Source organism: Mycobacterium sp. C31M, assembly GCF_053345865.1.
On sequence record NZ_JBKFAX010000010.1, the window covers coordinates 1 to 221,902 of the forward strand.

239 protein-coding genes, 4 tRNA genes, 1 pseudogene and 1 riboswitch (1 of these 245 cut by a window edge) are annotated in these 221,902 nt (G+C 67.6%); of the genes and pseudogenes, 117 read left to right on the forward strand and 127 right to left on the reverse strand.

The features are described from left to right. Positions 1 to 2,382 (forward strand): translation initiation factor IF-2 (gene infB, locus ACLBYA_RS16065; protein WP_447710421.1); only part of this gene is annotated, 2,382 nt, incomplete at its 5' end. Then, complete coding sequence (gene rbfA, locus ACLBYA_RS16070) at positions 2,382 to 2,858, forward strand: 30S ribosome-binding factor RbfA (RefSeq protein WP_447710422.1); 477 nt, start codon at positions 2,382 to 2,384, stop codon at positions 2,856 to 2,858. The genes infB and rbfA, both read left to right, overlap by 1 nt. Positions 2,859 to 2,890: 32 nt before the next feature. Here the strand turns inward: rbfA and ACLBYA_RS16075 are convergent, their stop codons facing one another. Continuing rightward, positions 2,891 to 3,091 carry a hypothetical protein gene (locus ACLBYA_RS16075; RefSeq protein ID WP_447710423.1) on the reverse strand — a complete coding sequence of 67 codons (201 nt, stop codon included), beginning with the start codon at positions 3,089 to 3,091 and terminating at the stop codon, positions 2,891 to 2,893. Between ACLBYA_RS16075 and ACLBYA_RS16080 the strand changes: the two genes are divergently transcribed. From ACLBYA_RS16080 to ACLBYA_RS16090, 3 genes are all read left to right on the forward strand, one after another. Next, a complete protein-coding gene (locus ACLBYA_RS16080) occupies positions 3,086 to 3,427 on the forward strand; it encodes a hypothetical protein (RefSeq protein WP_447710424.1) in 342 nt (113 codons plus the stop codon). The two genes, ACLBYA_RS16075 and ACLBYA_RS16080, sit on opposite strands and share 6 nt — an antisense overlap. A 125-nt stretch (positions 3,428 to 3,552) precedes the next feature. Then, the gene (locus ACLBYA_RS16085; RefSeq protein ID WP_447710425.1) at positions 3,553 to 4,551 is read left to right on the forward strand and encodes a DHH family phosphoesterase; all 999 of its coding nucleotides are present in this window, start codon (positions 3,553 to 3,555) and stop codon (positions 4,549 to 4,551) included. Further along, positions 4,544 to 5,857, forward strand: coding sequence for an MATE family efflux transporter (locus ACLBYA_RS16090; RefSeq protein ID WP_447710426.1), 1,314 nt, complete (start codon positions 4,544 to 4,546; stop codon positions 5,855 to 5,857). Before ACLBYA_RS16085 ends, ACLBYA_RS16090 begins: the two co-directional genes overlap by 8 nt. A gap of 3 nt (positions 5,858 to 5,860) precedes the next feature. Here ACLBYA_RS16090 and ACLBYA_RS16095 read toward each other — a convergent pair whose 3' ends face one another. From ACLBYA_RS16095 to ACLBYA_RS16115, 5 genes are all read right to left on the reverse strand, one after another. Beyond that, a complete protein-coding gene (locus tag ACLBYA_RS16095; RefSeq protein ID WP_447710427.1) occupies positions 5,861 to 6,808 on the reverse strand; it encodes an alpha/beta hydrolase in 948 nt (315 codons plus the stop codon). Positions 6,809 to 6,953: 145 nt separating this feature from the next. Then, the gene (locus ACLBYA_RS16100; RefSeq protein WP_447710428.1) at positions 6,954 to 7,763 is read right to left on the reverse strand and encodes an ABC transporter ATP-binding protein; all 810 of its coding nucleotides are present in this window, start codon (positions 7,761 to 7,763) and stop codon (positions 6,954 to 6,956) included. A 20-nt stretch (positions 7,764 to 7,783) separates the two neighbouring features. Beyond that, positions 7,784 to 8,830 carry an ABC transporter substrate-binding protein gene (locus ACLBYA_RS16105; protein ID WP_447710429.1) on the reverse strand — a complete coding sequence of 349 codons (1,047 nt, stop codon included), beginning with the start codon at positions 8,828 to 8,830 and terminating at the stop codon, positions 7,784 to 7,786. A gap of 45 nt (positions 8,831 to 8,875) precedes the next feature. Beyond that, the gene (locus tag ACLBYA_RS16110) at positions 8,876 to 9,754 is read right to left on the reverse strand and encodes an ABC transporter permease (protein WP_447710430.1); all 879 of its coding nucleotides are present in this window, start codon (positions 9,752 to 9,754) and stop codon (positions 8,876 to 8,878) included. A gap of 133 nt (positions 9,755 to 9,887) precedes the next feature. Beyond that, complete coding sequence (locus ACLBYA_RS16115; protein ID WP_447710431.1) at positions 9,888 to 10,919, reverse strand: LacI family DNA-binding transcriptional regulator; 1,032 nt, start codon at positions 10,917 to 10,919, stop codon at positions 9,888 to 9,890. 172 nt (positions 10,920 to 11,091) lie between these two features. On the opposite strand from ACLBYA_RS16115, the gene ACLBYA_RS16120 reads away from it, so the two are divergent. Genes ACLBYA_RS16120 through ACLBYA_RS16135 form a run of 4 tightly spaced genes read left to right on the forward strand, consistent with a single transcriptional unit; the run spans position 11,092 to position 15,351 of the window. After that, on the forward strand, positions 11,092 to 12,252 hold the full coding sequence (locus ACLBYA_RS16120; protein WP_447710432.1) for a Gfo/Idh/MocA family protein: 1,161 nt from the start codon (positions 11,092 to 11,094) through the stop codon (positions 12,250 to 12,252). Next, positions 12,249 to 13,445 (forward strand): dihydrodipicolinate synthase family protein, encoded by a 1,197-nt coding sequence (locus ACLBYA_RS16125; RefSeq protein WP_447710433.1) that lies wholly within the window; start codon positions 12,249 to 12,251, stop codon positions 13,443 to 13,445. Before ACLBYA_RS16120 ends, ACLBYA_RS16125 begins: the two co-directional genes overlap by 4 nt. Then, complete coding sequence (locus ACLBYA_RS16130) at positions 13,442 to 14,266, forward strand: sugar phosphate isomerase/epimerase family protein (protein ID WP_447710434.1); 825 nt, start codon at positions 13,442 to 13,444, stop codon at positions 14,264 to 14,266. Before ACLBYA_RS16125 ends, ACLBYA_RS16130 begins: the two co-directional genes overlap by 4 nt. Further along, on the forward strand, positions 14,263 to 15,351 hold the full coding sequence (locus tag ACLBYA_RS16135; protein WP_447710435.1) for a glycerate kinase: 1,089 nt from the start codon (positions 14,263 to 14,265) through the stop codon (positions 15,349 to 15,351). The genes ACLBYA_RS16130 and ACLBYA_RS16135 overlap by 4 nt, the downstream gene beginning before the upstream one ends. 4 nt (positions 15,352 to 15,355) lie before the next feature. On the opposite strand, the gene deoC is transcribed toward ACLBYA_RS16135, so the two are convergent. From deoC to ACLBYA_RS16175, 8 genes are all read right to left on the reverse strand, one after another. Beyond that, positions 15,356 to 16,036, reverse strand: a complete 681-nt coding sequence (gene deoC, locus ACLBYA_RS16140) for a deoxyribose-phosphate aldolase (RefSeq protein ID WP_447710436.1) — start codon at positions 16,034 to 16,036, stop codon at positions 15,356 to 15,358. A gap of 41 nt (positions 16,037 to 16,077) precedes the next feature. Further along, positions 16,078 to 17,076 carry an ABC transporter permease gene (locus ACLBYA_RS16145; protein ID WP_447710437.1) on the reverse strand — a complete coding sequence of 333 codons (999 nt, stop codon included), beginning with the start codon at positions 17,074 to 17,076 and terminating at the stop codon, positions 16,078 to 16,080. Continuing rightward, positions 17,069 to 18,622 carry a sugar ABC transporter ATP-binding protein gene (locus ACLBYA_RS16150; RefSeq protein ID WP_447710438.1) on the reverse strand — a complete coding sequence of 518 codons (1,554 nt, stop codon included), beginning with the start codon at positions 18,620 to 18,622 and terminating at the stop codon, positions 17,069 to 17,071. The genes ACLBYA_RS16145 and ACLBYA_RS16150 overlap by 8 nt, the downstream gene beginning before the upstream one ends. After that, positions 18,619 to 19,590, reverse strand: a complete 972-nt coding sequence (locus ACLBYA_RS16155) for a sugar-binding transcriptional regulator (protein WP_447710439.1) — start codon at positions 19,588 to 19,590, stop codon at positions 18,619 to 18,621. The genes ACLBYA_RS16150 and ACLBYA_RS16155 overlap by 4 nt, the downstream gene beginning before the upstream one ends. Continuing rightward, positions 19,590 to 21,131 carry an FGGY-family carbohydrate kinase gene (locus ACLBYA_RS16160; protein WP_447710440.1) on the reverse strand — a complete coding sequence of 514 codons (1,542 nt, stop codon included), beginning with the start codon at positions 21,129 to 21,131 and terminating at the stop codon, positions 19,590 to 19,592. Before ACLBYA_RS16160 ends, ACLBYA_RS16155 begins: the two co-directional genes overlap by 1 nt. 2 nt (positions 21,132 to 21,133) lie before the next feature. Next, complete coding sequence (locus tag ACLBYA_RS16165; protein ID WP_447710441.1) at positions 21,134 to 22,222, reverse strand: galactitol-1-phosphate 5-dehydrogenase; 1,089 nt, start codon at positions 22,220 to 22,222, stop codon at positions 21,134 to 21,136. Positions 22,223 to 22,266: 44 nt separating this feature from the next. Continuing rightward, a complete protein-coding gene (locus tag ACLBYA_RS16170; protein ID WP_447710442.1) occupies positions 22,267 to 23,265 on the reverse strand; it encodes a substrate-binding domain-containing protein in 999 nt (332 codons plus the stop codon). A gap of 135 nt (positions 23,266 to 23,400) precedes the next feature. Continuing rightward, on the reverse strand, positions 23,401 to 24,156 hold the full coding sequence (locus ACLBYA_RS16175; RefSeq protein WP_447710443.1) for an enoyl-CoA hydratase: 756 nt from the start codon (positions 24,154 to 24,156) through the stop codon (positions 23,401 to 23,403). Positions 24,157 to 24,200: 44 nt separating this feature from the next. On the opposite strand from ACLBYA_RS16175, the gene ACLBYA_RS16180 reads away from it, so the two are divergent. Both ACLBYA_RS16180 and ACLBYA_RS16185 read left to right on the forward strand, forming a co-directional pair. Further along, the gene (locus tag ACLBYA_RS16180; protein WP_447710444.1) at positions 24,201 to 24,464 is read left to right on the forward strand and encodes a DUF2277 domain-containing protein; all 264 of its coding nucleotides are present in this window, start codon (positions 24,201 to 24,203) and stop codon (positions 24,462 to 24,464) included. Beyond that, positions 24,461 to 25,009, forward strand: coding sequence for a DUF1802 family protein (locus ACLBYA_RS16185; RefSeq protein WP_447710445.1), 549 nt, complete (start codon positions 24,461 to 24,463; stop codon positions 25,007 to 25,009). The genes ACLBYA_RS16180 and ACLBYA_RS16185 overlap by 4 nt, the downstream gene beginning before the upstream one ends. Here the strand turns inward: ACLBYA_RS16185 and ACLBYA_RS16190 are convergent. Together ACLBYA_RS16190 and ACLBYA_RS16195 are read right to left on the reverse strand one after the other, a co-directional pair. Continuing rightward, the gene (locus ACLBYA_RS16190; RefSeq protein ID WP_447710446.1) at positions 24,998 to 26,644 is read right to left on the reverse strand and encodes a CocE/NonD family hydrolase; all 1,647 of its coding nucleotides are present in this window, start codon (positions 26,642 to 26,644) and stop codon (positions 24,998 to 25,000) included. The genes ACLBYA_RS16185 and ACLBYA_RS16190 overlap by 12 nt on opposite strands. Before the next feature lie 22 nt (positions 26,645 to 26,666). Beyond that, positions 26,667 to 27,239 carry a DUF3558 domain-containing protein gene (locus ACLBYA_RS16195; protein WP_447710447.1) on the reverse strand — a complete coding sequence of 191 codons (573 nt, stop codon included), beginning with the start codon at positions 27,237 to 27,239 and terminating at the stop codon, positions 26,667 to 26,669. A 131-nt stretch (positions 27,240 to 27,370) separates the two neighbouring features. Here ACLBYA_RS16195 and ACLBYA_RS16200 point away from each other — a divergent pair, with 131 nt between their 5' ends. From ACLBYA_RS16200 to ACLBYA_RS16215, 4 genes are all read left to right on the forward strand, one after another. Then, positions 27,371 to 28,348 (forward strand): metallophosphoesterase family protein, encoded by a 978-nt coding sequence (locus tag ACLBYA_RS16200; protein ID WP_447710448.1) that lies wholly within the window; start codon positions 27,371 to 27,373, stop codon positions 28,346 to 28,348. Beyond that, positions 28,349 to 29,008: a 4'-phosphopantetheinyl transferase PptT gene (gene pptT, locus ACLBYA_RS16205; RefSeq protein WP_447710449.1), complete on the forward strand. Its 660-nt coding sequence runs from the start codon at positions 28,349 to 28,351 to the stop codon at positions 29,006 to 29,008. Next, positions 29,005 to 29,892 (forward strand): tRNA pseudouridine(55) synthase TruB, encoded by an 888-nt coding sequence (gene truB, locus ACLBYA_RS16210; RefSeq protein WP_447710450.1) that lies wholly within the window; start codon positions 29,005 to 29,007, stop codon positions 29,890 to 29,892. Before pptT ends, truB begins: the two co-directional genes overlap by 4 nt. Before the next feature lie 146 nt (positions 29,893 to 30,038). Further along, positions 30,039 to 30,659, forward strand: coding sequence for a type II toxin-antitoxin system Rv0910 family toxin (locus ACLBYA_RS16215; protein ID WP_447710451.1), 621 nt, complete (start codon positions 30,039 to 30,041; stop codon positions 30,657 to 30,659). Here the strand turns inward: ACLBYA_RS16215 and mntR are convergent. Next, positions 30,656 to 31,393: a manganese-binding transcriptional regulator MntR gene (mntR, locus tag ACLBYA_RS16220; RefSeq protein WP_447710452.1), complete on the reverse strand. Its 738-nt coding sequence runs from the start codon at positions 31,391 to 31,393 to the stop codon at positions 30,656 to 30,658. The two genes, ACLBYA_RS16215 and mntR, sit on opposite strands and share 4 nt — an antisense overlap. A 44-nt stretch (positions 31,394 to 31,437) precedes the next feature. Between mntR and ACLBYA_RS16225 the strand changes: the two genes are divergently transcribed. The 7 genes from ACLBYA_RS16225 (at position 31,438) to ACLBYA_RS16255 (ending at position 38,958) form a co-directional block, all read left to right on the forward strand. Beyond that, positions 31,438 to 32,439 (forward strand): bifunctional riboflavin kinase/FAD synthetase, encoded by a 1,002-nt coding sequence (locus ACLBYA_RS16225; protein ID WP_447710453.1) that lies wholly within the window; start codon positions 31,438 to 31,440, stop codon positions 32,437 to 32,439. Between the two features lie 97 nt (positions 32,440 to 32,536). Continuing rightward, positions 32,537 to 32,806, forward strand: coding sequence for a 30S ribosomal protein S15 (rpsO, locus tag ACLBYA_RS16230; RefSeq protein WP_030135021.1), 270 nt, complete (start codon positions 32,537 to 32,539; stop codon positions 32,804 to 32,806). 8 nt (positions 32,807 to 32,814) lie between these two features. After that, entirely contained in the window at positions 32,815 to 33,324 is a 510-nt protein-coding gene (gene lppU / locus ACLBYA_RS16235; RefSeq protein WP_447710454.1) for an LppU family putative lipoprotein, read from the forward strand. Between the two features lie 226 nt (positions 33,325 to 33,550). Beyond that, positions 33,551 to 35,794, forward strand: coding sequence for a polyribonucleotide nucleotidyltransferase (locus tag ACLBYA_RS16240; protein ID WP_447710455.1), 2,244 nt, complete (start codon positions 33,551 to 33,553; stop codon positions 35,792 to 35,794). Positions 35,795 to 35,898: 104 nt separating this feature from the next. Continuing rightward, positions 35,899 to 37,185, forward strand: coding sequence for a M16 family metallopeptidase (locus ACLBYA_RS16245; RefSeq protein WP_447710456.1), 1,287 nt, complete (start codon positions 35,899 to 35,901; stop codon positions 37,183 to 37,185). A gap of 14 nt (positions 37,186 to 37,199) precedes the next feature. After that, positions 37,200 to 38,102, forward strand: coding sequence for a class A beta-lactamase (bla, locus tag ACLBYA_RS16250; protein ID WP_447710661.1), 903 nt, complete (start codon positions 37,200 to 37,202; stop codon positions 38,100 to 38,102). Positions 38,103 to 38,163: 61 nt separating this feature from the next. Continuing rightward, the gene (locus tag ACLBYA_RS16255; RefSeq protein WP_447710457.1) at positions 38,164 to 38,958 is read left to right on the forward strand and encodes a VOC family protein; all 795 of its coding nucleotides are present in this window, start codon (positions 38,164 to 38,166) and stop codon (positions 38,956 to 38,958) included. Positions 38,959 to 38,980: 22 nt separating this feature from the next. Here the strand turns inward: ACLBYA_RS16255 and ald are convergent, their stop codons facing one another. Next, positions 38,981 to 40,096, reverse strand: coding sequence for an alanine dehydrogenase (ald, locus tag ACLBYA_RS16260; protein ID WP_447710458.1), 1,116 nt, complete (start codon positions 40,094 to 40,096; stop codon positions 38,981 to 38,983). 100 nt (positions 40,097 to 40,196) lie between these two features. Between ald and ACLBYA_RS16265 the strand changes: the two genes are divergently transcribed. Together ACLBYA_RS16265 and ACLBYA_RS16270 are read left to right on the forward strand one after the other, a co-directional pair. Further along, positions 40,197 to 40,712 carry an Lrp/AsnC family transcriptional regulator gene (locus ACLBYA_RS16265; protein ID WP_447710459.1) on the forward strand — a complete coding sequence of 172 codons (516 nt, stop codon included), beginning with the start codon at positions 40,197 to 40,199 and terminating at the stop codon, positions 40,710 to 40,712. After that, complete coding sequence (locus ACLBYA_RS16270; protein ID WP_447710460.1) at positions 40,709 to 41,515, forward strand: hypothetical protein; 807 nt, start codon at positions 40,709 to 40,711, stop codon at positions 41,513 to 41,515. Before ACLBYA_RS16265 ends, ACLBYA_RS16270 begins: the two co-directional genes overlap by 4 nt. On the opposite strand, the gene ACLBYA_RS16275 is transcribed toward ACLBYA_RS16270, so the two are convergent. Continuing rightward, on the reverse strand, positions 41,493 to 42,056 hold the full coding sequence (locus ACLBYA_RS16275) for a TetR family transcriptional regulator (protein WP_447710461.1): 564 nt from the start codon (positions 42,054 to 42,056) through the stop codon (positions 41,493 to 41,495). The two genes, ACLBYA_RS16270 and ACLBYA_RS16275, sit on opposite strands and share 23 nt — an antisense overlap. Before the next feature lie 85 nt (positions 42,057 to 42,141). Here ACLBYA_RS16275 and ACLBYA_RS16280 point away from each other — a divergent pair, with 85 nt between their 5' ends. Continuing rightward, entirely contained in the window at positions 42,142 to 43,044 is a 903-nt protein-coding gene (locus ACLBYA_RS16280; protein WP_447710462.1) for an SDR family oxidoreductase, read from the forward strand. On the opposite strand, the gene ACLBYA_RS16285 is transcribed toward ACLBYA_RS16280, so the two are convergent. Continuing rightward, positions 43,026 to 43,937, reverse strand: coding sequence for an NAD-dependent epimerase/dehydratase family protein (locus ACLBYA_RS16285; RefSeq protein WP_447710463.1), 912 nt, complete (start codon positions 43,935 to 43,937; stop codon positions 43,026 to 43,028). The two genes, ACLBYA_RS16280 and ACLBYA_RS16285, sit on opposite strands and share 19 nt — an antisense overlap. 10 nt (positions 43,938 to 43,947) lie before the next feature. Continuing rightward, a complete protein-coding gene (locus tag ACLBYA_RS16290) occupies positions 43,948 to 44,706 on the reverse strand; it encodes an META domain-containing protein (RefSeq protein ID WP_447710464.1) in 759 nt (252 codons plus the stop codon). A gap of 42 nt (positions 44,707 to 44,748) precedes the next feature. Here ACLBYA_RS16290 and dapB point away from each other — a divergent pair, with 42 nt between their 5' ends. The 5 genes from dapB to ACLBYA_RS16315 are packed head-to-tail and all read left to right on the forward strand — an operon-like array spanning position 44,749 to position 47,908. After that, positions 44,749 to 45,486, forward strand: coding sequence for a 4-hydroxy-tetrahydrodipicolinate reductase (gene dapB / locus ACLBYA_RS16295; protein ID WP_447710465.1), 738 nt, complete (start codon positions 44,749 to 44,751; stop codon positions 45,484 to 45,486). Then, positions 45,483 to 45,953: a hypothetical protein gene (locus ACLBYA_RS16300; RefSeq protein WP_447710466.1), complete on the forward strand. Its 471-nt coding sequence runs from the start codon at positions 45,483 to 45,485 to the stop codon at positions 45,951 to 45,953. Before dapB ends, ACLBYA_RS16300 begins: the two co-directional genes overlap by 4 nt. Before the next feature lie 44 nt (positions 45,954 to 45,997). Then, on the forward strand, positions 45,998 to 46,399 hold the full coding sequence (locus ACLBYA_RS16305; protein ID WP_447710662.1) for a flavodoxin family protein: 402 nt from the start codon (positions 45,998 to 46,000) through the stop codon (positions 46,397 to 46,399). A gap of 13 nt (positions 46,400 to 46,412) precedes the next feature. Further along, positions 46,413 to 47,399, forward strand: coding sequence for a hypothetical protein (locus tag ACLBYA_RS16310; RefSeq protein WP_447710467.1), 987 nt, complete (start codon positions 46,413 to 46,415; stop codon positions 47,397 to 47,399). Between the two features lie 50 nt (positions 47,400 to 47,449). Then, positions 47,450 to 47,908: a hypothetical protein gene (locus ACLBYA_RS16315; protein ID WP_447710468.1), complete on the forward strand. Its 459-nt coding sequence runs from the start codon at positions 47,450 to 47,452 to the stop codon at positions 47,906 to 47,908. 1 nt (position 47,909) lies between these two features. Here ACLBYA_RS16315 and ACLBYA_RS16320 read toward each other — a convergent pair whose 3' ends face one another. Further along, the gene (locus tag ACLBYA_RS16320) at positions 47,910 to 48,647 is read right to left on the reverse strand and encodes a dienelactone hydrolase family protein (protein WP_447710469.1); all 738 of its coding nucleotides are present in this window, start codon (positions 48,645 to 48,647) and stop codon (positions 47,910 to 47,912) included. 82 nt (positions 48,648 to 48,729) lie between these two features. Here ACLBYA_RS16320 and ACLBYA_RS16325 point away from each other — a divergent pair, with 82 nt between their 5' ends. The 5 genes from ACLBYA_RS16325 to ACLBYA_RS16345 all read left to right on the forward strand — a co-directional run bounded on the left by ACLBYA_RS16325 (position 48,730) and on the right by ACLBYA_RS16345 (position 53,291). Then, a complete protein-coding gene (locus ACLBYA_RS16325) occupies positions 48,730 to 49,521 on the forward strand; it encodes a thymidylate synthase (protein WP_447710663.1) in 792 nt (263 codons plus the stop codon). Then, entirely contained in the window at positions 49,518 to 49,982 is a 465-nt protein-coding gene (locus ACLBYA_RS16330) for a dihydrofolate reductase (RefSeq protein WP_447710470.1), read from the forward strand. The genes ACLBYA_RS16325 and ACLBYA_RS16330 overlap by 4 nt, the downstream gene beginning before the upstream one ends. A gap of 35 nt (positions 49,983 to 50,017) precedes the next feature. After that, entirely contained in the window at positions 50,018 to 51,223 is a 1,206-nt protein-coding gene (locus ACLBYA_RS16335; RefSeq protein ID WP_447710471.1) for a winged helix-turn-helix domain-containing protein, read from the forward strand. A gap of 152 nt (positions 51,224 to 51,375) precedes the next feature. After that, positions 51,376 to 52,467: a diguanylate cyclase gene (locus ACLBYA_RS16340; protein WP_447710472.1), complete on the forward strand. Its 1,092-nt coding sequence runs from the start codon at positions 51,376 to 51,378 to the stop codon at positions 52,465 to 52,467. A 143-nt stretch (positions 52,468 to 52,610) separates the two neighbouring features. Further along, on the forward strand, positions 52,611 to 53,291 hold the full coding sequence (locus ACLBYA_RS16345; protein WP_447710473.1) for an SDR family oxidoreductase: 681 nt from the start codon (positions 52,611 to 52,613) through the stop codon (positions 53,289 to 53,291). Here the strand turns inward: ACLBYA_RS16345 and ACLBYA_RS16350 are convergent. The 3 genes and pseudogenes from ACLBYA_RS16350 to ACLBYA_RS16360 all read right to left on the reverse strand — a co-directional run bounded on the left by ACLBYA_RS16350 (position 53,288) and on the right by ACLBYA_RS16360 (position 55,084). Beyond that, positions 53,288 to 53,578, reverse strand: a complete 291-nt coding sequence (locus ACLBYA_RS16350; RefSeq protein WP_447710474.1) for a hypothetical protein — start codon at positions 53,576 to 53,578, stop codon at positions 53,288 to 53,290. The genes ACLBYA_RS16345 and ACLBYA_RS16350 overlap by 4 nt on opposite strands. 97 nt (positions 53,579 to 53,675) lie before the next feature. Next, a pseudogene (locus ACLBYA_RS16355) lies at positions 53,676 to 54,482 on the reverse strand (MFS transporter); the annotation flags it as partial. Positions 54,483 to 54,517: 35 nt separating this feature from the next. Continuing rightward, a complete protein-coding gene (locus ACLBYA_RS16360) occupies positions 54,518 to 55,084 on the reverse strand; it encodes a nucleoside deaminase (protein WP_447710475.1) in 567 nt (188 codons plus the stop codon). Between the two features lie 142 nt (positions 55,085 to 55,226). Here ACLBYA_RS16360 and dapA point away from each other — a divergent pair, with 142 nt between their 5' ends. Together dapA and ACLBYA_RS16370 are read left to right on the forward strand one after the other, a co-directional pair. After that, positions 55,227 to 56,075: a 4-hydroxy-tetrahydrodipicolinate synthase gene (dapA, locus tag ACLBYA_RS16365; protein ID WP_447710664.1), complete on the forward strand. Its 849-nt coding sequence runs from the start codon at positions 55,227 to 55,229 to the stop codon at positions 56,073 to 56,075. Next, positions 56,072 to 57,748 carry a ribonuclease J gene (locus ACLBYA_RS16370; RefSeq protein WP_447710476.1) on the forward strand — a complete coding sequence of 559 codons (1,677 nt, stop codon included), beginning with the start codon at positions 56,072 to 56,074 and terminating at the stop codon, positions 57,746 to 57,748. The genes dapA and ACLBYA_RS16370 overlap by 4 nt, the downstream gene beginning before the upstream one ends. On the opposite strand, the gene ACLBYA_RS16375 is transcribed toward ACLBYA_RS16370, so the two are convergent. Genes ACLBYA_RS16375 through ACLBYA_RS16390 form a run of 4 tightly spaced genes read right to left on the reverse strand, consistent with a single transcriptional unit; the run spans position 57,745 to position 61,995 of the window. Next, entirely contained in the window at positions 57,745 to 58,620 is an 876-nt protein-coding gene (locus ACLBYA_RS16375) for an SAM-dependent methyltransferase (protein ID WP_447710477.1), read from the reverse strand. The two genes, ACLBYA_RS16370 and ACLBYA_RS16375, sit on opposite strands and share 4 nt — an antisense overlap. Next, the gene (locus tag ACLBYA_RS16380; RefSeq protein ID WP_447710478.1) at positions 58,620 to 59,438 is read right to left on the reverse strand and encodes a mycofactocin-coupled SDR family oxidoreductase; all 819 of its coding nucleotides are present in this window, start codon (positions 59,436 to 59,438) and stop codon (positions 58,620 to 58,622) included. The genes ACLBYA_RS16375 and ACLBYA_RS16380 overlap by 1 nt, the downstream gene beginning before the upstream one ends. A gap of 7 nt (positions 59,439 to 59,445) precedes the next feature. Next, entirely contained in the window at positions 59,446 to 59,760 is a 315-nt protein-coding gene (locus ACLBYA_RS16385) for a putative quinol monooxygenase (RefSeq protein WP_447710479.1), read from the reverse strand. Between the two features lie 39 nt (positions 59,761 to 59,799). Then, entirely contained in the window at positions 59,800 to 61,995 is a 2,196-nt protein-coding gene (locus ACLBYA_RS16390; RefSeq protein ID WP_447710480.1) for a SulP family inorganic anion transporter, read from the reverse strand. Positions 61,996 to 62,402: 407 nt separating this feature from the next. On the opposite strand from ACLBYA_RS16390, the gene ACLBYA_RS16395 reads away from it, so the two are divergent. After that, positions 62,403 to 64,766, forward strand: coding sequence for a DNA translocase FtsK (locus ACLBYA_RS16395; RefSeq protein WP_447710665.1), 2,364 nt, complete (start codon positions 62,403 to 62,405; stop codon positions 64,764 to 64,766). On the opposite strand, the gene ACLBYA_RS16400 is transcribed toward ACLBYA_RS16395, so the two are convergent. Then, the gene (locus ACLBYA_RS16400) at positions 64,763 to 65,272 is read right to left on the reverse strand and encodes an amino-acid N-acetyltransferase (RefSeq protein WP_447710481.1); all 510 of its coding nucleotides are present in this window, start codon (positions 65,270 to 65,272) and stop codon (positions 64,763 to 64,765) included. The genes ACLBYA_RS16395 and ACLBYA_RS16400 overlap by 4 nt on opposite strands. A 42-nt stretch (positions 65,273 to 65,314) precedes the next feature. Here ACLBYA_RS16400 and pgsA point away from each other — a divergent pair, with 42 nt between their 5' ends. The 4 genes from pgsA (at position 65,315) to pspM (ending at position 68,017) form a co-directional block, all read left to right on the forward strand. Further along, positions 65,315 to 65,908: a CDP-diacylglycerol--glycerol-3-phosphate 3-phosphatidyltransferase gene (pgsA, locus tag ACLBYA_RS16405; protein ID WP_447710482.1), complete on the forward strand. Its 594-nt coding sequence runs from the start codon at positions 65,315 to 65,317 to the stop codon at positions 65,906 to 65,908. Positions 65,909 to 65,952: 44 nt separating this feature from the next. Then, positions 65,953 to 66,270, forward strand: coding sequence for a transcriptional regulator ClgR (gene clgR, locus ACLBYA_RS16410; RefSeq protein ID WP_447710483.1), 318 nt, complete (start codon positions 65,953 to 65,955; stop codon positions 66,268 to 66,270). 86 nt (positions 66,271 to 66,356) lie between these two features. After that, complete coding sequence (pspA, locus tag ACLBYA_RS16415; RefSeq protein WP_447710484.1) at positions 66,357 to 67,172, forward strand: phage shock protein PspA; 816 nt, start codon at positions 66,357 to 66,359, stop codon at positions 67,170 to 67,172. A gap of 14 nt (positions 67,173 to 67,186) precedes the next feature. After that, entirely contained in the window at positions 67,187 to 68,017 is an 831-nt protein-coding gene (gene pspM / locus ACLBYA_RS16420) for a phage shock envelope stress response protein PspM (protein ID WP_447710485.1), read from the forward strand. On the opposite strand, the gene ACLBYA_RS16425 is transcribed toward pspM, so the two are convergent. Both ACLBYA_RS16425 and ACLBYA_RS16430 read right to left on the reverse strand, forming a co-directional pair. Further along, the gene (locus tag ACLBYA_RS16425) at positions 68,014 to 68,424 is read right to left on the reverse strand and encodes a DUF5313 domain-containing protein (protein WP_447710486.1); all 411 of its coding nucleotides are present in this window, start codon (positions 68,422 to 68,424) and stop codon (positions 68,014 to 68,016) included. The genes pspM and ACLBYA_RS16425 overlap by 4 nt on opposite strands. Further along, on the reverse strand, positions 68,424 to 68,864 hold the full coding sequence (locus ACLBYA_RS16430; protein ID WP_447710487.1) for a limonene-1,2-epoxide hydrolase family protein: 441 nt from the start codon (positions 68,862 to 68,864) through the stop codon (positions 68,424 to 68,426). The genes ACLBYA_RS16425 and ACLBYA_RS16430 overlap by 1 nt, the downstream gene beginning before the upstream one ends. 30 nt (positions 68,865 to 68,894) lie before the next feature. Between ACLBYA_RS16430 and ACLBYA_RS16435 the strand changes: the two genes are divergently transcribed. Continuing rightward, the gene (locus tag ACLBYA_RS16435) at positions 68,895 to 70,058 is read left to right on the forward strand and encodes a glycosyltransferase (RefSeq protein ID WP_447710488.1); all 1,164 of its coding nucleotides are present in this window, start codon (positions 68,895 to 68,897) and stop codon (positions 70,056 to 70,058) included. Positions 70,059 to 70,062: 4 nt separating this feature from the next. After that, the gene (locus ACLBYA_RS16440; protein ID WP_447710489.1) at positions 70,063 to 70,257 is read left to right on the forward strand and encodes a DUF3046 domain-containing protein; all 195 of its coding nucleotides are present in this window, start codon (positions 70,063 to 70,065) and stop codon (positions 70,255 to 70,257) included. A gap of 1 nt (position 70,258) precedes the next feature. Here the strand turns inward: ACLBYA_RS16440 and ACLBYA_RS16445 are convergent, their stop codons facing one another. The 16 genes from ACLBYA_RS16445 to ACLBYA_RS16520 all read right to left on the reverse strand — a co-directional run bounded on the left by ACLBYA_RS16445 (position 70,259) and on the right by ACLBYA_RS16520 (position 84,308). Next, positions 70,259 to 70,999, reverse strand: a complete 741-nt coding sequence (locus ACLBYA_RS16445) for a DUF6390 family protein (protein WP_447710490.1) — start codon at positions 70,997 to 70,999, stop codon at positions 70,259 to 70,261. A 1-nt stretch (position 71,000) separates the two neighbouring features. After that, positions 71,001 to 72,062, reverse strand: a complete 1,062-nt coding sequence (gene hypE / locus ACLBYA_RS16450; protein WP_447710491.1) for a hydrogenase expression/formation protein HypE — start codon at positions 72,060 to 72,062, stop codon at positions 71,001 to 71,003. After that, the gene (hypD, locus tag ACLBYA_RS16455) at positions 72,055 to 73,155 is read right to left on the reverse strand and encodes a hydrogenase formation protein HypD (protein ID WP_447710492.1); all 1,101 of its coding nucleotides are present in this window, start codon (positions 73,153 to 73,155) and stop codon (positions 72,055 to 72,057) included. The genes hypE and hypD overlap by 8 nt, the downstream gene beginning before the upstream one ends. After that, the gene (locus ACLBYA_RS16460; RefSeq protein WP_447710493.1) at positions 73,152 to 73,466 is read right to left on the reverse strand and encodes a HypC/HybG/HupF family hydrogenase formation chaperone; all 315 of its coding nucleotides are present in this window, start codon (positions 73,464 to 73,466) and stop codon (positions 73,152 to 73,154) included. Before ACLBYA_RS16460 ends, hypD begins: the two co-directional genes overlap by 4 nt. A gap of 12 nt (positions 73,467 to 73,478) precedes the next feature. Next, positions 73,479 to 75,761 carry a carbamoyltransferase HypF gene (hypF, locus tag ACLBYA_RS16465; RefSeq protein WP_447710494.1) on the reverse strand — a complete coding sequence of 761 codons (2,283 nt, stop codon included), beginning with the start codon at positions 75,759 to 75,761 and terminating at the stop codon, positions 73,479 to 73,481. Beyond that, positions 75,758 to 75,994, reverse strand: coding sequence for a HypC/HybG/HupF family hydrogenase formation chaperone (locus tag ACLBYA_RS16470; RefSeq protein WP_447710495.1), 237 nt, complete (start codon positions 75,992 to 75,994; stop codon positions 75,758 to 75,760). The genes hypF and ACLBYA_RS16470 overlap by 4 nt, the downstream gene beginning before the upstream one ends. 3 nt (positions 75,995 to 75,997) lie before the next feature. Beyond that, positions 75,998 to 76,522 carry a hydrogenase maturation protease gene (locus ACLBYA_RS16475; protein ID WP_447710496.1) on the reverse strand — a complete coding sequence of 175 codons (525 nt, stop codon included), beginning with the start codon at positions 76,520 to 76,522 and terminating at the stop codon, positions 75,998 to 76,000. Beyond that, on the reverse strand, positions 76,488 to 76,607 hold the full coding sequence (locus tag ACLBYA_RS16480) for a DUF6893 family small protein (RefSeq protein ID WP_447710497.1): 120 nt from the start codon (positions 76,605 to 76,607) through the stop codon (positions 76,488 to 76,490). Before ACLBYA_RS16480 ends, ACLBYA_RS16475 begins: the two co-directional genes overlap by 35 nt. Next, positions 76,598 to 77,941 carry a hypothetical protein gene (locus ACLBYA_RS16485; protein WP_447710498.1) on the reverse strand — a complete coding sequence of 448 codons (1,344 nt, stop codon included), beginning with the start codon at positions 77,939 to 77,941 and terminating at the stop codon, positions 76,598 to 76,600. The genes ACLBYA_RS16480 and ACLBYA_RS16485 overlap by 10 nt, the downstream gene beginning before the upstream one ends. After that, positions 77,938 to 78,582, reverse strand: coding sequence for a DUF6084 family protein (locus tag ACLBYA_RS16490; protein WP_447710499.1), 645 nt, complete (start codon positions 78,580 to 78,582; stop codon positions 77,938 to 77,940). Before ACLBYA_RS16490 ends, ACLBYA_RS16485 begins: the two co-directional genes overlap by 4 nt. Beyond that, on the reverse strand, positions 78,579 to 79,211 hold the full coding sequence (locus ACLBYA_RS16495; protein WP_447710500.1) for a DUF5947 family protein: 633 nt from the start codon (positions 79,209 to 79,211) through the stop codon (positions 78,579 to 78,581). The genes ACLBYA_RS16490 and ACLBYA_RS16495 overlap by 4 nt, the downstream gene beginning before the upstream one ends. After that, a complete protein-coding gene (locus tag ACLBYA_RS16500; protein WP_447710501.1) occupies positions 79,208 to 80,149 on the reverse strand; it encodes a NifU family protein in 942 nt (313 codons plus the stop codon). The genes ACLBYA_RS16495 and ACLBYA_RS16500 overlap by 4 nt, the downstream gene beginning before the upstream one ends. A 3-nt stretch (positions 80,150 to 80,152) precedes the next feature. Beyond that, positions 80,153 to 81,967 (reverse strand): nickel-dependent hydrogenase large subunit, encoded by a 1,815-nt coding sequence (locus ACLBYA_RS16505; protein ID WP_447710502.1) that lies wholly within the window; start codon positions 81,965 to 81,967, stop codon positions 80,153 to 80,155. 36 nt (positions 81,968 to 82,003) lie between these two features. Continuing rightward, complete coding sequence (locus tag ACLBYA_RS16510) at positions 82,004 to 83,059, reverse strand: NADH-quinone oxidoreductase subunit B family protein (RefSeq protein ID WP_447710503.1); 1,056 nt, start codon at positions 83,057 to 83,059, stop codon at positions 82,004 to 82,006. A gap of 150 nt (positions 83,060 to 83,209) precedes the next feature. Next, positions 83,210 to 83,977, reverse strand: coding sequence for a hydrogenase nickel incorporation protein HypB (hypB, locus tag ACLBYA_RS16515; protein ID WP_447710504.1), 768 nt, complete (start codon positions 83,975 to 83,977; stop codon positions 83,210 to 83,212). A 1-nt stretch (position 83,978) separates the two neighbouring features. Then, positions 83,979 to 84,308, reverse strand: a complete 330-nt coding sequence (locus tag ACLBYA_RS16520) for a hydrogenase maturation nickel metallochaperone HypA/HybF (protein ID WP_447710505.1) — start codon at positions 84,306 to 84,308, stop codon at positions 83,979 to 83,981. 202 nt (positions 84,309 to 84,510) lie between these two features. On the opposite strand from ACLBYA_RS16520, the gene recA reads away from it, so the two are divergent. Further along, positions 84,511 to 85,554, forward strand: coding sequence for a recombinase RecA (gene recA, locus ACLBYA_RS16525; protein ID WP_447710506.1), 1,044 nt, complete (start codon positions 84,511 to 84,513; stop codon positions 85,552 to 85,554). Continuing rightward, positions 85,523 to 86,059 carry a recombination regulator RecX gene (recX, locus tag ACLBYA_RS16530; protein WP_447710507.1) on the forward strand — a complete coding sequence of 179 codons (537 nt, stop codon included), beginning with the start codon at positions 85,523 to 85,525 and terminating at the stop codon, positions 86,057 to 86,059. Before recA ends, recX begins: the two co-directional genes overlap by 32 nt. Before the next feature lie 2 nt (positions 86,060 to 86,061). Here recX and ACLBYA_RS16535 read toward each other — a convergent pair whose 3' ends face one another. Then, on the reverse strand, positions 86,062 to 86,814 hold the full coding sequence (locus ACLBYA_RS16535) for a 3-oxoacyl-ACP reductase family protein (protein ID WP_447710508.1): 753 nt from the start codon (positions 86,812 to 86,814) through the stop codon (positions 86,062 to 86,064). A 117-nt stretch (positions 86,815 to 86,931) separates the two neighbouring features. Here ACLBYA_RS16535 and ACLBYA_RS16540 point away from each other — a divergent pair, with 117 nt between their 5' ends. Next, the gene (locus ACLBYA_RS16540; RefSeq protein WP_447710509.1) at positions 86,932 to 87,492 is read left to right on the forward strand and encodes a TetR/AcrR family transcriptional regulator; all 561 of its coding nucleotides are present in this window, start codon (positions 86,932 to 86,934) and stop codon (positions 87,490 to 87,492) included. Here the strand turns inward: ACLBYA_RS16540 and ACLBYA_RS16545 are convergent. Further along, the gene (locus ACLBYA_RS16545; RefSeq protein ID WP_447710510.1) at positions 87,486 to 87,926 is read right to left on the reverse strand and encodes a MarR family winged helix-turn-helix transcriptional regulator; all 441 of its coding nucleotides are present in this window, start codon (positions 87,924 to 87,926) and stop codon (positions 87,486 to 87,488) included. The genes ACLBYA_RS16540 and ACLBYA_RS16545 overlap by 7 nt on opposite strands. Positions 87,927 to 87,994: 68 nt before the next feature. On the opposite strand from ACLBYA_RS16545, the gene ACLBYA_RS16550 reads away from it, so the two are divergent. Further along, entirely contained in the window at positions 87,995 to 89,230 is a 1,236-nt protein-coding gene (locus ACLBYA_RS16550; RefSeq protein ID WP_447710511.1) for a multidrug effflux MFS transporter, read from the forward strand. Here the strand turns inward: ACLBYA_RS16550 and ACLBYA_RS16555 are convergent. From ACLBYA_RS16555 to ACLBYA_RS16570, 4 genes are read right to left on the reverse strand one after another with little or no spacing between them, the layout of a single operon-like run. Continuing rightward, a complete protein-coding gene (locus tag ACLBYA_RS16555; RefSeq protein ID WP_447710512.1) occupies positions 89,212 to 90,084 on the reverse strand; it encodes an amino acid ABC transporter permease in 873 nt (290 codons plus the stop codon). The genes ACLBYA_RS16550 and ACLBYA_RS16555 overlap by 19 nt on opposite strands. Before the next feature lie 28 nt (positions 90,085 to 90,112). After that, positions 90,113 to 90,793: an amino acid ABC transporter permease gene (locus tag ACLBYA_RS16560; protein WP_447710513.1), complete on the reverse strand. Its 681-nt coding sequence runs from the start codon at positions 90,791 to 90,793 to the stop codon at positions 90,113 to 90,115. 14 nt (positions 90,794 to 90,807) lie between these two features. Next, complete coding sequence (locus ACLBYA_RS16565) at positions 90,808 to 91,620, reverse strand: glutamate ABC transporter substrate-binding protein (protein WP_447710514.1); 813 nt, start codon at positions 91,618 to 91,620, stop codon at positions 90,808 to 90,810. 16 nt (positions 91,621 to 91,636) lie between these two features. Continuing rightward, on the reverse strand, positions 91,637 to 92,365 hold the full coding sequence (locus ACLBYA_RS16570; RefSeq protein ID WP_447710666.1) for an amino acid ABC transporter ATP-binding protein: 729 nt from the start codon (positions 92,363 to 92,365) through the stop codon (positions 91,637 to 91,639). A gap of 101 nt (positions 92,366 to 92,466) precedes the next feature. Between ACLBYA_RS16570 and miaB the strand changes: the two genes are divergently transcribed. Continuing rightward, positions 92,467 to 94,005, forward strand: coding sequence for a tRNA (N6-isopentenyl adenosine(37)-C2)-methylthiotransferase MiaB (gene miaB, locus ACLBYA_RS16575; protein WP_447710667.1), 1,539 nt, complete (start codon positions 92,467 to 92,469; stop codon positions 94,003 to 94,005). Next, a complete protein-coding gene (locus ACLBYA_RS16580) occupies positions 93,993 to 94,580 on the forward strand; it encodes an Rv2732c family membrane protein (RefSeq protein ID WP_447710515.1) in 588 nt (195 codons plus the stop codon). The genes miaB and ACLBYA_RS16580 overlap by 13 nt, the downstream gene beginning before the upstream one ends. On the opposite strand, the gene ACLBYA_RS16585 is transcribed toward ACLBYA_RS16580, so the two are convergent. After that, a complete protein-coding gene (locus ACLBYA_RS16585) occupies positions 94,577 to 95,938 on the reverse strand; it encodes a DUF349 domain-containing protein (protein WP_447710516.1) in 1,362 nt (453 codons plus the stop codon). The two genes, ACLBYA_RS16580 and ACLBYA_RS16585, sit on opposite strands and share 4 nt — an antisense overlap. Positions 95,939 to 96,129: 191 nt before the next feature. Between ACLBYA_RS16585 and ACLBYA_RS16590 the strand changes: the two genes are divergently transcribed. The 5 genes from ACLBYA_RS16590 to hflX are packed head-to-tail and all read left to right on the forward strand — an operon-like array spanning position 96,130 to position 100,916. Then, positions 96,130 to 97,011, forward strand: a complete 882-nt coding sequence (locus ACLBYA_RS16590) for a DMT family transporter (RefSeq protein ID WP_447710517.1) — start codon at positions 96,130 to 96,132, stop codon at positions 97,009 to 97,011. A gap of 10 nt (positions 97,012 to 97,021) precedes the next feature. Next, positions 97,022 to 97,687, forward strand: coding sequence for a hypothetical protein (locus ACLBYA_RS16595; protein WP_447710518.1), 666 nt, complete (start codon positions 97,022 to 97,024; stop codon positions 97,685 to 97,687). Next, complete coding sequence (miaA, locus tag ACLBYA_RS16600) at positions 97,684 to 98,586, forward strand: tRNA (adenosine(37)-N6)-dimethylallyltransferase MiaA (RefSeq protein WP_447710668.1); 903 nt, start codon at positions 97,684 to 97,686, stop codon at positions 98,584 to 98,586. Before ACLBYA_RS16595 ends, miaA begins: the two co-directional genes overlap by 4 nt. A gap of 8 nt (positions 98,587 to 98,594) precedes the next feature. Next, complete coding sequence (dapF, locus tag ACLBYA_RS16605) at positions 98,595 to 99,464, forward strand: diaminopimelate epimerase (RefSeq protein WP_447710669.1); 870 nt, start codon at positions 98,595 to 98,597, stop codon at positions 99,462 to 99,464. Between the two features lie 33 nt (positions 99,465 to 99,497). Then, complete coding sequence (gene hflX / locus ACLBYA_RS16610) at positions 99,498 to 100,916, forward strand: GTPase HflX (protein WP_447710519.1); 1,419 nt, start codon at positions 99,498 to 99,500, stop codon at positions 100,914 to 100,916. A gap of 68 nt (positions 100,917 to 100,984) precedes the next feature. Here the strand turns inward: hflX and ACLBYA_RS16615 are convergent, their stop codons facing one another. Continuing rightward, positions 100,985 to 102,454 (reverse strand): PE-PPE domain-containing protein, encoded by a 1,470-nt coding sequence (locus ACLBYA_RS16615; RefSeq protein WP_447710520.1) that lies wholly within the window; start codon positions 102,452 to 102,454, stop codon positions 100,985 to 100,987. Positions 102,455 to 102,582: 128 nt separating this feature from the next. On the opposite strand from ACLBYA_RS16615, the gene ACLBYA_RS16620 reads away from it, so the two are divergent. The 4 genes from ACLBYA_RS16620 to ACLBYA_RS16635 are packed head-to-tail and all read left to right on the forward strand — an operon-like array spanning position 102,583 to position 107,042. Beyond that, positions 102,583 to 103,788, forward strand: a complete 1,206-nt coding sequence (locus ACLBYA_RS16620) for a thiolase family protein (RefSeq protein WP_447710521.1) — start codon at positions 102,583 to 102,585, stop codon at positions 103,786 to 103,788. Beyond that, the gene (locus ACLBYA_RS16625; RefSeq protein ID WP_447710522.1) at positions 103,789 to 104,217 is read left to right on the forward strand and encodes a Zn-ribbon domain-containing OB-fold protein; all 429 of its coding nucleotides are present in this window, start codon (positions 103,789 to 103,791) and stop codon (positions 104,215 to 104,217) included. Positions 104,218 to 104,226: 9 nt separating this feature from the next. Next, on the forward strand, positions 104,227 to 106,443 hold the full coding sequence (locus ACLBYA_RS16630; protein ID WP_447710523.1) for an acyl-CoA dehydrogenase: 2,217 nt from the start codon (positions 104,227 to 104,229) through the stop codon (positions 106,441 to 106,443). Continuing rightward, positions 106,440 to 107,042, forward strand: a complete 603-nt coding sequence (locus ACLBYA_RS16635; protein WP_447710524.1) for a TetR/AcrR family transcriptional regulator — start codon at positions 106,440 to 106,442, stop codon at positions 107,040 to 107,042. The genes ACLBYA_RS16630 and ACLBYA_RS16635 overlap by 4 nt, the downstream gene beginning before the upstream one ends. Here the strand turns inward: ACLBYA_RS16635 and ACLBYA_RS16640 are convergent. After that, the gene (locus ACLBYA_RS16640; RefSeq protein ID WP_447710525.1) at positions 107,039 to 109,315 is read right to left on the reverse strand and encodes a molybdopterin-dependent oxidoreductase; all 2,277 of its coding nucleotides are present in this window, start codon (positions 109,313 to 109,315) and stop codon (positions 107,039 to 107,041) included. The two genes, ACLBYA_RS16635 and ACLBYA_RS16640, sit on opposite strands and share 4 nt — an antisense overlap. A gap of 96 nt (positions 109,316 to 109,411) precedes the next feature. Here ACLBYA_RS16640 and ACLBYA_RS16645 point away from each other — a divergent pair, with 96 nt between their 5' ends. After that, positions 109,412 to 110,569, forward strand: coding sequence for an acyl-CoA dehydrogenase family protein (locus ACLBYA_RS16645; RefSeq protein ID WP_447710526.1), 1,158 nt, complete (start codon positions 109,412 to 109,414; stop codon positions 110,567 to 110,569). A 148-nt stretch (positions 110,570 to 110,717) separates the two neighbouring features. After that, on the forward strand, positions 110,718 to 112,805 hold the full coding sequence (locus ACLBYA_RS16650) for an LGFP repeat-containing protein (protein ID WP_447710527.1): 2,088 nt from the start codon (positions 110,718 to 110,720) through the stop codon (positions 112,803 to 112,805). Here the strand turns inward: ACLBYA_RS16650 and lexA are convergent, their stop codons facing one another. Continuing rightward, complete coding sequence (lexA, locus tag ACLBYA_RS16655; RefSeq protein ID WP_447710528.1) at positions 112,806 to 113,480, reverse strand: transcriptional repressor LexA; 675 nt, start codon at positions 113,478 to 113,480, stop codon at positions 112,806 to 112,808. Positions 113,481 to 113,541: 61 nt separating this feature from the next. Next, complete coding sequence (locus ACLBYA_RS16660; protein ID WP_447710529.1) at positions 113,542 to 113,970, reverse strand: oxygenase MpaB family protein; 429 nt, start codon at positions 113,968 to 113,970, stop codon at positions 113,542 to 113,544. On the opposite strand from ACLBYA_RS16660, the gene ACLBYA_RS16665 reads away from it, so the two are divergent. Beyond that, positions 113,969 to 114,475, forward strand: coding sequence for a TetR/AcrR family transcriptional regulator (locus ACLBYA_RS16665; RefSeq protein ID WP_447710530.1), 507 nt, complete (start codon positions 113,969 to 113,971; stop codon positions 114,473 to 114,475). The genes ACLBYA_RS16660 and ACLBYA_RS16665 overlap by 2 nt on opposite strands. On the opposite strand, the gene ACLBYA_RS16670 is transcribed toward ACLBYA_RS16665, so the two are convergent. After that, positions 114,476 to 114,838 (reverse strand): hypothetical protein, encoded by a 363-nt coding sequence (locus tag ACLBYA_RS16670; RefSeq protein ID WP_447710531.1) that lies wholly within the window; start codon positions 114,836 to 114,838, stop codon positions 114,476 to 114,478. A gap of 150 nt (positions 114,839 to 114,988) precedes the next feature. Between ACLBYA_RS16670 and ACLBYA_RS16675 the strand changes: the two genes are divergently transcribed. Both ACLBYA_RS16675 and nrdR read left to right on the forward strand, forming a co-directional pair. Next, entirely contained in the window at positions 114,989 to 115,495 is a 507-nt protein-coding gene (locus ACLBYA_RS16675) for a LysM peptidoglycan-binding domain-containing protein (RefSeq protein ID WP_447710532.1), read from the forward strand. Positions 115,496 to 115,595: 100 nt separating this feature from the next. Further along, positions 115,596 to 116,060 (forward strand): transcriptional regulator NrdR, encoded by a 465-nt coding sequence (gene nrdR, locus ACLBYA_RS16680; protein ID WP_447710533.1) that lies wholly within the window; start codon positions 115,596 to 115,598, stop codon positions 116,058 to 116,060. 4 nt (positions 116,061 to 116,064) lie between these two features. On the opposite strand, the gene ACLBYA_RS16685 is transcribed toward nrdR, so the two are convergent. The 4 genes from ACLBYA_RS16685 to sthA form a co-directional block, all read right to left on the reverse strand. Then, entirely contained in the window at positions 116,065 to 116,754 is a 690-nt protein-coding gene (locus tag ACLBYA_RS16685) for a PhzF family phenazine biosynthesis protein (RefSeq protein ID WP_447710534.1), read from the reverse strand. A 13-nt stretch (positions 116,755 to 116,767) separates the two neighbouring features. Further along, entirely contained in the window at positions 116,768 to 117,790 is a 1,023-nt protein-coding gene (locus ACLBYA_RS16690) for an alpha/beta fold hydrolase (RefSeq protein WP_447710535.1), read from the reverse strand. A gap of 36 nt (positions 117,791 to 117,826) precedes the next feature. Continuing rightward, positions 117,827 to 118,828: a proteasome assembly chaperone family protein gene (locus ACLBYA_RS16695; RefSeq protein ID WP_447710536.1), complete on the reverse strand. Its 1,002-nt coding sequence runs from the start codon at positions 118,826 to 118,828 to the stop codon at positions 117,827 to 117,829. A gap of 117 nt (positions 118,829 to 118,945) precedes the next feature. Then, entirely contained in the window at positions 118,946 to 120,361 is a 1,416-nt protein-coding gene (gene sthA, locus ACLBYA_RS16700; protein WP_447710537.1) for a Si-specific NAD(P)(+) transhydrogenase, read from the reverse strand. 229 nt (positions 120,362 to 120,590) lie between these two features. Between sthA and ACLBYA_RS16705 the strand changes: the two genes are divergently transcribed. From ACLBYA_RS16705 to ACLBYA_RS16715, 3 genes are all read left to right on the forward strand, one after another. After that, a complete protein-coding gene (locus ACLBYA_RS16705; RefSeq protein ID WP_447710538.1) occupies positions 120,591 to 121,976 on the forward strand; it encodes a hemolysin family protein in 1,386 nt (461 codons plus the stop codon). After that, entirely contained in the window at positions 121,969 to 122,982 is a 1,014-nt protein-coding gene (locus tag ACLBYA_RS16710) for a hemolysin family protein (RefSeq protein ID WP_447710539.1), read from the forward strand. The genes ACLBYA_RS16705 and ACLBYA_RS16710 overlap by 8 nt, the downstream gene beginning before the upstream one ends. Positions 122,983 to 123,073: 91 nt before the next feature. Further along, positions 123,074 to 124,093: a DUF4192 domain-containing protein gene (locus ACLBYA_RS16715; protein WP_447710540.1), complete on the forward strand. Its 1,020-nt coding sequence runs from the start codon at positions 123,074 to 123,076 to the stop codon at positions 124,091 to 124,093. Here ACLBYA_RS16715 and ACLBYA_RS16720 read toward each other — a convergent pair. The 3 genes from ACLBYA_RS16720 to ACLBYA_RS16730 form a co-directional block, all read right to left on the reverse strand. Continuing rightward, a complete protein-coding gene (locus ACLBYA_RS16720) occupies positions 124,090 to 124,794 on the reverse strand; it encodes a metal-dependent transcriptional regulator (RefSeq protein ID WP_447710541.1) in 705 nt (234 codons plus the stop codon). The two genes, ACLBYA_RS16715 and ACLBYA_RS16720, sit on opposite strands and share 4 nt — an antisense overlap. Before the next feature lie 139 nt (positions 124,795 to 124,933). Further along, the gene (locus tag ACLBYA_RS16725; protein WP_447710542.1) at positions 124,934 to 125,893 is read right to left on the reverse strand and encodes a sigma-70 family RNA polymerase sigma factor; all 960 of its coding nucleotides are present in this window, start codon (positions 125,891 to 125,893) and stop codon (positions 124,934 to 124,936) included. A 147-nt stretch (positions 125,894 to 126,040) separates the two neighbouring features. After that, on the reverse strand, positions 126,041 to 126,466 hold the full coding sequence (locus ACLBYA_RS16730) for a DUF3099 domain-containing protein (RefSeq protein ID WP_447710543.1): 426 nt from the start codon (positions 126,464 to 126,466) through the stop codon (positions 126,041 to 126,043). 27 nt (positions 126,467 to 126,493) lie between these two features. Between ACLBYA_RS16730 and ACLBYA_RS16735 the strand changes: the two genes are divergently transcribed. Next, entirely contained in the window at positions 126,494 to 126,730 is a 237-nt protein-coding gene (locus ACLBYA_RS16735) for a DUF3039 domain-containing protein (RefSeq protein WP_019512981.1), read from the forward strand. Here ACLBYA_RS16735 and ACLBYA_RS16740 read toward each other — a convergent pair. Together ACLBYA_RS16740 and ACLBYA_RS16745 are read right to left on the reverse strand one after the other, a co-directional pair. After that, on the reverse strand, positions 126,720 to 127,682 hold the full coding sequence (locus tag ACLBYA_RS16740; RefSeq protein ID WP_447710544.1) for a YihY/virulence factor BrkB family protein: 963 nt from the start codon (positions 127,680 to 127,682) through the stop codon (positions 126,720 to 126,722). The two genes, ACLBYA_RS16735 and ACLBYA_RS16740, sit on opposite strands and share 11 nt — an antisense overlap. Before the next feature lie 61 nt (positions 127,683 to 127,743). Further along, positions 127,744 to 127,935 carry a DUF7455 domain-containing protein gene (locus tag ACLBYA_RS16745; RefSeq protein ID WP_447710545.1) on the reverse strand — a complete coding sequence of 64 codons (192 nt, stop codon included), beginning with the start codon at positions 127,933 to 127,935 and terminating at the stop codon, positions 127,744 to 127,746. Between the two features lie 135 nt (positions 127,936 to 128,070). Here ACLBYA_RS16745 and ACLBYA_RS16750 point away from each other — a divergent pair, with 135 nt between their 5' ends. The 4 genes from ACLBYA_RS16750 to ACLBYA_RS16765 all read left to right on the forward strand — a co-directional run bounded on the left by ACLBYA_RS16750 (position 128,071) and on the right by ACLBYA_RS16765 (position 130,682). Beyond that, positions 128,071 to 128,427: a DUF952 domain-containing protein gene (locus ACLBYA_RS16750; protein ID WP_447710546.1), complete on the forward strand. Its 357-nt coding sequence runs from the start codon at positions 128,071 to 128,073 to the stop codon at positions 128,425 to 128,427. Positions 128,428 to 128,482: 55 nt separating this feature from the next. Further along, positions 128,483 to 129,289, forward strand: coding sequence for an SDR family NAD(P)-dependent oxidoreductase (locus tag ACLBYA_RS16755; protein WP_447710547.1), 807 nt, complete (start codon positions 128,483 to 128,485; stop codon positions 129,287 to 129,289). Positions 129,290 to 129,329: 40 nt separating this feature from the next. After that, positions 129,330 to 130,124: a hypothetical protein gene (locus ACLBYA_RS16760; RefSeq protein ID WP_447710548.1), complete on the forward strand. Its 795-nt coding sequence runs from the start codon at positions 129,330 to 129,332 to the stop codon at positions 130,122 to 130,124. Positions 130,125 to 130,289: 165 nt separating this feature from the next. Next, positions 130,290 to 130,682 carry a nuclear transport factor 2 family protein gene (locus ACLBYA_RS16765; protein ID WP_447710549.1) on the forward strand — a complete coding sequence of 131 codons (393 nt, stop codon included), beginning with the start codon at positions 130,290 to 130,292 and terminating at the stop codon, positions 130,680 to 130,682. Here ACLBYA_RS16765 and ACLBYA_RS16770 read toward each other — a convergent pair. Both ACLBYA_RS16770 and ppgK read right to left on the reverse strand, forming a co-directional pair. Further along, the gene (locus ACLBYA_RS16770) at positions 130,679 to 132,106 is read right to left on the reverse strand and encodes an RNA polymerase sigma factor (RefSeq protein ID WP_447710550.1); all 1,428 of its coding nucleotides are present in this window, start codon (positions 132,104 to 132,106) and stop codon (positions 130,679 to 130,681) included. The genes ACLBYA_RS16765 and ACLBYA_RS16770 overlap by 4 nt on opposite strands. A 207-nt stretch (positions 132,107 to 132,313) precedes the next feature. Next, positions 132,314 to 133,123, reverse strand: coding sequence for a polyphosphate--glucose phosphotransferase (ppgK, locus tag ACLBYA_RS16775; protein ID WP_447710551.1), 810 nt, complete (start codon positions 133,121 to 133,123; stop codon positions 132,314 to 132,316). A 30-nt stretch (positions 133,124 to 133,153) separates the two neighbouring features. On the opposite strand from ppgK, the gene ACLBYA_RS16780 reads away from it, so the two are divergent. Further along, positions 133,154 to 133,951, forward strand: a complete 798-nt coding sequence (locus ACLBYA_RS16780) for an inositol monophosphatase family protein (RefSeq protein WP_447710552.1) — start codon at positions 133,154 to 133,156, stop codon at positions 133,949 to 133,951. A gap of 1 nt (position 133,952) precedes the next feature. Here the strand turns inward: ACLBYA_RS16780 and cei are convergent, their stop codons facing one another. Continuing rightward, the gene (gene cei / locus ACLBYA_RS16785) at positions 133,953 to 134,612 is read right to left on the reverse strand and encodes an envelope integrity protein Cei (protein ID WP_447710553.1); all 660 of its coding nucleotides are present in this window, start codon (positions 134,610 to 134,612) and stop codon (positions 133,953 to 133,955) included. 170 nt (positions 134,613 to 134,782) lie between these two features. Here cei and ACLBYA_RS16790 point away from each other — a divergent pair, with 170 nt between their 5' ends. Next, positions 134,783 to 135,085 carry a DUF4193 domain-containing protein gene (locus ACLBYA_RS16790; protein WP_447710554.1) on the forward strand — a complete coding sequence of 101 codons (303 nt, stop codon included), beginning with the start codon at positions 134,783 to 134,785 and terminating at the stop codon, positions 135,083 to 135,085. A 31-nt stretch (positions 135,086 to 135,116) separates the two neighbouring features. Here the strand turns inward: ACLBYA_RS16790 and ACLBYA_RS16795 are convergent, their stop codons facing one another. Beyond that, positions 135,117 to 135,605: a DUF3093 domain-containing protein gene (locus tag ACLBYA_RS16795; protein WP_447710555.1), complete on the reverse strand. Its 489-nt coding sequence runs from the start codon at positions 135,603 to 135,605 to the stop codon at positions 135,117 to 135,119. Between the two features lie 25 nt (positions 135,606 to 135,630). On the opposite strand from ACLBYA_RS16795, the gene dut reads away from it, so the two are divergent. Both dut and ACLBYA_RS16805 read left to right on the forward strand, forming a co-directional pair. Further along, complete coding sequence (gene dut, locus ACLBYA_RS16800; RefSeq protein ID WP_447710556.1) at positions 135,631 to 136,095, forward strand: dUTP diphosphatase; 465 nt, start codon at positions 135,631 to 135,633, stop codon at positions 136,093 to 136,095. Continuing rightward, on the forward strand, positions 136,095 to 136,790 hold the full coding sequence (locus tag ACLBYA_RS16805; RefSeq protein WP_447710557.1) for a DUF3710 domain-containing protein: 696 nt from the start codon (positions 136,095 to 136,097) through the stop codon (positions 136,788 to 136,790). The genes dut and ACLBYA_RS16805 overlap by 1 nt, the downstream gene beginning before the upstream one ends. Here the strand turns inward: ACLBYA_RS16805 and ACLBYA_RS16810 are convergent. After that, positions 136,787 to 137,488, reverse strand: a complete 702-nt coding sequence (locus ACLBYA_RS16810) for a serine aminopeptidase domain-containing protein (protein ID WP_447710558.1) — start codon at positions 137,486 to 137,488, stop codon at positions 136,787 to 136,789. The genes ACLBYA_RS16805 and ACLBYA_RS16810 overlap by 4 nt on opposite strands. A 110-nt stretch (positions 137,489 to 137,598) precedes the next feature. On the opposite strand from ACLBYA_RS16810, the gene ACLBYA_RS16815 reads away from it, so the two are divergent. After that, positions 137,599 to 137,970 carry an OB-fold nucleic acid binding domain-containing protein gene (locus ACLBYA_RS16815; protein ID WP_447710559.1) on the forward strand — a complete coding sequence of 124 codons (372 nt, stop codon included), beginning with the start codon at positions 137,599 to 137,601 and terminating at the stop codon, positions 137,968 to 137,970. Then, entirely contained in the window at positions 137,967 to 138,614 is a 648-nt protein-coding gene (locus ACLBYA_RS16820; RefSeq protein WP_447710560.1) for a DUF3159 domain-containing protein, read from the forward strand. The genes ACLBYA_RS16815 and ACLBYA_RS16820 overlap by 4 nt, the downstream gene beginning before the upstream one ends. An 8-nt stretch (positions 138,615 to 138,622) precedes the next feature. Here the strand turns inward: ACLBYA_RS16820 and ACLBYA_RS16825 are convergent, their stop codons facing one another. Both ACLBYA_RS16825 and ACLBYA_RS16830 read right to left on the reverse strand, forming a co-directional pair. Further along, a complete protein-coding gene (locus tag ACLBYA_RS16825) occupies positions 138,623 to 139,288 on the reverse strand; it encodes a potassium channel family protein (protein ID WP_447710561.1) in 666 nt (221 codons plus the stop codon). Further along, entirely contained in the window at positions 139,285 to 139,953 is a 669-nt protein-coding gene (locus ACLBYA_RS16830) for a potassium channel family protein (RefSeq protein WP_447710562.1), read from the reverse strand. The genes ACLBYA_RS16825 and ACLBYA_RS16830 overlap by 4 nt, the downstream gene beginning before the upstream one ends. Positions 139,954 to 140,064: 111 nt before the next feature. Here ACLBYA_RS16830 and ACLBYA_RS16835 point away from each other — a divergent pair, with 111 nt between their 5' ends. Further along, a complete protein-coding gene (locus ACLBYA_RS16835; protein ID WP_447710563.1) occupies positions 140,065 to 142,059 on the forward strand; it encodes an APC family permease in 1,995 nt (664 codons plus the stop codon). Next, positions 142,056 to 143,228: a class I SAM-dependent RNA methyltransferase gene (locus ACLBYA_RS16840; RefSeq protein ID WP_447710564.1), complete on the forward strand. Its 1,173-nt coding sequence runs from the start codon at positions 142,056 to 142,058 to the stop codon at positions 143,226 to 143,228. The genes ACLBYA_RS16835 and ACLBYA_RS16840 overlap by 4 nt, the downstream gene beginning before the upstream one ends. Position 143,229: 1 nt before the next feature. On the opposite strand, the gene ACLBYA_RS16845 is transcribed toward ACLBYA_RS16840, so the two are convergent. After that, entirely contained in the window at positions 143,230 to 144,498 is a 1,269-nt protein-coding gene (locus ACLBYA_RS16845; protein ID WP_447710565.1) for an HNH endonuclease, read from the reverse strand. 59 nt (positions 144,499 to 144,557) lie between these two features. Between ACLBYA_RS16845 and ACLBYA_RS16850 the strand changes: the two genes are divergently transcribed. From ACLBYA_RS16850 to dxs, 6 genes are all read left to right on the forward strand, one after another. After that, positions 144,558 to 144,941, forward strand: coding sequence for a hypothetical protein (locus ACLBYA_RS16850; protein WP_447710566.1), 384 nt, complete (start codon positions 144,558 to 144,560; stop codon positions 144,939 to 144,941). Positions 144,942 to 145,151: 210 nt separating this feature from the next. Continuing rightward, positions 145,152 to 145,397, forward strand: a complete 246-nt coding sequence (locus ACLBYA_RS16855) for a DUF732 domain-containing protein (RefSeq protein WP_447710567.1) — start codon at positions 145,152 to 145,154, stop codon at positions 145,395 to 145,397. 43 nt (positions 145,398 to 145,440) lie between these two features. Beyond that, on the forward strand, positions 145,441 to 145,719 hold the full coding sequence (locus ACLBYA_RS16860) for a helix-turn-helix transcriptional regulator (protein ID WP_447710568.1): 279 nt from the start codon (positions 145,441 to 145,443) through the stop codon (positions 145,717 to 145,719). Then, entirely contained in the window at positions 145,712 to 146,257 is a 546-nt protein-coding gene (locus ACLBYA_RS16865) for a hypothetical protein (protein ID WP_447710569.1), read from the forward strand. Before ACLBYA_RS16860 ends, ACLBYA_RS16865 begins: the two co-directional genes overlap by 8 nt. A gap of 75 nt (positions 146,258 to 146,332) precedes the next feature. Further along, positions 146,333 to 147,652 (forward strand): Na+/H+ antiporter NhaA, encoded by a 1,320-nt coding sequence (gene nhaA / locus ACLBYA_RS16870; protein ID WP_447710570.1) that lies wholly within the window; start codon positions 146,333 to 146,335, stop codon positions 147,650 to 147,652. A 27-nt stretch (positions 147,653 to 147,679) separates the two neighbouring features. Beyond that, positions 147,680 to 149,596: a 1-deoxy-D-xylulose-5-phosphate synthase gene (dxs, locus tag ACLBYA_RS16875; RefSeq protein WP_447710571.1), complete on the forward strand. Its 1,917-nt coding sequence runs from the start codon at positions 147,680 to 147,682 to the stop codon at positions 149,594 to 149,596. A gap of 10 nt (positions 149,597 to 149,606) precedes the next feature. On the opposite strand, the gene ACLBYA_RS16880 is transcribed toward dxs, so the two are convergent. The 3 genes from ACLBYA_RS16880 to ACLBYA_RS16890 are packed head-to-tail and all read right to left on the reverse strand — an operon-like array spanning position 149,607 to position 151,904. After that, a complete protein-coding gene (locus ACLBYA_RS16880; protein WP_447710572.1) occupies positions 149,607 to 150,101 on the reverse strand; it encodes a phosphate-starvation-inducible PsiE family protein in 495 nt (164 codons plus the stop codon). A 2-nt stretch (positions 150,102 to 150,103) separates the two neighbouring features. Beyond that, a complete protein-coding gene (locus ACLBYA_RS16885; RefSeq protein WP_447710573.1) occupies positions 150,104 to 151,366 on the reverse strand; it encodes an HRDC domain-containing protein in 1,263 nt (420 codons plus the stop codon). Between the two features lies 1 nt (position 151,367). After that, positions 151,368 to 151,904, reverse strand: a complete 537-nt coding sequence (locus tag ACLBYA_RS16890) for a DUF3000 domain-containing protein (RefSeq protein WP_447710670.1) — start codon at positions 151,902 to 151,904, stop codon at positions 151,368 to 151,370. 124 nt (positions 151,905 to 152,028) lie between these two features. Here ACLBYA_RS16890 and hemE point away from each other — a divergent pair, with 124 nt between their 5' ends. The 4 genes from hemE (at position 152,029) to ACLBYA_RS16910 (ending at position 157,481) form a co-directional block, all read left to right on the forward strand. Continuing rightward, positions 152,029 to 153,078 (forward strand): uroporphyrinogen decarboxylase, encoded by a 1,050-nt coding sequence (gene hemE / locus ACLBYA_RS16895; protein WP_447710574.1) that lies wholly within the window; start codon positions 152,029 to 152,031, stop codon positions 153,076 to 153,078. Beyond that, on the forward strand, positions 153,075 to 154,418 hold the full coding sequence (locus ACLBYA_RS16900) for a protoporphyrinogen oxidase (protein WP_447710575.1): 1,344 nt from the start codon (positions 153,075 to 153,077) through the stop codon (positions 154,416 to 154,418). Before hemE ends, ACLBYA_RS16900 begins: the two co-directional genes overlap by 4 nt. 31 nt (positions 154,419 to 154,449) lie before the next feature. Then, positions 154,450 to 155,142, forward strand: coding sequence for a hydrogen peroxide-dependent heme synthase (gene hemQ / locus ACLBYA_RS16905; protein ID WP_447710576.1), 693 nt, complete (start codon positions 154,450 to 154,452; stop codon positions 155,140 to 155,142). Between the two features lie 131 nt (positions 155,143 to 155,273). Further along, positions 155,274 to 157,481 (forward strand): putative bifunctional diguanylate cyclase/phosphodiesterase, encoded by a 2,208-nt coding sequence (locus ACLBYA_RS16910; RefSeq protein ID WP_447710577.1) that lies wholly within the window; start codon positions 155,274 to 155,276, stop codon positions 157,479 to 157,481. On the opposite strand, the gene msrB is transcribed toward ACLBYA_RS16910, so the two are convergent. Genes msrB through ACLBYA_RS16930 form a run of 4 tightly spaced genes read right to left on the reverse strand, consistent with a single transcriptional unit; the run spans position 157,438 to position 161,525 of the window. Continuing rightward, positions 157,438 to 157,860, reverse strand: a complete 423-nt coding sequence (gene msrB, locus ACLBYA_RS16915; RefSeq protein WP_447710578.1) for a peptide-methionine (R)-S-oxide reductase MsrB — start codon at positions 157,858 to 157,860, stop codon at positions 157,438 to 157,440. The genes ACLBYA_RS16910 and msrB overlap by 44 nt on opposite strands. After that, a complete protein-coding gene (gene aftC, locus ACLBYA_RS16920) occupies positions 157,857 to 159,131 on the reverse strand; it encodes an arabinofuranan 3-O-arabinosyltransferase (RefSeq protein ID WP_447710579.1) in 1,275 nt (424 codons plus the stop codon). The genes msrB and aftC overlap by 4 nt, the downstream gene beginning before the upstream one ends. Before the next feature lie 35 nt (positions 159,132 to 159,166). Continuing rightward, positions 159,167 to 160,726, reverse strand: coding sequence for an alpha/beta hydrolase (locus tag ACLBYA_RS16925; RefSeq protein ID WP_447710580.1), 1,560 nt, complete (start codon positions 160,724 to 160,726; stop codon positions 159,167 to 159,169). Between the two features lie 31 nt (positions 160,727 to 160,757). Then, a complete protein-coding gene (locus tag ACLBYA_RS16930) occupies positions 160,758 to 161,525 on the reverse strand; it encodes a pyrimidine reductase family protein (RefSeq protein WP_447710581.1) in 768 nt (255 codons plus the stop codon). A gap of 35 nt (positions 161,526 to 161,560) precedes the next feature. Between ACLBYA_RS16930 and zapE the strand changes: the two genes are divergently transcribed. After that, positions 161,561 to 162,598: a cell division protein ZapE gene (zapE, locus tag ACLBYA_RS16935; protein WP_447710582.1), complete on the forward strand. Its 1,038-nt coding sequence runs from the start codon at positions 161,561 to 161,563 to the stop codon at positions 162,596 to 162,598. 2 nt (positions 162,599 to 162,600) lie between these two features. Then, positions 162,601 to 163,344, forward strand: a complete 744-nt coding sequence (locus ACLBYA_RS16940) for an alpha/beta fold hydrolase (RefSeq protein ID WP_447710583.1) — start codon at positions 162,601 to 162,603, stop codon at positions 163,342 to 163,344. Here ACLBYA_RS16940 and ACLBYA_RS16945 read toward each other — a convergent pair. The 6 genes from ACLBYA_RS16945 to ACLBYA_RS16970 are packed head-to-tail and all read right to left on the reverse strand — an operon-like array spanning position 163,331 to position 166,750. Continuing rightward, positions 163,331 to 163,855, reverse strand: a complete 525-nt coding sequence (locus tag ACLBYA_RS16945; RefSeq protein WP_447710584.1) for an N-acetyltransferase family protein — start codon at positions 163,853 to 163,855, stop codon at positions 163,331 to 163,333. The genes ACLBYA_RS16940 and ACLBYA_RS16945 overlap by 14 nt on opposite strands. Further along, the gene (locus ACLBYA_RS16950; RefSeq protein ID WP_447710585.1) at positions 163,852 to 164,376 is read right to left on the reverse strand and encodes a hypothetical protein; all 525 of its coding nucleotides are present in this window, start codon (positions 164,374 to 164,376) and stop codon (positions 163,852 to 163,854) included. Before ACLBYA_RS16950 ends, ACLBYA_RS16945 begins: the two co-directional genes overlap by 4 nt. Positions 164,377 to 164,434: 58 nt before the next feature. Beyond that, entirely contained in the window at positions 164,435 to 164,860 is a 426-nt protein-coding gene (locus ACLBYA_RS16955; protein ID WP_447710586.1) for a PPOX class F420-dependent oxidoreductase, read from the reverse strand. A gap of 8 nt (positions 164,861 to 164,868) precedes the next feature. Beyond that, entirely contained in the window at positions 164,869 to 165,579 is a 711-nt protein-coding gene (locus ACLBYA_RS16960; RefSeq protein WP_447710587.1) for a Clp protease N-terminal domain-containing protein, read from the reverse strand. Positions 165,580 to 165,610: 31 nt separating this feature from the next. After that, complete coding sequence (locus ACLBYA_RS16965; RefSeq protein ID WP_447710588.1) at positions 165,611 to 166,096, reverse strand: SRPBCC family protein; 486 nt, start codon at positions 166,094 to 166,096, stop codon at positions 165,611 to 165,613. Positions 166,097 to 166,105: 9 nt separating this feature from the next. Further along, entirely contained in the window at positions 166,106 to 166,750 is a 645-nt protein-coding gene (locus ACLBYA_RS16970) for a class I SAM-dependent DNA methyltransferase (RefSeq protein ID WP_447710589.1), read from the reverse strand. Between the two features lie 25 nt (positions 166,751 to 166,775). On the opposite strand from ACLBYA_RS16970, the gene ACLBYA_RS16975 reads away from it, so the two are divergent. The 5 genes from ACLBYA_RS16975 (at position 166,776) to ACLBYA_RS16995 (ending at position 169,949) form a co-directional block, all read left to right on the forward strand. Further along, on the forward strand, positions 166,776 to 166,961 hold the full coding sequence (locus tag ACLBYA_RS16975) for a hypothetical protein (protein ID WP_447710590.1): 186 nt from the start codon (positions 166,776 to 166,778) through the stop codon (positions 166,959 to 166,961). Positions 166,962 to 167,028: 67 nt separating this feature from the next. Further along, positions 167,029 to 167,325: a hypothetical protein gene (locus ACLBYA_RS16980; protein ID WP_447710591.1), complete on the forward strand. Its 297-nt coding sequence runs from the start codon at positions 167,029 to 167,031 to the stop codon at positions 167,323 to 167,325. 228 nt (positions 167,326 to 167,553) lie between these two features. Continuing rightward, entirely contained in the window at positions 167,554 to 168,606 is a 1,053-nt protein-coding gene (locus ACLBYA_RS16985; RefSeq protein WP_447710592.1) for a 3-deoxy-7-phosphoheptulonate synthase, read from the forward strand. A 4-nt stretch (positions 168,607 to 168,610) separates the two neighbouring features. After that, entirely contained in the window at positions 168,611 to 168,943 is a 333-nt protein-coding gene (locus ACLBYA_RS16990) for a gamma-glutamylcyclotransferase family protein (protein WP_447710593.1), read from the forward strand. Between the two features lie 82 nt (positions 168,944 to 169,025). Continuing rightward, entirely contained in the window at positions 169,026 to 169,949 is a 924-nt protein-coding gene (locus ACLBYA_RS16995; RefSeq protein ID WP_447710594.1) for an AEC family transporter, read from the forward strand. Here ACLBYA_RS16995 and ACLBYA_RS17000 read toward each other — a convergent pair. Next, a complete protein-coding gene (locus ACLBYA_RS17000) occupies positions 169,931 to 170,485 on the reverse strand; it encodes a DUF1697 domain-containing protein (protein ID WP_447710595.1) in 555 nt (184 codons plus the stop codon). The genes ACLBYA_RS16995 and ACLBYA_RS17000 overlap by 19 nt on opposite strands. After that, positions 170,485 to 171,315 carry a class I SAM-dependent methyltransferase gene (locus ACLBYA_RS17005; protein ID WP_447710596.1) on the reverse strand — a complete coding sequence of 277 codons (831 nt, stop codon included), beginning with the start codon at positions 171,313 to 171,315 and terminating at the stop codon, positions 170,485 to 170,487. The genes ACLBYA_RS17000 and ACLBYA_RS17005 overlap by 1 nt, the downstream gene beginning before the upstream one ends. 27 nt (positions 171,316 to 171,342) lie before the next feature. Here ACLBYA_RS17005 and ACLBYA_RS17010 point away from each other — a divergent pair, with 27 nt between their 5' ends. Genes ACLBYA_RS17010 through ACLBYA_RS17020 form a run of 3 tightly spaced genes read left to right on the forward strand, consistent with a single transcriptional unit; the run spans position 171,343 to position 173,032 of the window. Then, positions 171,343 to 171,774 (forward strand): type II toxin-antitoxin system Rv0910 family toxin, encoded by a 432-nt coding sequence (locus ACLBYA_RS17010; protein ID WP_447710597.1) that lies wholly within the window; start codon positions 171,343 to 171,345, stop codon positions 171,772 to 171,774. Positions 171,775 to 171,793: 19 nt separating this feature from the next. After that, positions 171,794 to 172,690, forward strand: a complete 897-nt coding sequence (locus tag ACLBYA_RS17015) for an alpha/beta hydrolase family esterase (RefSeq protein WP_447710598.1) — start codon at positions 171,794 to 171,796, stop codon at positions 172,688 to 172,690. 36 nt (positions 172,691 to 172,726) lie between these two features. After that, positions 172,727 to 173,032 carry a hypothetical protein gene (locus ACLBYA_RS17020; protein ID WP_447710599.1) on the forward strand — a complete coding sequence of 102 codons (306 nt, stop codon included), beginning with the start codon at positions 172,727 to 172,729 and terminating at the stop codon, positions 173,030 to 173,032. Here ACLBYA_RS17020 and ACLBYA_RS17025 read toward each other — a convergent pair whose 3' ends face one another. Next, entirely contained in the window at positions 173,033 to 173,227 is a 195-nt protein-coding gene (locus ACLBYA_RS17025) for a three-helix bundle dimerization domain-containing protein (RefSeq protein ID WP_447710600.1), read from the reverse strand. It abuts the gene before it with no gap. A gap of 150 nt (positions 173,228 to 173,377) precedes the next feature. Between ACLBYA_RS17025 and ACLBYA_RS17030 the strand changes: the two genes are divergently transcribed. Next, positions 173,378 to 175,102: an ABC transporter ATP-binding protein gene (locus ACLBYA_RS17030; protein ID WP_447710601.1), complete on the forward strand. Its 1,725-nt coding sequence runs from the start codon at positions 173,378 to 173,380 to the stop codon at positions 175,100 to 175,102. A gap of 476 nt (positions 175,103 to 175,578) precedes the next feature. On the opposite strand, the gene ACLBYA_RS17035 is transcribed toward ACLBYA_RS17030, so the two are convergent. The 5 genes from ACLBYA_RS17035 to ACLBYA_RS17055 all read right to left on the reverse strand — a co-directional run bounded on the left by ACLBYA_RS17035 (position 175,579) and on the right by ACLBYA_RS17055 (position 180,363). Next, a complete protein-coding gene (locus ACLBYA_RS17035) occupies positions 175,579 to 176,034 on the reverse strand; it encodes a hypothetical protein (protein WP_447710602.1) in 456 nt (151 codons plus the stop codon). Positions 176,035 to 176,066: 32 nt separating this feature from the next. Beyond that, on the reverse strand, positions 176,067 to 176,249 hold the full coding sequence (locus tag ACLBYA_RS17040; RefSeq protein WP_447710603.1) for a lasso RiPP family leader peptide-containing protein: 183 nt from the start codon (positions 176,247 to 176,249) through the stop codon (positions 176,067 to 176,069). A 116-nt stretch (positions 176,250 to 176,365) separates the two neighbouring features. Continuing rightward, positions 176,366 to 178,108, reverse strand: a complete 1,743-nt coding sequence (locus ACLBYA_RS17045; RefSeq protein WP_447710604.1) for an asparagine synthase-related protein — start codon at positions 178,106 to 178,108, stop codon at positions 176,366 to 176,368. Further along, entirely contained in the window at positions 178,108 to 178,788 is a 681-nt protein-coding gene (locus ACLBYA_RS17050; protein WP_447710605.1) for a lasso peptide biosynthesis B2 protein, read from the reverse strand. The genes ACLBYA_RS17045 and ACLBYA_RS17050 overlap by 1 nt, the downstream gene beginning before the upstream one ends. A 45-nt stretch (positions 178,789 to 178,833) precedes the next feature. Continuing rightward, entirely contained in the window at positions 178,834 to 180,363 is a 1,530-nt protein-coding gene (locus ACLBYA_RS17055) for an alkaline phosphatase D family protein (protein ID WP_447710606.1), read from the reverse strand. A gap of 94 nt (positions 180,364 to 180,457) precedes the next feature. Between ACLBYA_RS17055 and ACLBYA_RS17060 the strand changes: the two genes are divergently transcribed. Together ACLBYA_RS17060 and ACLBYA_RS17065 are read left to right on the forward strand one after the other, a co-directional pair. Then, positions 180,458 to 181,270 carry a hypothetical protein gene (locus tag ACLBYA_RS17060; RefSeq protein WP_447710607.1) on the forward strand — a complete coding sequence of 271 codons (813 nt, stop codon included), beginning with the start codon at positions 180,458 to 180,460 and terminating at the stop codon, positions 181,268 to 181,270. 54 nt (positions 181,271 to 181,324) lie between these two features. Then, a complete protein-coding gene (locus tag ACLBYA_RS17065; protein ID WP_447710608.1) occupies positions 181,325 to 181,513 on the forward strand; it encodes a hypothetical protein in 189 nt (62 codons plus the stop codon). Positions 181,514 to 181,836: 323 nt separating this feature from the next. On the opposite strand, the gene ACLBYA_RS17070 is transcribed toward ACLBYA_RS17065, so the two are convergent. Then, on the reverse strand, positions 181,837 to 183,045 hold the full coding sequence (locus tag ACLBYA_RS17070; RefSeq protein ID WP_447710609.1) for a type I restriction endonuclease: 1,209 nt from the start codon (positions 183,043 to 183,045) through the stop codon (positions 181,837 to 181,839). 331 nt (positions 183,046 to 183,376) lie between these two features. Here ACLBYA_RS17070 and ACLBYA_RS17075 point away from each other — a divergent pair. Beyond that, a protein-coding gene (locus ACLBYA_RS17075) for an IS3 family transposase (protein ID WP_447710610.1) occupies positions 183,377 to 184,638 on the forward strand; the annotation gives its coding sequence in 2 pieces (ribosomal slippage) (positions 183,377 to 183,701 and positions 183,701 to 184,638; 1,263 coding nt in all). 187 nt (positions 184,639 to 184,825) lie between these two features. On the opposite strand, the gene ACLBYA_RS17080 is transcribed toward ACLBYA_RS17075, so the two are convergent. The 6 genes from ACLBYA_RS17080 to ACLBYA_RS17105 all read right to left on the reverse strand — a co-directional run bounded on the left by ACLBYA_RS17080 (position 184,826) and on the right by ACLBYA_RS17105 (position 187,725). Further along, on the reverse strand, positions 184,826 to 185,629 hold the full coding sequence (locus ACLBYA_RS17080) for a hypothetical protein (RefSeq protein ID WP_447710611.1): 804 nt from the start codon (positions 185,627 to 185,629) through the stop codon (positions 184,826 to 184,828). Between the two features lie 268 nt (positions 185,630 to 185,897). Further along, positions 185,898 to 185,972, reverse strand: a tRNA-Val gene (locus tag ACLBYA_RS17085). Positions 185,973 to 185,984: 12 nt separating this feature from the next. Next, a tRNA-Cys gene (locus tag ACLBYA_RS17090) sits at positions 185,985 to 186,058 on the reverse strand. Positions 186,059 to 186,085: 27 nt separating this feature from the next. Then, positions 186,086 to 186,158 (reverse strand) — tRNA-Gly (locus ACLBYA_RS17095). Positions 186,159 to 186,253: 95 nt separating this feature from the next. Then, entirely contained in the window at positions 186,254 to 186,670 is a 417-nt protein-coding gene (locus tag ACLBYA_RS17100; protein WP_447710612.1) for a DUF6636 domain-containing protein, read from the reverse strand. A gap of 41 nt (positions 186,671 to 186,711) precedes the next feature. Next, a complete protein-coding gene (locus tag ACLBYA_RS17105; protein ID WP_447710613.1) occupies positions 186,712 to 187,725 on the reverse strand; it encodes an alcohol dehydrogenase catalytic domain-containing protein in 1,014 nt (337 codons plus the stop codon). A 143-nt stretch (positions 187,726 to 187,868) separates the two neighbouring features. Here ACLBYA_RS17105 and ACLBYA_RS17110 point away from each other — a divergent pair. The 4 genes from ACLBYA_RS17110 to ACLBYA_RS17125 all read left to right on the forward strand — a co-directional run bounded on the left by ACLBYA_RS17110 (position 187,869) and on the right by ACLBYA_RS17125 (position 190,015). After that, positions 187,869 to 187,940 (forward strand) — tRNA-Val (locus tag ACLBYA_RS17110). 45 nt (positions 187,941 to 187,985) lie between these two features. After that, on the forward strand, positions 187,986 to 188,798 hold the full coding sequence (locus ACLBYA_RS17115) for a VOC family protein (RefSeq protein WP_447710614.1): 813 nt from the start codon (positions 187,986 to 187,988) through the stop codon (positions 188,796 to 188,798). 28 nt (positions 188,799 to 188,826) lie between these two features. Beyond that, positions 188,827 to 189,540 (forward strand): Type 1 glutamine amidotransferase-like domain-containing protein, encoded by a 714-nt coding sequence (locus tag ACLBYA_RS17120; RefSeq protein WP_447710615.1) that lies wholly within the window; start codon positions 188,827 to 188,829, stop codon positions 189,538 to 189,540. Between the two features lie 271 nt (positions 189,541 to 189,811). Beyond that, positions 189,812 to 190,015, forward strand: a complete 204-nt coding sequence (locus tag ACLBYA_RS17125; protein ID WP_447710671.1) for a hypothetical protein — start codon at positions 189,812 to 189,814, stop codon at positions 190,013 to 190,015. Here ACLBYA_RS17125 and ACLBYA_RS17130 read toward each other — a convergent pair. From ACLBYA_RS17130 to ACLBYA_RS17150, 5 genes are all read right to left on the reverse strand, one after another. Then, positions 189,983 to 190,765, reverse strand: a complete 783-nt coding sequence (locus ACLBYA_RS17130) for an ABC transporter ATP-binding protein (protein WP_447710616.1) — start codon at positions 190,763 to 190,765, stop codon at positions 189,983 to 189,985. The genes ACLBYA_RS17125 and ACLBYA_RS17130 overlap by 33 nt on opposite strands. Next, on the reverse strand, positions 190,762 to 191,787 hold the full coding sequence (locus ACLBYA_RS17135; RefSeq protein ID WP_447710617.1) for a FecCD family ABC transporter permease: 1,026 nt from the start codon (positions 191,785 to 191,787) through the stop codon (positions 190,762 to 190,764). The genes ACLBYA_RS17130 and ACLBYA_RS17135 overlap by 4 nt, the downstream gene beginning before the upstream one ends. Beyond that, the gene (locus ACLBYA_RS17140) at positions 191,784 to 192,788 is read right to left on the reverse strand and encodes a FecCD family ABC transporter permease (protein ID WP_447710618.1); all 1,005 of its coding nucleotides are present in this window, start codon (positions 192,786 to 192,788) and stop codon (positions 191,784 to 191,786) included. Before ACLBYA_RS17140 ends, ACLBYA_RS17135 begins: the two co-directional genes overlap by 4 nt. Positions 192,789 to 192,801: 13 nt before the next feature. Next, positions 192,802 to 193,845 carry an ABC transporter substrate-binding protein gene (locus ACLBYA_RS17145; RefSeq protein WP_447710619.1) on the reverse strand — a complete coding sequence of 348 codons (1,044 nt, stop codon included), beginning with the start codon at positions 193,843 to 193,845 and terminating at the stop codon, positions 192,802 to 192,804. Positions 193,846 to 193,877: 32 nt separating this feature from the next. Further along, positions 193,878 to 194,071, reverse strand: a riboswitch (cobalamin riboswitch). Between the two features lie 4 nt (positions 194,072 to 194,075). After that, entirely contained in the window at positions 194,076 to 194,444 is a 369-nt protein-coding gene (locus ACLBYA_RS17150) for an STAS/SEC14 domain-containing protein (protein ID WP_447710620.1), read from the reverse strand. Positions 194,445 to 194,453: 9 nt separating this feature from the next. Here ACLBYA_RS17150 and ACLBYA_RS17155 point away from each other — a divergent pair, with 9 nt between their 5' ends. After that, positions 194,454 to 195,422: an LLM class flavin-dependent oxidoreductase gene (locus tag ACLBYA_RS17155; protein ID WP_447710672.1), complete on the forward strand. Its 969-nt coding sequence runs from the start codon at positions 194,454 to 194,456 to the stop codon at positions 195,420 to 195,422. A 13-nt stretch (positions 195,423 to 195,435) separates the two neighbouring features. Beyond that, entirely contained in the window at positions 195,436 to 196,107 is a 672-nt protein-coding gene (locus ACLBYA_RS17160; protein ID WP_447710621.1) for a GAP family protein, read from the forward strand. Between the two features lie 3 nt (positions 196,108 to 196,110). Here the strand turns inward: ACLBYA_RS17160 and fdxA are convergent, their stop codons facing one another. Both fdxA and ACLBYA_RS17170 read right to left on the reverse strand, forming a co-directional pair. Continuing rightward, a complete protein-coding gene (gene fdxA / locus ACLBYA_RS17165) occupies positions 196,111 to 196,464 on the reverse strand; it encodes a ferredoxin (protein ID WP_447710622.1) in 354 nt (117 codons plus the stop codon). A gap of 71 nt (positions 196,465 to 196,535) precedes the next feature. Next, a complete protein-coding gene (locus tag ACLBYA_RS17170) occupies positions 196,536 to 197,780 on the reverse strand; it encodes a sulfotransferase family protein (RefSeq protein WP_447710623.1) in 1,245 nt (414 codons plus the stop codon). A 28-nt stretch (positions 197,781 to 197,808) separates the two neighbouring features. Here ACLBYA_RS17170 and ACLBYA_RS17175 point away from each other — a divergent pair, with 28 nt between their 5' ends. Both ACLBYA_RS17175 and ACLBYA_RS17180 read left to right on the forward strand, forming a co-directional pair. Beyond that, on the forward strand, positions 197,809 to 198,384 hold the full coding sequence (locus ACLBYA_RS17175; RefSeq protein WP_447710624.1) for a TetR/AcrR family transcriptional regulator: 576 nt from the start codon (positions 197,809 to 197,811) through the stop codon (positions 198,382 to 198,384). Then, positions 198,381 to 199,484, forward strand: a complete 1,104-nt coding sequence (locus tag ACLBYA_RS17180) for a DUF1214 domain-containing protein (RefSeq protein WP_447710625.1) — start codon at positions 198,381 to 198,383, stop codon at positions 199,482 to 199,484. The genes ACLBYA_RS17175 and ACLBYA_RS17180 overlap by 4 nt, the downstream gene beginning before the upstream one ends. Here the strand turns inward: ACLBYA_RS17180 and ACLBYA_RS17185 are convergent. The 10 genes from ACLBYA_RS17185 to ACLBYA_RS17230 form a co-directional block, all read right to left on the reverse strand. After that, positions 199,418 to 200,812 (reverse strand): NtaA/DmoA family FMN-dependent monooxygenase, encoded by a 1,395-nt coding sequence (locus tag ACLBYA_RS17185; protein WP_447710626.1) that lies wholly within the window; start codon positions 200,810 to 200,812, stop codon positions 199,418 to 199,420. The two genes, ACLBYA_RS17180 and ACLBYA_RS17185, sit on opposite strands and share 67 nt — an antisense overlap. Beyond that, positions 200,809 to 201,921 (reverse strand): LLM class flavin-dependent oxidoreductase, encoded by a 1,113-nt coding sequence (locus tag ACLBYA_RS17190; RefSeq protein WP_447710627.1) that lies wholly within the window; start codon positions 201,919 to 201,921, stop codon positions 200,809 to 200,811. The genes ACLBYA_RS17185 and ACLBYA_RS17190 overlap by 4 nt, the downstream gene beginning before the upstream one ends. 146 nt (positions 201,922 to 202,067) lie before the next feature. Next, positions 202,068 to 203,372 carry an NtaA/DmoA family FMN-dependent monooxygenase gene (locus ACLBYA_RS17195; RefSeq protein ID WP_447710628.1) on the reverse strand — a complete coding sequence of 435 codons (1,305 nt, stop codon included), beginning with the start codon at positions 203,370 to 203,372 and terminating at the stop codon, positions 202,068 to 202,070. 19 nt (positions 203,373 to 203,391) lie between these two features. Beyond that, entirely contained in the window at positions 203,392 to 204,210 is an 819-nt protein-coding gene (locus ACLBYA_RS17200; protein WP_447710629.1) for an ABC transporter ATP-binding protein, read from the reverse strand. Between the two features lie 10 nt (positions 204,211 to 204,220). Beyond that, on the reverse strand, positions 204,221 to 205,033 hold the full coding sequence (locus ACLBYA_RS17205) for an ATP-binding cassette domain-containing protein (RefSeq protein WP_447710630.1): 813 nt from the start codon (positions 205,031 to 205,033) through the stop codon (positions 204,221 to 204,223). Beyond that, complete coding sequence (locus ACLBYA_RS17210; RefSeq protein ID WP_447710631.1) at positions 205,026 to 205,922, reverse strand: ABC transporter permease; 897 nt, start codon at positions 205,920 to 205,922, stop codon at positions 205,026 to 205,028. The genes ACLBYA_RS17205 and ACLBYA_RS17210 overlap by 8 nt, the downstream gene beginning before the upstream one ends. 1 nt (position 205,923) lies before the next feature. After that, a complete protein-coding gene (locus tag ACLBYA_RS17215) occupies positions 205,924 to 206,880 on the reverse strand; it encodes an ABC transporter permease (RefSeq protein ID WP_447710632.1) in 957 nt (318 codons plus the stop codon). Beyond that, positions 206,877 to 208,397 carry an ABC transporter substrate-binding protein gene (locus ACLBYA_RS17220; protein ID WP_447710633.1) on the reverse strand — a complete coding sequence of 507 codons (1,521 nt, stop codon included), beginning with the start codon at positions 208,395 to 208,397 and terminating at the stop codon, positions 206,877 to 206,879. The genes ACLBYA_RS17215 and ACLBYA_RS17220 overlap by 4 nt, the downstream gene beginning before the upstream one ends. An 82-nt stretch (positions 208,398 to 208,479) precedes the next feature. Beyond that, positions 208,480 to 209,574 carry an NADH:flavin oxidoreductase gene (locus ACLBYA_RS17225; protein ID WP_447710634.1) on the reverse strand — a complete coding sequence of 365 codons (1,095 nt, stop codon included), beginning with the start codon at positions 209,572 to 209,574 and terminating at the stop codon, positions 208,480 to 208,482. Positions 209,575 to 209,598: 24 nt separating this feature from the next. Then, entirely contained in the window at positions 209,599 to 210,810 is a 1,212-nt protein-coding gene (locus tag ACLBYA_RS17230; RefSeq protein WP_447710635.1) for an acyl-CoA dehydrogenase family protein, read from the reverse strand. 107 nt (positions 210,811 to 210,917) lie between these two features. On the opposite strand from ACLBYA_RS17230, the gene ACLBYA_RS17235 reads away from it, so the two are divergent. Together ACLBYA_RS17235 and ACLBYA_RS17240 are read left to right on the forward strand one after the other, a co-directional pair. Beyond that, positions 210,918 to 212,246 (forward strand): NtaA/DmoA family FMN-dependent monooxygenase, encoded by a 1,329-nt coding sequence (locus ACLBYA_RS17235; protein WP_447710636.1) that lies wholly within the window; start codon positions 210,918 to 210,920, stop codon positions 212,244 to 212,246. Between the two features lie 8 nt (positions 212,247 to 212,254). Further along, positions 212,255 to 213,589 (forward strand): NtaA/DmoA family FMN-dependent monooxygenase, encoded by a 1,335-nt coding sequence (locus ACLBYA_RS17240; protein WP_447710637.1) that lies wholly within the window; start codon positions 212,255 to 212,257, stop codon positions 213,587 to 213,589. Here the strand turns inward: ACLBYA_RS17240 and ACLBYA_RS17245 are convergent. Further along, positions 213,576 to 214,052 carry a DUF7700 domain-containing protein gene (locus ACLBYA_RS17245; RefSeq protein WP_447710638.1) on the reverse strand — a complete coding sequence of 159 codons (477 nt, stop codon included), beginning with the start codon at positions 214,050 to 214,052 and terminating at the stop codon, positions 213,576 to 213,578. The genes ACLBYA_RS17240 and ACLBYA_RS17245 overlap by 14 nt on opposite strands. 99 nt (positions 214,053 to 214,151) lie before the next feature. On the opposite strand from ACLBYA_RS17245, the gene ACLBYA_RS17250 reads away from it, so the two are divergent. Then, a complete protein-coding gene (locus ACLBYA_RS17250) occupies positions 214,152 to 215,696 on the forward strand; it encodes a rhodanese-like domain-containing protein (protein ID WP_447710639.1) in 1,545 nt (514 codons plus the stop codon). A 10-nt stretch (positions 215,697 to 215,706) separates the two neighbouring features. Continuing rightward, positions 215,707 to 216,987, forward strand: coding sequence for an HNH endonuclease (locus ACLBYA_RS17255; RefSeq protein ID WP_447710640.1), 1,281 nt, complete (start codon positions 215,707 to 215,709; stop codon positions 216,985 to 216,987). A 10-nt stretch (positions 216,988 to 216,997) separates the two neighbouring features. On the opposite strand, the gene ACLBYA_RS17260 is transcribed toward ACLBYA_RS17255, so the two are convergent. Continuing rightward, positions 216,998 to 217,381, reverse strand: coding sequence for a MerR family transcriptional regulator (locus tag ACLBYA_RS17260; protein WP_447710673.1), 384 nt, complete (start codon positions 217,379 to 217,381; stop codon positions 216,998 to 217,000). Between the two features lie 54 nt (positions 217,382 to 217,435). Here ACLBYA_RS17260 and ACLBYA_RS17265 point away from each other — a divergent pair, with 54 nt between their 5' ends. Continuing rightward, positions 217,436 to 218,305 carry a polysaccharide deacetylase family protein gene (locus tag ACLBYA_RS17265; RefSeq protein WP_447710641.1) on the forward strand — a complete coding sequence of 290 codons (870 nt, stop codon included), beginning with the start codon at positions 217,436 to 217,438 and terminating at the stop codon, positions 218,303 to 218,305. On the opposite strand, the gene ACLBYA_RS17270 is transcribed toward ACLBYA_RS17265, so the two are convergent. The 3 genes in view from ACLBYA_RS17270 to ACLBYA_RS17280 are tightly spaced (at most 16 nt apart) and all read right to left on the reverse strand, a layout consistent with a single transcriptional unit that may run on beyond the window. Then, positions 218,281 to 219,621, reverse strand: coding sequence for an NtaA/DmoA family FMN-dependent monooxygenase (locus tag ACLBYA_RS17270; protein ID WP_447710642.1), 1,341 nt, complete (start codon positions 219,619 to 219,621; stop codon positions 218,281 to 218,283). The two genes, ACLBYA_RS17265 and ACLBYA_RS17270, sit on opposite strands and share 25 nt — an antisense overlap. Beyond that, entirely contained in the window at positions 219,618 to 221,246 is a 1,629-nt protein-coding gene (locus tag ACLBYA_RS17275) for an ABC transporter ATP-binding protein (protein WP_447710643.1), read from the reverse strand. Before ACLBYA_RS17275 ends, ACLBYA_RS17270 begins: the two co-directional genes overlap by 4 nt. A gap of 16 nt (positions 221,247 to 221,262) precedes the next feature. Continuing rightward, positions 221,263 to 221,902, reverse strand: partial view of an ABC transporter permease gene (locus ACLBYA_RS17280; protein WP_447710674.1) — the 3' portion only. Its footprint extends 140 nt past the window's final position; 640 of the gene's 780 nt are visible here — the last part of the coding sequence; its start codon lies off the right edge, out of view; the stop codon is at positions 221,263 to 221,265.

The following is a 221,902-nucleotide window of genomic DNA, read 5'->3' on the forward strand; positions in this document are numbered from 1 at the left end:
CCGTCGGACGCCCCGGCGGCCGGCCGACCCGGCCCGCGTCCCGGTCCCAAGCCCGCCCCGCGTGCGCCGCGGGTCGGCAACAACCCGTTCTCCTCGCAGCAGCCGGCCGAGCGCCCGGCGCCGCGTCCGGCCGCAGGTCCCGGCGGTCCGCGTCCGGGCCCCGGTCCCGGCGGTCCCCGTCCGGGTGCCCCGCGTCCCGGTGCCGCCTCACCCGGCAACATGCCGCCCCGTCCGCCCGGCGCACGTCCGGGCGCGACCGGCCGTCCCGGCGGTCCGCGTCCCGGACCCGGTGGCCGTCCGGCCCCCGGTGGTCGTCCCGGTGGTGGCGGTGGCGGTAACTACCGCGGCGGTGGCGCCGGTGGTGGTGCCGGAGCAGGTGCCGGTGGCGGTGGCGGTGCCGCCGGTGGTTTCCGTGGCCGTCCCGGCGGTGGCGGTGGCGGCGGCCGTCCCGGCCAGCGCGGCGGTGCCGCGGGTGCCTTCGGTCGTCCCGGTGGTGCGCCTCGTCGCGGTCGCAAGAGCAAGCGCGCGAAAAGGGCCGAATACGAGAACATGCAGGCCCCGGTTGTCGGTGGCGTGCGGTTGCCGCACGGCAACGGCGAGACCATCCGGCTGGCCCGCGGCGCGTCGCTGAGCGATTTCGCCGACAAGATCAACGCCAACCCGGCCGCTCTGGTGCAGGCGCTGTTCAACCTCGGTGAGATGGTGACCGCCACCCAGTCCGTGGGTGACGAGACCCTGGAGCTGCTCGGCGGCGAGATGAACTATGTCGTGCAGGTCGTGTCCCCGGAGGACGAGGACCGCGAGCTGCTCGAATCGTTCGACCTCACCTATGGCGAGGACGAGGGCGACGAGTCCGATCTGGAGAGCCGCCCGCCGGTGGTCACCGTCATGGGTCACGTCGACCACGGCAAGACCCGACTGCTGGATACCATCCGTAAGGCCAACGTCCGTGAGGGCGAGGCCGGTGGCATCACCCAGCACATCGGCGCCTACCAGGTCGCCGTCGAGCACGAGGGCAACGAACGCCTGATCACCTTCATCGACACCCCCGGTCACGAGGCATTCACCGCCATGCGTGCCCGTGGTGCGAAGGCCACCGATATTGCGATCCTGGTGGTCGCTGCCGATGACGGTGTGATGCCGCAGACGGTGGAGGCCATCAACCACGCGCAGGCCGCCGATGTGCCGATCGTGGTGGCGGTCAACAAGATCGACAAGGAGGGTGCGGATCCGCAGAAGATCCGGGCCCAGCTCACCGAGTACAACCTGGTGGCCGAGGACTACGGCGGCGACACCATGTTCATCGACATCTCGGCCAAGAACGGTGTCAACATCCAGGCGCTGGAGGAGGCGGTCCTGCTGACCGCCGACGCGGCCCTGGACCTGCGCGCCAACCCCGATATGGAAGCCCAGGGTGTGGCCATCGAGGCGCACCTGGACCGTGGCCGCGGCCCGGTGGCGACCGTGCTGATCCAGCGCGGCACGCTGCGGGTGGGCGACTCGATCGTCGCCGGCGATGCCTACGGACGTGTGCGCCGCATGGTCGACGAGCACGGTGAGGATGTCGAGGAGGCGCTGCCGTCGCGTCCGGTGCAGGTCATCGGTTTCACCTCGGTGCCCGGTGCCGGCGACAACCTGCTGGTCGTCGACGAGGACCGCATCGCCCGCCAGATCGCCGACCGGCGCAGCGCGCGCAAGCGCAACGCGCTGGCCGCCCGTTCGCGCAAGCGGATCAGCCTGGAGGATTTGGATTCGGCGCTGAAGGAAACCAGCCAGCTGAACCTGATCCTCAAGGGCGACAACGCCGGTACCGTCGAGGCGCTGGAAGAGGCCTTGATGAACATCGAGATCGACGACGAGGTGCAGTTGCGCGTCATCGACCGCGGTGTCGGTGGTGTCACCGAGACCAACGTCAACCTGGCGTCGGCCTCGGATGCCATCATCATCGGCTTCAACGTGCGCGCCGAGGGTAAGGCCACCGAGCTGGCCAACCGCGACGGGGTGGAGATCCGCTACTACTCGATCATCTACCAGGCGATCGACGAGATCGAGGCCGCGCTCAAGGGCATGCTCAAGCCGGTATACGAGGAGAAGGAGCTCGGCCGCGCCGAGATCCGCGCCATCTTCCGCAGCTCCAAGGTCGGCAACATCGCCGGTTGCCTCGTGCAGTCGGGCATCATGCGGCGTAATGCCAAGGCCCGTCTGCTGCGTGACAACGTGGTGGTCTCCGAGAACCTCACCATCTCCTCGCTCAAGCGGGAGAAGGATGACGCCACCGAGGTGCGCGAGGGTTACGAATGCGGTCTGACGCTGACGTACTCCGACATCAAGGAAGGCGATGTGATCGAGACCTACGAGCTGGTCGAAAAGGCCCGCACGTAATGGCTGATCCAGCACGGGCACGCCGGCTGGCCAAGCGGATCTCGACGATCGTCGCCTCGGCGATCGAGTACGAGATCAAGGATCCGCGGCTGGCCGGCGTGACGATCACCGACGCGAAGGTGACCGCCGACCTGCACGACGCCACGCTGTACTACACGGTGTTGGGGTCGTCGCTGGAAGACGAGCCGGATTATGCCGGCGCGGCGGCGGCATTGGAGAGTGCCAAGGGGGTGCTGCGCTCCAAGGTGGGCGCCGGCACCGGGGTGCGCTTCACGCCGACGCTGGCGTTCGAGCGTGACACCGTCCCCGATGCCGCGAATCGTATGGAGGAACTGCTGTCCAAGGTGCGGGCGGCCGACGCCGATCTGGCACGAGCCAGGGAGGGTGCGGTACCGGCGGGTGACGCCGATCCCTACCGCGCGCCGCGCACCGAGGACGACCTCGACGACGAGGATGACGGTGACAACCGCTCCTGATCGCTGTACTACCTAGGAATCGCCTCCCGGTCTCAACCGGGAGGCGATTTTTTGCTGTCGTCGGTGCGCTGGCGGTAGCGCTGGGCATCGGCGCGGGGAATCGCCGCATGGATGCCGGTCGCATTTGCCGACGAGGCCGGCTCGGGCGTCGCGAGTTCGTCGTTCGGTGCGGAGTCGTCCGGATCGGAGTCGGCGGGACCGGAGTCGTCGGGATCGGAGTCGTCGGGTTGCACATCATCCCCGGGCGGGTCGGACGGCTCACCGCGGGACGATGCGCCATCCGACGACAAGGCGTCAACGGCAGCTCCGGACAGGTGACCGCGGTCAACGGCACCATCGTCGACAGCAGCGCGGTCGGCGATCAGAACAGCGATACCGCGGCCGGTGGCAGCGCTACCGTCACGGCGACCGGTGCCGGAAGTTCGGTCACCGACGCATCGGCCATCGGGGGTGTCGCCGGCAGCGGCGACTCCACCGGCGGCACCGGCAGCCCGGGTGCCGCTGGAGGTGCAGGTCAGGAAGACAGCACACCGGGTAGCGTCGGCGCGAACGGCACACCGGCGCCGTAATTCGATCGACAGACATCGGCACCCTCCCGTCCCGGGAGGGTGCCGATGCCGGTTCGGGCCGTCGACCCGTATCGTGGTCTTTTTGGTTGGGGGAAGCGGGGACCGAACTGACTCCGAGGACAACGATGACGGCGATCGATCCGATGACTGATACCGCCTCAGTGGGCACCCGCGTCGATGCGGGTGGGGCCGCTGATGTGCTGGTTCGTGCCGTCAGCATCGTTGTCGTCGCGCACGTGTACCCGGACGCGGACACCATCGGTGCAGGTCTGGCGCTGGCTCAGGTCGCCGCGGCCGCGGGTAAGCAGGTCCAGGTCAGTTTCGCCGCGCCCGACGCACTGCCCGAGTCGTTGGCCACCCTGCCCGGTGGGCACCTGCTGGTCGCCCCCGACGCGGTACGCCGCGACCCGGACCTGGTGGTCACCGTCGACATCCCGTCGGTGAACCGGCTAGGCAGCCTCAGTGAGCTGACCGTCGACGCGCGTGAGGTGTTGGTGATCGACCACCACGCGTCCAACACCCTGTTCGGCACCGCCAATTTTGTGGATCCGAAGGCGGATTCGACGACGATGCTGATCGCCGAACTACTCGACGCCTGGGACAAACCGATCGACGAGGCCGTCGCGCACTGCCTGTACGCCGGGCTGACCACCGACACCGGGTCGTTCCGGTGGGCCAGCGCCCGCGCCCACCGCCTGGCGTCCCGGCTGCTCGATATCGGTGTGGACAACGCCGGTATCAGCCGCGCCCTGATGGACACCCATCCCTTCGCCTGGCTACCGATGCTGTCGCGGGTGCTCGGGTCGGCCCGGCTGATCGACGCGGCGGCCGACGGCCGCGGCCTGGTGTACGCGGTTGTGCCCCACGACGAGTGGGCCAAGGCCCGGCCCGAGGAAGTGGAGAGCATCGTCGACATCGTGCGCACCACGGCCCAGGCCGAGGTCGCGGCGGTGTTCAAGGAGATCGAGCCGGCGCACTGGTCGGTCTCCATGCGCTCCAAGACCTTGGATGTGTCCGCGGTGGCCGGGACGTTCGGCGGCGGCGGGCACCGCAAGGCCGCCGGTTATTCGGCGACCGGCTCGGCCGACGACGTCGTCACGGCACTGCAGGCCGCTCTTGGCTGACGCGCCGGTCACCGCCCGGCGGATCGCCGGGTTGGCGCTGCCCGCACTGGGAGTGCTTGCCGCCGAACCGCTCTACCTGCTGTTCGATCTTGCGATCGTCGGCCGCCTCGGTGCGCTGAGCCTGGCCGGGTTGGCGATCGGCGGGCTGGTGCTGTCGCTGGTCGCCTCGCAGGGCACCTTCCTGTCCTACGGGACGACGGCCCGCTCGGCCCGCTTCTTCGGTGCGGGTGACCGGGCCGCGGCGGTCCGGGAGGGTGTGCAGGCCACCTGGCTGGCGTTGGGACTGGGGCTGCTGATCGTCGCGGTGGTGCAGATATTCGCGGTGCCGCTGGTCGCCGTCCTCGCCGACGGCGGTGAGCTGGCCGAGACGACGTTGCCGTGGCTGCGCATCGCGATCTGCGCCGCACCCGCCCTGCTGATCTCGTTGGCGGGCAACGGCTGGATGCGTGGTGTGCAGGACACTGCGCGGCCGCTGCGCTATGTGGTGTTCGGGTTCGCGGTGTCGGCGGTGCTGTGTCCGCTGCTGGTGTACGGCTGGCTCGGGTTGCCGCGACTGGGGCTGGAGGGGTCGGCGATCGCCAACCTGGTCGGGCAGTGGCTGGCCGCGCTGCTGTTCTGCCGCGCCCTGCTGGTCGAGAAGGTGTCGCGCAGGCCTGATCCCCGAGTGTTGGGCGCCCAGTTGGTGATGGGTCGGGATCTGCTGGTGCGCTCACTGGCATTCCAGGCCTGTTTCGTGTCCGCGGCGGCGGTGGCCGCCCGGTTCGGTGCGGCCGCGGTGGCCGCCCACCAGGTGGTGCTACAGCTCTGGAGCTTCCTTGCCCTGGTGCTGGATTCGCTGGCCATCGCGGCCCAGTCGCTGGTCGGTGCGGCATTGGGCGCCGGTCAGTTGACCCATGCGAAATCGGTGGCGTGGCGGGTCACCGTGTTCTCCGCGGCGGCCGCCGCGGTGTTGGCCTTGCTGTTCGCGGCCGGCGCGGGCGTGCTGCCGCGGCTGTTCACCTCCGATACTGCGGTGCTCGACGAGATCGGCGTGCCCTGGTGGTTCCTGGTCGGTCAGCTCACTGTCGCGGGGATCGTCTTCGCCCTCGACGGTGTGCTGCTCGGTGCCGGGGATGCGAAGTTCATGCGCAACGCGACGGTGCTCAGCGCCCTGGTCGGCTTCCTGCCACTGATCTGGCTGTCGCTGGCATTCGGCTGGGGACTGGTCGGCATCTGGTCGGGGCTGTCCACCTTCATGGTGCTGCGCCTGGTGTTCGTCGGTTGGCGGACGTTCTCCGGGCGTTGGCTGGTGGCCGGGACCGGCTGACGCTCATACTCCCAGGGTGCGCTGGATATCGCCCTTCATGGCGACCAGTTGGCCACCCCAGTAGCCCCAGCCGTGAATGCCGTTGGCCGGGAAGTCGAACGTGCCGTTGGTGCCGCCGGCGCTCTGGTACTTCTGTGCGAAGTTGCGGTTGCTGTCCAGCGTGATGGTCTCCAGCACCTGGCCGGCGATATCGCCGCCGCCACCCAGATCACCGGGGCGCCCGGTACCGCAGTACACCCAGATGCGGGTGCCGTTGGCCACCAGTTTGCCGACGTTGACGGTCGGGTCGTTGCGCCGCCAGGCCGGTCCGCCGCCCAGTCCCCACATGGCCACCGAGTTGAAGCCACCGGCGTCGCCCATCGCGAAGGTGACCAGCAGCGGCCATAGTCCCTGGGAAAGGTTGAGGTAGCCCGACAGCGAGGCCGCGTAGCTGAACTGGCCGGGGTGATACGCGGCCAACGTCAGTGCCGCGCTGCCCGACATGGACAGCCCCACAACAGCATTGCCGTTGGGCGAGATGCCCTTGGTGGCGGCCAGGTAGCCGGGCAGCTCGGCGGTCAGGAAGGTCTCCCACTGATAGTTGTAGGTCGTACCGTTACCGACCGCCGGACCCTGCCAGTTGGTGTAGAAACTCGACATCCCGCCGACCGGCATCACAACGGACACCCCCGAGTCCAGGAAGGTCTCGAACGCCGCGGTCTCGATGTCCCAGCCGCTGTTGTCGTCGCGGGCGCGCATCCCGTCGAGCAGATACACCGCGCGTGGCCCGCCACCCTGGAATCGCACCGGGATGTCGCGGCCCATCGCGGCCGAGGGCACCATCAGCGTCTCGACCGGCAGGCCCGGGCGTGAATAGGCCGCGGCCGTACTCGGTTGGACCACGCCGAGGAGTACCAGCATGGCGGTCAGGCCGATCAGCAGTCGTCGGACATGGTTGAACTGATGCTTCATGGAGGCGTTCCCGTCCACTTGGGCGAGCCCCCCGAGGCGCGCAGCGTGCTTTGGTGAATGTGTCGCTGCGTGGCGGGTTTTCGTTACGGCGGACGCACGAACGCCCGATGCGCCGGGCGCATCGGGCGTTCGTCTGTGCGGTGTGTCAGTCAGCGGCGCTGGAGCTTCCCAGCAGGTCGCGGACCCGGTTGGCCACCTTGATGAACTCGGGGCGCTCCATGGTCTCGGCGTACTGACGCTCGGCGGGCAGGTCGACATCGAGGGTCTCGATGATGCGACCCGGTCGTGGGCTCATCACCACCACCCGGTTGGCCAGGTACACCGCTTCGGCCACCGAGTGGGTGACCAGCACCACAGTGGTCCCGGTTTCGCGCCAGATGCGGTGCAGCTCGACGTTCATCTTCTCCCGCGTCAGCGCGTCCAGGGCGCCGAACGGTTCGTCCATCAGCAGCACACCGGGCTGGTGCAGCAAGGCCCGGCACAGCGAAACACGTTGCTGCATACCGCCGGAGAGCTCGTGCGGCAGGGCATTTTCGAATCCGCTCAGCCCGGTCATCTCGATCAGGTAGTCGCAGCGGGACTGGGCCTGCTTGCGGGGCATACCCCGCATCTCGGCCTGCAGCAGGATGTTGCGGCGCACCGAGCGCCATTCCAGCAGCGCGGCGCGCTGGAAGACATAGCCGATCTCGCGCTGCGGCCCCTTGACGAGGTTGCCCCGCAGCCGCACATCGCCGGAGGTGGCGTTGGTCAGGCCGGCCACCACCTTGAGCAGTGTGGACTTGCCGCAGCCGGACGGGCCTGCGATGGAGACGAATTCGCCCTGTTCGACCCGCAGGTCGACGTTGTCGACTGCGGTCACGGTGGAGCGTTTCGAGGAGAACGTCACGGTCAGGTTCTCGATGTTGATGGCGTCGGAGGTCACGGTGGTCCTCGGTGCGGAAAGTGTCGATGTCATGGCTGTTTCCCGTTACCCCGTCACTGTCCGGCCGCGGGCACGAACGACGAGGCCCAGTATTCGCCGGGATCCTTCGCCGACTGCAGCAGGCCGGCCTCGCTCAGCGTGGCGATCGTGGAGGTCCAGTCCTCCTCGGCGTTGGTGCCCGGTGCCTTTCCGGTGGTGGCCGGGGTGTTCAGCAGCGGGATGGTCGCCTGCCACTGCTCCAGTAGCACGTGCTCGGGCGGGGTCTGCGGGTCCACGCCGACCATCGCCTTGGCCGCGGCCTCGGGGTTCTGCTTGGCCGACTCATAGGATTCGCTGACCGCGTCGAGCATCGACTGCACCAGTTCCGGGTTGTCGCCGATGGTCGAGTTGTGGGTGATCAGACCGTTGCTGAAGAAGTTCAGCCCGGCGTCGGAGTAGCGGAAGTAGCGCATCTCGCGGCCGCTCTTGTTGGCGATGGTCGGGCCCTGGTCGTGGGCGAAACCGATCAGGCCGTCGACGCGGCCGGCCATCAGCGCAGCCATCTTGCCCGCCGAATCCAGGTTCTGCTCTTTCACATCTCCCGGGGCCAGGCCGACATCGGCCAGGAACAGCGGGAAGGTGGTGGTCGGGGCGTCACCGGCGGAGACCGCGATGGTGCGCCCGGCCAGGTCGGCGGGCTCCTCGATGCCCGAGTCGGCGAACACCTGCACCGCCGACGGGGTGGTCTGCAGGAACACGCCGACGCTCTTGATGTCGACGCCCTTGTCGATATTGCTCAGCACCGCAGCGGTATCGGACCAACCGAAGTCGACCTGCTGGCCGCCGACCGCCTGCGCGGTCCTGGTCGATCCCTGACCGGGATCGATGGTCAGGTCGATACCGTGCTCGGCGAAGATGCCCTCCTGCACGCCGTAGTACAGCGGAGCGTGCTCTCCGTAGGGGTACCAGTTCAGCATCAGCGTCACCGGGGTGGTGCCGTCGGCGCCCTCGGCGGCGGGGGTGTTGGGGGCCGGGTTGCTGCCGCCGCTGCAGGCGGCCAGGGTCAGTGCCGCGGTGGCCGCGGCGATCGCGCCGGTGGCGCGACGGGTGAGAGAAAACATCTGTGTCTCCTGGTGGGGGTGAGTGGTCGGGGTTTGGGTGGCCGGTCAGACGGCTGCGGTCGAGGCGCCATTGGTGGCGCGGCGCGAGGCGTGCCACGGGATGAGCAGCTTCTCGGCGATCTCGATGATCGCGAACAGCACGATGCCCAGCAGCGACATGATGATCAACGCCGAGAAAAGCATTGCGGTGTCTACATTTCCGTTGGCCTGCAGGATCACGTAGCCCAGGCCCTCATTGGCGCCCACGAACTCGCCGACGACCGCGCCGGTGACCGCGAGGGTGGCCGCCACCTTGAGGCCCGACATCAACTGGGGCAACGAGGCCGGCAGCCGGACCTTCATGAAGGTCTTGAAGCGGTTGGCGCCCATGGTCGAGGTGAGTTCGAGGATCTCGGGGTCGACCGATCGCATACCGGCCAGCCCGGAGATGACGATCGGGAAGAACGCCATCAGCACGGCGACCAGGATCTTGGGGGAGGGGCCGAACCCCAGCCACACGATGAACAGCGGGGCGATCGCGATCTTCGGAATCACCTGCGCGAACAGGATCAGCGGGTAGACCGTCTTCTCCAGGCTCGCCGAGTAGACCATCATGACCGCCATCGCCACGCCGAGGACGGTGGCGATGAGGAAGCCGATCACCGTCTCCCACGCGGTCACCCAGGTGTTCTGGGCCAGGTAGGCGGCGTTCTGTGCGGTGGTGTTCCAGGTGTCCGCCGGTGACGGCAGGATGTAGGGCGCGACGAGTTCGGCCTCGGTGACGGCCCACCAGCCGGCCAGCAGCGCCAGCACGAGCGCCACCGGGCGCCAGGTGTTGATCAGTGTGCGTCGCGGTGAGAAGGACGGGCGCGCCCGTTTTTGGGTGGGCGCCGAAGCCGTGCCAGGGTCCGGTGACTGGACGCGGGCCGATGCGGTTACCGCCATGGAATGTCCTCTAGGTCGCAGTGGAACGGGATGACTCCCGCTGGGAATGCGCTTTCCGAAGCAGTTCCGACAGTAACGTGACCTGGCGCACACTGTCAACCGACACGTGGCGCGGGTCGCGTGTGGCTGAGAATCAGCTCAGTTTCGTACTGTCGCGCAGCACGATCCGGCCCGGGATGCGCTCGCGCAACTGGTCGCAGTCATCCTGGGTGCGCAGCGCCAAATCGACTGCGCGAACGCCGATTTCCTCCAACGGGAGCACGACGGTGGTGAGGCTGGGGGTGTGGTCGCGCAGAGTCGGGATGTCGTCGAAGCCGGCGACGCAGATATCGCGCGGAACGCTCAGGCCCAGTTCGCGCCACGCGGCGATGGCCCCGATGGCCATCACGTCGGTCACCGCGAACACGCAAACCGGCGGCGACGAATGCCCGGGTTCGGTGCCCAGTGCCGCGGCCAGTCGCCGGGCGGCTGAGTGACCGCCGTCGCGGGTGAAGTCACCGGACACCTCGACCAGTGGGGTCATCCCGTGTCTGCCGAGCGCCTCGACGAACCCGTTGCGCCGGTCCACCGACGTCCGGATATTGCCCGGCCCGCCGATCACGGCGAACTGCCGGTGCCCGGCGGCGACCAGGGCGTCTGCCAATTCTGCTGAGGCGTAATGGTTCTCCGGTTCGACGGCGCCGCCGAAGGCCAGCGGCTGACCGATCACCACCACCCGACCGCCGTTGGCGCGGTACCGGCCGAACTCGGCTTCCAGGTCGCGGTCGAGGTCACCGCTCTGTCGTGAACCGGCCAGCACGATCGCGTCGGCGCGGTGGGCGATGAACGTACTGACCGATTCACGCTCGATATCGAAGTCGCGGTCGGTGCCTGCCAGCAGGACCTGCTTGCGGGCGGCCCGCGCGGCGGCCTGGACACCGCGTGCAATCGAGGAGAAGTACGGGTCGGCGATATCGTGCACGATCAGCCCGAGCAGGCCGGTGGACGCTCGCGCCAGCGCCTGGGCCTGGGCATTCGGTACGTAGCCCAATTCCCGGGCGGCGGTACGCACGCGGTCGGCGACTCCTTCGCCGGGTACCCGGTTCGAGCCGTTGAGCACACGTGATGCTGTTGCCTGGGATACCCCGGCGCGCTGCGCCACGTCCTGCAGAGTCACCGCCGCCATGCCTGTTTCCGCCTTCACCGCCGGGGCTCCGGGGTTGACCGGAACGTGTCGACAGCTTACCTTGGAAAGCGCATTCCGAAGTGCTGACGCCGCCATTGTCTCGATATCGAGATCCTGCGGCGTCGGGTCCTGTTGACCGCATCCCACGTCTGACCTGACAAGGAATCTGCACATGACTTCGACCTCCGACCGGCGCACCCTGCGCATCGCCATGAACGGCGTCACCGGCCGCATGGGCTACCGCCAGCACCTGTTGCGTTCCATCCTGCCGCTGCGCGACGCCGGCCTGCTGCTCGACGACGGCAGCCGGGTGGCTGTCGAGCCGATCCTGGTGGGCCGCAACGCCGACAAGCTCGCCGAGCTGGCGGCCGAGCACGGTATCGAATCGTGGACCACCGATGTCGCGTCGGTGATCGCCGATCCGACCGTCGACGTCTACTTCGATGCCCAGGTCACCTCGCGGCGGATGGAGGCGCTCTCCACCGCCATCAAGGCGGGCAAGCACGTCTACACCGAGAAGCCCACCGCCGAAACCCTCACCGAGGCAATCGAACTGGCCCGGATGGCGGAGAACGCCGGCGTGGTCGCCGGTGTGGTACACGACAAGCTGTACCTGCCCGGACTGGTGAAGCTGCGCCGGCTCATCGACGAGGGCTTCTTCGGTCGTATCCTGTCGATGCGCGGCGAGTTCGGCTACTGGGTCTTCGAGGGTGACGGTCAGCCCGCGCAGCGCCCGAGCTGGAACTACCGCACCGAGGACGGCGGCGGCATCACCGTCGACATGTTCTGCCACTGGAACTACGTGATGGAGGGGCTGCTCGGCACCGTCGAGGCCGTCACCGCCCGCACCGTCACCCATATCCCGACCCGCTGGGACGAGCAGGGTAAGGCTTATGCGGCCACCGCCGATGATGCCGCCTACGGCATCTTCGAGATCGAAGGTGGTGTCATCGCACAGATCAACTCGTCCTGGGCGGTGCGTGTGCACCGCGACGAACTGGTCGAGTTCCAGATCGACGGCACCCACGGCTCGGCGGTGGCCGGTCTGCGCCAATGTGTCGCCCAGCAGCGCGCCCACACCCCGAAACCGGTGTGGAATCCCGATCTTCCGGTCACCGAGAAATTCCGCGACCAGTGGCTGGAGGTGCCCGCCAACGCCGATCTGGACAACGGGTTCAAGCTGCAGTGGGAGGAATACCTGCGTGACGTGCTGGCCGGGCGGCCGCACCGCTTCGGCCTGCTGTCGGCTGCCCGCGGTGTGCAGCTGGCCGAGCTCGGTCTGCAGAGCTCGGCGCAGGGCCGCCGCCTGAGCGTGCCGGAGATCGTGCTGTGACCGCGACGACGCAGACCAGCGGTGTCAAGCTGCGGCTCCCGATCGAAGGTGTGTTGGTCGACCACGAGCTCGGTGAGCCGGGCGCGTGGCGGCGCCCGAGTACACCCATCACCTCGCGCATCGCTTATGCAGCAGCCCATGTGGTGCCCGCCGTTACCGCAGATACCACCCCGGGCACTCCCGCGCAGCTGGACTGGGATGTCACCATGGCCTACCGCCACGAGCTGTGGTCCTATGGCCTCGGTGTCGCCGAGGCGATGGACACCGCCCAGCGCGGGATGGGCTTGGACTGGGCGGCCACCCAGGAACTGATCGCCCGCAGCGGCGCCCAAGCCGCCGCGGCCGGCGGGCGGTTGGCCTGCGGCGCGGGCACCGATCAGCTCGATCTGGCCGCAGTGCCCGGCGGTGCAGCGGGATTGGCCGTCGTCACCGACGCCTACCGCCGGCAGATCGACGTGGTGCGCGAGGCCGGTGCCGAGGTCATCCTGATGGCGTCGCGGGCGCTGGCCCAGGTCGCCGAGTCACCGGCGGATTATCTGTCGGTCTACGGCACGCTGCTGGCCGAGGTGGACCGTCCGGTGATCCTGCACTGGCTCGGCGAGATGTTCGACCCGGCGCTGCGCGGCTACTGGGGTAGCAGCGATATCGATGCCGCCACGGCGACATTCCGAGACCTGCTGGGCACCCACGCGGACAAGATCGACGGTGTGAAGGTGTCGCTGTTGGATGCCGCCCACGAGGTGACGCTGCGCCGGGCCCTGCCGGCCGGCGTGCGGCTGTACACCGGTGACGATTTCAACTACCCCGAGTTGATCATCGGTGACGGCCTCGGCCATTCCGATGCGCTGCTGGGTATCTTCGCCGCCATCTACCCGGCTGCCTCGACCGCGCTGCAGGAACTCGACGCGGGCAATGTCACGGTGGCACAGGACATCCTGGAATCCACCCGGGCGCTGGGCAGGCACATCTTCGCCGCACCCACCTACTACTACAAGACCGGCATCGCCTTCCTGTCCTGGCTCAACGGCCGCCAGCCGGGCTTCGGGATGGTCAACGGCCTGGCTGCGGGCCGCTCGATCGGGCACCTGTGCGAGTTGTTCGTGCTCGCCGACCGGGCCGGGCTGCTCACCGATCCCGGACTGGCCGCCGGCCGGATGCGTACCTACCTGGCCGTGAACGGAGTCCTCGGATGAGCTTCGCGCGACTGTCGCTGAACACGATGACCACCAAGTCCTGGACGCTGCGCCAGGCCGTCGAGGCGACGGCGGCGGCGGGGCTGCCGGCCATCGGGCTGTGGCGTGACCGGGTCGCCGAGGCGGGGCTCGACGATGCGGCGAAACTGGTGCGCGACAACGGTCTACGGGTATCGAGCCTGTGCCGTGGTGGGTTCCTCACCGGTCTCGACGACGGTGACGCTGCGATGGAGGACAACCGGCGCGCCATCGACGAGGCCGCGACGCTGGGCGCTCGCGAGCTTGTCATGGTGGCCGGCGGTATGCCGGACCGCGATCTGCCAGGTGCGCGCGCCCGGCTCGCCGACCGGATCGCCGAGCTTGTCCCGTACGCCGCCGAGCGCGACGTCCGACTGGCGCTGGAACCGCTGCACCCGATGTTCTGCGCCGACCGCGCGGTCATCTCCTCGCTCGGTCAGGCGTTGGCGCTGGCCGCCCCACACCCGGCCGAGACCGTCGGCGTCGTCGTCGACACCTTTCACATCTGGTGGGATCCCGATCTCGCCGACCTCGTCGCCCAAGCCGGTGCCCAGGGCCGGATCAGCTCGTATCAGATCTGCGACTGGCTGGTGCCGATGGCGGCCGACCCGTTGGTGTCACGCGGCATGATGGGCGACGGTGTCATCGATTTCGGTGCCATCACCGCCCTGGTGAGCGCTGCCGGCTACACCGGTGACATCGAGGTCGAGATCTTCAACGAGGCGGTTTGGGCCACCGACGGGCACACCGTGCTGGAGACGATGAAGAGCCGATACCGCGACCTGGTGTTGCCCGCGCTGTGAGAGTCCTGATCGCGCCGGATTCGTTCAAGGGCAATGCCGGCGCGGCCGAGGTGGCCGAGGCGCTGGCCGCGGGCTGGAACTCGGTGCGCACCGGTGACACCGTGGTGTCGCTGCCGCAGGCCGATGGCGGCGAGGGAACCCTGGCCGCCGTCGTGGCCACTGGTTCGTGGCGTTGGCGCCAGACCACGGTGGACGGACCGGACGGCCGTGCGGTGCAGGCCCGTTGGCTGCTCGACGCCGATGGGCGTGCACTGGTCGAACTGGCCGAATCCTCCGGGATCGCGCTGATGCCACGGCTGGACCCCTGGCACGCCGGGACCCGCGGTCTGGGACAGGTGATCGATGCCGCGCTGCGTGCCGGGGCCCGGTCCATCCAGATCGGTCTGGGCTCCTCGGCGAGCACCGACGGCGGGGCGGGGGTGCTGATGGCGCTGGGTCTCAAGGCATTCGACACCCACGGTGCCCCGATCGCCGAGGGTGCCCACGGCCTGCGAGATGTGCACCGGGTCGCCGTCGACGGGCTGGCGGTGCCACCGCCCGGCGGTGTCGAGATCCTGGTCGATACTGCGGCCCCACTCACCGGACCGCAGGGTGCGGCGGCGGTGTTCGGACCGCAGAAGGGTGCCGCGGCCGACGATATCGCGAGCCTCGACGACGGCTTGTCCCGATGGGCCCGGTGTTTGGCGGCCGCCGGCCTGCACGCCGATTCGGACTGCGCGGGTGCAGGCGCGGCCGGCGGGGTGGGTTTCGGCCTGCTGGCCTGGGGTGCCCGCGCGGTGTCGGGCTCGCAGCGCATCGCCGCGATCACCGGGCTGCAGGACCAGTTGGCCGCAGCCGATGTGATCCTGACCGGTGAGGGCCGCTTCGACGGCACCTCCTGGACCGGCAAGCTGGTCGGCCATGTGCTGGCCGCGGCCGGGCAGGTCGGGGTGCCCGCCGTGGTTGTTGCCGGGCAGGTCGCCGACAGCGCCGGTGTGCCGGCGATATCGCTGACCGACCTGGCCGGCTCCGCGGACGCGGCGATGGCGGATCCGCGGCGCTGGTTGCACGCCGCCGGATCCGCCGCCGCCAGTCGGTTCCCTTAGCCGGTCAGTAACCCGAGGCCGCAGAATCGCTGTCGGCCAACAGTGCCCGCGAACCGGACACCCCGAGCCGGGTGGCGCCCGCGGCGATCATCGCGCGGGCGTCATCGAGGGTGCGTACCCCGCCGGAGGCCTTCACCCGCAGGCCCGCCTCGGCTACGGTGCGGTACATCAACTCGACGGCGTGCACGCTGGCCCCGCCGGTGGGATGAAAACCGGTGGAGGTCTTGACAAAATCGGCTCCGGCGCCGACGGCGGCACGGCAGACCCCGACGATCTCGTCATCGGTCAGCGCCGCCGATTCGATGATCACCTTCAGCACCGCCGGTGCGGGTGCGGCGGCGCGGACCACGGCGATGTCGGTCTGTACGGCGGCGAAGTCGCCCGCCTTGGCTGCGCCGACGTCGATCACCATGTCGATTTCGTCGGCGCCGTTGCGGATCGCCTCGGCGGCCTCGGCGGCCTTGACCCCGGAGCTGTGCTTACCGCTCGGGAAGCCGCACACCACAGCCACTTTGAGGGTGTCGGGGACGGTGATCGGCAGCATCGAGGGGGAGACGCAGACGGAGTAGGTGCCCAGCTCGGCGGCCTCGGCGATCAGCGCTTCCACATCGGCGGCGGTGGCCTCCGGCTTGAGCAGCGTGTGATCGATCATGGCGGCGACGTCGGTGATGGTGGGGGTACTCATGGGATCCTTCTGGATTGACGTACAGGGTTGACGTGACGGAATCAGGCGGCGCTCTTGGACTGGCGGTCCAGAAGATAGTTCATGATCAGCGCCGCGATCAGGATCAGGCCGGTGACCAGCATCTGGAAGAACGAGCTGAGCCCCAGCAGGTTGAACAGGTTGCGCAGCACCGACAGCAGCAGCACGGCGATGAACGTGCCCAGCACACCGCCCTTACCGCCGAACAGGCTGGTGCCGCCGAGGACCACCGCGGCGATAGCGTCGAGTTCCAGGCCGGTGTTGGCGGTCGGCTGCCCGATGGTCAGCCGCGCGGTCAGCAGCACACCGGTCAGCGCGGCCAATCCGCCGCAGATGACGTATGCGGTGGTGGTGATGCGCTGCACGGGCAACCCGGACAACCGGGCGGCCTGGGCGTTGCTGCCGACGGCGTAGATGTGCTCACCGAAGGTGGTGCGGCGCAACACCAGACCGACGATGATCGTGGTGGCCACGAAGATGATGCCGACCACCGGGATACCGGCGATCGATCCGGCACCCAGGAACCGCAGTCCCATCGGGATCTCCGCGGTGGCGGGTGTGCCATTGGTGGTCAGGTAAGTCAGGCCGCGGATGCTCTGCATACCGGCCAGCGTCACCATGAACGCCGGCAGCACCAGGTAGGCGCTCAGCCCACCCATCATCCCGCCCAGGACCAGCCCGGAGGCGATGGCCAGCACCATGGCGATCGGCCACGGCAGACCCATCCCGATGAAGATCGCGACCAGCATTCCCGACAGCGCGGCCACACTGCCGACCGACAGGTCGATACCGGAGGTCAGGATCACCACCGTCATCCCGATCGCCACGATGCCGGTCAGGCTGGACTGCTGCAGCAGGTTCGCCATGTTCTGGGTGGTCAGGAACTGCGGTGCGGACACCGAGGCCACCAGGAACAGCGCGATGAAGATGAACAGCAGGTTGAACCGCATGAAGATGGCGCGGCGGCTGGATTTCGTTGTTGTCGCGGCCGATTCGGCGGGACGGTCCATCAGGTCAGTCATTGTCAGTCTTCGTTCTTCCGGTGACGATACAGCGGGCGATGTCCGCCGCTGGGGTGGTGGCGGGCTCGAACTGCGCGATGTTGCGGCCCTCGTGCAGGACCCAGACCCGGTGGCAGTTCTCGGTGAGCTCGCTCAGTTCGCTCGATGCCATCACGACACCGACGCCCGATTCGGCCAGGGCGTGTACCTGTTCGAAAAGGTCGGCCTTGGCGCCGATGTCGAGACCACGGGTGGGCTCGTCGAGCAACAGCAGGTCGATACCGCGGGCAATCCACTTGGCCAGCACCACTTTCTGCTGGTTGCCACCGGACAGTGTCCCGACGGGCTGCTCGACGCTGGCGAATTTCACGCCGAGGCGGTCCAGCGGTGGGCCGCAGAGAGCCCGCGCCCGGGCCATCGGATTGACCCGCAGCGGCTCCAGCGCGGCGATCGCGGCATTCCGCAGGATCGACTGTTCCAAGAACAGGCCCTGGCGCTTGCGATCCTCCGGCACCAGCCCGATGCCGAGGTCGACCGCCGCACGTGGCGACAGCGAGGTGACCGTGGCGTCCTTGAACGTCATGTCCAGCTCGGCCTTTCGGTCACCGAAGATGGTGGCCAGCAAGGTCGATCGGCCGGCGCCGCCCAAACCGCCGAGCCCGACGATCTCGCCGCGCCCGACCGCGATGTCACCGATGTCGATGACACCGGGTATCACGGCCTTGCGGATGTGCAGCAGCGGTGTGACGCCGGTGCGTCGCGGTTGCCGCGGCGGCTGTGCCTGCACCGCCCGTCCGATCATCGCCTCGACGAGTTCCTCCTTGGAGACCGAGGCCACATCGAACACACCGACGGTGGTGCCGTCGCGCATGACGGTGGCACGGTCGCCGATCTCCTTGATCTCGTCGAGGCGGTGCGAGATGTAGATGACCGATTTACCCGCCGCGGTCAGTTCACGGATCACCTTGAACACGGCGGCCAGATCGTGATCGGTGAGGGTGGCGCTCGGCTCGTCCATGATCACGATGCGGGCGTCGGTGGTGAGCGCCTTGGCGATCGCGGTGAGCTGCTGATCGGACACCGACAACTTGCCGACCACGGCGGTCGGCGTGAAGGTGCCACCGACCCGGGCAATGGCTTCGGCAGCTCGTGCGTCGCGTTCCTTGCGGTTGACGAACGGGCCACGGCGCGGCTCGTGCCCCAGGAACAGGTTCTGCGACACCGTCATATCGGGGACCAGGTCGAGTTCCTGGTAGATGGTGTTGATCCCGGCCCGCACCCCGTCGATGGGGGAACTGAACGACACCGTCTCGCCACCGAGCGTGATGGTCCCGGCATCCGGTGTGTAGGAGCCGGACAGGATCTTCATCATGGTGCTCTTGCCTGCGCCGTTCTCACCGAGCAGACAGTGCACCTCACCCTCGGCGACCTCCAGAATGGCTCCGTTGCAGGCCAAGGTGGCGGGGAACGCCTTGACGATGCCGGTCATGGTCAGTGCCGTCGGCCGTGAAGTTGTCGCGTGCCGGGGTGTGGTCGCCGGTGTCGGGGTGGGGTCCAGATAGGTCATGACATGCCTCCAGCACCGGCAGCCTGTTCCAGAACGGCTGTCGCGGTGGGTTCGTCGGTGATCAGCACGGTGCACAATCCGCTGCGTAAGGCCGCGCGGACCACCGGTACCTTCGCGGGGCCGGCGGCCACAGCGATGGCGCAGCTCGCATTGCGTACATCGTCGAGTCCCAAACCGACTGTCCTGCTATCGATTCCGGGGTGAGCGATGGTGCCGTCGGCCGTCAGATAGTGGGCCAGCACGTCGCCGCACGCGCCGGCATCCTCGAGCTCACGCAGTTCGTCGGGGGTGATCGCCCCCGATTCGACCAGTACCGAGGTCGGGCCGGGCGCACCGAGTGAGAACAGCAGAGCGTCGGCCTTGCGGGCACCGGTGAGCACATCACCGACAAAACCCTCGGTATACAACGCATCTCGGGTCTCGATGCGTTCGACGATGGCGGGCACCGGGAGCAGGGTGGCGCGGCCGTTACCGCTGTGCGCGATGCTGGTGGCGATGTTGGCCGCCGTGGTGGGCCGCACCGAGCGGCTCACCCCGCCGTTGGCCTGGATGACCTCGATACCGCTGGTCCAGCCGGCCGGCAGCACGGCGGCGATGTGCTGCAGGGTGTTTCCCCACGACACCGCCAACGTGGTGATCCACTCTGCGTTGGCCTTGAGGTAGCCGGCCGCCGCGGCGGCGATGTGGTGGTCCGATCCGGGGGTGTCCGGACCGGGCACCACGATCGCCTCCCGGAGACCGAACTCGCTGCGCATGGTGACCTCGAGGGGAGTGCGCCGGGCCTGCGGATGCACGATCTTGATCTGCACGATCCCGACCTCACGGGCCTCGTCGAGCAACCGGCCGATCTTCCAGCGGGTCAGGTGCAGCTCCCGGCCGATGTCCTCCTGGGTGCGGCCCTGCTCGTAATAACTCTGCGCCACATGCAGCATAAGCTCGGTGTGGTCGGCCTCGGTGGGTCGCGCCATCAGGTGTTCACCTCGACGCGGCGGCCGGCCAGCAGGTCGGCGCTGTCGTGCATGAAGGGCTGCAACAGCGCGGTCAGTCGCTGGTAGTCCTCGAAGGTGCGCTGGTACACCGGAACCCGGGCGGTATCGGGCTCCAGCACCCGGATCGTGGGGGCGAACAGGGCCGATCCCTCATCCAACGATGCGGTGGCGCCGACGGCCGTCGCCGCGATCACCGCGCACGCCCGCAGCGTCAGGTTCTCCCCGACGACGAGCTCGGCCGGGCGGCCCAGCACATCCACGGTGACCTGTTGCCACAACGGGTTTCGCTCGACACCACCGGAGAACACCAGTCGGTCACAGGACACCCCGGCTCGCTCGAAGGAATCGATGACACTGCGGGTTCCGCAGGCGACCGCCTCGACCATCGCCCGGTACAGCTCGGCGCGGGTGGTGCCCAGTGACAGGCCCACCACGGCTCCGCGTAACCGTGCCTCGCGGTACGGCGTGCGATTGCCCATGAAGTAGTCCAGCGCGCGCAGGCCGTGAGCCGCGGGGTCCACGTCGGCGGCCTCGGCCATCAGTGCGGGCAGATCGGCACGGGCCACGCCCATGATGGATTCGCCGGTCCACTTCAGCACCGAGCCGCTGGCCACCTGGCCGCCCTCGACGAGCCACTTGTCCTGGTGCAGGGCCCGCGGATACGGGCCCCAGACCTCATGGGTGCTGGTCGGGACGTCGACCTCGGCGATGATCGCCGAGGAGGTGCCCGAGACCAGCGAGACCAGACCGGTCAGATCGGCCCCGCAGGCCAGCAGCGACACGTGCGCATCGATACCGCCGACGGCGACCACCGGGCTACCGGTGATGCCGAGATCGGCTGCGGCGGCCGGGTGCACCGTGCCTGCGGTCCCGCCGACCTCGACGATGCGGTCGGGCAGTTTGGCCGTCAGGTCCTCGATGCCGAGCGCCCGGTACAGCTCGTCAGGGAAGCGGCCGGCGATGGTGTCGTAGTTGTACTTGCAGACCGCGTTCATCTGCGAGCCCACCCACTGGCCGGTCAACCGGAAGGTGACGTAGTCGACCGCCTCGACGATGCGGGCTGCCGCGCGGTAGGTGTCGGGTTCGTGGGTGCGCAGCCACATCGCCTTCGGGACCAGCCATTCGGCGGCATCCGAGCCACCCGACCATTCCAGAATCGGATGGGCGGCCGACAGTTCGGCGGTGTACGCCGATTCGACGCCGCTGCGGCAGTCCATCCACAGGATGGCCGGGCGCAACGGTTCACCGGCGGCGTCGAGCACCGCGACGGTCGATGCCGTCGTCGACGCGGCGATCGCCACGACCTCGCCGGCGCGGCGACACTGCTCGCCCGCCAACAACTCTCGGCTGGCCGCGCTCAGTGCCTCCCACCAGTCGCGCGGGTCCTGCTCGGCCCAGCCGGGCCGGGGGAACCGGGTGGCATACGGACGGTGCGCGGTGCCCAGCGCCCGACCGTCTTCGGTGAAGGCCCCGACCCGGGCACCCTCGGTGCCCAGATCGATCGACAGCAGAATCCCCATGATCAGTCCTCGTTGGGCAGGAACAGAACCTTCGAGGAGAAGATCGAGCGCTCACCGAGTTGATGCATCGTCTGCGGCAACGCAGACAGCGGCAGCTCGTGAGTGATCATGAACTCCCACTCGAGTTGGCCGGTCGACATCATTTTCGCCGATGTGCGCCACTCGTCGCCGGGGAACGGCGCCGAGAACGAGTTCCACGACCCGTGCAGGGTCGCCTCCAGGCGCATGAACTGGTTGAACGTCTCCTTGGCCAGCGGCACCGGAGCGTGCGGGATGCCGATGAACACGGCGTGTCCGTGCGGGCCGGTCAGGTTGGCGGCCATATCCGCGGTCGCCGGCACACCGGCCGATTCCAGCACGATGTCGAAACCGCGTCCACCGAGTGCGCGGGCCTCCTCGATACCCTGCACCGCGTGGTCGGCCCCGGCTTGGCGGGCCATGGCGGCCTTCTCCTCACTGAGGTCGACGGCCACCACCTCGGAGGCTCCGTGCAACCGTGCCCACTGCACACCGAACAGACCGATCGGCCCGGCACCGATGATCAGTACCCGGTGCCCGGCCCGCAACCCGGTCTTCCACAGTCCGTGCAGGGCGATGGCGGCCGGATCGAGCATGGCCGCCGCGCGGGGGTCGATCCCGGTGGGCATCTTGAGCAGGTTGCCGACCGGGGACACCGCGTACTGGGCGTAGGCGCCGTCGCAGCGACTGCCGAAATAGTCGTAGTTCTCGCAGAGCCCGAAGGCGCCCTTGAGGCAGAAATCGCAGTTGCGGCACGGGATCAGCGGTGGCACCGACACCAGTTCGCCGGTCTCGAAACCGGTGACACCGTCACCGAGTTCGACCACCCAGCCGGAGAATTCGTGCCCACAGATGATGGGCATGATGTAGCCGCCGTTGCGCAGCATCCGGGGGATGTCGGAACCGCAGACACCGCACACGGCGATCTTGAGCAGCACCTGGCCGGGGCCGGGTCGGGGAGTGGCGACCTCTTCGACCCGGATATCGCCCGGGGCGTGCATGACGGCGGCCGCCATCGTTTGCGGAATACTCTGCTCGACGGTCAGATCGCGCGTCGGTGCTTCGGTTGTCATGACTTCTCTCTCTTGGGGTTTCGCGACGTGTTTACGAGCGTCGATCAGGCAGGCGGCTGCGGCGCCTGGGCGAAGGTGGTGTCGCCGACCAGCGATGCGGCATTGGACTTGTCCACCAGGCCCGTTCCGGCATCGATGAATTCGTCGACGGTCTCACCGCGGGCCACCTTGACGGCAGTCTGAACGGCAAGGGCGCCTTCGGCATTGGGATCGTTCAGCGCGGTGGCAACGTATTCGTCGCCGTCGGCGATGGCGCGGATCGCCTCCATCAGGCCGTCGACACCGAACACCTTGACGTCGGTGCGGTTGTTCTCGGCGAGCACCTGCAGGGCGCCCAGCGCCATATCGTCGTTCTGGGCGTACACGGCCTTCAGATCGGGATGGGCCTGCAGCAGATCCTGCATCGCGGTGACGGCGTTGGAACGGATGTAATCGCTGTAGGGGCCGGCGATCACGGTGATCTTGGGCTGGCCGGCGACCGCGGCCGCGAACCCGTCGTGCCGGTCGCGGGCGACCGCTCCGCCGGCGTCACCCTGGATCTCGATGATCTTGCCGCCCTCGGGGCCCAGTGCGGCGACGGCGGCCTCGCCGACGATCTCGCCCATGGCCTTGTTGTCGCGGCCGACGAATGCGGCGGCGCCGGATTCGACGGGCCGGTCGACGGTGACCACCTCGATACCCGCGGCGTCGGCGGCGGCCAGCGACGGGGCGATGCCTTTGGGGTCGACCGGATTGATCACCAGCACGTTGATGCCGCGGGTGATCAGATCCTGGACGTCGTTGTTCTGCTTGGTGACATCGCCGTTGGCATCGGCGAAGTAGAACTCGTTGCCCTCGGTCTCGGCGGTCTGCCGGGCAGCGTCGGAGAGCGCCACATAGAAGGGGCTCTGCTGGGTGGCTTGGCTGAAACCGATCACGATGGCACCGTCGCCCGTGGCGTTGTTGGAAGACGAACCGCCCTCGCCCGGCATCGAACATGCCGTGGCGCTGATCGCCAGGGCGGCCGAGATCGCGACTCCCGTGATGACCTTTGCGAACCTCATTGCTACTCCTTACGTGCGCTTCGGCATCGAAGCGCGTGACGACCATCACGGTAGGAATGAACGTGAGGTTACGTCAACGTATGCGCATATCTTTGCTCATATGAGCAAAGCGAGGTCCGTGGAGCCGCGGAGTGCTTACACCTGAGTGCGACCCCGCTCGATGACCGAGGCCCGGCTGGTGGCGACATCGTCACCGGTCGCGGTCGCCATCCATGCCCGTGCCGACTCGGCCTCGATCCACAACCCTGCCTGGGTCTGCTCGGCATCGATGCGGTGATAGGACTCCAGCAGCGCGCGGACGGCCTTCTGATTGTTCCCTGCGATGGTCGCGGCGATCCGGCGTGCGGTGGGCAGCAGCTCCTCGTGTGGCACCACCTCGGTGACCAGTCCGGCACGCAACGCATCCTCGGCAGACAGGTAGTCCCCGGTCAGGCTCATCCGGCGGGCCAGTCCGACGCCCACCTTCTGCGGCAACCGTACCGACAATCCCCAGGTCGGCAGCAGCCCTACGCGGGCATGGGTATCGGCGAAGCGGGCCCGCTCCGAGGCGATCAGTACATCGCAGTACAGCGCCATCTCCAGGCCGCCGGTGACCGCGGCGCCGTTGATGGCACCGATGACGGGCTTGCGCATCGCGGGCCACTTGGGCGAAATATCGGGGAGTTCGGTGGTGTCGCCGAGCTCCTTGAGATCCAGGCCGGCGCAGAACACCGGATCGGCTCCGGTCAGGATCACCACGTCGACGTCATCGTCGGCGTCGGCGGCCCGCAGCGCGGAGGTGAACGCATCGCGCAGCGCCGCGGACAGTGCGTTACGCGCCTGCGGGCGGTTGAAGGTGAGGGTCCGGACACGGTCGGCGGTGTCGATCAGCAGCACGGGGGTTTCGGTCATCCGCTCACCGTATCGATAGGTGTCAAGCGCCTATCGTGGAGGTCATGTGCCGAAACATCACCGAGTTGCGCGGACTGGAACCCGCGGCCACATCTGAGGAGATCGAGGCCGCCGCCCGCCAGTACATCCGCAAGATCAGCGGGGTCACCCGCCCCACCGCCGCCAATGTCGACACGTTCGAGGCGGCCATCGCCGAGGTCACCGCCACGACCGAACGGCTGCTGTCTCAGCTGCCGCCGCGGCGTCAGCCACCCAAGACGGTGCCGCCGCTGCGCCGCGCCGAGGTACGCGCCCGGCTCGGTCTGTGAGCACCCCCGCGCTCAAGGAATGGGGCGCGGCGGTGCACGCCCTGCTCGACGGCCGACAGACCGTGCTGTTGCGCAAGGGCGGTATCCACGAGAAACGGTTCGCTCTGGACGCCGCGGATTTTCTGCTGTTCCCGACCGTGGCACACAGTCACGCCGAGCGGGTCCGCCCCGAACACCGCGACACCCTGGCGGGTTCGGCGGACAGTACCGAGGACTCGGTGCTGTTACGCGCCGGCGCCAAAGTGGTGGCCGCGGTGGAGGTAAACCAGCCCGAGCGGATCGACGAGCTCGCCGATCTGCACATCTGGACCGCCGAATCGGTGCGCGCGGACCGGTTGGACTTCCGACCGCGGCACCGGCTGACCGTGCTGGTGGTGGCGCCCCGGGCGCTGGTCGAACCTATACGCCTGCAGCGCATTCCGGACTACCGCGGGTGTAACAGCTGGGTGCAGCTGCCGGTGCCGGCCCCGGCCTGTGTTGCGCCCGTGCACGACGCCGACACCCTCGCCGAGATCACGGCGCGGGTGCGCAGCTCAGTGGGCTGACGGCGGGCGCGGATCGGCGGGCAGAACCAGCCGGGTCCGCTCGCCGTGGGTGATGGTGTGGTGGACCGAGCGCATCGTGGTGCCGGACACTGCCGGTTCCCCGGTGCCCATGTTGCGGGCGTATCGCGGGTGCGAACCGCCGGCCACCAGTACCCGGATCCGTGACCCGGCCGCGAACCGATGTGCGACGGCATCCAGTTCGATGCGGATCGGTCCGTCCTCGGAATCAACTGCGTACCTTCGGAATCCGTCGGTGACGTTATGGGAACGCCCGGCTGCGTCCACCTCGCTGACCCGAACGAACACATCATGATGTGGGTTGTCGGCGTGGTGTGCCAGTTCTATCACCGGGGAGCCGACCGTATAGAGGTCGGCGGGCAACGGCGCGCCGGTGAAGGCCAGCACATCGGCTCGTTCGGCCAGCGCCGAATCGTCGCGGTAGCCGCCACGCGAGGACAGCAACCGGCCGCCGAGGGTCGGGGTGGGATGCGCGGGCCGATAGGTGAAACCGGATTCCCCGTCGACCGGGGCATCCGCCAGCGTGCCGTCGGCGCACGGATAGAGCACCCGGGTGCCGGTCGTGGGCGGCCAGTCCGGCAGTTGCACCCAACCGTCGCCGGACGCATTGTGCACGTGGATCCGCACCGGCGCTGGCCGCTGCGGCGTCGCCCCGCCGAGGTGGCTGTCCAGCCAGTCCAGCGTCTCACGCAGCACGGTCGGCCCGCCGCGTGTCACCATCTGGGAGTGGGTCCACGATCCGACCGTCAACGCGGTCTCGACACCACGGCCGCGCAGATGCCGATACTGTGCCAACGTCTGTTCCAGGAACAGGTCCTGCCAGCCGCTGAGCAGCAGGACAGGCACCTGGACCCGATCCAGTGCTTCGGTCGCGCCGAGACGGTCCCAGTGCGCCGGATTCTCCTCGGGTGGTTGCAGCCAGGATTCGTACCACTGCGCGCCGTCGCCGAGGAACTCACGGCCGCCTTCGCCCAGTGGCAGGTTCAGCGCCGCCGCACCGACCCGGCGGCCCGCGGTGGCCTGGCGCACCAGCGCCCGGGGGATACCGCGGTCTTCCTGATGGGCGACCATATCGCTCCAGCCCAGAAAGTCGTTGAGCGAGAATGCGCCGGTGCCCCAGGAGGATTGGGCGAAATCATGGGGTCCCACGGTGATCACCGCGGCTGCCAGTTCCGGCGGTGGATCGGTCAGCAACGCCCATTGCGTGAAGCCCAGATACGACAGGCCGACGGTTGCGAACGACCCGGTGAACCAGGGCTGGTCGCGTAACCAGTCGACTGTGTCGGCGCCGTCGGCGATCTCGTTGACCATCGGAGTGAACTGGCCGCCGGAGCCGAATGTGCCCCGCACGCTTTGGAATATCACATGATAACCACGGGTGGCGTAGACGCTGCCGAACAGCACCGTGAACGGGAACCGGCGCCCGTAAGGTGCCCGCACCAGCAGGGTGCCCGCCGGTGCCGAGGTCAGCGGTTCGTAGCGGTCCGCCAGCAGATCAACCCCGTCGCTCATGGGGATCGGCACCCGCTTGTGCACGACGAAATCGGTGGTGGGGGCGGGCAGGCGCAGCGCCCGGCTCAGGGTCTGCCGGACATGACGGGACGGTCGTGAGCTCACCTAATCAACCGTACGTGGCCGATCAGAACTTGTAGTACGGCGCCAATTCGTGTGCGCGCTGCAGGTTGACCTGCAGGCAGTCGGGGCGGTCCGGGGAGTGGATGGGCGAATAGAACATCGACTGCTGCAGCACGCCGTAGCTGGTCTTGAAGGCGATCATGCAGGTGACCCACCAGCGGTCGTTCCAGTCGGTGGGCTTCATCACCCAGAACTGTGCCGCGCGGTGCCCGGCGATGTCGAGTTCGACGGCGTCGGCGGGCAGGGTGGCCTCATAGGTCCGCCACACGAACGCCTCGACCGCGATCTGGTAGTTGCCGGCGTCGTACTTGCATCGCAGCCCGTCCTCGGGCAGTGGTGGTGTGAAGGCCAGCCCGATTCGTTGCACGGCATCGAGCGGAATGTCCTCGCACGGATCGAACGGCCGCGGGTCGGTGGTCTCGATGACCGGCCACTTGATGGTGGTCGAGACGTTGGTCATCGGCAGATCGGCGGTGTTCACCTGCACCGGGGCGCCGGCGGGATTGGTCTGCCACACCACGATCACCGCCGCGACGAACGCTCCCAGCGCGGACAGCAGCCGCAGTTTGGCGCCCATCACACCTCCATGCTTCCTCATCGGACCCACGGGCCGAACCGAACCCTGCCGGGAGTCTAAACGAGAACACGTTCTAGTTGCCCGGGTTCGGGCATCCCGGCGCGGTCGGTGCCCAAGTAGGCTGGACCGTTGTGTCGTCCCCTGTCTCGAAGCCATCACGTGAACAACGACAACCGGTGTTGTGGGCGATCAGCGACCTACACACCGGCCACACCGGCAACAAGCCGGTCACCGAATCGCTCTACCCGTCCAGCCCGGACGACTGGCTGATCGTCGCCGGCGACGTCGGGGAACGCACCGACGAGATCCGCTGGGCGTTGGACCTCCTGCGCAAACGCTTCGCCAAGGTGATCTGGGTGCCCGGCAACCACGAGCTGTGGACCACCACCCGCGACCCCATGCAGATCTTCGGCCGGGCCCGCTACGACTACCTGGTCGACATGTGCGACCAGATGGGGATCATCACGCCCGAACATCCGTATCCGGTCTGGAACGAGCAGGGCGGCCCGGCCACGATCGTGCCGATGTTCCTGCTCTACGACTACTCGTTCCTGCCCGAGGGCACCGCCACCAAGGCCGAGGGGCTCGCCCTGGCCAAGGAGCGCAATATCGTCGGCACCGACGAGTATCTGCTGTCGTCCGAGCCGTATGCCACCCGCGATGCCTGGTGCCGCGACCGGGTGGCCCAGACCCGCAAGCGGCTTGAGGACCTCGACGACTGGATCAACCCGACCGTCCTGGTGAACCACTTCCCTCTGGTCCGCGAACCCTGTGACGCGATGTTCTATCCGGAGTTCTCGCTGTGGTGCGGCACCACCGCGACCAAGGACTGGCACACCCGGTACAACGCCATCTGCTCGGTGTACGGGCATCTGCACATCCCGCGGACCACCTGGTATGACGGGGTGCGTCACGAGGAGGTGTCGGTCGGCTACCCGCGAGAGTGGCGGCGCCGCAAGCCTTATCGCTGGCTGCGACAGATCCTGCCGGACCCCAAGTATGCGCCCGGCTACCTCAACGACTTCGGTGGGCACTTCGAGATCACCGAGGAGATGCGCGAGAACGCGCAGAAGATGCAGGACCGGATCAAGTCGCGGAGAGGTCTGTAGATGCCGTTGTTACCGGCCGTGGTCCCGGGACTGGTCCACACCGCCGAGCTCTACGACGATCCGCCGGACCTGTCCCCTTTTCCCGAGGAGGAGCCCCTGGTGGCGCGCTCGGTGGCCAAGCGGCGCAACGAGTTCGTCACGGTGCGCCATTGCGCCCGGATTGCCCTCGGTGAGATCGGTGTCGACCCGGTGCCGATCCTCAAGGGGGACAAGGGCGAACCGTGCTGGCCGGCCGGGGTGGTCGGCAGCCTGACCCACTGCGACGGCTTCCGCGGTGCGGTGGTCGGCCGGGCGGGGGAGGTCCGCTCCGTCGGCATCGACGCCGAGCCACACGATGTGCTGCCCAGGGGAGTGTTGGACGCGATCAGCCTGCCCGCCGAGCGCCTCGACCTCGCCGCGTTGCCGGCCGGACTGCACTGGGACCGAATCCTGTTCTGCGCCAAGGAAGCCACCTACAAGGCGTGGTTCCCGCTGACCCATCGCTGGTTGGGATTCGAGGACGCCCACATCAGCTTCACGGTGGACGGCTCGGGCAGCACCGGCAACTTCCGGTCGCGCATCCTGATCGACCCGGCCGCCGAGCACGGCCCACCGCTGACATCACTGTCGGGTCGGTGGTCGGTCGCCGAAGGTATTGCGCTGACGGCGATCACGCTGTGACGGCGCCGGCACCCGGGCTGGTGATCGTCGACAAGCCCGGCGGTATGACCAGCCACGATGTCGTCGGCCGCTGCCGGCGGCTGTTCGGCACCCGCAAGGTGGGCCATGCCGGCACGCTGGACCCGATGGCCACCGGCGTCCTGGTCATCGGCATCGAGCGGGCCACCAAATTGCTCGGCCTGATCACCGGCACCGACAAGTCCTACGCCGCGACCATCCGGCTGGGACAGAGCACCTCCACCGAGGACGCCGAGGGCGAGGTGCTGGCGACCATCCCGGCCGGACACCTGGACGCGGCGCAGATCGAGGCCGCGATCGCGCCGCTGCGCGGGGACATCGAGCAGGTGCCCTCGGCGGTGAGCGCCATCAAGGTGGACGGCCAGCGCGCCTACAAGCTGGCCCGGGATGGGCAGACCGTCGAGCTGGCGGCCCGGCCGGTGCGCATCGGGCGGTTCGAGGTGACCGCGATTCGTCGCGACGGTGAGTTCACCGATGTCGATGTCGAGGTGGACTGCTCCTCGGGCACCTATATCCGGGCGCTGGCCCGTGATGTCGGCGCGACCCTGGCCGTCGGCGGGCACCTGACGGCGCTGCGACGCACCAAGGTGGGCCGCTACGGCCTGGACGAGGCCCGCACCCTGGATGATCTCGCCGAGGCCGCCGAGTTGTCCTACGACCTGGACCGGGCCTGCCTGCTCGGGTTCGCCCGCCGCGATCTCACCGAGGCGCAGGCAGTGGACACCAGCCACGGCCGTGCGCTGGAACCGGCCGGGATCGAGGGCATCTACGCCGCCGTCGCCCCGGACGGACGGGTGATGGCGCTGCTGGAGGACGGGCGCACCCGCACCAAGGGTGTGGTGGTGCTGCGGCCGGCGACGCTGTAGGGCCGAACCCGAAGCATGGGTAGGGGATGCCCGCTGAGAAGCATGGCTAATCAATCTTCAGGTTTTCCCTAATAACGACCGGTTTTTATTAGCCAAATCCCAGGTTTCTGGCGAACTATCCGGCGTCGGCGGGCGTTGGAACTTGTATGAGCGAGCATGCACCGGTTTGCGACCACCCGCTGTTCACCTACCAGCCGGGCTGGGCCCACAGTCGCGCTGCGGCGGTGGCCCGTGTGACCCGGCACGCCGACCTTCTCGTCGCGCCCGACGCGCTGTGGACGGTGCTGGCCGATCCGCGCACCTGGTCGGATTGGCTGACCGTGCACCAGCGCTGGGTCGCGCAACCGCGGGCGCAGTTCGTGCCCGGCGCCCGGATGACCGCCGAGACCCTGATGCTCGGGGTGTCCAACACCGTGGAGTGGACGGTCGAGTCGGCCATCGCGCCCGGGACGCTGGTCCTCATCGGTGCCGGCGAGGCCGGTATGCGCACCCGGTTGACCTTCTGGGTCAGCGCGACCGAGGAGGGGTCCAAGCTGACCGTCACCTCCGAGATCGCCGGTGACCTGCTCAACGACACGATCACCGGTGCCATCGAGCAGGACGGCGCCGATCAGCTCGAGCGCAGCATCGCGCTGCTGGAGGATCTGGCCATCACCGTGCGTGAGCGGCCCGCCCGTCCGGCCCTGAGGCTTGTGCACTCGGCGCCGGAGCGCAAGACCGTCACCCGTCCCCGCGTCGGGACCACCCCGTTGCGCGCGGTGCGTTAGACAACCCAGATCGCTTCGGCCGCAGGGCTGCCCAGGTCCACGGTGGCTGCCGGCTGCTCGGGGTCGGCCGGGCTCTGCACGGCCACCGAGATCATTCCGGCGAAATCACGGCGGGTCACCACCCGCAGCCGTGAGTCCAGCGAGATGCCGACACTGTCGAAATACCGCAGCATCTCCGGGTCGGCATCCGAGATGCGCGCCACGGTGCCGTCCTCGCCGTCGGAGCAGGTGGACAACTGGCGGGCGGGCGGTGTCGGCACTCGGCCGTCGGGTGCCGGGATCGGGTCGCCGTGCGGGTCGCGGGTCGGGAATCCGAGTTTGGCGTCGATGCGGTCGAGCATCCGGTCCGATACCGCGTGCTCCAGGATCTCGGCCTCGTCGTGCACCTCATCCCAGCCGTAGCCCAGTTCACGGACCAGGAACGTCTCCATCAACCGGTGCCGGCGCACCATGGCCAGCGCGGCCTGGCGGCCCGCCTCGGTGAGGGTCACCGCACCGTACTTGGCGTGGTCGACCAGACCCTGATCGGCGAGCTTGCGGATGGATTCGGACGCGGTGCTCGCCGACACGCCGATGCGTTCGGCCAGCAGCTTGGTGCTGACCTTGTCCGGCGACCATTCCTGCGCCGTCCAGATCACCTTCAGATAGTCCTGGGCAACCGTCGTCAAGTCTTGTGGGTTGCTGTTCGGACTCACGACTAGTGAGTTTAGGCAATCTTTGCCTGATCCGTGCATCCCGCACGCAGACGGCGAGGCGCACGGGCCGTAGGCTGACTGCTGTGCAGCGGTGGAGGGGCCGAGAGGACATCCCCACGGATTGGGGTCGGTGCGTCCTGACGATCGGCGTGTTCGACGGTGTACACCGCGGGCACGCCGAATTGATCAGTCACGCGGTGAAGTCGGGACGCTCCCGCGGAGTACCGACGGTGCTGATGACCTTCGACCCACATCCGATGGAAGTGGTGTTCCCGGGCAGTCATCCGGCCCAGCTGACCACGCTGGCCCGGCGCGCCGAACTGGCCGAGGAGACCGGTATCGACGTCTTCCTGGTCATGCCGTTCACCGCCGATTTCATGAAACTCACCCCCGAGCGCTACATCCACGAACTGCTCGTGGAGAGCCTGCACGTGGTGGAGGTCGTGGTGGGGGAGAACTTCACCTTCGGCAAGAAGGCCGCGGGCAACGTGTCGCTGCTGCGCAAGGCCGGCGAGCGGTTCGGGTTCGCGGTCGAGGGAATGTCGTTGGTATCCGAGGTTTCTGGCGCCGCCGGCTCCGCCGGCATCAATCGCGATGAGACCGTCACGTTCTCGTCCACCTATATCCGCTCCTGTGTGGATGCCGGTGACGTGGTGGCCGCTGCCGAGGCGCTGGGTCGCCCGCACCGGGTCGAAGGGGTGGTGGTGCGCGGTGACGGACGGGGCCGGGTACTCGGCTTCCCGACGGCCAACGTCGCCCCGCCGATGCATTCGGCCATTCCGGCCGACGGCGTGTACGCGGCCTGGTTCACCGTGCTGGGGCACGGCCCGGTGGTCGGCACCGTCACGCCGGGCGAGCGTTACCAGGCGGCCGTCTCGGTCGGGACCAACCCCACCTTCTCCGGGCGCACCCGCACCGTCGAGGCCTTCGTCCTGGACACCGAGGCCGACCTGTACGGCCAGCATGTCGCGGTCGACTTCGTGGCGCGCATCCGCGGGCAGGAGAAGTTCGACTCGGTGGACGACCTGGTGGTCGCCATGCAGGGTGATGTCGGCCGCGCCCGCTCGATTCTCGGTTCGCAGTGAGGTCCTGTTAGTATCTCGTCCCGACCCAGCGCGTGCTGCAGTTCGCGGCGGCCGCGCCCCAGATGTTCCTCGCGGACCTTTTTGATGGAGTTGTTTCGTGGCGCTCACTGCCGAACAGAAGAAGGAAATCCTCGGCCAGTACGGTCTGCATGACACCGATACCGGCTCGCCGGAGGCCCAGGTCGCACTGCTGACCAAGCGGATTCAGGATCTGACCGAACACCTCAAGCAGCACAAGCATGATCACCACTCGCGGCGGGGGCTGCTGCTGCTGGTCGGTCGTCGGCGCCGGTTGCTCAAGTACGTCGCACAGGTCGACGTCGAGCGTTACCGGTCGCTGATCGAGCGCCTCGGTCTGCGTCGCTGACACTGCGGATGGCGGCCCTGGTGGCCGCCATTTGTGTTTCGGGGGGACTCACCGGCTGCTCATCGGCCGCCGCCGCTGCCTTTCAGGTCGGCGACTGCCTCAAGGTGGTCGGCACACCGGATCGGCCCGACGCGGTCAAGGCGACCTGCGGCAGCCCGGACTCAACGTTCAAGGTGATCGGCACCGGCAGTTCCAGCGAGGACTGCCCGATGGACGTCGACTCGTATTACTCCACGCACAGCACGTTCAGTGACACCAGCACCACGGTGTGCATGGATGTCGACTGGGTGGTGGGGCAGTGCATGGGTGTCGACCCGGACAACGGGCGTGACCCGTTGCGCGTCGACTGTGCCGATACCGCTCAACCGCACCGGCAGCGGGCAACCGAGATCCTGTCGGGTGTGGCCAATGTCGACCAGTGCCGCAGCGGTATCGGCTATGCCTACGACCAGCGTGAGTTCACCGTGTGCGTGGACGACGTGGGTGGGCGGTCGTCAGGAGACGCCGGTGTAACATGAAGTTGTTTTGGGCCCACTTCGGTCCGGAACGAGAAGGTGCGGTTCGCGCAGATCCGCGCGCACCGTCCCTGCGCGTCACAGCAGTGCTCGCCTGATCGGGCGGTCTTCGGTAGTGGCTGCCGGGGTAAACGAAACCCCGGCCGCTTCGATCGACGGCCGTAGCCGAGTTCAGGGAAATGCTGGCGCGTGTGCGCGCAAAACAGCTGAATACCCAGAAAGGCTGCGTATGTCTGCAGTTCAAACCGACGAAGGCGTGTTCGAATCCACCGCCGTCATCGACAACGGGAGCTTCGGCACCCGCACCATCCGCTTCGAGACCGGCCGACTGGCCCAGCAGGCCGCCGGTTCCGTCGTGGCCTACCTCGACGAAGAGACGATGCTGCTGAGCGCGACGACTGCCAGCAAGTCCCCGAAGGATCACTTCGACTTCTTCCCGCTGACCATCGACGTCGAGGAGCGGATGTACGCCGCGGGCCGCATCCCCGGCTCGTTCTTCCGTCGTGAGGGCCGGCCCTCCACCGACGCGATCCTGACCTGCCGCCTGATCGACCGGCCGCTGCGCCCGACCTTCGTGTCCGGCCTGCGCAACGAGATCCAGGTCGTGGTCACCGTGCTGAGCCTGGATCCCAAGGATCTGTACGACGTGCTGGCGATCAACGCCGCCTCGGCGTCCACCCAGATCTCCGGCCTGCCGTTCTCCGGCCCGGTCGGTGGCGTGCGGGTTGCGTTGATCAACGGCCAGTGGGTCGCCTTCCCGACCGTCGAGCAGCTCGAGGACGCCGTCTTCGACATGGTTGTCGCCGGCCGCAAGGTCGGCCAGGACGACTCGGCTGACGTCGCCATCATGATGGTCGAGGCCGAGGCCACCGAGAAGGTCATCGAACTGGTCGCCGGTGGGGCCGTGGCTCCCACCGAAACCGTCGTGGCCGAAGGCCTGGAGGCTGCCAAGCCGTTCATCGCCGCGCTGTGCACCGCCCAGGAGGAGCTGCACGCCGCCGCCGGTAAGGCGACCGTCGAGTACCCGTTGTTCCCGGATTACCAGGCCGATGTCTACGAGCAGGTCGCCGCGGTGGCCACCGACGCGCTGTCGCAGGCGTTGACCATCGCCGGTAAGGCCGAGCGTGACGATCGCACCGACGAGATCAAGGGTGAGGTGCTCGAGCGCCTGGCCGGCCAGTTCGAGGGCCGTGAGAAGGAGATCGGCGCCGCCTACCGGTCGCTGACCAAGAAGCTTGTGCGCCAGCGCATCCTGACCGACCACTTCCGCATCGACGGCCGTGGTGTCACCGATATCCGCGCACTGTCCGCTGAGGTCGCGATCATCCCGCGGGCGCACGGCAGCGCGCTGTTCGAGCGCGGCGAGACCCAGATCATGGGTGTCACCACCCTCGACATGGTCAAGATGGCCCAGCAGATCGACTCGCTGGGACCCGAGACCAGCAAGCGCTACATGCACCACTACAACTTCCCGCCGTTCTCCACCGGCGAGACCGGCCGCGTCGGCTCGCCCAAGCGCCGCGAGATCGGCCACGGCGCGCTGGCCGAGCGTGCCCTGGTGCCGGTGCTGCCGAGCGTCGAGGAGTTCCCGTACGCCATCCGCCAGGTCTCGGAAGCGTTGGGCTCCAACGGTTCCACTTCGATGGGCTCGGTCTGTGCCTCGACCCTGTCGCTGCTGAACGCCGGTGTGCCGCTCAAGGCCCCGGTCGCCGGTATCGCGATGGGCCTGGTCTCCGATCAGGTCGACGGCGAGACCCGTTTCGTGACCCTCACCGACATCCTGGGCGCTGAGGATGCCTTCGGCGACATGGACTTCAAGTGCGCGGGCACCAAGGAGTTCGTCACCGCCCTGCAGCTGGACACCAAGCTCGACGGCATCCCCTCGCAGGTGCTAGCCGGTGCCCTGAGCCAGGCCAAGGACGCGCGCCTGACCATCCTCGAGGTGATGGCCGAGGCCATCGACACCCCGGACGAGATGAGCCCGTACGCGCCGCGTATCACCACCATCAAGGTCCCGGTGGACAAGATCGGTGAGGTCATCGGGCCCAAGGGCAAGATGATCAACTCGATCACCGAGGAGACCGGCGCGTCGATCTCCATCGAGGACGACGGCACCGTGTTCGTCGGCGCCAGCAATGGCGAGGCCGCCCAGGCGGCGATCGACAAGATCAACGCGATCGCCAACCCGCAGCTGCCCAAGGTCGGCGAGCGGTTCCTCGGCACCGTGGTGAAGACCACCGACTTCGGTGCCTTCGTCTCGCTGCTGCCGGGCCGCGACGGCCTGGTGCACATCAGCAAGCTGGGCCGTGGCAAGCGCATCAACAAGGTCGAGGATGTGGCCAAGGTGGGTGACAAGCTGCGCGTCGAGATCGCCGATATCGACAACCGCGGCAAGATCTCGCTGGTCCTGGTCGACGAGGACAACGCCGAGGCACCTGCCGAACAGCCCGTGCCTGCCGGCGCAGAGGCCTAGTTCAACCGATCGGATGCCCGGCACCCACGTGGTGCCGGGCATTCGTCGATTTCGCGCACCGACCCTGGGTACGGCAACATGGGTCGCCGCAGAGAGGAGCGCCCATGGCGACGGCCACGCGCCGCACGGACCTGCCCGGGGGGCTCCGGGTGGTCACTGAACACATCCCGTCGGTGCATTCGGCATCGGTGGGTGTCTGGGTGGGCGTCGGGTCCCGCGACGAGGGCGCCTCGGTGGCCGGCGCGGCGCACTTCCTGGAGCATCTGCTGTTCAAATCGACGCCGACACGGTCGGCGGTGCAGATCGCGCAGGCCGTCGACGCCGTCGGCGGTGAACTCAATGCGTTCACCGCACGGGAACACACCTGCTACTACGCCCACGTGCTGGACTCCGATCTGGAGCTTGCGGTGGACCTGGTCGCCGATGTGGTGCTCAACGGGCGGTGTGCTGCCGAGGATGTCGAGGTCGAGCGCGATGTGGTGCTGGAAGAGATCGCGATGCGCGACGACGACCCCGAGGACACCCTCGGTGACGTCTTCCTGACCGCGATGTTCGGCTCGCATCCGGTCGGGCGGCCGGTGATCGGCAGCACCGAGTCCATCGAGGCGATGACCCGCGCGCAGCTGCATTCCTTCCATACCCGGCGCTACACACCGGACCGGATGGTGCTGGCGGTGGCAGGCAATGTCGACCATGCCGAGGTCGTCGCCCTGGCGCGGCATCATTTCGGCCCCCGGCTGGTCCGGGGCCGCAAGGCCGCACCGCACCGCAAGGGCACCGGCCGAGTGCCGGGTAAGCCGTCGTTGCAAATGGTCAGCCGGGATGGCGAGCAGAGCCACCTGCTGGCCGGGGTGCGCAGCTTCGGGCGCTACTCCGAGCATCGCTGGGCGCTGTCGGTGCTCAACAACGCCCTGGGTGGCGGTCTGAGTTCGCGCCTGTTCCAACAGATCCGGGAAACCCGGGGATTGGCCTACTCGGTGTATTCGAGTACCGACACCTTCTCGGACTCCGGTGCCTTCTCGGTGTACGCGGCGTGTCTGCCCGAGCGGTTCGACGAGGTGGTGCGGGTGGCCACCGATGTGCTGGCCGATGTGGCCCGCGACGGTATCACCGAATCCGAGTACCGGATCGCGAAGGGCTCGCTGCGCGGTGGGCTGGTGCTGGGTCTGGAGGACTCCAGCTCGCGGATGCACCGGATCGGGCGCAGCGAACTGAACTTCGGCAAGCACCGCACCATCAAGCAAACCCTCGCCCAGATCGACGCGGTGACCCTGGACGAGGTGAACGCCGTGGCGCGACGTTTGCTGGCCAGGCCGCTGGGTGCCGCTGTGCTGGGCCCCTACAAATCGAAAAGGTCGCTGCCGCAGCGACTTCGGGATATCGCGGGGTAGTGGGTTACAGTCGGTTGATGCGCCTGTCACGACGAGATCTCTTCATCGGAGGATTGACGCTGGTAACGGTGGCCGCGGCAGCCGGCTGTGCGGACGAGTCCGCACTCGCCGCCCCGGTGCCGTCGCTACCCGAACAGATCCGCGACCTCGAAGCCCGGCACAATGCCTTCATCGGGGTGTACGGGGTGAACCTGGACTCCGGGCTGTCGGTGCGCAACCGCGCCGGTGAACAGTTCGCACTGTGCTCTACCTTCAAGACCTATGCCGCCGCGCTGGTGCTGCGCCGCGTCGCCGAGGGTGAATTATCGCTGGAGAAGCCGGTTTTCGTGGATCCGGCCGGCATCATCGCCAACTCGCCGGTGACCGAGGAGCGGGCCGGCGGTCAGATGACGCTCGCAGAGCTGAGCCAGGCCGCGCTGCAGCGCAGCGACAACCTCGCGGCCAACCTGCTGCTGGCCACCCTCGGCGGTCCGCGGGCCATCACCGATTTCGCCCGCAGCATCGGTGATACCGCGACCCGGTTGGATCGCTGGGAGCTGGAACTCAATTCGGCCATTCCGGGGGATCCCCGCGATACCAGCACACCGGAAGCCTTGGGCAGCGGCTACCGCAACCTGCTGGCCGGCGACGCCTTACCGCCCGCGCAGCGTGATCTGCTGGACGGGTGGATGCGGGCAAATCAGACCTCCAGCATGCGGGCCGGCCTGCCGCCGGACTGGACCACCGCCGACAAGACCGGCAGCGGTGACTACGCCACCACCAACGATGTCGGGATCGCCTACGGTCCGGGCGGCACCCGGGTGCTGCTGTCGATCATGACGCGCACGCAGTCGGCCGATCCGGAGGCGCCGGGTCTGCGGCCGATGATCGGCGAGGTCGCCGCGCTGGTGCTCCCGCATCTGCTCGGCGCGCACTAGCGATGAGTTTTCCTCGGCCGCGCCGTCTTATCTGGTGACCGTGTCGACGAGAGGAACTCCGATGTCCGAGTACGCCGCGCCCGTGGGGGCACCGATCTGGTTCGACCTGATGAGCAGCGATCCGGCGCGGGCCGCCGAGTTCTACCACGCGATCTTCGGGTGGGAGGTCGAGGGACCGCCGCAACCTGAGTTCGGCGGCTACCAGAATTTCACCTGCAACGGTAAGCGGGTGGCCGGGCTGGCCCCGCACATGGGTGACGGTCCTGCCGATATCTGGTCGGTGTACCTGCACACCGCGGATGCCGGGGCCACCATGACGGCCGTCGAGGCGGCGGGCGGGACGGTCATGGTGCCGCCGATGCCGGTCGGGGACATGGGCAGTATGGCGGTGATCGTCGACACCGCCGGTGCGGTCGTCGGTTTCTGGCAGCCGCAGTCGCACGTCGGGTTCACCGAATGGGGGGAGCACGGCGCACCGTACTGGTTCGAATGCCAGAGCAAGGACTACGAGAAGTCGCGGGCGTTCTACCCGCAGGTGATCGGTGCCCGGTTGGACGAGATCGGCACCGGTGGTGATGCCGCGGCGGTGGGCCCGGACCGCTATTCGCAGGTGTTCGTCGGGGACAGTGCGTACTGCGGCATCATGGATTCCGCCACCTTGTTCCCGGCCGAGGTGCCGTCGTTCTGGCAGGTCTACATCACCGTCGACGATGTCGCGGCGACCGTGGCGTTGGCCGAATCACTGGGGGCCAGCAGTCCGATGCCGGGGGAGGAGACTCCGTACGGGACGCTGGCGGTGATCCAGGACCCGATGGGCGCGCTGATCTGTCTGGGCCATCCGCCGGCCGGAATGTAGGACATACCGGCCGGCGGATGGATCAGGCCAGTAGTGCCGCGGGATCGGTGAACGGCAGTTCCAGATCGGCGGCGACCTGCTCGGACAGCAGGGCACCATCGTGGGTGGACAGGCCCTTGGCCAGCGCCGCGTCGGTGCGGCAGGCGTCCTGCCAGCCCTTGTCGGCCAGCTTGAGGACGAAGGGCATGGTGGCGTTGGTGAGCGCGAACGTCGAGGTGCGCGGCACCGCGCCGGGCATGTTGGCCACGCAGTAGAACACGGTGTCATGCACGGCGAAGGTTGGATCGTCGTGGGTGGTGGGCCGCGAATCCTCGAAGCAGCCGCCCTGGTCGATCGCGATGTCGACCAGCACCGAGCCGGACTTCATGTGCGCGACAGTGGAATTGGAGACCAGCTTGGGCGCCTTGGCGCCCGGCACCAGGACGGCGCCGATGACCAGATCGGCCTTCTTGACGGCCTCTTCCAGTTCCAGGCTCGACGAGTACCGGGTCTCGATGCGGCCACCGAACTCGCCGTCGACGCGGCGCAGCGTGTTCACATTGAGGTCGAACACGGTGACGTGGGCGCCCATGCCGGCGGCCACCCGTGCGGCGTTGAAGCCGGACACACCGCCGCCGATGACGACGACCTCGGCGGGTGCGACGCCGGGGACACCGCCCATCAGGACGCCGCGGCCGCCGTGGGCCTTCATCAGGTGGTAGGCGCCGACCTGGGCGGACAGCCGGCCGGCGACCTCGCTCATCGGGGCCAGCAGCGGCAGGGCGCCGTCAGCGGTCTGCACCGTCTCGTAGGCGATGGAAGTGGTGCCGGAGGCGAGCAGCGCGTCGGTGCACGGCTTGGACGCGGCCAGGTGCAGGTAGGTGAACAAGGTCTGACCCTTGCGCATCAGCGCGTACTCGGCCTCGATCGGTTCCTTGACCTTGAGCAGCAGTTCGGCGTCGGCCCACACCTGCACGGCGGTCTCGACGATCTGCGCGCCGGCGGCCTTGAAGTCGTTGTCGGTGATGGCCGAGCCCTCGCCGGCACCGGCCTGGATGATCACATCGTGACCGCGACGGGTCAGCTCGGCCACGCCCGCGGGGGTGATGGCGACGCGGAACTCGTTGTTCTTGATCTCGGTCGGGATGCCGACGAGCATGATCGCTCCTTGCGATTGCTGAGACTGGGTTCACAGTCAATTGTGAAGAAACGTCGAGGAACGCACAATGATGTTGTGGATAATTCGATAGTATCCGGTCATGAATGAACGATCATCAGTCCGAGGTTCACGGTTGGCCCCCGCGCCGAAGGATGTTCGACCGTCGGATCTTGACGAGATCGATCGCCGGATGCTGCTGGCCCTGCATGCCGACGCGCGTATCTCCAACAGTGCGCTGGCCGAATCGGTGGGGATCGCCCCGTCGACCTGTCACGGCCGGCTGCGCAGGCTGCAGGACCTCGGGGTGATCCGCGGTTTCTACACCGATATCGATCCGGCGGCCGTCGGGCTGACACTGCAGGCGATGATCTCGGTGAGCCTGCAGTCCAACGCACGGGGCCGCATCCGTGACTTCATCCAACAGATCCGGCAGAAGCCGCAGGTGATGGATGTCTACTTCCTGGCCGGCGGTGACGATTTCATCCTGCACGTCGCCGCCCGCGATACCGACGATCTGCGGGCCTTCGTGGTGGAGAACCTCAATGCCGACGCCGACGTGGCCGGCACCCAGACCTCGCTCATCTTCGAGCATCTTCGCGGTGCCTCGCCGCTGTGAGTCTCGATGCGGATCTGGACACCCTCTACGGCGTACCGCCGCAGGAGTTCACCGCGCTGCGCAAGCAGTTGGCGGTCGCGGCGCGCAAGCGCGGCGACATCGACGCCGCGACGGCGATCGCGGCCGCGCGGCGGCCGACCGTCGCGGCGTGGGTGGTCAATGTGTTGATCCGGTCGGATCCGACCGCACGTACCCGGATCGCTGAGCTGACCGCCGCACTGCGTGCCGCGCATGCGGCGATGGACGGCGCCCGGATTCGCGAACTGTCCACGCAGCAGCGGAAATTGGTGAGCGAGCTGGCGCGCGCCGGGTTGGTCGCGGCCGATGTGGAGAATTCGACGTCGGCGTTGCGCGATGATGTGACCAACACGCTGGCGGCCGCGATCGCCGATCCCGAGGTGGCGGGTCGGCTCGGCCGACTGGAGCGGGCGCAGGAGTGGTCGGGTTTCGGCGATTTCGGGCTGGCGGTGGCGCCCGAGTTTGCGGTAGAGCCCGCGCCCGCATCCGATCCTGAGCCCGAGGTCGACACCGCCGAGCGTCGACAGGAAGCGACCCGCCGCCGGGCCGAGGCCGCCGCGGACGTCGAACGGGCAGAACGCATTCACGCCGAGGCCGTTGCCGCCGTCACCGATCGTCGCGAAGCGGTGGCGGCGGCACTGCTGCGCTATGAGGAGCTGCTGGCGCAACTCGGTGGCGCCGAACATCAGGTGGATATCGTCGGTGCCGAGCTGGCGGATGCAAAAACCGCACTGGCGCAGGCGGATTCGGAGATCGCGACGATCAGCGGTGAGTCGCCGACCTGAGATCGGCCATCGACTGCCGGATGTGCCCGGTGAATGCGGTGTCGGCGTCCTCGGCGAGCCAGCGTTCGAAGGCGACCTTGAACACGGCGATACCCGTCTCGGCCAGCAGGCCGGCGGTGCCGGCTGCGACACCCCGCTCGCGTAACGCCTGCGCCATCACCGAGGCCAGGGTGGCGAGTTTGATCAGTTCCCGTTCCTGCAGTCCGGGATTCGCGGCGATGACGGTCTGGCGGCGACGGGCGTGGTCGCGGCGGTCGGTGAAGAAGTCCGATGTCGACTCGAGCGCGGCCGTCACCGCGTCCAGCGGTGCGGTGTCGAAGGGCATCGCGGCGATGGCGGCCGTCATCGCCGCCCCGAGATCGTCCTGGCCGCCGAACAGCACCTCGCGTTTGTCGGCGAAATGCCGAAAGAAGGTGCGCTCGGTGAGGCCGGCACGGGCCGCGATCTCGGCGACCGTGGTCTGTTCGAAGCCGCGGTCCAGGTAGGACTCCAGCGCCGCCTGCTCGAGGCGGCCCCGCGCGTCCGGTTGCCAACGGCCCATGCCACGAGTCTAGGTGATGACAGGTACTGACATCGAGCGTAACGTTGGTGATGTCAGCTACTGACATCATATTGAGGAGTTGCACATGCGCGTTTTTGTCACCGGCGCGAGCGGCCATATCGGTGAGCTCGTCGTCGCAGAACTACTCGGGGCCGGGCACACGGTGACCGGCCTGGCCCGGTCCGATGTCTCGGCGCAGGCCCTGCGGGCCGCCGGCGCCGAGGTGTGGCGCGGCACGCTCGAGGATCCGGACGGGCTCGCCGACGCCGCCGCTGATGCCGACGGCGTCATCCACCTGGCGTTCAAACACGATTTCACCGACTACGCGGACGCCGCCGCCGTCGACCTGGCCGCCACCGAGGCGATCGGGTCGGCGCTGGCCGGTACCGACAAACCGCTGGTCACCACCTCAGGTACCGCGATGCTGGCCTTCGGCGGCTCCGGCGAACTGGGTGCCGAGGACACCCCGGTCCATCCGTCCGGGCCCCGGGTGGCCTCGGAGAACGCGACGATCGCCCTGGCCGACAAGGATGTTCGGTCTGCGGTGATCCGGCTCGCACCCACCGTGCACGGGCCGACCGACCACCACGGATTCGTGCCCCGGTTGGTGGCCAACGCGCGGGCGACCGGGCGCTCCGTCTATATCGGCGACGGCGCCAACCGCTGGCCCGCCGTGCACAACCTCGACGCTGCGCGGCTGTACCGGCTGGCGCTGGAATCCGCGCCGGCCGGGACGATCCTGCACGGTGCCGCCGAGCAGGGGATCGCCTTCGGCGATATCGCCGCGGCGATCGGTGCCCAGCTCGGGTTACCGACCGTCGGGGTCACCCAGGAGCAGGCCATCGACGAACTGGGCTTCGTCGGCGCCATTGCCGCCCTGGACAATCCGACGTCCAGCGCGGCAACGCGCAGCCTGCTGAACTGGGACCCGGTGCAGCCGACGCTGCTCGACGACATCCGGGCGGGTCACTACACCGCGGAGGGCTGAACCAACTCCGGGTGGAACGTGCTGACCATCCGACGGATGCCGTCACGCCAGTCGACCGCGGTGGTGCCCACCAGTTCGTGCAGTCGGGTGATATCGGTGGGGCCACCGCGCAGCGCCTGCTCGCTGACCTCGAAAACCGGTTCGTGACCTACCAATTCGCCGATATAGCCGCACCAGTCCTGCAGGCTGACGGTCTGATGCCCACACCAGTTCACCGTGGTCGCGGGCACCGATGCGGCCGCGAGCATGTCCGGCAGCATCGCGATGATGTCGTCCTCGTGAATGGGGTTGTAGCGGGCCGGCCCACCCGGGGGCACTGGGATCGGCATGCCCGCCAGCATCATCTCCATCTGATAGAACGGCCACCCGCCGTTGTCGCCGTAGGGCACGTTGAGCCGCGCGATCACCGTCGGCACGCCCAACGCCCGGGCCATGGTGCGGGCCACCACCTCGCCGGCGATCTTGGAGATCGAGTAGGTCGGGAACAGCGATTTGTGGTTGTCGCCGAGGGCGGCGCCCTCGGTGCGCGGATCGTCATCCGGCGGGTCGTACACGGCGGCCGACGAGCAGTGCAGGAACGCCTTGGCATCGGCGCAGTGGGCCATCAGCAGACCGACCGACTCGGCGTTGGCGCCCAGGTCCTTGTCCCAGCGACCGCTCTTGGCGACGGCGAGGTTGAGCACATAGTCGAAGTCCGACGGCAGGGCGCTGAAATCACCGGCCGCCAGATTGACCTGCTCACAGCGGATTCCGGCCTGCTCCAACCTTTCCCGCGCCGCAGCGTCGGTGAACCGGGCGATACCCCACACCTCGTTGTCGGCCGCCAGAGACAGGGCCAGGGGTGCCGCCACCTGCCCGGTGGGGCCGGTGATCAGGATCTTGGATCCGCGCATGGGGCGGATGCTACTCGGCGCGCAGCACCAGTCCGTTGCCTTCGGCGCCGGTCAGTGTCAACCGGTCGGCACTGACCTCGGCGCCCACCTCATCGGTGAGCACCCGCAGGATCGACGCCTCGATCTGGCCGACCTCACCCGGACAGGGCGGCCCACTGGTGTTCAGTGGCCCGAAGGTGACCGTCTGGGCGACGACATCGGCGCGGCCGTAGAAGGTGTTGCACCCGGTCCACCCGGTGACCGTGTGGTCATCGCGGATGGTCAGACCGGGCTTCGACTCGGTCAGCGCGACCGACGTCATCACGGCGTCGCTGGTGATCAGGCTGTCGACCCGCCAACTGGTGCCGATCACCGGACGGTCGGGGTCGAGCACCTTCTTGTCGGTCAACCGGACCGTCGCCGCCGGCGTGCGCAAGGTCAGGGTGTCGCCGTCGAGCGTCCAGGCCGGACGGGCATCGAGCAGTCGTGTCATCCAGGCGTCGGAATCGCCGAACGGTGGCGGGCAGGCCATCATGGTGCTGGCCAGTTGGCCCACGCTCAGGTGGCCACCGGCCAGATCGGCAGACCCGGCCCCGCGATTACAACCGGCGAATGCCGAGATGCGGCCGTCGAGGAATTCCAGCGTCATCGGTCCGCCGCCGGGAATCTGCTCACCCTCGACGTTCACCGAGATGAAGGTGCGGCCTTGCAGCGTCAGTTCCTCGGCGTCGGCGGTGGCCGAACAACCGGCCAGGGCCAGTCCGATGAGAGCCAGGGCGGCGGGGCGCATGTGCTCACGGTACCGATCGGGCGGCCCAGTAGGCTTCCGAATATGCGAGTCGCAGTGCTGGGTGCCCGGGGCAAGGTCGGCGCCACCATGGTCAATGCCGTGCGGGATGCCGCCGATCTGGAACTGTCCGCCGAGGTCGACGCCGGTGATCCGTTGACGCTGTTGATCGACTCCGGCACCGAGGTCGTCATCGACTTCACCCATCCCGATGTGGTGATGGACAATCTGAAATTCCTGATCGACAACGGGATTCATGCGGTCGTCGGCACCACCGGTTTCACCGAGGAGCGCATCGCCCAAGTCCGCGAATGGCTGGCCGGCAAACCCGAGGAGGCCGTGCTGATCGCCCCGAACTTCGCCATCGGTGCGGTGCTGAGCATGCATTTCGCCAAGCAGGCGGCGCGCCATTTCGAGTCCGTCGAGGTCATCGAACTGCATCACCCGCATAAGGCCGATGCCCCGTCGGGTACCGCGGCGCGGACGGCCAAACTGATCGCCGAAGCGCGAAAGGATCTGCCGCCCAACCCCGATGCCACCAGCACCGGCATCGAGGGCGCGCGCGGCGCCGACGTCGACGGGGTGCCGGTGCACTCGATCCGACTGACCGGACTGATCGCGCACCAGGAGGTGCTGTTCGGCACCATGGGGGAGACGTTGACTATCCGGCACGACAGCCTGGACCGCACCTCGTTCGTACCCGGCGTGCTCCTTGGGGTGCGCAAGGTTGCCGAGCATCCCGGCCTCACCATCGGGATTGAGCCGCTGCTCGACCTGTCATGAGCACCGACGGCGCACGTTCGCTGCGGATTCAGCTGCTGATCGGATTCATGTGCGTCGCGCTGCTGGCTTACTTCGTGATGCTGGGGCGAACGGCTCTGGCGCTCATCGCCTCCGGCGAGCCGGCGCCGATCGGGCTGGGGGTGGCGCTGCTGGTGCTGCCGGTCATCGGGCTGTGGGCGATGCTGGCCACCCTACGTGCCGGGCTGGCCCATCAGCGGTTGGTCCGGTTGGCCCGTGACGCCGGGATAGATCTCGACGTCAGCGATCTGCCGCGCCGGGCGTCGGGACGTATTGAGCGCGATGCCGCCGACGCGCTGTTCGAGCGCACCCGCGACGAGTTGGAGGCCGATCGCGACAACTGGGTGCGCTGGTACCGACTGGCCCGGGCCTATGACTACGCCGGGGATCGCAGCCGGGCCCGCGAGACCATGCGCACCGCCGTCGAGATGGAGCGGGCCGCGCGGTGAAGCTGCTGATCCTGCACCACACACCGTCCCCGCATTGTCAGGAGATGTTCGAGGCCGTGCTGGCGGGCGCGACCGATCCCGAGATCGAGGGTGTCGAGGTCATCCGGCGCCCGGCGCTGACCGTCTCGCCGGCCGAGGCGCTGGCGGCCGACGGCTATCTGATCGGGAGCCCGGTCAACCTCGGTTATCTCAGCGGTGCGGTCAAGCATGCGTTCGATCAGCTCTACTACCCGTGTCTGGACAGCACCCGCGGCCGGCCCTACGGCCTGTGGTTGCACGGTAACGAGGGCACCGAGGGTGCGGTCCGCGCGGTCGACGGCATCACCACCGGACTCGGCTGGGTGCGGGCGGCCGAGCATGTGATCGTGTCCGGCAAACCGTCCAAGAACGATCTGGAGGCCTGCTGGAATCTCGGCGCAACCGTTGCCGCGCAGCTGATGGGGTGACCATGATGTGCTCATGGGGGCACTTCGGGGAGCACTGACCGCGGCACTCGTCGCGACCATGACGGTGTTCACCGGTTGTGCCCAACCCGCGTCGCCACCGGCCACTACGGCCACAGCCACCGCCGCGGCGCCCGCGCCTGCCGTGCGCACCGTCATCGACCCGCGCTGGATCACCGTCGACACCGCCGATGGCGCCTGGTGGGTGCTCAACCACGAAATCAGCCGCAACCGACAACGATTCGACCTACAGCCCGACGATGAGACCTTCGTGTACCCGAACGAATGCGCGGGCTGTAACCATCCGGCGTGGACTGCAGCGCTGACCGTCTACGCACGCGGTGTCTTCGATCCGGCGGTGGCGATGGCCGGTGAGCCGGTCACCGTTGGCGGCGCCGAAGGTTACCTCACCCCGCCGCGTTGGCCGGCAGGCCCGGTGCTCACCTGGCGCTACGACACGAATTCCTGGGCGACCGTGCAGGGCACGACTGAGTCGACGGGTGATCTGGCGCGCCTGCTGGATATCGCCGTCCGGGTCCGCGTGGCCGACCGGACCGCGATCCGATATCCGCTGAGTCTGGCGACATTGCCCGCCGACGTACCGCTCTCCGGGGTGGTCGGGGGGCGGGACGGTCCGCTGACCCTGTCGTTCGACGCCTGTGGAAGCGGTGTGTTCGAGCTGCCGGTGATCGCCTGCAGCGACGTGTCCGACCGGCTGGACATCCGGTGGTGGGCCTCTGACGAGTTCCCGGAACACCGCATCGACGGCGGTCAGCGCAAGGAGGCCTTCACCCAGCCGGTCCAGATCGGCGGCCGTGACGGCTTCCTGCACGAGTTCCGACCGACCGCCGAAGCAGCGATCACGGTGGCCCCCGGCGTGACCGTCACCTTCGAGCTCTCCGGTCCCGGGTCGCTGCAACTCGGCGATGTGCTGGCCGCCGTGCGATGGGCGCCGGACCCGGCCGATAAAAACAGCTGGCCTGCGGTGGCCGACTGGACCTGACCGAGATGGCACACTGACCGCGACGCTGACCGAGTGACAAGGGGGAGCAGATGCCCGGATTCGCCGAGATCGCACTGGGTGCGGCACCGATCGCCGGTGGTGCGCTGTTGGGCCTGGCGGCCGGCGCGGTCAAGGGACCCGATATCCGCGGGAACATCAAGGCGGATATGGAACTCCTGGAGAAGATCCCGGCCGACCAGATCGAACGCCGCGCCGCGCTGCAGCGCTCCATCGACCTGCGGATCGATGACATCGTCACCGCGGTCGAGAAACAGCGTGAGATCCGCATCGCGGCGGCCTCCTACAGTGGCAACTGGCGCGACGTGGTGGTCTTCGTCTGCACCGTCCTGTTCACCATCATCTGGTGGAACGTCAGCCACAGCCGTAGCAACTGGCTGGTGATGTTCATCGCGCTGATCGTGCTGTCGGTCATCGCCGCGGTGTACGCGGCGCGCGGCATCTTCCGAGCCGTCGCCACGATGATGGTGTCGCGGCGACGGCCGAAATAGCTCAGCCGAGCGCGCCGGCGAACACCCGTTCCATCGCGTCCCAGTGCCGCTGCGCGGCCGCGGCGTCATAGGGCGGGTTGTCCGGCACCGCGAAACCGTGTCCGGCCGAATAGGTCTCGATGGTGTGGTCGACACCGGCCGCGGTCAGTGCCTGATCCAGGGTCGCGGCGTGTTCCGCTGTGAAGCCGGCGTCGTCCTGGGCACCGCCGACGTACACGACCGCCTTGATCTCACCGGCCAGCAGGTGCGGACTGCCCGGATCGTCGGAGGCCAACCCGCCGCCGTGGAAGGACATCGCCGCGGCGACCCGCTCGGGTACCCGACCCGCGACGATGAGTGAGGTGCGTCCGCCCATGCAGTACCCGGTGGTGCCGAACTTCTCGCCGATCACGTCCTCGCGCGCGGCCAGATAGTCGAAGAAGGCGGCCGCGTCGACTGCCATCACATCGGGGGTGACGGTCTGTATCATCCCGAACAGCCGCTTGCGTTCGGCCTCGTCGCCGAACACCGTGGCCATCTCGAACGGCGCCCAGCCGGGATTGCGGTAATAGACATCGGGCACCAGCACCACGTAGCCGAGTGCGGCGAGCCGGGCGGCCATCTCGTCGAACGTGCCGCGTGCCCCGCCGGCATCGGGGTACATCACCACGCCGGGCCACGGGCCCTGGCCGTCCGGCGTCGCAACGGTGACAGCGCAGGTGCCGTCGGGGGTGGTGATGCTGTCGGTTGATGTCGGCATAGCTCTGTTCTACCCGACATGACCGTCGGGCCACAGCGCTGCGAGCCCGGTGCCGACGTAAGCTGAGTTCGTGGCCCAGGTTGTGACCCCGTACGAAGATCTGCTGCGTCTGGTGCTGGAGCACGGCACACCGAAATCCGACCGCACCGGCACCGGCACCCGCAGCCTGTTCGGGCATCAGATGCGCTACGACCTGACCGCCGGGTTCCCGCTGATCACCACCAAGAAGGTGCACACCAAGTCGATCGTCTACGAACTGCTGTGGTTCCTGCGCGGTGACTCCAACGTGCGTTGGCTGCAGGACCGCGGTGTCACAATATGGGACGAATGGGCCTCGGAGACAGGCGATCTGGGGCCGGTTTACGGTGTGCAGTGGCGGTCCTGGCCGACACCCTCGGGCGAGCACATCGACCAGATCGGCGCGGCGCTGGAGCTGCTCAAGCGTGACCCCGACAGTCGACGCAACATCGTGTCGGCCTGGAACGTCGGTGAGATCCCGCAGATGGCGCTGCCGCCGTGTCACGCGTTCTTCCAGTTCTACGTCGCCGACGGCAAACTGAGCTGCCAGCTGTACCAGCGCAGCGCGGACCTGTTCCTCGGGGTGCCGTTCAACATCGCCAGTTATGCGCTGCTGACCCACATGATGGCCGCCCAGGCGGGCCTGGAGGTCGGTGAGTTCATCTGGACCGGCGGGGACTGCCACATCTACGACAACCACGTCGAACAGGTCACCCGGCAGCTGTCGCGCGACCCGCGGCCGTACCCGGAACTTGTTCTGGCACCGCGTGATTCGATCTTCGACTACACCTACGAGGACATCGCGATCGTCAACTACGACCCGCATCCGGGCATCAAGGCCCCGGTGGCGGTGTGAAGCTGATCTGGGCGCAGTCCAGCTCCGGGGTGATCGGCCGGGGCAACGGCATTCCCTGGCGGCTGCCCGAGGACCAGGCTCATTTCAAGGAACTGACCATGGGGCAGGCCGTCGTGATGGGTCGGCTGACCTGGGAGTCCCTGCCGACCAAGGTCCGCCCGCTGCCCGGACGTCGCAATATCGTGGTGTCCCGGGACGGCGGCTATGCCGCCGTCGGCGCCGAGGTGGTGACCGCGCTGCCCACCGAGCTCGACGGCTGGGTGATCGGCGGAGCCCAGCTCTACGGCTTGGCGCTGCCCGCGGCCGACCGGTGCGAGGTCACCGAGATCGATATCGACCTGCATCGTGATGACGACGATGCGATGGCCCCGGTGCTCGACGAATCGTGGACCGGGACCGTCGGTGAGTGGCTGACCAGCAGTTCGGGATTGCGCTACCGGTTCGCCAGCTACCTGCGCTGACGAGCGTTGTCGGTGCCGTACGGCACGATGGCGGCGTGCCGACTCTGACCGCCGCGCAGGCCCGGCGCATCGCCGTGGCTGCGCAGGGATTCCACCAAGCCAAACCCCGCGGTGCGCTGACCCGCGGGCATCTCAAGAAGCTGATCGGGCGGCTGCAGGTCCTCCAGCTGGACTCGGTCTCGGTCGCCGTGCGCGCGCACTACGCACCCGTGTTCAGCCGGTTCGGTCCCTACGACCGTGATGTGCTCGACCGCGCCGCCTGGAGCCACAGCGCCAAGGCGCCGCGATTGCTGACCGAGTACTGGGCGCATGAGGCCGCGCTGATGTCCGTGGAGGACTGGCCGCTGCTGCGCTGGCGGATGCGCGAGTACGAGCACGGTCGCTGGGGCACCGAGATCGTCAAACGCAACGGGCGGCTGGCCGAGGACGTCATCGCGGCGATCGCCGAACGCGGGCCGTCCACCGCCGGGCAGATCGAAGCGCACCTGGAACACGAACCGCGTGGGCGCAAAGGTCCGTGGTGGGATCGCAGCGACACCAAATGGGTGGCCGAGGCGCTGTGGTCGTCCGGTGTGCTCACCACAGCGACACGGGTCGGGTTCGCCCGGCACTACGACCTCACCGAGCGCGTGCTCCCACCGGAGGTGCTGGCCCGCGAGGTCTCCGACGAGGAGGCGGTACGCGAACTGCTGCTGCGGGCCGCCGCCGCGTTGGGCATCGGCACCGAGCCCGACCTGCGTGACTATTTCCGCCTCAGCCCGAAGCTGAGCAAGCCTGCGTTGGCCGCGTTGGTCGCCGAGGGGCAGCTGGAGCCGGTGGCAGTCGACGGCTGGAACGCGCCGGCCTATCTGGTTCCGGGACAGTTGATTCCGCGGCGCAACAAGGGGACCGCGCTGCTGTGCCCGTTCGACCCGCTGATCTTCTTCCGCCCCCGCGTCGAGCGGCTTTTCGATTTCCACTACCGGATAGAAATCTACGTACCGGCCGCCAAGCGTCAGTTCGGCTATTACGTGTGGCCGTTCCTGCTCGACGGTGAGTTGGTCGGCCGGGTGGATCTCAAACGGACCGACGGTGCCCTGCAGGTGTTGGGCGCCTTCACCGAGGACGGACAGAACCGCGGCAGGGTGGCGGCGGCGCTGGCCCCGGAACTGGAGTCGATGGCCGGCTGGCTGGGCGCCGAGTCCGTCACCGTCGGTGACCGCGGGGACCTGGTCGCCGACCTGCGCGCGGCGCTTCACTGATCCCGCGCCGCACCGATGAACCCGGCCGTCGAAACCCGCGAAATCGAGGCCGCGGAGCGCACACGAACCCCGGGTACGCGGGATTCGCCAGGTCCGAATATATTTGAATAATCAATGATGACGGCACCGTCAATTAGCGGCAAGATATAGCTATGACGGGGTATGGCGGCGGCGCGTGGTGGCGTCAACAGGACCAGTTCCACTGGTTCAGCGTGTATCTACAGGGCCGGGGACTCGACCTGCAGTGGCGGCTGGCCACGTTCTTCTTCACCGCGTTGTTCGCCGCCGTGCCGGCGGTGATGATCGCGAGCCCGTACGGCCCGGCCACACCGACCGCCCGCATCCTGGCCGTGACGGTGGCCGCACTCGCGCTGGCCGCCGCGACCGTATGGCTGGTCGGTTGGCCCACCCGCAGGGGGTCGCTGATCTACCACGCCGTGTGCAGCGCGTCGATCGCGATCGGCTGTCTGACGCTGTCGACCGCCTACGGCGGGCTGATGGGCTGCACCATGTTCGCCGCGATCGGGGGACTGCTGGCCTATTTCCATGCACTGGTGCATGTCGTCGCCAACTTCCTGGTGGCGACGGCGTGCACCGCGATCGCGGCGACCCGGCTGCTGATCGACACCGGCGATACCGCCCTGGTGTCGGCGTCGGTGCTGGTGGTGTTGGGGCTCAATCTCGGTGTGCCGTTCGGGATCAACGCTCTGGTGCACTCGCTGCACACCGATCTGCGCACGTCGGACCGCGATCCCCTCACCGGCCTGCTCAATCGGCGTGCCTTCTACAACTCGATGCTCGCGCTGATCCTGCAGGGCCGCGGCGCAGCCATGACGGTCAACGTGACGATGATCGACATCGACGATTTCAAGCGGCTCAACGACAGCCGCGGGCATGCCGCCGGGGACGAGGCGCTCGTCGGGATCAGCGCGGTCCTGCAGCAGTACTGCGGGCAGGCTTCGGTGGTGGGCCGGCTCGGTGGCGAGGAGTTCGTCGTTGCCGACGTCGGGCCGGCCGAGCAACACGCCGCGACCGCGGAACGCATCCGGCTGGGGATCGCCGCGCTGCCGGTGCGGATCACCGCGAGCCTGGGCACGTGCGGCGCCGTCATCGACGCGCATTCCGACATCGAATACCCGGTGTTCCTCGACGACCTGATCAACGCCGCCGACGCCGCGATGTACCGGTCCAAACGGGCCGGCGGCAATCGTGTGCAACCGCACTGCATGGAGGGTGCGCCGTGACCTTGGGGCGCTCGACCTCAACTTTACCGTGACCTTAAATATCTCTTATTTTTCTTAATTTGGGTGTACGGTGATCCTCGTACGTCCCGCAAAGGCGCGGTGCCCCGGCCGCCGCAGCCGTGCGACCGGCGAAAGGACCCGCTATGCATGACACCCAAATCGCCCTGGTGACGGGCGCTTCACGTGGCATCGGAGCCGAGGTGGCCCAGCAGATGGCGCACCCGGGCACCCACGTCATCGTCAACTACCGCGAGAAGCCCAAACGGGCGCACGCCGTCGCCGACGCCATCCGCGCCGCCTGTGGGCACGCGTCTGCGGTGGCCGCGGATATCGCCGACGCCACCGCGGCCGAGGCGATGATCGCCGGCATCCGGCAGCGCTTCGGCCGACTGGACACGCTGGTGCTCAGCGCCGCCGGTGGCCTGGATGCCGACGCCGACGCCCACGCCGCGATGCGGGTCAACCGCGACGCACAGCGTCGCCTGGTCGAGCTCGCCATGCCGCTGATGCCCACGGGTGCCCGCGTGCTGTTCGTCACCAGTCACCAGGCGCACTTCTACCCGCACAAGGCCGTCCCGAAGGGTTACGCGCCGATCGCCGCGAGCATGCGCGCAGGGGAGACCGCCATGTACGGCATGCGCTACGAATTCCACCGCCGCGGAATCCATTTCACCGTGGTGTCCGGTGACATGATCGACGGCACGGACATCCTGCCGCCGCCGTCGGCCGACGAGTTCGCCGCCGCCATCGCCGGTGCCGCCCAGTCGCAGTACCACCCCGGCATCGTCTACGTCGGTGGCTCGACCTATCTGCGGTCCGCCTAGACCGGTTGCGGCACCCTGGCCCAGTCCGGCGGACGCCGCAGGCAGGCCAGCGACAGGCTGCTCAGACCCATCAGCACGATGGTGAGCACCAGGAATCCGCTGTAGCCACCGAATCTGTCGAAGGTCAGACCCGCGGCCAGCGGGCCGAAGGCGGTACCCAGCGACAGTGCGGCCACCAGCCCGCCGAACAGCCCACCGAAGTTCTTCAGCCCGAAATAGCGGGATGCCAGATAGGCGATGACGTCGACCTCCGCGCCCAGCGTCAGCCCGAACAGTGCCGCAGCCACGGTCTGGCTCCGCGTCGTCGGCGCAGGCGCCGACGACGCGGCCGGTGAATCGGTCCAGCAGCTGGCCGACGCTGAGCCGTCCGATGATCGAGAAGACACCGACCAGCGCCGCGGTCCCGGCGGCGGCCAGCGGCTCGGCGCCGGCATCGCGCAGGATCGGCACGAGGTGCACCACCACGCCCAGAGTGGTGAAGGCGAACAGGCCCGCCGCCAGCAGCAGTTGGTAGAAGGTGGCCGAGGTCAGTCCCTCCCGCAGGGTCACACCGGGTAGCTCGGGCGGTGTGGGAGCTTCCGGCGCCACGGTCACCTCGGCCCGGTCGTCTTGGGCACCCCGGAAGAACAGGAACACGGCCAGCACCACCAGCGCGCCCCAGGCCGCTCCCAGGCCGACGAACGAGGCCCGCCAACCCCATTCGCCGATCAGGGTGACCGCCAAGGCGGGGAACACCGCGGCACCGAGTGACCCGCCCGACAGTGCCACCGCGAACGCGAGCCCGCGCGACTTCTCGAACCGGCTCGCCACGGCGCTGGTCCACACCGTGGTCTGCACCCAGAAACTGGCGAACGCCAGCACCGCCCACAGCAGGATCCAATTCGCCATCGACCCGGAGGCAGTGGCGAACAACGTGAACGCGACCGACATGAGTACGGTGCCGATCAGCCCGACCCGGCGCGGGCCCAACCGATCCACCGCCAACCCGATCGGCAGCGCGGCGACCGCCGCGGCCATGCCCACGATGGTCAATCCGACCGAGGTCTGCGCGCGGCTCCAACCGAACTCGTCGGCCAGCGGCTGCATGAACGCGCCGAGGGAGTAGACGTGGATCACGCCGAGGGAGTATCCCAGCGCGGCGGCGACGGGCACGGTGCCGTAGCGGCGCCACTCGGTGACGGCGGAGGTCATCGGTGGAACTTTACGGTAGAGCGGTCGCGTGTAACTCAGCTCAGCGGAATGTCGTTGTCTCCCTTGGACTGCTGATACCGCTGTGACAACTCGGCATACCGCGCGGTGATGCGCTGCTGTTGTTCGCGCAATTCGGGTTCCGCGTCGACCAGCTCGCCGATCGAGTGAGCCGTCCAGAAACTGTTGCTTCGGCGGTACCCGCCGGGCTCGCAGCCGTAGAGCTCCTTGAGGATCAACAGGTCGTGCGGGATCGCGAAGCTGTCCCGGGAGTCCTCGTGGCTGAAGAAGTAGTAGTAGTTGTCGAAACCGGCCCAGGTGATCGCGGACATGCACATCGTGCAAGGCTCATGGGTGGTCAGGAAGAGCAGATCCGTGGCCGGAGGGCGGTCGGGGAGTTCGTAGAACTGTTTGAGGGTGTGCACCTCGCCGTGCCAGAGCGGATTGTCCGTCTCGTCGTTGGTGCCGGCGATCACCAGCGACAGATCGGATTTACGCAGCAGTGCCGCGCCGAAGACCTTGTTCCCGGCCGCGACGCCCGCATCGGTCAGCGGCAGCACGTCGAACTCGATGACATCCAGTAGGCGACGGGTGAGCCCTGTCATAGCGGAAGTCATGGGCAACCCTAAACCGAAACGCCCCTAACCGCCCGCGCTGCATAATCCGCTCGAGCGAGCGGGTAATCTGACGCGCGTGACCACCAGTGGAATCGACGTCAGCGCACGTTTGGGCACCGTGCTGACTGCCATGGTGACGCCGTTCGGCCCGGACGGCTCGCTCGATCTGGCGGCCGCCAAGAAGGTAGCGACCCATCTGGTCGACACCGGATGCGACGGACTGGTCGTCTCCGGAACCACCGGTGAGTCGCCGACCACCACCGATGACGAGAAGATCGCGCTCCTGGAAGCCGTCCTCGACGCCGTCGGTGACCGCGCGCGCATCATCGCAGGCGCCGGAACATATGACACCGCGCACAGCGTGCACCTCGCCAAGGCCAGTGCCGCCGCCGGCGCACACGGCCTGCTGGCCGTCACCCCGTACTACTCCCGGCCATCCCAGCGTGGTGTGCAGGCGCACTTCACCGCCGTGGCCGACGCCACCGATCTGCCCGTGATGCTCTACGACATCCCGCCGCGCTCGATCATCCCGATCGACTGGCACACGCTGCAGAATCTGTCCGAGCATCCGAACATCGCCGCGGTCAAGGACGCCAAGGGTGACCTGCACGGCGCGGCCCGGATCATGGCCGAGACCGGTATCGCCTACTACTCCGGCGACGACTCGCTGAACCTGCCCTGGCTGGCCGTGGGGGCGGTCGGGTTCGTCAGTGTGTGGGGACACGTCGCGGCCGCCGAGTTGCGAGAGATGCTCTCGGCCTTCAACTCCGGCGATATCGCGACCGCCCGCAAGATCAATGCCACCCTCGGCCCGCTGAACGACGCGCAGAACCGCCTCGGCGGGGTGACGATGTCCAAGGAGGGGCTGCGGCTGCTCGGCATCGACGCCGGCGAGCCGCGGCTGCCGCAGGTGCCCGCGGAGCAGTCGGAGATCGACGCGCTCGCCGTGGACATGCGTTCGGCCGGCGTCTTGCGATGAGCGCCGACCTGACACCTCCGGGGCCATTGGCCCCCGGCGGGCTGCGGGTCACCGCGCTGGGCGGGATCAGCGAAATCGGCCGCAACATGACGGTTTTCGAGCACCTGGGTCGGCTGCTGATCATCGACTGCGGGGTGCTCTTCCCCGGTCACGACGAGCCCGGCGTCGACCTGATCCTGCCCGACCTGCGGCACGTGGAGGGCCGCCTCGACGATATCGAGGCGCTGGTACTCACCCACGCGCACGAGGATCACATCGGCGCCATCCCGCACCTGCTCAAGCTGCGTGGTGACATCCCCATCGTGGGGTCCCGGTTCACTCTGGCCCTGGTCGCCGAAAAGTGCCGCGAGCACCGCATCAAACCGAAGTTCGTCACCGTGGCCGAGGGCGAACGCAGCACTCATGGCGTGTTCGAATGCCAGTACTTCGCCGTGAACCACTCGATCCCGGACGCGCTCGCGATCGCTGTGCACACCGGGGCCGGCACCGTCCTGCACACCGGTGACATCAAGCTGGACCAGCTTCCGCCCGACGGTCGGCCCACCGATCTGCCCGGTATGTCACGACTCGGTGATGCCGGGGTGGACCTGTTCCTCTGTGACTCGACCAACGCCGAACACCCCGGTGTCAGCCCATCGGAAAGCGAGGTCGGACCGACCCTGCACCGGCTGATCCGCGGCGCCGACGGGCGCGTGATCGTGGCCTGCTTCGCCTCCAATGTCGATCGTGTGCAACAGATCATCGATGCCGCCGTCGCACTCGGCCGGCGGGTGTCGTTTGTCGGCCGGTCCATGGTGCGCAATATGGGGATCGCCCGCGAACTCGGCTTCCTGAAGGTCGCCGACGAGGACATTCTCGACATCGCCGCCGCGGAGATGATGCCGGCCGACCGGGTGGTGCTGATCACCACCGGCACCCAGGGCGAACCGATGGCCGCGCTGTCGCGGATGTCGCGCGGTGAGCACCGCAGCATCACGCTGACCGCCGGCGATCTGATCATCCTGTCGTCCTCACTGATCCCCGGTAACGAGGAAGCGGTGTTCGGCGTCATCGATGCGCTTTCCAAGGTCGGTGCCCGGGTGGTCACCAATGCCCAAGCCCGCGTGCATGTTTCCGGCCACGCGTATGCCGGCGAACTGCTCTTCCTGTACAACGGGGTGCGGCCGCGCAACGTGATGCCGGTGCACGGCACCTGGCGTCACCTGCGGGCCAATGCCGCCCTCGCGGTGCGCACCGGCGTTCCGCCGGAGAATGTGGTGCTCGCCGAGAACGGTGTCAGCGTCGATCTGATCAACGGGGTCGCCTCGATCGCCGGTGCGGTCCCGGTGGGCAAGATGTTCGTCGACGGACTCATCACCGGCGACGTCGGCGAATCCACGCTCGGCGAACGGCTCACCCTGTCTTCGGGATTCGTCGCCGTCACCGTCGTGCTGCGGCGGGGGACCGGCAAGCCGGCCGGACCGGCCCAGCTGCATTCCCGCGGGTTCTCCGAAGATCCGAAAGCGCTCGAGCCGGTCGCGCTCAAGGTCGAGGCGGAGCTGGAACGCCTCGCCGGTGACCAGATCACCGACCCGGTGCGGATTGCCCAGATGGTGCGGCGCACCGTCGGCAAGTGGGTCGGCGAGACCTACCGCAGGCAGCCGATGATCGTGCCCACCGTCATCGAGATCTAGTCGGTCCGGACTGCCAGCGCCGTCCATTCGATCGGCGAGGCGCCCAGGGTGCGGCCCGTCGGCCGGATATAGGTGTCGCGGTAGTAACCGGGCCCGGCCTGCTCCAGCAGTCGCCAGCCGTAACCGCGCAGGGTGTCCTCCAACTGTTCCGGGACGAAACCGGACTTCCATACCTGTGCTCGCTGCCGGAACCTGCGGTACAGCGCCTGCGCGCCATACAGATTCGTCCCGTCGATGAAATCCTGCCGGATGTAACTGAACACCAGCCGGCTACCCGGGGTGACGCTGCGCAGCTGCTCGAACATGCCGTGCACGGCAGCGGGGGACAGGTACTGGGTGACGCCTTCCCAGATGAACAGCGTCGCACCGGTATCGCGGAAACCGTTGTCGGCCAATGCGGTCAGTACCGGGTCGGTCTCGAAGTCGAGTCCTATCAGCCGCACCGATTCCGGTAGCGCCCCGAGCGCCCGGTGCACCGCCGCTCGCTTGCGGTCGATGTTGACCTGCTGATCGAGTTCGTACACCGGCAGCGTGCCGTACCGTGCAATACGGTACGGCCGGGTGTCCAGGCCCGACCCCAGGATCACCACGGCGTCGATCTCGGCCGCCGGGTCGGATACCTTGTCGTCGATATAGCGCTTGCGGCACACGATGCTCGCCCACAGGCCGGGCCCGGACCGCTCCGAGCCCGCGATCAGGGCCGCCCGCACCATCGGCACCCTGGCCGAGGCCGTCAGCGCCCGCAACCCGGCCGGCAGGAAACCGCGCGCCAGATCGTCTTCGATGAGCCGACGGCCGGGTTGCTCCTGCTGTTCGACGGCCACCAACACCATCGGGCCGAAGGCGGTCTGGGCGGCAGGGTTTGGTGCCACTAGCGTTTGTTCACGTACCCGGCGTCCAGCGGCAAGGTGACGCCGGTGACATAACGGGCGGTGTCGGACACCAGCCACAACACCGCGTTGGCGATGTCCTCGACGTCGAGTGTCTGCACCGGCAGCGCATTGCTCATATCCGGTCCACGCTGTTGCTGCTGCGCCATCCCGGCCAGCCAGGACCGGGTGAAGTCGTTGTCGATCATCGGTGTGTCGACCCCGGCCGGGTGGATGGAGTTGACCCGGATATTGAACTGGGCCAACACATTCGCATACACCCGCATCAGTCCCACGATGCCGTGCTTGGCGGCGGCGTAGCCCACCGAACCGGCGATCGGCGACCCCAAGCCCACCAGTCCGGCCACCGAACTCGTCAACACGATCGACCCGCCGTTGCCGAACTTGACCATCGGTTTCATGGCGACGTCGACCGTGTTGTACACGCCGGTCAGGTTGACGTCGATGACGTCCTGCCAGGCGTCCTCGCCGGCCATCGGTGCGATACCGGCATTGGCGACGACGATGTCCAGGCGGTCACCGAGCGCCTCGGTACCGGCACGCAGCGCGGACTTCACCGAATCCCGGTCCCGCACATCGGCTTGGGCGGCATAGATGCGCGCCCCCGCCTCCTCGACCAGTTTTACGGTGGCCGCCAGATCGTCGGGCGTGGCCAGCGGGTAGGGCACCGAGTCGATCTGATCGCACAGGTCGACGGCGATGATGTCGGCTCCCTCGGTGGCCAGTTTCACCGCGTGCGCGCGGCCCTGCCCGCGCGCGGCTCCGGTGATGAAGGCGACCTTTCCGGTCAGCGATCCCATGGCGGGCCTAGCCGCGCAGCCGGCCCTTGGCGGGATCGCCGGCCACCACGGGCGCCAGCATCTTGATATCCGGTGCCCCGTCGAGGTGCTCACCCACCGAGCCGAACAGCTTGCCGACCGCCGGTGCGGTGCTGTGCGTCTTGAGCGCGTCCTCGTCGGCCCACTGCTCGATGAACACGAAGGTCCCGTCGGCCTCGTGCAGCGAGTACAGCTCGCAGCCCGGCTCCGCGTGTACCTCGGCGATGGCGTCGGTACAGACGGCGCGGACGATGTCCACCGATTCGGGCTTGGCGGTCATGGTGGCAACGACGACAACAGGCATGGGCGGCTCCTCAGCTCTCCAGTGACTTGCCGACTCACCTTACTTGGATGTGGCCGCCGTCACGGCCGCGGTACGGGAGTCGATCTCGGTGACCGAGTCGTCGTCCACCAGATACAGCCGCGCGGTGGCGAGGTCGAGGAACAGCCCCACCACGGTCACCGTGCCGTCGGCGGTGCGCTCGGCGACCTGGGGATGCTGCCGGGCCGCCTGAACCTGGATCGCGACGTTGACGACGCTGAGCTGGTCGGCGCCGGAGAAGCCGGCCTCGGCAGCCGCCGCCGCGACGGGGTGATAGTCGCGGAAGGCGGCCAGTGACCGGGCGCCGTTGTCCAGCCAGCGGCCGACGGGGCCGTCGCCGCTGTCGTGCATGAGGTCGTGCATCGCATCGCAGCCCGAATGGCCGCACACGGCGATGGTCCGGACCGACAACCGTTGTACGGCGTAGGCCAGTGCGGACTCGGCCGACAGATCGCCACGGTTGCCGACGTTGCGGACGTTCAGCAGCTCGCCGGGTGCGCTGTCGGTGATCAGGTTCGGCAGAATCCGGGCATCGGCGCAGGTGATCAGCATGGTGTGCGGGTCATGTTCGGTCCAAGCCGATTCCATGCGGGCCCGCAGCAGCGGAGCCAGCCCGTTGTGGAAGCGGTCGACACCGCCGGCGAAATGCGGTGGCCAGATCATCCGCAGTGCCCCGATCACTCGGCGGCCCTCGGTATCGCGCCGCGGCGGCTGCGAATGGGCGAACTCCATACGCGCCGTGCCGGTCTCGGTGACGGTGACCTCGTCACCGTGGCTGCGGCGCTGTTTGATCCACTCCTGCAGGGTGTCGAGCGCGGCATGGTCCAGATAGTCCACGTTGAGATCGATGACGACCTCGGCGCCGCTGGGGATCTCGGCCAACGCAGCGGTGAGCCTGGGGAGCGCCAGGAAGCTGCACGACCCGGTGATCGCGACATGCCAGCGTGCCGGACCGCCATTGCCGATCCGGTTGGTCATGTCCTCGGTCACGATGGACACCCGCACGATGCGCCACGCTGCGATGGCGATCGCCAGGACCAGCCCGATCAGCACACCCTCCAGCAGGTTGAGGAACACCACGCAGGTCAGCGTGACGCCGTAGATCAACAGCTCGCCGGTACGCCGGGCCAGATCGATGTGGGCCAGCTTGACCAGTTGGATGCCGATGACGATCAGTAGGCCGGCCAGCGCGGCCATCGGGATCATCTCGACGACGTTGACCAGGAACACCGAGAACAGCAGCAGCCAGACACCGTGCAGGGCAGCGGATGCGCGGGTCTTGGCGCCGGCACTTACGTTGGCGGTACTGCGGACGATGACGCCGGTGACGGGCAGGCCGCCCAACAGGCCCGAGGACACATTGGCCGTCCCCTGGCCGACCAGTTCGCGGTTGAAATCGGTGCGGGGACCGCTGTGCATCTTGTCCACGGCGCTCGCCGACAGCAGGCTCTCCACACTGGCGATCAGGGCCACCGTCAGCACGGCGAGTGCGATCGCGCCCCAGGTGCCCTGGGGCATCTGTGGCAGGCCGACGGCGTCGATGACCGATTCGTCGAGCGTGATGCGGTCGGTGCCGAAGCCGGGCAGATAACTGACCGTGGTCGCGATGACGACGGCGACCAAAGCCCCGGGCACAGCGCGGGCCGGCGCGGGGACGAACCGCCAGCTCAGCATGACCGCGATGACCAAGCTGCCGATCAGCACCTCAGACCAGCTCGGGTCGGCCAGCTGGCCGGGTAGTGAGGTGAGGTTCTCCCAGGCGTTGCTGCGCGGTCCGCCGCCCAGCAGCACGTGAATCTGCTGCAACGCGATGGTGATGCCGATACCGGCCAGCATCGCGTGCACGACGATCGGTGCGATGGCCAGCGCGGCCCGGGCGATCCGGCTGAGCCCCAGCAGGATCTGCACGACGCCGGCCGCGGCGGTGATGGCGCAGGTGGCCTTCCACCCGAACTGTGCGACCAGCTCGGCGACGACCACCGTGAGGCCGGCGGCGGGGCCGCTGACCTGCAGCGGAGAACCGCCGACGAACGCGCAGACGATGCCGCCGACGATCGCGGCGATCAGGCCGGCCACCACCGGCGCGCCGGACGCGACCGCAATACCGATCGACAGCGGTAGGGCGACCAGGAAGACCACCAGCGAGGCCGGGACGTCATAGCGAAAGACCGTGTGTAACAACGGTTTAACATGGGGTTTCGGTTGCGGCGGGGTCACCGCTTCGAGAGTAGCGGCGACCACGGAATCCGTCGGTTTCTGGCTCGGTGACGCTGGCCACGTTTGAGATTGTGCAGGTGGGGCAACGTTTGTGGCCGCTGCGGAATCAGTCGACTGCATTGCAGGTCACGGCGCCATCACGGCTTCGAGATCAACTTGTGACAGGTGTGGCAGATGGTGAAAAAGAGGCGTCTGCGACTAGGCTGATACCCATGGCCAACAAGACCGCTGCCCGGTCCGGAGCCCGTACGAGCACGTCAAAGGGCGGCTCGGGGAGCAAGTCGCGGGCAACCAAGCCCGTGAAGCGTCCGGCGGCGCCGCGTCGCAAGCCCGCGCCGCGCCGCTCGCCGTCCCCGTTCGCCGCCGCCGGCGCGGCCGTCGGCCGCGGCACCCGGGCCGGTTGGCTGATGGTCGCCAAGGGAGCGGGCTCCACCGCCCGCTCCGTCGGCCGCGCCCGGGATCTGGAGCCCGGCCACCGCCGTGACGGGATCGCGCTGGCACTGCTCGGTGTCGCCGTCGTCGTCGCGGCCAGCTCGTGGTTCGACGCCGCCCGTCCGGTGGGCGGCTGGATCGACATGGTGGTGCGCACCGTCATCGGCGGGGCAGTGGTCCTGGTGCCGGTGATCGTCGGGGGCATCGCGATCGTGCTGATGCGTACCGAGCCGAATCTGGATGCGCGGCCCAGGCTGATCCTCGGGTCGGCCATGATCACGCTCCCGGTGCTCGGGCTCTGGCATGTCTGGTCCGGAGCCCCGCTGGATGCAGTGGCCCGCCGCGATGCGGCCGGATTCATCGGATTCGTCATCGGCGGACCGCTGTCGGATGGGCTGACGGTGTGGATCGCCACCCCGCTGCTGGTCATCGGTGTGCTGTTCGGGGTGCTGCTGTTGACCGGCACCACCATTCGCGAACTGCCCACGATGCTGCGAGACATGTTCAGCACCCGTGGGTTCGAGGACGACTACTACGACGAAGACGACGAATACGACGAGCGCGGCGACTACGACGATGCTGTCACCGACGACTTCTCCGACGGGTACTACGACCGTGACGACGACCTCGGCGGTGCCGACGCCCAACGGTGGCCCACCGCCGAACTGCCGGCCGGCACACCGATGGAGAACTACCCGCTGCCCGAGGAACCGGACGCCCCAACGGTTCCCGAGCCGGCCGCCGCAAAGTCACGGCGGCCCAAGCCGGAACCGCGCAAGCCCAAGAAGGTCGAGGACGCCATCGTCGTCGACCGGGTGGTCGAGGGGCCGTACAACCTGCCGTCCCTGGACCTGCTGATCGCCGGTGATCCGCCGAAGCTGCGCACCGCCGCCAACGATCAGATGGAAGACGCCATCACCTCGGTGCTGCAACAGTTCAAGGTCGACGCCGCCGTCACCGGCTGCACCCGCGGCCCGACCGTCACCCGCTACGAGGTCGAACTCGGCCCCGGCGTCAAGGTCGAGAAAATCACTGCGCTGCACCGCAATATCGCCTACGCGGTGGCGACCGAGAGCGTCCGCATGCTCGCTCCGATCCCGGGCAAGTCGGCCGTCGGTATCGAGGTGCCCAACACCGACCGTGAGATGGTGCGGCTCTCCGATGTGCTGACCGCGCCGTCCACCCGCCGCGATCACCACCCACTGGTGATCGGGCTGGGCAAGGACATCGAGGGCGATTTCATCTCGGCCAACCTTGCCAAGATGCCGCACCTGCTGGTGGCCGGTTCGACCGGCTCCGGTAAGTCCAGCTTCGTCAACTCGATGCTGGTCTCGCTGCTGGCGCGGGCGACCCCGGAGGAGGTCAGGATGATCCTGATCGACCCGAAGATGGTGGAACTGACGCCCTATGAAGGCATTCCGCACCTGATCACCCCGATCATCACCCAGCCCAAGAAGGCCGCCGCTGCGCTGGCCTGGTTGGTCGAGGAGATGGAACAGCGCTACCAGGACATGCAGGCCTCGCGGGTGCGTCATATCGACGTGTTCAACGAAAAGGTGAGATCAGGGGAGATCTCGACGCCGCTGGGCAGCGAGCGCGTCTACAAGCCGTATCCCTACATCCTGGCCATCGTCGACGAGCTCGCCGACCTGATGATGACCGCGCCGCGTGATGTCGAAGAGGCCATCGTGCGCATCACGCAGAAGGCCCGCGCCGCCGGTATCCACCTGGTGCTGGCCACCCAGCGTCCGTCCGTCGATGTCGTCACCGGGCTGATCAAGACCAACGTGCCCTCACGACTGGCGTTCGCCACCTCGTCGCTGACCGACAGCCGCGTCATCCTGGACCAGCCGGGTGCGGAGAAGCTGATCGGTATGGGTGACGGCCTGTTCCTGCCGATGGGCGCCAACAAGCCGATCCGTATGCAGGGCGCGTTCATCAGCGACGAGGAGATCCACGCCGTCGTCGAGGCCACCAAGGCCCAGGCGGAGCCGGAGTTCGTCGAGGGTGTCACCAAGGCCAAGCCGGCCGGTGGTGAACGCGGCGATGTCGACCCCGATATCGGCGACGATATGGACGTCTTCCTGCAGGCCGTCGAACTCGTGGTGTCCAGCCAGTTCGGGTCCACCTCGATGCTGCAGCGCAAGCTGCGGGTCGGCTTCGCCAAGGCAGGCCGCCTGATGGACCTGATGGAGACCCGCAACATCGTCGGGCCCTCGGAGGGTTCCAAGGCGCGCGAGGTGCTGGTCAAACCCGATGAGCTGGCCGGCACGCTGGCGCTCATCCGGGGCGGATCCGACGCCAACGGGGCCGACGAGGATGACGAACCGGACTTCTAGAGGGTGAGCAGCATCCGGGTGTTGCCCAGAATGTTGGGTTTGACGTAGGACAGGTCCAGGAACTCGGCCATGCCGGTGTCGAACGAGCGGCACATCTCCTCGTAGACCTCGGCGGTCACCGGGGTACCCTCGATCTCCGCGAAACCGTGCCTGCCGAAGAAGTCGGTCTCGAAGGTCAGCACGAAGATGCGCTGCAGGTGCAGATCGCGGGCGACGTCGAGCAGCTGGGACACCACCCGGTGCCCGACTCCCTTGCCGCGCACCTTCGGATGCACCGCCACCGTGCGGACCTCGCCCAGGTCCGCCCACAGCACGTGCAGGGCGCCGCATCCGACGATCTCGCCGTCGACCTCGCCGACCCAGAACTCCTGCACCGCCTCGTACAGGTTGACCAGGTCCTTCTCCAGCAGGATCTTGCCTGCGTAGATGTCGACGAGCTCCTTGATGGACGGGACATCGGACGTCCGGGCGCGCCGGACGGTCACCTGGTCGATCACCTCACTCACAGCAGGGAGAGTATCGGCAATCGCAACCGATATTCTGTTGCGGTGCCGGGACAACCAGATACCGATCCAGTGGTGCCCCGTGCGTCCGTCGCCAACATCGCCAACCTGCTGACCGGTGTCCGTTTCATCCTCGTCCCGGTGTTCCTGGCGGCCCTGTTCGCCGGGGACGGCCACGAGACGTCCTGGCGAACAATTGCTTTCGTGGTGTTCGCCACCGCGGTCATCACCGATCACCTGGATGGCGCCCTGGCGCGGGCCTACGGCATGGTCACCGAATTCGGCAAACTGGCCGATCCGATCGCCGACAAGTTGCTGATCGGGTCGGCGCTGATCGGGCTGTCGATGCTCGGCGACCTGCCGTGGTGGATCACCATCGTCATCATGGCGCGTGAGGTCGGCGTCACCGTGCTGCGCCTGGCGGTGCTACGCCACGGCGTCATCCCCGCCAGTCGCGGCGGCAAGCTGAAAACGCTGGTCCAGGCCGTCGCCATCGGGCTGTTCATCCTGCCCATCTCCGGTGTGTGGCTCACGGTGGCGACCGGCATCATGTGGCTCGCCGTGCTGCTGACGGTGCTCACCGGTATCGACTATGTGGTCTCGGCGGTCCGCGATTCGCGGGCCCGGCCGGCCACCTGAGCGAGTCCGGGAACCACCAGCCACCCGATGGCGTTGACCCTTGTATGACGACACTGCTGCGTGAGGTGATCGGCGACGTCCTGCGTGGCGCACGGACCGAGCAGGGGCGCACCCTGCGGGAGGTGTCCGATGCGGCGCGGGTCAGCCTGGGTTACCTGTCCGAGGTGGAGCGCGGCCGCAAGGAGGCCTCCAGTGAACTGCTCAGCGCCATTTGCGATGCGCTCGACATCCCGATGTCGCGGGTGCTGTTCGACGCCGGCGAGCAGTTGGCCCGCCGCGAGTGTGCGGCGGCTCCGGTGACCGGTATCGACGCTGCGACCAAGGTTGTGATTCCGCAGGCTGTGTCCATGGCGGTGGCTTGATCGGGTGCCGAACCGATAGGTTGACACTCAACAGTTCCCCAGACGGCAGTAGCTCACACCGAATACAAGAAGGCGGAAACGTTCTCATGGCCAATCCGTTCGCCAAGGCGTGGAAATACCTCATGGCGCTGTTCAGCTCCAAGGTCGACGAGTACGCCGATCCGAAGGTGCAGATCCAGCAGGCCATCGAGGACGCACAGCGTCAACATCAGGCCCTGACCCAGCAGGCAGCCCAGGTCATCGGCAACCAGCGCCAGCTGGAGATGCGGCTGAACCGTCAGCTCGCCGATATCGAGAAGCTGCAGGCCAACGTGCGCCAGGCGCTGACCCTGGCCGACCAGGCCGCCGCCTCCGGTGATGCCGCCAAGGCCACCGAGTACACCAACGCCGCCGAGGCGTTCGCCGCTCAGTTGGTCACCGCCGAGCAGAGCGTCGAGGATCTCAAGGCCCTGCACGACCAGTCGTTGCAGGCGGCCGGCCAGGCCAAGAAGGCCGTCGAGCAGAACGCCATGGTGCTGCAGACGAAGATCGCCGAGCGCACCAAGCTGCTGTCCCAGCTGGAGCAGGCCAAGATGCAGGAGCAGGTCAGCAAGTCGTTGCAGTCGATGAGCGAGATCTCCGCGCCCGGCAGTACGCCGAACCTCGACGAGGTACGCGAGAAGATCGAACGCCGCTACGCCAACGCGATGGGCGCCACCGAGCTCGCCCAGAACTCGGTGCAGGGCCGCATGATGGAGGTGCAGCAGGCCAGCGTGCAGATGGCAGGGCACTCGCGTCTGGAGCAGATTCGCGCCTCGATGCGTGGTGAGGCGCTTCCCGCCGGCGATGCCACCCCGGCGACACCTGCCACTCCGGCCGCGAACCCTCCGGCTGCGGCACCGGAAAACCCACTCTCGCAATAGTTTTGGAGGGATAGATGGCGACCGGATCGAGGTCGGGGCGTCGGCACGGCTGGCGCGGGATGGCAGAACGCGGTCTGCAGAGCGGTATCGACACCGCGGCCGAGTTCTCCGATCTGCTCGCGACCAAGCTCGCCGCCATCTCCGATCCCCGGGCCAAACTGCTGCGCAAGCGGCGTTGGGCGCTGCGGCTGGGCATCTTCTTCGGCCTCAGCAGTGTCTTCTGGATCCTGGTCACCGCGGTGCTCGCATCGTGGAGCACCCCGGTGTGGGCACTGATCGTCACCGGGGTGATCGCCGCCGGCGCCGCCTTCCCCGCGACGCTGTTCTTCCTGCGGTACCGCTGGCTGCGGGCCGAACCACTACCCGTCGGGCCCGCCGCACGCCGGTTGCCGCCGTTCGGTTCGGCGGCCCGTAAGCCGATGGCTGATCTGGCCGCCGCCGAGCGTGGGCTGTACTCGATGCTGGGTGTGCTGCAACGCGGCCGGATGCTGCCCGAGGAGGAGCTGCGCGAGATCGCGGCGGCCGCCGGTCAGACGGCGGTCACCATGGCCGCCACCGCCAACGAGGTCGTCGCGATGGAACGCGCCGCGTCCTCGTCGCCGCGGTCACGTGCGCACCTGGCCCCGACCATCGCCTCGTTCGCCGGCCAGCTCACCCACGGGGCGCGCCAGTACGACGAGATGGTCACCGCTGCAGCACAACTGGTGTCCTCGGTGAATTCCGGGCCGGTGTCCAACTCGCCGATGGCCCAACAGCGTTACCGCAGCGAACTGGTCAACGCCACCGACCGGCTGCAGGGTTGGGCGCAGGCATTTGACGAGTTGGGTCAGCTACGCGGCGCCTAGATATCGTGCGTGCCGAGCTCGGCTGAATCCGGGCGCGGCCCGAACCGGTCGATGTAGGACTGGTGCTTGGCGGCGTCGCGCTTGCGTGCCAGCGCGTCCACCAGGGACGGATCGAGCCCGTGCACCCGCAGCATGTGTCGACGCCAGATCTTGTTCAGTGCGTGCGAGAAGTAGATGAACGGGATCAGGATCGGCACCGTCATCGCCAGGTGCACGTACAACGTCGTCGGGATCAGCCAGAACGGCGCCAACACCAGTACCGCGGGCACCAGCACCCGCAACATCACCCGGCGGGTGGCGCCGGGGCCTGCCAGATCGTTGCGTACCCAGTCCAGCATCGAATCGGGCAGTCGCTTGCCCAGGCAGTACCTGATCAGCTGGAACAGGTTGGGCTTGGTTCTGGACATCAGAGCTTGGGGCGCAGCGCGGGCAGCACCGCACCGGCCAGACCACGGGCCAGGGCTTTCGTCATGTCGAACATGTCGAAATAATCGCGCCACAGGGTGATCCGGCCGTCGTGCACCTCGAACACCCCGCACACCCAGAACTGCAGCCGCACCGGGCCGATGACCAGCGCGTCGGTGCGCTCGTTGAGCACGACATGGCCGTCGGCGGCGGTCCGGTGGATCGCCACATCGAACCCGAAGGCGGGCCGGTCCAGCGCCTTGAACACCTTGAGGGTGCGCGCCCGGCCGCGCACCGTCGGGAAGCCGACGTTCTGATAGACGAGGTCATCGTCGATCAGGGAGCCGGCGGTATCCAGATCGGGGCCACGCAGCGAGAACAGAAACTTCTCCACCGTGGCGATATTGGCCGCTTCGGTGGCGGTGAGAGCCTGGTCGGTCATGTACCTCAGGGTATGTGACAGGCTGGCCGGGTGCGTGTAGCCGTCGTGGCCGGTCCCGATCCCGGGCATGCGTTCCCGGCGATCGCCTTGTGCCTGCGTTTCGCCGCTGCCGGTGATGCCGCGACCCTGTTCACCGGTGCACAGTGGCTGGACACCGCGCGCGCCGCCGGTGTGCGGGCCCGCCTGTTGGAGGGCCTGGACCCCGACGAACAGGACGACGACGGGGACGCCGGGGCCAAGATCCACCACCGGGCGGCCCGGATGGCGCAGCTCAACGTCGCTGGACTGCGGTCGCTGGCACCGGATCTGGTCGTCTCGGATGTGATCACCGCAGCTGGCGGACTGGGTGCCGAACTGCTCGGTCTGCCCTGGATCGAACTGGTCCCGCACCCGCTGTACCTGCCGTCGCGCGGGCTGCCGCCGCTCGGGAGTGGTCTGGCGCCCGGGGTCGGGCTGCGTGGCCGGTTGCGCGACACGGTGATGCGGGCGCTGACGGCCCGGTCGATCCGGGCGGGGGAGCGCGACCGCTCGACGGCCCGGGTGGGTATCGGGCTTCCTGCGCGCGACCCGGGACCGTTGCGTCGGCTGATCGCGACACTGCCCGCCCTGGAGGTCGCACGCCCGGACTGGCCTGCCGCGGCCGTGGTCGTCGGACCACTGCATTTTGAACCGACCGCAGACGTGCTCACCCCGCCGCCGGGGGACGGCCCGCTGGTCGTGGTGGCACCGTCGACGGCGACGACCGGGACGGCGGGGCTGGCGGAGCTGGCATTGACCGCATTGGAACCCGGACGGGATCTGCCGGCCGCAACCCGGGTGGCGGTGTCCCGGCTCGGCGGGGCCGATCTGGACGTCCCGGACTGGGCGGTCGTCGGCCTGGGACGCCAGGACGAACTGCTCTCCGAGGCCGATGTGCTGGTATGCGGGGGCGGACACGGGATCGTCGCGAAATCACTGCTGCACGGGGTTCCGCTGGTGACGGTGCCCGGCGGAGGTGACCAGTGGGAGATCGCCAATCGTGTTGTGCGACAAGGAAGTGGACAGTTGATCAGGCCGTTGACGGCCGAGGCGCTGACCGCCGCGGTGGGTGCGGTGCTGGCGGATCCGGGGTATCGGTCGGCCGCCGAGCGGGCGCGGGCCGGTGCCGGCGAGGTGGCCGATCCGGTACGGGTGTGCCATGACGCGCTAGTTTGATAGCGTGCGCATCACCGAGTTCAACGAACGTGTGACGGGCCTGTTCGGTGCCGCCTATGGCGCGTCGGTGCTCGTCGATCACGTGCTGAGCGTGCTGGGTGGGCGTACCGCCGCCCAAGCCATCGAGGCGGGCGTGGAACCACGTGATGTGTGGCGCGCGCTGTGCGCCGACTTCGATGTCCCGCGCGACGAGTGGTGAATCACCGGCGCGCGTGTACCGCGTTGACCAGATCCAATGTCGTCTGCGTCGCCAGTCCCAGCGCGCGGCAATCGGCGGCGTCGAGTGTCCCGCACACCCAGTCCCAGTGCGCGGTGACCGTGTCACCGGGCGCCGGCACGGCCGACAACGACGCGCCGTCCCGGCTCCACCGCACCCGCTCGGCGAGCGGCGCACCGAGTGCCAGCGCACCGCCCGTGTAGGTGAGGGGGCGTGAGGTGATCGTCACGTGTTCACCGGCGACGGATTCGACGGTGCCCCAGCGGATACGGCAGTTCTGCAGGACCCGCAGCGGCGTCACCTGGTCACGGTCCAGGAACCGCACCCACGGGTAGACGACGAAGACGTGGAAGCTGTGGTGCGCCAGCACACCGCTCGGATCACTCAGATCCGACAGCAGGCCGGTGACCTGGCTGCCGAACGCAGTGCGCAACCGGTGCAGGAGCGCGCCGGGATGCACCCGGTCCAACAGGTCGCCACCCACCCAGTAGTTGCGGACCACGTCATCGCCGAGCGGATCGGTGCCGCCCACGGCGTCGGCGATCGCCCGCAGATAGGGCCAGGCGCCGTCGAACTCCGTCGCGTGCGCGGTGATGGCCGCCGTGTCGTCGGCACGCCACAGCACTCCCGGATCGGTGGGTCCGCAGTATCCGAGTTCGTTCGGGGGGTAGGCGTACCGGGCGAACGACGCATGTCCCGCCGGTATCTGCGCCGTACCGGTCATATCAGCAGATCCGCGGTAGTTGCTCGCCGACCGGCAGGTCCACCACCCTGGTGCCCCCGAGAGCGGTCCGCGCGACCACCATCCCCGGATGCTCGGCGACGCAGCGGCCGATCACCGCGGCGCGCGCCCCGAGCGGATGGCCGCGCATGGCGGCCAGCACCTGCTCGGCGTCGCCCGTCGGCACGAACGCCAGCAGCTTGCCCTCGTTGGCGACCTGCAGTGGATCCAGGCCGAGCAACCCGCACGCGTCGCGCACCTCGGCCGGGATCGGGAAGGTACGTTCGTCCAGGGCAATCCCGACGCGCGCCGCCTTCGCGATCTCGTTGAGTGTGGCCGCCACCCCGCCACGCGTCGGGTCCCGCAGCACGTGCAGGTCCGCGCCGGTGTCGATCATGGCGGCCACCAGCCCGTGCAGGGGTGCGGTATCACTGGCGACGGTGGTGGAGAACTGCAGCCCTTCGCGGCAGCTCATCACCGCCACTCCGTGCACACCGATATCGCCGCTGATGATCACCACGTCGTCCGGTGCCGCCCGCTGCGGACGGATATCGGCGCGGTCATCGACGATGCCGATGCCGGCGGTGTTGACGAACACATCGTCACCGTGGCCGGAGTCGACGACCTTGGTGTCACCGGTCACCAGTTTCACGCCGGCGGCCAGCGCGGCCGTGCCGAGCGTTCGCGCGACCTGTGCGATGTCCGCCAGCGCGGTGCCCTCCTCCAGGATGAACGCCGTCGACAGGACCAGCGGCCGCGCGCCCGCCATCGCGAGATCGTTGACGGTTCCGTTGACCGCCAGGTCACCGATGCTGCCGCCGGGGAACGTCAGCGGTTTGACCACGAACGAATCGGTGGAGAACGCCAACCGGGTCCCGCCGACCTCGATCACCGCCGCATCACCCATCCCGGCGTCGGCGGCCGGGCCGAAGGCGGGCAGGAACAGGTGCTCGATCAACTCGGCCGACATGGCCCCGCCGCCGCCGTGGCCCATCACGATATTCGGTGCATCGCGCAGCGGCGCCGGGCATACCCACGATTCGAGGTCGATCGATATCTCAGGCATGGGTCACCTCGAGTCGTCGGTACAGGTAGTAGGCGGCGCAGGCGCCCTCGGAGGAGACCATCGTCGCGCCCAGCGGATTACGCGGCGTGCACTCGCAGCCGAAGGCCGCGCATTCGTGAGGTTTGATGAGACCCTGCAATACCTCCCCGGACCGGCAGATCACCGACTCGGCGGTGTGGATTCCGGTGACCGAGAATCGGTACTCGGCATCGAAATCCCGGTAGGCGGCCGACAGCCGCCACCCGCTGCGCGGGATCATGCCGATACCACGCCAGGTGCGATCGGTGACATCGAAGACATCCGCCAGCATCGCCTTGGCCGCGGTGTTGCCCTGGACCTGCACCGCGCGTGGATAGGCGTTCTCCAGTTCATGGCGTCCGGATTCCAGCTGGATCACCGTGCGCCGGATACCTTCCAGGATGTCGAGTGGTTCGAACCCGGTGACCACGATCGGGATCCGGTACTTCTCGGTGAGCGCCGGGTATTCGCCGGTGCCCATCACGCAACAGACGTGCCCGGCCGCCAGGAACGCCTGTACCCGGCAGGTCGGGGACTCCATGATGGCGGCGATCGCCGGCGGTACCAGCACATGTGACACCAGTAGCGAGAAATTCGTGATACCAAGCCGTTTGGCCTGATACACCGTCATGGCGTTGGCGGGTGCGGTGGTCTCGAATCCGATCCCGAAGAACACCACCTGCCGGTCGGGGTTCTCCCGGGCAATGGTCAGCGCATCCAGCGGGGAGTACACCACCCGGACGTCGCCGCCTTCGCTCTTGATCCGGAACAGGTCCTTCGCGCTGCCCGGTACCCGCAGCATGTCGCCGAACGAGCAGAAGATCACCTCGGGCCGGGCGGCGATCGCCAGCGCCTTGTCGATCATCTCCAGCGGTGTCACGCACACCGGGCAACCGGGGCCGTGGATCATCTCGATCTCGTCGGGCAGTAGCTGGTCGATACCGTGTCGGATGATCGAATGCGTCTGCCCGCCACAGACTTCCATGATCGACCAGCGTCGGCTGGTGGCCGCGCGGATCTGGTCGACGAGCTTGCCGGCCAGCTCAGGGTTGCTGAATTCGTCCAGATACTTCATGACGTCACCTCGGTTGCACTGTCCTGCGGCGGGACGAGCCCCGCTTGTCGCGCCGCGATCTCGAATCCGTCACCGAACTCCTCGTCGAGCACCCCGAGATGCTCGAACTCGGCCAGCGTCCTCTTCGCGGACTCCTCGTCGAGGCGCTGAATCGCGAATCCGACATGGACGACGACGTAGTCACCGACGGCCGCGTCGGGGATGTACTGCAGGCAGACGTCCTTCTGGATGCCGCCGAAGTCGACCAGCGACATCAGGGTGCCGTCCCGGTCGGCCAGACTCAGGATCTTGCCTGGAACCGCCAAACACATGGGCTACTCCTTTCATACCGAGTTCCCCACCAACAGTTGGCCGAGTGCGATACCGCCGTCGTTGGGCGGCACGTGCCGATGCGTGATGACCTCGAAACCGTCGGCGTCCAGTGCGTCCAGGGTGAGTCGCAACAGCAGCGCATTCTGGAACACGCCGCCGGACAACGCGATGGTGGGTGCGCCGGTGCCGGCGGCCTGCGCGAGACCCACGATCAGGTCGGCGACCGCCCGGTGGAACCGTGCCCCGATCATCGCGGCCGGCACACCCGCGCGGGTGTCGGCGACGATGGCGGCCAGCACCGGCGCGGGGTCGATGACGGCCGGGTCGGCCCTGTCGATGCGGAAGGCGTAAGCCGTTGCCCCGCAATCCACACCGCGTGACAGTCCCTCGAGTTCGATCGCGGCCTGCGCCTCGTAGTCCACCACCTGGCGCACCCCGGCCAGTGCGGACACCGCGTCGAACAACCGGCCCATGCTGGAGGTGTCGACGCAGCCGAGTCCGGTCTGCACCTGGTGGGCGAGCACGGCGCGTACGTCATGCGGGCAGGCACGCACCGGCGCCAGGTCGTCATCCCAGGGCAGGCCGGCGGCCCACAGGTGGGTCAGGGCCATCCGGTAGGGACGCAGCACGCTGATGTCTCCTCCGGCCAGCGGCACGTACTTCAACTGGGCCACCCGCCGGTAGCCCTTGTAGTCGGCGAGCAGCACCTCGCCGCCCCAGATCGCACCGTCAGGGCCGTAACCCGTTCCGTCGAAGGCGAATCCGAGTACCTGCGCGGTGCCGTCCAGGCCGTGCTCGGCCATCACCGCCGCGATATGGGCGTGGTGGTGTTGGACGGAACGCAGTGGCCGCCCCGCGGCGTGACGTCGTGCCCACGCCGTGGACCGGTAGCCGGGGTGCGCGTCGGTGACCAGTGTGGTGGGTTCCACGCCGGTCAGAGCCCGTAGATGGTGCTGCGCCGAGTCGAAGGCGGTCAGGGTCGCCAGATCGTCCATATCGCCGATGTGCTGGCTCAGCCAGGCGTATTTCCCGTCGGCGATGCCCAGGGTGTTCTTCAGATCGGCCCCGACCGCCAGGGTCGGCGGAACGGATACCGGCAGGGCGACCGGGAGCGGGGCATGACCGCGGGAGCGGCGCACCGGTATCTCGCGGTCGCCGAACACCCGGATCACCGAGTCGTCGCAGGGCACCAGGATCGCCCGGTCATGTATCAGCCACCCGTCGGCGAGCGGCGCGAGCCGATCGACGGCATCGTCATCGGTGAAGCAGATCGGTTCGCCGCCCAGGTTTCCCGAGGTCATCACCAGTACGGTCGGCGCCGGCTCGTCGCCGGGCAGCCCGAACAACAGCGTGTGCAGCGGCGTGTACGCCAGCATCACGCCGAGGTCCGGAATATGCGGCGCGACGGCATCGTCCACCGCGGCCCCGGTACGGCGCGGCAGTAGCACGATCGGGCGTTGCGGCCCGGTCAGCACCCGTCCGGACGCAGTGTCCACGTCGGCGATCGTGCGCGCTGCCGGAAGGTCGGCGACCATCACCGCGAACGGTTTGTCACCGCGCCGCTTCCGGGCCCGCAGTTCGGTGACCGCCGCGCCGTGGGCGGCATCGCAGGCCAAGTGGTATCCGCCGATGCCCTTGACGGCAAGGATCCCGCCGCGACGCAACAGGTTTCGCGCATCCCGCAGTCCGGTCTCACCGTCGGCGCGGTGACCGTCATGGTCGCGAAAGCTCAGTGTCGGTCCACAGTCGGGGCAGCAGACCGGCTGGGCATGAAAGCGCCGGTCGGCCGGGTCGGCGTATTCCCGGGCGCATTCGGCGCACATCGGGAAGGCCGCCATGGTGGTGGCGGCGCGGTCATAGGGCAGTGAGGCGATGATGGTGAAGCGCGGGCCGCAGTTGGTGCAGTTGACGAAGGCGTGCCGGTAGCGCCGGTCGGTGCGATCCCGCTGCTCGGCGGCACAGTCGGCGCACATCGCGACATCGGGGGACACCAGGGTGCGGCCCCCGTCCGAGCGGGACGTGTCGACGATGGTGAACCCAGTGCCACCGCGCAGTGGAAGATCCTGTGTCCGAATGGTTTCGATCACGGCGAGCGGCGGGGGCCGGTCCCGGAGACGGTCCAGGAAATCTCCGATGGCGGTGGCGTCGCCTTCCACCTCGATGACCGCGCCGGAGCTGTCGTTGCGCACCGACCCGGTCAGGGCCAGCGACGCCGCGGTGGTGTAGACGAACGGCCGGAAACCGACGCCCTGGACCACTCCGTGCACCGCGATGAGCAGCCGGCGGCGGGTCATGGGCCGCTGCCCATCAGTTTCAAGCCGTCCAGCGCCGCGGCGGCCCCGGCCGCATCGGTCTTCTCGACCACGAAGCCCATGTGGATGATCACCCAGTCCCCGGGTCCGAAGGTCTCCTCGGGCAGCATGCCGATGTTCACCTTGCGCGCCTCGCCGGCCACGTCGACGAGCGCGAGCTGATCGCCGTAGCCGTCCAGCATCCGGATCACCTGCCCCGGTATCCCCAGGCACATCGGTCAGCCCTCCGAAATCAGCATCGACGACAGGCGCGTCACGGCCGCCTCGACCTCGCCGATCGCGGCGGGCACCGCCGCCGCGACGAGGTCGGACAGACCGATACCTTCCGCGACAGTGCTTATCTCACAACCGATCACGACCGTCGGCGGGGGAGTGCCGCCCAACGCCTGCAGGCTCGCGAACACCGCGGCGGGATCCATCGCATGCGCGTCCAGACCCGCAGCGGCCGACAGCGATTCGTGGTCGGCCTCGAACACGTGCACGGTCCCTGGCGCACCCCGATCCGGGACCGCGTCGACGAGCACCAGCGCGTCCCACCCGTCGAGCAGGTCGTAGGCCAGGTGCATCCCCCGGATGCCGTAGTCGACCGCGCGCACATCCGGCCCGGCCGGGTGGACGTGGCGCAGCACCTCGGGGCCGAACCCGTCGTCACCGAGGAAGATGTTGCCGATCCCGGCTACCAGAATCCGTGACGTGAGGGCACCTCCGTCACATCCGCCGCATACGCAGATAACGCCGCGCATCCGGGATGGAGCGCAGTCCCACGACCGCGCCGGCAACCACCACCACGGCGGCGGCCGCCACCGCCACCCAGCCCACTACTTCCATTTCGGTCTCCCTTCGATCAACGGTTCGACACCCAGCGGTTCAACCTCGTCGGGCGCGAAGTACAGATAGCGGCCGTACCAGTCGTGCAGGTCGGCGGCCGGGTCGTCCTCGAGGACCACCCCGATCTGCTGGTCTCCGTCGACGGTCTCGTGCACGGAGGTGACCCGCGCGATCCGGTCGGCGTAGAAGAGGTCCTGTGCATCGGCGCGCCGGGACGGCCGCAACCGGACCCGGCTGCCGCGACTCACCCGCGTCCCGTTGACCAGCACCGCGTCGATGCCCGGATCAACGGCGTTGTCCGCCAGCGGATCCCACCAGTCCACCCCGTCGGGGACCTCCGGGATCAGGCCCGGCATCGCGGTGTGCAGATCACGCAGCACCCCGTGCAGGTTCAGCAGGGCTTCCGGTGACATCGCGTCACAGCGGTCGATGAGTTGCGCGGCCAACGGGTCGGTGGCGCGGGCCTGGGCCTTCTCGTCATCGGTCAGGGTCATGACCCGCAGCGTGAGGATCTCGTCGATCTCGGTGGAGTCGTAGAGGGCGCCCTCGCTCTGTTCGGCGATCTCGGGGTGGTCGTAGAGGATGATCGGTGACACCAGCATCACGGAGGTGTCGCCGGGCGGGCCGGCCAGCACCGGGAAGCAGCGGTGCTGCCGGCACCGGCCGACCGCCTCGACGGCCGCTGCAGGGGGGTCCAACAGCGACACGAACTGACCGTCGGAGACGTTGACGATGAGGTGGGTGCCGATCAGCGAGGTGGCAACGGCGTGCTGTTTGTCCACCGGTGGCGTCCCGATATTGCGTAGCGACAGGCCGATTCGCCGCAGACCGCCATCTGCCTCGGATGTCACCGTCAGCTCGGCGTGCAGTTGCTCGCGGGTGTGGACCAGCCGTCCGCCCGGGATCCGCTCGGTATCGTGGCCGCCGGGAACGACGAGGGGCAGCGTCCGCGCGGCGCCCGGCGTGTCGAACGGGCCGACCGGCAGCTCGCATTCCACCGCCTCGTCCCAGCTGAGCCAGGTGCGGCCGGCCGCGGTCAGTTCGCCGACCGGTTCGAAGCCACCGTTCAGTTCGCGTTCGACGGCCCGGTGTTGCAGTTGCAGGAACCGCACCACGATGTTCAACGAGGCTTCGGGTCCGGGTCGCAGCAGCAGTTGGCCCGAGAGGGTGGCGTCCTCGCCGATCCCGCGTTCGGCCGCCCGCTGTGGGCCCAGCACACCGAATTGCCACCGGGACTGATTCTTTCCCGATGTCGCCCGGTACGGGTAGAGCAGGTAGCCCTCGTAGAGCACGGCGTCGGCGACGGCTCTCACCCGGTCCCTGACGGCGCTCATCGGGCGTCCTCGGCGGCGCGGGTGTCCAGCAGTGCGGTGACGGCGGCATCCAATCCCAGCATGCCGTGCGCGGACTTGTAGGCAACGAGCGCATTGATGGTGTCATGGGCCAGCCGCACCCAGCCGGTGTTCGGGAAGTGCAGGTCGATGAGGTCGCGCCACACCGCGACCGGCATATCGTAGTGGTCCTCGCGGTCCCACGGGATCTGCTGGACGGCGAAGTTGTTGCGGCCCTTGATGAATACCGTTCCGCTGAACAGGAACTGCAGGGGGATGATGCCGTCCTGCAGGGCATGGAAGTACTTGGCCGCGGTGACCTCGAAATCGTAGGTGCACACCAGCGGCAGTTCCACCTGCGTGGTACCCACGAACCCGGGCACCATGGCGCTGGTGTGCTGCCACAGGAAGGTGTGCTGGGTGGTGCTCCACCGGTCCCGGGTGCCGAACAGGTCCAGCAGGCCGGCCGCTTCCTCGTCGGTGTAGCCGCGGCGCAGCGGTTCGATGCGCACCTGGCAGCGCAGTGCGATGGCGTGCACCGGTTCGTCGCCGATGGCTGCGATCCCCAGCCGCGTCGTCAGCATCGGTGTCACCGCGTACGGCTCGGGAGCCATCGCGAGCACCGCGAACGTCACGTCACTCACGGCATGACCACCTTGCTGCGGGCCCCGACACGGTCGAAGAAGTCGTCGACGAACCGGCGCACCTGCTGGCCACCGTCGAAGCCGTGCCACAGCATCCGCAGCCGGCCGACGAACTCGTAGCAGGTATCGATGGGCACCAGAAAACATTCGCAGGCACCGCCGTGCCCGTCGGGTACCCGGACGATGAGTGCCTCGGTGTCGTCGGCGAGCAGTTCCACCCGCGGATCCGCGCTGCGGATCTGGTCCCAGGCGGTCAGATCCAGCTCCGATTCGGTGGCTCCGGCCGGGCCGGGATAGAACGCCACCGTGCGGCCGAGCGTGGAATTGCGGAAGAAGAACGCCAGCCCGACCGGGATCTGCAGCAGATCCCAGACCCGGCTGCCGAGTGCGAAGTCCGGGAAGGCCAGGTACCGGTCGGGCACCGCCCGGTAACGCAGGACGGCGGCGGTGTCGGTGAACAACAGAAAGCAACCCCGGCAGACGCACATCAGTTGTCGGCCGTCGAGATCGACCACATGCTGGTGTTCGTCGGCGATCGACTCCGAGCACATCTCGCAGCGTTCGCCGGCCGGAGCGGGCGCCGGGCGGTTGGCGCGGATCCGCGCCAGCACGTCGTAGGCGCCGGTCATGACGCACCGGCCGGCACCGCGACGGACAGCACGCCGTCGCGTATCAGCAGTGGTACCGGGTCGAGATGTTCGGCCGTGTCGGCGTCGTCGTCGAGGCGGGCCCCGGCGTGCACGATATCGAAGTGCGCATGGCAGCGTGGACAGCGCAGAACAGGGTCGGCCGCACCCAACCGCCGGTGCAGGGCGGCCCCGGCCAGGGAGCCGTCACAGCGGCCGCACCGGTCCTGGTAGACGAACAGCTCGTCGCCGACCCGGCAGGCCACCAGGGTGGCGGTGGCGACCCGGAATCCGCCGACCTCGCCCGGGCCGAGTTCGGCGAACTCGGGCACCGGATGCCAGGCCGTCGCGGTCTGGCCGTTGCGGTGGACCCGGCTCAGCAGTGACTCCACCGGGATCACCCCGGCACCTGGTGCGGTGTCGGCGGATACCACCTCGATACCGGTGACCTCCGGGGCGGCCGCGCGGATGGCATCCTCGACGGTGAGTTCCAGGGTGACCGCGGAGGACGGACAGCTCTTGCAGCTGCCCGTGAACTGCAGCCGGACCGTGGCATCGTCGGTGATACCGAGCAGGGTGACATCGCCACCGTGGGAGCCCAGATAGGGTCTGACCCCGTCCAGGGCATCCTCGATACGCCGGGTGGTGTCGTGCGGGTGCAGCCCGTGCACCAGCAGCAGGCTGGCGATCAGGTCATCGGCGGCGAGCTCCTCGGTGAGCGCGGGATGCGCGGCGGTCAGCTCCGTGATGCGTTGCAGCGCGGCGCCGTACAGGTCGGTGACCTCACCGACCAGCTGTTCGGCTCGGATGCGTGCCACTGTGCCGCCCGTCGCGCTGGCGTCGAGCAGCGTCTGTATCCGGTCGCCCGCCGCGCGCCAATGTGCCTCTCCCCGGATGAGGCCCTGGGTTTCGTCGGGGCTTGACAATCCAGGCGGGCCCATAGGCTATTCCCCGGTGGCGGACTGGGTGGGGGAGTGCAACCGCTCCAAGGTTTTTCCGTTACCCAGGTACATGTGCACCCCACAGGGCAGACAGGGGTCGAAGCTTCGCACCGTGCGCATGATGTCGATGCCCTTGAAATGTTCCCGGTCGTTCTCCTCGAAGATGGGCTGGCCCTGTACCGCGTCCTCGTAGGGACCCGGGGTGCCGTAGCTGTCCCGAGGGTTGGCGTTCCACGGTGTCGGTGGGTAGGGATGGTAGTTGGCGATCTTGCCGTCGCGGATCACCATGTGATGGCTCAGCACACCACGCACCGCCTCGGTGAACCCGCAGCCGATGCCCTCGTCGGGCACATCGAAGTGCTCCCAGGTCTTGGTACGGCCGGCGCGGATCTCGACGAGCGCCTTCTCCGCGAAATGCAGTGCGGCCGCTGCCGCATAGGCCTGGAAGTAGGTCCGGGCACGGTTGCGTTCGATGGTGTTGCTGCCGTGCTGCGGGATCTTCCATTCCAGCTCGACCGGTCCCTTGAGAATGGTCTTGGGCAGGTTGATCTGCACGCTGTGTCCGGTGGACTTGACATAGCCGATATCGACCAGCCCGGCCAGCGCGGTGGACCACAGCCTGGCCAGCGGACCGCCACCGGTATCCAGCGCCAGGTGGTCCTTGCCGTCGAACCAGCGCGGCGACATCACCCAGCTGTACTTGTCCTCCATGTCACGTTTCTGCGGGTGCGGGTTGGTGTGCTGATTCCACGGGTGCCGACGATCGACCGGGTTGCCGAGCGGGTCGCTGTTGACGAACATCTCCTGGTCGGTCCAGTCGTCGTAATAAGAACTGCCCAACAGGATCCGGATACCGAGATTGATGTCGACCAGCGAGTGGGTGACCAGCTTGCCGTCGACCACCACGCCCGGCGTCACGAACATCGCGTCGCCCCAGCGTTCCATGTCCTTGTAGGCGAAATTGCACACCTCGGGATCCTGGAAGGAACCCCAGCAGCCGAGCAGGGTGCGGCGCAACCCGACCTGCTCGTAGCCGGGGATGGCCTCGTAGAAGAAGTCGAACAGGTCGTCGTGCATGGGCACGACCTTCTTCATGAACTCGACGTAGCGCATCAGCCGGGTCATGTAGTCGGTCATGAGCTGGATGGTGGCGACCGTGCCCACACCGCCCGGGTACAGCGTGGACGGGTGCACATGCCGGCCTTCCATCAGGCAGAACATCTCGCGTGTCCAGCGGCTGACCTGCAGCGCCTCCCGGTAGAACTCTCCGGTGAACGGGTTGAGCGAGCGCATGATGTCGGCGATGGTCCGATAGCCATGTGCATCGGACTGCGGCGCCAGCGTGTTCTCTGCCTTGGCGAGCACGCTCGGATTGGTCTCGGCGACCATCTTCTCGCAGTAGTCGACGCCGACCAGATTCTCCTGAAAGATGTTGTGGTCGAACATGTATTCGGCAGCCTCGCCGAGGTTGACGATCCATTCGCCGAGGTGCGGAGGTTTCACGCCGTAGGCCATGTTCTGGCAGTAGCAGGAACAGGTGGCGTGATTGTCACCGCAGATTCCGCAGATGCGGCTGGTGATGAAATGCGCGTCGCGCGGGTCCTTGCCCTTCATGAAGATCGAGTAGCCGCGGAAGATCGACGAGGTGCTGTGGCATTCCACCACTTCACGGTTCTCGAAGTCGATCTTGGTGTAGATGCCGAGGCTGCCGACAATCCGGGTGATCGGATCCCAGGCCATCTCCACGAGCTGGCCTGGCTCACGCTTGACCTGTGACGGTTCCGGAACGATCGTCGTCGTTGTGGACTGGGTTGTCATGGACTTCGCTCCCTAACTGAACCTCGCTTGCCCGACCTACCAGGTGCGGGTCGCTCCCGTTTCGAGCGTTGTGCCGCGGTGCCGCCAGCGTGGTTCCACATCGACGGTGTGTCCGGTGATGTGGCGTAAGCCGCGGATCACCGATCCGTACAGTCCCGATGCCGCGGTGGAGACCTTGCCGCCGGGTGGCTCGTCCATGAAGGGCATGAACTTGTCCGGGAACCCCGGCATCGTGCACCCGATGCAGATACCGCCGACATTCGGGCAGCCGCCGATACCGTTGATCCAGCCGCGCTTGGGCACATTACATTTGACGACCGGTCCCCAACATCCCAGTTTGACAATGCATTTGGGTGATCCGTATTCGTGAGCGAAGTCGCCCTGCTCATAGTATCCGGCCCGGTCGCAGCCCTCGTGCACCGTGGCACTGAACAGCCACTTGGGTCGCAGCGCTTCGTCCAGCGGGATCATCGGCGCCTGATCGGTGGCCATGTACAGCAGGTAGGTCAGCGTCTCGGACAAGTTGTCCGGGTGGATCGGGCAGCCCGGAACGCAGACGATGGGGATACCCGCCTTGCTCTTCCAGTCCCATCCCAGATAGTCGGGAACACCCATGGCGCCGGTGGGGTTGCCGGCCATCGCATGGATGCCGCCGTAGGTGGCGCAGGTGCCGACGGCCACCACAGCGGTTGCCTTGGGCGCCAACCGATCCAGCCACTCACTGGTGGTCATCGGTTGCCCGGTGGCCGGGTCGTTGCCGAACCCGCACCAGTAGCCGTCGGCGTGCAACTGCTCGTTGGGTATCGACCCCTCGACGACCAGTACGAACGGTTCCAGTTCACCCCGGTCGGCCCGGAAGAACCATTCGAGGAAGTCGTCGGCACCCCCGTTCGGTCCGCATTCGAAGTCGATCAGGGGCCAGTGCACGGCGATCTTGGGCAGGCCGGGGAGCGCGCCGAGTGCGATCTCCTCGATGCTGGGCTGGGTGGCGGCAGTCAACGCCACGGAATCGCCGTCACAACTCAGGCCGGCGTTGATCCAGAGCACGTGGATCAGCGTCTCTTCTGCTTTGACTGCTGCCGAAGTGGGCATAGCGCAGTTCTTTCCGGGACGGGCTGGGTCCCTACTTAGATCTTTCCGCGATCTTCCAAGGGGACGAACTGAATCCCCTCCACCGCAGGAGTCGAGGTTCGGCCCGCTATGCGGTGCTGATACTCGGTTTACTCCGAGGGGTTTGACTTGTCAACGGAGGGTGGTCATATGTTCGCGTCCGGCCGCCGCGGCGATCCAATCCTGCCAGGCCGCGATGCCCTCGCCGGTGGCCGCCGACAGCGGAAGTACCTGCACGCCGGGGTTCAGGGAACGAACCGCGCGCCGAAAGACTTCGAGATCGAAGTCCACATACGGCAGTAGATCCACCTTGTTGACGATGACCAGACCTGCTGCGGCGAACATGTGCGGATATTTCAGCGGCTTGTCGGCACCCTCGGTGACCGAGATGACCACCACCATGGTGTGCTCGCCGAGATCGAACAAGGCCGGGCAGACCAGATTGCCCACGTTCTCGATGAACAACAGTGAATATGGTTCGGGATCAAGGGTATTCAGTGCATCGGAGATCATCTGCGCATCGAGATGACAACCCGACCCGGTATTGATCTGTACGGCACGGGCGCCGGCGGCCCGGATGCGCTCGGCGTCCAGCAGGGTTTCCTGATCGCCCTCGATGACGGTGACCGCCCGGCCGGAGCCGAGCAGTTCGCCGATGGTGCGCTCCAGAAGCGTCGTCTTGCCGGCGCCCGGCGAGCTGGTGACGTTGAGGGCCACGATCTTACGTTCGGCCAGCCAGGCCCGGTTGTGTCCGGCGAGGTGGTCGTTCTTGGCGAGGACCTTCTGTTCGAGCGAGATGGTCTCGGTGTGGGAGTGCTCGTGGGAGTGCTCGTGGGAGTGCTCGTGGCCGGGCATCGTGACGGTTGCCGCGTCCTCGCCGCAGCCGCAGGTGGCGCACATATCAGCTCACTTCCATCGAGAGGATCTTGAGTTCCCGTCCGGTCAGCACCTCGACGTCGGCGCTGCCGCAGCGGCACAGCAGGATGGGGTAGGCCACCGCGAAGTGTGTGCCGCAGTCGCGGCAACGGGCGGTGCAGGGTGGGATGTCGAGATCCAGGCGGGCACCGTCGGCGACGGTGCCCTCGGTGGCCAGATCGAAACAGAACCGCATCGAGTCGGGTACCACCGCGCACAGCGCGCCGATCTCGACCTTGACGCTGAGCACCCGGCGACCTGCGGCGTGTTCACACACCGCCTCGACGACGCTCTGGGTGATTGCCATTTCGTGCACGTTCGCCCCGATCCGGGCTGGATCACTCCACGATAGGCCCGCCCCTGTCTGGCCGCAACGGCGTGTCCGCTTGCCTTCGAACACCTGTTCGCTAATCTGGTGATCGTTCGACCGGAAGCTACTTGTCGGTGGCTCGTCCTAGTGTCTGAGCCAACCGACCGGAACCCCGGTCAGACCGTACGACTACCGGAGAGGTATTCCCATGGCACCACAGGCTCCCGATCGCGAAAAGGCACTCGAACTGGCGATGGCTCAGATCGAGAAGAACTACGGCAAGGGCTCGGTGATGCGCCTCGGTGAGGAGGTGCGCCAGCCGATCTCGGTCATCCCGACCGGCTCCATCTCGCTCGACGTCGCACTCGGTATCGGCGGTCTGCCGCGCGGCCGGGTCGTCGAGATCTACGGCCCGGAATCCTCGGGTAAGACCACCGTCGCGCTGCACGCGGTGGCCAATGCCCAGGCCGCCGGCGGTATCGCGGCGTTCATCGACGCCGAGCACGCGCTCGATCCGGAGTACGCCAAGAAGCTGGGTGTGGATACCGACGCACTGCTGGTGTCCCAGCCCGACACCGGCGAGCAGGCCTTGGAGATCGCCGACATGCTGGTGCGCTCCGGTGCCATCGACCTCATCGTCATCGACTCGGTGGCGGCCCTGGTGCCGCGCGCGGAGATCGAGGGTGAGATGGGTGACAGCCACGTCGGTCTGCAGGCCCGCCTGATGAGCCAGGCGCTGCGCAAGATGACCGGTGCGTTGAACAACTCCGGCACCACCGCGATCTTCATCAACCAGCTGCGCGAGAAGATCGGTGTGATGTTCGGTTCGCCGGAGACCACCACGGGTGGTAAGGCGTTGAAGTTCTACGCCTCGGTGCGCCTGGATGTCCGTCGGATCGAGACGCTCAAGGACGGAACCGACGCCGTCGGTAACCGCACCCGCGTCAAGGTCGTCAAGAACAAGGTGTCCCCGCCGTTCAAGCAGGCCGAGTTCGACATCCTGTACGGCCATGGCATCAGCCGCGAGGGCTCGCTCATCGACATGGGTGTCGAGCACGGCTTCATCCGTAAGTCCGGCTCGTGGTTCACCTACGAGGGTGAGCAGCTGGGGCAGGGCAAGGAGAATGCCCGCAAGTTCCTGCTGGAGAACGGCGAAGTGGCCAACGAGATCGAGAAGAAGATCAAGGAGAAGCTCGGTATCGGTGCCGTGCTGACCGACGATGACGTTCTCCCCGCCCCCGTCGACTTCTGAGTCGGCCGAATCCGGGAAGGGACCCAAGCGCGAGGAGCAGGCGCGGGACGTGTGTCTGCGTCTGCTCACCGTGCGGGCCCGGACCCGGGCCGAACTCGTCGAGCAGCTGACCAAGCGGGGCTATCCCGACGAGGTCATCACGCCGGTGCTCGGCCGCCTCGTCGAGGTCAAGCTGCTCGATGATGCCGCGTTCGCCCAGGAGTGGGTGCGCAGTCGCCGCGCCAACTCCGGAAAAGGCAAGCGCGCCTTGGCTGTCGAGCTGCGAACCAAGGGTGTCGACGAGGAGCTGATCGCCGAAACACTGGACAGTGTGGATGCCGGCGAATGGCGGGTGCAGGCCGAACAGTTGGTGGCCACCAAGCTGCGTCGTGAGCGTCTCGACGACGAGCTGAAGGTGACCCGCCGACTGGTCGCGATGCTGGCCCGCCGCGGCTACAACCAGGGCATGGCCTTCGACGTCGTCAGCACCCAACTCGCCCAGGAACGCGAGCGGCGGGCGGTCTGAACCTAGATCAGGAACCCGCCGTCGACATCCAGATTCGCGCCGGTGATGTAGCCGGATTCCGGCGAGGCCAGGAACGCCACAGCGCCGGCGACGTCCGACGTCTGGCCGTAGTGGCCGACGGCCAGTAGCGGGGTCATCTGGTCGGCCAGCGGACCTTCGGCCGGGTTCATATCGGTGGCGATCGGTCCCGGCTGGATGTTGTTGACGGTGATACCGCGCGGGCCCAGGTCGCGGGCCAGTCCGCGGGTGAATCCGGCGACGGCGGCCTTCGACAGCGCGTAGATCGAGAATCCCGGTACCGGGACACGTTCGGCATTGACGCTGCCGATGTTGATGATGCGGCCACCCTTGTTGAGCTGCGCCACGGCCGCTTTGCTGGCGACGAACACCCCGCGCACGTTGATGTTGACGATCCGGTCGAACTCTTCGAGGTCAGAATCCTCGATGAGGGCACCCGAGGCGACACCGGCGTTGTTCACCAGGATGTCGAGGCCGCCGAGCTCGGCGACGGCGGTGTCCACCGAGGCGGCCACAGCGTCGGCATCCGCAGCGTCGGCCTGGATCGCGACGACCTTCGCCCCGGCGGCGGTCAGTTCGGCGACCAGTGCTTCTGCGGGGGCGGGTGACGAGTTGTAGGTGAACGCGACCGACGCCCCGTCGGCGGCGAGGCGGCGGACGATCTCGGCGCCGATGCCGCGGGAGGCGCCGGTGACGAGTGCGCGGCGTCCGGACAGGGGTGCTGTGGTGCTGGTCATGACGACCTCCGGTATGGGAAGGTTCTTTCGAACCGATTGGTTACTAAATACGTTCAGGTCAAGCGGATATGCATACGGATCATTCCGCATTGTGGCCGGAGTCACACGGGAGGTGTCATGGCGATCGGGCGACCGAGAGAATACGAACCCGAGCAGGTTCTCGACGTCGCGACCCGGTTGTTCTGGGAACGCGGCTACGACGGCGTGTCGATCACCGATCTCACCGAGGCGACCGGGGTCAACCGACGCACCCTATACGCAGCATTCGGGTCCAAGGACGATCTCTACCGCCGGGCGATCGAACACTACGTGGCCGGCCATGGTGGTTATGCCGCCGAGGCGCTGGCCCGGCCGACGGCGCGTGAGGTCGCGTCGGCGATGATGCACGGCGCGGCCGACGCCACCTCGACACCACAGCGGCCGCAGGGCTGCCTGCTGGTGCAGCCGGGCGCCGAGCTGGCCGAGTTGCGCGATGCCGGCGTGCAGGTGCTCGTCGACCGGTTCACCGCGGCTCAGGCCGACGGTGAGCTCGCCGGACAGGATCCGTGCGCGCTGGCCCGCTGGGTCGCTGCGGTGTGCCAGGGCATCGCGATCCAGGCCCGCAGTGGTGCCACCCGCGACGAACTGCATGCCATCGCCGATCGGTCGCTGCTGGCCTGGCCGGCCGAGTCTCAGTAGAGGCCCTGCTCCAGGGCGGCCAGCATGCGGACCGCCCCGGCGATGTCGTGGTCGCCGGAATTCTGTAGTGCCGCATCGAGAATCGACGACCAGATCGCCCTGATGCGAGCCAGGTTCTCGGCGGCCAGTTCGGTGGACTGCAGGCGATATTGTCGATTGTCGGCCGGGTCGGGGGAGCGCCGGATCAGCCCCTTGGTCTCGAGGTCGCGCAGCGCACGGCTGAGATTGCTGCGTTGGAGGCCGGTGCCCGCGGCGACCGCACTCGGGCCGGTGTCGGGGTGGTGGTCGATGAAGCGCAGCACCGTCACCTCGGTCGCCGACAGGTCGAGCACGGACGGGTCGGCCGCGGTGCGCGCCTTGATCGCGCGGGACACCGTGAGCACCAGATCCGCCAGGTCGGCCAGTTGCTCGGTGTGACTCGATCGGGCTTGCATGGCGCCAGCCTACCTGATAGTTATATGTTAATAACTATCAAATGATAATGACTTTTGGAGAAGCCTGTATGCCGCCCGTCGTCGACACCCCGACACGTGCCGATACCGCACCGCGCATCACGATCGGACTGCTGGTCACCCTCGCGTTGCTGTCGGCGGTCGCGCCGTTCGCCACCGACCTGTACCTGCCGGCCTTCCCGCAGATGGTCGACGACCTGCGCACCACCCCGACCGATGTGCAGCTCACGCTGACCGCCTTTCTGCTGGGTCTGGCGGCCGGACAGCTGATCTTCGGGCCGCTCTCGGATCGTTTCGGACGGGTCCGGCCGCTGCTGATCGGTGCGGTCATCTGTGTGCTCGCCAGCCTGGCTGCCGCGCTCGCCCCCACCGTCGAAGTGCTCATCGCCGCCCGGCTGGCCCAGGGCCTGACCGGAGCCGCCGGCATGGTCATCGGGCGGGCCATCATCTCCGATCTGGCGACCGGGCGGGCCGCCGCGCGGGCCTTCAGCCTGATGATGATCGTCGGCGGCGTCGCGCCGATCATCGCGCCGCTGGCCGGCGGATTCCTGGTCGGGCCGGTGGGCTGGCGCGGGGCATTGGGCGTCATCCTGGTGCTCGTCGTGCTCATGCTGATCGCCGCGCTCGTGGTCATCCGGGAGACCCACACCGCCGAACGCCGCACCGCCCTGCGCGCCGAAAAGGCCACCGCCGGTTCACCGTTGCGGGATCTGCTGCAGCGCACCTACCTCGGGAACCTGATCGCGTTCGGGTTCGGCTTCGCGGTCATGATGGCCTATATCTCGGCCTCGCCGTTCGTCTACCAGACGATGATGGGCCTGTCCTCGGCCCAGTACGGAGCGATGTTCGGCGTGAACGCCTTCGGTCTGCTGTTGATGAGTGCGCTCAGTGCGCGTCTGTCGGCCCGGATCGACCCCCGGCCGCTGGCTGCCGCCGGCCTTGCGCTGATCCTGGCCTCCAGTCTGGCCGTCGCGGCGGTGACGCTGACCGCTATCCCGGTCGGCTGGCTGGCGCTGCCGCTGTTCACCGCCGTCGCGGGCATGGGCCTGGTGTTCGGCAATACGACCGCCCTGGCACTGTCGGCCGCACCGCGTGCTGCGGGCACCGCGTCGGCCGTGCTCGGCGCCACCCAGTTCCTGCTGGCCGCGGCGGTGTCACCATTGGTCAGCCTGGCCGGCGAGCACACCGCCGGACCGTTGGCCGCCGTGATGGTGGCCGCCGCTGTCCTGGCCTGCGCCGGATTGCTGCTGGCCCGACCGACCGCCGGTCAGACCCCGGCGTCCTGATCTGCCAACGGCTTGGCGGCCATCGGTCTTGGTCCCTTCTTGGAACGCCGCAACCGGGCTTCCAGCCGCGTCGCGAACGCCGACAGGGCGAAGTTCAGTCCGATCATCAGGGCCGCGATGACGATCAGCGCCGGGATGTAGTTGCCGTACGACGATCCGACGCTCTGGGCCTGGCGGACCATCTCCACGAAGGTGATCTGGTAGCCGATCGCGGTGTCCTTGAGCACCACCACCATCTGCGACACCAGCACCGGCAGCATCGAGGTGATGGCCTGCGGCAGTTGCACGTTGGCCATCGTCTGGGTCCACGTCATGCCCAGCGCCGAGGATGCCTCGGCCTGCCCGCGGGGCAGCGCGTTCACACCCGTCCGCACGATCTCGGCGATCACCGCCGAGTTGTACAGCGTCAGGCCGGTGATCACACCGGCCAGTGCCAGGTACTCGGAGGCGAAGACGCCGTACATGGCGAACAGCGCGTAGGAGAACAGCATCATGATGAGCACCGGCACGGCGCGGAAGAACTCGACGAACACCCCGCATGCCCAACTCACCGCCCGCACCGGTGACAGCCGCCCGATACCGAGCAGGCAGCCGAGCACCAGGGCCAGCACGATCGATACCGCGGCCGCGGTCAGCGTGCCCTCGATACCGGGCAGCACGTAGGTGGTCCACAGGTTGCCGGTGAAGAACGGCTCCCACTTGGCCGACTCGAACTGCCCGGCCGCGGCGAACTTGTAGACGACCCAGCCGCCGACGGCGGCGAACACCGCGACCGTGGCGACCGCCAGCGCCAGGTTGATCTTGCGGGCCCGGGGCCCCGGCGCGTCGAAGAGAACCGAAGATCCCGCGCTCATATCTGTCCGTTCTTCGCGCAAGCGCTCATCACCGCAACACCGCCCAACGCTTGCCCAGCCAGCCGAAGAACAATCCCATCGGCAGGGTCAGGATCACGAACCCGATTGCGAAGATCCCGCCGACCATCAGCAGGGCCGAGGTGTTCTCCACCATCTCCTTCATCAGCAGCGCCGCCTCGGCCACCCCGATCGCCGAGGCGATGGTGGTGTTCTTCGTCAGGGCGATCAGCACCGAACCCAACGGGATGATGACCGCACGAAATGCCTGCGGCAACAGGATGATCCGCAGATTCTGGGTGAAGGTCAGGCCGAGCGAGCGCGCCGCCTCGGCCTGACCCATCGGCACCGTGTTCACCCCGGACCGGATCGCCTCACACACGAACGCCGCCGTGTAGACCGTCAACCCGAGCACCGCCAGCCGGAAATTGCTGTCGACGATCGAGGTCGGCGAATTCGAGTCGGTCAGCGTGATGTGCAGCGTGTTGGCCAGGCCCAGCGAGCAGAACACCAGGATCAGGGTCAGCGGGGTGTTGCGCACCACGTTGACGTACGTGGTGCCGACCGCCCGCATGACCGGTACCGGCGACAGGCGCATCGCTGCCAGGACGGTGCCCAACACCAGTGCGCCGATCGCCGCGTAGACCGTGAGTTCGATGGTCACCAGGAACGCGGCGAAGATCCGGTCCTGGTACTCGCTGAAAACCTCCACAGCTACCTGTGCGCCTACTTGTCGACGGCGGGCGGTTCAGGGGTGGCGATACCGGCCGGGCCGAGATTCTTCTCGAACGCCGCGGCCCACTCGCCGTCGGTCTCCATCTTGGTGATGGCGTCGTTGATCTTGGTCAGCATCTCGGTGTCGTCCTTCTTCAGGCCGATACCGTAGTTCTCCTCGGAGAACGGCTCGCCGACCAGCTTGAAGGTGCCGGGGGACTGGGCGGCATACCCGGCCAGGATCACCTCATCGGTGGTCACCGCGTCGATGGCACCGCTCTTGAGCGCCTCGACACAGGCCGAGTAGGTGTCGTACTGCTGCAACTGCACACCGGGGTACTTGTCCTTGATGCGCTGGGCCGGCGTGGAACCGGTCACCGAGCACAGCTTCTTGTTGTTCTCCAGGGACTCCGCACCGACGATGTCGGTGTTGTCGGCACGCACCAGCAGGCTCTGGCCGGTGATCAGGTAGGGCCCGGCGAAGCTGACCTTCTCCTTGCGGGCATCGGTGATCGAGTATGTCGCGGCGATGAAGTCGACCTGGCCATTCTGGATCAGCGTCTCGCGCTGGCCGGACGGTGCTTCCTTCCATTCGATCTGCTCGGGGGTGTAACCGAGCTGCCCGGCGACATAGGTCGCCACGTCGACGTCGAACCCGCTCATGGTCCCGTCGGGGTTCTTCAGGCCCAGACCGGGCTGATCGAATTTGGTGCCGATGACGACCTTGTTCTCGTCGCCACCGGAGCCGCCGCCACAGGCGGTGAGGGCCAGCGGCAGCGCTGCAGCCAGAACGGCGGCAGCGGCCACCCGAACTCGGAATGACATCACGTGCTCCTTCGATTCAGTGGTTGAGAATCTTGCCGAGGAAGTCCTTGGCACGGTCGGATTTGGGGTTGTTGAAGAACTCCTCGGGTTCGGTGTCCTCGACGATGGCCCCGTCGGCCATGAACACCACCCGCTGCGAGGCCCGCCGGGCGAAACCCATCTCGTGGGTGACCACCACCATGGTCATCCCCTCGGTGGCCAGATCGGTCATGACGGCCAGCACCTCTTTGATCATCTCCGGATCCAGGGCGCTGGTGGGCTCGTCGAACAGCATCACCTTCGGGCTCATCGCCAGCGACCGGGCGATGGCGACACGCTGCTGCTGCCCGCCCGACAGCTGCGCCGGGTACTTCTCGGCCTGGCTGGCGATCCCGACCCGGTCGAGCAGTTTCATCGCCTCGGCGCGGGCCTTGTCCTTGGCCATTTTTCGCACCTTCACCGGGGCGAGCATCACGTTCTCGACTATCGTCTTGTGCGCGAACAGGTTGAACGACTGGAACACCATGCCGACATCGGAGCGCAGCTGGGCGAGCTTGCGGCCCTCCTCGGGCAGCACCTCGCCGTCGATCGAAATGGTGCCCTCGTCGATCGGCTCGAGCCGATTGATGGTGCGGCACAACGTGGATTTGCCCGAACCCGACGGACCCAGCACCACCACGACCTGACCGCGCGGGACATCGAGATCGATGTCCTTGAGCACGTGTAGCTCGCCGAAGTGCTTGTTGACAGCCTGTATCGAGATCATCGGGACCGAAGTCGCGGTGGTCATGGGTTCAGACCCTACCCAGGGAACGCTCAGCTTGGGGCGGATCGACACCCGGCCGTAACATGATTGTCGTGACTTCCATGGTGGCGCGCGAGGGCTGGTCGGCCGCAAGCGCCGATTCGAGCCCGCGCAGCTATCAGGTCCGCACCTACGGCTGCCAGATGAACGTGCACGACTCCGAACGGCTGTCCGGCCTGCTGGAATCGGCCGGGTACGTCCGCGCCGCCGAGGGCGACGACGCCGATATCGTGGTGTTCAACACCTGCGCGGTGCGCGAGAACGCCGACAACAAGCTCTACGGCAACCTCAGCCACCTCGCCCCACGCAAGGCGTCCGAGCCGAACATGCAGATCGCCGTCGGCGGCTGTCTGGCGCAGAAGGACCGCGACACCGTCCTGAAGAAGGCGCCCTGGGTCGACGTGGTCTTCGGGACGCACAACATCGGCGCACTGCCGGTGCTGCTGGAGCGGGCCCGCCATCAGCGGGTCGCCCAGGTCGAGATCGCCGAGGCGCTACAGGAATTCCCGTCGGCGCTGCCGGCATCGCGTGAATCTGCTTATGCAGCTTGGGTTTCCATCTCCGTCGGCTGCAACAACACCTGCACGTTCTGCATCGTGCCCGCGCTGCGCGGCAAGGAGGTCGATCGCAGGCCCGGCGATATTCTGGCCGAGGTGACGACCCTGGTGGACCAGGGTGTGCTCGAGGTCACGTTGTTGGGGCAGAACGTCAATGCCTACGGTGTCTCCTTCGCCGACCCGGACGTCCCACGCAACCGTGGGGCGTTCGCCGAGCTGCTGCGCGCCTGCGGCGGTATCGAGGGTCTGGAGCGGGTGCGGTTCACCTCACCGCACCCGGCCGAGTTCACCGATGACGTCATCGAGGCCATGGCGGCGACCCCGAACGTGTGCCCGACCCTGCACATGCCGCTGCAGTCGGGATCCGACCGCATCCTCAAGGCCATGCGGCGGTCCTACCGGGCCGAGAAGTTCCTCGGGATCATCGATCGGGTGCGCGCCGCGATCCCGCACGCCGCCATCACCACCGACATCATCGTCGGGTTCCCGGGGGAAACCGAAGCGGACTTCCAGGCCACCCTCGATGTGGTGGCCCAGGCGAGGTTCGCCTCCGCATTCACCTTCCAGTACTCCAAGCGGCCCGGCACCCCGGCCGCGACGCTCGAGGGGCAGCTGGCCAAAGAGGTTGTCAGCGAACGCTATCAGCGCCTGATCGACCTGCAGGAGCAGATTTCGTTGCAGGAGAACAACGCTCAGGTCGGCACCGAGGTCGAGTTGTTGGTCGCCGCCGGCGAGGGACGCAAGGACGCCGCCACCGCGCGGCTGTCCGGCCGGGCCCGCGACGGCCGACTGGTGCACTTTGCCTCCGGCGGTGCCGATATCCGCCCCGGCGATATCGTCACCACCACCGTCACCCGGGCCGCGCCGCACTTCCTCGTCGCCGACGGCCCGGTGCACACGCACCGGCGCACCCGCGCCGGGGACGCGCACGCGGCCGGGCTTCGTCCCGTGACGGGCACCGGGGTCGGACTGGGTATGCCGGGAATTGGCGCGCCGGCGATGCCGCCGGTTTCCAGTGGATGTGAATCGGGATGTGGATTGTGAGCGATAAGGCCAACTTCGACGAGTTCAAGGACGACCTGGAGGCCGCCGAGCGCAAGGTCGCCTCCGAGATCGACCCGGGTGCCCGGGCACTGGTGGTGGCGATCTGTGTGTTCGTCCTGCTGGGCACCTTCGTGCTTCCGCACACCGGTTCCTCGCGTGGTCTCGATGTGCTGGTGGCCAGTGACGTCGCCGTCGCCGACGGACTGTCGCTGCCGTCGCGGGTGTTCGTCTGGCTGGCCCTGGTGTTCGGGGTCGGGTTCTCCGTCCTGGCGCTGCTGACCCGCAAGTGGACACTGGCCTGGGTCGCGCTGGCCGGCACCACGGTCGCCTGCCCGGCGGGCATGCTCGCGGTGTGGTCGCGCCAGACCGCCGCCGGTGACCTGCCCGGTCCCGGTATCGGCCTGATCATCGCCTGGATCGCGGTCCTGGTGCTGGCCTTCCACTGGGCGCGGGTGGTGTGGACCCGCACCGCGGTGCACCTGAGCGCCGAAGAGGAACGGCGCCGGGCGATCGCCGCCAAGCAACACACCTCACTGCTCGACGAGCTGCGCCCGGACTCCGGCGATAAGCGCTAACGCTTCTTGGTGACGGCCTCGGCAGCCGTCTCCGCCCACTCCCGCCACTGCGCGGCGCTGGCGCGCGCCTTCTCGGCGTCCTTGGTCTTGCCCGCGGCCTCGGCCTTCTCGGCCTGGCGCTCGAACTGCTCGGCACGCTCGCGGAACTGATCGGCGCGCGCCTGCGCCTCGGCGTCGGTGTGATCGACCGTGCCGGCGTCACGGACCTTCTTCTCGACGACGCGCAGTCGGCGCTCCAGATCGGCGGACCGTTCGCGCGGCACCTTGCCGATGGCATCCCACTTGTCGCCGATGTTGCGCAACGCCGCCTGCGCGGCCTTGGCGTCGGAGATGTCGATGCGTTCGGCCTCGACCAGCAGCTTCTCCTTGGCCTCGGCGTTGGCGCTGAACTCGGCGTCACGCTCGGCGTTCACGGCATTGCGGGCGGCGAAGAAGGTGTCCTGGGCGGCCTTGAACCGCGCCCACAGCGCATCGTCGACGTCCTTGGCGGCCCGGCCCGCCGCCTTCCACTGGGTCAGCAGATCCCGGAACAGCGCCGCGGTCGCGGCCCAGTCGGTGGAATCGCTGAGCTTTTCGGCCTTCTCACACAGCGATTCCTTGGCCTGTCGGGCACCGACGCGTTCGCGGTCCAGCTCGGCGAAGTGTGAACCCCGGCGCCGGTTGAACGCCTCGCGGGCGGCCGAGTAGCGCTTCCACAGCGCGTCATCGGTCTTGCGGTCCAGGCCGGTGATGGTCCGCCACTCGTCCAGGATGGCCCGCAGCCGGTCACCGGCGGCCTTCCACTGCCCGGTCGCATTGGCGATCTCCTCGGCCTCGAGCGCCAACGCCTCCTTGCGGGCGGTCTGCGCCGAGCGGTGTTCGTCGCGGCGCGCCCGCTCCTCGGCCGCCGCACCGTCGGCGTGCTCCAGGATGCTGTTCAACCGTGCCGCGACGGCATCGACATCGCCGAGCACGGCGGCCGTCGGCAGCGTCTCCACCAGTGCGGCCGCGGCCGTCTTGATCTTGCGGGCATCGCCGGTACCGGAGGCCAGCCGGGTCTCCAGCAGCGCGACCTCGGTGTTCAGATCGTCGAAGCGGCGACCGAAGTGGGCGTAGGCTGCCTCGGCATCGCCGGCCTGCCAGGAGCCGATGACCCGCTCGCCCGCCGAGCTGATGAGCACCACGGTGCCGTCGTCCTCGATGCGGCCGAACCGGTGCGGGTCCACCGACGGTGGCACCACGGGGGCCGGCGCGGCAGCCGCCGGGCGGGGATGGGGAGCGGGCCGCGGGCCGGGCCGGGGCATCGGTTTCGGTTTCGGGGCCGCCGCCTGCGGAGCCGCCTCGGTGTTCTCGCCCGAACCTGTATCGCTGGATGTCATATCTTCCTCGCACTCCCCGCATGGTTTGACCCACGCACCTGCCGCGCGACGCGGCGCCTGTAACTTCCGATGGTTATTCAAGCAGGTCGCCAGTGGCTGTGCGCGCAGCTTCGCGATGCGTGCGCGTCTTGCGGTTGCGATGTGAACGGGTTTACCGGCAACCTCGGGACCCGAACCCTTCAGGAGGACCGGTGGACAAGGCGGATATCGCCGCGTTATTGGCGCTGGGCGCCGCGTTGTTCATCGCCATCGGCGATGTCATCCACCAGCGTTCCGCGCACGAGGTCACCGATGACGATGTCAGCCATCTCCAGCTGTTCGGCCAGCTGCTGCGCGACCGGGGCTGGTGGATCGGCAGCCTGGTGTCCGCGCTCGGCTTCGGCCTGCAGGCCGCGGCGCTGGGACTGGGCTCGGTGCTGCTGGTGCAGGCACTGCTGGTCACCTCGCTGCTGTTCGCACTGCCGATCAACGCGCGGGCCAACCACCATCGCGTGAGCCGGTTCGAGTGGACCTGGGCGGTGCTGCTGGCGGTCTCGGTGGCGGTCATCGTGACGGTCGGTAACCCGACGGCGGGGCACGCTCGCGCCGGCACCGACGCCTGGCTGGCCGTCGGTGCGGTGCTGGGCCCGGCGCTGGTGCTGTGCATCGTCGGTGCCCGCATCTGGTCGGCCACCAAGGCCGGGCCGGTACTGCTGGCCATCGTGTCGGGTGCCCTGTGGGGTGTGTTCGCGATCCTGACCAAGGCCGTCGTCGACCGGCTCGGCGACGGGTTCTGGCAGCTGCTGGCCACCCCGGAGCTCTACGCCTGGGCGTTGGTGGCGGTCGCCGGTACCGGATACCAGCAGGCCGCGTTCCGGGCCGGAGCGCTGACCGCCTCGCTGCCGACGATGACGGTCACCGAACCGGTGGTGGCCTCCGCGCTCGGTGTGGTGGTACTCGGCGAGACGCTGCGCCCGGGGGAGTCCGGGTGGTTCACCTTGGTGGCCGCCGTGTCGGTCATGGTGGTCGCCACCGCGGCGCTGGCACGCGGCGAGGCGGGCTGGGCCGGCGACCAGGTTTCGGCCGCGCGCTAGCGTTGTGGGCGTGTTGGCGGCCATTGCACTGATCCCGTCGGCGCCGATCCTGGTGCCCGAGTTGGCCGGAGCGGCCGCCGCCGAGGTGGCCGATCTGCGCGCCGCCGTGCTGGCCGCGGCCGCCGGCCTCCCGTCACGCTGGATCGCCGTCGGCGCCGGTGCCGACAAGACCGTCATCGGCCCGGACGCGACGGGCACCTTCGCCGGTTACGGCGTCGACATCCCGGTGGCGCTGTCCGCGGCAGCGACCGGCCCGGTGTCCGAACTGCCGCTGCCGGCCCTGATCACCGGCTGGGTGCGCGCGCACGTGGCCCCCGAGGTCACCGCCGAGGTGCGGGTATTCGGCGCCGGAGCATCCGGCACCGCGCTGCGCGCGGAAATCGACGCCACCCCCGAGCCGGTCGGGGTCCTGCTGGTCGCCGACGGTGCGAACACCCTGACCGCATCCGCGCCCGGTGGTTTCGAGCCGGATTCGGTGGCCGCCCAGGCCGCCCTCGATGACTGTCTGGCCGCCGGTGACGCCGAGCGGCTGATCGATTGCGCCGCCGGCGCGGTGGGGGAACCGGCCTACCGGGTGCTCGCCGGGTTGGTCGGCGCGGGCCCCGTCGTCGCGACCGAGCTCTATCGCGGTGCCCCCTACGGTGTCGGCTACTTCGCGGGCCTGTGGCGCCTGTGATCCGGCCGGTCGCCGTCATCGGGCCCACCGGCACCGGCAAATCCGCGCTCGCGCTCGAGCTGGCGCAACGCCTCGGCGGTGAGATCGTCAACGCCGACGCCATGCAGCTCTACCGCGGCATGGACATCGGCACCGCCAAACTTCCGGTCGACCAGCGGCTCGGCATCACCCACCATCAGCTCGACATCCTCGACGTCACCGAGAACGCCTCGGTCGCGCGGTATCAGCAGAGTGCCGCCGCCGATATCGAGGCGATCATGGAGCGCGGCGCGGTGCCGGTGATCGTCGGCGGGTCGATGCTCTACATCCAGTCGCTGCTGGACCAGTGGTCGTTCCCGGACACCGATCCGGCGGTGCGGGCCCGCTGGGAGGCCAGGCTCGCCGAGATCGGGGCGTCGGCGCTGCACGCCGAGCTGACCCGGGTCGATCCGGCCGCCGGGGCGGCCATCCTGGACACCGACGGTCGCCGCATCGTGCGGGCACTGGAGGTCGTCGAACTGACCGGCGAGCCGTTCGCGGCGTCGGCACCGCGGATCGGCAACCCGCGCTGGGGCACGGAGATCATCGGGTTGGATTGGGAGACAAGTGTTCTCGACGAACGACTGACCCAGCGGACCGACGCCATGTTCGCCGACGGCCTGGTCGCCGAGGTGCAGACGCTGATCGCCCACGGCCTACGCGAAGGTGTCACCGCAGCCCGGGCGCTGGGCTATTCCCAGGTGCTGGCCGCCCTCGACGCCGGTGACGACGGGTCGGCCGCACGCGAGCCGACGTTCATCGGCACCCGCCGCTACGTGCGCCGGCAGCGGTCCTGGTTCCGTCGTGACCACCGTGTGCACTGGCTCGACGGTGCGCGCGACGACCTGGCCGACGCCGCGCTGAGTATCCTGGACAGGTGAAATCCGCCATCGGCTTCGTGAAGGGGCACGGTACGCAGAACGACTTCGTCGTGCTGCCGGACCTGCAGGCCGAGTTACCGCTCACCCCGGATGCGGTCGCTGCGCTGTGCGATCGGCGTCGCGGGCTCGGTGCCGATGGGGTGCTGCGGGTCACGACGGCCGCCGCGGCGCAGGCCGCCGGTGTGTTCGATGCGCTGCCCGAGGGGGTGGCCGGCACCGACTGGTACATGGACTACCGCAACGCCGACGGCTCCATCGCGCAGATGTGCGGCAACGGGGTGCGGGTGTTCGCCCACTATCTGCGCGCCTCCGGGCTGGAACACCGCGACGAGTTCGTGGTCGGGTCGCTGGCCGGGCCCCGGCCGGTGGTGGTGCACGGGTTCGACCCGGCGCATCCCAACCAGGCCGAGGTGACCGTCGACATGGGCAAGGCCAATCGCCTGGGCACCGGCACCGCCGTGGTGGGTGGACAGTCCTTCGACGGGCTGGGCGTGGACGTCGGCAATCCGCACCTGGCGTGTGTCACCGACCTGGACGCCGAGCAGCTGGCCGCCCTCGACGTCGCCGCCCCGGTGTCGTTCGACCCCGCGCAGTTCCCTGAAGGCGTCAATATCGAGGTGCTGACCCGGCCGGACGCCGGTGCAGTCGACATGCGTGTCCATGAGCGTGGGGTCGGCGAAACCCGTTCCTGCGGAACGGGAACCGTGGCCGCCGCGCTGGCGGCGTTGGCCTACCGCGGCGAGCAGACCGGCTCGCTGCGGGTCCGGATCCCCGGCGGCGAGGTGACCGTCACCATCACCGACGCCACCAGCTTCCTGCGCGGCCCGTCGGTGCTGGTCGCCCGCGGTGAGCTCGCCGCCGATTATTGGGGTGCATGACCGCGGTGCGGCATGTCACCATCGAAAGCACATATGACCGAACCTGATTATTCTCCGCGCAACCCCGTCCCCAGCACGGGTGAGCTCGCCCTGGAAGACCGCGCGGCACTGCGCCGTGTGGCCGGGCTGTCCACCGAGCTCACCGACATCTCCGAGGTCGAATACCGCCAGCTGCGCCTGGAACGGGTGGTGCTCGTCGGGGTGTGGACCGAGGGCAGCGCCGCCGACGTCGACGCGAGCATGGCCGAGCTCGCCGCACTCGCCGAGACCGCCGGCTCGGAGGTGCTCGAGGGGCTCGTGCAGCGCCGCGACAAACCCGATGCCTCCACCTACATCGGCTCCGGCAAGGCCATCGAGCTGCGCGAGATCGTCACCGCCACCGGCGCCGACACCGTCATCTGCGACGGTGAGCTCAGTCCCGCACAGCTCAATGCCCTGGAGAAGGCCGTCAAGGTCAAGGTCATCGACCGCACCGCGCTGATCCTGGACATCTTCGCCCAGCACGCCACCAGCCGTGAGGGCAAGGCGCAGGTATCGCTGGCGCAGATGGAGTACATGCTGCCGCGGCTACGCGGCTGGGGTGAGTCGATGTCCCGGCAGGCCGGTGGCCGCGCCGGCGGCGCCGGTGGCGGGGTGGGTACCCGTGGACCCGGTGAAACGAAGATCGAGACCGACCGTCGGCGCATTCGGGAGCGGATGTCCAAGTTGCGTCGCGAGATTCGCGATATGAAGAAGATCCGCGAGACCCAGCGGGGAAGTCGACGGCGCAGCGACGTCTCCGCGCTGGCGATCGTCGGCTACACCAACGCGGGAAAGTCCAGCCTGTTGAATGCGCTGACCGGTGCCGGAGTACTGGTGGAAAACGCGCTGTTCGCCACCCTGGAACCCACCACGCGGCGCGGGGAATTCGAGGACGGCCGCCCGTTCGTGCTCACCGACACCGTCGGCTTCGTCCGGCACCTGCCCACCCAGCTCGTCGAGGCATTCCGGTCCACCCTGGAAGAGGTCGCCGACGCCGAATTGCTCATCCACGTCGTGGACGGTTCCGATGCCACCCCGCTGGCGCAGATCAACGCGGTCCGCGCGGTGATCAACGATGTCGTCACCGAGTACGGGATCGCGCAGCTGCCGGAACTGTTGGTGGTCAACAAGATCGACGCCGCCGGTGATCTGGCGCTGGCTCAGCTGCGCCGGGCGCTACCCGATGCGGTGTTCGTCTCGGCGCATACCGGCGAGGGTCTGGACCAGTTGCGGACCCGGATGGCGCAGCTCGTCGAACCGACCGATGCGTTCATCGATGTGACCTTGCCCTATGACCGCGGCGACCTGGTCGCCCGGGTGCATGCCGAGGGTCGTGTCGAAACCACCGAGCACACCGAGCAGGGCACCAGAATCGCTGCGCGCGTGCCGGTTCCGCTGGCCGCGGCGCTGCGCGACTTCAGCAACTGGTAACTACACGAGCAGGCGCACCGTCCGCGGAATCCCCCGCGGTTCACGTGGTCGATGCGCCTGCCCGCGGGTCAGGCCGCCGCGGCGTCGGTATCGGACGACGGCGCGGCGGTGTCGTCGTCGGTGTCGGTGTCATCGGAGTCGGACTGTGGTTCGGCGGTTTCCGGTTCGTCCTCGGTGACGGGCTCGGTCTCGTCGATCACCTCGACGGTGGTCTCCTCGTTGTCTTCTTCTGTGTCTTCGGTCGCCCGCACCGGTGCTGCCGATTCGGTGTGCCGCTTGCGTGACAGTTCCAGTACCTGCGCCCCGGTCGGGCCGCGCAGCAGGGTGGGACGGTCGCGGGGTGTGTCCTCGGACTCGGCCGCGGGTTCTGGCTCGGACGTGGCGGCGGTGACGGTCGTGGGTGGCTCGGAGACAGGTTGTGGTGCGGCCGGTTTCCTGCCGAACGCGTTCTGCACACCCTCGTCGATCGCGGCGACGACATCCTTGGCGAAGGTGACCGGATTGATCCGCGGGATCAGCCGGAACGGCGCGGGCACACCGTAACTCAGTGAGCGGTCGTAGCCGGTTTCGATGAGCACCCGCAGCAGCGGGGATACCAGTTCGACGATCGGCTTGATCAGGAATTCGGTCTTGGTGAACGAGGCGAACTCCAGGAACGGCCGCACGATCGGCAGTGTCTTGGTGTCGATGGTGACATAGCGGGTGTCGCCGTACTCGTCCCAGTTGTCCGGATCGGCGATCTCGGCGGCCAGCTCCTCGGGGGTGTAGTCATCGGGCAGTTCGCCGACATCGCTGTTCTCGTTGGGGGCCAGATAGGTGCCGTGCACGTACCAGAATCCGGCGATCGCGTTGAGCACGGCCAGGCCGTTGAGCGGGTACAGCGGGAAGTCGGCGACTCCGTCGTAGCGGAACGCGATATCGGTGGCGCAGATGTGATCGCAGGTATCGGTCGGTGCGGGCAGACCGAAGGTGGCATCCAGGATCGGGACGTGCCCAAGGAATGCCAGCCGCTCGAACAGCCCGCCGTTGGGTCGGTTGGAGTTGCCGATCATCACGAACGACAGATAGTTCTGATCCTTGGGCAGGCCGGCCAGGTTGCGCTTCTGCCGGCTGACGATGTTCCCGCCCTGCGAGTAGCCCATCAGGACCACCGGGGTGTTCGGCGGATTCTGCGCCAGGGTGTTGACCAGCGCGGAGTTCAGCCCGGTCAGTCCCTTGCCGGTCGACACATCCCATTTGTCGCCGGTCAGCCCGCCCCAGCCGGGCAGCGGGATCGGCCAGAACTGGGCCGGATAGTCGATGCCCTGCAGGGTGCAGTCCTCGGCCGCGGTGCAGGCCGGGTTGAACGGAGCGATGTAGTAGTCGCGGGCGTTCTCCAGGTAGCCGCCGACGATGTTGGCATTCGGGGTTCCGGTGCCCGGGACGATGAGCGCGGTCGCGGCCAGTGCGACCGCCAACGACAGCGTCGAGGCCGCTGTGAGGACCACCGCCAGCAAAACCGACACCACCGCACAGATGGATCGTCTCGCGATTCGCATCTACTCACCCCCGGTCGGCCGGCGCCAATCGGATCGTTGCACTCAAGGGCCGTGACCGGGTCGTAAACAGCCGGATTGAAAGTAGAATCTAATTCTAATAAAGTCGATCGCGACGAAGGGAGCAACACATGGGCCTGCGCGGCGAAGCGGCCATCGTCGGGTTTCACGAGTTGCCCGCGACCCGGAAGCCGACCGGGACGCCGGAGTTCATCCTCGAACAGTGGGCGCGGTTGGCAGCGGCCGCCGCGGCCGATGCCGGTATCTCGGTCGACCAGGTGGACGGCCTGATCACCTGCGGCGTGGCCGAATCCCAATTGTTCGTACCGTCGACCGTCGTCGAATACCTCGGCCTGAACGTCAATTACGCCGAACTCGTCGACCTCGGCGGCGCCTCCGGGGCCGCGATGGTGTGGCGGGCGGCGGCGGCCATCGAACTGGGTATCTGTCAGGCGGTGTTGTGCGCCATCCCGGCCAACTATCTGACGCCCATGTCGGCGCAGCGGCCCTACGATCCCGGTGACGCCCTGTATTTCGGTGCCTCCAGCTTCCGGTTCGGGTCGCCGCAGGCCGAGTTCGAGATCCCCTACGGCTACCTCGGCCAGAACGGGCCCTATGCCCAGGTGGCCCAGATGTACGCCGCCGCATACGGATACGACGAGACGGCGATGGCCAAGATCGTCGTCGACCAACGGGCCAACGCCAACCACACCCCGGGCGCGGTGTTCAAGGACAAGCCGCTGACCATCGCCGATGTGCTGGACAGCCCGATCATCGCCTCGCCGTTGCACATGCTGGAGATCGTGATGCCGTGCATGGGCGGCTCGGCGGTGCTGATCACCAACGCTGAGCTCGCCCGCAAGAGCCGGCACCGCCCGGTCTGGATCAAGGGCTTCGGCGAACGGGTGCCCTACAAGTCGCCGGTGTACGCCGCCGACCCGCTGCAGACCCCGATGATCAAGGTCGCCGACACCGCCTTCGGGATGGCCGGGGTGACACCCGCCGATATGGACATGGTGTCGATCTATGACTGCTACACCATCACCGCGCTGCTGACGTTGGAGGACGCCGGATTCTGCGAGAAGGGCAAGGGGATGCAGTTCGTCACCGACCACGACCTGACCTTCCGCGGCGACTTCCCGATGAACACCGCCGGCGGTCAGCTCGGGTACGGCCAGCCCGGTAATGCCGGTGGGCTGCACCATGTCTGCGACGCCACCCGCCAGCTGATGGGCCGCGCGGCGGCCACCCAGATCGCCGAGTGCCACCGCGCCTTCGTCTCGGGCAACGGTGGTGTGCTCAGCGAGCAGGAAGCACTCGTCTTGGAGGGCGACTAGATGACCACCGCGATGCAGGGGCCGCTCGCTCGACCATTGCCCCTGCCCACACCCACCTCGGCGCCGTTCTGGGACGGCCTGCGCCGCCACGAGATCTGGGTCCAGTTCTCGCCGTCGCTGGACGCCTACGTCTTCTACCCGCGGGTGCTGGCGCCGGGCACGCTGGCCGACGATCTGCAGTGGCGCCAGATCTCCGGGGCGGCGACCCTGGTCAGCTTCGCCGTCGCACAACGGCCCGTCGCACCCCAGTTCGCCGATGCCGTACCGCATCTGCTCGGCGTCGTGCAGTGGACCGAAGGCCCGCGACTGGCCACCGAACTGGTCGGCGTGGATCCCGCGCGGTTGCGCATCGGCATGCCGATGACACCCGTGTTCACCGAACCCGCCGAATCCGATATCACCCTGCTGCATTACACCGCGGCGGACTAGGAGACTCCCGTGGCCTTGGCCCTCACCGACGAACAGGCCCAGCTGGCCGAGGCGATGACCGGATTCGCCGCCCGGCACGGCGGTTTGGAACTCACCCGTGCGCAGTTCGATTCGCTGGCTGCCGGTACCCTGCCCGGCTTCTGGGCCGCGCTGGTATCGCACGGCCTGCACGCGGTGCATCTGCCCGAACAGGTCGGTGGCCAGGGCGGTGGCACCGCCGACGTGGCCTGTGTGCTCGATGCGGCCGGTTACGGCCTGCTGCCGGGACCGCTGCTGCCGACCGTGATCGCCGGGGTCGTGGTCGCCGACGACCCGGACCGGCCCGCGGCGCGGGAGCTGCTGGCGGCCATTGTCGACGGCGAACCGGCGGCGGTGCTGTTACCGGCCGATGGGCTGCTGCGGGCGCACGCCGATGCCGACGGATGGCGCCTCACCGGCACCGCCGGCCCGCAGCTCGGCATCGCCGCGGCCACCCGGGTGATCGTTAGCGCGGAAACCGATACCGGTCAACCACTCTGGTGTGTCCTGCGCACCGATGCACCGGGCGTCTCGACGCACGCCGACGCACCCACCGACCTGACCCGCGATGTCGGCACGCTGACCTGCGACGGTGCGCGGGTCCATGTCGCGGCCGTGCTGGCCGACATCGACCCCGTCCGTGCACAGTGTCATGCCATCGGATTGATGGCGGCCGAGGCCGCCGGCATCGCGCGCTGGTGTGTCGACAATGTCGTCGCCTACCTGAAGGTCCGCGAACAGTTCGGCCGACCGATCGGATCCTTCCAGGCGTTGCAGCACAAGGCCGCCATGCTGTTCATCAACTCCGAACTCGCGGCCGCCGCGGCGTGGGATGCGGTGCGCGGCGCCGAGCAGTCGCCTGCCCAGCATCGGATCGCGGCAGCGGGCGCGGCCATCACCGCGATCGGCCGGCTCCCCGAACTCGTGGTCGACGCGCTGACCATGTTCGGTGCCATCGGCTACACCTGGGAACACGACCTGCACCTGTACTGGAAGCGGTCGATCAGCCTGGCCGCGGCGGCCGGGAACGTCACGCAGTGGTGCCACACCCTCGGTGAAACTGACTGGCCACCAAGAGATTTCGCCATCGAACTGGCCGAGGTCGAGGAGGAGTTCCGGGCCTCGGTGGCGGCCGAGCTGGACGCCGCGGCCCTGCTGGGCAACGAAGCGCCGGGCCGGCAGAATCCCGACTACGACGAATACTGGACCGGCCCGCAACGCAGTGCTCTGGCCGACGCCGGGCTGGTGGCGCCTTATCTGTCCGCGCCGTGGGGCCTGGATGCGACACCGGCACAACAGCTCATCATCGACGAGGAATTCGGCAAGCGCGCCCACCTGGTACGGCCGTCGCTGGGCATCGCCCAATGGATCCTGCCCACCGTGCTCATCGCCGGGACCGATGCCCAGCGCGACCGGTTCGCCGTCCCGACCCTGCGCGGCGAGATCGGCTGGTGCCAGCTGTTCTCCGAGCCGGGCGCCGGTTCGGATCTGGCCGCACTGGCCACGCGGGCCACCAAGGTCGACGGGGGCTGGCGGATCAACGGCCAGAAGGTCTGGACCTCCTCGGCGCAGCGTGCCGATTGGGGGGCGCTGCTGGCCAGAACGGACCCAAACGCTGCAAAACATAAAGGCATCGGTTACTTCCTGGTCGACATGGACACCCCGGGGATCACGGTCCGGCCGCTGCGCACCGCCAGCGGTGACGAACACTTCAACGAGGTGTTCTTCGACGATGTGTTCGTGCCCGACGACATGCTGGTGGGGGAGCCGACCGCGGGTTGGTCGCATGCACTGGCGACGATGGCAAACGAACGGGTCGCCATCGGTGCATATGCCAAGCTGGACAAGGAAAGTGAACTGCGCGCACTGGCCTGCCAGGGTGACCCGGCGGTGCGCCAGGCGCTCGGGCAGGTGCGCGCGGCCACCAACGCGATCGGTGCGCTGGCCGTCCGGGACACGCTGCGTCGGCTGGCCGGGCACGGACCGGGGCCGGCGTCCAGTGTCGGCAAGGTGGGCACCGCGCTGCTGGTGCGCAAGGTGACCGCCGACGCGCTGGCCTTCAGCGGGCGGGCCGCCATGGTCGGCGGTGGTGCGCAACCCGCGGTCGCCGACAGCCTGATGATGCCCGCCGAGGTGATCGGTGGTGGCACCATCGAGATCCAGCTCAACATCATCGCCACCATGATCCTCGGTCTGCCCCGATCGTGACGGAGACCCTGCCCGGTTACAAGCAGGCCCGGCGCACCCAGATCGTCACCGCAGCAATGGATCTGCTGAAGGCCCACGATTACGAGCAGATCCAGATGCGCGATGTGGCCGAGGCCGCCCACGTGGCACTCGGGACGCTGTACCGCTATTTCAGCTCCAAGGAGCATGTCTACGCGGCCGTGCTGATGGAATGGGCGCAACCGGTGTTCGCCGACGCCGCCGCCGACGCCCCGCCCACCGAGACACGGGTGCGCGAGAAGATGCGCGGCGTGATCGCCAGCTTCGAACGGTGGCCGGGCTTCTTCAAGGTGTGCATGCTGCTGCAGAACACGACCGACGACAACGCGCGGGCCCTGATGGACCAGTTCGCCACGGTGGCACAGCGCACGCTGGCCACCGATTTCGCGGCACTCGGCGAACAGGAGTCGGCCGATACCGCGCTCATGGTCTGGGGGATCATCTCCACCATGCTGTCGGGATCGATCCGCGGTGACTTCTTGATGGCCGACAGCTACCGGGTGGTCGACGCCTTCGTCGACCTGATTGCGCCCCGGCTGCCCCGCGGGGCGAGCGAAGCGACGGGGGAGGGCCAGGACTAACGGATCACCGGAGGCTCATGGGCCGTCACCGCCGGGACCTCCCCGGCGAACAGTTCCACCTGCACCAGCACATGGGCACCCGTGCACCCGCGCGCCAGCGACGAGGTTCCGACATCCTCGGTGAGAACGTTCGGATTGCCGTGCACGCACAGCGAATCCGGGTCGGTGGGGTCCAGTGGGTCATACCAGGCGCCGGTGGACAGTTGGACCACCCGGCGGCGGACACCGCTATCGGTCACCACACCGGCCAGGCAGGCACCGCGGTCGTTGAACACCCGCACCACATCACCATCGGTCAGGCCGCGCTCGGCGGCATCCTCGGGGTGCATCCGGATCGGTTCGCGCCCGGACACTTTGGACTTCTGACTGGTCGCCCCGGTGTCGAGCTGGCTGTGCAAGCGGCTCGCCGGTTGATTGGCGAGCAAGTGCAGCGGGTAGGTCGCCGCGCGCTGCCCGCCGAGCCATTCGGTGGGTTCGAACCACGCGGGGTGACCGACACAGTCGGAGTAGCCGAACCCGTCGATATCGGCGGAGAAGATCTCGATGCGCCCACTCGGGGTGTTCAGCCGGTGGGTGTAGGGATCGCTGCGGTAGTCGGCCAGCAGCGTCAGCCCGGCCTCGGTCGGTAGCCGCAGCCGGCCGTCGGCCCAGAACTGGTCGAACGACGGCACCTCGAAATCCAATCCTGCCGACCACTTTTCGTACATGTGCACCAGCCACTGCCGGGCCGTGCGCCCCTCGGTGAACTGCTCGCCGATACCGAGCCGGTCGGCCAGCGCGGCGAAGGTCGTGTAATCGTCGCGGGACTGTGCGTACGGTGCGGCCAGCGCGGGCATCGCGACCAGCAGCGGGTCGTTCTTGGAGCCGGAGTAGTCGTCACGCTCGTAGGCGGTGGTCGACGGCACCACGATATCGGCGTGTTTGGCCATCGCCGTCCAGTACGGATCGTGCACGACGATGGTGTCCGGTCTGGCCAGCGCGCGGCGCAACCGCGGAATGTTCTGGTGGTGGTGGAACGGGTTGCCGCCGGCCCAGTAGACCAGCCGGATATCCGGGTAGGTGAGTCGGCGGCCGTTGTAGTCGAACTGCTCGCCGGGATGCAGCAGCATATCGCTGACCGCGGCCACCGGGATGAAGGTGCGCACCGGGTTGGCGCCCTGCGGCAGCACCGGCAGCGAATGGCGCAGCGGGGCCAGCCCCGGCTCGTTCATGGAGCCGTAACCGTGCCCGAAACCGCCTCCGGCAAGCCCGATCTGGCCGAGCATCGCGGCCAGCGTCAGACCCATCCACGGGGCCTGTTCGCCGTGTCGGGTCCGCTGCAACGACCAGCTGACCGTCACCAGCGTGCGGCCGGCGGCCATCCGCCGGGCCAGCGCGGTGATGTCCTCGGCCGCCAGCCCGCTGATGTCGGCTGCCCACTGCGCCGATTTGGGGACCCCGTCGTCGACGCCGAGTAGATAACGCTCGAACCGCGGATAGCCGATGCAGTATTCGTCGAGGAAGGCCCGGTCGGCCAGCCCCTCGGTGGCCAGCACGTGCGCCAACCCCAGCATGATGGCCACATCGGTGCCCGGAATCGGCGCATGCCAGTCGTGTTCGCCGTCGACGTCGTCGCGCAACGGGGAGAACGAGATGATGTGGCCGCCCCGGTCGCGCAGGCCCCGCAGCGCGGCCCGCGCCGGATGTGCCGATGTGCCACCGTGATTGATCCCGGTGTTCTTCAACGCCAGCCCGCCGAAGCACACCAGCAGGTCGGTGTGCTCGACGATGACATCCCAGGCCGTGGAGCGTTTGAACAGGTCGTCATGGGTGCCCACGACCCGGGGCATGATCACCCCGGTGGCGCCCAGGCTGTAGGAGTGCCGGGAGAAGGTGTAGCCGCCGAGCAGTTTGAGGAATCGGTGCACCTGGCTCTGGGCGTGGTGGAAGCGGCCGGCGCTGGCCCACCCGTAGGACCCGCCGTAGATGGCCTCGTTGCCGTGCGTGTCGACGACCCGGCGTAACTCGTCGGCCAGCCGCTGCGTCAGTTCCTCCCAGGACACCGCGACGAACTCGTCGGCGCCGCGCGCATCGCTGGGGCCGGGGCCGTCGCGCAACCAGCCGACGCGGATCGCGGGACCGGTGATCCGGGACCGGTGTCGTAGTGAGCCGGGCAGGTTGTCCAGCAGTGGGGAGGGATCGACATCCCCGGGCGCAGGTGTCACCGACTTGATGTCTCCGGCAGCGATATCGGCGGTGAAGGCGCCCCAGTGGGCGAGGCTGCTGCGGGACACCCCGTCAATCCTAGGGCCGCCGCCGCGGGCTTCGACCAACCATCCGGTTGGTATATGTTGGGCGCCAACACCCTCAACCAGTACCGGAGGTCACATATGGGCGCCGTCAAGTTCGACCGCACACTGTTCGAGCCCGAGCACGACCTGTTCCGCGAGTCCTACCGAGCGTTCCTGGACCGGCACGCCGCGCCGTACCAGGAGGAGTGGGAGAAGGCCAAGATCGTCGACCGCGAGGTCTGGCGGGAAGCCGGCAAGCAGGGCTTTCTGGGGATGGCCGTGCCCGAGGAGTACGGCGGTGGCGGCAACCCGGACTTCCGCTACAACGTCGTCATCACCGAGGAGACCTCGGCGGGCCGGCACAGCGGGCTGGGTTTCACCTTGCAGAACGATGTCATCGCGCCGTACCTGATCGAGCTCGCCAACGAGGAACAGAAGCAGCGTTGGCTGCCCGGATTCTGCAGTGGCGAATTGATCACGGCGATCGCAATGACCGAGCCCGGCACCGGCAGCGACCTGCAGGGCATCAAGGCCCGCGCGGTGCGCGACGGTGACCACTACGTCCTGAACGGTTCGAAGACGTTCATCACCAACGGCATTCACGCCGACCTGGTGATCGTGGTCGCCTGCACCGACCCCGACAAGGGTGCGCAGGGCTTCTCGCTGCTGGTCGTCGAGCGCGGGATGGCGGGCTTCGAGCGTGGCCGCCACCTCGACAAGATCGGCCTGGACGCGCAGGACACCGCGGAGCTGTCCTTCACCGATGTCCGGGTGCCGGTGGAGAACCTGCTCGGTCAGGAGGGCATGGGCTTCCTGTACCTGATGCAGAACCTGCCCCAGGAGCGCATCAGCATCGCGGTGATGGCGGCGGCCGCGATGGAATCGGCGCTCGAGCAGACCCTGCAGTACACCAAGGAGCGCAAGGCGTTCGGCAAACCGATCGGCAGCTTCCAGAACAGCCGGTTCACCCTCGCCGAGCTGGCGACCGAGACGACCGCGATCCGGATCATGGTCGACGAGTTCATCCGACTGCACCTGGATCGCAAGCTCACCGTCGAGCAGGCCGCGATGGCCAAGTGGTTCAGCACCGAGGCCCAGGTGCGGCTGGTGGACCGCTGCCTGCAACTTCACGGCGGCTATGGCTACATGCGGGAATACCCGATCGCGAGGGCGTTCCTGGACTCCCGGATCCAGACGATCTACGGCGGGACGACCGAGATCATGAAGGAGATCATCGGCCGCAGCCTGGGTGTGTGACCGCGATTGTCGGGTTCCACTTAGGCTTTCGGGGGTACGACACGCCGTCGGTGCAGGTGGCGATATCCCACGAGTTCGCGCTCGGCTGACGCAGAGTTGACGAACACGATACTTTCGTGGGGTTTTGCACAACTTCGGGGAGGACCGAATGACCAGGCAGCGAACCCGGCTGGGCAACCTTGCCGGACGGGCAGCCGCCCTGCTGGTGGGTGCCGGGCTGATGGCCGCGACGGTGCTGGTCGCGCCGCCGGCCGGCGCAGAACCGGAAGCTGATGCCGACGCGGCGATCACCGCGGCATGGGAAACCGTCGGTGGTGGCCCCGCCGGACCGTTGGGACCCAAGGACGGTGGCGTCTACCCGGCCGGCGACGGCTTTGGGCAGAACTTCGCCGGCGGCAAGATCTTCTTCACCCCGGAGACCGGCGCGCACATCGTGACCGGCGCCATCCTGGAGAAGTACGAGTCCCTGGGCGGTCCCGCCGACAGCGACCTGGGCTTCCCGACCATCGACGAGGGACCCGGGCGCGCCGCCAACAGCCGCAACGTCACCTTCAACGCACCCGACAGCCCGGTCATCTTCTGGACCCCGGACACCGGTGCCCGGGTAGTCCGCGGCGCGATCAACAGCGCCTGGGACGCCGTGGGCGGCTCGGCCGGTGTCCTGGGTGTGCCCAGCGATGACGAGACCACCAACGGCGATGTCGTCGCGCAGAAGTTCACCGGCGGCGAGATCTCCTGGGATCGCAAGACCCGCACCTTCACCACCACTCCGCCCGAGCTGGCCGGCCAGCTGGGTGCGGTCGAAGTGCCCTCGGATGCCACCTCGGCGATCGCCGCGGCGCGTCGGGCCGCCGGTGGCGCGCTCGGCCCGCTGGGTGCCGAGGAGGGCGCGCAGTACGCGATCGGCGCCGACGGTGTCGGGCAGAACTACACCGGCGGCAAGATCTTCTACAGCCCGGCCACCGGCGCCAATGTGGTGACCGGTCAGGTGCTGGCCAAGTACGAGAGTGTCGGCGGCCCCACCGGTGACCTCGGGTTCCCCACCGCGAGTGAGGGTGACGGCGGGCTGGCCCCGCAGAGCGCGGTGGTGCCGTTCGCCGCCGAGGACAAGCCGGTCATCTTCTGGACCCCTGATTTCGGCGCGGTGATCGTCCGCGGCGCGATGAACGCGGCCTGGGACAAGCTCGGCGGCGCGACCGGTGAACTCGGCGCGCCCAAGACCGATCAGACCGACAACGGCGGTGTCATCACTCAGCAGTTCAGTGGCGGCTCGATCTCCTGGGACAAGGCCGCCAACAGATTCAGCACCGAGCCCGCCGGGCTGCAGTCGCAGCTGGCCGGCCTGGAGGTGCCCGGCGCGGACGCGCCGCAGGCACCCGCCGAGTCCCCGGAAGCCGCACCGGCCGCCGATGGCGACAAGTGGTACACCTGGCGCTGGTGGTGGTTGCTCGGCCTGATCCCGCTGCTGGGTCTGATCGCCGTGATCGCCGTCGCGGTGCTGCGTAACCGGCGGCCACGCGAAGACGATCACCTCGACGAACCGTATGACCGCGGCTACGGCGGCTACGAGGACCGGTACGAGAGCCGGGAGGACGAGTTCCATACCGGACCCGCCAACGACTACGTCCAGCCCAGTCAGTGGGCGTCGGTGCCCGCGGACAGCGAGACCCCGCCATATGCCAAGCGCACGGCGGAGGCCGGTCTGGCCCCGGCCGAGGACGTCGTCGACGAGCCCGACGACTTCGACCGGGATGTCGACGATGCCGACGAGCATGAGTACGAATACGGCGCCGACGACCGCTTCGGCGACGAACTGGAGACCCCGGATATCGCGGCCGAACCGCCGGCCGACTTGCCATTGTTCGACGATGACGCCATCGACACCGCGCCGACCCGGATCGAGTCGCTGCCGTTCGAGTCCGCACTTGAGGAGCCGGTGCTCGCGGAGCCCGAACCGGAGCCGCGGCTGGAGCAGCCGACGGCGGTGATGGACGTCCCGAGCGGGCGACACGCCGCTGCCTCATCAGATGACGAGGCCGACGACGCCGGCTGGACCTCCATGCGGCTGGCCACCACCGACCGGTACCGGGCGCCCGAGGGCTATCCGGTCAAGGCCGATACCAAGACCGGCCTGTACTGGGCGCCGGGCAGCCGTGGCTACCGCGACACCGAGGCCGAGATCTGGTTCGCCAGTGAGGAATTCGCACAGGCGAACGGGTTCATCCGGGCAGACTGATCAGACCTTGCGGATGACGGTGACGACCTTGCCCAGGATGACGGCGTCGTTCCCGTCGATCGGGTCGAACGCCGGGTTGTGCGGCATCAGCCACACCTGACCACGGGTCCGCTTGAAGGTCTTCACGGTGGCCTCACCGTCGATCATTGCGGCGACGATATCGCCGTTGTCGGCGACGTTCTGCTGCCGGACGACCACCCAGTCGCCATCGCAGATCGCCGCGTCGATCATCGACTCGCCGACCACCTTGAGCAGGAACAGCGAACCCTCGCCGACCAACTCGCGGGGCAGCGGGAAGACGTCCTCGACGGCCTCCTCGGCCAGGATGGGTCCGCCGGCCGCGATCCGGCCGAGCACCGGTACGAACGTCGGCTCGGGCAGGCTGTCGGAGCCCGCCACATCCGTAGCCACGATGGGTGTGACGTTGTCGTCGGCCCCGCGGACGTCCACCGCGCGCGGGCGGTTGGGGTCGCGGCGCAGGTAGCCCTTTTTCTCCAGGGTGCGCAACTGGTGCGCCACCGATGACGTCGAGGTCAACCCGACGGCGTCGCCGATCTCCCGGATGCTCGGTGGATAACCGCGAGTGGTGACCGAGGTACGGATGACCTCGAGAATGGTGCGCTGACGCTCGGTCAGACCGGAGCGTGCCTCAGGGGTGTTGGTGCTGTCGCTCATATGGCCGAATGTAGTCGCCACGCCCGAGATAATCAAACATGTGTTCGAGGCGTGTCGTGGCTCAGCGGCGGCGCGGTATCCCCGTCGACCACAGCGCCCAGGCGATCGGCACCGGCTGGAAGAACAATCGCAAGGCCAGCGAGAAGTAGGTCAGGCGGTCCGGCAGCACCCGGTAGGCGAAGCGGATGGCCCGGTAGATGCGCTGAAGCTCGCGCTCCTCGTCCGCGCTCCAGGTGACACCGAGTTTGGCGCGCAGCCGCGGGTCGAGCAGCCCGATCACCGACAGATAGTTCAGCCGCAGGCCGGGTCGCAGGGCCCGGCGCGCCACCGGATGCAGCACCCGGGGCGCCGACGGCGGCAGTTCCACCTTGCCGGTTTTCATCTCCTCGATCAGCTGACGGGCCTGCGGAGTGGCTTCCAGCCGGTCGACCCATGATTCGAAGTAGGCGTCCATCTCGGCGGGGGTGTTCGGGTAGTCGCGCATCGGCATGTGCAACAGCCGGGGCCAGTCTGCGGTTGTCGCGCAGCAGTTCCACCTTCTCGGCAACGGCCTCGGTGCCGCCGTAGGTCCAGCGCAGCACCGAGTCCACCGACCGGATCGCGCGACCGCCCGGATCGCGCGACCGCCCGGATCGCCGTGGAAGGCGGCCGAACAGGCGCCGGCGATCGAGGAGCTGTTGCGGTCGGTCGCCATGGCCGCGCCCGAGACCCGGCTCATCCGCCATCTGGCCGAGCGGCCCGACCATGTACGCACATTCGACAACATCTCCGGGTTGAACGCCACCCTGCTGGCGATGGCCACCCTGCACATGGGCCACTACCGGGACCGGTATCGCGACGACCTCAGCGCCAGGGCGCTGGCCTGGCTGTTCTACAACATGGCTGTGGCGACCACACTGCGCTATATCGAGAGCGACGATCCGATCAGTCTCGACGAGCTGCGGCGCGGCCTGAGGTTCGCCTCCACCGGTCTGCTGGCCGGCGGCCGCGGCTGATCAGCGCTTGCCGCCGGGAATCCGGTCGGCGATCCAGCCGAGGCGGGCGACCGTACTCTCCAGCGGGTCGATGACCTCGGCCAACCGTTGGATGGTGGGCAGCCGCTGGGAGATCAGGCCCGCCTCGGCGGCGATCTTCTCGGCGTGCACGTCGATGCCGTGCGCCGATTCGCTGAGCCCGGTGATCTGGGTGGCGATGGTCTCAGCATGCCGGTTGATGCCGGCGGCGCTCTCGCTGAGTGCGGCGATGTTCTCCGCGATGAACTGGGCCGAGCGGCGTAGTTCGGAGATGTCCTCCAGGGCCTGAATGGCCAGCGCGATCAGTGCGCGCGGCGAACGCCTGGTCCGGCCGGTGGTCGTCATGGGGTCATTCAACACGTCGGCCGCGCTCACTTGTCGGTGGTCGCCGCTATCGTTTCGCAACAGTTCGATCACGTGTTCTATTCATCGAACAGATGATCGATTAGTATTTCGAACATAGAAGCGAACGTTACTCACCGGGAGGTAAGGCACATGACGATTCTCGAGGCACGAAGCGATGTGCGCGGCCGTTCGGCTGTCCGGCCGCAGGAGTTGGAGCGCCGCCCGGCGGCGGCCGCCGAGGTATGGCCGCTGCCGCGCGATGTCGTGGTGCGAAGGCGTCGCCGGCCGCAGACCCGTCGGCCCGGTGGTGGCGCGGTCGGGTATCGCGGTACCGGTGTGCTGATGTCGCGCGCATCGCACCGTCGCCGGCCCATCACACCCGTCGCGACAGTGTTGTTGGCGCTGCTCGCCGGTGGTTTCACGCTCTGGCTGGGGCTGGTGGCCCAGGTCGGCGCCCCCGCCGCCGAGCAGCAGGTCCAGATGCCGACCCGGCTGTCGGTCGTCGAGGTGCAGACGGGGGAGACGCTGCAGAGCATCGCGGCCCGGGTGGCGCCCGATGTGCCCGCCGACTCGGTGGTGCAGCGCATCCGTGAGCTCAACAAGCTCGACACCGCCGCGGTGCGGGTGGGTCAGACCCTGATCGCACCCATCGGCTGAGGCCGTGCTCATCGGCACGGGAGTGCGACGGCCCCGGATCGTGCAGGTACGCTCGGAAGCGTCAAATCTGGGCCACCTGTGGTACGGCGAAGGAGCGGTGATGCACTGTCCGTTCTGTCGTCATCCGGACTCGCGTGTCGTCGATTCCCGCGAGACCGACGAAGGTCAGGCCATCCGGCGTCGACGTTCCTGCCCCGAGTGTGGGCGGCGGTTCACCACTGTGGAGACCGCGGTGTTGGCTGTGGTCAAGCGCAGCGGTGTCACTGAGCCCTTCAGCAGGGAAAAGGTCATCAAAGGCGTGCGGCGTGCCTGCCAGGGGCGCGATGTCGACGATGACGCACTCAATCTGCTCGCCCAGCAGGTCGAGGACGCGGTGCGGGCCGCGGGCTCTCCCGAAATCCCTAGCAACGAGGTCGGACTGGCCATTCTGGGCCCGCTGCGCGATCTCGACGAGGTGGCCTATCTGCGGTTCGCCTCGGTGTACCGGTCGTTCTCGTCGGCCGACGATTTTGAACGCGAGATCGAGGCGCTGCGCGCCCATCGTCGCGTCGGCACCTCCGGCTGACCGTTCAGTCGATCTGCCGGACACCGTCCTCGATGACGCGACCGGCCACCTTCACCCAGCCCGCCGGATCCCACCAGGTGCGGATCTCGGAGCCCTTGCCCTGCGTTATCAGCAGGTCACGGCTCAGATAGTCGGTCATCCGCACCGCCGCTGCGCCGGTGGCCTCGTCCTCGGCGATCCCCAGGTGCGGGGCGAACATTCGCGATCGCAGCGCACCCGCCGCACGATCGGTCCAGGCCCACACGTAGTGCTCGATGTCGTCGCCGTAATCGGCCGGATCGGCGGCGAGCACCTGCTCGGCCGAATCGAGGTCGTAGACCGCCAACTCGGGCGCCCACTCCGACCGCGCACTGATCGCGGTGAACTCGTCGTCGACATAGTCGACCTGTACCAGTCCGGCCGGCACCTGCAAGGTGCGCACCGGGACACCTCGCTGCTTCAACCACCACGAAGTGCCGACGGTCGGATGTCCGGCAAACGGTAACTCGGTTGCCGGGGTGAAGATCCGCACATGCGCGGTCGCCGCGCCGGGATCCGGGATATCGATGAAAACGGTTTCGCTGTAACCCAATTCGGCGGCGATACGCTGTCGGTCCGCGGGATCGACCGTCGCGGCGTCGATCACGCCTAGCGGATTGCCGAACTCGCCTGTCGAATTGGTGAACACACGCAACACATCAACGTTGACGGCCATGTCTTCATCGTAGTCAGGTGGCGCTGCGCTCGTCGGCGCCCATCGCGTCCAGAACCGCGACCCGGGTGTCCAGTGGCCCGGTGATGGCGCGTTCACTGATCCCGGTGCGCAACAGCGAGCGCAGCAGTTCGTGGTCGTATTCGGAGGGCACCGTGGTGTCGATGAACCGCTGCACCACGTCGACGAACCTGTCGGGGTCGTCGTGGAACGGGAAATGCCCGGACCTGTCGAAGATCTCGAGTGCCGACCCGGGCATGGCCGCATGTGCCAGTCGGGCATGGCTGACCGGGATCACCGAATCCTGGGATCCCCAGATCAATTGCACCGGAACGGATTCGGTCAGATAACATCGGTCCAGCATGGTGACCACCTGGCCGCGCCAGTCCACCACCGCACGTAGCGTCCTGGCGAAGGCCGAGGAGGCGGTGGGCTCGGGCAGATCGGCCAGCACCCGCAACATGTCGGGCAGATCGCGCCCCACCCCGGTTGACCCCAGCACGGTGCCACCGATGCGGCCCATGGCCTGCAGGGTGGGCAGCACCAGCGGCAGTCGCAGCAGTGCCAACGACTCGCTGACACCCGGCAGTGCCGCGATCCGCAGCACGACGTTCACGTCCTTGGTCACCCCGCCGGCGCCGACCAGTACCAACCGGTCCACGAATTGCGGGAACTGGTAGGCAAACTGCATCGCCACCCCGCCGCCGAGCGAATGGCCGACCACCGTCACCCGGTCGATGTTGAGCACGCTGAGCAGATCGCGCATGCCGTTGGCGTAGGCCGCCACCGAGTAGTCCGCACGCGGTTTGTCGGACTGCCCGTGCCCCAGCAGGTCGGGAGCGATGACGGTGAAGCGGCGGGCCAGCATCGTCTGGACGGTGTGCCAGGTGGTCGAGTTGTCGCCGATCCCGTGGATCAGCAGCATCGCCGGGCCCGACCCGGCGATCCGGTAGGCCCGGCGATAACCGTGGATGGTGGCGAACTGCAGGGTCGGGGTGACCTCTCGCACGCTGCGAAGGGTGGTCTTCCGGTCGGCCATGCTGCCACTCCTCGCCTGTCGGCCCCGTGACGCGGGCTAGCTGCGGTCGTCCCCGTCGGGGAACCCGTCCGGGAAACCGCCCCGTGTGTCGTCGTCCTGCTGGGCATCCTGTTGAGCCAGGAAGCGTTCGAACTCCGCACCCAGCTCATCGCCGCTGGGCAGATCCTCGTCGCGGGCGAGCAGCGACCGATTCTCCTGGGCGGCAACGAACGCATCGTACTGACGCTCCAGGGCGGTCACCACCTGAGCGACCTCGGCACTGCCCTCGACCTGCTCGTTGATCTTGGTGTGCACCTCGACGGCGGCCTCGCCCAGGGCGGTCAGCGGGATGTCCAGCGACGCCGCCCGGGCGGCCTCGGCCAGCAGGGTCTCGGCGGCCGGGGGATAGGCGGTCTGCGCCAGGTAGTGCGGCACATGCACGGTGAAGCCCAGCGCATCGTGGCCGTGTTGGCCCATCCGGTACTCCAACAGGCTGGACACGCTGGCCGGCACCTGCACCTCGCCGACCCACGGCGTGTACTCCGCGATCAGTTCCGAATTCGGGGAGTGCGCGGTCAGCGTCACCGGCCGGGTGTGCGGCACCGCCATCGGGATGGTGCCCAGACCGATGACCTGGCGCACTCCCAGGCGTTCGGCCAGCAGCCGCACCGCGGTCACGAAGCGCTCCCAGCGCAGGTCCGGTTCCAGACCGGCGAGCAGCAGGAACGGCGTCCCGACATTGTCGTGCAGGGCGTAGAGGTTCAGTTCGGGCTGGTCGTACCCGCTGAAATGGTCGGTCTTGAACGTCATCATCGGTCGCCGGGACCGGTAATCCAGCAGTTCGTCGATGGCGAAGGAGGCCACCAGCTCGGTGTCCAGGGTGTTCTTCAGGTGCTGTGCGGCCAGTCGGATCGCGTGGCCGGCATCGGAGAACCCTTCCAGCGCATGGATCAGAACCGGTCCGCTGCCGTCGCCGGCGGACAACTGCGGTGCGGGGAACTCCAGCTCGTACATCCCGTTCTGCTCGGGCTGGTAGTGCTGTTCGTGGGAATCGGCCATCTGGTTCACCTCCTGTTCACTAGTGTCTCGCACTTTGCCGAGGCCGCGTTGTGCGCCCCCGACATCCGTGCCAACACCGCGGAGGCGCCGGCCAATCCCGTCAGCTCGTGAACTGGATCAATCCTTGAACTGACTCAGGGCGCGCAGCTTGTTCATCACGTCCAACGCCGCCACCTTGTAGGCCTCGGAAAAGGTCGGATAGTTGAACACGGCGTCGACCAGGTACTCGATGGTGCCGCCGCAGCCCATCACGGCCTGCCCGATGTGCACCATCTCGGTGGCGTTGGTACCGAAGATGTGCACACCCAGCAGGCGCAGGTCCTCGGTGGACACCAGCAGTTTGAGCATGCCGTAGGAGTCACCGGCGATCTGCCCGCGGGCCAGCTCCCGATACCGCGAGACACCGACCTCATACGGCACCGAGTCCTTGGTCAGATCGACCTCGGTGGCCCCCACGTAGGACACCTCGGGGATCGAGTAGATGCCGATCGGCTGCAGCTCGGTCATGGCATGGCAGGGCTCACCGAACGCGTGATACGCCGCCAGCCGGCCCTGATCCATCGACGTCGCGGCCAGCGCCGGGAATCCGATGACGTCGCCGACGGCGTAGATGTGGTCGACCTTGGTCTGATAGTTGTCGTCGACGAAGATCCGGCCACGATTGTCGGCTTCCAGACCGGCCTTGGGCAGGTCGAGCTCGTCGGTCTGGCCCTGCCGGCCCGCCGAGTACATCACGGTTTCGGCCGGGATCTGCTTGCCGCTGGCCAGTGTGGTGACGGTGCCCGAGGCGCCGACGTCGACGGCGGTGACCTCCTCGCCGAACCGGAACGTGACCGCCAGGTCGCGCAGATGGAATCTCAGCGATTCGATGATCTCGGGATCGCAGAACTCCAGCATGTTGGCACGCTTCTCGACGACGGTGACCTTGGTGCCAAGTGCGGCGAACATCGACGCGTACTCGATGCCGATGACCCCGGCCCCGACGACCACCATCGAGGTCGGGATGGTTTTCAGGTCCAGGATGCCGTCGGAGTCCAGCACCCGGTTCTCGTCGAACTCGACCCCGCCGGGTCGGGCGGGTTTGGTGCCGGTGGCGATGACGATGTTGCGTCCACTGACGGTGACTCGCTCGGCGCGGCCCGGATCCTCGACGTGCACGGTGTGGGCGTCCATGAACCGCGCGTGCCCGACGAAGAGCTCGATGCGGTTGCGCATCAGCTGGCTGCGCACCACGTCGATCTCCTTGCCGATCACGTGCTGGGTGCGGGCCAGCAGGTCGGCCGGGGTGATCTTCTCCTTGACCCGGTAGCTGGCGCCGTACAGCTCGCGCTGGCTCATCCCGGTCAGGTAGACGACGGCCTCGCGCAGAGTCTTGCTCGGGATCGTCCCGGTGTTGACGCAGACGCCGCCGAGCATGCGTCCCCGTTCGATCACCGCTACCGATTTGCCCAGCTTGGCGGCGGCGATGGCCGCCTTCTGACCACCCGGTCCGGAGCCGATGACAACGAGGTCGTAGTCCTGCGAGGAACTCATGGGTGCAGTCCTACGCCGACAACGGCCGGTCCGTATGTCTGCGCGGATAACTGCGTGTGAACAAATTCGGCACAGTGCGTGCGTGCCGCTTCGGTGGGTCCGGGAACTATCCCGCGGCACCGTTCGTCCATACTCGTGACGGAGTTTCCGACCACACAGAGAGCACAATGCGACGCGCCAAGCGCAAACCCCGAAGACCCCGCCGCCGCCGACGACGAATCGCTGAACCATGCTGACCGCGCTGGGAATCGCGGTCGGGATTCTGGTCGTCTGCGCCATCACAGCACTGACCGGCTACTTCGTGGCCCAGGAATTCGCCTATATGGCAGTGGACCGGTCCCGGCTCAAGGCCCGCGCCGAAGCCGGTGACCCCGGCGCCGCCCGCGCGTTGTCGGTGACCCGCCGAACCTCGTTCATGCTCTCCGGCGCCCAATTGGGCATCACCGTGACCGGGCTGTTGGTCGGTTATGTCGCCGAACCACTGATCGGTGAGGGCTTCGGGGACCTGCTCAGCGGTGTCGGCGTGCCCGTCGCCGTCGGTGTCGCGATCGGCACCGTGCTGGCCATGGTGTTCTCCACCGTCGTGCAGATGGTGTTCGGTGAGCTGTTCCCCAAGAACCTCGCCATCGCCCGGCCCGAACCGGTGGCCCGCCGGTTGGCGCTGTCCACCAACATCTACCTCGGCGTGTTCGGTTGGCTGATCAAGATCTTCGACGCCTCGTCGAACCTGCTGCTGCGGGCCCTGCGCATCGAACCCGTGCACGATGTCGAACATTCGGCCACCGCACGCGATCTCGAGCACATCGTCGCCGATTCGCGGGAGACCGGTGAGCTACCCGAGGAACTGTCCACGCTGCTCGACCGGATCCTGGACTTCCCGACCCGCACCACCGAGCACGCGATGATCCCGCGGGCCCGTGTCGATGTGGTGTCCGCCGACGAACCGGTGGCGGCCGTGCTGGCGAAGATGGCCACCGGGCACACCCGCTACCCGGTGACCGGGCAGACGCCCGATGACCTGGTCGGCGTGGTGCACCTGCTGGATCTGCTGGCCGTCACCGATCCGGCCGCGACCGCGGGTGCGTCCTGCCGTCCCGCGGTGATCCTGCCCGAGACGCTGCCGCTGCCGGTGGCGCTGCGCACCCTTACCGAGGCGCGTGACGAGATGGCGCTGGTCATCGACGAGTACGGCGGATTCGCCGGTGTGCTGACCGTGGAGGATCTCGCCGAGGAACTCGTCGGCGAGATCGACGACGAGCACGACCGCGTAAGCACCGACGATGACATCGTGACGACCGGGGACGGTTGGCTGGTGCGCGGTGATGTCGCCCTCGACGAGTTGAGTCGCACTGTCGGCCACGATTTGCCCGAAGGCGACTACGAGACGCTCTCGGGTCTGCTGATCGCCGAGTTCGGTGGGCTGCCTGCGGTCGGCGACCAGATCAGTGTCGACCTCGGTGTCGAACCGTCCGAGCTGATCGCCGAGCACGCACCGATCCGTCGCCGGTTGGACGCCATCGTCCAGGCCGTCGAAAAGCATGTTCCGGCAAGCGTTCTGGTATCGGTGGTCGACATGCCCGGCGAAGACGATGACGAGGCGGCCGCCGATGAGTAACCCGTGGACCATCGTGGGCATCACGGTCGCGTTGATCGCGGCCAGTGCCTTCTTCGTCGCGGTCGAGTTCGCCTTGATCGCGGCGCGCCGGCACCGCCTGGAGGATGCTGCGCCACACAGTCGTTCGGCACGCGCCGCGCTGCGGTCGGCATCGGAGCTGTCGGTGCTGCTGGCAGGGTCGCAGTTGGGCATCACCATCTGCACGCTGGCGCTGGGCGCCATCACCAAACCCGCCGTGCACCACTGGCTCACCCCGGCCATCGCGGGCTGGGGGGCGCCGTCCTGGCTGGCCGATGTCGGTGGGTTCATCCTCGCGCTGATCATCGTCACGTTCCTGCACCTGGTGGTGGGGGAGATGGCACCCAAGTCCTGGGCGATCGCACATCCGGAGCGGTCGGCCACCATGCTGGCGCTGCCGATGCGGGCCTTCATGTGGCTGACGCGCCCGCTGATCGGCACGCTGAACCGGCTGGCCAACTGGTGTCTGCGCAAGGTCGGGGTGGAACCCGTCGATCAGGTCGCCACCGGTCAGGACCCCGATGCGCTGCGCCATCTGGTGGAGCATTCGGCGACCGTCGGCACCCTCGACGAGCGGTATCACGGACATCTGGTCAGCGCGCTGGAACTGGAGGCGCTGACGGTCGGCGACATGTTGCGTACCGGCGCGGCCCCCAGCAGTGTGCGCTCGGCTGCGACGCCGGTGGGTATCCAGACCGAATCGCGGCGCACCGGGCACCTGCGCCTGCTGGTGCGTGACAACGGCGCGATCCTGGGTGTGGTGCATGTGCGCGATACCGTGCAGGCCGGCGCCGATGTGAGTGCCGCCGACCTGATGCGGCCGGCGCTCATGCTCGATGCCGCCACCCCGGCCTACGCGGCGCTGCGGACCATGCGCGAAACCCGCAACCACCTCGTGGTCGTCCTCGATGATGCCGGTGCGGTGCTGGGCCTGATCACGTTGACCGATGTGCTGGAGCGGCTACTGCCGACGGCGGAGGCGGTCTGAGTTATCCACAGTCGCCGATTCATCCACAACCGGGTCGGCTGACGGTCTCGACGATGTGATGCTGTCGTGCCGGCACGAAAGCATTCGTGGCATGACACAACAACCGTTCGATTTCGACCTCGGCAGGCCGGCAGCGTTGATCGCCGCGCTGCCGGCCGTGCTGGGGTTCGTCCCCGAGTACTCGCTGACCGTGGTCACCCTGGACCGGGGTGATCTGGGCTGCGTCATGCGCGTGGACCTGTCCGAGGACCTGTGCGGCAACACCGCGCACCTGGCCGAGGTGGTCGCTGGGTCCGGCCACGACGCTGCGGTCGCTGTGATCGTCGACGAAGACCGTGGAGAACACGGCGACCTGGCCGACGATCTGACGCGGACCATGGGAGAGGAGGGGATCGAACTGCTCGCCGTGCTCGAGGTGGACCGCGTCGCCGCAGGTGGCCGCTGGTCGTGCGTGTGCGGTTGCCGTGCAACCGGTTTGATCGATGATCCGGAGTCCTCACCGTTGGCAGCCGCCGCGGTGCTCGACGGTCGCCGGCTCTACCGGCGGCGCGCCGAACTGGAGCAGGTGATCGCCGTGGTGGACACCGCACACAGTGTCCGACTGGCCGAGGCGTTGCGGCCGGTGCGGGCCGGTGCGCTGTCGGTGCGCACCGCGCGTCGCGCCGTCGAGGGCGCCATGGCGCTGGCCACCCGGGTGGGAACAGCCGAGGACCTCGACGATGCCGACATCGTCACCGTCGTCCGCGCACTGACCGACCCGCGGGTCCGCGACACCCTGTACGGGCTGGCCGTCGGTGCGATGGCCGCCGACGCCGAGGCGTTGTGGGCGACGTTGTCGCGGCTGCTTCCGGCGCCGTGGCGGACCGAAGCGCTGACGCTGCTGGCCTTTTCGGCGTACGCCCGGGGCGACGGACCGCTGGCCGGTATCGCCTTGGAGGCCGCGATCGAGATCGACCCGTCGCACCGGATGGCGACGATGCTCGACTGCGCCCTGCAGTCCGGGATGCGCCCGGACCAGATCCGTGAACTGGCGATTTCGGGTTATCGCACCGCCGATACGCTCGGTGTGCGGCTACCGCCGCGGTTGGCGTTCGGCCGGCGAGCCGGCTAGACCTTCTCCACCTTCACGGCGTGCGCCATGTGGTGGGGCAGTTCGACTTCCTGGTGTCCTGGAATCAGGATCAGGACACCGCCCTGATCGTTCGGGTCGTCACTGGCCTGCACGGTCACCCGGGCATTGGGCACCACACCGGCATCCTTGAGTCGGCCGATCAGCTCGGCGTCTCCCTGGACGTGCTCGGTCAGCTGCCGCACCACCACCGCGACCGGTGAACCGGCCGGAAGTTCGGTCAGGCGCACCAGATTCGCGTCGTCGTTGCTGCCGGCACCGCCGAAGCCGAGCTCGGACAGTCCGGGGATCGGATTGCCGAACGGGGACGTCGTCGGGTTGTCCAGCACCTGAACCAGCCGCCGCTCGACATCCTCGCTCATCACGTGTTCCCAGCGGCATGCCTCGGCGTGCACTTCCTCCCACGGCAGGCCGATCACGTCGACCAGCAGCCGTTCGGCGAGGCGGTGTTTGCGCATCACGGAGATGGCCAGGTAGCGGCCCTTCTCGGTCAACTCGAGGTGGCGGTCTCCGGCGACGTGCAGCAGCCCGTCGCGCTCCATCCGGGACACGGTCTGACTGACGGTCGGGCCGCTCTGCTCCAGACGTTCGGCGATGCGCGCCCGCAGCGGCACCACGCCCTCTTCCTCGAGGTCATAGATGGTCCGCAGGTACATCTCGGTGGTATCGATGAGATCGTTCATGCCCTACCTTCCAGGCCCTGCAATTACCACCCGAGTCTAGCTGTCCGGCGTGCTGAACAGGGTTGCAACATCCGGTGCCAGACGTTGTGATGCCCGCCGCGAGTCGCGACGGGCATCACCGGGTGAGGTTGACCAGGGTCTAGCTGGCGTAGGAACGCAGGCGCTCAGCCCGGTCCCCGTTGCGCAGCTTGGACATCACTTCGCGTTCGATCTGGCGGACCCGCTCGCGGGACAGCCCGAACAGCTTGCCGATCTGGTCCAGCGTGCGCGGCTGGCCGTCGTCGAGGCCGAAGCGCAGCCGGATGACCTGCTGCTCACGCTCGTCGAGGGTGGCCAGCACGTACCGGATATCGGTGTGCAGCAGTTCGGAGATCACGGCGTTCTCCGCGGACATCGCCTCGGCATCCTCGATGAAGTCACCGAGGGGGGCCTCCTCGTCGCTGCCGACCGGCATGTCCAGGCTCACCGGGTCGCGGCTGTGCTCCAGCAGATCGGCGATCTTCTCGGCCGGGATGCCCGACTCTTCGGCCAGTTCCTCATCGGTGGCCTCGCGGCCCAGGTTCTGGTGCATCTCGCGCTTGATCCGGGCCAGCTTGTTGACCTGTTCGACCAGGTGCACGGGCAGCCGGATGGTGCGGCTCTGGTCGGCCATGCCGCGGGTGATGGCCTGCCGGATCCACCAGGTGGCATACGTCGAGAACTTGAATCCCTTGGCGTAGTCGAACTTCTCCATCGCGCGGATCAGCCCGAGGTTGCCCTCCTGGATCAGGTCGAGCAGCGGCATGCCGCGTCCGGTGTAGCGCTTGGCCAGCGACACCACCAGGCGCAGGTTGGCCTCCAGCAGGTGCCGGCGGGCGGCGTCACCGTCGCGGACCACCGCTGCGAGATCGCGACGGCGGGCCTCGCCGAGACGCTTCTTGGTCTCCAACACATGCTTGGCGTACAGGCCGGCCTCGATGCGCTTGGCGAGCTCGACCTCGTCGGCCGCGTTCAGCAGGGCGGTCTTGCCGATGCCGTTGAGGTACACGCGGACCAGGTCGGCGGCGGGGCTCTGGGCGTCCAGATCGGAATCGATGCGGCTTGCGGTGGCGATCGCCATTTACGGCCTCCTGCTCGGTGGAACTGTCACTGCGTACAACGCCCGAGAGGGTGACTGAGTTCCCGCCCGGTCTCGGTGGCATACCACCTGACCTGCGGATTCAAACCGACGACCTGAGAATGTCCTGAGAAGTGGTGAAGTTGGCGCTCAGTCGGGAACGCCGGGACCGGCGTGCGGGCTGTCTGCACTCGGGTTCGGCCGCACCGGCGCCTGCAGGGCCGGCCGTTCCGCGGTGGGGAACAGCGGGGTGCGCCGGGCTCCGCCGTCGGCATAGCGCCGGGGTTCGTCGGCGGAGCGTGGCGGCCGGTCGTTGGCGATCAGCACTGCGATCCACGGCAGCGGGATGGAGGCGACGATGATCGCCAGCGAGATGAGTCCGTTGTTCCAGACTCCGTAGGCGACGGCAGCCAACACGAGAGCCGGGATGCGGAAGGACATCAGGGTCAGGTACTTGCGCACCCGGGCGCGGTGTTGCTCGTCGTGCGGGAGCGCAGCGCGGGTAATGAGTACCGGTCGACCTTCGTCGTCGAAACTCAGCTCGGGGCTTTGTTTCATACCTCCACTGTCCCACATCTGCACCGCTCGCGGCACAATGGATGGATGCAGACCCAGACCATCGAACGGCCCGATACCGACGAACATGTCGACGACGGGACCGACGACGACGCCCCCAAGGTCTTCCACTACGTTAAAAAGGACAAGATCGCCGAAAGTGCCGTCATGGGTACACATGTCGTCGCGTTGTGCGGCGAGGTGTTCCCGGTGACGAAGGCAGCCAAGCCGGGCTCGCCGGTCTGCCCGGACTGCAAGAAGATCTACGAGCAGCTCAAGAAGTAGCTTCGTCGGCGCCGGACTTCGCGCTGTCTGTCTTCGCGCTGTCCGCCTTCTCGGCGATCCACGCGCGCAGTCGGCGGGCATGGGTGTCCGGGGCCGGCCACTCCTCCTGGACGGCGGCGTTCAGTTCGGCGCCGATCATCACCGCGAAGCCGGCCAGGAACGCGAACAGCAGAAACGCGATCGGCGTCGCCAAGGCGCCGTAGGTGTACCCCGTCGCGGTGATCCAGGTCAGGTAGAAGCGCAGGCTGAAGGTCGCGATCAGGAACACCGCGGTCGCCAGCACCGCGCCCACCACCAGTCGGTGGGTCGGCAGCGGGCTGGGCAGCGATACCCGATAGAGCACGGTCACCACCAGAATCAGCGCGATCACCAGCACCGGGTAGTAGCCGTACTGCAGCGCGTGTGACCAGCTCTCCGGTATGGACTCGGTGATCTTGCGCGGGCCCAGCGCGATGAACGGGGCCGTCAGCACCGCGCTCACCAGCATGATCACGTAGAGCCCCAGCGCGAAGAAGCGCTGCCGCACCGGATGGCGGAGCGGGGTCTGATCATGGGCCTCGACCACGGAGTCGACAAACGCCGACACCGCCGACGAACCGGCCCACAGTGAGATGACAAAACCCAGCGACACCACCTCACCGCGGGCCGAGCGCACGATGTCGTAGATGGTCGGCTCGATGATCTCGGTGACGACGTTCTGCGAGAAGAACCGCTCCGAGGTACCGATCAGCTGCGCCTCGATCGTCGGCAGGGTGTCCGGCCCGAACAACGGTGCCAGGTAGGCCAGGCTGCCGAGCATGCCCAGCAGCAGCGGGGGCAGCGACAGTGCACACCAGAAGGCGGCCTGTGCGGACTCCGAGAAGATCGAGTCATCCCACGCCTTGGACAGCGTGCGTTTGGTGATGGGCCAGATGTGATGACGCGACGGCTTTGCCGGCGGCTGGTCGGTCATCACGCGTCCAGCATTCCCGACGCGAGCGTGCGCCGCCCGGTCAGACCGGACGGCGCATTCGCTACGCCTCGACCGGCTTCACCTCCAGCACGGCCGCCAACTCGATCAGCTTTGCCTCGTGCTCGTTCGCATGATGCTGGCAGAACAAGAGCTCTGCACCCGACGGGAGCTTCGCGCGTACCTGCGCGGCGGCACCACAGCGGTCGCAGCGATCGGCCCGGGTCAGTTCCGGACTTGTCAGAGTTGCGTTCACGGCACATCCTCCGTTCTGCTTTGGTGCGTATGACTACTGTGTCAGACGTTTTCGGTTCTGGCCTTGTTCCCTTGGGGTTCACCGGTGTGTCGTGTCTCACTGCAGCCGCGTTACCGGGCGGGCAGGGTGGAGGACATGATCCCGCAACCCGATGTCCTGCTGCATCTGTGCGCCATCGACGAATGGCGGCACGCCGAGACCGTCGGTGAGCACCGGCCCGCATCGCTGAACGATGGCGGATTTGTTCATCTTTCATCCCCTGAGCAGGTTCATCTGCCGGCCAACCGATTGTTTGCGGGACGCACCGATCTTGTCCTGCTGCGCATCGATCCGGCCGCGCTGACCGATCCGGTGCGCTGGGAACCGGGCGTGCCGACCGATCCCGAGTCGATGTTGTTCCCGCATCTGTACGGCCCGCTGCCGGCCGCCGCTGTGACAAGTGTCACGCCCTATCTGCCGGCCGCGGATGGCTCGTTCGCCGCGTTCGAATGAGGTGGCCCGGCACGCCGCCATGTTAGTCAGCGGTGCCGGAACGTAGGTTGGGGGAGTGACGGCAGCGCAGCGGGTCGCGGTGGTGACCGGGGCCAGTCGCGGTGCCGGGCGAGGTATCGCCGCGGCACTCGGAGCCCACGGCTGGAAGGTTTATGCCACCGGCCGGACCATCACCGACGCCCCGCCGGGCGGCGTGGCGGTGATGGTCGACCACGCCGACGATGCCGCCGTGGCGGCGCTGTTCGAGCGGGTTGCCGCGGAATCGGGTGGGCTGGACCTGTTGGTCAACAACGCCGCCGTCGTGCATGACGAGTTGACCGGTGCAAAGCCGTTCTGGGACAAGCCGCTCGCGCTCGGTGATGTGCTCGACGTCGGGTTGCGGTCGGCCTATGTGGCCTCCTGGCATGCGGCACCACTGCTGTTGGATCGGCCCCGCGGGCTGATCGCCTTCACCTCGTCGCCCGGTTCGGTCTGCTACATGCACGGCCCCGCCTACGGGGCGCAGAAGGCCGGTATCGACAAGATGGCCGCCGATATGGCCGTCGACTTCCGTGGGACTCCGGTGGCGACCGTGTCGGTCTGGATGGGCATCCTGCTGACCGAGCGGCTGCGCGCCGCCTTTTCCGGCAACCCCGACGCGCTGGCGGCGACCGCGGCGCACGCCGAGACCCCGGAGTTCACGGGACACCTGATCGACGCGCTGTTCGCCGACCCGGAGCTGGCGGCATTGTCGGGGCACACGCTGATCGGCGCCGAACTGGCCGCCCGCTACAACATCACCGATGAGGGCGGTCGCACACCGCCGTCGCATCGCGAGATGTTGGGCGCACCGCGTGAGCCCAGTGCCGTGGTGTTGCGATGAGTGCGTGACAGATCGGCCTGGTTTCGTAAACTGAGCAATTGTGGCAATACTGTCCGGCTTCGCGCCGTGGATCGTGTACTGGATTCTGGTCGGAAACGTCCCGTTCCTCGCGGCGGCGCTGGCCGCCCTCGTCGTTGCGGTGGCCGCCGTCATGGTGGGCCGGCTGCACGGTGTCAAGGTGCGGACCCTGGAAATCGGTGCCGTCGCAACGTTTGTCGTGCTGACCGCCGTCGTCCTCGTCGTCGGTCAGGATGTCGCCGAACGCTGGATCCAGCCGTTGAGCTTCGCCGCCGTGCTGCTGGTGGCCCTGGTCGGGCTGCTGGCCGGTCGACCCTTCGCACGCGAGTTCGCCGAGGCCGACCAACCGGCCGACGTGCGCAAGAGCGAGCAGTTCGTCCCCGTCACCACGCAGGTCACCTGGATCTGGATCGCCACATTCGCCGCTGCGACGGTGTCCGCGGCGATCCCGCCGATCGTCGGCCGTGATGCGACGCTGCTCGACACCCGGACCCCGCTGTCCTACTTGTGTTACTGGTTGGTGCCTGCGCTGCTCATCGGTGCCGCGGTGCTGGCATCGCGGGTGCTCATCGAGCGGCTGGTCGCCGAGGCCACCAGCCCGCACACCGTACGGCGCAGCACCTTCGTCTCGTTCAAGGAGCTTGAGATCGATCAGCTCTACTACCTCGCGCGGGAACGCGCCGAGCGGGAGGCCGGGCCGGATCTCGAAGCCTATGACGTCAAGCTCGGTAGCCAGGGCGTACCGCTGACCGGCGACGAGTCCCGTGAATCCTGGCCGATGAGCTACAAATTGCGCGAGCGCAAGGTCCGGCATTAGCCAGCAATCCGGGGCTGCTTGCCATGGCAAGCAGCCCCGGATGCACGCCTGTACACGGGCAAAGGCCCGGGCGTAGATTTCGAAGCGGCGGTGTCGGTCTGACCGACCCAATGTGCCTCTCAGCCCGTCACAGCCGACCTGTCACATCGTTCGGAGGGGTACATCATGTCTGTCGAACAGGACAACATCGAACTCGTCAAACGCGGCTACGAAGCCTTCGCCAACGGCGACATGGACACCGTGATGGCGCTGTTCGATGACAGCATCGAATGGGTTCAACCCGGTAACAGCACCATCAGCGGCACCTATCACGGCAAGGGCGAACTCGGCCAGTACATGGCCGCCCTGGCGGCCAAGACGCCCACGGTCAAACTGGACCGCCTGGTCGCCGACGGGGACACCGTCGTCGCGCTGACCGATATCACCGCAGGCGGTGAAAGCGGCCATGACGCAGACGTTTTCACCATTCGTAACGGCAAGACGGTGCGGGTCGAGATTCACGGTGACACCGCGCTGATGGAGCGCATCTATGGCACGAAGCAGCGCGCCGCGCACTAATCCAGGTAGTCCCGCAGCACCTGCGAGCGGCTCGGGTGGCGCAGCTTGCTCATCGTCTTGGACTCGATCTGGCGGATGCGCTCACGCGTGACGCCGTAGACCTGGCCGATCTCGTCGAGCGTGCGCGGCTGACCGTCGGTGAGGCCGAAGCGCAGCCGGACCACACCGGCCTCGCGCTCGGACAGTGTCTCCAGCACCGACTGCAGCTGATCCTGCAGCAGGGTGAAGGACACCGCGTCGACGGCCACCACGGCCTCGGAGTCCTCGATGAAGTCGCCGAGTTGGCTGTCACCCTCGTCGCCGATGGTCTGGTCCAGCGAGATGGGCTCACGCGCGTACTGCTGGATCTCCAGCACCTTCTCCGGCGTGATGTCCATTTCCTTGGCCAGTTCTTCGGGCGTGGGCTCGCGGCCCAGGTCCTGCAGCAGCTCGCGCTGGATACGGCCCAGCTTGTTGATGACCTCGACCATGTGCACCGGGATACGGATGGTGCGGGCCTGATCGGCCATGGCGCGGGTGATGGCCTGCCGGATCCACCAGGTGGCATACGTCGAGAACTTGTAGCCCTTGGTGTAGTCGAACTTCTCGACGGCGCGGATGAGACCGAGGTTGCCCTCCTGGATGAGGTCCAGGAATGCCATGCCGCGACCGGTGTAGCGCTTGGCCAGCGAGACCACCAGGCGCAGGTTGGCCTCCAGCAGGTGGTTCTTGGCCTTGTCGCCGTCGCGGCAGATCCACGACATGTCCCGACGCTCGGTCGGGGTGAATTTCTCACCCTTGGCGGCCTTCTCGGCCACCAACTGGGTGGCGTAGAGCCCGGCCTCGATGCGCTTGGCGAGCTCCACCTCCTCCTCGGCGTTGAGCAGCGCGACCTTGCCGATCTGCTTGAGGTAGGCACGGACCGAGTCGGCCGAGGCGGTGAGCTCGGCATCCTTGCGGGCCTGACGCAGCGCCTCGGATTCCTCTTCGTCCCAGACGAAGTCACCGGAGGCCTTGTCCTTCTCGGACGGCTCGGGAAGCTCGTCGTCCTTCTTGGCGGGCTTGGCGCCGGCCGCGGGTGCGGCCGCGCCGCCTTCGGCTTCCTCGCCGGACTCCTCGGCGTCCTCGTCATCGGAATCGTCCGACCCGTCGGTGTCGTCGTCGGTGTCGAGGTCGTCGTCGATCTCGACGTCCTCGAGATCCTCACCCGGCTCGACCTCCAGGTCGCCGTCGGCCTCGAGATCCTCGCCGAGGTCGGCGTCCTCGGCGTTCTCGTCCTTCTTGCCACGGGGCGCAGCGGCCTTGGCCGGTGCCTTTTTCGCGGGGGCCTTCTTCGCAGCCCGCTTGGCCGGCGCCTTCTTGGCCGGCGCCTTCTTCGCGGCGGTCTTGGTGGCGGTGGCCTGTACCGGCTCTTCAGTTGCCGGGCTTGCCTCTGTCGCTGCCACGTAAACCCTCTCGGTCATGCTGGACGGTGGCCGCGCGCAGGCGCCACCGGAATTCGTCGGCTGTCTCGAATATTGGCGTCTGATCTCTGCTGGGAAACCCGCCGCTATGTTCGTAGGCGGCCGCCATCGACCATTGTAACGACAGTGTGGCCGACCACCGTGCCGAGCGGCAAATTCATGCCGGTCCGCGCGTCGAATGCCGGCAGGTCACGGTTGCTGGTGCAGGCCCTGGGCCGCCATTGCCGCACCGACGATGCCGGCCGTGTTGAGCAGGGCCGCGGGCACCACCGGGGTGCGGTTCTTCAGCATCGGGATCCAGCGGTCGGCCTTGCGGCTGATACCGCCGCCGGCGATGAACAGATCGGGCCAGATGGCGTTCTCGACGGTCACCAGCACCTTGGTGACCTCCTCGGTCCAGCGCTGGTAGTTCCACTCCTTGCGCTCCTTGACCGAGGACGCGGCGCGATGCTCGGCCTCTTTGCCGCCCACCTCCAGGTGGCCGAACTCGGTGTTGGGCAGCAGCACACCGTTGTGGATGACGGCTGAGCCGATACCGGTGCCGAAGGTGAGCAGCACGATCAGCCCGGTGTTGTCCTTGCCGGCGCCGTAACGTTCCTCGGCCAGGCCGGCCGCGTCGGCGTCGTTGAGAACGGTGACCGGCTGACCGTCGAGGACTCCAGAGATGATCTCGGCGGCGTTGGTGCCGATCCAGCCCTTGTCGACATTGGCGGCGGTGCGCACGACACCGCCCGTCACCACACCGGGGTAGGTGACCCCGAGCTTGCCGGTCCAGCCGAACTCGCGGACCACCGCGGCCACCGTCGCGGCGACGGCATCCGGGGTGGCCGGTTGTGGGGTGGCCAACTTGAAGCGGTCGCCGACCAGGGCGCCGGTGTCGAGGTCGACGATGCCTCCCTTGATACCGCTGCCGCCGACGTCGACGCCGAAGCCGGTATTGGGCGAATCGGTCACGGGAACGCTCCTCAGCAGGGTCCGGTGGGCAATCCGACACCACATTAGTGCCATTCGGTGTGGTGCGATGGATACATGGATGATCCGCAGACCCTGCGTACGGTGGCCGAGCAACTTGCCACGGAGGCCGCGACTTTCGTGCGCACCCGGCGTGCCGAGGTGTTCGGTGCCACACCGGTTGCCGACGCGGTCGAGACCAAGAGCACACCCACAGATCCGGTGACCGTGGTCGACAAGGAGACCGAGCGCCTGCTGCGCGACCGACTCGCCGTGCTGCGCCCCGGCGATCACATCCTGGGCGAGGAAGAGGGCGGCTCGGCCGTAGCCGAGCCCGGTGTCCCGGTCTGGGTGATCGACCCGATCGACGGGACGGTCAACTTCGTCTACGGCGTCGAGTGCTACGCGGTATCGGTCGGGGTGCAGGTCGACGGGGTCTCGGTGGCCGGTGCGGTGGCCAATGTGCCGACCGGTGAGGTGTTCTCGGCCGCACTGGGACACGGCGCGACGCTGACCCGCGGTGGTGTGTCGACGGCGTTGCGGTGCAATGCGATCGACGATCTGTCGATGGCGCTGTTGGGGACCGGGTTCTCCTATGACGCGCAGCAGCGGGCCCGCCAGGCCGCGGTGCTGGCCGGTTTGCTCCCGCAGGTGCGTGATGTGCGCCGGATCGGTTCGTGCGCAATGGATCTGTGCATGGTGGCCGCGGGCCGGCTGGACGCCTACTTCGAGGACGACGTGCGGGTCTGGGACTGGGCGGCGGGTGCGCTGGTCGCCGCGGAGGCGGGTGCGGTGGTGCGCCTACCGGGTGGCGGCGCGGCGCTCATGGCGGCCGCACCGGGCATCGCCGGCGCCCTGGCCGACCGGCTGGGCTGACTCAGCAGGTGCCGCTGTGGATCTTGGTCAGCAGCGCGGCATCGGCGGGCTGGGTGGCATCGGGACGCAGACCCGCGAGCATGGCGTCGATATCGTCGCTGCGGCTGAACTCGGTGAAGTCGGTGCCCACCGCTAGGTCGACGCTGTCGTCGGTGCGGCCGTCCTGGAACAGCTCGGTGCACGGGGCCACCAACCACACCGCGGCCGCCGCGGCCCGACCGGACTCACCGAAGCGGATCTGACCCTGGCATTCCAGCCGGCCGGTGGCGTAGAGCGGATCATTGGCCGCCGTCGGCTGAGCGAACCCCAGGTCACGCAGGGCGCCGGAGACTTCGGCGGCCTGGCCGCCCTGTCCGCTGGCGTTGAGTACCTGGACCTTGGTGTCGGCCAGCCGGGCGGGCATCACCTCGGTCATATCGGCTCGTGAGACCGGCTCGCCGAGCTGCGCGGGCGCGGCGGTGGCGTCCGGGGCCGGCGGCGGCGGTGCGTTGCAGGCGGCGGCCTGCGCGACGTCGGTGGTCTGGTTCAGTGCGATCACCCACGCGACACCGGACACCAGCGCCAGCACCACGAACAGGCACAGCACGGGAACGATGTTGCGGCGCCGGAACGGCCGGCCGTGTTTGTCGAACGCCGTACCTTCGGTGATGGATGCGACCACTCCTGCACCTTAGAGGTAAGCCGCGGCACTGCCATCTACCAGGAGTTTTGGTTTGTGATATAAATCACAGTCAATCCGGGCCGATTCGGGGCACGAATCATTTGGCGTAGGCGTTCGACGCTGGTACAAAGCTCAGCTGCATGGACGCTGCATGGAACAGGAGGGGATGAATGGCCACCGACTACGACGCTCCGCGACGGACCGAGACCGATGACGTCTCGGAGGATTCGCTCGAAGAGCTCAAAGCGCGACGTAACGAGGCTCAGTCGGCCGTCGTCGACGTCGACGAAGGCGAGTCCGCCGAATCATTCGAGTTGCCCGGTGCCGACCTCTCCGGTGAGGAGCTGTCGGTGCGTGTGATCCCGAAGCAGGCCGACGAGTTCACCTGCTCGAGCTGCTTCTTGGTGCACCACCGCAGCCGGCTGGCGAGCGAGAAGAACGGTGTGATGATCTGCACGGACTGCGCGGCCTGACACAGGCCGCGCAGGCCCGGCGATCCAGCGGTCAGCTCTGCAGAGCAGCCAGCACCCGATCCGGGTGACGGCAGCTGACCAGCCAATAGGGGGTGGGATCGTCGGGATCGTCGAGCACGATCAGGACCATCGGGCCGACCCAGGCCCGGTGCAGCACATAGGCCGCTGGGTCCAGTTGGCGACCCAGGGCCGCCGATTTGGCCGACCGGGGAACCTCGGCCGACCGGGCGATCACATCGACCGGCAGATGCGCCGGACCCGCCCACAACTCCACGGCCGCATCGGCCGACGGACCGTTCTGCACGACGCGGATCTCCATCCGGCCCATCCACACCAGCACCGCCGCCGCGACAGGGAGCAGCACCGCATACGGCGCCCAGTCGGGTAGACCCTCGACACCCATGTTGACCTCGGCGGCGATGAGTGCGGCCAGCCCGAGTCCGGGTGGCCAGAACCACCACGGCACCCGTAGGCGTTCGCGGTAGCGCACGGTTTGGGCGATGGCGCGCGTGTCGGACACGTGCCCAAGAGTAATCTCATCGGCCGTGTCCACTTCTCTGGCGGTCGTGCGGTTGGATCGCGACCTTCCGATGCCCAGCCGGGCCCATGACGGTGACGCCGGCGTCGACCTGTACAGCGCCGTCGACGTGGACCTCGCGCCCGGGCATCGCAGTCTGGTTCCCACCGGGATCGCGGTCGCGATCCCGCACGGCATGGTGGGTCTGATCCATCCGCGGTCGGGATTGGCTACGCGCGTAGGCCTTTCGATCGTGAACAGTCCCGGCACGGTCGACGCCGGGTACCGTGGTGAGATCAAGGTGGCGCTGATAAATCTCGACCCGCAGACACCGATCGAGGTGCGGCGCGGTGATCGCATCGCACAGCTGCTGGTGCAGCGGGTCGAGCTTCCCGAGCTGGTCGAGGTGTCGTCGTTCGACGACGCCGGGCTGGCTGACACTTCCCGTGGCAGCGGTGGCCACGGCTCTTCAGGCGGACATGCGAGTTTGTGATGGCAGATAACGACGACGATTTCGACGGCCCGTTCGACATCGAGGACTTCGACGATCCAGAGTCCGCCACGGTGGCCCGGCTGGATCTGGGCTCGGTGCTGATCCCGCTGCCGGCGGCCGGGCAGGTGCAGGTCGAACTGACCGACCAGGGTGTGCCCAGCTCGGTATGGGTGGTGACACCCAACGGGCGGTTCACCATCGCGGCCTACGCGGCACCGAAGTCGGCCGGGCTGTGGCGTGAGGTGGCCGCCGAGCTGGCCGAGTCGCTGCGCAAGGACGGCGTGAAGGTACGCATCGAAGACGGCAAATGGGGCCGTGAGGTCGTCGGGGCCAGCACATCGGCTCCGCAGGGGCAGCAGCCCGGCGTGGTGCGCTTCATCGGGGTCGACGGCTACCGCTGGATGATCCGCTGTGTGGTCAACGGGCTGCCCGAGAACGTCGACGCATTGGCCGCCGAGGCGCGAGAAGCATTGCTGGACACGGTGGTTCGCCGCGGCGACACCCCACTTCCGGTGCGTACCCCGCTGGCCGTGCAGCTGCCCGAGGCGATGGCCAACCAGCTACGTGCGGCCGCCGCGCAGCAGGCCGCCGCCCAGGCTGCCGCCCAAGGGCAGCCCCCACCGGAGCCGGCTGCACGGCGAAGCGAGCACGGCACCGCCATGCAGCAGATGCGTAGCACCATCACCGGCGGCTAAAGCTCCAGCAGCGCCGCCAGGCAGGCGGCACCCAGCCGCGACGGGTCCGCGCCCATCTGCGCCAGCGTCACCGTGTGCAGGGCGGCGTGCGGTGCCGCGGCAACCCACTCGTAGGCCACATCGGCCGGATGCACCGGGTCGTCGGTGGCCGCCGCCAGGCCCATCGGGACCCGCAGGGTCGTCAGCGCCTCGACCGTCGGCGCCACATACCCGGCGGCCTCGTCCATCGCGTCGGGTAGCCCGGGCCACTGCGCGACCCAGGACCGGGACAGTTCGTCGGCCAGCCACTGCGGGCTGGACGCCCGCATGGCCGCGACGGTGGCGGCCAGCCCGTCGGTGCGCAGTTGCTGGGCCGAGGCCCGCGCGGTCAGCGCCGCGGCCGCATTCCCGGGCGCACCCGACCAGGCCGGCAGCGCGGCCAGTACCGCCACGGTGCTGCCCGGATGTGCCAACGCCCAGTTGGCGGCGACCGCCGCACCGATCGAGACACCGCCGACGGCGATCGGCGCACCGGCACGGGTCGCCTCATGCAGTGCCGCCTGGTAGCCGGCGATCAGTCGGTGCGGGTCCGGCGCCGGGGTCACCACGACCGCGCCGACCTCGTGCAACGGGCCCGCGAAGGCCCGGTAGGCGTAGTCGTCATCGGAGCCGGTGCCGGCCATCAGGACGGTCGTGACGCCTCGCAAGTCGATGGTCATCAAACGATCGTGCCGCGCCGCTGCCCGGCGTGGCGAATCGGAACCAACAGGTCTACGGTGGCGTTGGTCAGTTAGTGGATCGAAGACCGATTCGCGGTGAGGGAGAGGTCATGGCTACCGCCGAGGGGTATCTCCGCCGGCTAACCCGACGGTTGACAGAAGACCCCGAGCAACTCGATGTCGAGGAACTCAGCGATGAGGCGGCCGGCACCGGCGCGCAGAAAGCCATCGACTGTGAGCGTGGCCAGGAAGTCACCATGGTCGGCACCCTGCGCAGCGTCGAATGTAATGGCAAGGCATGCGCCGGGGGAGTCAAGGCCGAACTGTTCGACGGCACCGATGCGGTGATGCTGGTCTGGTTGGGCCAACGGCGGATCCCGGGCATCGAGACCGGCCGCACACTGCGGGTACACGGGCGCCTCGGACAGCTCGACAACGGCGCCAAGGCGATCTACAACCCGCACTACGAGATCCAGAAGTGACGGAAACAGACACGGACGAAGAGCCTGCCAACAAGGGCGGACAGGCGATCCTGGAGCAGATCGGCGGCGTCAGCGGCCTGATCTACTCCTCGCTGCCGGTGCTGGTGTTCGTCCCGGTATCCACCAAATTCGGTCTGATGCCGGCCATCTACGCCGCCCTCGGGGTGGCGACCCTGATCCTGATCTGGCGGTTGATCCGCAAGGAGACCGTCCAACCGGCGGTGTCCGGGTTCATCGGCGTTGGCATCAGTGCGGCGATCGCCTGGTGGCTTGGCGAATCCCGCGGCTACTTCGCGTACGGCATCTGGATGTCGTTGGTGTACGCCGCCGTCTTCACCGTCTCGGTGCTGATCCGCCGACCTTTGGTCGGCTATGCCTGGGGCTGGTTCAGCGGGGGTGGACGGCACTGGCGCTCGGTGCGGCGCGCGGTGCTCGCCTTCGATGTGGCCACCATCGCGTGGGCCGTCGTGTTCGCGTCACGGTTCGTCGTGCAGCGCCATCTCTATGACGCCGATGACGTCGGCATGCTGGGTGTCGCCCGGATCGCGATGGGCTGGCCGCTGACCGGTGTCGCCGCACTGGTCACCTGGTTGGCGATTCGCGCCGCGCAGAAGGCGCTCAAGGAATCAGCGGCTCAGGCCTGATTGCGCGCTCAGCGCGCGTGCGGCCGCAGGAGTAGCTCGCGCAGTTCGTCCTCGGACTCGGCGGTGGCCACGAACACCAACTCGTCGCCGCCTTCGAGCGGTTCGTCGCCCTCGGGCACGATGACCCGCGGCCCGCGCAGGATCGTCACCAGTGAGGCATCCCGCGGCAGGTTGAGCCGTTTGACGGCCTTACCGCCCCACGGGGTGTCGTCGGGCAGCGTGATCTCGACCAGATTCGCCTGTCCCTTGCGGAAACTCAGCAGCCGCACCAGATCACCGACGGCGACGGCCTCCTCGACCAGTGAGGCCAGCATGCGCGGGGTGGACACCGCGACGTCGACACCCCAGTTCTCGTCGAAAAGCCATTCGTTGCGCGGGTCGTTGACGCGTGCCACCACCCGGGGCACCGCGAACTCGGTCTTGGCCAGCAGGCTGACCACCACGTTGGCCTTGTCGTCGCCGGTGGCGGCGATCACGACGTCGAACTCCTGCAGGCGCACCGATTCCAGCAGGCTGATCTCGCAGGCATCGCCGAGCCGCCAGTGCGCGGCCGGGATGGCATCGACATCGATGTGCTCAGGATCACGCTCGAGCAGGGTGACCTCGTGATTGCTGACGAGCTCACGGGCGATGGACCGGCCGACCGCCCCGGCGCCGGCGATGGCGACCTTCATTCGTTGTCCTCGCTGGGCGGTAACGCCGAGATCGCCAGGGCCTCGGCGATATGACCGGAGATGGCGGCGATGAAGACGTGGTCACCGGCCTGGATGATCGTCTTGCTGTCCGGCAGCAGCCCGGTACCCAGGCGCAGCATGAACGCCACCCGGCCGCCGGTGGCCGATTCCAGCTCGGTAACCGGATGACCCGCCCAATCCTCGTGAAGCGGCAGTTCGGCGACTCCGACATTGCCGGAGGGATCACGCCATTTGGTGGTCTCCGATTCCCGGGTGAGCACATTGAGCAGCCGGTCGGTGGTCCACGGCACGGTGGCCACGGTGGGGATGCCGAGCCGCTCGTAGACCGCGGCGCGCTTGGCGTCGTAGATACGCGCGACGACTCGCTCGACACCGAAGGTCTCCCGCGCCACACGCGCGGAGATGATGTTCGAGTTGTCGCCGGAGGAGACCGCCGCGAAGGCACCCGCTTCCTGGATTCCCGCGCGTAGCAGGACATCCCGGTCGAATCCCATGCCGAGCACCCGCTCACCGGTGAACTCCGGGGACAGCCGGTTGAACGCGGTGGAATCCCGATCGATGACAGCCACCTCATGGCCGATCCGGGCCAGTCCGTCCGCCAATGATGCGCCGACCCGGCCGCACCCCATCACCACAACCCGCACTCTCGGTCCTCTCTGGCGGTTGCCGCGGAATACCGTCATATCTGACACGCCATTCAACCAGCGCACCCGGAACGCTACAGCCAATCGCCGGTGCGCTTACTCTTGGCACTCGTGTCCAAGCTTTCGACCGCCGCCCGGCGGTTGGTCCTGGGTAGGCCGTTCCGCAGCGACAAGCTCGCGCACACGCTGCTGCCGAAGCGGATCGCCTTGCCCGTGTTCGCTTCCGACGCGCTGTCCTCGGTGGCCTACGCGCCGGAGGAAATCTTCCTGGTGCTGTCGATGGCGGGCCTGGCGGCCTACTCGTTCGCGCCCGGGATAGGTCTGGCCGTCGCGGCGGTGATGTTGATCGTCATCGCCAGCTATCGGCAGAACGTGCACGCCTACCCATCCGGCGGTGGCGACTACGAGGTGGTCACCACCAACCTGGGTCCGACCGCGGGTCTGACGGTGGCGAGCGCACTGCTGGTGGACTACGTCCTCACCGTGGCTGTCTCCATGTCCTCGGCGATGGCCAATATCGGGTCGGCGATCCCGTTCATCAACCAGCACAAGGTGCTGTTCGCGGTGCTGGCCATTCTGTTGTTGGCGGCCCTGAACCTGCGCGGCATCCGCGAATCGGGCACGGCGTTCGCCATCCCCACCTACGCATTCATGATCGGCATCTTCATCATGCTGGGCTGGGGGCTGTTCCAGATCAATGTGCTCGGACATGAGTTACGCGCCGAATCGGCGGGTTTCGACGTGCAGTCCGACCACGGCGACCTGATGGCGGTGGCGATGGTCTTCCTGGTGGCGCGGGCGTTCTCGTCGGGGTGTGCGGCGCTGACCGGTGTAGAGGCCATCAGCAACGGGGTGCCCGCCTTCCAGAAGCCCAAGTCCCGTAATGCCGCCTCGACGCTGTTGATGCTGGGTGCCATCGCGACCACCCTGTTCATGGGGATCATCATGCTGGCCAAGGAGACCGGCGTGAAGATCGCCGAGCAACCGGAGACACAGCTGGTCGGTGCGCCCGAGGGGTATCACCAGAAGACGCTGATCGCCCAGCTGGCCGACGCGGTGTTCCACGACTTCCCGATCGGTCTGTACGCCATCACGGGTGTCACCGCACTGATCCTGGTGCTGGCGGCCAATACCGCGTTCAACGGGTTCCCGGTGCTGGGCTCCATCCTGGCCCAGGACCGCTTCCTGCCGCGGCAGCTGCACACCCGTGGCGACCGGTTGGCGTTCTCCAACGGCATCCTGTTCCTGGCGCTGGCCGCCATCGCGTTCGTGGTGGCCTTCCAGGCCGAGGTCACCCACCTGATCCAGCTGTACATCGTGGGTGTGTTCGTGTCGTTCACCCTCAGCCAGATCGGCATGGTCCGGCACTGGACGCGCTATCTGGCGGTCGAGACCGATCCGGCGGTGCGCCGGCACATGATGCGGTCCCGGGTGATCAATGCGATCGGCTGCGTGTGCACCGGCTCGGTGCTGGTGGTCGTGGTGATCACCAAGTTCATGGCAGGCGCGTGGATCGCGATCCTGGCGATGGGTGCGCTGTTCGTGCTGATGAAGATGATCCACAAGCACTACGCCACGGTGGCACGTGAGCTCGACGAGCAGGAGGCCGAGCTAGAGGATGTCGTGCTGCCCAGCCGCAACCACGCGGTGGTGCTGGTGTCCAAGCTCCATCTGCCGACCCGCCGCGCGCTGGCCTATGCCCGAGCCACCCGGCCGGATGTGCTGGAGGCCATCACGGTCAGCGTCGACGATGCCGAGACCCGGGAATTGGTGCACACCTGGGAGGACAGCGATGTCAGCACACCGCTGAAGGTCATCGCCTCGCCATATCGCGAAATCACCAGGCCGGTACTCGATTACGTCAAGCGCATCACCAAGGAATCTCCACGCACCGTGGTCACGGTGTTCATCCCCGAGTATGTCGTGGGGCACTGGTGGGAGCAGGTTCTGCACAACCAGAGCGCGCTGCGGCTCAAGGGCAGGCTGCTCTTCGAGCCGAACGTCATGGTGACTTCGGTACCCTGGCAGCTCAACTCGTCGGAGCGGCTCAAGACCTTGCAGCCTGGTTCCGCACCCGGCGATGCACGTAGAGGATTCTTGGATTGACCGTTCTGACACTGACTGCGGGGCCGGCGGCCAATGGCGGCAGTTGCGTGGCACGCCATGACGGACGGGTGGTGTTCGTGCGTTACGCGCTGCCCGGTGAGGTGGTGCGCGCTCGCGTCGTCTCCGAGCGCGGATCGTATTGGCATGCAGACGTTATCGAGGTGCTCGAACCGTCGCCTGACCGGATCGAATCACTGTGCTCCATCGCCGGGACGCAGGGCTCCGGGTGCTGCGACCTGGCGTTCGTGGCACCGTCGGCGGCGCGCCGCATCAAGGGGTCGGTGGTGGCCAACCAGCTGAGCCGCCTCGGTGGTCACGGCTGGGACGGGGAGGCCGAGCCGGTCGGTGACGGTGCAGCCACCGGTTGGCGCACCCGGGTGCGGCTCGATGTTTCCGATGCCGGCCGAGCGGGATTCCACCGGTATCACAGTTCCGAGTTGGCCGAATCGCTGGATTGCGCGCAGCTGTCCGCCGGGATGCTCGACGGTCTGGACCGGACGTGGCCGCCGGGCGCGCAGCTGCATGTGGCGGTTGACGATGCCGGGCGCCGCCATGTGGTGCAGTCGGGTCCGCGAAACGGCCGCAAGGCGGTGACCCAGGTGGTCGAGGGCGATTACGAGGCCGTGCAGGTGATCGGCGGGCGTACGTGGCGGGTACCGGTGACCGCGTTCTGGCAGGCGCACCGTGCCGCGCCGCAGACCTACAGTGCGCTGATCGGTGAGGCCGCCGCACTGCAACCCGGGATGACCGCATGGGATCTGTACGGCGGGGCCGGTGTGTTCGCGGCGGTGCTGGCCGACGCGGTGGGGGAGACCGGCCGAGTCACGACGGTGGACACCTCCCGCGGTGCGGCCCGCTCGGCGCGGACGGCGCTGGGTGATCTACCGCAGGTGTCGGTGGTGACCGATTCGGTGCGCCGGGCCGTCGTCTCCGAACGTTCCCGCCCCGACGTTGCGGTGCTGGATCCGCCGCGCTCGGGGGCGGGTCGCGAGATCATCGAGCAGTTGGTCGGTGTGCCGCGGATCATCCATATCGGTTGCGAGGCAGCCTCGTTCGCCCGAGATGTCGGGGAGTACCTGCGGCACGGTTACACCGTGGAGACATTGCGGGTGTTCGACTCGTTCCCGTTGACCCACCACGTCGAGTGTGTGGCGGTACTGACGCGGTAGCTCAGGCCGCGTCGCGGTGCACCGTGACGAGGTGGACGTCACGCGTGAGTATTCGCAGTCCGCCCGCTATCGGTGGTGCGGTCGATCGATAAGTGGCCCCGGTGGGTGTGGTGTGCTCGGCCACGTGGCGGCCCTGCGGGTCGAAGTAAGTTTTGACGCGCCAGCCCGGTGCCTCTTTGGTGTAGTTGCACTGTTCGCAGCAGCCGCGGCCGTTGAGTACGTCGGTGGCACCGCCTCTGGCGTGGGGTTGGGTGTGGTCGATATGCCGAATCGGTGCGTCGCAGAACGGGGTTCGGCAGGTCTGGTCGCGTAGCCGGATGAACTGCGCCAGCCCGTCGGGAAATTTCCGGGCACGCGATTCCATGGCGACGAGGGCGCCCGTGCCGGGGTCGGCATAAAGCCGGCGCAGTTCGACCCAGCCGTGTTCCTCGATGGACTCGGTGATGAGTTGTCGTGCCACCTCGGCCGGGATCGGGTCGTGGTCCTGGATCTGGGCCGGGTCGTCACTGGTGCCGAAGAGTGCGTTGTCGGAGAGCACCACGTTGACCGTCATCGGCACCGGTTGAGCGGCGGTACGTCCGGTAACGCGCTCGTAGAGGGTGTCGGTCATGACCTGTCCGCGGGGGCGACTGTCGGGCTTGACATCGGCCTCGCGTTTGAGGGCGGCGTAGCAGCCGACACCCTGGGTCAGCGGCATCAGCGCCGTCAGATAGACCATGTTGCCCGGCGCGGGTCGGGTGGAGACATTGCTGTCCTTGGGCGCTCTGGCTGCCTTGTCGACCACCGCGTGTGGGTCGAGTTCGTAGGCGATCCTCTTGGCGTCGGCGGCGATCCTCTTGTTGCCCAGACCCTCCAATGCCGCAGGGTCGGCGCACATATCGTGGTCGAGTCGGCGCCGGTCCTCCACGGTCAGGCAGGCCGATTCCCGGACGATGATGGTCGCCCGCCACTCCGAGAGCACGCCGGATTCGAGCGCCGCCAGGGTGCAGGGCATTTCGTGGACAAGGGCTTTGGCCAGGCCGAGGTGCTGGTCACCCTTCTTGGTCGAGTCGCGGCGGGCCAGGGCGACCTCGGCGGCCAGCCCGCGACCACGGTTACGGGCCGGTACTCGTGCGGCGGCCTCGGCGGCACACCGTTTGGCAGCCCACAGCGCGGTGGCCCGGGCCTGTGCGGCAGCGATCGCGGACTTCATCCGCTCGTAGCGCTCGACCGTCTCCCGTAGCTCCTCCTCAGATGCGGCGGGATCGATATCGAACAAATATTCGAACATGTGATCTACGGTACACCGGCCCTCCGACAGCTAGAATCGAGGCGCAGCGAGGTGGCCTCATGAAGAAGATCCCCGGAGCAAAAGTCGCCTATGCCGGCTACGTGTTCGTCCTGGTCGGCTTTATATCGCTCGGCCTGTTCGTGGTCGCGCTCGCGCGCGCACGTCCGTTCGCGGTGCTGATCGGTGGCGTCGCGGTGACCTGCTTCGCCATCGGGGTCGGTGGCTTTCGGCTGTCGGCGCGCAGGGGCGGTGGCCTCTTCACGGTGCCGGTGGCCGCCGTCGACCGCGGTCGCTACGCGGCAAGGTATCGAGGCGTGGTTTCCCTCTCGACGTACGGGCGCCATCACCGGTCCCGGCGTCCGGTCCCATCAGTGCACGGCCGCTACAAGGCCTTTCGCGCCGCCGCGCGGGCGCCGCAGCCCCGGATGCGGCGCGCGCACTGACGCGTCCGACGGCGCACATACGGCATGTATTTCATGCCGGAGTTCATATATGCATGGAGGGCTCGCGACCAAACGTCTGATCGACCTCGATGACGATCTGCTCGCTGCGGCGCAGCGAGCAAGCTCATCGCCACCGTCGCCACCGTCGCCACCGTCTCGGCTGCCGCGCTGGCCACCGCCGCGCCTGCCCAGGCCGATCAGTACGACTACGTGCTGGCACTCGACAACGAGGGCGTCTACTACGACTCGATCACCGACGTGATCGATCTCGGCAAGTTGACGTGTCGCAATCTGCGCAGCGGCGCGGGAGTCCCGACGACGTTGAAGTACGTCGCGAGCAACGGATACGCGCCGTACGAGATCGGCGCCATCGTCGAGTCGGCCGCGACGTACAGGTGCCCCGACGTGTACCCGGTGCTCGACGCGGTCTTCGCGAACCAGCCCGCTGCAGCATGATTCACCCTTGACTGATCGTTGGGTTTTCCCAACAATAGATTGTGTGAGCCCGGTGAAACGGGGGGAATCTCTCCCGATCCACAACCGCATCCGCGTCCTGCGCGCGGAGCGTGGGATGAGCCGGGCCGACCTGGCGGCATTGATCGAGGTGAATCCGCAGACCGTCGGGGCGCTGGAACGAGGCGATCATTACCCCAGCCTCGACCTGGCCTTCCGGATCTGCGATGTGTTCGATCTGCCGGTCGAGGCGGTGTTCTCGCGGACCGAGTTCGCACCGCTGTCCGCTCAGGTGTACCGACGAACTGGAGGACATGATGGCTGACACCGATCTGATCGAGCGCTACCACGGATTCCGCACCCGCAGATTCCTGAAACAGGAACAGAGCTGGGCGAATTCGCTGCCCGGCTGGCGCACCCGACGCCGTCGCCGCGCGCTTGTCGTCACACTGCTGGTGACGTTCGCGTTCATGTTCGTCGTCAGCGTGCTGTGCGCCTTCGGCCTCTGGTGGGCACCGCTGCTGTGGTTGCCGGCCTGTCTGGTGTTCTTCCCGGTCTGGATCGCCATGCAGATCGTCTCCAGTCGGCGCGGCGACGCACCGCAGGGTGCGCTCGACGAATTCGAGATCGCCCAACGCAACAGTGCCCGCTCTATCGGGCTGACCATCACGCAGAACCTGATGATGATCCCGGTCTGTTACCTGATCTTCGGCGCCGTGATCACCGGTGGCACCGACACGAACATGGCGTACGCCGGCGGGTTGATGGCCCTGACGACACTCCTGATCGGTGGGTGCTCGCCGGCGATGATCCTGGGCTGGGGTCGCCCCGACCCCGAACCCGACGAAGTCGCCGGGGCGTAAAGATCGCGCTAAGGTCGTGCCCTGGTGTGCCGGGAAGTCTGGTCGGCGTCTCGTAAAGCTGACCAGAGGAGATCGATGAACACCCGGCAAGACCGTCCCCGCAGCCGCCTGCTTTCTCTGGGGTCGTGGTCGGAATCCAGTCGTGTCTCGGAGATCCTGCGCAAGGAAACCGTCGGCGGCGTCATCCTGCTGATCGCGGCGGCCGCGGCGATCATCTGGGCCAACTCGCCGTGGAGCGACAGCTATTTCGCGCTGCGCGACCTCAAGCTGGGTGCCGAACCGTTCGGCCTGCATCTGTACATCAGCGTCGGGCACTGGGCCGCCGACGGACTGCTGGCCATCTTCTTCTTCGTCGTCGGCCTGGAACTCAAACGTGAGTTCGTCGCCGGCGACCTGCGCGATCCCGGCCGCGCCGCGCTCCCTATCGCCGCCGCTGTCGGCGGTATGGCGGTACCCGCGCTGATCTTCGTCGCGGTCGCCACTCGTGACGGGGATGGTGCTGCCCACGGCTGGGCCATCCCGACGGCCACCGATATCGCCTTCGCGGTGGCCGTTCTCGCCGTCATCTCAACCCACCTGCCGTCCGCGCTGCGGATGTTCCTGCTGACCCTGGCCGTGGTCGACGACCTGCTGGCCATCACCGTCATCGCGATCTTCTACACCGATGAACTCAATATCGGCGCGCTCGCCCTGGCATTCGTCCCGCTGGCCCTGTTCGCGGTCTGCGTGCAGCGCGGCATCAAGGCCTGGTGGATCCTGATCCCGCTGTCGATCGCCACCTGGGTGCTGATGCACGAGTCCGGGGTGCACGCCACCGTCGCCGGCGTGTTGCTGGGCTTCATGGTCCCGGTGCATCGCTCGATGACACGAAAGGGCGAGTCCCTCGGTGCCGGGATGGCGGAATACTTCGAGCACAAATGCCGGCCCATCTCGGCGGGCATCGCCATCCCGGTCTTCGCGTTCTTCGCCGCCGGGGTCGGCCTGGGCGGGTTCACCGGACTCGCCAACGCGCTGGGAAGTCCCATCACGCTGGGAATCGTGTTCGGCCTGGTGTTGGGCAAGCCGATCGGCATCTTCCTGACGACCTGGATCTTGTCGAAGGTGACCAAGGCCGAACTGGACTCGTCACTCAAGTGGATCGACGTGTTGGGCGTCTCGATGCTGGCCGGCATCGGGTTCACGGTGTCACTTCTCATCGGCGATCTGGCGTACGCGGACCCCGACCGTGAGGAATACGTCAAAGTCGGTGTCCTGGTCGGGTCGCTGGTGGCAGCAACACTGGCGTCAGCGCTACTGGCCACCAGAAACGCCACCTATCGGCGGATCGAGGTTGCCGAATCGGCCGACGATGATCATGACGGCGTGCCCGACATCTATCAGCCTCGACAGGACTGACGGGTGTTGCGTGCGTAAACTGGCGGGATGCTTAAACAGATCCGCGGTCCCGCAGATCTGCAGCACCTGTCGCAGTCACAGCTCGACGAGCTGGCCGGTGAGATCCGTGAATTCCTGATTCACAAGGTAGCTGCAACTGGCGGACATTTGGGCCCCAACCTCGGCGTCGTCGAGTTGACGTTGGCGTTGCACCGGGTGTTCGATTCGCCGCACGATCCGATCATCTTCGACACGGGACACCAGTCCTACGTCCACAAGATCCTGACCGGACGCGCCGACGACTTCGACCAGCTGCGGATGAAGGATGGCCTGTCGGGTTATCCGGCGCGCGATGAGAGCGAACACGACTGGGTCGAATCCAGCCATGCCAGCACCGCGTTGTCCTACGCCGACGGACTGGCCAAGGCCTTCGAACTGTCGGGGCACCGCAACCGGCACGTCGTCGCCGTCGTCGGTGACGGCGCGCTCACCGGCGGCATGTGCTGGGAGGCGCTGAACAACATCGCCGGATCCAAGCGCCCGGTGGTGATCGTGGTCAACGACAACGGCCGCAGCTATGCCCCGACCATCGGCGGGCTGGCGGATCACCTGGCTGCGCTGCAATTGCAGCCCGGCTACGAGAAGATCCTGGAGAAGGGCCGCGATGTCGTGCGCGGCGTCCCGGTCATCGGTGAGATCTGCTACCAATGCATGCACAGCGTGAAGGCCGGCCTGAAGGATGCGCTGCAGCCGCAGGCCATGTTCACCGACCTGGGCCTGAAGTACGTCGGACCGATCGACGGACATGACGAGCACGCCGTCGAGGCGGCGCTGCGGCACGCCCGGGGCTTCAACGCGCCGGTCATCGTGCACGTGGTCACCCGCAAGGGCATGGGTTACGCGCCGGCCGAGGCCGACGAGGCCGAGCAGATGCACGCCTGTGGCCCCATCGATCCGCTCACCGGGCTGGCGACCTCGGAGTCCGCGCCCGGCTGGACCGGCACGTTCTCCGACGAACTCATCCGCATTGCGAAACGCCGTCGCGATATCGTCGCGATCACCGCGGCGATGGCCGGACCGACCGGGCTGGCGGCCTTCGGGCAGCAGTACCCGGACCGGTTGTTCGACGTCGGCATCGCCGAGCAGCACGCGATGACCTCGGCCGCGGGCCTGGCCATGGGCGGTATGCATCCGGTGGTGGCGATCTACTCGACGTTCCTCAACCGTGCGTTCGACCAGATGATGATGGACGTCGCGCTGCACCAGTTGCCGGTGACGATCGTGCTGGACCGCGCCGGCGTGACCGGACCCGACGGCGCCAGCCATCACGGCGTCTGGGATCTGTCGATTCTCGGTATCGTCCCCGGTATGCGGGTCGCCGCACCGCGCGACGCGGCCCGGCTGCGTGAGGAGCTCGGCGAGGCGGTCGAGGTCAAGGACGGTCCGACCGCCATCCGGTTCCCGAAGGGTGCTGTGGGCGAGGACATTCCGGCGCTGGAGCGCTGTGACGGCGTGGATGTCCTGGCCAAGCCCGGCCCAGGCCTGTCCGAGGACGTGCTGCTCATCGCGGTCGGCTCGTTCGCCCAGATGGGGCTGGCGGTCGCGCAGCGTCTGCAGCAGCAGGGGATCGGTGTGACCGTCGTCGACCCGCGCTGGGTGCTGCCGGTGCCCGAGGCCCTGCACAAGCTGGCCAAGGCGCACAAGCTCGTGGTCACCGTCGAGGACAACGGGGTACATGGCGGCATCGGATCGTCGGTGTCGGCCGCGTTGCGACACAACGAGATCGACGTGCCGTGCCGCGACGTCGGTGTGCCGCAGGAGTTCCAGACCCATGCCTCACGTGGCGAGGTGCTCACCGAGGTCGGGCTCACCGACCGGCACATCGCCCGCCAGATCACCGGCTGGGTCGCCGCGCTGAACAATTCCGAACTCGACGCCGCGATGTCGGCGCGCAAGGCCGAGTAAGGAACTCGGCTCAAACGGCTTCGTCTTCGGGCGGAGCCGCCAGACGGCGCTGCCGCAGCACCCACGCGGCCAGTGCCAGCACCAGCACCAGCGCGCCGAGCACCCCGGTGTGCACGATGGTCCTGGCGAATTCCGGACCCTGGTCCACGAGCTTGGCTGCCTCCACCGACTGCACCACGATCTCCTTGATGCAGGCCAGAATCCCGACGATCAGAAACGGCTCGACGGCGATTTCGTGGGACCGCAGGCTGGTCCGCACGGCATAGAGCAGTTCGACGAAGATGAAGATCAGCAGCACGCCATCGAGAACTTCCAACATGACGTTGGAGGTGGGCGTGTCCAGCAACGAGAACATGGTCTTGACCTGGGCGGCCAGCAGGGCCACCGCGCCGGCGACCAGGATGACCGCGATGGCCCAGTACACGGCGTCCTCGACGAGGCTGAGGACGCGGTCGGCGAACCGCTGGCGGTCCTTTTCGTCGTGCGTCTCGTCTTTTTCGGGCACGGTCAATTCGACGACACGTCGGGCAAGGTAGTCAAGGCTGCCGTCAACACCGGCACCGTCAGCTCACGCTGCCACGGCCGCGCCCCGGCACCCCGCAGGAACTCCTCGACGCCGGCCCGCACATCGGGCACCGGCTGCCAGTCCCAGCACAGCCGACGCACGGTGTCCGGGGTCAACAGGTTCTCGGTCGGCACCGAAACACGTTCGGACAGTTCGGAAAGTCCGGCGCGGGCCGCTTCCAGCCGCTCGGCCGCCTCCGGCTTGCGCCGCGCCCACCGTGCGGGCGGCGGCGGGCCGGTCGTCGGCTCCGATCCGGACGGTGGATCGGGATCCTGGCGGGCTCGGGCCAACGCGTCCAACCAGACCTGAGCGCTGCGTCGTTGCCGGTTGCCACCGAAAATCGGTAACGCGGTGAGCTTTTCGACGGTGTCGGGGTCGGCCGTGGCGGCGTTGACGATCGCCGCGTCGGGCAAGATCCGGCCGGGCGCGATATCGCGGCGCTGGGCGATGTTGTCCCGGGTGGTCCACAGCTGACGCACCGCCGCCAGTGCCCGTGGGTCGCGCACCTTGTGAATGCCCGATGTGCGCCGCCACCGGTCGCGCCGCGTCACGGTCGGCTCGACCGTTCGCAGATGCTCGAATTCCTGTGCCGCCCAATCGGATTTACCCTGCTCGTCGAGCACCGCGGCGACCGCGTCCCGCAGCTCCAGCAGCACCTCGACATCCAGGGCCGCGTAGTTCAGCCAGTCCGCAGGCAGCGGCCGCTTCGACCAGTCCGCCGCACCGTGCCCCTTCACCAGGCCCAGACCGAGCAGCTTGCGCACCATCTCGGCCAGGTTGACCCGCTCGAAACCGGCCAGTCGAGCCCCGAGCTCGGTGTCATAGAGCCGCGGCGGGGTCATCCCGAGTTCGGCCAGGCACGGCAGATCCTGATCGGCGGCGTGCAACACCCATTCGTCGGTGCTCAACACCTGCGCGACGGGGGCCATCACGGTCACCGAATCGCCGCCGTGGTTCACCGGGTCGATCAGCACCGTCCCCGCGCCCGCCCGGCGGATCTGGATCAGGTACGCGCGGTTGGAATACCGGAATCCCGATGCCCGTTCGGCATCGATCGCGAACGGTCCCGAACCGGAGGCCAGCAGATCGGCAGCCCGGACCATGTCGCTGGGGTACAGCGCAACCGGTGGCACACCATCGGCAGGGGCCAGCAGGGGAGTCGCTTCCGGCTCGGGCGCGGCTCCGGATTCTTCGGATTCGGTCATATCAGGCGCGGGTGCGGGATCCCAAGGTAGTGACACCCGCCGGCGGCAGCCCGGCCGCATGCTCGAGGACCTCACAGAAGGCCTGCACGTGTGGGCCGAGCTCCAGGTCGGTGGCCGTCCAGGAGGCGCGCAGTTCGAGTTGATGCGCGCGCGGGGGACCGGAGATGTCGCCGTAGCGCACCGAGGTGGTGGCGGTGACCGTGCCGCCCAGCGCAGTCACGGCCTCGGCGTGCGCGGCCAGCGCATCGGCCAACCAACTCCAGGCCACCTCGGGCAGCAGCGGGTCGACGGCTTCGGTGGAGTCCAGATCGGCCTGGATATAGGCGACCAGCCGCATGGTCCCGTCCCACGCCTCGGCGCCCTCGGGATCGTGCAGCAGGATCAACCGACCGAACGCGTCACCCTCGGAACGCTCCGGCACGATCGTGGTGTCCGGATGGCGGACCTCGGCGCCGAGCGCGTAGCTGAACGGGGCCAGCCGCTGCGGCGGACGGATCGGCCCGAGCTCGATTTCCGGCCGCACGGTCGCGGCATTCATCGCCGCAACCGCGGTGCGGAATTGAGCCGGTTCGGCGGACGTCACAGTGTTGGACGCTAGACCCATCTGGTCTCAGCCTTGCGCAGGCGCGCCGACTATTGCGCGCGTGGCAACATAGGGGCCGATGAGCACCCGTCGTGACCTGCCAGAGTCGCCCTTCCTGGCCGCCGCCACAGGCCGCACCCCGTCCCGCACCCCGGTGTGGTTCATGCGGCAGGCCGGACGTTCCCTGCCCGAATACCGGGCCATCCGGGCGCAGAACAGCATGCTGTCCGCCTGTTTCGACCCCGAGCTGGTCTGCGAGATCACGCTGCAACCGGTCCGCAGGCACAAGGTCGACGCAGCGATCCTGTTCTCCGACATCGTGGTGCCGCTGCGCGCCGCCGGTGTGGCACTGGACATCGTTCCCGACGTCGGGCCGGTGATCGATCACCCGATCCGGTCGGCCGCCGATGTCGCCGCCCTCAAACCGCTCGAACCGGCCCAGGTGGCACCCGTCAGTGATGCGGTGTCGTTGCTCGTGGCGGCGCTCGAGGATGTCCCGCTGATCGGCTTTGCCGGTGCGCCGTTCACGCTGGCCTCCTATCTGGTCGAGGGTGGGCCGAGCCGCAACCACGAGAAGACCAAGGCGATGATGCTCGGCGAGCCGCAGACCTGGCATGCCCTGATGAGCTCGCTGACCGATCTGACGATCGCCTTCCTGCAGGCCCAGCTCGATGCCGGGGTCGACGCCATCCAGCTCTTCGATTCCTGGGCGGGCACCCTGTCGCTGGCCGACTACCGCAGCCACGTGCTGCCGCACAGCAGCCGGATCTTCGCGACACTGGCCCCAGCCGGTGTGCCGATGACCCATTTCGGCGTCGGCACCGCCGAACTGCTCGGCGCCATGGGCGAGGCGGGCGCCGGTGTGGTCGGGGTGGACTGGCGGACCTCGTTGACGGCCGCCGCCGGCCGGGTGGGACCCGGAAAAGCGCTGCAGGGCAATCTGGATCCGGTGACGTTGTTCGCCGGGTGGCCCGTCGTCGAGCGGGCGGCCCGTGCCGTCGTGCAGGACGGTCGGGCAGCCATCGCGGCCGGTGCGTCCGGCCATATCTTCAACCTCGGTCACGGTGTGCTGCCCGCCACCGATCCCGAGGTGGTGACCGACCTGGTCGCACTGGTGCACTCATTGTGAGATCGGCGTACGGCGTTGTCGGGGGAGGCATTTCGGGTTTGACCGCCGCCTACCGACTGCGAGTCGCGGTGGGTCCCGATCCGGAGATCACTCTGTTCGACCCCGCCGACCGACTCGGCGGCGTGCTGCGCACCGAACAGGTCGGTGGGATGACCATGGACCTGGGTGCCGAGGCGTTCATCACCCGCCGGCCCGAGGTGCCCGCGCTGCTCGCCGAACTCGGGCTGGCCGGCCGCCAGGTCGCCAGCGCCGGTGCCCGCCCGTTGATCTACAGTCAGGGCCGGCTGCACCCACTGCCCGTCGGCACCCTGCAAGGCGTGCCCGCGCATGCCGACGCGGTGGCCGGCCTGGTCGACGACGCCACGGTGGCGCGTATCGCCGATGAGCACCGCCGCCCACTGAACTGGCGCCCCGGCGCCGACCCGTCGGTGGCCGAACTCATCGGCGACCGATTCGGCGCCCAGGTGGTCACCCGGTCGGTGGAACCGCTGCTGACCGGTGTGTACGCCGGGTCGGCCGCGACCATCGGGGTGCGCGCGGCGTTCCCCGCGCTGGCCGCGGCGCTGGACCGGGGTGCCCGCAGCCTCACCGAGGCGGTGCGCAACGCCCTGCCGCTCCCACAACCCGGCGCGGTGTTCGGGGCGCTCGACGGCGGCTACACAGTGCTGGTCGACGAACTGGCCCGCCGGGCCCGGCTGCGGTGGGCCCGTGTCGGGATCGATCGTGTCGTGCGCTCGCCGCACGGCTGGGATCTGGTCGACGACGAGAGCGGGCACTGGTCGGTCGACGCGGTGGTGCTGGCGGTGCCCGCGCCGCGACTGTTCCGCATCATCGAGCATGCCGCGCCGCGCAGTGCCGCGGTGGCCCGCCGGATACCGGTGGCGTCCACGGCGTTGGTGGCGCTGGCCCTGCCCGGTGGCACACCGCTGCCCGACCAGTCCGGTGTGCTGGTCGCCGGCGGTGAAAGCCTGCACACCAAGGCGATCACGCTCACCTCCCGCAAATGGGGCCGGCGCGGCAACGTCGAGTTGGTGCGGCTGTCCTACGGCCGCTTCGGTGACAACCTCGCCCGCAGCGTCGGTGACGACGAACTGCTGAACTGGTCGCTCGACGATCTGCAACGGGTGTTCGGGATTGCCGCCGACCCGGTGGATTACCGGGTGCAGCGCTGGATCGAGGCGATGCCGCAGTACGGGCCCGGTCATGCCGATCTGGTGGCCGAACTGCGCGCCGGGTTGCCGCCGACACTCGCGGTGGCCGGTGGGTATCTGGACGGTATCGGGGTGCCTGCCTGTGTGGGGTCCGGGGCGAAAGCGGCGGCACAGCTGGTGGCAGGATAGAGCCGCCGCGCACGTGAGGAGCAATAAGACAATGGCCAAGCTCGACTACGACACCCTCAATTCGATGACCAGATACATGATGATCTCGGTCTTCGCGGTTCAATCGGAGGCGCTGGACACCGATCGCAGTGCCGTCATCGACGAGACGGAGACCTTCCTCAAGCAGCAGGAGGAGCGCAACGTCGTCGTCCGTGGGCTCTATGACGTCACCGGATTCCGGGCCGACGCCGATTACATGATCTGGACCCACGCCGAACGTGTCGAGGATCTGCAGGCGACCTACTCGGCGTTCCGGCGCACCACGCTGGGGCAGGCCAGCGATCCGGTGTGGAGCGTCGTCGCGCTGCACCGGCCCGCCGAATTCAACAAGAGCCATGTGCCCGCGTTCATCGCCGGCGAGGATCCGGGCGACTACATCTGCGTGTATCCCTTTGTGCGGTCTCTGGATTGGTATCTGCTGCCCGATGACGAGCGGCGCAAGATGCTCGTCGAGCACGGGATGGCCGGCCGCGAGTACCCGGATGTGCGGGCCAACACGGTGCCGGCGTTCGCGCTCGGTGACTACGAATGGATTCTGGCGTTCGAGGGTCCGGATCTGGCGCGCATCGTCGAGCTGATGTGGAAGCTGCGCTACACCGACGCACGCCGGCATGTCCGGGAGGAGACACCGTTCTTCACCGGGCCGCGGGTCGCCGTCGAGGATTTGCTCAACCGACTTCCCTGACCTGCGGGTTGGGCGAGCATCTATTTGCTAGCCTAACGTCAATGCCAAGGTTCGCCAGGGTCGCGACGGCGGCTACAGTGGCGGCTGCAGGTCTGGCCGCCGTGATAATCACCGGCCTAGGTGGGCCGGCGGTGGTAGCTGTCGTCAGGCATCTCGGTCTTGTCGGGCTGGGCTTCCTTGCCACCGTTTGCGCATGGCGGGCAGTCCCGCGGTCGCGGGGCCGGGGGAGGGCCGCCTGGATCTGTTTCACGATCGGGCTTGGTGCGTGGACGATCGGCGCCTGCTTTGCGGCCTACTACCGGCTGGGAATCTACGTGGCGCCCTACCCGGCGCCGTCGAATTTCTTCTATCTGGTGCTGCCGGTGATGTTCTGCGCCGGGGTGCTGTGTCTGGCGGTCGGTGCGACCGCCTACACCTACGCACTGTTCGTGCTGGACGGCCTCATCGTGGTCGCCGCGATGCTGCAGATCTTCTGGATGACGGTGCTGCCGGACCTGTTGCAGGCGAGAGGCGAGTGGTTCGACGTCGCGGTTCTGCTGGCACACCCGATCGCGGATCTGGTGGCCCTGATGTACGCGGTCGTGGTGTTCGGGCGGGGCCGCAACGGCAATCGCACGGTTGTGGTCCTGGTGACGCTGGCCCTGGCCGCCTTCTCGCTGGCCGCGTGCGTGCACACGTACCTGACCTGGCGGCACGGCGCTTTCGGGCCGGGTATCGCCGGAGTATGGCGGGTCGTGGGCCTGGTGTTGATGATCTGGGCCGGTGTCGCCGCGGCCGAGAACCGATCCGCGCATCTGCCGCAGGTGCGCCCGCATTCCCGGTTCGCGCCGTGGGCGCCGTATGTGCCGCTGATCATCATCGGGGTCATCGGGGTCATCAGGTACTCGGAAGACCCAGAGCACCTGCGTGCCTTGACATTCGGGATCTTCCTGATGCTGGCGGTGTTGATCCGCCAGCTCGTCGTGATCCGCCAGAACCGCACGCTGATGTCGGCCGTCGAAGCGATGGTCATGCACGACCAGCTGACCGGCCTGGTCAACCGGGGACTGTTCCTGGAGGCGCTGACGCACTCGGTGTCGCGGCGGCAGACGACGGTGGTGCTGTCGATGGATCTCGACGATTTCCGGGTCGTGAACGAAGGGCTCGGTCACCCGGCCGGCGATCTGCTGTTGACCAGGGTCGCCGAACGGATCCGCGGCGTGGCCCGCCGTGGCGATATCGTCGCCAGGCTCGGCGCCGATGAGTTCGCGGTGCTGATAGAGGGGGATGTCGACGAGGCCATGGCGGTGGCGCAGCGAGTGACGGCTGCCTTCGACCAACCCTTCGACGTCGACGGCCACGAGCTGAAGGTGCGGGTCAGTGCCGGGTTGGCGGTTGCCTCGTCCGACGGCCTGGAGATGTCTGCCGAGGACCTGCTCGGGCAGGCAGATGCGGCGATGGCCGCGGCCAAGCGGGCCCGCACACCCGGCGTCCGGATCTTCTCGGCAGAGTTGCAACACACCGAGACCCCGGCGGAGGAGATCCAGCCGCCGGAGGACGTCGCCGCGAGTTTCCAACTGCTGGCCGAGTTGCGGTCATCGATCGACAACGCCGAACTGGTCCTGATGTATCAGCCGAAGATCGACCTGCGCGACGACTCGATCGCCGGGTTGGAGGCATTGTTGAGGTGGCCGCATCCCGTCCGCGGCATGCTCGGGCCCGACGAATTCCTGCCGTTGGTCCGCGAGCGGGGCCTGATGCGTGCGGTGACCGATCTGGTGCTCGCCCAAGCGCTGGACCAGGTGGCGCTGTGGCGGGACCGCGGCGTAAGTGTGCCGGTGGCGGTGAACCTGTTTGCGCCGTCGTTGTCCGATCTGACCCTGCCCGACCGCATCGTGCGGGCCCTCGGCGACCGGGTGCTGGCCGGCCCGATGCTGACGGTAGAGGTCACCGAGGACCTGTTGCTCGACGAAGTCGACCGGTCGCGGTCGGTCATCGAGGCCCTGCGCGCCAACGGGGTGCGGGTGGCCCTCGACGACTTCGGCAGTGGTTACTCCACCCTGTCCAACCTGCGTGATCTGCCGATCGACGAGATCAAACTGGACCGCGACTTCGTCACCGCGGTGAGCACCGATGCGCGCTCCGGTGCCATCGTGAAGTCGGTCATCGCACTCGCCCACGAACTGGGACTGACGACGGTCGTTGAAGGCATCGAGAACGCGGAAACCCTTGCGCTGCTTCGTGTTTACGGCTGCCGCTATGCGCAGGGCTACTACTACAGTGAACCGCTGACCGCGGCTGCCACCTTCGAGCTGCTCAGGTCGCGCCGGCGGGCACCAGACGCAGCGATATCGAATTGATGCAGTAGCGCTGGTCGGTGGGTGTCGGGTAACCCTCACCCTCGAAGACGTGGCCGAGGTGGCTGTGGCAGTTGGCGCACAACACCTCCACCCGCGTCATGCCCAGTGAGTCGTCGCGCTTGAGGATCACCGCGTCGGAATTGGCCGGGTCGAAGAATGACGGCCAGCCGCAGTGGGATTCGAACTTCTCGGTGCTGCGGAACAGCTCGGTCCCGCAGGCCCGGCATTCGTACACGCCGGCGGTCTTGGTGTCGGTGTACTCACCGGTGAACGGTCGCTCGGTGCCGGCCCGGCGCAGCACCTGGAATTCGGCGGGGTTGAGCTTCTCGCGCCACTCGTCGTCGCTCAGCTGCAATTTGGGAGCGGGTTCGGTCGTCATGATTTCACGCTAGCGCGCCGCTGCTCATCCGTCATCCAGGGTGGATCGATACCGGAATCGAGCCGGTTGTCGGCCTTGGCGTCCAGATAGCGGAAGTACAGCACGCAGAACACCACGACCAGCAGCAGTGACCAGCCGTAGGTGATCTTCATGTACTCCAGGAACCGTCCGGTGGTCGGCCAGCGCCACAACAACCAGCGGTCCATCGTCAGGAAGCCGTAGATCGCCAGCCAGGCCGGCCAACTGTGCAGCACCGAGTTGCGCAGCACCACCGTCATCAGGAACGGGAACAGCATCATCGAGTAGTAGCCCTGGGCCAGACCCAGCACCAGCCACGACGTCAGCAGCAGCACACCCGACGAGGTCAGCAGCCAGAACAGTTGGTCACGCTGACGGTAGTAGCGGTACAGCAGCCACAGGCTGACCACCGCGAGTACGACGGCGGCCACCCGCAGCGCCAGGATCAGCCAGATCGGCAGGCCGTAGTACACGCCGTTGCCCTGGATCGAGGAGTTGAAGTAGTCGCGGGTCTCCAGCAGATACGGAACGGTGTTGTGTACGAAGCCCATCGGGTCGGCCGACAGCGGCCAGGCCACCGCGTTGAACACCAGTGGGACGCCGAAGGCGGTGATCATGGTGCGCCACTGGCGGTTCAGCAGCGGTAGCAACAGCAGCGGCGCCAGCGACGGTTTCACCACCAGCGTCATGCCGATCGCGGCGCCGGCCAGCAGTTCGTTGCGGGTGCCGCCCTTGAGCAGGAACCAGAAGAACAGCACCTGGGCCAGCAGCAGGCAGCCGTTGATATTGGTGAAAACCAATGTGTTGGTGACCGATTCGGTGCAGAACATGGCCAGCAGCAGGGCCGGCAGCACGTAGGAGGTCAGCGAGAACTTGAACATCCGCACCAGCACACACGCGGCCAGGATGATGGCCACCGAGTTGAATCCAACGAACCAGAACCGGGAGGCGAACTCGGGCAGGAAACCGAACGGCGAGAGCAGCAGCGTGCCGCCGGGCGGGTACAGATAGTGCGGGTCGACGTGATTGAAGTTCTCGTTGTAGATGTCCCAGTGCCTGCGGAAGTTCGAGACAGCGCGGTACACCGGTGCGAAATCGTCGGTGATGTACCCGTTGGTGGCCAGCACGTAGCTGCGATGGATGATCGACATGATCGCCAGCGGCCACAGGACCGACCGCAGAATCGTCGTGGTGGACGGCGGTGCGGTGCGGGGGCGGAATGCGTTCAGCACACCGGCAGGCAGGAACGACACCAGCGCAATTTACACCGCGCCGGCTGTGGCCCCGTTCAGGCGGGGCAGAACGTGTCCGTCTCGGGCAGTTTGCCCTCGGCCAGGTAACCGGTCACGGGCGGCAGCGCGCAGGGGGAGTAGATGCTGGCGCCGTGGGCGATGCCCTGCCAGATGACCCGCTTGCTGTTGGAGCCGGCGTTGATGATGGTGGCCGCGACCGCGGCGACGCCCTCGTTGCCGACGACGGGGTCGTTCTGGACCCCGAGCAGCAGGGTCGGAATCTTCAGGTCCTTGGGATCCTCGGAGGCGCTGCCGCTGGGCCAGGACAGGCAGTTGACCATCCGCAGGGCGGCGACCCGGCCGAACTGTGGGTACTGCCGGTCCCAGGCGACGACGAGTTCGCGTACCCGGTCCGGTGTCGGCCGGTTCAGCGCGTCGCTGCAGCTGTTGACGAACTGTCCGTCGGTCTGTCGTTGGTCCTCGGCCGCCGCGATCAGGTCGGTCATCGCGCCGGTGTCACCGTCGCGGGCCGAGGCGATGGCGCCGCCGAGGGCGTTGGTGGCGGCCACCCGGTCACCGCGGGGGAAGGCCAGTGCGGTGGCGATCGCGTCGGCGACGGTGGCCTCGGACGCCCCGTTGGGGCCGTTACCGTCACGGGCGGCGGTCAGCAACGCCTCGACCTCACCCTTGGGGTCCGGGCTCAGCGGGCAGTTGATCGCGGTGCACTGCTGGGCGAAGGCGTCCAGCGCGGCCTGTTGGCCCTTGACCTTCTGCTCGGCGGCGGCCTCGGCGCTGATGGCCAGCGGCAGCGGCGAATCCAGCACCAGCCGCGAGACCTTGTCCGGGTGCGACCCGGCGTACGCCAGTGCCACCTGGGCGCCGTTTCCGACACCGAGCAGTGCCAGGGTCGGTACATCCCAGGTGCTGCGTAGTCTCTCGATGTCCTCGGCGGCGTGCGCGTTGTCGTAGGCCGAGTCACCGGGCGCGATCATGTCGGTGCAGGTGGTGGTGGCGGTCTGCACGATGGCGCTCAGATTGGCGACCGGATCGTCACCGGTTTCGAACTGGGTCTGGTCGATCATCTCCTGCCGGTCGAACTGATCCCGACAGTCGATGGCCTCCGACTGACCCATGCCGCGCCGGTCCACCGCGACGACCGGGTGTGCCTTGAGCACGTCGGCACCCGACCGGGACAGCCACACCGGCAGCTGCGTCGAGGACGGCAGATCGCTGCCGGTGGTGAACACCAACGGACCGGCATCGTCGGGGGTGTCCGTGGTGCTGGCCCGCACCACACCGATGAGGATGTCGCCGTTGGCGCCCTTGATGGGATCCAGGTCGGCGGTGTAGCTGGCGCATTCCAGGGTGACGCCGGGCACGGTCGGGATGGCGGCATCGCGGAAGGTCTGGGTGGTGCAGTCCGTCCAGTCCAGATCCTTGTCGGCGGCGGGCGCCTCGATCGCGGGCGGGCCCGCGGCGGCGGTCGTCGGCTCGGGCGCACCCTGCGGGCCGGCGCCCTCGTCGGTGGCGAAACGCGGATTGGCGGCCAGCAACGGGGCGCAGGAGGTCAGCAGGACGGCGACCGCTGACATTCCCAGTGCCCGAACCACATGCATGTCGACCACAGTAGCGATCGTCGGCCCGGGATCAGGCGCGGCTGTAGCGCGTGTACAGATAGCCCTCGTCGTCGGTGAGGGTGTGGCGTCGGCGCATCCGGGTCAGCACCTCGTCGTGACCCTCGGTGATGCGTTTGGACGAACCGCCCACCAGGGTCGGGGCGATGGTCAGGCACAGCTCGTCGAGCAGGCCACCGGCGATCAGCGCGCCGAGCAGGCTGGGGCCACCCTCGGTGAGCACCCGGGGCAGCCCCAACCCGGCCAGTGTCCGCAACGCGGTGGCCAGGTCGACGGCGGCGGGGTCGGCGGCCGAGCAGTCGTGCACCTGGGCCAGCGGCCCGAACTGCTGGCGGGCCTCGGCGGCCGATTCGTGGTTCGTCAGGATCAGCGGGGGGATCTCGGTCTGGGTGAAGACGGGCAACGTGTGGTCCAGCGACGCCGAGCGGGTCACGATGGCGATCGGCGGGACCTCGCCCTGACCGCGTGCGGTCCGCCGCTGCCGCTCGGCGACACCGCACTGCGCCCCCGAATATCCCTCGACCCGCACTGTGCCCGCACCGACCAGCACCACGTCGGCCAGTTCGCGCATCAGCCGGAACAACGCCCGGTCGCCGGGACCGCCGAGCACACCGGATTTACCCTCCGCGGTTGCGGCGCCGTCCAGGCTGCTCACGAAGTTGGCCCGCACCCAGCAGGAATCGAGGTCGTCGGGATAGGCGTACCGCGCGGCGAGCTCGTCATCCGCCCGGCCAACGGGCTCCAGGGTTGTGAAATCCGTCCCAGCGGCGCTATCCGGCATGGGCTTCATTGCAGCACGTCGATAGGGTGCACGACATGCAAAGCGCCGCCGACGTCGATGCTCTGGTGGATCGACACCCCAAGGTGACGCCCGAACAGCTGGTCTCGCGGCTGGTGCCGCCGCCGACGTTCGCCGATGTCAGCTTCGACACCTACCGCCCGGATCCGGCCGAGCCCTCGCAGGCCGAGGCCGTGGTCAAGGCGCGGTCGTTCTGTGAGCAGGCGCTGGTCCGGCGCGCCGGCAAGAAGAAGATGTTCGGCAAGAAAGAGGTGCTGCCCGGTGTCGGGGTCTACCTCGACGGTGGGTTCGGCGTCGGCAAGACCCACCTGCTGGCCTCGACCTATTACGCGCTGTCGGCGGCCGGTGTCGCGCCGACGGCGTTCGCGACGTTCGGTGAGCTGACCCAGCTGGCCGGGGTGTTCGGTTTCACCGAGTGCATCGACCTGCTGGGCGAGTACGTGGTCGTCTGCATCGACGAATTCGAGCTCGACGATCCGGGGAACACCACGCTGATCTCGCGGCTGCTGTCGGCGTTGGTGGAGCGTGGGGTGTCCATCGCCGCCACCTCGAACACCCTGCCCGAGCAGCTCGGTGAGGGACGGTTCGCGGCCCAGGATTTCCTGCGTGAGATCAACACGCTGTCGTCGATCTTCACCACGGTGCGGGTCGAGGGGCCCGACTACCGGCACCGCGGATTGCCGCCGGCGCCCGAGCCGCTCTCCGATGACGAGGTGCGTGCCCGCGCGGTCGGGGTGTCCGGTGCGACGCTCGACGATTTCGACGCGCTGTGCAAGCACCTGGCCACCATGCATCCGTCGCGATATCACGCGCTGATCGACGGGGTCCAGGAAGTCTTCATCACCGGGGTGCATCCGATCGACGATCAGAGCGTGGCGCTGCGCCTGGTGGCACTGACCGACCGGCTCTACGACGCGGGCGTGCCGATCCTGGCCTCGGGCGCCAAGCTGGACACCATCTTCAGCGATGAGATGGTCGCCGGTGGCTTCCGCAAGAAGTACCTGCGTGCCACCTCGCGTCTGCTCGCGCTGACGGCCGCGGCGCAGTCGAAGTAAGCGTGCGTGTCCTGGGGCAGTCCGGCCCGCCCGTCCTGCTGATCCCCGGGGCGGGTGCGCGCTGCGCGGGATTCTTCCCCGGGATGGCGGAATCGCTTGTCGCCGAACCGGGTTGCCGGGTCATCGAGCACGACATCCCGGTGTCACTTGCCGAGACGGCGGGCCATCTGCACGATCTGGTCGCCGAACTGGGGCTCGGCCCGGTCATCGTCGTCGGGCAGAGCCTGGGCGGTGCGATGGGGCTGCTGCTGGCCCGTGACCATCCCGAGGACGTCGCCGGGTTGGTGCTGCTCGACGCGACCCCCATCAACGATCCGGTGCTGTGCCGCCGGGTCGAGCGGGCGTTCCGGGGTGTCGGTGCGATTGCCCGAATCCCGTTGATCCACCGGTTCTTCAAGGCGCGGATGGTGCGGTCGGCGGCCGCCGAGGCGCGCGGTCTGCGGCCGGACAGTGCGGCGGCGCAGGCGAAGATGGCCGACGAGGCCGACCTGGTGCAGTTGGGTCGGGCGGTCACCGGTCTGGCCGGGTTGTCGGTCGGTTTCGACGCGGCGCAGCTGCCGCGGGTGCCTGCGGCCGTGGTCACCGCCGAGCGCAAACCCACCAGCGCGGCGCGGGTGGCGCATCAGGCGGTGGCCGATGCATTGGCCGAACCGCTGTTGTGCTGGCCCGGTTCGACACACTCGGTGCATCTGACGCACCCGGATGAGACGCTGGCTGCCGTGCGCGACGTGCTCAGCCGAGTCTGACGGTCATCACGTAGTCGTTCTCGATGCTGTCACCGAGCCGGAAGGTCTTGGTGCCGGTGACCTCGAATCCGGATTTGGCGTAGAACCGTTGTGCCCGCGCATTCTGCTGATTCACGCCCAGCCACACGCAGGCCGCGCCCTGTTCACCGCTGCGTCGCAGTGATTCGGCCATCAGCGCGGCCGAGACTCCACCGCCGTGCACATCGGGCAGGACATACATCTTTGACAGTTCCACGGCCGGGCGCACCGGGACGGCCCGCGCCACCTCGGGGTCGCCGGGGACACCGTGAATCAGCATGGCGTAGCCGAGGATTCGGGTCTGGTCACGGGCGACCAGGATGACCCGATCGGGGTCGGCGAGGTAGCCGGCGAAGGATTGCACCGACAGGTTGGCGGCGATGAACGCGGCCACATCGTCCGATGTCGCGGCCGGAGGGCAGGCCAGTGGAAAGGTGGTGGCCGCCACCGCGGCGAGTTCGTCGAGATCGGCTGATTCGGCGGTGCGGATCAAGGCAGCGGGCTACCGGGCTGCCAGATGTTCCACTGCGCCAGATGGGTGCCGGTCTGCGGGTTGATCATGACCACGTTGGTGACCAGGGCGCGGTAGACGTCCCAGTAGACACCGCCGTGCACGGTGGCTCCGGGCGGCGCGTTGAGCAGTGCCTTCTCCAGAGCGTCGGGCGCGTCGGTGTGCTTGGACGCGTAGGCATCGGCGTACGGGGTGACCCCGCTGTAGGTGGTGGCGATCGACAGTTTGTACGGGTTGGGTGCCGAGATGACGTTCACGGTGACATCGGCTCGCCACGGGCTGCCCTGGGCGCGCCAGCGGGGTGAGCCGTTCCAGCCCCAACCGGGCGGGACGGGCACGGGCAGCACTTCGTGCACGGTCACGTCGGCGACAAAATCGTCGAACTGGACCCGCAGCGTCTCACCGAGGTTGCCGATCGGGGTCTGAGCGGCGGTGGCCGGCGGTGCGACACCGACGGCCGCCATCGTCAGCATGGCGACCAGGACCGACAACAAACGCGACATACGAACCCTCCCTTTGCTGCCTCGCATGATGGCACATGCGCGGCAGCGGCTCGGAGGTTTAGGACACCCAGGGTCCGTGTCCGCCGATGGAGTCGATGCGGATGCGGGTCAGGAAACCTTCGGGTGCGTCCTTGGGTGGGAAGTACTCGTCGGAGCCCAGCAGGGCGGTGGCCAGCTTCTTGAGCAGCTCGGGCGCGCCACCGTCGACGATGCGGGCGGTGCCGGTGACCGTCAGGTACTCACGCTGCTGACCGGGCTTAGGGGCCGCCAGGACGGTGGCGATGACGCGGCCGTCGCGGCGGACGTTGCGCACCTTGCGGTACTGGTCGGACAGATGCGCGGCGACCAGTTCGTCACCGTCGGGGCCGGCCTGTAGTGCCACCCACACCACCGAGGCCTGCGGGCTGCCGTCGGCATTGATGGTGACCAGGGTGGCGTCGGCGCCGTCGCCGATGAGGGCACGGGCGGCTTCGTTGAGTTCCATGCGCAGTTCTACGGTGCGGGGTCCATTTTCATTCCCGTGAGCGAGGCGAGCAGTTCGACGAGTGTGCTGACGGTGCGGTCCTTGTCGACGCCGAGGCGGTGCAGCGGGCCGGTACCGTCCTCGGCCTCCAGCAGCGCCAGCAGCAGGTGCTCGGTCCCGATGTAGTTGTGGCCCAACCGAAGTGCCTCACGGAAGGTGAGTTCAAGGACTTTCTTGGCGGGGCCGTTGAACGGCACCAGGTCCAGCTGTTGGCCGGTCGCCGGGGGCAGGGTGATCGCGGAGCGGATCTGTTCGGGTTCCACACCCTGGGATTTCAGGATCGCGATCGCCAGCGATTCGGTGTCGACCAACAGTCCCAAGGTCAGATGCGCGGGGGTGATCTCGGTGTTCTGCGCGTCGCGGGCGGCGGTCTGGCTGAACACGACGGCGGCCCGCGCACGTGGGGTGAAGCGTGCGAAGCCGTCGTTCGGGTCGATGGTGTCGCTCTTGGGGACGAACCGTTTCTGGGCGGCCTGTTTGGTGACGCCCATGCTGGTGCCGATCTCGGTCCACGACGCGCCGGAGCGACGGGCCTGGTCGACGAAATGGCCGACGAGGTGGTCGGCGACCTCGCCGAGGTGTTCGGCGGCCAGCACCGCGTCGGAGAGTTGTTCCAATGCGTCGGTGTGGACGGATTTGATCGTGCGGATCAGTTCGTCGAGGCTGACAGACTCGGTCATGCGTCAACCATAAGTTGACGCATGACGATCGTCAACCTTCAGTTGACTGTGGGTATCCGCGGCGCACGGTGCGGTCGAGGATGCCCAGCGTGGCGCGCAGGGCGGTCTCCGGGATGACCGGGAAGATCCCGGCCTTTCGCCACTTGTCGGCGATGGCCGACCAGTCGTAGAACGAGGTCACCAGGGTGCCGCCGTCGGTGGGTTCCAGCCGGTAGCCGTAGATGTGGCCGATCTCCGGTTTGATCTGGCCCAGGATCGTCCACGCGACCAGCCGGTCCTGCTCGTACTCGACGATGTCGACGGTCACGTCGTACTTGCCGATCGGCAAGTCGTTGAGTGCCTCACGATCCATGTGCACCACAAAGCGGTCACCCACCTGTCGGGCCGGTTCGCCGGTGGCGTCCTGCAGCATGCCGGACGCGTCGATGGCCACATGTCCCTGCGGGTCGATGAGTACGGCGAAGATATCGGCGGCGGGTGCGGCGATGGTGCGCTGCACTTCCATGCGGTCGGTCACGTGATCTCCTCAGAATGGCTTGCGCGCGATCAGATACCCCTGCGGCGTCGATTCAACACCGTCCTCATCGGGCTCACGGACCAGTTTCGCGAAAACCGGCAGCCCGGCCTCGGCGAGCAGGGTGGCGACGGCATCGGGGCGGCGGCGGTGAAACGTCAGGTCGACGGCGACGCCGAATGCCTCACGCAGGCGTCGGGGTTGCTCACCCACCTGGAAGGCCAGCAGCACCATTCCACCGGGTGCGAGCACCCGGTGGAACTCGGTGAACACGTCGGGCAGCTGTGCGTCGGGTATGTGGATCGCCGAGTACCAGGCACATACGCCCCGCATGGCGCCGTCGCCCAGCGGGAGTGCGGTCATCGACCCGACGGCGAAATCGATTCCCGGGTTGAGTCGGCGCGCCTGTTCGATCATGTTGGGCGACAGGTCGATTCCGAAGATGTCGAGGCCGGCGGCGTGCAGGATCGCGGTCGTCGCGCCGGTGCCGCAGCCGATATCGACGACCGGTCCGACCTTCACCAGCCCGGCAAATGCCGACAGCACCGCCAGGTCCACCGGCTTGTCGACCAGATGGTCGTGGAAACGCTGCGCGTAGGCATGTGCCGTCCGGTCATATCCGTCGCGGGTCCGGGCCAGGAAATCGGTTTCGACCATCACCGCCCAGGCTACTGTCGAGGACATGCGGATAGCCGTTATGAGCATCGGAATCGTCCTCGCCGCGTTCGGCACCCTGTTCGCCCTTCAGGGATTCGGCGCCGTCGGTGGGAGCCCCATGAGCAACACGACCACCTGGTCGGTGCTCGGGCCGATCATCGCGCTGATCGGGATCGGGATCGCCGGCTATGCGTGGCGGCTCAAGCCCTGAGCGATCCCACTTTCTGTCCCACATTCAGGGGATAGGCGGGCCATTTCGGTCGGCGTAACCTTCGCCCATGAATGGGGCAATGGTGGCCGCGCTGGTCGTGGTCGTTGCGGTGGTTCTGGTTGCTGCACTTGCGGTGTGGCGGCGTGCGCGCCGGTTGCGCTCCGAAGCGCCGGCGGACTGGTACCGGCGGGAGATGCGGGCCGGGCGGCCCAAACAGCGGGCACGCGGCTTGTGGGCGTCCGGGGCGACTGGGTTCGTCGGAACCGATGGGCCCGGGTGGGACGGCTCCGGCAGCGACTCCGGCGGTTTCAGCAGCTGCGGCAGTGGGTGCGGTGGCGGAGGATGTGGCGGCGGGGGCGGTTGATCGGGGGCACTTTGCCGTTTCGGACCGGCCGTGTAACCTGACCGACGTGAACATCGGTGCATGCGTCGCGTATTGGCGCTTTATCCAGGCTCCGGGCGGAGCCGATAAAGCGCTGACTTAACCGCGCATCCACCCGGAGCCCAGGCAGTGACCCTCAGGTCGCTGCCTTTCGTCATTCAAGGGCGCCGGAACTCACGAAGGTGCCCCCACCAGGAAGGCACCCGAGAAATGAATCTGGCGCAGATCGCCACCGCACCCGAGACATCGGACCGGCGGATCCGCAGTTTCAGCGAGATCCCCAGCCCCCACGATGTGCTCACCGAGTTTCCGCTGGGTGCGCGCCGGGCCGAACGCGTCGCACGCGACCGCGACGAGGTCGCCGCGATCCTGGCCGGCCGTGACGACCGCCTGCTGGTCGTGGTCGGACCCTGCTCCGTGCACGACCCCGAGGCCGCCCTCGACTACGCCGGCCGGCTGGCCAAGGTGGCCGAGGAGCTCGGCGACCGGCTCAAGATCGTCATGCGGGTGTACTTCGAGAAGCCCCGCACCACGATCGGCTGGAAGGGCCTGATCAACGATCCCGGTATGGACAACACCTTCGATGTGGCCCGCGGCCTGCGCACAGCTCGTCAACTGCTGCTGGACATCATCGACATCGGGCTGCCGGTCGGGTGCGAATTCCTGGAGCCCACCAGCCCGCAGTACATCGCCGACGCCGTCGCGTGGGGTGCCATCGGCGCTCGCACCACCGAATCCCAGGTGCACCGCCAACTCGCCTCCGGGCTGTCGATGCCGGTCGGGTTCAAGAACGGTACCGACGGCAATATCCAGGTCGCCGTCGACGGTGTGAAAGCTGCTGCCGCGCAGCATGTTTTCTTCGGTATGGACGTTATGGGCCGCGGCGCCCTGGTGACCACCGAGGGCAACGAGGACTGCCATGTGATCCTGCGCGGCGGCACCGACGGCCCCAACTACGACGCTGCCGCAGTCACCGCCGTGGCCGCCAAGCTGGGGGCCGCCGGCCTGCCCGCCAGCGTCGTGATCGATTGCAGCCATGCCAATTCCGGCAAGGACCATGTCCGTCAGGCCGGGGTTGCCGCCGAGGTCGCACAGTTGGTGCGCGACGGGTTGCCGATCAGTGGCGTCATGCTGGAGAGCTTCCTGGTCGCCGGTGCGCAGGCACCCGAAGCCCGTCCGCTCACGTACGGTCAGTCGGTGACCGACAAGTGCATGGACTGGGGAACAACCGATCTCGTGCTGCGCGAACTCGCCGTAAAGTAGGTACGTGCACCTGTTGTTCACTTACGGCACGCTGCAGGATCCGGCGGTCCAGCGCGCCCTGTTCGGGCGGCTGGTCCCTGCCGAGGCTGACACCATGCCGGGCTACCGGTTGGATCATGTGACGATCACCGACCCGGTCGTGATCGAGGCCAGCGGCACCGACCACCACCGGATCCTGCGTCCGGGCAACGACGACGACGTGGTCGATGGCGCCTGCCTGCACCTCAGCGATGCCGAGTTGGCGGCCGCCGACCGATACGAGGTCGACGATTACGCCCGCGTGCAGGTGACGTTGGGTTCCGGGCGTCGCGCCTGGGTTTACGCCGCCGTCGACTGAGCAAGCCCGCCCTCGGTGCGCGTCACCGAACCCGGCCCGGGACAATTGACCGGTCAAAGTTCTCTGGATCAGGGGGTTCACGGTGCTCGCGGTGCTGGAGGCCTTCGCCGTCATCGCGATCATCGTCGTCGTCGGCATGATCGTCGGTCGTCGTGGCGTGCTCGGCGAGAACGCGCGGATGGTTCTCAACCGGGTCGCCTTCCATATCGGGGTGCCCGCACTGCTGTTGCTGTCGTTGGCGGATTCGACTCTGTCGCAGGTGTTCTCGCCGGTGCTGTTGGTGTCGGCAGTGACCACGCTGCTGGTGTTCGCGCTGGTCTTCGTCACCGCGGTGACGTTGCGGGGCAGGGACCGTGCCGATGCGACCGTCGGTGCCTGGGCGGCGTCCTGGGTGAACGCGGGAAACCTCGGTATCCCGCTGAGTGCCTACGTGCTCGGCAGCACCACCGAGGTGTCCGCGCTCATCCTGTTCCAGACGGTACTCCTGGTGCCGCTCGGCGTGGCGATCATCAACTCCGCGGGCCGGGACGGCGGCTCGGTGGTCGCGCAGATCAAGGGTCTGGTGACGAACCCGATCATTGTCGCCAGTGCCATCGGCCTGGTGCTGGCGTTGACCGGGGTGACGCTGCCGCGGGCCGTCCATCAGCCCTTGGAGCTGCTGGCCGACCTCGCCATCCCCACCGTGCTGCTCGCCTTCGGTATCGCGCTGGTCACCCAGACCGGGCGCGACGACCGCGAGAGCCGGGTCGATTTGTGGCTGGCCATCGTGTTCAAGGTGCTGATCATGCCCGCCCTGGCCTATGTCCTGGCCCGCTGGTGTTTCGGACTGTCACCGGAGCAGACCGCCATCGCCACCGTGTTGGCTGCGCTGCCGGCCGCGCAGAACCTGAACACCTACGCCTCGGTGTTCGAGCGCGGCGAGTCGCTGGCGCGCGACGCCACCCTGATCACCACGCTGGCCTCAGTGCCGGTGATCGCGGTGATCGCCTATCTGCTCGGACTCTGAGCGTCGAGCAGCTCGAGCAACTTCACCGTCGTCGTCCAGCTACGAATGGTCATCTGCTTGTATTCGGGCTGGGCGGTGATCTTGCTCATCTTGCTCTTGGTCCGTTCGGCGCCCAGTCGGGCGAAATAGACCACCCCGGTACCCGGCCATGCCTGGTCGACACCGTCGCGCAGTTCGACGAACTCCATCACCTTCTTGGCCGTCAGCGGGGCTTTGAGGAACACGGCATCCGAGTAGTACGTGTCGCGATCGGTCCCGAAACCCTTGGGCGCCTTGCTGACCACAGCTTGGAGCTGCCGGTGCGAGCGGATCACCACCAGCAGCGGAACCCTGAAGGTCTTCTCCAAGACGGCCTCGACCTCGCCCTCCAGGGTCTTGGGGTCGGCGTCGGTGTCGAACAGCACGTTGCCCGACTGGATGTAGGTGCTGACGTTGTCGTAGCCGTGATCGGTCAGCGCAGCCCGCAGATCCTTCATCGCGATGATGTTCTTGCCGCCGACGTTGATGCCGCGCAGCAGTGCGACATAGCGGGCCATCAGCCGAACTCCAGCAGGGTGTAGGCACCGCGATACTGCCTGCTCCAATTCCATTGCCAGTAGGCGGGAAAGAGCTTGCCGAACAGCAGACCGCGCCCCTTCGGGATCGGCAGGTCGTGCACGGCCCGGACGCCGGGCAGCGTCTCGGTCAGATCGGCCAGTTCGGCGGGCGACAGGCTGAACGGCATCGGCGGCACCCGATATCGTCGCGAGGACCGCATACCGTTTTTGCGGGTCAGCTTCTTCACGATCACCGGCGGCAGGTCGAAGATCATCTGACCGCCGGGAAAACGTTTGGCGCACTCGGCGATCAGGCCCATCGCCTCCTCCGGCTGCAGATACATCAGCAGCCCCTCGGCGGTGATGAACACGCCGCGCGCGGGGTCCACCCGGTCCATCCAGCTGTAATCCAGCGCCGACTGCGCGAGTGTGGTGATACGCGGCGATTCCGGCAGCAGCCGTCGGCGAAGTTCGATGACGGGTGCAAAATCGACCGTGAGCCAATTGAATTCGGCTTTTGACAGGGCGGCTTCCAGTCGCCAGAAACTGGTCTGGAAGCCCTCGGCCAGGGCCACGACGGTGGCCGACGGGTGCGCGGTCAGGTACGCAGTGGCGGCCCGGTCGATGCCGACGGCCCGCAGCGCCATCTCCTGGCCCTTGCGGCCGAATTTGGCGAAGTCGAAATCGATGGCGTCGACCATCCGGATGGCCATCGGGTCATCGATGACGGGGTCTGGGTGTCGGGCCTGATACGCGCGGGCGTTCAGCGTGAGCAGGGCGGTCTCGGAGACCCCGGTCAGACTGCTGGCGTCGACTTTGCTACTGTCCACCACATCGAAGCTACTAGCATTCGGCGCATGGCAAAGCTCGAACTGTCCCGGGAACTGTCGTTGGACGCGCAGACGGCGTGGGATCACGCGTCGAATCTGACCGAGCTGGGGGACTGGCTGGTGCTGCACGAGGGCTGGCGCTGCGATATCCCCGACGAACTGACCGTGGGCACCACACTGATCGGGGTGGCCGGCGCCAAGGGCATGCGCAACAGGGTCACCTGGACCGTGCGCAAGATGGATCCGCCCAAGCTGCTGGAGGTGACCGGCAAGGGGGTCGGCGGCACCAAGTACGGGCTGAAGATGGCGGTCGAACCGACTGCGGCGGGATGCGCGTTCGCGGTGACCATCGACCTCGGCGGACCGCCGCTGTTCGGGCCGATCGGCTCGGTCGCGGCGCGCACCGTCAAGGGCGATATCGAGCGCTCGATCGAGAAATTCGAGTCGCTGTACGGGTGAAGCCCCTAAGCTCGCGCGGGTGCGGGGGAATCTCACAGCAACATTGCTTGCGGTCCTGGGGCTTGTGCTCGGACCGCTGCCGGCCGCCGGGGCCGAGCCGCCGGTGGCGCATATCGACTTCGGGGGACTGAACCGGACCTATCAGGTCCATGTGCCGCCGGGAGCGCCCACGGGCCTGATCCTCAATCTGCACGCCGGCGGTCAGACCGGTGGGCAGCACGCGGCGCTGACCAACTTCAACCCGGTGGCCAACGCGCACGGCTACGTCGTCGTCTATCCCGACGGTGTCGACTTCAGCTGGGCCGACGGCCGCGGCGCCTCGGTGCCGGACCGCACCGGCGTCGACGATGTCGGGTTCCTGGTGGCGCTGGTCGAGCGGGTGGCGGCCGAGTTCGGGATTCCGCCGGGTCGGGTGTTCGCGACCGGTTTGTCAGCGGGCGGGTTCATGGCCAATCGGTTGGCCTGCGAGCGTGCCGATGTGTTCGCGGCCATCGCTCCGGTGGGGGCGACGCTGGGCGCCAACGTCGGGTGTCAGCCGTCGCAGCCGGTGTCGGTGCTGACCACCCACGGCACGCTGGATCCCATCGTGCCGATCGGTGGGGGCCCGATGATGGGGCGTGGCGGGCCCAGCAACATCCTGGCGGCGACGGCGCTGGTGGACAGCTGGCGTCACCTCAACGAATGTGAGCCCGACCCGCTGATCGAACCGCAACCCGGCGTCGACGCTCAGTTCGTCGAGCGGGTCAGTTATGCCTGTGCCCAGGGTTCGGCGGTCGTCTACATGCGCGTCGACGGCGGCGGGCACACCTGGCCTGGCGCTCCGGAGATCCTGCCGGCCAACCAGGTAGGTCCGGCGATCCGGTCGTTCAGTGCGTCCGAGGCCGCGGCGGTGTTCTTCGACCAGCACGGGCGGTGACTTTCCCACGCACCTCTTCGAACATATGATCGAATAGTGGGTGAGATGCAGTCCATCGGGTACGGCGGGCAACCCACCCGCGAGGTGTTCCGGCGCGTCGATCCACCGCAGACCGTCCTGATCGATCTGGCCGCACTGTTCCCGCGGCAGCCGCATTGCCGGTGGGGGCGGCCTCACCCGCAGGGTCTGCAGATGCACACCATCGTCGAGGCCGAACTGACCTGCTGGGGTCTATGTGAGCAGGGCGCGTGGTGGGGGCTGGTGACCTACCGAATCCGGTTCGGCACGCACGAGCGGCCGGTCACGCACTGGGTGCCGGCGTGGATGCTGACGCTGCGCTGATCAGCTGTGCGCCAACTGATCCCGGACTCGCCGTTCGACGAAGAGTGGGACGAACTCGCGGATGGGACTCTGCTCGAACCGGGCGAGCGCATCGTCGACGGCCGCGCTGACCTGCTCGGCGGGTATCTCGTCAAACGATGCCGTGAGGCGCTGAATCACGTGGGAGATTGCGGTCGATTCATCGGTGCCGGCCATGACAAGACTCTGCTCCGGTCGGTGTGCGGCGTCAACGTCGCGGCTGAGGATTCGGGAAGAAGTGGCGTGTTCGGTCAGATTGGCGAAGGTCGCTGAGGCGTGGGGCCTGCTTTGCCGCCCGCGTCACGAGTGTGCGGGCATACTCTACGGATGCGGGCCGATGCTCCGGACAGCGGTGACGTCAGACCGTTAGGTGTTCTTCGAGCGCTGTTGCGCGGGCACGCGGTCGAGATGGTGGTGGCGACGGCAGTCGCCGGGATCGCCGGCGCCGCGGTACTCGCGCAGCCTCTGCTCGCCGGTCACGCGGTCGACCAGGCGTCCAGTGGCGGGGTGACGTGGCAGGTGGCCACCCTGCTGGTGCTGGCTTTCGCGGTCGTGGTGCTCGCCGAGGCGGCCGACACCTACTTGTTCTACCGGTTGGGTGAGGCGGTGGTGCTCGACCATCGCCGCGCCTACGCCATCCATCTGATCGCGCTGCCGGTGGCCGAACTGGATCGTCTGCGGATGGGCGACCTGATCACGCGTGCAACCGCGGATATCTCCGAACTGCGAGAGTTGCCCCGCATGGCCGGCCGCGTCGTAGTCGGCGTGACCATGCTCGGCGTGGCCGCCGTGTTGATGATTCGAATCGACACGCTGCTGGCGGTCACGGTGCTGGCCGTCGTGGGGGTGTCCTTCTTCGGCGGAAGCCTGTTGTTGGGCAAGGCAGGTCGAGAGGCTGGTGCTCGTCAGCGCGCGATAGGCGATTACGGCGCACGGCTGGAACGGACTCTGGGTGCCATCCGGACGGTCAAGATGCACGGCGCGCGCGAGAGCCATGCCGAAGCGATCTCGGATGCCGCCGTCTCGGCCCATCGAGCAGGTATGCGGTTGGCCTGGTTAGGTGCGGTGTCCGCGCCGGCCATGCGCATGACGGCGACCGGTTCACTCATCGCGGTACTCGTCGTCGGCGCCGCCCGGGTCTCCGACGGTGTGATCTCGGTCGGCAACCTGGTGACACTCTTTCTCTTGACGCTGTTCTCGCTGGCTCCGCTGCAGGACGTGTACCGCGGACTGACGACGTTGCACACCGGGGCGGCTGCCCATGTCCGCATCGAAGAGGTGCTCTCTCGACCTGTCGAGCGCCTCGAAGCTGTTCGGCCGAGTGCATTCGGGTCCGGGTCGGTCGGTTCGGCTGCCGCGGGCGAGGTACTGCTCACGGCGCAGCGGGTCTCCTTCTCCTATGCAGATCGTCGCGTCCTCGACGATGTGTCGTTCGAGCTGCGGCGCAACCAGGTCACAGCGCTGGTCGGGCAGTCCGGCGGAGGCAAGTCCAGCCTGTTGGCGTTGCTGTGCCGGTTCTACGAGCCCGACGAGGGCGGTTTCATCCTCGACGGCAACCCGTACCCGGATTGGCCGTTGGTTGCGTTGCGACAACGAATTGCTCTGGTGGAGCAGGACAATCCGGTGCTGCACGGGTCGATTCGGGACAACCTGACAATGGGATGCCCAGAAGCATCCGACGACGACCTGCGCGACGCGTTGCGCAAGGTGGGGCTGAAGAAGTTCGTCGACAGCCTGCCCATGGGGTTGGAGGCCGGTGTGCTGGACCGTGGCCGCGCGCTCTCAGGTGGACAGCGTCAGCGGATCGCGATCGCGCGAGCGCTGCTGTCACCCGCCGATGTGATCCTGCTCGACGAACCCACCGCACATCTCGACCATGCCAATGAGTCCGCTCTGGTCGATACGCTGCTGCAACAACGTGAGCACCGCACTATTCTCGTTGCCGCACATCGGAGTTCGACCATCAAACAGGCTGATCAGATCCTGGTGCTCGAGGATGGCCGGCTGGCCACCGTCGGTACCTTCGCCGAGATGCGTCACAAGAGCTGGTAACTCTGCCTGGACAACGAGAAGCCGTGTCCGGTCACCGTATCGCGGAACGTCATCGACGACTCGCTGCTATCGCATCGAATCGTCTGGAATCGGATCGCCGTGCCGTAGGTCAAGGTGTCTGCGCCCAATCCCGTTCGGCGATATCGCACCTAGACCCATTTCGGCCGATGTTGCAGCCGACGTTGCAAATCGGGGACTGGAAACTGGTCAGTTCGTCCACCAGCCGCCCCTCGGAGCTGGCCATAGTCACCGATGTCGTGTGGTGAAGGCGCTTACGGCGGCGACGGTCACCATCTGCGTGAACAACGTGGGCCCCAGCTTCTCGGAATGCACGACCGATCCCGATTCCGTCAGTCCCGTACGGGCAGTGCCGCGACGGCGTCCGGGGTGTCGATGTGGCGCATGTAGTACCCGAAGTAGCCGTATCCGGTGTTACCGTCGGACATGTACGTGCCGACGTGCCGAAGCCAGGGGCGTCAGAAGAGTTCGTAACCTTCGCGCGACAGTGAGAACCCGTGTTTGGTGTCCCTGTCGAAACAGCGCATGGCGGTTTCGGTGCTGTCGCATTGCAGTCGGCCGGCCTGAATCGCGTCGCCATAGGGCAGGACCTCGCCGTAGCCCAACGTGGTGTCACCGGCGCACACCACCTCCGAGGTGCCGGCCGCCCACACCATCAGCCCCTGCCCAGACCCGACATTGGGATGGCAGTCGGCCGGTCGCGGCGGTGGTGCCCAATTCCGTTCGGCGATATCGCATCGGACCATGTCCACATCGATACTGCAGCCGACGTTACCGCTCGGCGACTGAAAGCCCGTCAGTTCCTCGACCAGCCACAGCTGCGAACGGACGAGCGCAACTTCCAGAGGTGGGGTGCCGTAGGCGAACGCCGCAGTCGCGGCGGTGAGAACGCCTAGGCCGACGGAAATCTTCATGGCGCGCATGGGGCGATGCCCGGCCGGTGGTGTCAGTCTCGCGCGGGCAGTGCCGCGGCCGTGTCAGGAGTGTCGACATGGCGCATGTAGTACCCGAAGTAGCCGTATCCGGTACTGCTGTCGGACATGTACGTGCCGCTGCCCTGGGTGATATCGCGGACATCACCGACATGGGACAACTGCGGAGCGGAGTACGGCGCGGTCTGGTCGGACATGGTTCCCCCTGGCTTCCTGTGAGTTGGCGTAAACATACCTGAGTGTCAATAATCCTGCAGGGCTTTGCCGTCCTTGGTTTCAGCGACATTCGCAGCCGGTGGCGCCGCCGCCGTATTCACCTCAAGAGTGCGGGCGGATTTGCGTGCTTCAGATGTCGCAGCCAGACCTCGATCTGAATGGCGGCGTAGAGCTGCGCGACCGGGCGCGCGCCGCCGACGGCGCTCAGTTCCGCGTTCCACGCCGCGGCGTCGACATTGCCGCGCTGAACCACCAGTGGTTCCTCGCGTAGGTAGGTCTGCCAGCGCGGATTGGTTGCAAAACCGTTCAGTACCGCCTCGTCGGCGATTGTCTTGGACCGTCGACGTAGCACGGCATCGGCCACTGACCCGGCGAATGCGTAGCGCTGCACCGCACGGTCGATGCGCGGGTCGGCGGCGACCTGCCACGGGGTGCCCAGCGCCAGGTCCACCAATGCCGGTGCCAGCAGCGGATGTCGGACATCGGCCGGTCCTGCAGGGATGATCTGGCGGCTGCGGGCGAACTCAGCACACCGCACGATGTTCTCCAGAATGGCTTGAGTATGCACGGATGCGGCCCGCAGCGTTGTGGTGGTTCGGGTCCTGTCCTGCAGGCGACTGTCGCTGATGTAGTCGTGGTTCAACCACGGCGCGCTCGTACCGAGGGGCTTCGGAGGTTGCAGCGTCAGTGTCGACCCTTTTCGCCATCTGCGGAGTCCGTCCACCGCGGCACGTCGCAACCAGAACCCGGCCGATCGCCGAACCTCGGAATGCGCGCTCCATCGGAGCATTTCGCGCCGCAACTGCGGCAGCCTTCCCGTTCGGAGCAGATCGGCCATGTACCAGGGCAGCACGCCGGCCAGGAACACGGCGTCGCCACCTTCGCCGGTCAGCACCGTCGAGGCGCCGACTCGGGCCAGCGTCGAGTCCTCGGCGGCACTGGACGCCCAGTTCAGGATCCGTCGGGTCGGTGCGGGTAGAAAAACCCCGAAATCGGGACCGGCGGTGAAGATTCCGTGTGTGGTCGCGTCGATCGGATGCCAGGGCGCAGGTGTGGCTTCTAGCGCCACCCGCATCCACTCGGATTCGTCACTGTCGGGTGAGCCGGGGTGGACGAAGCTGACCGCGTGTACCGGCGCATGCCGCACAGCTGTCGCCAGGACGGTCGAGGTGTCCAACCCACCCGACAGCTCGACGGCTACCCCGGCACTGTGGGGCAGAGCCCCGGCAACGGCCTCACCGACCGCGGCGCGCAACAACGCCTCGTGCTCGCGGGCGGTGCCGTCGACAACGTCCGTTCGTGGGCGCCATCCGCCGGCAATCGTCAGCCTGCCGGCGCGCCACGTGGCATGCTCACCCAATCCGAGGCGACGGATACCGCAGTACGGCGTCCGGGTGCCGAGGTGAAACCCGGTGGCGAGAAGATCCGCAACATACTCTTCATCGACATTTCGCCATGCGGAGGTCTCACACGCCAGCAGCCCGAGATCCGTGGACACCACCACCTCGGGTGCCCGGTCGGCGATGTAGACCGGGCGAAGTCCCATCCGGTCACCGATGACCACTGCGGCTTCGCCGGTCGTGATCACCGCGGCGTATTCACCTTTCACTCGCTCGACCACACCCGCACCCCAGCGCGTGTACGCCGTGGACAGGATCTCGGCCGTCGTCGCCTGTCGGTCGAGACCGAGGTCAGCGTGCACGCGTGCCGGATGGGCGAGATATCCGTGAAACCACACCGTCGACGCGCCGGTGTGCTCGCCGTCGGGCCAACCCCGCGTCCGCGACGTGTCGGCCAACACCACCAGAAAGCCCTGCTGCAACGGTGCCGGCGTGTTCATCAGCCCCGCGCGATCGTCGTGTAGCGCTGCAGTGCGGGGACATTCTCGTCGACGGCAACGCCGTTCAGCTCCACCCAGGCGTGTGCCTCGAAGGGATGTAATGCCACCCCGATCACGTGCTCGGCGGGCCATCCGGCCATTCGCAGAAACCGCGTCAACGCCAATGACCGCGGCAGACAGTCCAGCGGTGCCTCGCGGGCGGGGAACAGGCCGTCGGCGGTGCGGAAACGTTCTAGGGCGGCGTCGATGTCGACCCGTGGTGCCGACTCGTCAGCGACCGCACCGGTCCGCTTCCGGTAGGCCTGGGCGAAATCCCTTCGCAGGTCGCGCTGGGCGGCGGCCCGTTCCCGCAGTGCGCGGGACATGGTGGCCCGGTGGCGCGGCGCCATCGGCCGCGGCGGCACGGTGCGCGGTGGCGTCGGACGTAACCGCCCGGCGAGGTGTTGGGCGTCGGCGAACTCGATGAAGTCGTTCTCGATGATCGACAGGCTCACCCCGTAGCCGTCGGCGAGGCCGAGTAGGTTGCGCTGTTCGGGTTCACGGAGCAACTGTTGCCACATGGCCGCGCCGACCTCGTCGAGCATGTCGTAGGTTCCGCTCGCCAGGTCCAGCAGTACGAGCCGACGTGACAGCCCGACCCATCGCAACGCGGGGTCGCAGTAGAGCCGAGGAGGCGACACGGAGACTCCTCGCTGCTTGTCGATACTGTCCACGCGCTCAACCTATTACAGCGCACGCAGCGACGGGTCCCGGTCGGTGATGACGAACGAGGCGCCGGTCTGCGCCGGGGCGCCCGGCGCGGACACGTAGGGCAGCGTCCGGAAGTCGGCGGTGATGGCATCGGGGGTGACCCGCGCACGGAGGTACCCGCGCCGGTTGCTGAAGTACCGGATGTGTGGATTCTCCGGCAGGATCGCCTCGACATCGGCCCGGGTATCCGATCCGTCACCGCCCGAACTGATCGACGTGGTCACCAGCTCGGTCGCGATCGGCGGGCCGCCCGGGGTTTGGTGAACCGTGGCGGCCCAATGGGAGTGGATATCCCCGGTGAGGACCACGGCGTTGCGCACCGGGGAGGTGGTCAGGCCCGCGACGATGCGGTCACGGTTGGCGGTGTAGCCGTCCCAGCCGTCCGGGTTGATGCCGTGTTCGGGTCCCGGGCTCAGATCCACACCGGCGAAGAACACCTGCTGGCCCTGGATGTCCCAGCGGGTCTGAGAGGCGGCAAACCCGTCGAGCAGCCACCGTTCCTGATGGGGACCGGTCAGGGTGGCCACCGGGTTGTGACGTTCGGCGCAGGTCGCCCGGAACTCGTCACCACACGGTTGGTCGGTGCGGTACTGGCGGGTGTCGAGCATGTGGAAGCTCGCCAGCGCGCCCCAGTGCACCCGCCGGTACAACTGCATATCGCCGCCGTGCGGTGCCGAGGTCGGTCGCAACGGCATGTTCTCGTAGTAGGACTGCAGTGCGGCCGCTCGGCGCACGCCGAAGAACGGGTCGGGTTTGGCGGGGATGTCGTCGGCCCAGTTGTTGGCGATCTCGTGGTCGTCGAACACCACCAGCCAGGGTGCGGCGGCGTGCGCGGCCTGCAGGTCGGGGTCGGTCTTGTACTGCGCGTAACGCTGCCGGTAGTTGGCCAGGGTGACGGTTTCCGGGCCGACGTGATCGCGCACCCGGGTGGCGCCGCCCGCGCCGGCTGCGTACTCATAGTGGTAATCACCAAGGTGCACAACAAGGTCGGGCTGTTCCTCGGCGAGCCGGCGGTACGCGGTGAACCAACCCTGCTCGTAATGCGAGCAGGACGCCACGCACATCGTCATGGGGGTCAGGGACCCGGCGGAGGGGGCGGTGCGGGTGCGTCCGGTGGGGGACAGGTGACCCTCGGTGCGGAACCGGTAGAAGTATTCGGCGCCGGACTGCAGGCCGCGCGGCTCGACGTGCACGCTGTGCGCCGATTCGGGTACAGCGGTCACGGTGCCGCGCTGCAGCACACGGGCGAACGTGTCGTCGGCGGCGAGTTCCCATTCGACGTCGACCGGGCGCGGCGGCATGCCACCCAGACCGTCACCGGCCAAGGGATCGGGTGCCAGCCGGGTCCACAGCACCATCCCGTCGGATGTGGGTTCGCCGGAGGCCACCCCGAGGGTGAATGGGTCGGTGGGCAACGGCCGGCCGGTGAAGCCGAGGATCGGCAGTGCGCCCAGGATGACGGCGCCCTTGAGCAAGGCGCGGCGGCTGGGATGCGGCAGGGACACGGCCGATCCTCGGCAGCGCAGATGTCCGGCCGGCGACGGGCGGGCTGCCGGTGTCCAACGGTGGGTTGACGGTGTCGGATGAGATTCTGATGCGGTGGGTGGGCAGAAGGTCGTCAAGGACCGCGCGGTTCCGTACAACATCGCGCTGACGGTGCTGGCCGTCGCGACCGCCGCTGTCGCGCTGGCCACCAATCTGGTCACCGGCAACTGGCAGGTCGGGTTTCGCATCGCCACCCTGGTGGTGGCCGTCGCGGCCGCCGTGACGGGGCTGTTCAAGTTCGGCAACGAGCGCGCCTACAAGCGGCAGCAGGAGGGCGAGAAGGCCAGCCTGGAACAGGCGTTACGCGCCGAGTCCCGGCGCATGTCGCTGCTGATCAACGGAGCGATGCTCGGTACCGCGGACAAGCTGCGGCGACTCGCGGCGATGGACCAGGCCGGCAAGGACCGCGAGATCAGCGGGTTCCGGTCGTCGATCGTCAGCAAGGTGTGCGACCTGATGCAGAGCGATGCGCCGCGCGCGGCCTACTTCCGTGTGCAAGACCGGTCGGCCGGTGCGCGGGTGATGAAGTGCGGCACCTATGTGGACTCGATCAACCGGGAGGATTCGTTCACCAGCGAGTTCATCGAGGACCGTGGCGCCGATCAGGAGGTCTGGAACCTGATCGACCGCGGCGAGGTGGAGAGCAGCAACGACACCGATGTCGAGGTGCCCGCGACGTGGGATGTCAGCCGGGGCCGGATCTACAAGTCGTTCGTCTCGGTGGCCGTGCGTGCCGATACCCAGGCCTTCGGGATGCTGACGGCCAACACCTTGGAGAAGGACGGCTTTTCGGCCTCCGATATCGCGTCGATCAAGATTCTGGCCCATCTGCTGGCTGCTGCCGAGGCCACCGTGATGCCGAAGTGACGCGGGGATGTCGGCTTTGCCCGTGTTGTCGGATATCGCCGCTAAGCTGGCGGTGTGTCGAAGGAAGAGAGGACGATCATGGCGCAGGCTGTGCAGTTCCGTGACGACGACATGCGGCGTGCCTGGGATGAGGCGATCGCTGCCGAGCGGGAGGCCGACCGGCACCCGGAGCGCACCGCGGAGCGTCGGCGCCGGCTGATCCGCTGGGTCGAGGCACGCGATCCCGCCGCCTGGGTGGCGTGACGTTCAGTTCTCCCGAGCCAGCTGGATCTGGTTCTTGATGTCCCGATAGGCCGCCACGCGTGCCATCACCGCGTCGTGTGCAGGGCAGTCCCAGGTGCTGGTGCGATTTGGGATACGCGGTTACAGGCAGATGCCGCACGTTCTCTGCGGGCCTGGGTCGGCGGTTGCGTTGTACAGAGGGAAGCCGATCAGGGACCTGTTGCTCGCCATGTTCGTCGATGTCGACGACTGGATCGCTGACGTTGCCATCACCCAGATACCCGCAGAACTATAGCCACGCTCCTGGGTTGATTGGCGTGCGCAATCTCCCTACTCTGCCGCTGCTACTGCTCGACCGGGTCTGGCGTTCCTTGCCCGTCAGTCTGCGGTGCTACAACTGCGGCATCGATGAGGCCGCCCTCGTATCGACGAATCGTCTCGCGGATCTGGTCTGTGGCCACTTTGTAGATGTCGACCACCGAGCTGATGTCGCGACGGATACCGGCGTCCTTGCCTTGCTCGAACGTCGTCACAAACTTGACGCTCTTGCCGTTGAGGTTGAGCCGAATGATGGGTTTGCGGTTGTTGTCGTCGAGCAGGATCGCGAAGTATGACTTGCTGTCCCTGTAGTGCACGCGTTCGGGTGCCACCTCCGACACGGCGATGGCCCGCACGATGTTGAACCCCTCGAGTTCTTCATCGGTGGTGATCACGCCAGGTTCAGTGATGCCGTCCGGCTGGGTCGCTGGGTCTACCTCCGCGATCGTCGCAGTCCCTATCGGGGGAGTTGGTGCCGGTGCTGCGACAGTCTCGGTCGAGCGGTTGGGGTCGGGTGCGTCGTCTCCGAGCGCGGTCTTCAGCCGGCTGTTTACTTGGTCGCCGATGTACTGGTTTAGCGCCTTTGCGACCAATGGTCGGAACTGGTCGATCACCTTCTGCGTAGTCCGGTTGTCGTACAGGCGATTCGCGAAGAACCGCACCCACTCGTCGGAGGGTTCTTTTACTTCAGCGGCGATGATTCTGCGGATACCGCCGATGTACTTGAGTTCCTCGGCCGCATTGATGACCGAATCAAGATCGAAGGATTCCTTGCAGAACTTCTGGACCTCGGGGACGAGTGTGCGATCCATTTCGAGCAGGTCGAAGATCAGGAACGGCTTCTCATCCATCCGATTTGGCATGTCCCCGTCCGTGTAGACGTGGTACTGCTGACCGTTGGTCAGGATTGCGATGCGTGCAGACGTGACCGCGAAGTATCGGAACAACTGTGAGGCATATCGAAGGTCGAGCGGATCCCCGATCTTCTTGCACTCCATCAAAATCTGGACTTGGCCGTCCTTGAAGATGGCGTAGTCAACTTTCTCGCCCTTCTTGACCCCCACGTCGGCGACGAACTCGGGAACGACCTCAGATGGGTCGAACACGTCATATCCCAGCACGTTGGAGATGAACGGCATGATGAATGCGTTCTTGGTTGCCTCTTCAGTGAGAACAGACTCCCGCATATCTTGAATCTTCTTCGTCATGGTGGCGAGGCCGTCCGAGAACGCCATCCTCTAATCTCCCCCAGATAGTTGGCTATTGCGGCAAACTATAAATGACGTGGTCGATAATATTGCTCTATCGCCCAAAATTGTTGGGGGAGATAAAAAGACCCGCGGCGACATGCTTACCCAGACACGTTGCGAGCGCTCTGCTGCTACCGACTACGTGACGAGTGGCATCTACCCTTCATTATTGGTCGTGGCGAGCTGCGTCAGCTTGGGGTTCGGTAACCCCTTCGCGTGCGAGTGCCTCCATAACCTCGTGCGCCGGCCGCCGGGCATGGCTCCATGGGGCGCCCCGGTGAGTCCGGATGCTTCCCTTGTTGGGAAGGATGGGGTCATGTCAGGTGGTTCGTCGAGGAGGTACCCGCCGGAGCTGCGTGAGCGGGCGGTGCGGATGGTCGCCGAGATCAGCGATCAGCATGAGTCGGAGTGGGCGGCGATGACCGAGGTCGCCCGGTTGTTGGGGGTCGGCACGGCCGAGACGGTCCGCAAGTGGGTGCGTCAGGCTCAGGTCGATTCCGGTGCCCGGCCCGGGATCACGACCGAAGAGTCCGCCGAGTTGAAGAAACTGCGCCGGGAGAACGCTGAATTGCGCAGAGCCAACGCGATTTTGAAGACCGCATCAGCTTTCTTCGCGGCCGAACTGGACCGGCCACACCACTGATCTGCCGGTTCATCGCCGAGCATCAGGGCCACCGAGAGGGCCCGGATGGTCTGCGGTGGGGCGTCCAGTCGATCTGCGCCGAGCTTGTCGGGCTCGGCATCCAGATCGCCCCGTCCACGTACTACGAGCACCTGGGGCGCCGGCCCAGCCGCCGTGAGGTCCGCGACGATGACCTCAAACCCGAAATCGCCCGTATCCATGCCGCCAACTACGGGGTCTACGGAGCTCGCAAAGTGTGGCTGGCGCTACACCGCGAGGGAATCAGGGTGGCCCGATGCACTGTCGAGCGGCTGATGGCCGACCTCGGCCTGCGCGGGGCGGTACGGGGCAAGGTCAGACCCACCACGATCGCCGACCCCGCGGCCACCCGGCCGGCAGACCTGGTGAGCCGCCAGTTCGGACCGCGCGCTCCTGACCGGTTATGGGTAGCGGACCTGACCTATGTGTCGACCTGGTCGGGATTCGCCTACGTCGCGTTCGTTACCGAGGCCTATGCCCGGCGGATCCTGGGCTGGCGGGTGGCGTCGACCATGGCCACCTCGATGGTGCTCGACGCGATCGAACACGCCATCTGGACCCGCCAGCAGCAAGGTGTAGTTGATCTCAAAGATGTTGTTCACCATACGGATAGAGGCTCACAGTACACATCGATCCGGTTCACCGAGCGACTGGCCGAAGCCGGTATCCAACCGTCGGTCGGCGCGGTCGGCAGCTCGTATGACAACGCCCTGGCCGAAACGATTAACGGCCTATACAAGACCGAACTGATCAAACCGCGCAAGCCCTGGCGCACCATCGAGGACCTCGAGCTGGCCACCGCGCAATGGGTCGACTGGTTCAACCACCACCGACTCTACGAGTACTGCGGCGACATCCCACCGGCCGAGCTTGAGGCCGCCTACTACGCTCAACGACAGAGACCAGCCGCAGGCTGAGTTCTCACATTAGGAAGTCTCCGGACTCGCGGGGGCGATTCATGGATCACCGGGGGAGTTACGGTATTGGGAACACTCCACGGCAATGAACGCCGTGCGCCAAGTTGATCTGAGTAGAACGAGGGTTGGCTTTAGGGCCGTCCCTCACTCCTTTATTTAATTGCACGAGAGAGCGCCGGGCTGAGACCTACTGGTCTTGGTCCGGCGCTTCTTCGCGTTGCAGGTTCTTACGCCTGCCGGCCTCCAACGGCTCCCACTGTTCCGGCGTGTAAATGCGCGGATATGGAGTCGTTTCCTCTTTGCGGTGTGCGAATAGCCACCGACGCCGCTCGATGTAGGCGGCGATGCGGCGCTTTGCGGTCCGCGCATATCCGATAGGTCGCATTCTGCGTTCGGATCGGGCACCTAAGCTGTTCGCGGAGTGCCGGTACTGCGACTGCACCAGTCGCCCCGGCGAACTAGGTGCTGGGAGCAATTCAAGTTCCCATGCAATTCCACTGGCATCGAAAAAGTACAGCCAATAGCGCGCACTGATTCTGTACAGGTGATACTTGACCGTAAATCTCTCTGTAGAACCTGACATTAATCGACTTCGTTCGTCACCGATAGCGTAGCGGATATTGTGTGCTCCGCCTCCACCGCTAAAACCTAGCAACTGTTCCTTATGATCCACCATTCTGTAAGCGCCGTGGCCCCGCCACACCATAAAATTTGGGTTCGAATCGGGACCGAACTGCACTTCATCTCTTGTTTCCATTACCTCATTTGCTAGCAATGACTTACCGAAGTCTCTTTCCACCACGAATAATAATTCGAGGGATATAGGCAGGTCTGAGTCGTTTGTGACTGACACCTCAAACACGTCGTTGGGTTCGGGGTGCAAGCTGCCGCGGATCAACCGCGCCTGCGCCTCACGCTTCTTACGTGCATCGAGTCGGTAGAACACCAGGGCGGATATTGCCGCGCCACCCGTAGACAGCGCGCCGATCATGTCGGCTACGGTGCCCCAAACTTGAGCCGAGAACATCGCCCCTGCCAATGTGCGTCAGATGTCACTGTCGAACCGGATAGTAGACGCGCACGGCGATTCACTCGCCCTGGCGCGCCGCCTGACGGTGTGCAGTGGCGCCGTGAGTCGAGTTGGCGCGGCGACGGGGGAGTGGTTGCGATGGCCGCGATAGGTAGGCAGATGTCAGTTCACGTTTAGTTCACGAAACAGAAAAGGTCCGGCATAAACCGGACCTGACCTGCAAGAACTGTGGTGCGCGATACTGGGATTGAACCAGTGACCTCTTCCGTGTCAGGGAAGCGCTCTCCCGCTGAGCTAATCGCGCCGGGATCCAACTTGGAGGTGGAGACGGGAATCGAACCCGTGTGCACGGCTTTGCAGGCCGTTGCCTCACCACTCGGCCACTCCACCATTGGGGTTGATGCCACTGCACCTTCGAGCGGATGACGGGATTCGAACCCGCGACCCTCACCTTGGCAAGGTGATGCGCTACCAACTGCGCTACATCCGCGTGCCTCGGGTGAGATCGTCACCCGGTGCGGAAAGGAACATTAGTCCAACCCCACCAGTAACTACAAATCACCTGAAACACCCAGGTAATCGGGCCTAAAACAGCTGGTAAACCTGACGTGAGATCGAGAAGCCGGCCCCGGTGGCGTCGTCCCGGCACGACATTCCGCTCTCGGCGCTGGTGCAAGACAGCGATCCGCGCGAGATCGACTGCCCGTAGTCGAGCACCTCGGCCCCGCCCAGCGTCGTATCCCCAGCACAGACGAACGTCGCGGCCTCGCCGGGCCCAAATGCGATGCCCTGACCGTAATCAAACTCACAGTCCGCCGGCCGTGGTGGCGGCGTCCAATCCCGCTCGGCGATATCGCAGCGGACGTAGTCGACGTCCAGGACGCACCCCACGTTCCCACTCGGCGACACGAAGTGCGCCAGATCCTGCGCACCGGCCGACGGCGGACACCACACCGCCGCGGCGCCGGCCGCCGCCACCACACCCAGCACCCCACGGATCATGGAGCGACCCTAACCGCGAAAGCCCGCTGGTTCCGGGTGAATCAGACCGTCAGCACCATGCGGTAGCGCGCCTTGCCGGTATCCATCGCCGCATAAGCCTCGGCGGCTTGGGTCAGCGGCAGCTCCTGTATGCGGGCGCGCACCCCGGACTGCACCGCGAACTTCATGGTGTCCTCGACATCACGCGCGGTGCCCGACGGATGCCCCTTCACCGACAACCCCGGCGTGATCAGCTGCAGCGGGCTGATCGGCAGCGGGTCCGGCGTCACCCCGACCACGATCAGCTCGCCGCGCGGCAGCAGCCCGCCGACGGTGTCACCCATGGCCTGGGAGTTGGCCGCCGTCGCCAACACCACCGACACCCCGCCGAGCGCCTGCAGCGCGGCGCTGACATCGCCGGCCTTGGAGTCGACGTAGTGGTGCGCGCCGAGATCCAACGCGTCCTGTTCCTTGTCGGCGCCGCGGGCCACCGCGATGGTCTCGAAGCCCATCGCGCGGGCGAACTGCACACCGAGATGCCCCAAGCCGCCGACGCCGAGCACCGCCACCCGGTCGCCTGGCTTGGCCGCGGTCTCGCGCAGCCCGTGGAACACCGTGACACCGGCACATGCCATCGGGGCGGCCTCGGCGAAGGACAGTTCCTCGGGAATGCGGGCCAGCGCGGTGGCCGGCGCGATCACCGACTCGGCGTAGCCGCCCGGGTAGTGCCAGCTGGGGATCTGGCCGTTCTCGCAGTGGATGAAATCGCCCTTGCGGCACTGGGTGCAGTGCCCGCAGTTACCGCCGAACCAGCCGACCGCCACTCGGTCGCCGACGGCGAATTCCTCGACGCCGTCGCCGACCTCGGCGATGGTGCCGGCGATCTCGTGCCCGGGCGTCAGCGGCCACGTCAGGCCCGGGAACGCGCCGTTGACGAATGCGTGGTCGGTGCCGCACACGCCGCACGCCGAGACTGCGATGCGGACATGATCGCGGCCCGGCGAGGTGGTCTCGACCTCGGCGAGTTCCAACGCTGCGCCTGCCGAAGCGACATGTACCGCTCGATGCTGTGCCATCTCATTCCTCACTGTCGGGGTGTGACCTATGTCTACCCGCGCATGGGTCTTCCGACAGTCCGGATTGCGTGAATCTGACGCCACCGTGACCAGGGGATTCCAGCTGGCCGGTATGTGCGTGCTAGTCTTCCTCCTCGTTCCCCGGTCTCGTAGCTCAGGGGGAGAGCGTCCGCCTCACACGCGGAAGGTCACTGGTTCGATCCCAGTCGGGACCACTCAACAAGGCCGCGATGTCATATGCGGCTGGCATGGTGTGCCTCATGGCAGATCTCCGAACGTTCCCGCCCGGGGTGCCCTGCTGGGTGGACACCGAACAACCCGACGTCGGCGCGGCCGCGCAGTTCTACGGTGCGCTGTTCGGGTGGACCTTCCAGGACGCCGTACCCGCCGACGCGCCCGGTACCTATCTGATCGCCGCTCTGAACGGTCGTCCGGCCGCGGCCATCGGACCCGCCACCGGCGGCACGGCGGGGTGGAACATGTACGTCGCCGTCGACGATGCCGACGCATCCGCCCGCCGGGTTCGCGACGCCGGCGGGTCGGTCACCATCGAACCCGCCGAGGCCGGGCCGGGCGGACGACTCGTCGGATGCGCCGATCCGCGCGGTGCGGCGTTCCGGCTGTGGCAGCCGCGCGCTCGCCCAGGAGTGCAGGTGGCCAACGAACCAAGCTCGTGGAACTTCAATACCCTGCACACCGCCGATGCCACCGCCGCGCAGGACTTCTACACACACGTATTCGGCTGGGAATACGACGATTTCGGCTTGATTCGGATGCCTGGATACGGGCAGCATCTGGCCGCGACCATCGACCCGACCATCCTCGAACGGCAATCTGCCGTCGAGGCACCGCCGGGATTCGAGGATGCCGTGGCCTGGGTGGCCACCGCCGATGACGGGGTCGCCGACCACTGGGACATCGCCTTCACCGTGGCCGACTGCGATGCTGCCACGGCGCTGGCGCAGCGGCTGGGTGCCGAGGTGCTCGCATCACAGGACACTGAATGGACCCGCTATTCGGTGATCCGCGATCCACAGGGGGCCGAGTTGGTGCTGAGCCAGTACCTGGGTTGACGCCGCCGCGCCGACTACCGTCGGTCACGTGCCTGCCGACGCCCCGACCATCCTGGCCACCAGCGGTGGCATCGGCCCCGGCCGGCGCACCCGGTTCGGCTTCACCGGCCTCACCGATCTCGCGGTCGATCTGTCCGGGGTGACCGGCAGGGCGCCGAAGGTCTGCTTTGTCGCGACGGCGATGGGCGATGACAAGACGCTGCTGCACCACCTCACCGAAGCCGCGCAGGAACGCGGGTTCGTGCCCTCGCAGCTGTCGCTGTTCCCGATGCCCAATGTCGACGATATCGCCGCCCATCTGCTCGACCAGGATGTCGTGTGGGTGTTCGGCGGCAGCGTCGCCGGCCTGCTGGCGATGTGGCGGCTGCACCGGGTGGATATCGCGCTGCGGGCGGCATGGCAGGCGGGTGTGGTGTTGACCGGCATCTCGGCCGGATCGATCTGCTGGCATGTCGGCGGCACCACCGACTCGTTCGGCCCGGAGCTGCAACCGATCACCGATGGGCTGGGCCTGCTGCCGTACGCCAACGGTGTGCACCACGACTCCGAGGAGTTGCGCCGCCCGCTACTGCGCTCACTGGTGGCCGACGGTGTGCTTACCACCGCCTACGCCACCGACGACGGCGCCGGATTGCTCTATCGCGGTGTCGATTTCGTCGGCGCCTTCGCCGAGAGGTCCACTGCCGGAGCGTATGTCGTCGATGTGTCGGGGGAGACTGCGCTGGATGTCCAGCGGTTGTGACGATGCCCGCCATCGAATTCCGCACCGGCGTCGAAGCCGATTTCGAGTTCTTCTTCGACCTGCACAAGCAGACCCTGGGTCCCTACGTCGACATGGTCTGGGGATGGGCAGATGCCGATCAGCGGGCCTGTATGCAGCGCACGCTCGACCTTTCCACGACGCGGGTGATCGTCGTCGACGGGCGTGACGCAGGACGGCTCGACCTCGAACACCGCGATGACAATGTGTACATCGCACTGCTCGAGATCGCACCGGAGCATCAGGGCCGGGGATCGGCCGTCGCATCATCGGCGATATTCTCGCCGCGGCATTCGCCGACGGCAAGCGTGTGGAACTACGTGTGCTGCACGTCAACACGCGCGCTCACCAGCTGTATCGCAGGCTCGGCTTCACCGAGGTCGGACGGACCGGTACCGCGCCTGCGATCCGCATCGAGATGCGCTCAACCCCGCGGGTGCGGCACGACCAACGGTGAGCCGGTGACCGGGTCGGTGATGACGGTCGCGTCGACGCCGAAGACATTGCGCACCATCTCGGCGGTCACGATGTCATGCGGGGTGCCCTGCGCGACGATCTGCCCGTCGCGCATCGCGATCAGGTGATGGGCATACCGCGCCGCCATGTTCAGATCGTGCAGGACCAGCACGATGGTGCGGTCGTGCTGGCGGTTGACCGACGACAGCAGACCCAACACGTCGAGTTGATGGGCGAGATCCAGAAACGTGGTCGGCTCGTCGAGCAACATGATCGCGGGATCCTGCGCGAGCGCCAGCGCGATCCAGACTCGTTGGCGCTGCCCGCCGGACAGTTCGTCGATCGGGGTGTCGGCCAGCTCGCCGAGCTCGGTGGCCTCCATCGCTTGGCCGACGGCCGTTTCGTCGGCGGCGCTCCATTGCCGGAACCAGCGTTGGTGCGGATGCCGTCCACGACCGATCAGGTCGGCCACGGTGATGCCGTCCGGTGCGATCGGCTGCTGGGGTAACAGTCCGATCCTGGTCGCCAGGTGCCGGCTGGGAATCTCGGCGAGGTCGCGGCCGTCGAGGTGCACAACACCGCCCTGCGGGGCCAGCAGACGCGCCAGCCCACGCAGCAACGTCGATTTGCCGCAGCCGTTCGGACCGATGATGGCGGTGATCCTGCCCGCCGGCAGGGCGGCACTGACCTCGCCCACCACGGTCCGGCCGCCGTAGCCCAGCTTCAGGTTTTCGGTGGTCAATGAATTCATCCGGCGGCTCCGATCCGGTTGGCGCGGGCGAGCAGGTAGAGCAGAACGGGTGCGCCGATGATGGCGGTGAGGATGCCGACGGGCATTCCCATGGGCGCGAACAGGAGTCGGGCGGTCAGGTCGGCACTCACCACCAGCAGCGCACCGATGGCCGCTGCGGGCGCAAGGCCGGTATGTCGTTCGGCGAGCAGGCGTCGGGCGATCTGCGGGGCGACCAGCGCGACGAACCCGATGGGGCCGGCGGCCGCGGTCGCCATCGCGGCCAACGTCACCGCCACCAGCACCAGAGCCACCTTGTGCGCCTGCCGGCTGCCCAGGGTCCGGGCCAGATCGTCACCGAGCTCGAACAATCGCAGGTGCCTTCCCAGCACCACCAGAGCGGGCACCGCGATCAGCAGGGTGGCCCCGATGACCGCCACATGCAGGGTGCTGCGGTTGGCCAGGCTGCCGGTCAGCCAGACCGCCGCCGTCATCGCCTCGTGCACATCGGCGCGCGTCAGCAGATATGAGATCCCGGAGGTCAGCAGGGCGGCCACCCCGATGCCGACCAGCACCAGCCGAAAGCCATGCAGACCGCGGCGGTAGGCGATCGCGAGGATGGCGGCCGCGGTGATCAATGCACCGAGCAAGGCGCCGACGACCAGCGTCGCCCCGCTGCCGCCGAGCACGGTCAACACGACCAAGGCCCCCAGCGCCGCACCGGAATTGATGCCGATGACGTCCGGACTGACCAGCGGATTGGATGCGATGCGTTGCAGGATCGCACCCGAGAGCGCAAACGCCGCCCCGACACCGAGTCCGGTGAGCACCCGCGGCAGCCGGTCACCCAGCACGACATCGCGTTCGATGAGGGTGCCGCCACCGGACAGCACGTTCGCCGCGTCGCGCACCGAGATCGGAAATTCGCCGAGCGTCAGCGATACGGCGGCCACGACAACTGCTGCGGCCCAGGCGATCACGGTGATGACGGCCGCGGTGCGGCTGAACCGCAAGGCCAGGCCACCGGCCACGACGGTACTCACAGCCCGGACACCTTCCGGTTGCGGACCAGGTAGAGAAAGAACGGCGCACCGGCCAGCCCGGTGATGATGCCGACCTGAAGCTGCTGCGGTGACACCAGGATTCGGCCGAGAATATCGGCGGCCAGCAACAGCGTCGGCGCCAACACCACCGTCCACGCCATGATCCAGCGGTAGTCCGGTCCGGTGATCAACCGTGCGATATGGGGCACCACCAACCCGATGAACCCGATCGGGCCGGCGATCGCGGTGGCCGCCCCGGCCAACAGGATCACGGCGACGGCGGCGGTGATGCGGGCCGACCACAACCGGGCACCGAGGTTGCGGGCCATATCGTCGCCCAGTGCCACCACATTCAGGGTGCGACTGGTGACGATCGCGGCGAGCATCCCGGCGACGATGAACGGGGTCACCGCGGCCAGCGATGTGCCGTCGGCGCGGGTGAGCGATCCGACCACCCAGAACCGGAAATCGTCCAGGGTGCTGGCATCCAGCAGGGTGATCGCCGAGGTGATCGCGCCGACGAAGGCGGTGAACGCCGCCCCGGCCAGTGCGAGCTTGACCGGGGTGGCCCCACCCAGTCCGAGCGATCCCAGGGTGTAGACGAACACCGCCGCGACGGCCGCTCCGGCGAAGGCGAACCAGACATAACCGCTCGCCGAACTGACGCCCGCGAACGTCATCGCGAGCACCACCGCCAGTGCGGCGCCGGAGTTGATACCGAGGATGCCCGGACCGGCCAGCGGATTGCGGGTGATGCCCTGCATGACGGCACCGGCGACGCCCAGTGCGGTCCCGGCGAGGATGCCCGCGACCGTCCGGGGAATCCGGATGTGCGCGACGATCCGATCCAGATCGGTTGTGGCGGGCCGGGATACCGCGGCCACCACATCGGCGATGGTGACCGTGAAGTTGCCGATCAGGACCGAGGCCAGGGCCACCGCGACGAACACCCCGCCTGCGACAACAAGTCCCAGCAGCCGGTTCCAGCCGCCCTGCAGCACACCGCGGCGGATGTCAGTTGACCCGGTCGGGATGCAGGATCGACGCCACCACCTCGACCGCATGGGCGGCCCGGACACCGGCGGCCCGATCGGAGAACAGATAGGGGTGCACCTGCTCGTTGCGCACCGCGGCCACCCCGGCCAGCGCAGGATTGGCCGCCAGCGTGGCGGCCTCCTGCGCGCCGCTTTCGGCGGTGTAGGAGATATCGCAGCAGACGCTGGTGAGGATGACGTCGGGGTCGCGGCGGATGATCTCCTCGATGTCGACATCGACGTGGCGGCGCTGGGTCAGGTCGGCGAAGGCGTTCACCCCACCGGCATGCTCGATGATCTGGGTGCCGAAGTCGATACCACCGGCCACCCGGTAGCCGCCGTCGTCATCGATCAACATGATCGCCACCGACGGCCGGTCCGCGCCCGCGACAGCCTCCTCGACCGCGTCGATCCGCGCCTGCTGGTCGGCGATGACCTCTTCGGCACGATCCTCGGCGCCGAAGATCGTGCCGAGGTCGCGCAGGTCCTGATAGATGGTGTCGACCCGCACCGCGGCCGGGTCGATGGCCTCATCGGACAGGCCGTCCTCGCTGGGGCACAGCGGGCTCAGAATCCAGGACTGGATGCCCAACTCGGACAGGCTGGCCCGGGTGCCGACGCTGGTGTCGCCGCTGCCCTCGGAGAAGACGTTGTTGTAGCCCGACAGCACGAAGTCCGGGTTGGTGGCCAGCAGGCCGTCGCGGCTCGGCAGCTGCGGCACATAGGGCACCTGCTGCTGGGCGTCGGTGTATTCGGGCAGCACCTGCGAATCGAGGAACGCGGTCCCGACCAGGCGGTCGGAGATGCCGAGCGCGTGCGCGATCTCGGTCGCCGGCTGATACGCGGCGTACACCCGCTCGGGTGGCCCGCTGACGCTCACGTCGATGCCGCAGTTCTCGACGGTCACCGCCTCGGCGGATGCTTCGCCTGTCGGCTCGGAGGTGTCGCTCGCGCAGCTCGCGACGGTAGCGATCACGAATGCCGCGGCAACCGCGGCACGGGTGGGGGACAACGAACGGGCCACGGTCAGCCAGCCTCTCCAGATCCTCGTGGATGGGGTACTTCTGTGCCGTGGCCGGTCTCCTGGCTGACGGGTATGACGCGACATCCCAACCTTCCCAAGACCGGTCGGTCTCAGTGGCCCACCGCGCGGACGCGGCGGAAAGGGAGGTAGCAATTCCCGATCACAGTGGCGAGGGCCGCGCCGGTTTCACACCGGCTTCCCGTTCACCACGGCTGATTGGAGGCTAGCACTCAGCCGGCCGCCCATTGTTTGGCGTCGTCGAGTCGGTCGAGTCCGAACACCGAGATCTCGCCGGGGTAGAGCCAGCCGATGGCGTGGATGGTGTGGGTGATCCATTCGCGGTCGGCCACCACGGCGATGCGTTTGAACGCCGAGTGATGATGCAGCAGTGCACCGAGGCCCATCTTGAGATCCTCGGTCAACCCGCCGGGTCCGAACCCCTCGTAATCGGGCTCGATGACTTCGACGATCCGGATCTCGCCGGCTTTGGCGATCTGGTCCATGGTGGGCTGGAACGCCCGCATCTGTTCCCCGTCGATACGGCCGGACACCCGGATGCCGGTCACCCCGGCCGGCATGTCGGTCAGCACTTCGATCATCGGTTCAGCATCCTCTTCTGTTATGAACGACGGGTGGAAATGGTGGCCACCGCGCCCGCGACGACGGGACCGGCCGATATCGGCGCCTGGGCAGCACGTGTGGAACGTCTCGGATTCGACACCATGCACGTCTCGGAGACCATCCACGACCCGTTCGTGGTCGCCGCGCTGGCGTTGCAGGCGACCCGCACCCTGAGCGTGCGCACCAGCATGGTGCTGGCCTTCCCGCGCAGCCCGATGATCACCGCGTGCTCGGCCTGGGATCTGGCCCGGCTGTCCGGTGGCCGGTTCCAACTGGGTATCGCCTCGCAGGTGCGCGGCAACATCGTCGGTCGCTTCTCGGCGCAATGGTCCGAACCGGTGGCCCGGCTCGCCGACTACATCCGTGCGCTGCGGGCGATCTTCCACGCCTTCCAAACCGGTGCTGCCCTCAATTACGTTGGTACGCACTACGCATTCGACAGGCTGCAGCCGTACTTCAATCCCGGCCCGCTCGAGGGCGCGCCTCCGCAGATCTGGTGCGGCGGGGTCAATGAACGCATGGTGGCGATGGCTGGACAACTGGCCGACGGCTTCGTCTGCCACCCCACCAGTTCGCACCCGACGATCCTGCGCACCCGGACCGTGCCCGCGCTGGCCGGCACGAGGTTGATCGCCAACCCGCAGCCGGTGGCGGCCGCGACGGCCGAGGGTGTGCGTGAATTGCGGGACGTCCGCCGCGACGAGCTGCGTTTTCTGTACCGCACGCCGGCCTACCGCAGGCAGCTGGAACTCATCGGGGTCACCGACCTCGGCGGGCTCGAAGCGTTGATCCCGCAGGGCACCTACGACGAGATCCCCGCGGTGCTCGGACAGTGGTACGCGGGACTGTGCGACGGGCTGACCATCGCCGTGCCGGACACCGACGACGCGGCGCTGACCGAGCTGGTCCGGCAATGTCGGATGATTCCAACCCTGTCGGATCCGGCCGCGCGATAGGACGATGGTCCGCGTGTCCGCAACACTGCTCGCCCAACTGGTCGCACCGGCCATCGTGGTGGCCTGGTCGCCGATGAAGGTCATCCCGGCCCTGGTGCTGGTGTTCAACGCGCCCCGACCGCGGGCCGCCGGACTGGCGTTCCTGATCGGTTCGTTGGTCGGGCAGGCTGCGGCGACGGTGTTGTTCCTCCGCGCCCCGGAACTCGTCGACCGGATCGACCCGAGGCCGACGCCGACGCTCGGCTGGATCCAGATCGCCCTGGCGGCAGCGATGTTCGCCGCGGCCGGCTACACCTGGTCACGTCGCCACACCGTGCTGCGGGCGCCGCGCTGGCTGATCGCGCTGACCCGGATCACCCCGCTGGCCGCCGGTGCGCTGGGTGCGGTGCTGGTGTTCACCAACTTCAAGGTGATGGCCGCCAACGCGACGGCGGGTTACCTGATCGGTTCGGCGGCCGTCAGTTTGGCGGCCACCGGGGTCGCAGTGCTGTTGTACACCGCGGTGGCCACCTCGACGATCGCCATTCCCGTCGCCGGGTACCTGTTCGCGCCGGCGATGGTCGATCGCTGGCTGGCCGCCGCCCGGAGCCGGCTGGCCCGCCACCAGACCCGCGCCACCACCGCCGCGCTGGTGCTGATCGGTGCGGCGATGGTGGTCCTGGGCATCGCCACCATCGCCGCATGACGATCAGTGCGCGGGGACGTCGCGCACCGGTTGTGCCGCGACCAGAGCGGTATCGACACCGACACGTCCCACCGCCCGCGCACCACCCGGCGCCCCCAACGGTGCTTCCCGTCCGGGCAGCACGGAGGTGAAAAAGGCCGCGTTATCGGCCATGTACGGCAGCTCGTCCTCGTCGAGGTCGGTCTCGTAGACGATCGCGTCGACCCGGCAGGCGATGCTGCAGGCCCCGCAGTCGACGCACTCGTCGGGGTTGATGTACAGCGAGCGGGCGCCCTCGTAGATGCAGTCGGCCGGGCACTCGGCCACACACGATTTGTCCATCACATCGATACACGCGGAGCCGATCACGTAGGTCATGATTCGACACTAGAAATCGCCGCCCGGCGCGCGCCGGAGTCCAAGGGCACCACAGGAAAGGACTTTGGTCCCTAACTCAGGAAGCGCTGCGTGTATCCCGCAAACCGTTGCCGCAGATCATCCTCGTCGAGGCCGAACATCTGCGCCGAGGTCGCGACCCGGCCCAGCCGGCCGCGTTGGTGGCCCTGCAGATAGCCGGTGATCGCGCTGCGCACCGGTGCGTCGAACGATTCGCCGGCCAGCCCGTACAGCCGCTCGGCGGTGCCCAGCTCGTCAGCCATGAAACCGTCGAACCGGATGTCGAGAGACCGATCCGGACCGATGTTGTCGCGTTGGCGCACACAGGCATCCAGCAGGTTGCCCAGTCGATCGACCCAGGCCGCCGCGATGCCCGGCACATCGACCCGGTCGGTGTACATGCGAGCGCTGTAGGTGATCATCGCGATCATCGACACCGCGACCGGCACCGGGTCGCGATGGGTGAAACACACCACCACATCGGGGAACACCGCGTCGAGCACCCCGATCTGTTCGAGGTGCTGCGGCGATTTCAGGACCCAGCGGCGCCCGCCGCGCAGGAACTGCAACGCCTTGAGTTGGGTGCGCAGGTACTCATACGATCCGGTCTGATCCTGGGACCGGTAGTAGGTGGTCCAGCGTGGCACATCGACCAGCGTCTCCATCAGCATGGTGGAGAAATCGTTGGCCAGCAGCTGGATCTCCTCGTGCACATGGTCGGTGGTCATCTCGTGCATCAGCGCGAAATGCGGCATCAGGATGTCCATCACCTGCACCGCCATGTCCATCCGGGTGACCCGGGGATCGGGGACCTGACCCGCCTCGGCCGGCAGCGGGAACGGCTCCACCCCCTCCCAGTAAGGCAGGCTGCGGAACGTCGGCGCGGCCGCCAGCAGGTTGTGCAGATGGGTGGTGCCGGTACGCGGCAACCCGGCGATGACCACCGGCGCCAGGAGATGGACCTCGTGGATCTCGGGATGGCGGGTCAGCAGATCGGTCAGCAACAGCCGGTTCTTGAGCCATTGCACCAGCTGGGAATGGAAGTTCACGATGCCGGGGCCGTGCATGTCGACATCGCGCAGTTCGGCGACGTAGCGGTCGAGGCGCTCGCGGTAGTCCTCAGGCCCGAAGTCGGTCAGCCCGGTATCGGCACTGGCGCGGGCGTGCAGCACATCCGAGTTGAGCGGGCATTCCGCGGCCAGGCTGCTCATCAGATCACGGATCTGTTGTGCCGCATCGCTGTAACGAGGTTCGGCAAGGTCGTCGAGTTCGACGATGGCGGGTGTGGTGTCGGTCACAGCGAGTTATGTTACTCTCAGTCACGTAATGAAAACAGAGATTGGGCGACCCCGAAATCCACGCATCGACGACGCCGTGCTGGCGGCCACCGTCGAGTTGATGGGGGAGACCTCCTATGCCGAACTGACCGTCGGGGCGATCGCCGCCCGGGCGGGCACCAGCAAGCCGGCCATCTACCGGCGCTGGACCACCAAAGCCTCCCTGGTGCACGAAGCGGTGTTCCCGCTCGGTGTGGACACCGAATTGCCCGCTACGGGTTCGCTTCTCGGTGACATCCGTGAGATGTTGCGGCGCACCCTGGCGATCCTGAGCACGCCCGCGGCGCGCGCCGCGCTGCCCGGGCTGGTCGGTGAGATGGCGGCTGACCCGGCGCTGCACACCGCGCTGCTGGTGCGGTTCGGCGACATCCTGGTGCGCGATCTGGGCGCCTACCTCGACGCGGCGGTGACTCGTGGCGAGGTGCGCCCCGATGTCACCGCGGCCGATCTGGCCGAGTCGATCGCCGGTATGACCCTGCTGGCGCTGCTCACCCGCGGCGCGGCCCCCGACGATGCGTGGATCGAGCGCACCGTCGTCTTCATAGTGAAAGGAATCGGTGCGTGACCCATCAATCCACCCAGGCCTGGCGGGATCTGCTCGACACGCTGCGCGGACTGGACGACGCGTTCATCGCCGGTCCCAAGGCCGTCACAGACGACCGGCATATCGGCGACGGGTACCGCATGTTGGCGACCACCTTGGGTGTCGCGCTGGACACCTACCTGTTCGCCGACCCCAGTCGTCCCCAGTGGCTGGAGGTGAACTCACCGTGGCGCCCGGACCGACGCTGGGGCGGGGACAACACCGACGCGATCTACTACATCTGCCCGGTCGATCCCGCGCGGCGCTACCGGATCAGCGGCAATCGCGGTGACAGCGTGTATTTCTCGGTGACCGCCTACAACGAACCGTCGCCGGGAGCCTGGTCGGACCGCATCGTGACACTGCTGCGTGACGACGATATGCAGTTCGACGCGGACGGGAACTTCTCCTTCGAGATGGGTCCGCTACCGGATGCCGCCGTCCTGATGACCCGCGACTATCAGGCTGATCCGCACACCGGGCGGCGTGTCACCTGGGATATCGAAGCGTTGACCGAGCCCGATCCGTTCCGGCACGGCGATGACGAGACCGCCGCCGCGCTGCGCGCCACGACCGCCTGGATGAAGACGATGTTCGCGATCGTGCCGATGGCCGTCGGGGTCCGCAACGACGACGCGCACAACCTCGGTCACTCGACCGAAATGGTGGCCAACGACTTCGCGGCGCCATATCAGGTGCCGGACTTCAACTTCGGCTGGTCGGCACGGGACGCCTGTTACTCCTACGGCAGTTTCGACCTGGCCGAGGACGAGGCGTTGGTGATCACCCACCGACCGCCGCAGTGCCGATTCTGGAACCTGGTCGTCTGGAACCAGTTCATGGCGGTGCCCGGGGTGCGGGACGCCCGCAGCTCGGTCAACGGGCACACCGCGATACCCAACGCCGACGGCACCGTCACCGTCGTGGTGTCCCGAGGCGTCACCGCGCACCCCAATTCGCTGACCACACTGGACTATCCGCGTGGCACGCTGGCCTTCCGGTGGTTTCTTGCCGATCAGGTACCGGTCAAACCGGATGTGCGGCTGGTCAAGGTGGACGCGGCGCCGACGGAGGTCTCGTAGCCGTCGAGCCCGAGATGCTCACGTAGCGTGGACCCTTCGTAATCGGTGCGGAACACACCACGCTCCTGCAGCAGCGGCACCACGGTGTCGACGAACGGATCCAGCCCACCCGGGGTGACATGGGGCACCAGGATGAATCCGTCGCTGGCATCTTCCTGCACCAGGGTGTTGATCTGCTCGGCAACGGTATTCGGTGAACCGACGAAATTCTGCCTGCCGGTCACCTCGATGATCAGCTCACGGCTGGACAGTTTGTCGGCTTCGGCCCTGGCCCGCCACTCGTTGGCGACGGCCACCGGATCGCGGTGCATGCGCACACTGGCCCGGCCGCGGGCGATGGTGTTCTCCCCGACGATCGGGTCGACCGAGGGCAGCGGCCCGTCCGGGTCGTGATCGGACAGGTCACGATTCCACAGCTGCTCCAGGAACTTGATCGCGGTGGCGGGGGAGACCTGCGCCAGCCGCACCTCGTGCGCGATATCGGCGGCCTCGCCATCGGTGTCGCCGAGCACGAAGGTGGCGGCGGGCAGGATCAGCAGCTGATCATGGCGGCGGCCGTAGCGGGCCAATCGCCCCTTCACGTCGGCATAAAAGGCCTGTCCCTCGGTCAATGTTCCGTGCCGGGAGAAGATCGCGTCGGCTGCCCGGGCCGCGAACTCGCGGCCGTGATCGGAATCGCCGGCCTGGAAGATGACCGGCCGACCCTGTGGGCTGCGCGGCACATTGAACCGGCCGCTGATATCAAAATGCCGGTCCTGGTAGGCGAATCGACCGGGACTGCCGGTGGTCAGGAACTCACCGGAGTCCTTGTCGGCGATGATCTCGTCACCGTTCCACGAATCGAACAGGGTGTGCGCCGCGGACAGAAAACTCTCCGCCCGCGAATACCGGTCATCCTCGGCGAGGAACCCGCCGCGGCGGAAGTTCTCCCCGGTGAACGCATCCCAGGAGGTGACGACATTCCAGGCTGCCCGGCCATCGGACAGATGGTCCAGCGAGGCGAACTGGCGCGCCACCTCGTAGGGCTCGTTGAAGGTCGAATTGATGGTGCCGGTCAGACCGAGTCGCTCGGTGACCGCGGCCAACGCCGCCAACACCGTGAAGGTGTCCGGCCGGCCGACGACGTCGAGATCGTAGATCTGCCCGCCCTGTTCGCGTAGCCGCAGGCCCTCGGCGAGGAACAGGAAATCGAACTTGCCCCGCTCGGCGGTCTGCGCGAAATGCACGAACGAATCGAATTCGATGTGACTGCCCGAGGCCGGGTCGCTCCACACCGTGGTGTTGTTGACACCCGGGAAATGCGCGGCGAGATGAATCTGCTTGGTCATGAGGCGTACCGATCTGCGGGGCGGGACAGTCCGAGGCGGGCGCGCAGGGTGGACTCTGCATACCCCGTGCGGAAGACGCCGCGGCGTTGTAATTCGGGCACCAGCGCGCCGGTGATCTGTTGCAGGTCATGCGGTATCCCCGCGGGCCGCAGCCGGAAACCGGTGAGGCCGGTGGTGTGCCGGTCGATCAGCAGGTCGGCCAATTGTGTCGGGGTGCCGACGAAGATCTCGGCATCGCTGATGTAGCCACGACCGAGGTGGCTGTCGAGGCGTTCACGGTGCGCGGCCGCGGCCGCCGGTGACTCGCCCAGGAACACCACCAGGTCGGCGAACAGCTGCACATCGGTGAATCCGCTTACCAGACTCTCGGTTTCGGTCCGGTCAGCCGGGGTGAGGAAGCCGATATCGGTGGAGGAGGCGATGAGGCGATGGGCCGGTTCACCGTGGCCGAGGGCGGCCACCAGCGGCTGGCCCTGCGGCGGCCGCGGTGTGATCGACGGGCCCTTCACCGAGAACCAGCGGCCCTCGAAATCGATGTAGTGCACCTTGTCCCGGTCGATGAACCGGCCGGTCGCCGAGTCCCTGATCTCGGCATCGTCCTCCCAGCTGTCCCACAGCCGCCGCAGCACCTCCACGTAGTCGGCGGCCTCCGCCAGCGCATCCTCGGCGATGGCACGGCCGAAATGGCCCGCCGATTCGGGGTTGCTCGACACCTGCACGCGGACACCGGCGCGGCCGTTGCTGACAAAATCCAAGGTGGCGATCGCTTTGGACAGGTGGAAAGGCTCGGTATGGGTGGTGATCGCCGTCGGGATGAGGCCGATATGGCGGGTGCGTGGCGCCAACCGGGCGGCGATCTGCACCGCGTCGACGCGGCCGCGCACCCGGTCGGTGCGGGTGTCCGGATTGAACGGATGGTCGGACTGCAGGGCCAGGCCATCCTCGATGGTGACGAAGTCGAGCAGGCCGCGTTCGGCCTCGACGACCAGGTCGGTCCAGTACGCGGCGCTCAGCAGCTCGGTGGGGCGTGCATCGGGTTCGCGCCAGGCCGCCGGATGCCAGCCGGCGCCGTCGAGCGCCACGCCGAGGTGGATAGGGGGAACAGCCACGAAATCTCCTCACACTGCCGGTGCGGTCTTGCCGGGCACAACGGGCGGCGGCTGCCCGGCATTCCGCCGCGTCCGCGCCCGCGCGTCCAGTCTGCCCGCTCGACCAGCGCATTCAAGAGATGCGCGCACCCTGATTTCGTCGGACGTCAGGTCGAGGCGGCGACCTGTTCGCGGGTCGTGAACAGCTGCCGGAAGGTCTGCGGCTCGGCGGGCAGCGGGGTGAAGTAGCCGGCCCGCTGCAACGCCGGCAGCAACTGCCCCGTGATGGTGTCCAGTCCGCCCGGGTAGTGGGTGGGCCAGATGTTGAATCCGTCGGTCAACTGCGCGTCGTACCGCTCGGCGAATGCGGCGACGACATCGTCGACGGTACCCACCACGGTCCAGTGCCCGTTGGTGTTGGCCACGTAGTCGACCAACTCCTCCAGGGTGTACCCCTCGTCGACGGCCAACCCCTTGAAGATGTCGTAGCGGCCCTGCCTGCGCAGGATGTCCTCGGATGACGGGATGATCGCGGGGTCGATCGTGTCGGTGCGCGACAGCCCCGACAGGTCCGCTCCACCCAGCAGCGCCGAGACACGTTGACGTCCGGCCTCGAAATCGCTGGGCTCACGCAGCGCAGTGGCCAGCTCCCTTGCCTCGCTGCGGGTGTCGGCGATGATCGGGATGACGCCGGTGACGACCGTCGGACGGGTCCCGTCGGTGCGGTGTGTGCGGGCCCGGTCGCGCAAGTCGTTGAAGTAGTCCTCGGCGATCCGCTTGCTGGGCTGCACGGAGTAGACGAAATCGGCCACCTCGGCCGCGAACTGGCGGCCCAGATCCGAGCTGCCCGCGGCGCCGATACCGGGTAGATCCTGCGGTGACCGCGGCAGATTCAGCGGTCCGGCCACCCGGAAGTGTTCGCCCTCATGGTCGATCGTGCGGACCCGGTCGGGCCGGTAGTACAGGCCCGAGTCGGTGTCCTCGATGACGGCGTCGGTATCCCAGCTGGTCCACAGCTTGCAAAGGACATCGGTGAACTCGTGTGCCCGTGCGTAGCGGTCCTGCGGACGGGGCAGCGTGCCGCCGTAGTTCAGTTCGCCGGTGAACGAGGTCACCAGGTTCACCCCGATCCGGCCGCCGCTGAGATTATCCAGCGAGTTGATGGCACGCGCGACGGTGTAGGGCTCGTTGAAGGTGGTGGACACGGTGGGGATCAACCCGATCCGGCTGGTGCGCGCCGCGATCGCGGCCAGCAGGGTCAGCGGCTCGAAGGCCCGCGGCACCTGCCGCGCCGCATCCAGGGACAGTCCGTCGGCCAGTAGCAGAGCGTGCACTCCGGCCCGTTCTGATTCTTGGGCCACCCGCAGGTAATGGTCGAAGGACTCCAGGTAGCGGCGGCCCGGCGGCACCCATTTCCAAGCGTTGTGCTGGCCGGTGCCCAGCATGATCGTGTAGCGCGGTGTCTCAGACAACTGGCGGACCTTTCCGTGATCAGGCGAGTTCGAGGCGGCGCCGCAACGCCTGCCGTTCTTCCTTGGAACTGCCGTCGCGCAGCAGGCTGCCCGCCGATCCGACGAGCAGTTTCGAATAGTCGTGCTGCGGTGTGCGGATCAGCTCCCAGGTGTCGGCCTGCTCGACGATCTGCCCGCGCCAGAGCACATAGGTGCGACCGGTGACCGCGGTGGCCGAACCGATGTCGTGGGTGATCAGCAGCAGTGCGATGCCCTGGGCGTTGAGTTCGGCGAGCAGGTCGATCGTCGAGGCCCGGTTGGCCGCGTCCAGTGCGCTCAACGGTTCGTCCAGGATCAACAACGTCGGCTGCTGGATCACCGCACGTATCAAACCGATTCGCTGGCGCTGCCCGCCGGACAGCTGGGTCGGCCGCTTCTCGAACAACGATTGGTGTAACCCGAAGCGGTCGAACAGTTCCCGGCCCCGCTCCAGGGCGTCCCTGCGCGGTGTCTCGCCGCGCACCAGCAGCGGCTCGATCGCGGACTCACCGACCGGGATCGCCGGGTCCAGACTCTGCAGGGTGTCCTGGAACAGGTAGTCGATCTGACCGGAGCGCCGGAATGCGACCCGTTCGCTGCGGCTCAGATCGGTGATATCGCGGCCCTCGAAGCGCACCTCGCCGGAGCGCGGGGTGACGACGCCGAGAATGGTGCGCGCCAATGTCGTCTTCCCTGAACCGGATTCACCGATGACGGCCACCGCCTCGCCGGCGCCGATGGTGAGGCTGACATCGCTGAGGACGTCGGTGCTGCTACGTCGGCTGCGGTAGCTGACGTCGATGTTGCGGACTTCCAACACGACGAACCCCCTAACCCACGGCCTGCGCCACGCCATCGACCCGGTCGATGCCGTACTTGGTATACGAGTCGATCAGCAGCCGCAGATAGTCCGACTGCGGGGCTGCCAGCAGCGTCTGCGTCGGTCCGGCCTCGACCACGACACCGTCGCGCAGCACGATCACGTCGTCGGCCAGCCGGGACACCACCGACAGGTCGTGGGAGACGACGATGATCGACATCGCGCTGCGGTCGCGCAGATCGGCGATCAGGTCGAGAACCTCGGCTTCGACGGTGACATCCAGCGATGTGGTCGCTTCGTCGGCGATCAGGATCTCGGGGGAGCGCGCCAGCGCCAGCGCGATCAGGATGCGTTGCAGGGTCCCGCCGCTGAGCTCGTGGCGGTATCGCGTCAGCACCACCTCGGGGTCCCGGATGTTGACCGACTGCAACGCCGCGAGCGCCCGCGGGCGACGCTCGGCACGTGGCAACTGCAGTGCCACCCGGTAGAACTCGTCAAAATGTTGCTGCACCGAATAGGACGGGTTGAGGTAGCTGCCCGGATCCTGGAAGACCGCACCGATCTTGTGCGCCCACAGCGAGCGCCACCTCGCGGTGTCGAAACCGGCGGCGTCCTCGCCGAACAGTTCGATGCTGCCCGATGTCCTGCGCACCGTCGTCGGCAGCACCCCGAGGATCGACTTGACCAGTAGGGTCTTACCGCTGCCGGACTCACCGACGATGCCGAGCACCTTGCCGCGTTCCAGACGCACGCTGACATCGTCGAGGATCGGTCGATCCGATTCCAGGGAGAGCTTGCCGACGGTGATCACGGGCTCAGTCATTGCTTGCCTTTCCGGCGACGGTCAGAGTCGGATTCCCCAGGCCTTCGGCCGGGGCGAGCGTCTGCAACCGCCCCGAATCGGCCTCGGCATCGCGCAGCAGATCGGCCAGGGCGTGGAAGGCCCACACCGCGATGATGATGAACACCGACGGGAAGATCGGACCCAGCGGCTGGCGGCTGATATGGCCCAGCGTGTCGGCCAGGATGCCACCCCAGGTCGGTTCCGGCGGTTGGACCCCGATCCCGAGGAATGACAGCGACGAGATGACGATCAGGCCCGCCGCGACGGTGTTGGCGAATGTGACCGCCAGTGCGGGAATGAGTTTGGGCAGGATGTGCCGGGACACCACCCACGTGGTCGACGCACCGTAGAGGCGTGCCGCCAGTACATAGTCGGCCGATATCGTGTTCAGGGCGATGGACCGCGACACCCGGTAGAAGATGGGGGAGACCAGGACCCCGACGACGACGAGTGCCGGGATCAGGCCGTTGCCCAGCAGTGCGGTGACCGCGACCGCGACGATCAGGAAGGGCAGCGCGATGACGGTGTCCATCAACCGCAGGCTCGACCATTCGAAGACGCGGCCCAGATAGACCGACAGGATGCCGGGCAGCGTGCCCACGAAAAACGCCACGACACTGACCAGTACACCGCCGAGCAGGCTGACTCCGGCCCCGGCCAGGATCCGGCTGAGCACGTCGCGACCCAGGTTGTCGGTGCCCAGCCAGTGTGCGCCCGATGGTCCGGCCAGCGGTTCGCCGGTGATGTCGAGCGGGTTGTAGGGCGCCAACACGGTGCCGAACGCGCCGATCAGCACCAGACCCACGACGAGTGCGAGCGCGAGTTGGCCGCTGCGTTTGCGCGCCGCGTACCGGATCCACGCAGTCATGTCAGACCCCCCTCTGCCCGGCCGGGGCAAGCACATTGAGCAGTGAGTTGATCAGGAAGTTGAAGCCGACCACGGCCACGATGCAGATGACCAGCACCCCCTGGACGGCGGGCACATCACCGGCCAGCGCCGAGTCGGCGGCGTACATGCCCAGCCCCGGGATTCCGAAGATCGTCTCGGTGATGACGGCCCCGCCGATCAGGCTGGGCAGTTTGAGCCCGACGAGCGTGATCGCCGGCCCGACGCCGTTGCGGATCGAATAGGCCCACAGCTGCCGGGTTCCCGAGTACCCGTTGAGCTTCGCCCCGAGCAGATAGTTCTCGTCCCGGGTACCGAGGATCGAGGTGCGCAGCTGCCGGGCCACATCGGCGATCAGGTCGAGGCTCAGCGCCGTGGCGGGCAGCACGATATGCGAGAACCACGGCCAGAAGCCTTGATTGGGTGAGCTGTACCCCGCCGAGGGCAGCACCGGCAGCGCCACCGCGAACACCAGGATCAGCGCGATGCCCATGATGAACGCCGGCAGCACCGACATCACCGTGGTGAAGAACGTGACCGACCGGTCCAGCCACGACTTGTGGTACTTGACCGCCAGCACGCCCAGGGCGGTGCCGACCACCACACCGATCAGCAGTGCCACGGCGGCGATCTGCAAGCTGATCAGCGCCCGGCGCACCAGCACATCACCGATGGCGGCCTGCGACACCCAGCTGTAACCGAAGTCGCCGGTGAAGATGCCGGCCAGCCACTCCCAGTACTGCACGAAAAACGGCTTGTCCAAACCCCATTTCGTGGTCAGCTCGGCGACCGCGGATTCCGTCGGATTCTCCCCGAGCACCACGAACACCGGATCGATCCCGGAGATCACCGCCAGCAGGAAGGTGAAGAACGTGGCCGCGAAGAAGACCGGCACCAGCACGGCGAGCCAGCGCAGCACCACCAGCGAGATTCGTGTCACGGCGACACCGTCACGCCCTTGAAGCTGACACTGCCTGGGGTTCTCGGGAAGTCGGAGATCTTGTCGGACTGCACGTAGGCGTAGTGATAGGTGTACAGGTAGATCTTGGAACCGAAGTTCAGCGATGACGTCGCCAAGGCCTGCACGGCCGCTTCGTAATTCGGCGCGTCGAGCGGGGTCGCGGCCGCCACGTAGAGCAGCTGGTCGAAGTCCGCGGGCTGCTTACCGCTGACGTTGACGTTGCCCTTGGCGGAGAACTGCTGGCTGAAGGTCTGCAGCGGGTCCAGGTAGTTGTGCGTCCCGGACACCAGCAGCGGATACTCCTGGGACTTGGTGAACGCCAGTTTGGAGATCGCATCGGTCTGCAGCACCCGGATATCGGCGTTGATGCCGATGGCCTTGAGCTGTGACTGCAGTACCTCGGCCTGGGCCTGGTTCTCCGCGGCGATCGGGATCGTCAGGCTGATCGCGCCGGCCGGGAAGCCGGCCGCTGCCAATACGCTCTTGGCCTTCTCCGGGTTGTACTCCGGGTTGTCGAGCGCGGGCACATGGCCGATCTCGCCCTCCTGGTAGGGCTGGGCCGACGGTGCGCCGATCCCGTTGCCCGCCTTGGCCAGGAACTCCTCGCGGTTGATGCCGAGGTTGAGCGCCCGCACCACCTCCGGGTTGTCGAACGGGGCGCGGGCCACGTTGACGTTGATGTACCAGTTGTTGTTGCCGGCGGGGCTGAAGACCTTGACGCCCTCGACCCCTTCGGCCGACCGCTGGGTTCCGGTGTCGATCGCGTTGACCAGGTCGTACTGACCCGAGGTCACCGACGCGGTGGCCTGCGCAGGACCGGGCTTGGGATAGAACTCGATCCGGTCGACCTTGATGTTGGCCGCATCCCAGTAGTCCGGGTTCTTCTCCAGATAGACGTGATCGCCTTCGACGAACTCGGTCACCTTGTACGGACCGGCCCCGACCGGGTTCTGCTTGAGCTCCTCGACAGCGACCGCCGGGCTGGGCACCTGGCCGGCCTTGGGGCCCAGCCGCAGCAGGATGCCGTAATCGGGACGCTTGAGATGCAGTGTGGCGGTGAGCTCGTCATCGGCGGTCACCGATTCGACGGATTCGAAGTCCACCTTGCGGGCCGACTCCGGGTCACCCAGTGCCCGCTCGAAGAACGCCTTGATGGCCTCGGCGTCGACCGGTGTGCCGTCGGTGAAGGTGTTACCCGCGCGCAGCTTGAGCGTGAGTTCGGTGCCCTGCGGGTTGTATTCCCAGCTCTCGGCCAGACCGGGTCCGGGCTTGCCCTCGGGAGTGATCGACAGGATCGGTTCGTACACCAGATTGGTGTAGTACTGCGGATAGTGCGAACTGGTCAGCACCGGGTCCCAGTCGGGCGGGATGATCACCGCCCACCGCACCAGGCTGGCATTGTCTGCTGCGCTGCCGCAGGCGGTGAGACCGGCCGCGACGGCGGCGGCGAGCGCCAACGCCAGGGCACGCTTGATGGCGGCGACTCGTCGAATCATGGCTTCAGCCAACCCGGCTGAGCACACCGCATCCAGATTGTTCGTCTACAGATTCGAAATGGATCTACTTAACGGTCGGCTCTCAGGCCAGCGCGGACAACGCTTTCTCCGGGTCATACCCGGCGAAACCGTCCAGCGTGCCGTCGCGCAACCGGTTCACCCACGACGGATCGGCCAGCAGCGCCCGCCCCAGCGCGGCGATGTCGAATTCGCCCGCCCCGAACTGCGCGACGAGCCGGTCGGCGGACTCGGGTTCGATCAGCTGGCCCGGTTTCTCGCTGCGGAACTGGGTCTGCAGGCCGACCGAACCGACCGCGATGACCGGCAGTCCGGTCACCTTCTTCGTCCAGCCGGCCAGGCTCAACTCGGCATCGGTGTCGGGGAAGGCGGGCACATAGTGGCGGCGGGTGGACGGATGGAAGACATCGACGCCGGCGGCCACCAGCGGGGCCAGCAGATCGGTCAGTTCGATCGGATCGTCGGCGATCGACGCGGCGTAATCGGTGCCCTTCCACTGTGAGTAGCGGAAGATGATCGGATAATCCGGGCCGACCGCGGTCCGCACCGCGGTCACCACTTCGGAGGGGAAGCGGGTCCGCGCTGCCAGCGGCCCACCATATTCGTCGGTGCGCAGATTGGTTTTCGCCCAGAAGAACTCGTCGAGCAGGTACCCGTGGGCACCGTGCAGCTCGACGGCATCGAAGCCGAGACCGCGGGCGGTGGCGGCGGCATCGGCGAACTGCCCGGCCACCTGACCCAGCTCGTCGCGGTCCAGCGCGCGCCCCTTCGGCCTGCCCAGTCCGTCCACACCGGACGGACTCAGCGCGACCACCCCGTCGGACACCTCACGCTCGGCGCCCTGATGCCACAGCTGCGCCGCGATCGTGCCGCCCTCCCGGTGCACCGCATCGATCACACGGGACCACCCGGCCAGCACATCGTCACCGGCGATGGTCGGGATCGACGCCGGAAAGCCCGCGGCCGGGTCGGCCAACCGGACGCCCTCGGTGATGATCAGCCCGACCCCGCCGGCGGCCCGTCGGCGGTAGTACTCCGCGACGTCGGTGCCGGGCACCCCGTCCGGCGAGGCGCGCCGGGTCATCGGCGCCATCGCGAAGCGGTTGGGCACCGTCAGCGAACGGACGGTCAGCGGGGCGAAGAGATCATCGATGGCCACGGACACATACAACCCGAGAACCGCTCAGAAGAATCCCTGATTGGGCAGCGGGGTCCCGTTCAGGGCATATCGGCCGACCGCCACCGCCTTGAGCGTCTTCGGGTTGTGCGCGGCGATCGAGCGGATATTGCGCCAGTGCCGGTCCAGGTGCCTGCTGCGGTGCACCAGCGAGCCGCCGCCGATATCGAACAGTTCCGAGGCCGCCCGGTTGGCGATCTCGTCGATGACGACCTTGGCCTGGGCGTTGTACAGCGAGGCCCGCAGTGACAGTTCGGGTTCGGCCGGGGTGCCGTGCGCGGCGTAGGCCTCCGTGAGCGCCGCCCCGGCGTTGAGCACCATCGATTCGGCGGCGAATGCCTGACTGTGCAACAGCCCGACGCTGTAGGCCACGATCGGGTCATCGGCCGGCGTGTCCTCGACGGCGTGGTAAAACGGCCGTGATTTGCGGTGCACCTGCTCGACGGCGTCGCTGGCGATCCGGCGCAGGATGCCGGTGATCATCGCGCTGAGCTGGATGTGGAAGAACGTGGAGCGGTACGGCAGCGCGTCGCGGGCGAAGGTGCCCTTGGCGAAATAGTCTCCGGGCTCGACGGCAACATCGTCGAAGGTGACGGTGCCGCTGCCGGTGAACCGCTGCCCGAACCCGTCCCAGTCGTTGGTGCGGACCACGCCGGGCCGGTCGGTCGGGATGATCACCTCGACTTTTTCACCGTCCACATCGGTGGCGCCGACGATCAGCCAGTCCATGTACAGGCTGCCGGTGGTGTAGTGCTTGGTGCCGTTGAGGCGCAGCCCGCGCGGTGTCGAGGTGACGGTGGTCAGGTAGGGCGTATCGGTGGCCCCGGCCTTGGCGCTCAATTCGGTGGAGGCCGAACCGATCAGGTCACCTGCCGCGACGCGTTCGCGCCACCGGGCATCCTCGGGTCGGGTGCTGCGCAGCAGGTTCTCCACCACTCCGAAGTGGCTGCGGATGATGTGCGCCACATTGGAATCCGCGGCGGCCAGGTCGATGAACACCCGGAACGCCTCGACCAGCGTCGCCCCGCCGCCACCCTGCTCCGCCGGCACCCGCAGTGCACCCAGTCGGGCGCGTTTGACCGCCTCGATCGCCTCGTAGGGCAGTTCATCGCGTTCGTCACGCCCGATGGCGCCCGCGCCGATATCGTCGATCAGCGCCCGCAACTCGGGGGAGCCGTAGCGCACGGCGGTCGTCCTGGCCTCGGCAAGTTCGGTCATCAGATCAGTGTCGGGGCCCCACCGCGGTGGATCAACGAAGATTCGCTTCACGGAATCGGTAGCCGCTTCTCGTTCATCGATCCGCCGGGGCAATGGACAGTGAAGTGGTGACAGCGCGGCGACTGCATCTCAACGTCAACGGCAACGGGTTGGCGAAGCCGCCGAACAGCTGGCGGCGCAGTGATCCGCCGGACTGGTTCCTGGATTTCGCATCCTGGGAGAATCTCGGGCAGATCGCCGAGCGCGGACTGCTCGACGCCGTCTTCCTTGCCGACCACCTCGGCGACACCGACTTCGACAAGCCCTGGCATGCCTTCGAACCGTTCATGCTGCAGACCGCCATCGCCCGCGCGACGACGCATATCGGTGTGGTCGCCACCCTGTCGGCGACGTTCTACCACCCGTGGGACGTGGCGCGCCGGGTCATCACCCTCGACATCGCCTCCGGGGGGCGGGCCGCGGTCAACATCGTCACCTCCGGGGATGACACGGCCGCCGCGCTCTACGGCCGCACACCCCTGCCGGACCGCGAGTTCCGGTACGGCCGGGCCGAAGAGGTGCTGCTCGCGGTCAAGCAGCTCTGGGATTCCTGGGAGGACGGCGCCTGGATCGCCGACCCGGTCACCGGTGACCTGGTCGACACAAGCCGGGTGCCGACAGTCGACTTCGACGGCGAGCACGTCGGATTCAGCGCGAAGTTCCAGTTCCCCCGGTCGGTGCAGGGTCGCCCGGTGATCGTGCAGGCCGGTGCCTCCCCGTTGGGCATCGAGCTGGCCGCCCAGCACGCCGACGCCGTGTTCTGCGCCGCCAACACCATTCCCACCGCGCAGGCGTTCTACCGAAACCTGAAGGCCAGGGCGGTGGCTCATGGCCGCAACCCTGACGAGTTGCTGGTACTGCCCGGTCTGAACATCACCCTGGGCAGCACCGAGAGCGAGGCCAGGGCACGCCGCGCCGATGTCGTCGGCCCGGTGGTGGCCGACGAGGCCGGGGTCGCGGCGCTGGCCGCCCATCTCGGTATCCCCGCCGACCTTCTCACGCTGGACAAGACCCTGCCGTGGGATTTTGTGGATTCCCCGCAGTGGCGCCCGCGCAGCATCGGCAGTGCCAACTCGGTGCTGTCGGTGGCACGCCGCGACGATCTGACGGTGCGCCAGGTCCTGGAGCGCCGGGCGAATGCCCAGAATGCGATTGTCGGGACGCCCGAGCAGGTGGCTGACGAGATCGAACTGTGGTTCACCGAACGCGCGGCCGACGGGTTCAACATCAACTTCGACATCTTCCCCTCCGGGCTGGAACAGATCGCCGATCATCTGGTCCCGGAACTACAGCACCGCGGCATCTTTCGCACGGAATACGACACGACCACGCTGCGTGGGCATTACGGCCTGCCCCGGATACCGACCGGCACCGCGGCCGCGGCGGCGACGGCCTGACAGGAATCATGAGCACCCGACAGTTACATCTGAACGTCAACGCCAACGCCCTCGGACGCGCCCCGGGCGGCTGGCGCCTGCGCGACGACCCGCTGGGTTTCCTGGACATCGCCGAATGGGAGAACCTGGGTCGCACCGCCGAACGAGGTCTGCTCGACGGGGTGTTCCTGGCCGAGACATACGGATTCGGGCAGCAGGACTTCGCCAAACCGTGGAATGCGATCGACCCGTTCATCGTGCTGACCGCGATCGCCCGTGCCACCACACATGTCGGGTTGGTGGCCACCGTGTCCTCGACGTATCGGCATCCGTACCACATCGCGCGGCTGGCGTCCTCGCTGGACCTGGTGTCGGGCGGCCGGGCCGCCATCAATGTGGTGACCACTCAATCCGCGCGCGCCGGTGCACAATTCGGCCGGGACGCGCATCCCGACCGGGACACCCGGTACGGTCTTGCCGACGAAGCCATCGAGGTGATCAAGGCACTGTGGCAGTCCTGGGATCCCGATGCGCTGGTCGGGGACAAGGAATCGGGGGAGTTGACGGCGCTGACGCGGGTCCGCGAGGTGGACTACGCCGGCCAACATCTGCGCCTCAACACCTGGTTCCAGGTGCCGCGCTCACCGCAGGGACACCCGGTGGTGCTGCAGGCCGGCGCCTCCGAACAGGGTATCGACCTGGCCGCCAAACATGCCGACGCGGTGTTCTGCGCCGAGCACAATCTGGCGCAGGGCAAGGACTTTGCCCGCAAGGTCAAGTCCAGGGCGCGCGATGTGTACGGCCGCGATCCCGATGAGGTGCTGATCCTGCCGGGGCTGTGGCCGGTGCTGGGTAGCACGGAGGCCGAGGCGCGGCGGCGCCGGGATGAGTTGGCCGGCCTGAACACCGACAGTGTCGACGCTCTGGCCTCGTTGGCCAACCAGCTCGGCCTGCCGATCGAGAGCCTGGATTTGGACAAGCAACCGCCCTGGGAACTGATCGACGCCCCGGAATGGACGCCGACCAGTTTCGGCTTCGCCAATTCGGTACTACACACCGCGCGCAGCGAGAACCTGACGGTGCGCGATATGGTCGATCGCCACATCGCCGGCGGCGGTCACCGCATGGTCGTCGGTACACCCGAGCAGGTGGCCGATGAAATCGAGGCGTTCTTCACCGAGGGCGCCGCCGACGGATTCAACCTGAACCACGATTTCTATCCCGACGGGCTGGATCTCATCGTCGATCACCTGGTGCCGGAGTTGCAGCGGCGCGGGCTGTTTCGCAAGGAGTACGAGGCGACCACGCTGCGCGGACATCTCGGTCTGCCGGTGCCGGCAGCCGGACTTCTCAGCCGGCGGTGAGCTGAAGGTCGCGGCTGCGCAGATGTGCTTCCACGGTGTCGAGCACTTCTCCGAGGGCCCGGGCGTCGACCTGGTCGGCGAGCCGGTCCGCGCCGGCAAAGCGCAGCAGGCTGGGTAGTTTGTGGCGGACCCGGTCCAGCAGCCAGTCCACGAAATCGCCGTCGGCGACCGTGTCGAAGCCGACCCAGTGGTTCTGCACACCGGGGGTCAGGTAGTGATAGTGCTCCTCGCCGGGGAAGGCGTCGAAACGCAGATGCTCCAGACCGGTGGCGGTCTCGAAGACATGCAGTGTCGGACCGCCCGCCCACGGCGCGGCATCACCGTCCTCGAACAGCGCCCGGCCCTCCACCCCGAATGTGATTGCGCCGGCGGGGTAGTAGGTGGTCGCCTCGACCACGACGGGCAGCGGGTCGCCCTCGTAGAGCTTGCCGAGCCGGGTCGTGGTGAACGGGGGTGCAGCCATCCGGTCACGCTACGGTGCCGTCCCAGCCTGGTCCCAGCGTTTATTTCGCTGTGCGCCAAAGCTTTCTGCCCTGCCACGGATTTGACTAGGCTGACGAGCATGGCACGACGAATCACAGGCACCGAACTCACGGTGGCATTGACGGGCGAGGGCCAGTTGGCGGTACTCGACCTACGCAGCCCGGCCGACCGGGCTGCCGGGCACATCGCCGTCAGCGCCGGGATCTCGCTGCACGACCTGGAACAGCGCATTGCCGATCTGGTCCCGCACGCCGCGACGCCCATCGTGCTCGGCGGCGCCCCCGAGGTCGACGAGCAGGGCGCCGACCGGCTGGCGCGGCTGGGCTACACCGATGTGTCGATCCTCGACGGCGGGGTGCAGGGCTGGGTGGCCGCCGGTGGCCGGCTCTACACCGGTAGCAATGTTCGCAGCAAGACCCTAGGGGAATGGATCGAGCACACTTACCAGACGCCGACCGTCGAGAGCGCCACGCTGGCAAGCTGGCTCGCCGAGGGACAGGATGTCGTGATCCTCGACAGCCGGACACCGGCCGAGTACATCCACCACCACATCCCGGGCGGGCTGAACACAGGCGGCGGGGCCGAGGTCACCTACCGGGCCCAGCAGGCCATCGCCGACCCGGCGACCAAGGTTGTGGTCAACTGCCAGGGCCGCACCCGCGGCATCGTCGGTGCCCAGTCGCTGATCAACACAGGTTTGCCGAATCCGGTCTTCTCACTGCACAACGGGACCCCGGCGTGGGAGTGGGCGGGGCAGCCGGTGGAGTTCGGGCCCGGTGCCGACCTGGCCGCACCCGCCGAGGTGGAACCGCAGTTACGCAATTGGGCCGCAACAACTCTGGCCGAAGCAGGCGTCACCGTCATCGACGAAGCGCAGGCACAGGCCTTTCTCGCCGAGGACCGCAGCGGCTATCTGCTCGACGTCCGGGCCCGCGACGAATACGACGCCGGCCACCACCCGGCCGCAGCGCACACGCCGGGCGGCCAATTGGTGCAGGCCACCGACGACTTCATCGCGGTCCGGCGCAGCCGGGTGATCCTGGTCGACACCCCTGATTTCGTCCGCGCCGCCAATACCGTGCAGTGGCTGCGCTACCTGCACGACGGACCGATATCGGTGCTGGCGCATGGAACGGGCCCGGAGGTGACCCGCCCGCACCAGGTGCGGCTGGTGGTGCCCGAGTACCGCCGGGTCAGCTGGGATCAGGTGTTGCAGTGGCGCCGGGACGGGCCGGTCCGGTTGGTCGATGTACGCAGTTCGGGCCGATACGCCGCGGGGCATGTGGCGGGTTCGGTGCACGCGCGGCGCGAGCACCTCGCGGCGCTGGCGGCCGATTCGGACCGGGTGGTGCTGATCGGTGATGCGCACTTCGCCGCCGAGTACCTGGCTGCCGACCACGATGTCTGGGTGCTGGACGGAGGAATCGACTCGGTGGGTGAGGAACTGGTCGCCGACGGCGCAGAGTATGCGGGCCCGGTCGTCGACCGCACCGGCGCGCCGGCATTCGGTCCGGAACGCGACGCCTGGTACACCGCCTACTTCGAATGGGAGCTGGCGTTGTTGACCGAATCCAAGGGTGATCCGTTCTTCGACTTCGACGGGGTCGTCGGACCCGGGGTGTAGCCTCGCAGACATGTTCGAAAGTTTGTTCGAGGTGGATCCGGGGGCTTCGGAGGAGGAGCTCCGGATCCAGGTCGAGCGCTGCGAACAGCTCAAGTCGCAGGCGGCTGCCGTGCAAGCGCGGGCCACCGCGTTGTGGGCGCACAAGCGGGCCGCCGCCGAACAGCAGCGCGGGGTACCGGCGAGGCGGCGCGGTAAGGGGTTGACGGCCGAGATCGCGTTGGCCCGCCGTGAGGCGCCGGTTCGCGGTAATACCCATCTGGGAGTGGCCAACGCGCTGGTGCACGAGATGCCGCACACGATGGCCGCCTTGGAGGCCGGAGTGCTTTCGGAGTACCGGGTCACCTTGATCGTGCGGGAATCGGCATGCCTGTCGGTCGAGCACCGCCGCGAGTTGGATGCGGAAATGTGTTCTGACACCACCGAACTGGCCGGGTGGGGCAATAACCGGGTCGAGGCCGAAGCCAAGAAGATCACCGCGCGCCTGGATGCCGCCGCGGTGGTGGAACGTAACAACAAGGCCGTCGCGGACCGCTGCGTGACGACCGGGCCCGCCCCGAACGGTATGGTGTACGTGACGTTTTTGACGTCGCTGGGCCATGGTATCGGGATGTATGCAGCGTTGAAGCGCGCGTCCGATGTGGCGGGGGACGGCCGGACCCGCGGCCAGGTGATGTCCGATACCGCCTATGAGCGGATCACCGGTCGCGCGGTGACCGAGCCGGTGGATGTGCAGCTGAACCTGGTGCTCGCCGATACGACGTTGACGGGCTGGGATGATTGCCCCGGTGTGCTGGCCGGCTACGGTCCGGTCTCGGCGAGTGTGGTGCGCCAACTGGTCGGTGATGCGGTCACCGATCAGAAAGCCAGAGCCACCCTTCGGAGGCTGTATCGCCACCCGGAGAGTGGGCAGTTGGTGGCGATGGAATCGCGATCGCGGATCTTTCCGAAAGCATTGGCGATGTTCCTCGGGCTGCGTGATCAGACGTGTCGGACGCCGTTCTGCAACGCCCCGATCCGGCACTTCGACCATGCCACCCCGCATCGTGGTGGCGGCAAGACCAGTGCGCGTAATGGGCTGGGATTGTGCGAGGCCTGCAATTACGCCAAGGAAGCGGCCGGTTGGACGGTGCGCACCCACGATGACAACGGGTCGCACACCGCCGAATTCGTCACCCCGACCCATGCGGTGTACCGCTCGATCGCCCCACCGCCACCGGGTACGCGAATAGCGCGCCGCAGCATCACCGAAGACCGGTTGAGCATCGACCTGGTCACCTTCGAGGCTGCCTGACTGTCGTGTGCTAACCGCTGTTCGACTCGGCATCCCGGGGCTGCGAGGCGGCGGTGATGACATCGTCGAGCACCGCGCGGGAGTTGGTCAGATCCCGGATCTGCGCGTCGAGGCGTTGTCGCTCATCGGCCAACGTCTCCACCAGCAGCGGTGTCGCCGACGGGGCGGGCCCCCCATCGACATCGCGCATGCACGGCAGTAGCCCGGCGATGGTGCGGCTGTGCAGACCGGCCGCGAACAACTCCTGGATGTGCACCACCCGGTCGACGGCGGCCGGCGGGTATTCGCGCTGCCCGCCGGGGGTGCGGGAGGCCACCAGCAGGCCCTGCGCCTCGTAGTAGCGCAATGAACGTTCGCTCACCCCGGTCCGTCGGGACAGCTCACCGATCCGCATGGCTTCCGTTATACCTTGCACCTGACACTAATGTGAGGCCCTACCTTGTCTGGCATGACCGCAGAACCGTTGCCGCCCTTCACCTACAGCCCGATCGTCGACCGCCCAGCACTGCACTGGCCCGGCGACGCCGCCGTCGCCGTCTACGTCGGACTCAACATCGAACATTTCGTGGCGGACCGGCCGTCGACCAGCATCTGGCCCGGCACCGCGGACCTGCGGCCCGACCCGTTGAACCACGGCTGGCGCGATTACGGTGCCCGGGTGGGCATCTGGCGCACCATCGACGCGCTGGACCGACACGATCTGCGCGCCAGCGTCCTGCTCAACTCCACCGTCACCACGGCCTACCCGCAGATCATCACTGCGGGACGGGAGCGGGACTGGGTGTGGCTGGCGCACGGCCAGACCAACTCCATCCTGCACAACGGGTTCGACGAGACCGATGAGCGCCGCATCCTCACCGACATCACCGACACCATCACCGCGGCGACCGGCCGCGCACCCCAGGGCTGGATGGGCCCCGGCCTGACCGAGACCCACCGGACCCCGGAACTGCTGGCCGAACTGGGTTACCGGTATGTCCTGGACTGGACCAATGACGACCAGCCCTACCACCTCACCGTGCCGGGCATTCTGAGCGTGCCGTACTCGGTCGAACTCAACGATCTGCTGCTCTTCGGAAAGGGCTGCACCGGGCCGGAATTCGTCCAGATCGTCAAGGATCAGTACGACCAGCTACGGTCGGACGCGGCCACCGGTGGCCGGGTGCTGGCGCTGGCGTTGCATCCGTTCGTGATCGGACAACCGTTCCGGCACCGTTACCTCGTGGAGGCGCTGAGTTATCTGGCCGCCCAACCGGATGCCTGGCTGACAACCAGCGACGAGATCGCCGCGCACTACCGGACCGCTGGGGCGAGCTGAAGCGGCAGGCCGGGTGTCCGGGTGCCCAACCGGTCGCGCAGCGGGCCGGGCTCGGTCGGTCCGTCCCGGAAGATCCCGCGCCGGCGCAGCAGGGGCAGCAGATCGGCGGCGATGCGGTCGAAACTCGACCCGCCCAGCACGATGAAACCATCGCAGGCACCGCCATCGATCCACTCCGCGATGGTCTGGGCCGCGTCCTCGGCGGTGCCGATGACCTGGAAATGCCCGAACGATGTCGCATAGCGCAGCAGGAAGTCCCGCAACCGGGCGTAACTGCCGTCCTCGACCCAGGACCGGTAGATCAGGGCACGGCTGACCCGCCGGCCGTGCCGTTCCAGGTCCTCGCGGGTCGGGAACCGCGACAACGGGATGGTGGCGTCGAGGTCCAGATCGCCGAGATCCAGGCCGGGCACCTCATAGGTGATCGCCTCGCGGGCACGCTGCAGGTCGAGTTCGGTGAGCTCCGAACGGTATGCCGCCCAGGCCTGCTCGTCATCGTCACCGAGGTAGATCCGGATCCCCGGTAGCACCTTGAGATCATGGGCGGTGCGGCCGTTGGCCACCACGGCGGCCTTCAGTCGCCGGTAGTAGCGCCGTCCCGCCTCGATATCAGGGCTTGCGACGAACACCACCTCCGCGGATTCGGCGGCGAACTCGATGCCGGTGTCCGAGGCGCCGGCCTGTGCGATCAACGGAAAACCCTGCGGGCTCGGCGGCAGGTCGAGCGCCTGCTTGACCCTGAAATGGTCACCCACCCAATCGATATCGGTGATCAGGCCGTTGTCGGCGTACACCTCGGTGCGCCGGTCGGCGACGATGGCGCCGTCCCGCCACGACGACCACAGCGCCTTGGTGACGTCGAGGAACTCACGGGCGCGGGCATACCGGTCGGCGGGTGCGGGAATCTCGGTGTAGCCGTAATTGACCTCACCGTTGAACGAGGTCACCACATTCCAGCCGGCCCGCCCGCCCGAGAGCCGGTCCAGCGAGGTCAGCTCGCGGGCCACCGTGTAGGGCTCGCTGAACTGCGTCGACAGTGTGATCACCAGCCCGATGCCGGTGGTGTGCGCGGCCAGGTAGGCGGCCAGTGTCAGCGGTTCGAACGAGCGTGGCCCCGAGTAGCGGATCTGGGCGCGGTTCAGGCCCGCGAAATCGGCGACGAACACCGCGTCGAAACCCAGCTGTTCCAGCTCTGCGGCGAACCGTGCCTTCGCTGAATGCCGCTCACCGGCCAGATCGTCGTCGGCGGTCTGCTTCCACCGGGGGAACCGGTCGGTGAAATGGAACTCCGAGGAGACGAAGAAGGTCGAGGTCACGATGCCGCCAATGCCGGCGCGGCCAGCCGTCGGCCCGGGATCGCCTCCAGTAGGGCGCGGGTGTACTCGGCCTGCGGGGTGTCGAAAACCTGGGCCGTGGTGCCGGTTTCGACCACCTGCCCAGCTTTGAGCACCACCACGTGATGGGCCAGCCGTTTCACCACCGACAGATCGTGCGAGATGAACAGATAGGTCAGCTCACGCTCGGCCTGCAACCGCAGCAGCAGGCCGATGATCTGGTCCTGGGTGACGACGTCGAGCGCGGAGAGCGGCTCATCGAGCACGATCACCTGCGGCCGGACCACCAGGGCGCGGGCGATCGCGACGCGTTGGCGCTCACCGCCGGACAGCTCGACCGCGCGCCGGTCCAGCTTGTCGGTGGACAGGTTCACCCCGTCGAGTGCCTCGGTGATCCGGGTGTTGCGTTCCTGCGGGTTCCGCAGACCGTAGGAGGTCAGCGGGGTGTCCAGGATCTGGCGCACGGTCCAGCGCGGGTCCAGCGCGGAATCCGGGTTCTGGTAGACGAACTGGATATCGCGCCAGTGTTCGCGCCGGGCGCGTTGGGACAGTGTGGCGATATCGCGGCCCAGCACGGTGACCGATCCGCTGGTGGGCTTGGTCAGCCCGATGATCATCTTCGCGGTGGTCGACTTGCCGGACCCCGATTCGCCGACCAGCGCCACGGTTTCCCCGCGCCGCACCTGCAGGTCGATATCCGCGGCCGCGGTGAATTTGGCCCGCCCGGCCAACCGGTACTCCTTGGTGGCGGCCGCCACGTCGATGACCGTCTCACCGTCTGGGACGGTTGTCTCCTGTTCGAGCCGCGCGATGGCCCCGATACGGCGGATGAGCCGCGCCGCGTACTCCGATTGTGGTGCGGTGACGATGGTATCGACCGGGGCGTCCTCGACGACGGCGCCGCGGCGCATCACCACGACGCGTGACGCGTGGTCGGTGGCCACGCCGATATCGTGGGTCACGAACAGCACTGTGGTCCCGTGCTCGGAGACCAGCCGGTCGAAGATGCGCAGCACGCTGCTCTGCACCGTGACATCCAGCGCCGAGGTCGGTTCGTCGGCGACGATCAGATCGGGGTTGAGGCCGAACGCGGTGGCGATCAGCACCCGTTGGCGCATCCCGCCGGACAGTTCGCCCGGGTACTGCTTGAGGCGCCGCTCGGGCTGGTCGATCTCGACCTCCTCCAGCAGCGCGATGCACCGCTGCCTGACCTCACGTCGGCTGAGCCGGTCGCCGCGCAGCTCGAACACCTCGGCCAGCTGAGATCCTATGGTGCGCACCGGGTTCAGGGATGCACCCGGATCCTGGGGGACCAGGCCGACGGTGCGCCCGCGGATCCGGCTCCATTCCCGCTCGCCCAGATTCAGGGTGCTGGTGCCGTCCAGGTTCAGGGTGGCCGCGGTGATGGCCGCCGAGGCCGGCAGCAACCCGACGACGGTGTTGGCCAACGTGGTTTTGCCCGAACCGGATTCACCCACGACCGCCACGAACTCACCGCGGTGCACCACCAGGTCGACATGGTCGAGGGCGATCTTCGGCGCTGCGTCACCACCCGGGCCCGGATAGCTGACCACCAGGTCGGACAGTTCGAGAAGCGGTTCGGCCATCGCCGGTGCTCCCATCTCAGATGTGGTTGGACTTCAGGATGCGTCGGCTGACGACCCCGAGCGCGATGATCACGGTGACGATGACGATCCCGGGCAACGAGGTCAGCCACCACGCGTTGGCCAGGTAATTGCGGCCCTCGGCGACCAGCAGACCCCACTCCGGTGTCGGTGGGGGCGCGCTGTAGCCGAGGTAGCCGAGTGCGGAGATGGCCAGGATCGCGGCGCTGAGGTCGATGACCGCCAGCGCGACGACGGCACCGCCGGCATTGGGGACGATATGGCGACGCACCACCGACCAGCGGGTCTCGCCGGACAGGAACGCGGCCTCGACATAATCCAGCGCGCGTACCCGCATCACTTCGGCGCGGAACACCCGGGCGAAGATGGCGATGGACCCGATCCCCACGCCGATGCCCACCGAAAGTGGGCCCGGCCCGTAGGCGGTGACGATCCAGATGGAGATCAGGAAGGCGGGCAGCGCCAGCAGCACATCGCTGATCCGCATCCCGACGGCGTCGACCACCGGCCCGGACACACCGGCGAGGATGCCGATGATGCTGCCGACCAGCAGCCCGACCGCAACGGCCAGGCCGGCGGTCAGGATGGTGTGCGAGGTGCCGTAGATGACCCGGGCCAGCACATCGCGGCCCAGGTGA

Coding starts and splice junctions, on each gene's coding strand:
- rbfA (WP_447710422.1), top strand. CDS start 2,382: ATGGCTGATCCAGCACGGGCACGCCGGCTGGCCAAGCGGATCTCGACG.
- ACLBYA_RS16085 (WP_447710425.1), top strand. CDS start 3,553: ATGACGGCGATCGATCCGATGACTGATACCGCCTCAGTGGGCACCCGC.
- ACLBYA_RS16095 (WP_447710427.1), bottom strand. CDS start 6,808: ATGAAGCATCAGTTCAACCATGTCCGACGACTGCTGATCGGCCTGACC.
- ACLBYA_RS16100 (WP_447710428.1), bottom strand. CDS start 7,763: ATGACATCGACACTTTCCGCACCGAGGACCACCGTGACCTCCGACGCC.
- ACLBYA_RS16105 (WP_447710429.1), bottom strand. CDS start 8,830: ATGTTTTCTCTCACCCGTCGCGCCACCGGCGCGATCGCCGCGGCCACC.
- ACLBYA_RS16110 (WP_447710430.1), bottom strand. CDS start 9,754: ATGGCGGTAACCGCATCGGCCCGCGTCCAGTCACCGGACCCTGGCACG.
- ACLBYA_RS16115 (WP_447710431.1), bottom strand. CDS start 10,919: ATGGCGGCGGTGACTCTGCAGGACGTGGCGCAGCGCGCCGGGGTATCC.
- ACLBYA_RS16120 (WP_447710432.1), top strand. CDS start 11,092: ATGACTTCGACCTCCGACCGGCGCACCCTGCGCATCGCCATGAACGGC.
- ACLBYA_RS16130 (WP_447710434.1), top strand. CDS start 13,442: ATGAGCTTCGCGCGACTGTCGCTGAACACGATGACCACCAAGTCCTGG.
- deoC (WP_447710436.1), bottom strand. CDS start 16,036: ATGAGTACCCCCACCATCACCGACGTCGCCGCCATGATCGATCACACG.
- ACLBYA_RS16145 (WP_447710437.1), bottom strand. CDS start 17,076: ATGACTGACCTGATGGACCGTCCCGCCGAATCGGCCGCGACAACAACG.
- ACLBYA_RS16150 (WP_447710438.1), bottom strand. CDS start 18,622: ATGACCTATCTGGACCCCACCCCGACACCGGCGACCACACCCCGGCAC.
- ACLBYA_RS16155 (WP_447710439.1), bottom strand. CDS start 19,590: ATGGCGCGACCCACCGAGGCCGACCACACCGAGCTTATGCTGCATGTG.
- ACLBYA_RS16160 (WP_447710440.1), bottom strand. CDS start 21,131: ATGGGGATTCTGCTGTCGATCGATCTGGGCACCGAGGGTGCCCGGGTC.
- ACLBYA_RS16165 (WP_447710441.1), bottom strand. CDS start 22,222: ATGACAACCGAAGCACCGACGCGCGATCTGACCGTCGAGCAGAGTATT.
- ACLBYA_RS16170 (WP_447710442.1), bottom strand. CDS start 23,265: ATGAGGTTCGCAAAGGTCATCACGGGAGTCGCGATCTCGGCCGCCCTG.
- ACLBYA_RS16175 (WP_447710443.1), bottom strand. CDS start 24,156: ATGACCGAAACCCCCGTGCTGCTGATCGACACCGCCGACCGTGTCCGG.
- ACLBYA_RS16180 (WP_447710444.1), top strand. CDS start 24,201: ATGTGCCGAAACATCACCGAGTTGCGCGGACTGGAACCCGCGGCCACA.
- ACLBYA_RS16195 (WP_447710447.1), bottom strand. CDS start 27,239: ATGGGCGCCAAACTGCGGCTGCTGTCCGCGCTGGGAGCGTTCGTCGCG.
- pptT (WP_447710449.1), top strand. CDS start 28,349: ATGCCGTTGTTACCGGCCGTGGTCCCGGGACTGGTCCACACCGCCGAG.
- ACLBYA_RS16215 (WP_447710451.1), top strand. CDS start 30,039: ATGAGCGAGCATGCACCGGTTTGCGACCACCCGCTGTTCACCTACCAG.
- mntR (WP_447710452.1), bottom strand. CDS start 31,393: ATGCACGGATCAGGCAAAGATTGCCTAAACTCACTAGTCGTGAGTCCG.
- lppU (WP_447710454.1), top strand. CDS start 32,815: ATGGCGGCCCTGGTGGCCGCCATTTGTGTTTCGGGGGGACTCACCGGC.
- ACLBYA_RS16240 (WP_447710455.1), top strand. CDS start 33,551: ATGTCTGCAGTTCAAACCGACGAAGGCGTGTTCGAATCCACCGCCGTC.
- ACLBYA_RS16245 (WP_447710456.1), top strand. CDS start 35,899: ATGGCGACGGCCACGCGCCGCACGGACCTGCCCGGGGGGCTCCGGGTG.
- ACLBYA_RS16255 (WP_447710457.1), top strand. CDS start 38,164: ATGTCCGAGTACGCCGCGCCCGTGGGGGCACCGATCTGGTTCGACCTG.
- ald (WP_447710458.1), bottom strand. CDS start 40,096: ATGCTCGTCGGCATCCCGACCGAGATCAAGAACAACGAGTTCCGCGTC.
- ACLBYA_RS16265 (WP_447710459.1), top strand. CDS start 40,197: ATGAATGAACGATCATCAGTCCGAGGTTCACGGTTGGCCCCCGCGCCG.
- ACLBYA_RS16275 (WP_447710461.1), bottom strand. CDS start 42,056: ATGGGCCGTTGGCAACCGGACGCGCGGGGCCGCCTCGAGCAGGCGGCG.
- ACLBYA_RS16280 (WP_447710462.1), top strand. CDS start 42,142: ATGCGCGTTTTTGTCACCGGCGCGAGCGGCCATATCGGTGAGCTCGTC.
- ACLBYA_RS16285 (WP_447710463.1), bottom strand. CDS start 43,937: ATGCGCGGATCCAAGATCCTGATCACCGGCCCCACCGGGCAGGTGGCG.
- ACLBYA_RS16290 (WP_447710464.1), bottom strand. CDS start 44,706: ATGCGCCCCGCCGCCCTGGCTCTCATCGGACTGGCCCTGGCCGGTTGT.
- dapB (WP_447710465.1), top strand. CDS start 44,749: ATGCGAGTCGCAGTGCTGGGTGCCCGGGGCAAGGTCGGCGCCACCATG.
- ACLBYA_RS16300 (WP_447710466.1), top strand. CDS start 45,483: ATGAGCACCGACGGCGCACGTTCGCTGCGGATTCAGCTGCTGATCGGA.
- ACLBYA_RS16305 (WP_447710662.1), top strand. CDS start 45,998: ATGTTCGAGGCCGTGCTGGCGGGCGCGACCGATCCCGAGATCGAGGGT.
- ACLBYA_RS16310 (WP_447710467.1), top strand. CDS start 46,413: ATGGGGGCACTTCGGGGAGCACTGACCGCGGCACTCGTCGCGACCATG.
- ACLBYA_RS16315 (WP_447710468.1), top strand. CDS start 47,450: ATGCCCGGATTCGCCGAGATCGCACTGGGTGCGGCACCGATCGCCGGT.
- ACLBYA_RS16320 (WP_447710469.1), bottom strand. CDS start 48,647: ATGCCGACATCAACCGACAGCATCACCACCCCCGACGGCACCTGCGCT.
- ACLBYA_RS16340 (WP_447710472.1), top strand. CDS start 51,376: ATGACGGGGTATGGCGGCGGCGCGTGGTGGCGTCAACAGGACCAGTTC.
- ACLBYA_RS16345 (WP_447710473.1), top strand. CDS start 52,611: ATGCATGACACCCAAATCGCCCTGGTGACGGGCGCTTCACGTGGCATC.
- ACLBYA_RS16360 (WP_447710475.1), bottom strand. CDS start 55,084: ATGACAGGGCTCACCCGTCGCCTACTGGATGTCATCGAGTTCGACGTG.
- dapA (WP_447710664.1), top strand. CDS start 55,227: ATGGTGACGCCGTTCGGCCCGGACGGCTCGCTCGATCTGGCGGCCGCC.
- ACLBYA_RS16370 (WP_447710476.1), top strand. CDS start 56,072: ATGAGCGCCGACCTGACACCTCCGGGGCCATTGGCCCCCGGCGGGCTG.
- ACLBYA_RS16380 (WP_447710478.1), bottom strand. CDS start 59,438: ATGGGATCGCTGACCGGAAAGGTCGCCTTCATCACCGGAGCCGCGCGC.
- ACLBYA_RS16385 (WP_447710479.1), bottom strand. CDS start 59,760: ATGCCTGTTGTCGTCGTTGCCACCATGACCGCCAAGCCCGAATCGGTG.
- ACLBYA_RS16395 (WP_447710665.1), top strand. CDS start 62,403: ATGGTCGCCAAGGGAGCGGGCTCCACCGCCCGCTCCGTCGGCCGCGCC.
- clgR (WP_447710483.1), top strand. CDS start 65,953: ATGACGACACTGCTGCGTGAGGTGATCGGCGACGTCCTGCGTGGCGCA.
- pspA (WP_447710484.1), top strand. CDS start 66,357: ATGGCCAATCCGTTCGCCAAGGCGTGGAAATACCTCATGGCGCTGTTC.
- pspM (WP_447710485.1), top strand. CDS start 67,187: ATGGCGACCGGATCGAGGTCGGGGCGTCGGCACGGCTGGCGCGGGATG.
- ACLBYA_RS16425 (WP_447710486.1), bottom strand. CDS start 68,424: ATGTCCAGAACCAAGCCCAACCTGTTCCAGCTGATCAGGTACTGCCTG.
- ACLBYA_RS16430 (WP_447710487.1), bottom strand. CDS start 68,864: ATGACCGACCAGGCTCTCACCGCCACCGAAGCGGCCAATATCGCCACG.
- ACLBYA_RS16445 (WP_447710490.1), bottom strand. CDS start 70,999: ATGACCGGTACGGCGCAGATACCGGCGGGACATGCGTCGTTCGCCCGG.
- hypE (WP_447710491.1), bottom strand. CDS start 72,062: ATGCCTGAGATATCGATCGACCTCGAATCGTGGGTATGCCCGGCGCCG.
- hypD (WP_447710492.1), bottom strand. CDS start 73,155: ATGAAGTATCTGGACGAATTCAGCAACCCTGAGCTGGCCGGCAAGCTC.
- ACLBYA_RS16460 (WP_447710493.1), bottom strand. CDS start 73,466: ATGTGTTTGGCGGTTCCAGGCAAGATCCTGAGTCTGGCCGACCGGGAC.
- hypF (WP_447710494.1), bottom strand. CDS start 75,761: ATGACCCGCCGCCGGCTGCTCATCGCGGTGCACGGAGTGGTCCAGGGC.
- ACLBYA_RS16470 (WP_447710495.1), bottom strand. CDS start 75,994: ATGTGCCTGGGGATACCGGGGCAGGTGATCCGGATGCTGGACGGCTAC.
- ACLBYA_RS16475 (WP_447710496.1), bottom strand. CDS start 76,522: ATGCGCGGCGTTATCTGCGTATGCGGCGGATGTGACGGAGGTGCCCTC.
- ACLBYA_RS16480 (WP_447710497.1), bottom strand. CDS start 76,607: ATGGAAGTAGTGGGCTGGGTGGCGGTGGCGGCCGCCGCCGTGGTGGTG.
- ACLBYA_RS16485 (WP_447710498.1), bottom strand. CDS start 77,941: ATGAGCGCCGTCAGGGACCGGGTGAGAGCCGTCGCCGACGCCGTGCTC.
- ACLBYA_RS16495 (WP_447710500.1), bottom strand. CDS start 79,211: ATGACCGGCGCCTACGACGTGCTGGCGCGGATCCGCGCCAACCGCCCG.
- ACLBYA_RS16500 (WP_447710501.1), bottom strand. CDS start 80,149: ATGGGCCCGCCTGGATTGTCAAGCCCCGACGAAACCCAGGGCCTCATC.
- ACLBYA_RS16505 (WP_447710502.1), bottom strand. CDS start 81,967: ATGACAACCCAGTCCACAACGACGACGATCGTTCCGGAACCGTCACAG.
- ACLBYA_RS16510 (WP_447710503.1), bottom strand. CDS start 83,059: ATGCCCACTTCGGCAGCAGTCAAAGCAGAAGAGACGCTGATCCACGTG.
- hypB (WP_447710504.1), bottom strand. CDS start 83,977: ATGTGCGCCACCTGCGGCTGCGGCGAGGACGCGGCAACCGTCACGATG.
- recA (WP_447710506.1), top strand. CDS start 84,511: ATGGCACCACAGGCTCCCGATCGCGAAAAGGCACTCGAACTGGCGATG.
- recX (WP_447710507.1), top strand. CDS start 85,523: ATGACGTTCTCCCCGCCCCCGTCGACTTCTGAGTCGGCCGAATCCGGG.
- ACLBYA_RS16535 (WP_447710508.1), bottom strand. CDS start 86,814: ATGACCAGCACCACAGCACCCCTGTCCGGACGCCGCGCACTCGTCACC.
- ACLBYA_RS16540 (WP_447710509.1), top strand. CDS start 86,932: ATGGCGATCGGGCGACCGAGAGAATACGAACCCGAGCAGGTTCTCGAC.
- ACLBYA_RS16545 (WP_447710510.1), bottom strand. CDS start 87,926: ATGCAAGCCCGATCGAGTCACACCGAGCAACTGGCCGACCTGGCGGAT.
- ACLBYA_RS16550 (WP_447710511.1), top strand. CDS start 87,995: ATGCCGCCCGTCGTCGACACCCCGACACGTGCCGATACCGCACCGCGC.
- ACLBYA_RS16555 (WP_447710512.1), bottom strand. CDS start 90,084: ATGAGCGCGGGATCTTCGGTTCTCTTCGACGCGCCGGGGCCCCGGGCC.
- ACLBYA_RS16565 (WP_447710514.1), bottom strand. CDS start 91,620: ATGTCATTCCGAGTTCGGGTGGCCGCTGCCGCCGTTCTGGCTGCAGCG.
- ACLBYA_RS16570 (WP_447710666.1), bottom strand. CDS start 92,365: ATGATCTCGATACAGGCTGTCAACAAGCACTTCGGCGAGCTACACGTG.
- miaB (WP_447710667.1), top strand. CDS start 92,467: ATGGTGGCGCGCGAGGGCTGGTCGGCCGCAAGCGCCGATTCGAGCCCG.
- ACLBYA_RS16580 (WP_447710515.1), top strand. CDS start 93,993: ATGTGGATTGTGAGCGATAAGGCCAACTTCGACGAGTTCAAGGACGAC.
- ACLBYA_RS16585 (WP_447710516.1), bottom strand. CDS start 95,938: ATGACATCCAGCGATACAGGTTCGGGCGAGAACACCGAGGCGGCTCCG.
- hflX (WP_447710519.1), top strand. CDS start 99,498: ATGACCGAACCTGATTATTCTCCGCGCAACCCCGTCCCCAGCACGGGT.
- ACLBYA_RS16615 (WP_447710520.1), bottom strand. CDS start 102,454: ATGCGAATCGCGAGACGATCCATCTGTGCGGTGGTGTCGGTTTTGCTG.
- ACLBYA_RS16620 (WP_447710521.1), top strand. CDS start 102,583: ATGGGCCTGCGCGGCGAAGCGGCCATCGTCGGGTTTCACGAGTTGCCC.
- ACLBYA_RS16625 (WP_447710522.1), top strand. CDS start 103,789: ATGACCACCGCGATGCAGGGGCCGCTCGCTCGACCATTGCCCCTGCCC.
- ACLBYA_RS16645 (WP_447710526.1), top strand. CDS start 109,412: ATGGGCGCCGTCAAGTTCGACCGCACACTGTTCGAGCCCGAGCACGAC.
- ACLBYA_RS16650 (WP_447710527.1), top strand. CDS start 110,718: ATGACCAGGCAGCGAACCCGGCTGGGCAACCTTGCCGGACGGGCAGCC.
- lexA (WP_447710528.1), bottom strand. CDS start 113,480: ATGAGCGACAGCACCAACACCCCTGAGGCACGCTCCGGTCTGACCGAG.
- ACLBYA_RS16665 (WP_447710530.1), top strand. CDS start 113,969: ATGTGCAACAGCCGGGGCCAGTCTGCGGTTGTCGCGCAGCAGTTCCAC.
- ACLBYA_RS16660 (WP_447710529.1), bottom strand. CDS start 113,970: ATGCCGATGCGCGACTACCCGAACACCCCCGCCGAGATGGACGCCTAC.
- ACLBYA_RS16670 (WP_447710531.1), bottom strand. CDS start 114,838: ATGACGACCACCGGCCGGACCAGGCGTTCGCCGCGCGCACTGATCGCG.
- ACLBYA_RS16675 (WP_447710532.1), top strand. CDS start 114,989: ATGACGATTCTCGAGGCACGAAGCGATGTGCGCGGCCGTTCGGCTGTC.
- nrdR (WP_447710533.1), top strand. CDS start 115,596: ATGCACTGTCCGTTCTGTCGTCATCCGGACTCGCGTGTCGTCGATTCC.
- ACLBYA_RS16685 (WP_447710534.1), bottom strand. CDS start 116,754: ATGGCCGTCAACGTTGATGTGTTGCGTGTGTTCACCAATTCGACAGGC.
- ACLBYA_RS16690 (WP_447710535.1), bottom strand. CDS start 117,790: ATGGCCGACCGGAAGACCACCCTTCGCAGCGTGCGAGAGGTCACCCCG.
- ACLBYA_RS16695 (WP_447710536.1), bottom strand. CDS start 118,828: ATGGCCGATTCCCACGAACAGCACTACCAGCCCGAGCAGAACGGGATG.
- sthA (WP_447710537.1), bottom strand. CDS start 120,361: ATGAGTTCCTCGCAGGACTACGACCTCGTTGTCATCGGCTCCGGACCG.
- ACLBYA_RS16705 (WP_447710538.1), top strand. CDS start 120,591: ATGCTGACCGCGCTGGGAATCGCGGTCGGGATTCTGGTCGTCTGCGCC.
- ACLBYA_RS16710 (WP_447710539.1), top strand. CDS start 121,969: ATGAGTAACCCGTGGACCATCGTGGGCATCACGGTCGCGTTGATCGCG.
- ACLBYA_RS16715 (WP_447710540.1), top strand. CDS start 123,074: ATGACACAACAACCGTTCGATTTCGACCTCGGCAGGCCGGCAGCGTTG.
- ACLBYA_RS16720 (WP_447710541.1), bottom strand. CDS start 124,794: ATGAACGATCTCATCGATACCACCGAGATGTACCTGCGGACCATCTAT.
- ACLBYA_RS16725 (WP_447710542.1), bottom strand. CDS start 125,893: ATGGCGATCGCCACCGCAAGCCGCATCGATTCCGATCTGGACGCCCAG.
- ACLBYA_RS16730 (WP_447710543.1), bottom strand. CDS start 126,466: ATGTGGGACAGTGGAGGTATGAAACAAAGCCCCGAGCTGAGTTTCGAC.
- ACLBYA_RS16735 (WP_019512981.1), top strand. CDS start 126,494: ATGCAGACCCAGACCATCGAACGGCCCGATACCGACGAACATGTCGAC.
- ACLBYA_RS16740 (WP_447710544.1), bottom strand. CDS start 127,682: ATGACCGACCAGCCGCCGGCAAAGCCGTCGCGTCATCACATCTGGCCC.
- ACLBYA_RS16750 (WP_447710546.1), top strand. CDS start 128,071: ATGATCCCGCAACCCGATGTCCTGCTGCATCTGTGCGCCATCGACGAA.
- ACLBYA_RS16765 (WP_447710549.1), top strand. CDS start 130,290: ATGTCTGTCGAACAGGACAACATCGAACTCGTCAAACGCGGCTACGAA.
- ppgK (WP_447710551.1), bottom strand. CDS start 133,123: ATGTGGTGTCGGATTGCCCACCGGACCCTGCTGAGGAGCGTTCCCGTG.
- ACLBYA_RS16780 (WP_447710552.1), top strand. CDS start 133,154: ATGGATGATCCGCAGACCCTGCGTACGGTGGCCGAGCAACTTGCCACG.
- ACLBYA_RS16790 (WP_447710554.1), top strand. CDS start 134,783: ATGGCCACCGACTACGACGCTCCGCGACGGACCGAGACCGATGACGTC.
- ACLBYA_RS16805 (WP_447710557.1), top strand. CDS start 136,095: ATGGCAGATAACGACGACGATTTCGACGGCCCGTTCGACATCGAGGAC.
- ACLBYA_RS16810 (WP_447710558.1), bottom strand. CDS start 137,488: ATGACCATCGACTTGCGAGGCGTCACGACCGTCCTGATGGCCGGCACC.
- ACLBYA_RS16815 (WP_447710559.1), top strand. CDS start 137,599: ATGGCTACCGCCGAGGGGTATCTCCGCCGGCTAACCCGACGGTTGACA.
- ACLBYA_RS16825 (WP_447710561.1), bottom strand. CDS start 139,288: ATGAAGGTCGCCATCGCCGGCGCCGGGGCGGTCGGCCGGTCCATCGCC.
- ACLBYA_RS16845 (WP_447710565.1), bottom strand. CDS start 144,498: ATGTTCGAATATTTGTTCGATATCGATCCCGCCGCATCTGAGGAGGAG.
- ACLBYA_RS16850 (WP_447710566.1), top strand. CDS start 144,558: ATGAAGAAGATCCCCGGAGCAAAAGTCGCCTATGCCGGCTACGTGTTC.
- ACLBYA_RS16865 (WP_447710569.1), top strand. CDS start 145,712: ATGGCTGACACCGATCTGATCGAGCGCTACCACGGATTCCGCACCCGC.
- nhaA (WP_447710570.1), top strand. CDS start 146,333: ATGAACACCCGGCAAGACCGTCCCCGCAGCCGCCTGCTTTCTCTGGGG.
- dxs (WP_447710571.1), top strand. CDS start 147,680: ATGCTTAAACAGATCCGCGGTCCCGCAGATCTGCAGCACCTGTCGCAG.
- ACLBYA_RS16885 (WP_447710573.1), bottom strand. CDS start 151,366: ATGACCGAATCCGAAGAATCCGGAGCCGCGCCCGAGCCGGAAGCGACT.
- ACLBYA_RS16890 (WP_447710670.1), bottom strand. CDS start 151,904: ATGAATGCCGCGACCGTGCGGCCGGAAATCGAGCTCGGGCCGATCCGT.
- hemE (WP_447710574.1), top strand. CDS start 152,029: ATGAGCACCCGTCGTGACCTGCCAGAGTCGCCCTTCCTGGCCGCCGCC.
- hemQ (WP_447710576.1), top strand. CDS start 154,450: ATGGCCAAGCTCGACTACGACACCCTCAATTCGATGACCAGATACATG.
- msrB (WP_447710578.1), bottom strand. CDS start 157,860: ATGACGACCGAACCCGCTCCCAAATTGCAGCTGAGCGACGACGAGTGG.
- ACLBYA_RS16925 (WP_447710580.1), bottom strand. CDS start 160,726: ATGCATGTGGTTCGGGCACTGGGAATGTCAGCGGTCGCCGTCCTGCTG.
- ACLBYA_RS16930 (WP_447710581.1), bottom strand. CDS start 161,525: ATGCCGGATAGCGCCGCTGGGACGGATTTCACAACCCTGGAGCCCGTT.
- zapE (WP_447710582.1), top strand. CDS start 161,561: ATGCAAAGCGCCGCCGACGTCGATGCTCTGGTGGATCGACACCCCAAG.
- ACLBYA_RS16950 (WP_447710585.1), bottom strand. CDS start 164,376: ATGTCGCGTTTGTTGTCGGTCCTGGTCGCCATGCTGACGATGGCGGCC.
- ACLBYA_RS16955 (WP_447710586.1), bottom strand. CDS start 164,860: ATGGAACTCAACGAAGCCGCCCGTGCCCTCATCGGCGACGGCGCCGAC.
- ACLBYA_RS16960 (WP_447710587.1), bottom strand. CDS start 165,579: ATGACCGAGTCTGTCAGCCTCGACGAACTGATCCGCACGATCAAATCC.
- ACLBYA_RS16970 (WP_447710589.1), bottom strand. CDS start 166,750: ATGGTCGAAACCGATTTCCTGGCCCGGACCCGCGACGGATATGACCGG.
- ACLBYA_RS16975 (WP_447710590.1), top strand. CDS start 166,776: ATGCGGATAGCCGTTATGAGCATCGGAATCGTCCTCGCCGCGTTCGGC.
- ACLBYA_RS16980 (WP_447710591.1), top strand. CDS start 167,029: ATGAATGGGGCAATGGTGGCCGCGCTGGTCGTGGTCGTTGCGGTGGTT.
- ACLBYA_RS16985 (WP_447710592.1), top strand. CDS start 167,554: ATGAATCTGGCGCAGATCGCCACCGCACCCGAGACATCGGACCGGCGG.
- ACLBYA_RS17000 (WP_447710595.1), bottom strand. CDS start 170,485: ATGGCCCGCTATGTCGCACTGCTGCGCGGCATCAACGTCGGCGGCAAG.
- ACLBYA_RS17010 (WP_447710597.1), top strand. CDS start 171,343: ATGGCAAAGCTCGAACTGTCCCGGGAACTGTCGTTGGACGCGCAGACG.
- ACLBYA_RS17025 (WP_447710600.1), bottom strand. CDS start 173,227: ATGGCCGGCACCGATGAATCGACCGCAATCTCCCACGTGATTCAGCGC.
- ACLBYA_RS17030 (WP_447710601.1), top strand. CDS start 173,378: ATGCGGGCCGATGCTCCGGACAGCGGTGACGTCAGACCGTTAGGTGTT.
- ACLBYA_RS17035 (WP_447710602.1), bottom strand. CDS start 176,034: ATGAAGATTTCCGTCGGCCTAGGCGTTCTCACCGCCGCGACTGCGGCG.
- ACLBYA_RS17040 (WP_447710603.1), bottom strand. CDS start 176,249: ATGTCCGACCAGACCGCGCCGTACTCCGCTCCGCAGTTGTCCCATGTC.
- ACLBYA_RS17045 (WP_447710604.1), bottom strand. CDS start 178,108: ATGAACACGCCGGCACCGTTGCAGCAGGGCTTTCTGGTGGTGTTGGCC.
- ACLBYA_RS17070 (WP_447710609.1), bottom strand. CDS start 183,045: ATGGCGTTCTCGGACGGCCTCGCCACCATGACGAAGAAGATTCAAGAT.
- ACLBYA_RS17080 (WP_447710611.1), bottom strand. CDS start 185,629: ATGATCGGCGCGCTGTCTACGGGTGGCGCGGCAATATCCGCCCTGGTG.
- ACLBYA_RS17100 (WP_447710612.1), bottom strand. CDS start 186,670: ATGATCCGTGGGGTGCTGGGTGTGGTGGCGGCGGCCGGCGCCGCGGCG.
- ACLBYA_RS17105 (WP_447710613.1), bottom strand. CDS start 187,725: ATGGCACAGCATCGAGCGGTACATGTCGCTTCGGCAGGCGCAGCGTTG.
- ACLBYA_RS17115 (WP_447710614.1), top strand. CDS start 187,986: ATGGCAGATCTCCGAACGTTCCCGCCCGGGGTGCCCTGCTGGGTGGAC.
- ACLBYA_RS17130 (WP_447710616.1), bottom strand. CDS start 190,765: ATGAATTCATTGACCACCGAAAACCTGAAGCTGGGCTACGGCGGCCGG.
- ACLBYA_RS17150 (WP_447710620.1), bottom strand. CDS start 194,444: ATGATCGAAGTGCTGACCGACATGCCGGCCGGGGTGACCGGCATCCGG.
- fdxA (WP_447710622.1), bottom strand. CDS start 196,464: ATGACCTACGTGATCGGCTCCGCGTGTATCGATGTGATGGACAAATCG.
- ACLBYA_RS17175 (WP_447710624.1), top strand. CDS start 197,809: ATGAAAACAGAGATTGGGCGACCCCGAAATCCACGCATCGACGACGCC.
- ACLBYA_RS17185 (WP_447710626.1), bottom strand. CDS start 200,812: ATGACCAAGCAGATTCATCTCGCCGCGCATTTCCCGGGTGTCAACAAC.
- ACLBYA_RS17205 (WP_447710630.1), bottom strand. CDS start 205,033: ATGACTGAGCCCGTGATCACCGTCGGCAAGCTCTCCCTGGAATCGGAT.
- ACLBYA_RS17210 (WP_447710631.1), bottom strand. CDS start 205,922: ATGACTGCGTGGATCCGGTACGCGGCGCGCAAACGCAGCGGCCAACTC.
- ACLBYA_RS17220 (WP_447710633.1), bottom strand. CDS start 208,397: ATGATTCGACGAGTCGCCGCCATCAAGCGTGCCCTGGCGTTGGCGCTC.
- ACLBYA_RS17230 (WP_447710635.1), bottom strand. CDS start 210,810: ATGACCGAACTTGCCGAGGCCAGGACGACCGCCGTGCGCTACGGCTCC.
- ACLBYA_RS17240 (WP_447710637.1), top strand. CDS start 212,255: ATGAGCACCCGACAGTTACATCTGAACGTCAACGCCAACGCCCTCGGA.
- ACLBYA_RS17245 (WP_447710638.1), bottom strand. CDS start 214,052: ATGGCTGCACCCCCGTTCACCACGACCCGGCTCGGCAAGCTCTACGAG.
- ACLBYA_RS17250 (WP_447710639.1), top strand. CDS start 214,152: ATGGCACGACGAATCACAGGCACCGAACTCACGGTGGCATTGACGGGC.
- ACLBYA_RS17255 (WP_447710640.1), top strand. CDS start 215,707: ATGTTCGAAAGTTTGTTCGAGGTGGATCCGGGGGCTTCGGAGGAGGAG.
- ACLBYA_RS17260 (WP_447710673.1), bottom strand. CDS start 217,381: ATGCGGATCGGTGAGCTGTCCCGACGGACCGGGGTGAGCGAACGTTCA.
- ACLBYA_RS17265 (WP_447710641.1), top strand. CDS start 217,436: ATGACCGCAGAACCGTTGCCGCCCTTCACCTACAGCCCGATCGTCGAC.
- ACLBYA_RS17275 (WP_447710643.1), bottom strand. CDS start 221,246: ATGGCCGAACCGCTTCTCGAACTGTCCGACCTGGTGGTCAGCTATCCG.